The following is a 230,686-nucleotide window of genomic DNA, read 5'->3' on the forward strand; positions in this document are numbered from 1 at the left end:
TTCCTTAGCCTTCCCTAGACGCGTCCAATCCGATTCCACCTGATCTGGCGGAATAAACACCTGATGGCTGACCGTATCCGTCACATCCGCCGCACCTGATGGAACACCGCTTGTATCACTCGCAGCTAACCTACGCACGATAAATGTACGAGCTGCTATTGCCTGCGCCTTTAACGCCTCCAGTCTGAATTCCGCAGGCATCTCAGCTGCCACCACCCCGGTAACATAGTCTTCCAATGGCAGATTCATCGTTGTGCCCGTTGCAGACAGGTATACGCGCACTTTAGGTTCAGGGTACGTAACAGGAACGGCTGGCGCAGGAGCTGGGGTTCTTGTACTGCTTGAATCTGTTGGAGCAGGGATCGGCTTTGGTGATTCGCTTGTCCGCGGCCATACCAGAATTACCGGAATCAGCAGCGCCATCGCCAATAAGGCAGATACAGCGGCAGCGGGTTGCCATCGCGTCGTATTACGTCCCCATCGGGGTTTTCGTCCAAATGTCCGCATTCGGCGACGCTTCACTCGGCGGAACTGGTCCAGCTCAATAACAGGTATATGAATATGCTCGGTTGTCTTTCGGTTCAGTTCATCTGCCGACACCCGTCCTGGATTGGATAATCTTGCAGGCTGTGATGGAACAGTCCTCAGGTTCAATGGGGCAGGCTTGTCTTTTTCCACTCCAGAAACGGTATTTCCCTCCGGCTCTTGCATACCTGGACGAGGGACAAGGGGTACCTTTACCTGTACACGAGCTTCTTTCATTCGAATATAACCCTCCGTTATCTATGGCCGGTCATGTGCCGGTCGTGTTGTATCAAATCCATAGTTTAGGTTATGAGCTGGCTTGATCTGATAGAACCTGATTTGAGAGAAACGAGGCCCTTTTCGTTCTGTTCAATTTCTTATTTTCTTTTGCTATGTACATCTTAGAAACGTTGATCTGTCGCTGTATACCGGTGTTTAGCTGGATCCGACACCCATATAAAGTACGCTCTTTCATTTGGTTCAGAATCGATACAGAATACGATGTTATGCTATACAAGTTAGGACCAGCTATTAATAGAATCAGGTATCAAATATCTCGTTGTCTTCTTAAAAGTAAACACAAAAAAAGCCAAGCCAGATGGCTTAGCTTTATCATTTTTGACAATTACGTTCCATCGCATTCATAATCCACACAACCGTGTGACTTATAATAGAGGGACCATATTTTTTCTATTCAATCCAGTGTTAAGCCAAAGTTGGTTGCACCTTAAACATCGGTACTTCTTTCTCCACTTTTTCACTAGGTGCTTTGGTTGCTTCCAGCTTAGGCTCATCAACCGAGATCCGATAGATGTCAGCGCCAAGTCCGTTAAGCTTCTCAGCGAGATGTACATAGCCACGGTCGATGTGATGAACACCGCCCACTTCCGTTGTACCTTCAGCAACAAGACCTGCAATAATGAGTGCGGCACCCGCACGCAGATCGGTAGCCGTTACTTTGGCACCCTTCAGTTTGGCATTACCTGTGACGATGGACGAACGTCCTTCAACTTTGATCTCCGCATTCATCAATTGGAATTCATCCACATGCATGAATCGGTTTTCAAAAACAGTCTCTGTCACGACACTTGTTCCTTCAGATGCAAGCAAAAGTGCCATCATCTGGGATTGCATATCTGTCGGGAATCCTGGGTATGGTAATGTTTTCACATCCACAGCCTTAAGAGGGCGATCTGCGATTACACGCACGCCATTCTCATCCGGTTGGATTGTAACACCCATCTCTTCAAGCTTCGCGATAACGGAGCCTAAATGATCAGAGATTGCACCTTCAATGTACACGTCACCACCCGAAATTGCAGCAGCAGCCATATACGTACCAGCTTCTACTCGATCCGGAATAACGGTGTGTGTTACGCCTGTCAGTTTCTCCACACCTTCGATGCGGATCACTCCAGTACCAGCACCACGTACGATGGCACCCATTCCATTCAGGAAGTTGGCAAGATCCACAATCTCAGGTTCTTTTGCCGCGTTCTCCAGAACAGTTACACCTTCGGCCAATGTTGCAGCCATCATAATATTTTGAGTGGCACCTACGGAAGCCACATCCAGATAAATTTTCGCGCCACGCAACCGACCTTGGCTACGAGCTTCGATATAACCTTGGCCCAAGCTGATCTCTGCGCCCATGGCTTCAAAACCTTTCAAATGCTGATCAATAGGCCGTGTACCGATGGCACATCCACCAGGAAGTGAGATTCTTGTATGACCCATACGAGTCAACAAAGGCCCCATGACCAGGAAAGACGCCCGCATTTTACTTACCCATTCATACGGGGCTTCACAGGAAGTAAGTTTCTCCGCATTTACGGTAATCACTTCGTCCCGGTATGTAACTCCCGCTCCCAGCGATTCCAACACCTTGTTAATCGTCATCACATCGTCTAGAGGAGGCGCGTCAATAATAACGCTTTGTCCTTCTTCCCCTAAGAGAGAGGCAGCGATGATCGGAAGAACAGAATTTTTAGCGCCGCTAACTTTGACACTTCCGGTCAACCTTTTGCCACCGCGGACGATAAATTTGCTCATCATGGTTCCCTCCGCGCTTTTATTCCCTTTTCTTCATTCCGGAATACGTAAGCCCCACTATGCTAGAAAGGACTGTTGCTGTGTGTGGAATTTCGACATATTCTGGCATATTGCCACAGATGTCTGTTCAGAAAAGAATTGGTTTTTATAATCCATATCAATGATACCATGTGCCGTGCATCTTGCTATTCAGCATGTAAAATCAGTTTCTTACAAGCCAGCAGAGCATCAGAACAGACAGAGTGGGATGGTTATTAGCCGGCATGAACCGGATATCCCGTTTATAACTACAAAATAAGTGAACAATTGTGAATTCCCTAACTTCCATCATAACATTGTTGAATTGTACGATACAAGCATTTTTACATAAAACATCTCAAATTCATCCAATTTTACGTCACATTTTTTTCTTAATTTCTTTACCGACAACTCATACTCTAATTGTTAACACAATTAATCGATGTTATTCGACAATGAGCAGCTTGAAGAACCTAACAGATGATTAACCAACCATCTCAACATTAAAACAAATTACGCAACATTTGAGTCCAGGACAAGTAGTCAATGACAAAGCCAGCAACGGCATGCCCCAAAATGATGGCGAGCAACAAATGCAACAGTCTTCCCTGAGCACCTCGTGGTTGCCTGATGATTAAATCCAGTTTGAGATTTGTCAAAGCCCACCAAGACAACGCTATACATAACAGGGAGACGATGATTGAGACCAAGCCGTTGGTGCTTAACGCCTGGTTCACCTGATTCGTCAGATCAGTATCCATATATTCTTTACCTCCACATTTGTTGCAGCGATCAGCATATCATATGCCCGGCACCCATAACTTGTTAGTATACTGGAATGTCTTAAGCACAACATACTGAGCTTACTGTCAGATTTATTCCTGCCAGGCAGGAATCTCCTGATGCCCAATCACCGAGCAGCAACAATGCGGCTGTGCATGACTATGGAATCTACTACGCAGCTTCCTGCTTCTGCTGACTCTATGGAATATAGGCTCTTTCATCATACATTGTCAATTACATTGATTTCCACTTCTAAAATAGTTTAATTTTAAAATGCCGGGATTTTGTGACTAAAACGACATAAAAGAGCGCTATTTCGATATCGATTCTGTCATTTCCTCGGAAATAATTTAAATTTACTCATGAAAAAAATGGTTCTCTTAGTGGTAAATGCGCCCACTACTTTAGTCCTACATTCTATTCAAATCCTCATAATCGGTGAATATTTTGCTTAAAATACTTCTGTTCACTGAAGGAATAGGATGGATTTGTGGTCAGCCCTTTTGATATATTCGATAAAACAATTCTATCAAACAAACTCAAAAAAGCCCGGCAGACTAAGCCGCCAGGCTTCAAAGAATCGTTTATTTGCCGAACACATTAATCCGGTTAACCGCTTTTTGCAGCGCAATCTCTGCACGACGGTGATCAAAGTGGTCCTGATTGCTTTGGCTTGCAAGCCGACGTTCTGCCCGCTCTTTCGCCGCACGCGCACGATCCACATCAATGCTTTCCGGGAATTCAGCACTCTCTGCGAGTACAACAACCTTATCTTTACGAACTTCGATAAACCCGCCACCGATAGCAACTCGTTTATTTTCTTTTCCGTTATGGATATAGATTGGTGCAATCTGCAAAGGTGTAACCATAGGAATATGACCTGGCAGAATGCCCAGTTCCCCTTCAATACCACGAGCCGTAATGCTATTCACCTGTTCTGAATAGACCAAACGCTCGGGTGTTACGATTTCCAACAAAAAGGTGCTCAATTCCATCCCTCCTGAAATATCCGAAGGATAGCCCGCTTCATAAGGACAATCCTGGATTCAGACTAAACCAGTGTTTTGGCTTTCTCCACTGCCTCTTCAATTGTACCAACAAAGAGGAAAGCTGCTTCCGGAAGATCATCATACTTACCTTCGAGAATCTCTTTAAAGCTGCGCACCGTTTCTTTAACTGGAACGTATTTACCCGGAATACCGTTAAATGCTTCAGCAACGTGGAAAGGCTGGGACAAGAAACGTTGGATTTTACGAGCACGGTATACAAGCGCTCTATCTTCTTCACTCAACTCGTCCATACCCAGGATTGCAATGATATCTTGCAATTCATTGTAACGTGCCAAGATACGTTTAACGCCTTGAGCTACGCTGTAGTGTTCTTCACCTACAACTTCAGGGGACAAGATCCGGGAGCTGGAAGCCAGTGGATCTACCGCAGGGTAGATACCCATCTCGGAAATTTTACGCTCCAAGTTCGTCGTTGCATCCAAGTGGGCAAACGTCGTTGCAGGAGCCGGGTCAGTGTAGTCATCCGCAGGCACGTAGATGGCCTGGATGGATGTTACAGAACCTTTTTTCGTTGATGTGATACGTTCTTGCAGTTGACCCATTTCTGTTGCCAGCGTAGGTTGGTAACCTACCGCGGAAGGCATACGTCCAAGCAAGGCAGATACTTCTGAACCCGCTTGGGTGAAACGGAAGATATTATCGATAAAGAGCAACACGTCACGGCCTTCTTCATCACGGAAGTATTCCGCCATCGTCAGACCTGTGAGGGCTACACGAAGACGTGCGCCTGGAGGCTCGTTCATTTGTCCGAAGACCATTGCTGTTTTGTTGATAACGCCGGAATCACTCATCTCGTGATACAAGTCATTACCTTCACGTGTACGCTCACCAACACCCGCAAATACGGAGATACCGCCGTGCTCTTGTGCGATGTTGTTGATCAATTCTTGAATGGTTACCGTCTTACCTACACCGGCACCACCGAAGAGACCGATTTTACCACCTTTAGCGTAAGGAGCGAGCAAGTCGATAACTTTGATTCCTGTCTCCAGCATCTCTGCTTGGGTAGTCAGTTCATCAAATGCAGGTGCTGAACGGTGAATCGGATTCTTGTGCTCAGCAGCTACGGCACCGCCAGTATCAATTGCTTCGCCGAGTACGTTAAATACACGACCCAGTGTTGCTTCTCCGACGGGTACAGAGATTGGTGCTCCTGTATCTAAAGCTTCCATACCACGAACAAGTCCATCCGTGGAGGACATCGCAATACAACGTACTCGGTTGTCACCCAGATGTTTCGAAGCTTCGAGTGTAAGGTTTACACTAACGCCGCTCTCACTTACTGTAGTGATCGTAATGGCATTGAGGATTTCCGGCAGACCGCCGCGATCAAACTCGACGTCAACAACCGGACCCATGATGCTCACAACGCGTCCTTTGTTCATCTTAACGTTCCCCTCCTACAAGCCTGCTACTTTTGCAAAAATAATGTACCGTTCGTTTATCTTTGCTCTGCAAGCCTTCATTAATAAAAAAACGGTTAGCCTTGTGCTGCGTTGGCACCTGCCACAATTTCCGTAATCTCCTGCGTAATCGCCGCTTGACGGGCACGGTTGTATGTCAATGACAAGTCGTTAATGAGTTTGGATGCATTTTTGGTTGCATTACCCATTGCCGTCATTTTCGCGCCGAGCTCACTTGCCTTACCGTTCAGAAGTGCACCATAGATCAGCGTTTCCGCGTAACGCGGAAGCAAGACCTCAAGTACAGCTTCAGCAGACGGCTCGTATTCGTAGCTTGCCGTTGGTCCTTCCGCAGCAGTTACCTCAGGTGTTTCCATCGGAAGAAGTTTTTCTACCGTAGGAATCTGGGTCAACGCATTCACAAAGCGGTTATAACAAATGTACAATTCATCAAATTCAGCCAGTTCAAACCCATGAACAGCTTCGTGTGCGATGGATTTGATGTCTGCAAATGAAGGCGAATCCGACAGATCCGTTGTTGTGGATGCCATCGCAATTTCACGACGTCTGAAGTAATCGCGTCCTTTACGTCCAATGACGAACAATTCGTAGTCATCTTGGGAGTTGTGGCGTTCTTTGAGCGTCTGATTAACCTGACGCAAAACGTTCGCATTGTATCCACCTGCAAGACCACGGTCCGATGTAATGATCAGGTAAGCTGTCTTTTTGACCGGACGGCTCTCCAGCATCGGATGCTGTATACCTTGCGTGCTTGATGCAATACTAGCTACAACTTCTTTCAGTTTCTCCGAATAAGGACGGGCTGCTTCCGCTTTTTCCTGCGCTTTACGCAGTTTTGCAGCAGCTACCATCTCCATTGCTTTGGTGATCTGCTTGGTGCTTTGTACGCTTTTAATTTGCCGCTTAATTTCGCGCATGCCTTTTGCCATGATTTCACCACCTCAAAACTTTGACGGGGTCAAAGTTACTTCGTAAGCATCACCACTAGTTTTGACAATGTCAAAACTACATCGTAAGCATCATCTTTTTTGACAGAGTCAAAGTATTACATGCAGACATGCGGAATCGGTTAGACAACTCCGCACCTGCAATCATTTATTTAGACAGAGACAGCAAAGCTCTTTCTGAACTTCTCAATTGCACCTTTCAGTGCATTTTCGTTGTCTGCAGTCAATTCTTTAGTATCACGGATGGATGCAAGAATCTCCGGATGGCTGCTCTCCATGAACGCGAGGAACTCACGCTCGAAACGAGTAACATCACCTGTTGGAATCTCATCCAGGAATCCTTTAACCGCAGTGTACAAGCTGACAACCTGTTGTTCTACAGGCAGCGGCTGGTTAACACCTTGCTTCAGGATTTCCATCATACGCGCACCACGATTCAGGCGGGCCTGAGTCGCTTTATCCAGATCGGAACCGAACTGGGAGAACGCTTGAAGCTCACGATATTGAGCGAGGTCGAGACGCAGGGAACCTGCAACCTTTTTCATCGCTTTGATCTGAGCAGAACCACCGACACGGGATACGGAAATACCTACGTTGATCGCCGGGCGTTGTCCAGCATTGAACAAGTCAGCTTCCAGGAAGATTTGTCCGTCCGTGATGGAGATTACGTTCGTTGGGATGTAAGCAGATACGTCGGAAGCTTGTGTTTCAATAAACGGCAGTGCGGTTAAAGAACCACCACCAAGTTCATCATTCAGCTTCGCAGCACGCTCCAGCAAACGGGAATGCAGGTAGAAGACGTCACCCGGATAAGCCTCACGGCCCGGTGGACGACGAAGCAACAAGGAAAGCTCACGATATGCAGAGGCTTGTTTGGTCAAGTCATCATAGATAACCAGAACGTGCTCGCCTTTGTACATGAAGTACTCACCCATCGAACAACCGGAATACGGTGCGATGTACAAGAGTGGTGATGGATCGGAAGCTGCTGCAGTTACAACGATTGTGTACTCCATTGCGCCTTTACGACGAAGAGTTTCCACAACTTGAGCAACCGTAGACTGTTTCTGACCAATAGCCACATAGATACACTTCATGCCGCTACCTTTTTGGTTCAGGATCGCATCAATCGCGATGGATGTTTTACCTGTTTGACGGTCACCGATGATCAACTCACGTTGTCCGCGACCGATTGGAACCATTGCATCAATGGCTTTGATCCCTGTTTGCATCGGCTCATGAACCGATTTACGATCCATTACGCCTGGTGCTTTACCTTCAACCGGACGGAATTCCGTTGTAGCGATTGGCCCTTTGCCATCTACAGGAATACCGAGCGGGTTCACAACGCGTCCAATCAATGCTTCGCCTACAGGCACTTGCATGATTTGACCAGTACGTTTCACTTGGTCACCTTCACGAATATCGTAGTAAGGTCCCAGGATAACGACACCGACATTGCTTTCTTCGACGTTCATGGCGAGTCCCATAACACCGCTTGGGAATTCAACCAACTCGTTGGACATGACGTTCTCAAGTCCGTAAACACGAGCGATACCATCACCAACCTCGATTACCGTTCCGACTTCGACTACATCGATATCGGTCTTGTATTGTTCGATTTGGCTCTTAATTAATGTACTGATTTCTTCTGGTTTGATACTCAAGTGTCCTCACCCCAATCTACTGTACTCGTCTGTTAAAAGACTGCTCAAGACGTTCGAGCTTGCCAGCCAAGCTGCCGTCATAGATCGTATCGCCAATGGCGACTTTCAATCCGCCCAGCAGAGTCGGATCAACAATGTTCTCGATACGAATCTTTTTATTCACACGGCCACCGAATTCACGGGCTACCGCTTCTTTTTCTTCATCATTCAACGCATAAGTCGAGTAGACACGCGCATCAGCGATGCCCAGCGACTCACCTTGGATCTTCCGATAATCATTCAGCAAGTCTCCCAGCAATTCAACGCGTCCGCGCTCAATCAACAACAAGACTGTACGAAGGACTGAATCGGATACCTTGCCATCAAGACTTGAGTGAATTACGTTCTGCTTGGCTTCATCAGAAATGTTAGGGGATACGATAAATTTCTCGATATCTGCATCTCCGGTCAATGCACTGACTACTGCAACCAGTTCCTGTTCAACCTCAAGCACCTGCTGTTGCTGAAGAGCAACTTCGAACAATGCTTTCGCATAACGCTTGGCAACTATCGTATCGCGGCTCATTGTCGGCCTCCTACCTCATTGAGGTATTGGTTCACAAGCTCTTCTTGTGCAGGACCGTTCTCAACTTCTTTTTTGATCAACTTGGATGCAATCTGAACGGAAGCTGTACCCAGTTCGCTGCGAAGTGCTGCGACTGCTTTGTTCTTCTCGCTCTCGATTTCGCGTACTGCATCGTCTTTCAGACGATTAGCTTCAGCTTTTGCATCAGCCAAAATCGATTCAGCTTGTTTGCCACCTGTTTGTTTGGACTGTTCAATGATGTCGTAAGCATCTTGACGTGCTTGTTCAAGAGCTTGTTTTTGTTCCTCCACATAGGCAATGGCCTGTTCCCGAGTCTGTGCAGCCTCATTCATCTGCGTCATCACGAGTTCACGACGTTTTTCCATAATGGAGAACAAAGGCCCGAAGGCATAACGGCTAAGCAGCCAATATAAAATTGCAAATGCAACAATCGCAAGAAGCGTATTTTCCCATATGAAACTCAATCTGTTCACTCCTTCCTGGAGGTATCCTTGAAACGTCATCCGTTAGAACGGACATTACCTAAAAAGAAGGCGCGGATGGCTATGGCCTTCCCCGCCAAACCTTTAAAATTTGATTAAGCCATACCGTAGAACATGAACGCGAGTACCACACCGATGATCGGCAATACCTCGATCAAACCTACACCGATAAACATTGTTGTTTGAAGAGTGGATTTTGCTTCCGGTTGACGGGCAATACCTTCCACCGTTTTGCTGATTACCATACCGTTACCAATACCTGCGCCAAACGCGCCCAGTCCTGCAACAATTGCTGCTGCGATTAATGCCATTGCTCCCATTTGTATATCCTCCTTAAAATAATAAATCGTATTTTTTATTGTTCAGCCTGTTGAAGAAATCTTCGTAGGGCTTGAAACTTAATGCTCGTCATGCGTCTCGATGCTCTGTGAAATGTATACCATCATCAAGATAACAAACACAAATGCCTGGATCGCGCCGATAAAGATACTAAAGCCTTGCCACACCATAAGTAGCGGAATCGCTGCAATAGCACCAAACACTTTGAATGTGGTCAGTTTCAGGATCGTTGCGATCAGTACCTCACCTGCAAAGATATTCGCGAATAAACGCATACCGTGTGTCAACAGCTTGGATGCCGTCTCAATCAAGTTGATTGGCAAGAACAAGGCGAATGGCTTGAAGTAATGCTGGAGATACCCTTTGGTGTTACGGAACAATCCAAGTCCATGAGATACAAGGAACGCTACGAGAGCAAGTCCCATCGTTACAGACAAGTCGGCTGTTGGTGATTTCCACCAGGCCAGTTCAACGTGTGGGTGTGCTTCAGGGTCCTTGGCATGCGCTTTTTCAAACGCCTCCACCGCTGTAACAATCGGCTTACCGAATACCTGTGCCTGATTAACATCTGTTACCTCAGATACAGCCACGAGCGGAAGTCCGAGCATGTTCCCTACAAAAATGAACATAATCATGGAAAGAGCGAGAGAGATAAAATGTTTACCTTTCTTCATATCCATTGTACTGGAAATCAGATTGCGGACGAATTCTACTGCCCACTCCATAAAATTTTGCAGCTTGCCGGGATTTTCAACGGATAATCTCCGTGTTGCCAGTACAGCAAAAATAAAAACAATTGCACCTGTAACTACCAGCATCAACAGAACCGATAGATCCAGTCGAAATCCGCCAAGCATAATAATTGGAGCTTCATGCATATTTTTCTCACCCCTTTCTCGACTTGAAAGCTGCAGCCCTTAACATCATTCTGCTCTGCGGGAATAGACAATCCCTATAATCAATAAGGAATATTGTGCAATGACGAGACCGCCTGCAACCGCATATGTATTGAAGTACTGCGGAAAGCGCATCGATATGAATATACCGAGCACAGCGAATGCCGCTCTTGTCAAAAATCCCAAGTTGACACGCTTCAAGTTACCTTCTGCCGCATCATCAGACATTTTCCTTACTTTGTAGCCCAGGTAAAATGCATTGATCCAGCTAACTCCTGTACCCAGGGCCAGTCCCAAAGCAATTGTCTCCACACGTGGCATAAAGGCCGCTGCGAGAAAACAAATCATAAGAAAGTACATGACGAAAACAGTCATCGATCTGCGGTATCTGGTTAGTTCACTCATCACTTTCCCCCATGATTTTTTTCGCGATAAAGTAGATGCTTACACCGCCTGCCGCAAGAAAAAAGAGAACGCTTACGGCGATCCATATTCCGTTACCTCCGATGGTCTTGTCCAACCAGGAGCCAGCGTAATATCCGGCAACAGCGAGAATGGCAATCTCGATCCCAAAAGCTGTCACGAGTCCCATCGCTTTCCATACATTATCGTCATGGTTACGGGATGAATTTGGTTTGTTCGAATCGGCCATTTTCCACGCCACCCTTGCAATCCCAGTTAATTTTACTGAATGATGAGAGCCTTTGTCAATTGAATGATTTTAGCGTTTTAAAGGGGGAAACGACGGGAATACAGACCCTCAAAGCCCATAAACCCGCGTAAACCGTACAGTTTAACTGTATGCTTGCCCTTTATAAATCCGTCAGAAAAAATGTATTATTTTTTGAATTTTCTGTGAAATGATTCCGGACGCTCACCATTTACACCGAAATGATGCAAAATCGCATTGACAATTCTTTCCGAAGCATGTCCATCACCGTATGGATTGGCAGCCTGGCTCATGCTTGCATACAGGGTTTTGTCTGTAAGCAGAGCTTTGGTCCGTTCATACACACGTTCCTCTTCGGTACCTACCAATTCCAGCGTTCCAGCTTCAATACCTTCCGGGCGTTCTGTTGTATCGCGCAATACGAGCACAGGCACACCAAACGAAGGTGCTTCTTCCTGCAAACCGCCTGAATCGGTCAAAATCAAGTGAGTGTGCGGGTAAAAGTTATGCAAATCCACCACGTCTAGTGGATCAATTAATTGAATACGGGGATGATTCCCCAAGATCGCGTGAGCCGGCTCCTTCACAGCAGGACTTGGATGCACCGGGTACACGATGGCAATATCTTCGAATTCGTCGGCAATCCGTTTGACGGCCTGGAAAATGTTGCGGTGAGGCTCGCCTTGAGATTCACGGCGATGAGCTGTCATCAGCACAAGGCGTTTGCCTTGGGCCCAATCAAGTACCGGGTGTGTGTAGTCCTCCCGTACAGTATATTGAAACACATCTGTTACCGTGTTGCCTGTGACGTACGTACTAGACTCCGATTTATTTTCTTTGGCAAGATTGGAAGAAGACCAATCCGTAGGCGCAAAGTGTAGATCAGCCAGTACTCCCGTCAGCTGACGGTTCATCTCTTCCGGATATGGAGACAGCTTGTTCCACGTCCGCAGCCCCGCTTCCACGTGACCTACCTGAATCTGTTGCAAGAATGCTGCATAGCTCGCTACAAAGGTAGTTAATGTATCCCCGTGAACTAGTACAATATCCGGCTTAGCTTCGGCTAACACTGGCTCCAGACCGCCAAGCACACGAATTGTAATTTCATTCAATGTCTGACGGTCCTTCATCACATCCAGATCATAATCGGGATGAATGTCGAAAACTTCAAGTACCTGATCCAGCATCTGGCGATGCTGCGCAGTTACGCAAACAATAGATTCAATAGACTCAGGGTGTTTCTGCAATTCCAAAATAAGCGGAGCCATCTTGATGGCTTCCGGACGCACCCCGAAGATCGTCATGACTTTAATTTTGTTAGACATTCGAGCAAGCCTCTTTTCTACTCCGCATGCAATATGCTTATTTAGTGCCGTATAGACGGTCTCCTGCATCTCCAAGCCCTGGAACGATATAACCATGATCATCCAGACGGTCGTCCAATGCTGCTACATAGATGTCCACATCGGGATGTGCATCTTGCACAGCTTTTACGCCTTCCGGTGCCGCAACCAGGTTCATCATCTTGATTTGGGTACAGCCACGTTTTTTGAGCACGTCAATAGCTGCAATTGCCGAACCACCGGTTGCCAGCATCGGATCAATTACAATCAATTGACGCTCGGTTACGTCTGTAGGCAGTTTGGTGTAGTATTCTACCGGTTGCAGTGTTTCCGGGTCACGGAACAGACCAACATGTCCAACTTTTGCCGCTGGCAACAATTTCACAACGCCATCCAGCATTCCGAGTCCTGCGCGCAGAATCGGCACCAGTCCGAGCATACGTCCAGAGATAACTTTACCTTGTGTTGCAGCTACAGGTGTCTGTACATCAATCGTTTCCAGTTCAACATCTCTTGTAATCTCATAAGCCATCAACGTTGCTACTTCATCCACCAATTCACGAAAATCTTTCGTATTCGTACGCATGTCGCGTATAAACGTCAGTTTGTGTTGAATCAAAGGGTGATCACATATTACTAATTTTCCCATCTAATTTGTCCCTCCGGTAAGTTCTTCATGTTCAGCATTTCCAAATATACCTAGCCACCATTCATGGGCTCGATAAATCCTGTATATTATATCATCACCAACAACGAATTACACCATCAAAGGGCACCCAATCATTACAGATTACCGAATCCTATAAAAAACAGGACCGGAAAATGATCCATCCGGTCCTGTTTTGCTCCTGCTGTTATGTCATTGAGTATGTTCAAAAACGTGTAACCACTGATGATGCTCCGCAAACCGAATGACCTTCCGATCGCTGTTATCCCCAGATTTCTTTGATCCAATTATAATTGTTGAAATCTGGGGATAAAGGCGAGCGCTACGCTTCTTCAGGTTCTTTCGGTTTGCTCCGTCCGAGTGTTTACATTGAAAAACTCAAATACAAACACCATTAGCAAAGTTTTTTAGTATTTAAGATCTGTATAGAGCGGGAATTGGTCTGTCAGTGCAGTCACTTCTGCACGGGCTTCATCCAGCTTCGCTGTATCTTTTGGATTTTTCAGCGTTTTAGCAATGATCTTACCGATCGCTACCATCGCTTCTTCGTTCATGCCACGGGAAGTTGCAGCAGGTGTACCAATTCGAATACCACTCGTTACAAACGGGCTTGTAGGGTCGAATGGAATTGCATTTTTGTTCACGGTAATACCGATGGAATCAAGCACATGCTCAGCTTCCTTACCTGTGATGTTCACACTGCGTGTGTCGATCAGCATCAAGTGGTTATCTGTACCACCAGATACGATGTTCAATCCTTCAGCGATCAGTGTTTCAGCCAGAACCTGTGCGTTTTTCACGACATTCTCAGCATACGTTTTGAACGATGGTTGCAAAGCTTCACCGAATGCTACCGCTTTGGAAGCGATCACGTGCATCAGAGGTCCACCTTGGGAACCTGGGAATACGGCTTTATCAATCGCTGCTGCCCACGCTTTGCGGCACAGAATCATACCACCACGAGGTCCACGCAGCGTTTTGTGTGTAGTTGTTGTTACGAAATGCGCATGTGGAACCGGGTTTGGATGCAAACCAGCAGCAACCAGTCCTGCGATGTGAGCCATGTCCACCATGAACAAAGCGCCTACATCATTGGCGATGGAAGCCAGCTTTTCAAAATCAATGGTACGCGGATATGCACTTGCACCTGCAACGATCAGACGAGGGCGGTGTTTGAAAGCCGCTTTGCGTACTTCATCATAATCAATCAGGAATGTATCTTCCTGTACGCCGTATGCTACAAAGTTGTACAGCAGACCGGATGCGTTAACCGGGCTACCGTGTGTGAGGTGTCCACCATGGGCAAGGTTCATACCAAGTACAGTATCACCAGGTTTCAACGCTGCAAGATAAACTGCCATGTTCGCTTGTGCACCGGAGTGAGGTTGAACATTCACGTGTTCTGCTCCGAACAATTCTTTTGCACGATCACGCGCGATGTCTTCAACGATGTCCACATGCTCACAACCGCCATAGTAACGTTTACCTGGATATCCTTCAGCGTACTTGTTGGTCAGAACAGATCCCATTGCTTCGATTACTGCTTCACTTACGATGTTCTCGGATGCAATCAGTTCGATGTTGTTCTGTTGACGTTTCAGTTCAAGATTCATCGCTTCCAGTACTGCCGGGTCATTCTTGCGCAATTGTTCCATGATTAAATTCCTCCCAGGTATAAGTGAAGTTATAAAGTGAAACTAATGTTTACACGAAAACGGCGAGTGCAACACCAATCTGAAGAAACGAAGTGGTCGCCTTTATCACCGGATTTCCCCTTTTAATTAGGGAATAAAAAAATCTGGGGATAACAGCGATCGGAAGATGGTGATGCAATCAAAGTCAGGAGTGTAACCCAATTAGTCTCGCTTTATATGTTAGTCACAAAATGTCGAATCTGGTTGTTCTTCCATACGATACACCGCGCGTTCGCCGCCAATCAACTTCGGACGGGTCAACGCTGTGGTTACACGAGCATCTCCAACATAGCGAAGCGCTGTACGATAGGGTACGGCTACATGCCGGAGATGCATCCCAATCATCGTCTCCCCAATGTCCAGTCCCGCATGGGCCTGCACATGTTCAGCCAGGCATGGATCGGTCAGCGAACGATATGCTGCGGATGCCATTGAACCTCCGGCCTTGGGCACGGGTACTGCACCAACCTCGGTCAATCCAAGTCGAGTAAGCACAGAACGTTCCATTACCAGCGCACGGTTCAGATGCTCACAACATTGGAATACCGTGTCAAAACCGAACTCTTCCTGCACCTCGCGTATACCCGCAAGAAGCTGCTGCGCCACTTCAATGGCACCACTCGTACCAATCCGAGCGCCTGCGACTTCACTTGTGCTTGTACCGATCACAACGATCTGTCCAGGCCCAAGCTGTCCGGCAAGCGCCAGTTCATGCAGAATAGACGCGGTCTGTTCCTGCAATCCGGGTTGTTCCGAATCTAACTCTATAGTCATCCTATTATCGCCTCCCGATAAAATCATGCCCGCTGTCTCTTGGTTGTCCTTCGTATTCTTGCACGGCATCTCAGGTACTATTATAGCGAATAATCAGATGAAAGACGAAAAAAAGAGCAGTCTGCGGGTAACGCAGAATTGCTCTTTTGCCCAGGCGACCGGCCGTTTGTTCCGGTGCTCCATCGTGGTTATGCCCACTTCGTCGCCAGTTACACCGGATCCCTGTTTTCCCCTTCATCATAAAACAACCCGCGGCTAAAATCAACGGTTAATTTACATCACGTGTCCTATTTCTATAACCTGCCTCGCAGGATCAGAATTATCCCAGCTTATCCAAAAGCCGGTCCAATGCCGTCCGAATCTCAGCTGCAGCTATATTGTAATCATCACGACTTCCTCCAAACGGATCGGAGATGTCGAAACTTGGAATTCGTTGTCTAATCTCAATGGCTCGCTCACGCTCCGATGCCAGGATCTCTTGGCCAAGGGCACGTTTCATCTCAAGCGTTGCAAACAGGCTGTCCAACTCCTGAACATCACTTAATACCTGTTCATCATCCTCCACATATTCTTTCAATGTATAGGTTTTGTGGACTGAATCGGGAAAAACCTGCATGACATGCTGCTTATGACTCCGTGTTAATGTAAGAACCAGATCGGCCCAACCTACCAGGTTAGAGCTAAGCTGTGTGGAATGAGGTGGACCTTCAACGTTATGATCTCTCAAAACCGCTTCAGCATGTCGGGAGATCGGCATACCCGACGTTGCTGCCACACCTGCGGAGCGAACCTCTACCTGAATGCCACGCTCCGATGCCAGTTTTCTCAAAAGCCCCTCTGCCATGGGGCTGCGGCACGTATTTCCTGTACACACGAATAAAATATGTTTCATTGTGTTAGCCTCCCCATTTTACATATGATGCGAATGATATGATATTTCAAGTTTTATTCTAAAATATAAACAAAAGTCCAAACGCAAGCAAGATTGCGCCACCAATGGCTTCGCCGTAATCCCCGAGATTCTGGCTCACCCGACGGCCTAATAGCAGACCCATAACCGACATCACCCCGCCACACACACCGAAAGCAAGTACAGTTAAGATCAGATCACTGCTAAACATCCCTAAGGAAACGCCAACGGAGAATGAATCCACACTTACGCTGAGGGAGAACAAAACAACGCCGAGCAGGGAACGGTGGTCCACCAGCTTTGTATCGCCTTCACGGAATGCATTCAGAATCATATGAACACCCAGCAAAACAAGCAATCCACCTGCCGCATACGTCGTAATGTCACCGAGCAGGGAGCTGACGTATTTGCCCATATACATGCCGATGAGCGGCATGATGATATGAAATAGCGCCGTTACAATACTGATTCGCAATACATCCCGCAGCCGAATGCCCTTCATGCCAATTCCGATCCCGAGTGAGAACGCATCGAGGCCAAGCGCAATAGCCATGATCAAAATGGTTACCAACTGCCCTACATGGACAGACACATCCCACATCCCCATACCCCCAAGTCACGTAAAGGTTCTTGTACACGATATGCGGACAAGGACCTAAACATGACCGATGAAAGGCAAACGGCGACGGATCTCTGGTCAGATGCTGGCTTTATAGAATCTTGATTTTGTTTTGGAAAAAGAGTGATTACTCTCCTGACTGTATGATCAGGAGAGATTAAGAGGGTTGCTGGTTGCCAACTTGTATGAGTTGGTTCCCCGCAGCCTTGAGCAGCCGATTCATGACGGCTGCTCCCAGCCCTTCGCGTGAGCAGGCTTCAGCCACAATATATGTGGCGCCTTGCTCATCGCAGCTGCGCAACGCGGCGTATAGCCGGCGCGCTGCTTCTTCCAGCTCGCTGGCGTCTCCCAGCGAGAACACGGCATCGGCGCGGTACTGCTCCGCGTGCTCGGCGAACGCCAGCACAGCGGTGCGCTCTCCGCGCTGCGCCGCCTCTGCGAGGGCGGCGCTGATCCAGGCCGCCACCGCTGCGGGCGGCCCCTCCACCACGCACAGCGCCCCTGCGGGTGCGTAGTGCGTGTACTTCATGCCCGGCGAGCGTGGCGCCGGGCTACCCACGCCATCGGCCCCCTCCGCGAGCAACGCGGGGTCCGTGGCGACACGGGCGGCAACGGCGGACAGTTGTTCCGCCGTAATGCCGCCAGGGCGCAGGATGGTGACGGTACCGTCGTCACCGACCTGCACAACCGTGGACTCGACGCCCACCCCGGTGGGGCCGCCGTCCACAATGCCGCCGATGCGGCCATCCAGATCCTCGCGTACATGAGACGCGAGTGTCGGGCTTGGCCGCCCGGAGCGGTTGGCGCTTGGCGCAGCCACAGGGCATGCCGCCGCCGCGATCAACTGCAAGGCCACCGGATGGTCCGGCATGCGCACGGCCACCGTGTCCAGTCCGGCGGTGACACGCGGGGACACCGCCCCCGACCTAACCGGCAGCACCAGCGTCAGTGGTCCCGGCCAGAAGGCCGCCATCAGCGCTTCCGCCGTTTCATTCACTTCCGTGACCAGCGCATCCAACTGGTCACGGTGCGCGATATGCACAATCAGTGGATTGTCGGAAGGTCGGCCTTTAGCGACAAATACAGCCTCCACGGCTGCTGTGCTACGCGCATCAGCACCCAAGCCATAGACCGTCTCGGTCGGAAAGGCCACCGTCTGACCTTGACGAATGCAGGCTGCGGCAGCCTGCAAGTCGGCGAGCGCCTGTTGATCGGCGCTCCCCTTTTTCACATCCAACATTTCAATATTACCCATTCCGTGATCATTCTCAGCGCTCACCAAGACGCGTACATCCCACATCTCAGTGACCAGCTCTCCCGGAGCTTTCATATCACGTTCTTTTCTACCATCCCTCATCTCAGAGGTGTGTTGCACTGGTTCGTTTTCTCTGCTCATATATCATCATTCCTAAACTTCAAGTAGGTTAGTTCATATCCATATTCAATATAAATAATTATAACATACCTGTCCCAACTCGGATGCCCTTCATACTTCGCTCGGAATCTCACTACTAATTCATATCAAAAGGGCAGCTTCCTGAATCGAAGTCGCCCTCTACTATTTTATAAATACGTTGTTATGCGAACAATCCAGTTACCCAACTCCACAGTTTCACAGCCATATCCCACAGAAAGAATCTCGCTTCCGGTGTGTCTCCCTGCACAGATGCTTCTGCATCTCCTGGTTCAGCCGCTGCGGCTGATACCGTTGAAGGTTTCGCCAGTGCATCCCCGGTCCCTGCATCAATGAAACACAACGGCGGGAACAACACACACCACCAGTTCTGACCTTTTCCTTCGCCCAGCGTAATCCGAACCGCTTCATAATCTCCGGCAGGATACACAGTGCCACCATATAGTTTGGTCGGGAACGGAACGGAACCCAACTTCACCTGATACTCATAATTTAAACCGCGACTGGCCAACTCTTCTCCTACTCTATTCTCAATCTCGGACAAATGCTCACGAATCACCTTGCGCGCTTCATCCAGACTTTGCGGATTCTCCAGTTCGGCTACCCACTCGCCCATCTGAGCAACGACAGCATCCCGAATCTCGCGTTTCACCAATTGATCTCCCGGTGCATCCGAGTTTGCTAGAATACGCAAGCGAATCGATTGTTCCGGAATCGCTGTGGCCGCCACAGCTGCATCCGTTTTCTGACCTTCCCACATCATGATAATCATCATAAGACATACAATAATAAGTCCAATTTGCTTTACAATTCGTCTGCTCATTCCGTTCTCCCCCTCGGCTCTCTGATCACGTTGCCTGCAACTCTCTCATGTCTATCAGTATGCCCGGTAGAGACGGAAGTAAACCTAGCATTTGCAATAAATCTACTAGAAGTTGTTCAAAAAGTCCGCTTTGATTACGAAGAATGCCCAGCTGCATCATCAACGTCGAATATGAAATTCAGCCGAAATAAGCGGGTGCCTTACGGAGTATGTTTACCAAAGAACCATTTTGATTGCTCACGTAGTTTATCCTACGCTCCACTACTCCATTTCTAGCCTCATCCCATCTTCTCGGTACTGAAAACCCAACTTTTTGAACACGTACTACTAGAATGTGTGTTTAAACCCAGGCAAGTTATACGAAGACAAAATGTCAGCGTCCAAGAAGCCTTGAAGAGTGTACTGGCGACCCTAGGCGAATAACTCTCGCGAATGACCAGTCGATGCTCTAAGGAACCGAGGACGTCTTATTTGCCCTTCAGGTCTTCTTTTGAAATTGTAAGGAACATGAGGCACGTTATTTCCCAAAATCATCTAATCAACACACTACAAAAGGCTGTTTATGTTGATATAACGTGTCTCAGATTCATTAGCTTTCTCCGGACACTTCAAATCCCCGAATAAGACGTGTGTGGTTCGTTAGCTCCTAACACCACCTAACTCTTAACTCCTAACCCCTAACAGCTAGCACTTGAAGCTCCACACAATGCTCAACACTCTATTCCCAACTCTTTCAGGTGCGCCTCAGCCTACAGTTGGCTCGAAGACACCTATGCATTGCTTCTTTCATCTCTCATTCACACTTTCTCACCCATCATGTTAAAAAGGCTGATCCGCACCTGGTTACAGGGCAAATCAACCTCTTTATTCCTACGAACGATCACGTTATACGTCCCACCGCTTTACTTTTCACCTATACCGACTCAACAGTTACACAGCACTTTTCTCTTTCTTGAGCATATTCCATAAACGTTCCGACAACCGAGGTTGCTGCTCCCCCATCAGAAGTTCATCCTCTTCTTCTTGCCCGTACAACTTAATGCTCATGACTACACCGATGCAAGCCATATTAATAAGCAAAGAGGTACCGCCGTAACTGATGAACGGTAACGTAATACCTGTGAGTGGCATCAGTCCGAGGAACGCCCCCACGTTCTCAAACACCTGATACAACAACATTCCGATAATACCTACAATGATGACGGGTCCCGCGCGATCTCTACATGCCAGAGCAATCAGCACCATGCGGTGGATCAGGATAAAGTACAACAGAATCAGTACGGATGCACCAACAAAGCCAAACTCCTCTGCGATCACAACAAAAATGGAATCAGAATACGTATAGGGGACTCGTCCACTCTGAACGGATGTTCCTTGCAAATAACCTTTGCCGATGATGCCCCCTGAACCGATGGCTAAACCTGCATTTTTCGTATGCCAGGAAGCCTTTGAGGTAGCCTTTTCTGGTACAAGCCAGGGATCAATCCGCTCCGCCCAATGCTCACGTTTTATCTTTTCAAGAAAAGTGAATACTTCACCATGGTAGAAGGTATAGGCTTTGACAAAACCAAAGAACGCCACTCCCACAATCGCCAGTGCAATCAATGCGTGCTTCAGCCTCATATTTCCGATCCAGAATACCGCAGCCAAAATCACCACATACCCCAGCGCATTCCCCAAATCATTCTGAGCCATAACAAGGGCAAACGGAATAAACGCCCAACAGCCAATCGGCACAATATCTCTCCAAAATTTCAGCGTGCCTCGTTGTCTCTTCACGATCAAATGGGCGAGAAACAGAATCAGAATCATCTTGAACAGCTCTGCCGGTTGAAAAGAAAAGTTCTCGCCCAGCTTCAGCCATCCGTTGGCGTTATTGATTGAACTTCCCAGGACATTCGCCAGGATCAGTAGTATGATCCCCAAGCCATACAAATAAAACGCATATTTCACGTATAACTTGTAATTCACAAGCCCGATCACAAGCACCGCAATGAACCCGGCCACATAGAAATACATCGTTTTGACATGATGATTCGCCAGGTTGGCATCTGTCTGCGTTCCGCTATAAATCGCAAATACACTAATAATCATGAGCAACAGCATTACAAAAAGAATAACACCGTCCATCTTTTTCAACATTCTCAACATGACTCTGTCCATCCCCCTGAAATCTAGCATTCTATGATTTCCAATTGAACTCAATATTACCATTGTATATAATTGGATAATAAAATGGAAATCAGGGTCGTTTCAGGTTAAAAAACGAACTATTCAACGGCCTGATTTACGCCGTAAAAACAATAAAAACCCCAAAACATCCACCCAATGTAACTTGGGTTGGTCTGTTCCAGGGTTCTATAGTTATCTAGCTTATATAAATCTGACGTGCTATTTCACGGTTTGACTCAGAAACGTTATTGCTCCTGCTGGGATGGCTTGCGTCTTAGCAATTTCCTCACCAGATCCGTAATACTCGGTTGTTCTGCAGAGCCAAGAATATCCTCATTCTCTTCCGTGTGGACCTTAATACTCATCACAAGACCCATGCTGATCATGTTGATCATAATGGAGGTACCACCCGAACTGATAAACGGCAGCGTAATTCCTGTCAACGGCATCAAACCAATGAATGGACCAATATTAACAAAGATCTGGTAAAGCAGCATCGCTATGATCCCAACAATGAGATAAGGCCCCGCGCGATCCTTACACTCCAGTGCAATCAGCACCAGCCTGTGAATCAGGATAAAGTACAGGAGAAGCAGTACCGAGGCACCGATGAAACCAAATTCTTCCCCAATCTGCACAAAGATGGAGTCAGCATAGGCCAGCGGCACCCGATTCGACTGAATCGTTGTGCCTTCCATATAACCTTTGCCTGTAATCCCACCAGAACCAATCGCAAGCTTTGCATTATACGTCTGCCAGAGTACATCTCTTGAGGTCAGCTCTGGTACAAGCCAAGGGTCAAAACGATCCGCCCAGTGCGAACGTCCAATGTCATTCAGAAATTTAACAATCTCATCATGGTAATGAATATACGCCTGTGTACCACCGATAAAAGCAGCCACTGCGATCATAAAGCCAATGAGGGCATGCGTAAATTTAATGTTACCAATCCACAGTAGGCCCACAAGAATGACTACATAGCTTAATGCATTTCCCAAGTCATTTTGAAGCAATACGAGTAGTAACGGCGGCAGAACACAGAGCGAAATCGGAATAACGTCACGTCCAAAATAGAGCGGACGGTTCTTCTTTCGGGCCAAAAAGGCCGATAAAAACACAATCAGGCATAACTTGAACAATTCAGCAGGCTGCAAACTGACCCCGAAGATGGACAGCCAACCTTTTGCACCATAATACTCCTTACCAAAGAACATAACGAATATGAGCAGGAGCATCCCCACGCCATAGATATATAAATAATTTTTGATTATGAATTTATAGTTGATCATCGACATCCCAAAAAAGACTACGAAGCCCAAAATATAAAAGATCACTGCGCTTTTCGGGAGTCCCTCCAGCTTTGGACGACCAAACGTTGTACTGTAAATCGATAAAATACTGATACCCATCAGAATAACGAGTATAAAGACAATAGAATAGTCTATCTTTTTAAATTTGTGCAGCATGTAATTATGTTCCCCCAAGCATTCAGAAATCTTCGGTATATCTCATTGTAGAGGATTTCACGGCAAAAAGAAAACCCGCAGAACCTTACATTTTCGTCACCTGTTCCGAAGTACGAACACCCAGGACATGCCGCTCGATTCCGGCAAGGTCCGGTACAATGATAATTTCCGGCCAATGTCCCGCCGTTTCAAGCAAAGCTGCAATGTCGCGAGCCTGCCCTTGGCCCAGCTCAAAACCAATGATCTGCGGCGGCGCAGGCAACAGCGCCAACTGCTCCAGCATGATACGGTACGGTGCAAGCCCGTCCGGACCGCCGTCCAATGCCATGCGCGGCTCATGATCGCGCACCTCTTGCTGTAACCCGGCGATATCCGCCGCCGGGATGTATGGCGGGTTGGACACCAGGATGTCCACCCGTGCCCCGGCGAACGGGGCCAGCAGATCGCCTTCACGGAAGTCGATCTGTACCCCGTTCGCGGCCGCGTTCCGCGCGGCCACTTGCAGGGCAGCCTCCGAGAGATCCCCGGCGCCAACCTGCCAGCGCGGGCGCAGTGAAGCCATCGTCACCGCGATGGCGCCACTGCCCGTGCCGATATCGACGGCGAGCGGAGCGCCGTCGGGAAACACGCGGTCGGCTTCGCGCAGCACAGCCTCGACCAACAGCTCGGTCTCCGGCCGCGGAATCAGCACGGCCGGCGTGACCTCGAACGGCAGCCCATAGAATTCCTGGCTGCCGATAATGTATTGCGCCGGCTCACCCGCAGCCTTGCGCGTGACGGCGTCCTCCCAGCGGCTGCGATGCTCGCTGGGAAAAGGCTCCGGCTGCATCATGTAATACGCGGCGCCATAAACGCCGAGTACATGTTCCAACAGCAGCCGGGCATTGTTTTGCGGCTCGTACACGCCGCACTTCTCCAAAAAAGAGGAAGCCTCCACGAAGGCTTCCCGACAGCTCTGTTCCGGCGTCATGACAAACTGCGCGCGGGTCACAGATTATTCTCCTCTATCCATCAACTCGGTCTGCTGAGCAATCGTCAGTGCAGACAAGATATCTTCAATCTCCCCGTTCATGATCTGATCCAGTTTGTGCATCGTCAGGCCGATACGGTGATCCGTCACACGGCTTTGCGGGAAGTTGTACGTACGAATACGCTCACTGCGGTCGCCCGTTCCCACTTTGCTCTTCCGCTCAACAGAGATCTTTGCTTCCTCTTCCATACGTTTCATATCAAAGATACGTGTACGCAGAACTTGCAACGCTTTTTCCTTGTTGGAGTTCTGTGATTTTCCATCCTGACATGTCGCCACGATTCCCGTTGGAACGTGCGTTACCCGTACTGCGGATTTCGTCGTATTAACCGATTGTCCACCTGCACCACTGGAACAGAACGTATCAACACGGATGTCTTTGTCATGAATTTCAATATCAAAATCTTCGGCTTCAGGCATAACCGCAACCGTTGAAGTTGACGTATGAATACGTCCGCCTGACTCAGTTGTTGGAATACGCTGCACACGGTGTGCGCCGCTTTCGTATTTCATTTTGCTATAAGCGCCGCGTCCGTTGATCAGGAAAACAACCTCTTTGAACCCACCGAGATCATTTGTGTTAACGTCCATCAGCTCTACACGCCAGCCTTGTGCATCTGCATAACGTGTGTACATCCGATACAGATCTGCTGCAAACAACGCTGCCTCATCTCCACCAGCTGCTCCGCGAATCTCAACAATAACGTTTTTGTCGTCATTCGGATCTTTTGGCAACATAAGCACACGAATCAATTCGTCCAGTTCCTTCTGGCGAGTGCTCAGTTCGTCAATTTCCATTTTGACCATTTCGCGCATCTCATCATCCAGTTTCTCACCCTGCATTTCCTTCGCAGCTTCGAGATCCTGACTTACCTGTTTGTATTCATTGTACGCTTCATAAGTCGGTTGCAGATCGGATTGTTCTTTGGAGTATTCCCGCAACTTTTTGTTGTCACTTGCCACATCCGGGTCACACAAAAGCTCGCTCAACTTGTCATAACGGTCGGCTAACGCCTGTAATTTATCCAACATGTATAGTCACCTCACACATTATTTTGTCCATGCAAATATCGTTTTTAATAATTATTTCGGTTTCATTATTCATAACATCTATAATCTATATTCCACAACGCACAGGATTCTCACCGAATCCCCTGACCGCAGCATGTATTCACATTCCTGTATGATCGACGTATAACATCGCTACAACGTCATCAAATCCTTTACTTTTAAAGTGAAATCAAGAAATCGCGTACCCTGTATGAAACTCGCTTAAGCTCATCTGTTCAAGCGCGAATTTTAACGTGGTATACGACTCTTAATTATAGCATATTCTTATGGTTCTGAATAGTAACTGTTCCGCATGCGGATGAACTAATTTTCAGTTCTGCAAAATACAAAATGAAATTATTGTTCGATGTTGTTCCGAAATGTAAAATAAACAAAAGCCACGATGCGCTAACATCGTGACTTCTCTAACAAAGGCGGGTGGGCGACCACGGCGAATTTCAATCAAACGAATGAAAAACCACCGGATTGCAAGGCAACCAACCTAATCCCGGTGGTTTTTCTTGTTCCTCATCTGCAAAACTCTAAGTCAAAGACCCCACGAACTTCACGAGAAGGTCGCAGGGTCATGTTATTAAATCTACATATAAAGGTGTAACAACCTATACGTTGAAACGGAAGTGCATAACGTCGCCGTCATTTACAACGTACTCTTTACCCTCAAGACGAAGTTGTCCGCGCTCTTTGGCACCGTTCATGGAACCCGCTGCAACCAGATCGTCGTAGGAAACCACTTCTGCACGGATGAATCCACGTTCGAAGTCGGTGTGAATGACACCCGCTGCGCCAGGCGCTTTGGTACCTTTGCGGATTGTCCAAGCACGAACTTCCTGTACACCTGCTGTGAAGTATGTGTACAGACCGAGCAATTTGTAAGCCGCTTTGATCAACAAGTTCAGACCGGAATCCTCGATACCGAGTTCCTCCAGGAACATTTGTTTATCTTCGCCTTCCAGCTCAGAGATCTCTTCTTCAACCTTCGCACTGATTGGCACCACTTCTGCGTTTTCAGCAGCTGCGAATTCTCTTACTTTTTGCACGTAAGCATTGTTCGCCACGTCGCCGATTTCGTCCTCAGCTACATTGGCTGCGTACAGAACAGGCTTCAGGGTAAGCAAGTGCAGATCGCGCACGATCAGAAGCTCATCATCCGTAAGTTCCATGCTGCGTGCCGGCTTGTCATCGTACAGAACAGCCTTCACTCTCTCCAATATTTCTACTTCTTGAGAGGCAGTCTTGTTGCCGCCCTTCATGTTTTTCTTGGAGCGATCGATTTTCTTCTCAACACTCTCGATATCGGCCAGGATCAGCTCCAGATTGATTGTCTGGATGTCGCTTACCGGGTCAATTTTGCCATCGACGTGTGTAATGTTCTCATCTACAAAGCAACGTACCACGTGTACAATCGCATCTACTTCACGGATGTGGGCAAGGAACTTGTTACCCAGACCTTCGCCTTTGCTCGCACCGCGAACAAGACCAGCGATATCTACAAACTCAAACGCCGTTGGTACTGTTTTCTTAGGTACAACGAGTTCTGTCAGTTTGTCCAAACGCTCATCTGGTACTTCAACGATCCCCACGTTAGGGTCAATTGTACAGAACGGATAGTTTGCCGATTCGGCACCTGCTTGTGTAATTGCGTTAAACAACGTAGATTTTCCGACGTTCGGAAGCCCTACAATTCCTGCTTTCAAAGCCATGTATATGACAACTCCTCATTGATTACTTGTTCGGTATGGATAATCCTATACATTATATATGACAAACCTCAAGGCATCAAGGAACTTCGCCAATTCGACTAGAGTCCCATACGCTTCCCGAAATCCCCGGTTACTGCGGATAATTCGTTTTGCGCAGATCTTAAGTTTGGCCTAGATTATCCGCTATTAGGTTTACCCTTTGATTTCCTTGTACATCGTCAGGTCCGTTACCTCATATCCCATCTTGCGATACAGGCTGCTCGCCCGCACATTATGTCCAAACACATGCAAACCAATGCGATCCACGCCAAGACTCAAGGCCGTCCGTTCAAGCGCCTGCATCGTCTCTGTTCCGTATCCCTTACCACGGTGCGCTTCTTCAACCATAATATCCAGCAAAAAAGCATCTTTCCCGCGACGATTATCCGTGATATTAAACCAGATATACCCTACATTGCCGTCCACAGGATGCACCAGATTGTAAAGATACGCTCCGGGTGTGTTCAAGCCTTCTGGCAGATAACGTTCATAAGATTCCTCCGCCAGTTGCTGTGCCTCTTCCTCAGCCCAAGTGCCCGCTTCTACTTTTTCCTGTGCAAAATCCTTAATCGATCGAATGCAAAAACTCGCATAATCTTCCTGATTCATTGGAGAAAGTTTCAACTTTTTCCCCTCCTTATTTCGAGTGATCTTGATTATGTATGATCTCTTTGCAGCCCTTTTTGCACTACTAGTATCTTATTGTATCCTGTTCTTCCGCTTAGCGCATGAAGTTATTCTGACGATTTGGATTTCAATTTTCATATTTATCCTTTTAATTATAACTTTTGATCTCTTCCCATCGTTTATACCTCATGAAGGAAAGGAGTGGATCACATTGAACACACGTCGCCGATTCTCAAAAAAGAAAATTATTATCTTGTCCGCCATCGTACTCGTCATAGGCATCATCGCCTTTAAGAGCTTGCTGAATGCAGTCGATCCCTTTCGCCATTTAAGGATCACGATCCACAACCAGTCCGACTATGATCTCACCAATATTCAGGCTAGCCTAGTCCAAGGCGACAACTCATCTAACAACAACGAGAGTGGCTCCACCTACGTATTTGATAAGGATATTCCCAGCGGAACAAACGTGAAATTCGCCCCACGGCTGAAACTTTCCGGCGAGGGCGCCATCTCCTTGGCGTTTACGGACAGCCGCGGCAAAACCTATAACAAAATGGTTTGCGGTTATACGGAATACTTGTCAGGCAATTCCTACGTTACTGTAACCAATGGGAATATCACCATGAAAGATGAATGTATGTAAAAGGTAGATCAGTCAATCATCAAATAAACATGCAATCTCCCTTTAGGAAGATTGCATGTTAGGGTCCTATTTTATTTCAACATCGTTTATCACCGTTATTAGTTAGTAAAAAGAACTTTTCGGGCCTTTTACTTCTTGCTATGCAATAGGTTATAGATTATCATTGCAGCCTCCTGTCGGGTTAGCTGCTTTTTAGGCATAAACTTCCGATCGGGGTATCCTTTCATAACAGATTCTTGAGTTACAAGACTGATACTATTTCTAGCCCAATTGGAAATCATTTGGTTGTCATCGTAAAGTGTGAATGATGATAATACATAACCTTGTTTTTTCATTACGTTCTCAATCATACTTGATGCTTCTTCTCTCGTAACGTCCACATTCGGTCTAAGCGAACCATCATTGAATCCTTTAAGTATACCTTGTTGTAATGCAGGAGTTATCTCCGAATAGTACCAAGAGTTAGATTGAACATCGTTGAATTCATTAATATAAGGAACCACAGAATTATATCCAAGGGCTCGTTGTAAGAAGATTGCAAATTCGGCTCTCGTCACTTTTTGATGTCCACCAAACGAACCATCGGAATAGCCTTTGACAATTCCCTTCTGTGCCAAGTAGATAATAGCTTCCTTCGCATAACTCTTTTCTATATCTCTAAAAGTAACACTTGCAGGATTTTTCACTTCTCCATTCGAACCCACAACTTGAGTATCAATTGTAATGCTGTCGTTTTCCCCCGTAACCACACTAGGGATAGGGGTATTATTAACATTATGGTAAGGAGGAATAGGATAATTATATCCATATACCGTTGCACCACTTCCATCTGCTGGAGTTGTTACAGCAACCGTCTGTTTGCCAATGACCTCTTCTGATCCATCAGGTCTGACACGAACAGCGATGACATTATACTCATAATATTTATTTCGTTCGACGCCCACTTCACTAAACTGCAACTTACCGTTCACAGCAGTCACCATACCCTCATCACGTGTTTCTCCAGTGGCAGTATTCAAATACGTCTTACGGTAAACACCGTTTCCTAGAGGTTCGTACTTCGTTTGTGGATTACGTTCAACGTAATGAACTGCTCCTTCAATAGGTTGATATTCAAAGGCAATCGTTGCGTTTGAGGCATTCATTGGAGCCACATTCATCGGTTGGGGTATGCCCGCCGTCTGCACTTCGATTGTACTAGATTCAACCTTTCCGTATTTGTTACTCGCTACAACCCGATAGGTATATGTTCTTCCTGGTTGGAGCGTGTATGCGATCATCGTATTTGAATGACCTGACCATACTTTACTCACTTGATCCTGGTAGATCTCATACTGGGTTGCGCCCTCCACCAGATTCCATTGTAGGTCCACTCTATTATCGTACACTCGATTGACTCTGATGTTAATTTGGCCTTTCGGTGCCTCGTCCTCAGTCACTTTAGGAATTTTCACACTTTTAACTGCAGCTGAACCTTCGTTGTCTCCGTCCCTGCCAACCACTTTATAGATGTATGTGGTGTCAGGTGTTACATTTACATCCTCGTATAAAGTTGACTTGGTTACCGCCAAAGGCTGATCATTACGGGTGATCACATACTCTACTGCATGGTCTACCTTGCTCCACGTAAGTCTAACTTTGGTGGAATTCAGTGCTTCTGCTCGGAAATCTGGTGGATATGGAATATGAGGTACATTTCCGATGGTGTACTTCGTTTCCTCACTGTAAATTTCGCCTTTGCGAGCTACTAATGTATACGTAGTGACAGCATTAAAATTCACACCTTCGTCTATATATTCTACAAGCGGACCCTCATAAAGGATTATGGAACCACGCTTGAGTATATATTGTTCAGCACCTTCCACAGCGTACCACTTCAACTGAATACCATTGTTACCGCCAGGACCCGAGTAGTAATATCTAGGTTTGTCGAGTTTTGTGATCACCGGCTCCCCGTCAGCTAGGGTCGGAATAACGTAAGGATCTTCAGGAGTCCCCTGTCCTTTAAATTCCACATTATTTTTTAAGAAGGCTTTATATTTGAAGTTTTGTACCGTGCCTGCATCGACAGGGTTCATGTGGTTATTTGGAAATGTATTTGAATCGGACGCATTCTCTGTAAAAACAAATCCCTTATTCTCGGATTTCCCAAGTGCACTTTCATATGTACTGGGATTACCCAAAGCAAGGCTAGGGATCATCCGATTAGGTTCCTTTGGGCCACTCAGAACAATTCCTGTATATTTTTCCAAATCTTCCTTGGTAACTAGCCCCACAGGAGATGAATAACCATAACTATACTCACCATTATCAAATGCATTCACTGTCCACCATTTCGTATAAAAAGGGGACTGTTTATCACCATTTATTCTACTTAAACCATAGCCAACACTATCTATGAACTTAGAGTACGTATCCACTCTCCACGTTGCAGCCTCACCCTGTATATCGATATATTTTGATACTGTATCTTGGGAGATTAATGTTTGATCATCAACAAGGTACCATTTACCGAATTGCTTGAGATCAACGATTGATCCAAATTCCGCCTTCATATCTCCTAATGTATAAGCATCTGGAGCTGGAGTTGTGATAATAAACTCTAATGAACTAATCTGAGACGGATCTACAATACTCGTCCAAGCTAATCGGATTACATTTTTCTCTCCTGGTTTCAGACCACTAATATGAGCACTTGAACTCACTTGGCTTGTCAATTTTGTACTTTTAACATCATTGACGTACACTTCCGCCTGAGCAATTCCCTCTAGTTTGTAGAACAAACTGATTGTATTGGCGTTCACAAGTCCCCAGTTTACATAAGTGAAACCATCTTTTACATTATCTAATTTACCTGACCGTTTCCCCGTAAAATCGATTCTTCCGGCATCGTCATAAATTGGTGCTGGCTCCTTTAATCTAATAAAGAGTAATTCTTGTTCTCCATACTTCTCCCCGTCAAAAGCAAGAACCGTGATCCTATATGTATATTCAGGTATCGCTCTTGTTATTGTGTATGTTCTCAGTTGCCCCACACCTCTGCCATCTCGATTAACCGTGACTGCATATTCTACCGCTCCAGGGATTTCATCCCAATTTAACGTTATGGAGTCCTCCGATGTGGTTACCGTTACGTTAGGTTTCGGCAAATATGACTTAGTATTGGTATCACTTATCGTTTCAGACGATGTAGACAATATAGAAGTATTTCTCTCAGACAAGTCGACAGAGTTATCATTCGACTTGGAAGACTCCGTAGTTATTTTATCTGTACGAGGCTCGTCATTCGCATGAGCTACTTCTGTCCCTACTCCTGAAATCAGTATATTAACCAACAATAAATTAATAACTAGCATGAAAATTAATAAGTTCTTGAACTTCATGTAAGTATCACCTCTAAGGAAATTGTGTTTAATGCCTCATATCTCATATGTATGATCTTAACAAACCTGCTTTATTACTTTGGATATGTAAAACTTAAATATATACTTATAATTTCAAAATTTTAACTTCTAGTCGTGAGTCAATCCATCCTTTCCTTAATTGTAAGTGAGTCTTCGTGCCTATAAAATTATTAAAAACCATTCCTTAAGACTCATCAATCATAATGTGTAATGTATTAACAAACAATAATAAATTTTACTTTGAATTAAATCTTCATCTTGTTATACATTACAAAAAAGCATGCCGTTGATTATCGACATGCTAAAAGTAATACACCAATATTAATCAATTGACTTGTCGCAGTCCAAAGTTGAAGTGCCAAGTCCATTCAATGAACATTTCCACGTTTTCCTCACAGTCTAACGAACCCAAGAGACACTATTCAGCATTTTTCCTGCGTTTTGAAAATCTAACGAACTATAGACTCGTTATTTACTCTTTCTTTGGCGTCATCCGCTGCAAATCGCAGTTTTCTATCTCATTAGCGTGTGTGAGATTCGTTAAATTCCCAACTAACGCCTAAATGGCCATATAAGGTGTTACAGGTTCGTTAGCGGAAGTTGCTCCATCAGACCCAGCGTATACTCTCACAAGTCAAAGCTGTTCAGAAAGACGTCATCTCTCGTTTTATCTAACGCCGTTCCACCAGACGTGACGTCTGCTTCAAATCTTCAATCCGCCCAGCCCCAATGCCAAACATCACGGTACGCAACTCGAATTCGACCTGTTCCAAACGCTCATTCAGCGCATCATCGGACGCTACTGCGGATTCGAGCAGCGATCGGCCAAAACCAGCCAGGTCCGCCCCGAGCGCTAGGGCTTTGGCCGCATCCACGCCAGTGTGCAGTCCACCACTACCAATCAGAGCGCCCTCTGGGTTCAGCGCTCGTACTTCCTGAATACACTCCGCTGTGGGAATACCCCAGTCGGCAAAAGCTTCAGCAGCTGCCCGGCGTACCGGGTTATTGTTGCGGTACTTCTCCACCTGTACCCAGCTTGTACCTCCAGCGCCGGCTACATCGATAAACGCGACACCCGCTTCATATAGGCGTTGAGCCGTCACACCATCGATGCCAAAACCTACTTCTTTCACGCCAACAGGTACTTCTAGCTCGCGACACAAGTTCTCAATCCGCTGAAATAATCCACTGAAGTTGGTATTACCTTCTGGCTGAAAAACCTCCTGCAACGTGTTCAGATGAAGCACAAGCATGTCCGCACCCGCAATATCTACGGCACGCTGGAAATCAGCCGTGGTGAAGCCATAGTTCAGCTGCACCGCGCCCAGGTTGGCAATGACCGGGATGTCCGGTGCCCAGCGCCGCACATCGAAGGTACTCGCTAGTTCCGGCTGTTCCACGGCAGCACGGATTGAACCTACGCCGAGCGCCCAGCCTCTGGCGTTTGCTACTCGAGCGAGGCGCTCATTGATGGCGCCCGTTGTTTTGCTTCCACCCGTCATCGAACTGATGAGCAAGGGTGTACGTACTTTTTTACCAATAAACGAAGTCTCCAGATGCACCTCTTCAAAATCCAGTTCCGGCAGTGGATGATGGCGAAACGCATACCGCTCCATACCGCTGGTTACCCCTTCTCCTGCCACATTCTCCTCAAGACAGAGGCGCACGTGCTCTAGCTTCCGTTCTCCCGTAGCCACTTCGGGAAGCAGCCGTTCGCCGGCTCGCTCTTGTTCATTCATGATGAGACCTCCTATGTGAGAATCGTGCGGATCGACAGGATAACCTGCCTGTTCCTAGCTTTTATGTATATACGTCTTTTGCAAAAGACAAAAACATTAATCCTATAAGCATTACAGCTCAGCAGTTTAACTCTATCCAGTATAACGTTCCAAACCGGCTATTGAAAGGATGCCCCGACACCAAATGTCTCACTTAAATCCCGGAGCACCACTATCTCATACCTACTCAACAGCACGGATCATCCGTAGCAGCTTCAAAGTTAATTAGCAGAGACGATACACACGCACATGGATCAACAAAACACATTTTCACTCCATCATCTGCACAACAAACTTATCTCAAGATTTCCGATGCCAATTGCTCACCAACAAGCTGTCCGGACAATGTCACTATCGGGGTTCCGCCGCCTGGATGTGTCGTTCCGCCTACGTACCAGAGACCTTGTACATCTTTGCTTCGGTTGCCCGGTCGCATAAAGGTCTGCTTCACCGAATTGGACGAGATGCCGTAGATCGACCCTTGATGCGCCAAGGTATCCCGTTCGATATCTCGCGGTGTGTACCGGATCAGCACATCGGATTCATTCAACCCGGTAATTCCCCGCGCCGCCAATTGTTCCAGTACAAACGCTCCATAACGTTCCGTCTGCTGCTCCCAATTCCATGAATCCGACAAGTAGGGGGCATTGACCAGAATGAACAGATTACTGGCTCCCGCCGGAGCCATGCCCGCTTCCGAATAACCGGAATAACAGATGTAGATCGTGGGATCGGCGGGCATTTTACGGTCACGGAAAATATGGTCGAACTCCGGTTCATACCGTTCCGGGAAGAACACCGTATGGTGCAGCAGTGCATCATATTGTCTTCGCACACCTGCCAGCGTCACAAATCCCGAAATGGACGGCTCATACTTCTGTATGCGCGCATCGCTCATCTCTTTCCGGTGTTCCGGTGCGAGCAGCAGTCGATTTACGCTAAGCACATCTCCATTCGCAACCACTTGATCTGCTTCGCGGAAGCCTTGATCCGTATCCACGCCAGCCACTTTTCCATTCCGAACAACAATCTGCCGGACCTCTGTGCCGGTAATGATCTGTACACCTTTTTCCCGAGCCAGCCGGGTCATACCTTCGATCAGTTGATAGGTTCCACCTTTGACCCCGTAGATGCCCACTTCTGCTTCCACATGACCCATCATGGCAAAGATGGAAGGCGATTGATACGGCGATGATCCCACATAGGTCGCGTACCGTCCGAACATAGCGAGCGTATGCGGATGTTGGAAATACGAGCGTAGCAGCTTATCCAGCTTCACCGTTGGCCGCACGCGGAGCAAGCTGCGCAGCATTTGGAGATTGTATTTGTCAGAAGGAGACAGCAGCAACTTACCCAGAAAATGACGATTGGCTTCCGCATACAGTGCAGCAGACTCATCCATAAACGCATCATAACGAGCTGCATCCTCCGGACTGTACGCAGCGATCTGCTCCTTCATCCACCCGCGATTACCTGACAAATCTACCACTGTGCCATCTGCAAATATATTACGCGTGCGCGGCTCTAGCTCATATAACTGTACGTAATCTTCCATTGCTACACCCGCATGGTCGAAGACTGAACGAAAGGTCGATGGCATCGTGATTGTGCTCGGTCCCCGGTCAAAATGATACCCGTCCCGCTCAAAATGCTGTAGCTTGCCACCTACGTGTTGCTGCCGTTCCAGAATGGTCACCTGCACACCTTGTGAAGCCAGTCGTATTGCACACGACAGACCTCCAAATCCTGCACCGATTATAATGACGTTACCTCTCAACTGTACCGCCTACCTTTCCATACATACCCCTTGCCGGAGCGGCCTGCCTGCCAGGAAGCGAATCCGATGGCAATGACACAGGCCATGCTGACCGGTTGCAGAAGGGCAAGCCACCAGGGTTGTCCGCCAGCATGATCCGCTACTCTTTTCACAGCCATACCTAATAATGTTCCTAACAATCCATACAGAATGGACATCGAACTGCCCATAAGGAGTCCAAAAATCAAGCCTAGCGGGGGCACAATATACATCAGTGTATACATTAACATCGTGCCAAGCAGCAGCACGTCTTTGCGCCCCATACCTTCGTACATGTTTTTCTTATATCCGTTCCATACTTCTGCACCGTTCTGATACATGCGGGTATTCGTTACGTCATGCACGTCTGTCAGCATCACCGGATGACCTGCACGCTTAACCGCTTTGGCGAGACTCATGTCATCCACCAGATGCGCCTGAATGGCAGCATGACCACCGGAAGCCTCGTAACTGGAGCGATGAATCAGCAAAAAAGCCCCCGTAGCGGCCACAAACATCGGACTGGATGATCTGCGTATCATGAAAATGGGCAGATGACTGATGATGGTGAAGACCATCATCGGTACAACAAGCTTTTCCATCCACGTCTTTGTTACCTGATAAGGAAAACCGGTTACCAGCCCCCCGCTCTGCTCACACCCTGCCGCAAGAGTCTGCCGAATGGCACTTGGCTCCAGACGCACATCCGCATCCACGAACATATACCATTCTCCCTTGGCCTCCTGAACCAGCCTGTGACACGCATGGGATTTCCCCATCCAGCCTTCGGGAAGATCAACGCCATGCAGCAAACGCACACGCGTATCACGATCCGCAATCGCTTGTACCATGGCCGCTGTCTCATCTTCGGAGCGATCATCCAGCACCAATACTTCCATCCGGAATCCTGACGTATCGCTCGCGAGCACACTTTCCAGACATCCTTCGATATGTAGTCTTTCATTTCTGGCTGGAATCAGCACCGAGACCAGCAGGTCTGGTGGTTGTATTGAGTCTGCTCGGAATGAACGCACTTTGGGCAGACAGGAGACGTTCCATAGAGCGAACAGCAACTGTATGCCCAATATGCAGGTAAGCACAATCCAGAAGATTTCAGATGCATTCATGCTAACGGTTCACCCGCTTTCGTGCCGCATCGTATTTTTCACTTGTCGAACGTACATGACGAATCAGTGGAATCGCATCTGGCAAACTTCCCTGCCCCATCCGTATAAGCTCTGATCTATGATCGTCTAACTGCTGTTCCAGCACATGGCCGAGTCTGGCGGCAATCTCTTCACTCTTCAACGCCTTCCAGTCTTCCATCACAGCTGGGCCCGCCTGCATCGATATTTCCGGTAAATCATGCTGGACCATCCCATGACACAAGGTTACCGGTACGGCGATGGCATTCGGAGAACGACGAAGCAACAATCCGATGCCTGGACGGAACTGAATTGGTCTGGCCTCCTGATGCAGAATTTCTCCTTGGGGAAAAATCCAGACCCTTTTACCTGAATCCAATAATTCACTGGTGTACTGTAGAGAGGTCCGAATACCGGACGCACTCTCCTTATTGATCGAATACGCACCCAATTTACGAAAAAAAGCATATTGCTGAAGCTGTTGCTCCTCCATCATCACATAATGATCACCCCGCGATGTCTGCCTGGCCGCATGATAGAGCAGCAGACCATCCCACCAGGAGCTGTGATTCATGAAATAGATCACCGGACGAGTCGCTTCAATCGGGGAGTTGTCCCTGATGTCCACCTGTGGGTCCAGTGACCCTGTGAGCGTGAAGGAGCGGAAGCGCCGACGTAGCAGATAATAGTGATTGTATAAGGCAAAAATACGATTAAACGGTTTTGATTTTACGGCGCGAATCATAGAGCCAGCTCCCTTCGGCAAGAAGCACACCAGCAATGGCGATGATAAAGCTGCCCGTAATCCCTTCCTTTAGAGCAAGCAGGCCGAACAGAAGAATAAACAGCTGATACAACCATTTTGCACGGAGCAATGAGCTACGGTCATTAGGCATGGCCGGAAGGAAAAGGGACAAGAATGCACCCATGATAAACCAGCTTATGTAATTGGTCCACGGAACACCGTAGAAACCACCTGGAGCCTGCCATTCCCAGAATCCTCTCGCATGTGCAACAGGGTCGAGTACCAGATCAAGAACAATCGCCCAGAACCCGGTCTTCACTGCTCGAAGCAGTCTGCCAGTCCACGTTGAACCACCGCCACTTAACAGCGCCGAGTTACCCACCACTGCGATCCAGGCGAAACCCAGCGTAACTGGCACACTGAACAGATGAATCCCGAAGAAGTCTGAGTAAGCATACTCACCAAAGGGCCAATGCGTATGAACGCCTACCCACTCTACGCCCATACCTCCAAGCCAGATAATCACAGAGGATACCCAGAGTCCGGGTTTCAGCCAGATGACTGACTGGTCGGACAGGCCTGTCCGATTACGCCCTTGATAGATCAGATCCAGCACATACAATGCGTAGAAGATTAGAAATAAACCATTTGAAAAAGATAATACGTCAGGCACACCGATCGTTAGCATCAAGGTTGCTCCAATGACATACCACGCCCAGTAAAGCCACTGGATCATCAGGATACCGCCGTTCGGGAGGCTTGATAGGCCAGCATCGGGTAACGTTTCACAATTGCACCCAGCATCTCCAGTTTCAATTCATCGCTAACATATGCACGTTTGGTATATACGTCATAGTCGTTGCGTTCAACCGCGTGTAGAATGGTGGAGTAAAAGGCTGCTGCCAGCTCGATGGAAAACGCACTTTCTGTTGGGTACGTATCCAGACGATCCATGCCAATACGGAACCAGTTCAATGCTGCAGCTTTTAATTCATGAACAATGGCAATAAAGCGTTCGTCCACGATCCCTTCTTCGAAGTCCTGCTCGGTGTAACCATGCTTCTCCATAATCTCCAGCGGAACATACCGGCGCACTCTGGCCCGATCTTCACCAACATCCCGAATAATATTAACGATCTGCATTCCTTTACCCAAAGCAATCCCGTTCACGGCTACTTCCGCGCCGTTATCATCCCGCAATACAGGCAACAACATCTCGCCTACGGTTCCGGCCACCAGATAACAATAATGCTCCAGTTCCTGCATCGTTGTATAATGCGTGACTTTAAGATCTGTGAGCTGCCCTTCCATCTGACGGAAAAATGGCCCCTTATCCAGATGAGGGAAACTGCTGAACAACCATCTCAGTGCTGGCCAGATAAAGTGTCCTTCCGCGTCGTCCAACTGATCAAACAAATCATGGATCTCGTGAATTGTATAGGGCGAATGTTCCGGCTCGTCTACACTGTCATCAATCATGCGGCAGAAGGCATAAATGACATATACCGCTTCCCGACGTGGACTTGGCAGCCCTCTAAAGGCCTGATAAAAAGAGGAAGAACCCTTTTGCATCAACTCTTCACACCTGCTCAAAATCGCTTCATTCATGTTCCCATCTCCTTCATGAGTTGATTGACGGCCATCCGTGCACTCTGCATTACAATCGGCACTCCGCCACCTGGATGTACAGATGCTCCTGCGGCATATAATCCCTTTATATTAGGGAATGGTTTGGGTTGCGGTCGGTATACACCGGACTGGAACAATACAGGTGCTATACCAAAGCTTCCGCCCCCATAGAGCCCGTCTCGCTCTGCGTCAGCGGGTGTACGTACCTTTTTCCACTTGATCGCTGCACGAAGTCCCGGGAATCCACGTTGCTCCGCTTCTTCCAGTACCCGTTCTGCCAATGCTTCACTCTCCTGATCCCAGTCGACACCTTCGGCATCTGGTACGGGAATGAGGAAATATAATACACTCTGTCCTTGAGGTGCTGCAGTTTCATCCAATGCGACCGGATTAAATACGTAAAATGAGGACTTTGCCGGAATGCGTCGCTGATTGAACACTTCCTGCAAACTGCCTTCAAGACTCGGTGGCAGGAAGAACTGGTGCGTCGTTGCATCTTCCCAGGTTTTGTCCACGCCCACATAGAGCAATACACATCCGGAAGAGGGACGATACGGTTTTCTTTTACGTGCTACCTCTCGTGATTGTCCAAGCAAACCTGATAGATGGGGGAAATCACCATTATAGATAACTGCATCCACATTTTCTGCGCCTGCTGCCGTTTCTATACCTTCACACACACCATTTTTAATCTTGAGTCCGGTCACTTCCGAATTCAGCACGACACGTCCACCACGTGATATCAGTTCCTGTTCCAGTATGGCTGGCAATGCTGCATATCCACCTTTGACCATCCAGATGCCATATTCATGCTCTGCGTAAGGTAAAAGGGAATAGATACCTGGCGTCCCAAACGGTGATCCACCAATGTATAAACTTTGCAGTGAGTATGCATCGAGCAGTTCCTCATGCTCAAAATAATCGCCTACCGCTTTCCGGACACTTTTGTGTGCACGCAATCTGCCCATGAGGGACATGAGCGAAGGTGTGAAGAAATCCCTTTTGCGTGGAAAAGCCCTTTCCAGAAAAGCTGCCCGGCCTGCCGGAAACAACGTGTCCATATCTTTCATGAATCGTGTGAATCCCCGGCTCTCTCCCGGGAACAAACGTTCAATCTCCGCCGTCTGCTCTTCACGTGAGGTCATCTTGGTCATGACACGACCACTATGGTAATGCACTCTGTATAACGGATCACAGCGAAGTAACTCAATCTTCGAACGATCTACGCCTGCCTCCTCCATGATGCCAAGTAACATCTCCGGCAGCAGTACGATCGTTGGCCCCTGATCGATCCGATACTCGCCTTCCTGCTCATATCCAATGCGTCCGCCAACGCGGGAACCCCGTTCATACACGGTGACATCCCAGCCTTGACGGTTCAATAACAGTGCCGAAGTGAGTCCGCCAATCCCTGCGCCTACAATAGCGGCCCGCTTCATGAATGCCCTCTGGCTTCTGCCGTCTTCACATAAGAGGATGGCTTGGAACGTGTGCGTGCGTCCTCTTCCTGAATCAGTCTGACACTAATCCGTGCCGATTCGAAAATCGTGGGCAACCCGCTGCCCGGATGTGTTCCGCCGCCTACCAGCCATACACTTTTCAACTCTTCAAACTGGTTATGGGGACGCAGATACATCATCTGACCCAGGTTATGTGCCATATTAAACGTTGCTCCGCGATACACGTCCAGTTCATTCTCCCAATCAAGTGGAGTGAACAGCATACATTCTTCAATACGGCTGCGTATGTCTGCCAGCTCAGGAATGCCTTCCATGCGTTTCATCATGGCCTCCTGCACATTCTCCCGTTCTGCCTCCCAATCAATGTCTGCGGTAAGGTTAGGCGTAGGCATAAGAATATACAAAGCAGATTTCCCTTCCGGTGCCAGCGTCGAATCAAGTCTGGAAGGGTTATGAATATATAGAGATGGATCGGCTGATAACATTTTATGCTTTGTAATCTCATCAACGTTTAACCGGTAGTCCTCGGGAAAATAGATCGAGTGATGCGGCAGGTCCACATCACCATCCACGCCCAGATACAGCATTGCTGTAGAGCAGGAATACTTTTTGCGTTTCATTTTCTCCGGGGTATATTTCTTAAGCACGCCTGGTTCAAACAGATGGTTAACCGCATGTGCAAAGTCGGCGTTCACCACCACATGGTCTGCTTCGATGCGTTCACCGTTCTCAAGCAACACACCTTCTGCACGACCATTGCGAACGATGACCTGTTTCACCGGGGTGGAAGTATGTATGCGTCCTCCGTGTTCTTCCACGACATCGGCCATGGCTTGGAAGATCCGATTCACGCCGCCAATGGGGTGGAACAATCCGTAGTGATGCTCAATAAACGATAATATGGTAAAGGTACCCGGACAATCCCAGGCAGACATGCCAAGGTATTTGGATTGGAATGTAAATGCCCAGCGTAGACGCTCATCTGTAAAATAGCGGGACAAGATTCCATAGACTGTATTGTGGACATCAAGCTTAGGTAGAGCTGTTACCGCATCCTTGCGTAGATAGTCAGTCAACTTGCCAAAAGGACGACGGAGCAGAGGCATGACTTTGCCAAACTTCACTTCTTCTTCTTGCATGAACCGAAGGTAATTGTCCTCATTGCCCGGAAACAATTCCTTAATCTGTGCAGCTGTATCTTCCCGATTACGAGAAGGCGTGAACACCTTATCACCAAAGTTCAGTGCGTACAGTGGGGTTAGCTCTTTCATATGCACATAATCGGATAACTTACGCCCCACCACGTCGAACATCTCTTCAATCAGCTGAGGCATCATCAAAAATGTAGCACCGCGGTCGAATCGATATTCACCCAGTTCCAATCTGGCAGAACGCCCCCCGATGACTGGCTGTTTCTCATACACATCTACCTCGTACCCCTGACCGGACAATAACATCGCTGCTGCAAGTCCACCCGGACCTGCACCAATGACAGCTGCACGTTTGCGTTGTTGATTCGGTATCATGCCACTCACCTTTCTATGTAGGGAATTCCTATAGTTCTCTAGCCCCTAACCTATTATTAAACCGCCCAAGAACACTTTAAGCGGTAACTAGCAAAAACATTATACAAATATAATACAAATATTATACGAGCTTGTAAACCAAAAAATGACCCGTCGGTCAAAATACCTGGTAATCCATTTATAAACACAAAAAACACCCTTTGATCACTTTCGTCAAAGGATGTCCTTTATACACTAACCTATTCATATCATTTGAGATTATGTTTAATTATTGGCCTGTCCAAACCGTGCACCAGGTGACCGCTCGGAGAGATATTCACGCTCCATCCACGACTGCCAGTCCGCAGAACTCTCCGGCATAATCCATTGCGGATAACGCGCATGCTCTGCACGCTCATAGCCCTTTCCACCAAGTACAAAGCGAATATGCGGGAACTCGTTTTTAATCCGCTCGACGAGTTGATCACATTTAACAAGAAGCCCTGGACTTGTGATCGACAGGCAGACCAACTTGATCTTCTGCTCCCGGATAATCGGGAAGATACCTTCTTCTGGCGTGTTCGCACCGAGATACAGTACTTCCGCTCCATTTTTGCGCATAAAAAGAGAGAACAGCAGCAATCCGACCTGATGGTGCTCCCCTTCCGGACACAACGCCAGAACTTTGGGCAGATGCGGATAGATCGGGAACAGATGGAAAAACTGATAAAAGCGCTGTGATATCAGCTGTGTCATGAAGTGTTCCTGAGCCACCGAAGCCCTGCCTTGCTCCCATGCATCTCCAACCCGAACCAGAATGGGCACCAACACATGATAGAACATCGAGTCATACCCATACATGGTGAACCCAAAATCAATCAAACCATTGGCACGTTCACCCTGAAAGTTGTAGAGCGAGTCATAGATCTGATCTGCCATGCGTGCGTAGGCTTCTTCCATCGTAGGCACCGGAGCCATGATCGGCGTGGGCACAGCCTCGGGCGGATTTAATTTGTTTACTTTCAACATCCGTACCGCTTCCGAAATATTGGTCTGATGTAGCTCAACCTGTTCTTTCAACCAGCGCAGATCCGCAACATTCTCTTCGGTATACATTCGATAACCCGATTCCGTCCGCTCAGGGGTGACCGCACTATACCGATTCTCCCAAGCCCGGAGCGTCACCGTCGGGATACCGAGCATGGCAGCGACTTGTTTGATGGAATACACCTTATTACCCACTTTCTTTCCTAAATGTCCAGATTTCAAAGGTTATATCATTGGTTCCCCGTCCTTGTCAGGCATATGAAAACCCTAACATTCTACAAAAATAATACACTCATTATACACAACGCTCAGACACCTGTCGATTGCATAATGCCAATTTTGCCATATGCGTTTTACTGCTACATTCGTTATGCTAGCGGGTTCTCCTGCGTCAACGTTATCATCCGTGTGGTAATAGAAGTCAGCAAGTACAGAAGGGGGAGTCCACCGTTGGCCTCATTACGCCGCCATACATCAGACCGCAAGTCTTCACGCGGCAAATTTCCATACATACGAACAGGACTTGTCCTATTGGTCCTATGGCTCATCGCCGTCATGCTCTATCAGACCTACAAACCATTACCAGCGGGCATTTCCTATGAAAGTCCAGAATACCGTGTGGATCAAGTCGAGTTCCTGCACGACCTCACTTATCCTTCCTCCGACGGACAGATGGAGCACGAGCAGCAGATTTTCCAGCGCATGATGCAGATTGTGGAGGAAGCAGAGCAGTTTGTCCTGGTGGATATGTTCCTGTTCAATAATTATCAACATAAGGGACAGAACTTTCCTCCCGTGAGTACTGAATTCACCGAAGCGCTGGTCACCAAAAAAAATCAGCATCCTGATATGGACATCTGGTTCATTACAGATGAAGTAAATACCAACTATAACTCAGCACCCAATCCGTTGCTGGAACAAATGAAACAAGCAGGCATTCATGTGGTCATCACGGATGTGGACCCTTTGCGTGATTCAACTCCAGTATACTCTGCGGTCTGGCGGACCTTCTTCCAATGGTTTGGCCAATCTGGAGATGGCTGGATCAAGAACCTGATGGCCACGGATGGTCCGGATGTCACTGTGCGTTCCTATCTCAAGCTGCTCAATGTGAAGGCCAATCATCGTAAAGTTGTTGTTAGTGAGAAGACAGCGATTGTCTCTTCTGGCAATATCCATGATGCGAGTGCCTACCACTCGAATATTGCATTTGAAGTAACAGGTCCAATCATTGGCGATATTCTTCAGTCCGAGCAAGCTGTTCTCGACATCTCAGGCGGAGGCAAGGTTCCTGCCTACACAGCTCCTTCCTCCAATTCAAACACGGGAGATTTGCGAATACGCTATTTAACTGAAGGCAAAGTGAATGACGCTGTACTCCATGAGATCAATCAAGCTGGCAAAGGTGACACCTTATGGATGGGCATGTTCTATGTGGCCTCTCCGAAAGTATTGGAAGCCCTGCTGGAAGCGGCAAAACGAGGAACCGAGATCCGGCTTGTACTAGATCCAAATGAAAATGCTTTTGGTCAGGAAAAGATCGGGATTCCGAACCGTCCTGTCGCCGCTGAATTGCATGATAAATCCGACGGTAAAATACAGATCCGCTGGTATAACACCACCAAGGAGCAATACCATACCAAGATGATCTATCTTGCCAAAGCAACCGGAGATCATATTGTCCTAGGGGGTTCAACCAACTTTACACCACGAAACATGAATGACTACAATCTGGAGAATGATCTATGGGTTGCTGCACCTCCAGACAATAAGTTCACGCTTGATATCGCGAATTATTTTGAGCGTATTTGGAATAATAATGATGCCGAGTTCACGTTAGACCTGGATGAGTTCCAGGAGAAGACTACGTTTTTGAAAGGTATCCTATATAAGTTGCAACTGATTCTGGGTCTTACGACCTTTTGATCAGAAACCACATCCATACCTGTTATATCCGCCTGTACTCAACTGTGCAGGCGGATATTTTCATCTTGACAGGTGATGTAAAGTATGGAAATATAATTACCTAACGACCGTTAGGAAGGTGATTGAATGACTGCACAATCCATTCGGGATGCAGCCCTGTTCCATTTTGCGAGAGATGGCTATGAGGGAGCTTCTCTGAGAGCTATTGCTGATGAAGTCGGGATTAAAAAACCGTCCATATATGCGCATTTCAGCTGCAAGGATGACTTATTTTTACACACCCTGGACTTTGCATTTCACGAGGTAACACGGCACACACTGGAATATTTCCGCGATCATGCGAATCTGCCATTGGAGCAGAGGCTGAAAGGCTTGCTGATCTGGTTCGAACAAGAATACAATGCCCATGCTTCGGCTCGTTTGATGTTGCGTAATTGTTTTTACCCACCCCTTTCTCTGTATGGCGAAGTGATGGATCAAGTGTATCCGTTTATCGATGGTATGGAACGCGCACTGACTCGTCTGCTGCAAAGGGCAATGCGTAATGAAGATATACCGCCCCTACCCGCGGAACAAGCCGCCATTGCATTTATGACGTTTCTCGACGGTATCACCGTGGAGATTATCTATGGAAGTTCCCGTCGGTACAAGAGACGGTTGGAAGCAGCCTGGCCTGTATTTTGGCATGGCATTCATCATTTGAACGACGAGGCACACAGCGTTGTGCCGGAAGGAGATTTAACAACATGAACCGCAACTGGTTATATGTATTTATCGGTGGAATTATTGAGATTGTCTGGGTAAGTGGGCTGAAACATGCCTCTAATGGTTGGGAGTGGACTTTGACGGGGATTGCCATCGTGATCAGCTTTGGATTGATCATTGCCGCTTCCAAAAGGCTGCCTGTGGGTACGGTGTATGCCGTCTTTACGGGAATTGGTACGGCGGGTACCGTCCTTACGGAAATGGTATTGTTCGGTGAACCGTTCCGCTTGGCCAAAGTATTGCTCATCGGGCTGCTGCTCTGCGGCGTAATCGGACTGAAGCTGGTTACGGATCAGCAAGAAGCCAAAGGAGGTGCAGTATAATGGCTTGGATGGCAATTGTAGGTGCAGGGATATGTGAAATTTTCGGCGTAATCGGTATTAATGGTGCTTCCACCAAGAAAGGATGGCCATACATCGTACTTATGCTGGTGTCGTTTGTGTTCAGCTTCTCGCTCTTGTCCTACGCCATGACGTCCATTCCCATGGGCACAGCGTATGCCGTGTGGACGGGGATCGGGACGGTCGGCAGTACGTTAACAGGCATGTTCCTGTTCGGTGAACGGAAAGAAGCGAAGCGTATCCTGTTTATCGCGATGATTTTGGTGGCAGCCGTTGGTCTGAAGCTCATCACGTAACGGAACAACTGAATTACACTCTTATATCTCCGATTGCAGTCCCACTTTCCGATCGCTGTTATCCCCAGATTTCTTTGATTCCCTTTGAAGAGGGATAAATCTGGTGATAAAGGCGAACACTTCGTTTCTTCAAGTCGGTTCTGCAATCTCCGTTATCGTGTAATTCTTAGCTTCCATTATGATATCTATTAAATCTTGTAATATAAATTAGACGACTTCGATCAGGAAGTCGTCTTTTTTTGGGGAATGATATAAATAGGGAACCTCTTTATACTTTGCTACGTAAGAAAGGATGTCGTAATCATGAGAAAATTATTGGCACACATGGGCTCTTATACAGGGTATACCCTTCTGATCGGCATGGCCATCTTCTATCTCATCGCTCTAGTCGCCATTATTATACTCGCCTTGTACGCCTTCACTGGAGGAAACTAACTTATCCATTCTTGATACCTTATCCCTATCGTACATACAAGCTGTACCTTGTTACTTGCCGTGTATTCTTTCCTTTGATCAGTCTCTTTTCTCCGCTCTGATTTTCCAATTTACTCCCATTTGAATTCCTTCAACCAGATCGTTTATACTAAGTTTGACCCTAAAGTCAATTCAAGAACTCACAAGTTCCCTGATGAGGTGAAAGTATCGTTAATGAACCCTATACATGAGATGAATGAGAAGAAAAAACTCATCATTACTACAGCACTCAAGCTATTCTCGGAAAAAGGCAGTGCCGCAACCTCCATGCAGGAGATTGCAGAGATATGCGGGATGTCCAAGGGAAGCCTTTACCTTATTTTCAAATCCAAAGAGGAATTGGAAGACAGCACGATGGAGTACTGCTTATTTACGCTCATAGACGAACTATCCCAGATCGAACATGAAGCTGACCTTACTCCGAGAGAACGTTCACACAAACAGATTGAGACACTGCTGGGCCATGTGTCCGAGCTAAAGGAATTTTTACGTGTTCAGATGCAAAGCATGATGATGAATGATGAGCCACATCGCAAGGAAAAATGCAACCCGCAGCATAAAGATCTGGAGATCCTTACACTACACGGTTTCAAGGACAAACTGGAAGATATGTACGGACCGGAGATTGAACCCTATACGATAGATCTTATTTTACTCATACAGGGTCTGTTCCTCTCCTACGTTAAGATCTGGTTTACGGAAATGCCTTCCCTTACCGTCTCCAAAATGGCAACCAATATGCTGCAAATGATTGATTATGCAGCTTACGGATTGCTCGATCAGCGCCCTGCGCCTTTGATTTTGTTGGAAGACTGGCCCGCATGGAATAGTGATCCAAACACAGACTCCACTGTGATGCGTCATCCCATTCACATTATTAAGCAAATGCAGGATATCGCTGGTTCCGATTTGCCATCAGGGCAAACAAAGAATGATGTGCTTGAAACCATCGCCATTCTCAGACAGGAGATGATGGAATTTACGCCTAGGCGTGCCATCATTCTTGGCATGATGCACAATTTGGAGAGCGTATCTGCCATCAAACCTTTGCACTCTGAGCTTAAGCACAGTCTGGATGCCAAGTATAGCCGGTTTATCCAGGCTGACTCGTCACACATATAAACAGGAGAAACAGAGAGGAGAAGAAACCATCGTATGAAAGGTATTATTAATTTTTCACTGAACAACAAGTTTGCGATCTGGATTCTGACAATTATCATCTCTTTTGCAGGTCTGTACAGCGGACTGACGATGAAACAAGAGACAATCCCGAACATCAACGTACCGTTTCTGAATGTCACTGCCATTGATCCAGGGGCTGCACCGGAGGGAATTGTTGAGGATGTCACGAAGCCGCTGGAAGTAAAACTACGTAATGTAGATGGCGTGAAGACGGTGACCTCCACTTCCATGGAGAACGCAGCATCGATCACACTCGAATTTGATTATGGAACAGATCTGACCAACGCAACTGCAACCGTTCGTGAGGCACTGAATGAAGTTCAACTGCCTGACAGTGTGCAGAAGCCGACCATTTCCAAGTTCAGCATTAACTCTTTCCCGGTTGTATCTCTGAGCCTGTCCGACAAGGACGGCGGTGACCTGGAACAATTGACACGACTGGTTGAATCGGATATTCAGCCTGCACTCGAAGACATTGACGGTGTAGCTCAGGTTCAGGTGTCCGGTCAATATGTGAAAGAAGTTCAATTGAAGTTTGACCAAGCCAAAATGGCCGAGCTGGGCCTAACGGAAGATACGGTAAACGGCATCGTTCAAGGTTCATCCATTCGTGTGCCCCTTGGACTGTTTGAACTGGATAAATCCCAGAAGGCCGTTGTTGTAGATGGCAACATCATCGACATCGATGATCTGAAAAACCTTGCCATTCCAGTTGTACCCGGCGGTGCCGGTGCTTCCGTAGGCAATGGTTCAAACGCAGCCCCACAAGGCTCTGGAGCACCAACTGGTGAAGCTGGTCAAGGTACCGCTCCAGGTGCTTCACAAGGAACGGACCAAGCCGCTGGTGGTAATGCCGGTGTGGGTAGCCCTTCAGGTGCTGCCAACGCAGCTGGTATCCCTACAGTGAAATTAAGTGAAATTGCCAAGATCGAAGTCATCGGTCAAGCGGAATCCATTTCCCGGACAGACGGCAAGGAATCGATTGGTATTTCCATTGTAAAATCCAACGATGCCAACACGGTTGATGTCGTTAACGCAGTCAAAGATAAAGCTGAAGAGTTGCAATCGCAGTTCAAAAATGCTGATTTGACTGTATTGCTTGACCAAGGTAAGCCGATTCAGGACTCGGTGAACACGATGTTGGGCAAAGCCATTTTTGGCGCCTTGTTTGCCATCCTGATCATCCTGCTCTTCCTGCGTAATATTCGTTCAACCATTATCTCCATTATCTCGATCCCGCTCTCCTTGCTCATGGCATTGACTGCGCTCAATATGATGGATATCACCTTGAACATGATGACGCTGGGTGCCATGACGGTTGCCATCGGACGGGTTGTCGATGACTCCATCGTTGTTATCGAGAACATCTACCGCAGATTAACACTCAAAGGTGAGAAACTGAAAGGCCGTGAACTGGTTCGTGAAGCAACGCGCGAGATGTTCATTCCAATTCTTTCTTCCACCATTGTAACGATTGCTGTATTCCTGCCACTGGCATTGGTAAGCGGTATGGTCGGTGAGTTATTCACGCCATTTGCACTGACCATGGTATTCGCTTTGCTGGCATCCCTGATCGTTGCCATTACCATTGTGCCAATGCTTGCGCACACCCTGTTCCGCGGAGGGTTGAAGAACAAACAGAATCACGAAGAAAAACCAGGCAAGATGGCGGAAGGTTACAAACGCCTGCTGAACTGGACCCTGTCACACAAACTCATCACGGTCAGTATTGCAGTGATCCTGCTGGTCGGCAGTTTGTTCCTGTACCCGTTCATCGGTGCAAGCTTCTTGCCAGAACAACAGGATAAATACGTGACTATTACGTACAGCCCACAAACCGGAGCTTTGCGTGAAGATGTCGAAAAAGAAGCACTCGTTGCCGAGAAGTGGTTGCTGGAACAACCAGGTCTGGAGAAAATGCAATATTCCATCGGCGGAAGTAATCCACTGAGCAGCATGGGTGGCGGTGGTTCCAACTCGGCTCTATTCTATATTGAATATAACGAAGACACGAAAGACTTTACTAAAGTGAAGGAACAGCTTGTAGAAGGTCTGAAGAAAGAAGTTACCGTAGGTACCTGGAATGAGCTCGACATGTCCGGCGGTCTGGGTGGCAGTGGCTTGAGCCTGTCCATCTATGGCGATAATGTAGAGCAACTCAAACCTGTATCGGACGAAATTCTGAAACTGGTTGAAGCGGATAAGGATAATTTTGAAAAAGCAGATACAACACTTGCTGACACCTACGGGCAGTATACGCTCGTGGCAGATCAGGAGAAATTGAGTTCCCTGGGCCTGACTGCAGGCCAACTGGCGATGACGCTGAGCCCGGCACGGGAACGTCCTGTGCTTACGGAAGTCGATATCGATAACAAAACGTACAAAGTATATGTAGAGACAGACAACAAAACATTCAGCAGCATTAAAGAGATTGAGGATGAAACCGTCACTTCACCGCTTGGCATCAAGGTACCAATCAAAGATGTTGCCAAAGTGGAAGAAGGTACATCCCCGAACTCCATCATGCAAATTGATGGTAAAGTTGTTGTACAAGTCACAGCCAACATCCTGGCTTCGGATGTAACGAAAGCTTCGAGTAACCTACAGGCTGAGATCGACAAGCTGGATCTGCCTGATGGCGTTGAAGTGAAGTTCGGCGGTACAACCGAACAGATTAATGATACCTTTACTCAACTGGGTCTCGCCATGCTGGCGGCCATCGCCATTGTATACTTCGTGCTCGTTGTTACATTTGGTGGCGGATTGGCACCATTCGCAATCCTGTTCTCCCTGCCATTTACGGTCATTGGTATTATGGTAGGTCTGTTCATCGCTGGTGGTACGCTCGACGTCTCCGCCATGATGGGTGGACTGATGCTCATCGGTATCGTGGTCACCAACGCTATCGTGTTGATCGACCGTGTTATTCACAAGGAAAAAGAGGGTATGCCTACCCGTGAAGCCTTGCTGGAAGCCGGTGCAACTCGTCTGCGTCCAATCCTGATGACCGCTCTCGCAACTATCGGTGCCCTGTTGCCACTGGTTACGGGCCTCGAAGAAAGTGCGGGTATCATCTCCAAAGGACTCGGAATCACCGTAATCGGCGGTCTGATCAGCTCCACGCTGCTCACGCTGGTTATCGTACCGATTGTGTATGAGTTCCTGATGAAATTTAAAAAGAAAAGAATCGAAGATTAAGAAATAGAGAGTCGTGCTCATGTAACAATTCGAGTACATCTTAAATACAGATTATAATATTTAGCTTCTCGCCCCTTAGCCCATATTGGAATAGTTAACAATTCCGATATAAAGCTAAGGGGCTTTTTTTTTGAATGAGAGCTCTAATTTTAATAAACTATAGGAGGTCATAGTTGTATATGTTATTTAGGTCCAGAACAAGTCTTTACACCTGTTGTTTACTTGTTATCTTTCTTATTTCTATCACAGTTGTCGGTATTCCAGGCACAGCACTCGCATTACCCATTGAAAAAAAGGAACTTCCCCAGGTCTCATCCAAGGAACATTTACGGTTTCGGGCTACATTTAGTGGAGATGTACAGAATGGTCAAATGGTGGTGACAGTAAAAATGAGTACGACCAGCTTTGACACGGGTGAACGAATGAATGAGAAGTTTACATTTAATCAGCCGCCAATCAAAAATATGAAGAAGTCATCAATAGATTTGAATTGGAGGAATCGAGGGCAAGGCGAACTTACGATGACACCTGCCGGATTGAAGGCCTATGGAATTATCGATCCTGAGGATGGTGTCGGTGGAGTACTCTTTGAGTTTAATCTCAAAACTGAGACATTGAGAAAAGTTGTGGATCTACCTACTGACGCTACGGTGTTCGTATATCCTTCAGCAGGCGCATATATGCTAGAAAGTAATTCTATTCGCAATCCTGCATCCTACTTGTATCGCATTACAGATAGCAAACCCATTCCTACAGCTACACGTTATCCAGACCGATTTAGTGGTGTTGGTGAGAGGTTCATGCCCTGGTTCAAAAAATATCCAAGTTATGGAACTCACATTATTAGTAGTACTGATTCAAAGAATCCAACCATGTTTACCTTGATTGATGGTCAACTAAAGAAGCTGGCAATTCAGGCCTCTACCGAGGAGTCCAATATTGGATATACACGCAGAATCATTCCTTTTAAGAAAGAGCAATTGGAGCTATACATGCCTCATACATACACTCCTTTTTCTGAAAACACAACAACTCTCAGCTACAATAAGGGAAAAAAGAAAAAGATCCTGTTCAAAGGCAAAGGATATCTGATGACCTTTATGTCACCGAATCAAAAATACATGTTGCTCTCTCAGGAAATCGTGGAAAAGGGAAAGCTCCAGCAATTAAGAATGTATCTATATGACTTATCCGGCGATCCCAAATTGGTACGTGAAATCAAACCTCATTATGGGTTGGGAAGTCGCGACGTAGTATGGTTCTCCGATGATTTAATGATGATTAATTACAGCACTGGTATGCCAAGCACATTTCCACCTGTCTTCTATTCAGTAACAAGTGATTATGCCATACCTGCAGATGATCAGACCTTCATGTTTTATAAGTCCTATAGTCATCCAGAGAATTACTGGGACAATTTCAGCTATGAACAATTAAATTCACTTAACGATCCTGTACCTTTTATCTACAATGGCAAATATCTTGTTTTTAAAGGGCAGGGACCCTTCTCGCTAAAAGGAAAAACGTACTTTCCGATTAAAGCATTTGCCGAACAAACCGGGGTAACCCTAACAACAGATGCTACGCATGTCAATTTAACAAAAGACAATAACACTGTGACTCTATTCAAAAAGGATCTTCCAAAATCATTTGGTAATTTATATATGTCTACCGGAGATCTTCGAAAGCTCGGTTTTAAATTTACAGATGCCGGTGCACACGGATTCGAATTTAACGACTCAAGTTCTACCGTTCAAACAGAATAACTACATTCACTTGTACTTCCGGATTCGTATGAAGCATCGTCCGGAAGTGCTTTTCGTTCATGATAACGAACTCATCGTTAAATAAACGTCATATAGACTGACATAGAAATACTTCATTTTAATCAAAATCACAAAAAGTACAGATCCTTTTGTCATTTGAAACAAATGAACGTTAGATTTCAGCTCATCGGCTGTAATTGGACTTATAATATGGATTAATTATGCAAGTTGACGGATTCCAGACTCCAGATAGATCACATGTGATTGGGGAAGGAAAGGTGGTTGAGTGGGGGAGACAACGCTTCAAATTCAAGTCAGAGACATGTTAAAACGTCCCGTGTTTCGCAAGGCAGAAGTTCTAGCCAGTGAACGCGCACTGGAGCGATATGTTCGCTGGGTTCATATCATGGAGGTTCCTGAGGTAGGGGACTTGCTCAATGGAGGGGAATTGGTTCTTACGACAGGCATTGGCTGGCAGGAAGGTGAGCAGCATGGCCTGTCTTTTTTGCGTCAGTTAATTGCACGTGGGGCTGCTGGACTCTGTATGGAACTGGGGGATCACACCAAGTCGCAGCTCGGGGCGATGAAAGAAATTGCAGTCGCCGCGGATTTCCCGTTGATCTGGTTTCACGAACAAGTCCGTTATATTGATATTACGCAAGACTTGCATTTCACCCTGATTCGCAGTCATCAGCGGATGATTGCCGAACTCGACAGTCTCACCACCTCGTTTAACCAACTTCTTCTGAATGGAGACGGGGTACAACCCCTGCTTCGATTATTGTCACGAACAACCGGATGTGCCGTGGCGTTATATCCACTTGAAGGGGAAGCGAGTAGCGTTCCCTATTGCTCTCCAGAGCAGCTGGAGGCTCGTCGGCAGGATTGGTTTTTGCAGCGGGAACATTTGGCGGGGGAGGATATTCCGAATTTAATGCAGCTGTCAGATAACACATTGGATGTGATCAGCATGCCTGTTCAGGCGTTGGACTATACCTTTGCTGACCTTGTGCTGATGCATCAAAAGCTGCCGGATCACGATTCAAATATATCAATCAAACCCTCAGATGAATTCGTCATTCAGGCACTGGAACGTTGCGCGGCCGCGATTGCCCAGGACTGGATGCGAACCAAATACATGGAAGAGAAACGTCGCTACAAAGAAGATATGTGGGTCATTGACTGGCTTAACGGACATCACTCCACGAAGGAAATCCATGAATATGTATCCACCGTTAATCCCCTTCTCGCAACGAGCAAAGCCACCATAATCTTATTCGACAGCAACCCCGCGTACACAGATAGCCTCAGACTTCAGAAGTTGTTGATCCAACGCAACATCGTTGCCCGTTCCGTGTTCGCTCGGGAGAATTTCACCCTCTACAGCACCGTTCTGAACCACCAAATCATACTTATCATTCTCGACCCACTACCTGGATCTCAGCGCAAAAGCAGTCTCTGGCGCTGCATCGAACAGCTGCAGCAGCACGAGCAGGAACAGACCCACTGCCTCTTCTCAGGCCTGATCGGTATCAGTCATAACTGCACAGACCTCTCCCGTCTCAAGGATAGTCTGGAATCGGCGAAGGAGACACTGCGAATTCAGAAGGACAGCGGTGTGATGCAACAGCCCTTTTACAGCAATCTTCATTGTTACCGCATCATCGCTAGTATGAAGCAGAGTGGCAATCTGGATGATTTCATCGAAGAATATTTGGGGCCGCTCATTCGTTACGATGTGGAGAAAGGAGGTCAGCTGCTGCGGACCCTCAAGCAATATTTGGTCCTGTGCTGCTCCAAGCAAGAGACGGCCACCGCTCTATATATCGTCAGACAGACACTGTATCACCGTTTGGACAAAATCGAAGCCCTTTTGGGAGAAGACTATATCCTCCCCGAGAAAAGGGTCGCGATCGAACTTGCCATCTACGCCTATGAGTACGTACACGGCCCGATCGCATGAAGAGCTTCATTATGGTCTACGCTCCCCGTTGCTCCTGAAGCTGGCGAATCAGAATGTGACTGAACCATTTCCGTCCAGACGCCGTGCCCACGTATTGCTCTTGTTTCTCTTCGGGAAGATCCGGGTGCCCCCATATGACGTGAGCACCCTCCAGATGTTCCCGTACCGCATAGATCCGATAACCCTGTGCAACCATTCGCTCTATGGCGATCCTCTCGGCTTCAAACACATCATGATCCGACATCAGCTTCTCCCTCCATTCACTGCCGACACAGGCTGTTTCATCGGTATAGGTGCGCCTGCATCGTATTTAGCACGCTTCACATATTGGCCTGCCCCTGCTGTTCCGGCATACTGTCGATCTCGAATGACATACTCCCCGCGGCACAACACCGTCACCGGACACCCCTGTACCTGCATGCCTTCAAATGCGCTGTAATCCACGTTCATATGATGCGTATCTGCCGAGATCACTCTGTTTACAGATGGGTCAAAAATAACGATATCCGCATCTGTCCCTACAGCCAGAGTCCCTTTCTGCGGGAATAATCCAAATAACTTGCTCGCTCTTGTCGAACATAGATCGACCCACTGATTGAGCGTAATCCGCCCCTTGACTACACCTTCCGAATACAGAATGCTGAGGCGATCTTCGATGACCGGCCCTCCGTTCGGAATTTTACTAAAATCATCCTTGCCCAGGTCCTTCTGCCCTTTGAAATTAAACGAGCAATGATCAGAGCCAATCGTCTGCAACTGACCGCTTTTCAATGCATTCCACAATACGTCCTGATGAGCCGCTTCCCGCAGCGGTGGTGACCAGACATACTTTGCACCCTCAAAGTCCGGCTGATCCATAATCGACTGATCCAACGTCAAATACTGAGGACAGGTCTCCCCCCAGATTCGGTAACCCATTTCACGCATACGCGCGATCTGCTCTACAGCCTCCGCACAGGTCACATGCACCACATACAACTGTGAATCCGCAAGTGCAGCCAGACGTGCAGCCCGGCCTGTCGCTTCTCCCTCCAGCATGGATGGACGAGTCAGCGCATGATGAATCGGCTCCGTTCGTCCTTCGGCGAGCGCCTGTCGAACCAGCAGGTCAATAACATCACCGTTCTCGGCATGCACCATGACGAGTGCGCCATACTCTTTTGCCTTTTGCAACGTCTGGAAGAGAACCCCGTCATCGGCCTGAAACTGGTTTTTATATGCCATGAACACCTTGAAGGATGATACACCCTCTTCTTCAATGATCTGCGGTAACTCTTCCAGCACCTGATCATTCATCTCCCCAATCATGAGATGGAAACCGTAGTCGATGGCGGCTTTACCCTCGGCTTTGGCATGCCATTCCTGGAGAGATTCGATTAATGGACGGCCTTTTTGTGTCAGACAGAAATCAATGATCGTTGTTGTACCACCAAAGGCTGCCGCTATTGTTCCCGTTGCAAAATCATCTGCGGTTACCGTTCCACCGAATGGCATATCAAGATGCGTATGCGGGTCGATCCCGCCCGGAATGACGTAACAGCCCGCTGCATCCACAACCTCCGTTCGTTCGTCAGGCATCAGTCCGATACCAATCTGTGTGATTTTACCCTTTTCGATCAAAATATCTGCTTCAAAGGTATCTGACCCCGTGACCAACACACCATTACGAATCAATTTGCGGGTACTCATGATATCGCCTCCTTGGTTGATTGATCTCTAACCGATTGCAGCATCGCAATCGCAGACTGACGTTCATTCCAGGTTACAGGTTCCTGCTCAGACACAAGCTCAACCATCTCAATCGCCCCATCCACCGGGCAAACAATCGAACACAGATTACAGCCAACACAGTCCTCTTCGACCACTTCCAGATAGGAGCCGGACGGGTCGGTCAACATATCAATACACTGATGCGAGGTGTCCTCACAAGCAATATGGCATTTGTTGCAATTGATGCAGATATCGCGGTTGATGCGGGCGACGACTTTGTAGTTCAGATCGAGATTGCCCCAATCCGAGTAACGCGGAACCGTCTGACCTACCAGTTCTGCTACACTGCTTAGACCCTTTTCATCCAAATAATCATTCAGCCCATCAATCATGTCCTCCACAATGCGGAATCCATGATGCATCGCTGCGGTACATACCTGAACCCCTGTAGCGCCCATGAGCAGAAACTCTGCGGTATCCCGCCAATCAGATATGCCACCAATCCCTGAGATTGGAACACCTACCTCCGGATTACGCGCACACTCGGCAACCATGTTCAGTGCGATGGGCTTTACCGCTGGGCCACAGTATCCGCCGTGCGCTCCTTTGCCGCCCACATGCGGCACGGTATTCCACGAATCCAGATCCACACCTGCGAGAGAGTTAATGGTATTGATCAGAGAGATCGCATCCGCGCCGCCTCGTACAGCTGCCCGGGCTGTCGCCGTAATATCCGTGATATTCGGCGTGAGCTTCACGATCACCGGTGTGGTCGCCACTTCCTTCACCCACATCGTCTGGAGTTCTACGAGGTCAGGTTGCTGACCAGAGGCGGCTCCCATACCTCGTTCGGCCATGCCATGCGGGCAGCCAAAGTTCAGCTCCAGGCCATCGACGCCGACGGCCTCCACCTTTTTGACAATCTCATGCCACTTCTCTCGCGTAGGTTCCACCATCAGTGAAGCGACAACCGCGCGATCCGGGAATCGTTTCTTGGTCTCGGCAATCTCCCGCAGATTTACTTCCAGCGGACGGTCCGATATCAATTCAATATTGTTAAACCCCGCCACCCGCTGTCCGCCAAAATGGACCGCCGCGAAACGGGAGGATGTATTGATAATTGGCTCACCCAGTGTCTTCCACACCGCACCACCCCAGCCCGCCTCGAACGCACGCTGAACCTGATATCCCGTATTGGTCGGTGGTGCAGAAGCCAGCCAGAATGGATTGGGTGATCGAATACCTGCCAGATTAATGGATAAGTCAGCCATAATGATCCCTCCTTGGTGTTGTTTGAACATATTAGTTACACTGGACACTCCGTACCTTGTCTCCCTCGCTGCTCAAGCCGTCTCTTCGACCTGTCCAGGCAACGCCTTCATGACAGCGGCGGCGACCAGCTTACCCTGCTGTGCAGCCGAGACAACCATCGCCTCACCCTGACCCTGACCAAAAATGACATCTCCTGCCGCATAGATCTGAGGATGCGAGGTACCGTACGTATGCGGTTCGATCTCGACGACGCCCCAGTGGTGACGCAGCCCAAACGCTTCGATTAATGGTAATAAACGATGTTGCCCAATCGCCCGGATGACCGTATCACATTCAATCATGAACTCCGATCCCTCCACAGGCACGGGCAACGCACGCCCACCGCCAGGCGGAGTAATCAACTCCATTTTCACGCATTCCACAGCTTGAACCCGACCATTCTCGTCTCCAATAATACGCTGCGGCATCGTAAACCAGCGGAACTCCACACCCTCCTGCTTGGCAAACGTATATTCAAACGCATACGCCGTCATCTGGCTTTCCCCGCGCCGATATAACATCTGCACCCGCTCGGCACCAAGACGTACCGAACAGGTTGCTGCATCTATCGCCGTATTGCCCGCGCCAATAACGGCGACCTTCAGACCATTCAGCGCGGGCGGAACACCTTGCTTGGTAGACTCCACCAGTTCAATCGCATCATAGACACCTTCGAGTGTCTCCCCTTCAATGCCCAGCATAGGTACTGAACCCATGCCACAGGCCAGAATGACCGCTTCATGTTGCTCCAGCAACTGCGAAGCAGGAATATCCACACCGATGCGCACCCCATAACGGATCTGTACACCAAGTGCCTCCACCTGCTCCACTTCCCATAGCGCAACCGATTCGGGCAAACGGAAGGATACGATGCCGTACGTGTTCAGCCCCCCGCCTTTAGGTTTGGCTTCATATATCGTCACCTCATATCCTGCACGCCCCAGTTCACGTGCTGCCGACAGTCCTGCTGGCCCCGCTCCCACAACAGCAACGGTTCTCCCATTGGCAGGTGTTGCCTGGAATAACGGCTCATTCTTCGCCCGCGCCCAGTCGGTGGCGTAACGCTGCAAGTCACCAATGCGAATCGGCTTCGACGATTCGTTCAGAACACATGCACCTTCACACAATTCCTCTGTGGGACAGACACGTGCGCAGCTGGCTCCAACCGGATTTGCATCCATGATGGTGCGGGCCGATCCTTTCAGGTGCCCTGTTGATATTTTGCTAATAAAAGAAGGGATATTAATGTCGGTTGGACAGGCTTTGATACAAGGTGCATCGTAACAGTACAGACAGCGGTTCGACTCCTCCATCGCTTCCCTTCCTGTCATGGCGGGTTTCATCTCGGCAAAACGACTCTCCCACCCATAATCGGATAACGTTGTTCCTGAGCTGTTCATCAATGTCATGCACCTCCTGAAGTTTGATCCGCGCAGCTTCCAGCTACTTTTACAGACTAACCAGATGTTCGTACGTTTCCGGCCTGCGATCGCGGTAGAACTGCCACACATTACGCACCTCACGAATCATCTCCGTATCCATCTCGCCAATGACGACCTCATCCTGATCCCGGCTGCCTATCGCTACCATTCTGCCTCGCGGGTCCACCAAGTACGACTGTCCATAAAATTCACCCATATTCCACGGCGCTTCCACGCCGACCCGGTTGATGGCTGCAACGTAATAGCCGTTAGCTACCGCATGAGCGGGCTGTTCCAGTTTCCACAGATATTCCGATGTACCCGCAACCGTAGCTGAAGGATTGAAAACAATCTCTGCCCCCGCCAACCCGAGCAATCGTGCGCCTTCCGGAAAATGACGATCATAACAGATGTACACGCCGACTCTGGCGTAGGCCGTATCAAATACCGGAAACCCAAGGTTACCTGGTTTGAAATAATACTTTTCCCAGAACCCATTCGTGCCCTCACCTGCTTCCACATGCGGGATATGATGTTTGCGGTATTTGCCCAGATACGTACCATCCGCATCTATAACGGCTGCCGTATTGTAATACGAAGCAATGCCCTCCAGCTCGTACACGGGTAAAATAATCACCACCGCAAGCTCCTTTGCCAGCTCCTGAAAACGTCTGGTCGTCGGTCCTTCCGGCACCGGTTCAGCGGATGCATACCATTTGGGATTTTGCTCTGTGCAAAAGTACGGGCCATAGAATACTTCCTGCAACCCGATGATCTTGGCGCCTCTTGCAGCCGCTTCACGGACCAGCGCAATGTGTTTCTGAACCGCAGCTTCTTTGTGCACCTCAACAGGAGCCGAACCTTCAATCTCATGAGAAGCCTGGATTAATCCGATGCTGATTTTGCCCATAACGTCACAACGCCTCCTCAGGTAAAATGGTTGGTTGGTTCACTCCACTACACATCCTCCGAATGGTGCGATATAACAATTCCGTGCCAAGTCCAATATCCTCCGGGGAGGAATATTCGCTGGGATGATGACTGATGCCATCCTTGCTGCGGACAAAGATCATGCCATAATCACACACAAGCGAAAGGGCCAATGCATCATGGAACGGACCACTCATCAGCTCTGGCAAAGTAACCCCGATCTCTTCCGCGGATGAACGAATCACCGACATGATTGACTCTGCACAATACCGCGGCTCACTGTTCGTATCCTCTGTCAGCGAGTAGGTTAGACCATATCGGAAACTCACGTCATCCAAAATGTTCATCAATCGGGCTTCAAGCCGGTTCCTGCGCTCCATCTCCATGTCTCGTAAATCAACCGTGAAGCTGACTTCCTCCGGGATGATGTTACGCGAGTCTGGAAACACCCTCAGACTTCCCACCGTACCTACGGTTGGGACTTCCGGGTCTTCTCTCACCATATCGTCAAAAGCCGCAATGACTTTGGCGCTACCTACCAGAGCATCATGCCGCATTCCCATCGGAACGGAGCCGGCATGACCCGCCATGCCTTTCATCGTCACCGTAAGCCACAACGGACCCGAGATGCCCGTCACCAGACCTACTGGTGCATTCATCGCTTCCAGCACCGGCCCCTGCTCAATGTGCAACTCCAGATAACTGCCTATGGAACCTGGCGGATAGATCGCCTCTTCAAAATCCGAAGGAGAACAGCCAAAGGCTTCCAGTGCCTCCCGGCGGGTCACTCCATTTTTATCCTGCCGCTCCAGTTCGCCTTCTTCCAACTGACCCGTTATGCCACGTGAGCCGAAAAGGCCTTTGTTAAAACGGGAACCCTCTTCGTCGCAAAAGGCAATTATCTCAATTGACATTAGGGGCTGAATGCCATTTTCGATCAGGCATTGCACTGCTTCGAGCGCGCCTAGCACACCAATCGCTCCATCATATCGACCGCCATAAGGCTGAGAGTCGATGTGGGAACCAATCATGAGGAGCGGCAGCGCCTGATCCGCACCCTCCAGACGACCAATCAGATTACCGAAGGCATCAAGTCGTGTCGTCAGACCGGCATTTTCCATCCAGAGACGAACTTGTATGATGCCATCCATATCTTCCGGGGTCAGGGCAAGTCGGCAAACACCCGTCTCCGAGATTCGGCCAATCTGTGACAACTGCTCAATTCGCTCATTCAGCCGAAGCTGATTAATGAGTTTGCCTGTTGTGGTCTGCATCCTTCCTCGCCTCCTTGCGCTTATTTTCGCGTAATGATATGAAAATTTTCATTTTGCTTGCTAAACCGTAAACGCCTGTCGTACCTGTGTATGGCAACTAACCTGCGTCCAGACTACGTAGCGCAATGAGCAAACTTCCAGCGATCAGATCCAGCTCTTCCTCGGTGGTAACAAACGGCGGAGAGATCGTCAAAATGTTTGCAAACCCCGGTACGGTATCGCCGTTCTTGCCAATCAGGATGCCATCCCTTTTACAACTGGCGAGTACCTTCATTACTTTATCCGCCTCCGCAGGAGATCCGTCTGCTTCAATCAATTCAATGCCACAGGCGAATCCGAATGAACGGATATCCCCCACAATGGACAGCTCCAGTAGTGGCTCCAGCTTCTCACGAAGCAGATATCCCAGTTCTTCCGCCCGGCTGACCAGATTCTCTCGTTCCAGAATCTCCAGATTTGCCAGTGCCACCCGGCAGGACACCGGATTTCCGCCAAATGTATTCACATGGCGAAAATGGGCATCCGGTCCGGGTTCGCGGAACGTGTCATACAGATCGGCTCGCACGGCCGTTGCCGATAGCGGCGAATACGCACTGGTCATGCCTTTTGCCATCGTCACGATATCTGGCTGTACACCATAGTTCTGATGACCAAACTTCTGCCCGGAGCGACCAAAACCGCAGATTACCTCATCCACAATGAGCAGCACGCCATAGCGCTGACAGATCTCTTGCACGGTACGCATATAATCCGGCGGGGGCACAATCATGCCGCCTCCTGTAATCACTGGCTCCATAATTACTGCGGCAACCGTCTCAGGACCTTCCCAACGAATCACCTCTTCATAGATGGTTGCACATTCGAGTCCGCATCCATCCTTGTTTCGTCCAAACGGACAGCGGTAACAATACGGTGGTGGAACATGAGAGAAACCTACGCCGAGTGGCTCGTATTTGATCTTGCGGGCGGCTTGCCCGGTGGCGCCCAGCGCTCCCATGGAGTTACCGTGATAGGCACGGTGACGGGAGATGAATTTGTGCCGAGTAGGCTCACCATTCTGATGGTGGTACTGACGGGCTATTTTGAAAGCCACCTCATTCGCATCTGAACCTGAGTTGGAGAAGAATATTCGATACTCCCCCTCCAGCCATTCATTCAGCTTCTCCGCCAGCAAAATCGCCGGTTCGTGACTCTGCGTCATCGGGACATAAGCGAGTGCTTTCATCTGTTCGTAGGCACTCCTCGCAATCTCCTTACGGCCATGGCCCACATTCACACACCACAGTCCCGACATCGCATCCAAATAACGCGTACCATCCTGATCGGTGATCCAACTGCCCTCCCCGCTTACTGCAATCATCGGATGATCGTTATGAGGTGAGATGTGATGCCATACATATTTGCGATCCTTCTCCAGCCATTCTTCCTTCGTACCGCCAAGCGGCTGGGGCTGCTGATCTACAGAACTCATTCGTCATCCTCCTCCACGCGCTTATTTCACCGCTTCTTCATAGATGCTTTTCTCCAGCGCTTCATCCAGGTTGGCGGCTTTTTTGATCAAACCATAGTTCAGTGCAATATCCGCAGTTCGGGTAAACGACTCATCCACAAAGCTGCCGACTTGCTGCTCCGTAAATCCTTCCGGGCGAATCAGCTTTGCAATCTCTTCGAGCATCGTGACCTGATGTTCACGGGTGGTGCTGCCATCCGTCACATTACTCATCACGATATCCACCGTCTCATCCTGATTGTCGATGGCGTAATTCCAACCTTTCAGAATGGCACGGGTCACTTTAGCCGCAAGCTCACGGTTGTTGTCTACCCAATCCTTCTTGGCAATCAGCGTATCCTCCAGCATCCCAACACCGGCATCTTCAATATTGAATACATCCAGATCGGATTCTTTCATCCCACTTTCCAGCACCACGTGAAATTCGTTATAGATCGTTGCCGTCGCCACATCTACCTGATCGTTGAAAAACTGATCCATCGTGAACCCCTGCTTCACCAGTTCAATATCTTTCTTCGGATCGAGTCCATTCTTCTCCATAAACGCGAGCACCTGAAACTGCTGACTGCCAAACCAGGTACTGACCTTCTTACCTTTCATCTGAGCCGGATCAGTAATGCCTAGGGACTTCTTGGCAATCAAACGATAACTGCTCTTCTGCGAGATCTGGGCGAGCGAGACGAGCGGCAGGCCATTATCCCGACTGACTAACAGACTGTCTACACCCGTAATGCCCACATCGGCCGCACCATTGACCACCTGCTGCTCTATCACGATATCCGGACCACCCGGAATAATCTCGGCATCAATGCCTTCATCTGCAAAAAAACCTTTTTCCTTCGCTGTATAGATCCCGGCAAACTGCGCCTGCGGCACCCATTTCAGTTGAATTTTCACTTTGGTTAAGGGTTGATCTGCTTCGCCCGCCCCTCCTGAACTCGCAGCAACAGGCTCAGCCGCTGGCTCGGACTTCGTAGAACATGCACTCAGCATCGTAACAACCAACAGGACCAATACCAGCAAACCCGGCTTCAACATTTTGTACATGTACAGAACAACCCCCTGTTTATATACGATTTATCAAGCATCAGTCCGTGTTCAAAAAGTCTACTTTTCAGTACCGTGGACTTTTTGAACAACCTCTATCAGGTATTACGATCTATGAATCTATGGTTGGTACCCTGATGTAAGTTATGGATTTATGCGTGCGCGATTCCACGGAATGAGTCGTTTTTCTGCCAGGACAACCGCTTCATACAACACAATGCCGAGCGCGGCGGCGATAACAATGCAGGACCAGGCCAAGGGCATGTTTGCCAGTCGAATCTGATCCGAGAGCAAGTACCCCAGCCCCTGGGAGGCGATGAAAAATTCACCCACAATGGCCCCGATAATACTGGTCGACATATTGATCTTCAGACCGGCGAAGAGGGAAGGCAGCGCATGAGGCAGTCTCAGCTTCCAAAAAAACTGCATCCTGCTCGCGGCAAGGCCACTCAGCAGATCACTGTACTGCGGCTGAATGGAAGTCAGCCCTTTGAACAGGCTAACAGCCATCGCTGCCATCGTAATCACCGTGACGACTGCAATACGCGACCAGATCCCGTCTCCGAACCAATTGTTCATAATCGGGGCAAGGGCCACAATCGGAACGGCGTTCAGTGCCGACAAAACCGTAACCGCCGCCCTGCCGCTTGTTGGAAAGAACGATGCACCTGCCGCTGCCAGAGCACCCAACAATGAACCGAGCAAAAAACCTCCCAGCATTTCGGTTCCGCTATACATCGCGTATCGAAAGAGCATATTGGCATTTTCCTGAATGGATGCCGCAATCGCGGAAGGCACAGGCAGTTGGTAGCTTTCCAGCGAGAATATCCAATGAAACAACCTGAGCTGCCAGAGGGTGAGAAACAACAAACCCGCACCCCAAGGAAGCATGCTCAGTACAATTGAGCGCCTGCGAACGCTGGTACCCAATCTGGCCTTTTCGGCTTGTCCCTGTTGTCCGTGAATTTCTGATCCTGGAGCAGATGTTATCTGTGAACCCGTGAGGGGCGTAGCCGCGCCAGTTACAGCAGCAATAGCCACACCTTCATCACGCTTCCGTTGCAAAACTCTACCTTCACTCATGTGGCATCGCCTCCTTTGGCCCTGAATTCAGGCTGCCAAGGGGTTAGCCAACGTTCAGCCAGACTGATGGCCAGATATGAGATCAGGCCAATGCCAATGCTAAGCATGATGGTGGCCCAGAACATGCCAACTTGGGCATGGCCGTAGTATAACGAACTGACCATCAGGACGCCGAGCCCGTCGGGGGCGCCCATCAATTCCACAACGATGGAGGAGGTCACCGCCAGCGGAGCGGCTATTTTCATACCAGAAAATAGTCCCGGAAGTGCTGAGGGCAGCAGACATTTGATATATCGTGCAGTCAGTGAAGCTCCATAGGAACGCATAAGCTCCAGATGCTCTGGTGCTGGACTTTTCAATCCTTTCAACGTATGGATGATGATCGGGAAGAAAGTGACATACGCAGCCATAACAATCCGCGCCCACTCCGCGTTGTGGATGATCCCGTACACAATTGGTGCGAGACCAATAACCGGAACCATCTGTGAGGAGACAACATATGGAGATAACGTGCGCTCTAGCCAGACAGCCCCGCTCATGAGTAGAGCCAGACCCAGACCAAGCAACGTTCCCCCTCCAAAACCAATGGCTGCATTGCCAAACGTGACAGCCCCCTGCTCTGCGAGCGTACCCGAGTAGCGAAACAAGGCTGCAAGGACTTCGTGCAGATAAGGAAGGCGAGACGCCGCCTGCTGAGGTGACAGGAACAGTTGGAGCATCCAGGCGATTCCTTCCCATAGCACCAATATGGCCATAATCCAGATGACAACCCAGGATCGATATCCCGGTTTAAAGAACCGCAGGGACATGAGATTCATCACGCTCCTCGTAGAAGCAGTTGCGAATGGTTGCGATCATATGGTAGAAGGCTTCCGTTTCTCTCAGTTCACTATGACGTTCGGAAGGCAGATTTACGGAATGAATGGAATGTACTTGCCCCGGATGTGCCGAGAGCACGATGATCCGGTCGGACAGAAATACGGCTTCGGGGATGCTGTGTGTGACAAAGAGGAAGGTCTTGCCTGTTGAGCGCTTGATCTCAAGTAGCTCCAATTGAAGTTTTTCTTTCGTGAATTCGTCCAAGGCAGAGAAGGGTTCATCCATGAGCAGCAATGGTGGATCAAGTGCAAGCGCACGTGCAATGGATACACGTTGCTGCATTCCGCCACTGAGCTGCCATGGATAATGGTCTGCGAAGCGGGTTAACCCTACCATTTCAAGCAGTTCACTGCTAATGCGGCGGCACTCCTTACGGCGGGTACCCAGCAGTTCCAAGGGCAATTCCACATTGTGACGAACGGTGCGCCAATCGAACAAGGCGGGTGTCTGAAAGACAATGCCGAACTGCCGCTGTAGCCGAGCCCGCTCAGGCTCCTGGCCTGCAATGCGTACGGTGCCTGAGGTGGGCTGAAGTAGATCACCCACCAGCCGGAGCAAGGTCGACTTGCCACAGCCGGAAGGGCCCAGCAGAGAGACAAACTCATTAGACTGGATCTGGAATGTAACATCCGACAAGGCAGTCACTTGTTGTGTACCTGTACCAAAAACAACGGACACATGATCTACATCAATATGGCAGGCTTCGGGGACTGTGGCTGAGGATATGGAGGACATGGGCATTCTCCTTTGTGGGAAGTTGTTTTCATTGCACACCAAGGCTGAATGGGAGGTTTATATACACAAACGTAACAGGTTTTGCTTGTTAGATAATACTATATCGCTTTGGGCGGGGATTACATTATACAGTGTGTTTTGAGTATGGGCCTGTTCATGTTACACAATGTAAAATGAGACGGATTCTCATATACATACATGTGAGTTTTCTTCGTAGATAGCTAACATACATTTCACCTAACAACAAGCGCACGATCATTTGTATTTATTGATTAAATATTCGGAAAATATGACATATCCCCTCGTATTCTTGCTCGTTTTCTTGTATAAAGATTGAATAGAGAATCCAGAAATCGGGGTGGTCATGATGTTTGATTGGCTGGGATGGAGAAAAGGATTACCGCTGTGGCGATCGTATCGGTTGAATGCACATATGAAGGAAGATGTGGAACAGATTTTTGAGGGGATTGCCGAAACGAGACGGCAGCTTATGATGGACTGGGCAGATGAACAATGGAATCACCTGGATCGTTTGCTTCAACAGATACAGTCGGTCCAATTACAGGATGTATTACAAGGTTCACAGCAACGAAGCAAACTAGATGCATGGTTTCAATCCAGTTATATTCGAGCCATAGACAGTACGGAGCTATTCATGCTGAACGAACAGAATCAGGTGGTATTCTCTACATATAAGAAACATATTGGACAGATCTATGAAGATTACGAAGCTTTAATTGGACCAGGATTGAAATACTCCAGAGCAGATCGTCATGGCAAAAAATGCTTGTATGTTCCATATTCTGATCCACTGACGTTGGATATTGGTCCCCGCTCGTCCGCTTTTCACGATGATGTCACCTTGCTGTTTATCTCCCCAATCCTGCAGGAAGGTCGATATGTCGGTTCATTATGCAGCCGTGTTCCCGGGGATGTACTCGGTGACCTGATCCAACGAGAATCAGGTCATATCTATCCCGATTCCGGTGACAATTACCTCTTTATGGCTGAGTCGATATTACGGCCCCATCTGCAACCCGGCACCGCCTTGTCCCGAAGCCGCTTCGAGGATCGTACTTTTACACATGGGGAAAATCTCAAAGATGGCGTCACCACCGAATGGGGTATCGTTTCCGTTAAGGAGCATACCGAGCTGGAACTCATGTTCACTGATCCATCGACCGGAGAACTACACCCCGGAGTAGCAAACACCATTCAGAATGGTTCCAATCTGTTCGTAGCCTTTCCCGGCTACTCGGATTACCGCCATATTTCTGTGATCGGCAAAGGCATCACCTTCCAGCTGCCACACTGTCCTGATCGCTGGGGCATGATGTGTGAAGGGGATCTGGAGGAAGTGTATCGGATACGAAGCATCGGCTGGCGCCAGTTCAAGCAACACAGTCTCTTCACGCTTTTGTCAGGCGTTGCAGGAGCAGCTCTTGTCTATGCCTTCACTGGTAGTGGTTGGAGCGCGGCAGCAATGGCCGCTTTTAACGTGTTATTTGGATTCTTCACTGCACTACAGCTGCATCGTAGCCAATATCAACGAGTTCATGAAGACTTGCGTCGCATCAGCCGATTTATTCGAATTAACGCCGAAGGCAGGGGTGATCTGACCCAGCGCCTGAACACGTCTGCTTTTGCCCAAGATGAATCAGGTGAACTGGCGAAGTGGATCAACAACATGATTGATTCTCTCGAAGGCATTATGCTGAAGGTACAACTTGCCACGGTAGACGTTATGGACAACCAGTATCAGATGCGAACCTCAACAGAGACAACCCAAGGCACGACTGAACGTGTGAACCACAAGCTTGGTTCGATGATTCAGGCCATTCGCACCCAACTGGAAGATCTCGACCAGGCCAAGATCGCTGCTGATCACATGCGCATAACGCTGCAACAACTGGAGACCTCTGCTACCGAACAGATCAGCGTGGCCCAGCAGGAAGTGGAACGAATCGGCGATAAAATGACCCAAATCTCAGGAGCGGTATCCGATACTAACCGTACCATCCTGTCCTTCATGGATACCATGAAAGAGATTTACCGTGCACTGGCTGTCATTGATGAAATTTCAGCTCAGACCAACCTGCTGGCTCTGAATGCTACCATTGAAGCCGCACGCGTGGGCGAACATGGCCAAGGGTTCTCGGTCGTGGCAGGGGAAATCCGCAAGCTAGCCGAGTTATCCCGCTCTTCAACTGAAAATATTCATCAGATTCTGGACCGAATCTCAACGGCAGCAGGAGCTGCATCCCAATTAATCACAGAGGGTGATCAGGTGCTGGCTGAAGGAACAACACTGGTTCAGGCCGCTTCGCAACTTTTGCAAAATGCTACCGCTGAAGAACCTGAACGTACGCAAGTCGTGGATCAAGTGGTCATGCTGATGGAGAATATTGCTGCAATCAGCCATCAAAATCGGGCGACTTCTGCCGAGGTAGAAGCAGAAATGATGGAGCTGATCCGTGATATGTTGCAGGTTCAGCATTCTTCGCATAACGTGGAAGCCATTACGGTTTTTCTGCAACAACTCGTGGGACAATTCCATCTGAATCACCCCGCCAAAAATGCTGTCATCTGACGTCATCGTTGACGCGGATTGGAGAAATAGCTAAAATTTGATGCAACTGTTCCTTTTGAAATTGTCGTATCATTTATAATAGAAGATTTCCAATCTGAACCGATGAAAGGGTGGTCTGCATGGAACTGCTTCAGGATTCATTTGGCCGGATACATGACTACATCCGTATTTCTGTTACGGACCGCTGTAATTTACGCTGTGTGTACTGCATGCCTGCAGAGGGTATGGAGTTTGCTCCGCATGATGAGATTATGAGCTACGAAGAAATAGCACAGGTGCTGAAGGTACTTGCCCCGATGGGCATGCGCAAAGTCCGACTCACCGGGGGCGAACCGTTGGTACGCAAGGATCTGCATAAGCTCGTCAGCATGATCTCGGCAATTGACGGGATTGACGATATTGCCCTGACTACCAACGCTCTTCTGCTGGACAAACAAGCTCAGGCGTTGAAAGATGCTGGGTTGAACCGGATTAACATCAGTCTGGATTCCCTGCGCGCTGATCGCTTCTCCATGATTACCCGCGGCGGAGATGTGAACAAGGTACTGAAAGGCATTGAAGCTGCAACAGCTGCTGGCCTTGCTCCGATCAAGCTGAATGTTGTGCTGATGAAGGGTATCAACGATGATGAAATCAAAGATTTTATTGCAATGACGATTGATCAACCTCTTCATGTGCGTTTTATTGAATATATGCCGATTGGACAGGCTTCGGATTCATGGCGCAAATCTTATTTGCCGCTGGAAGCCGTGACAGATGTATGTGCTGAAGCAGGCTGGACGGTAGAGAATACAACAGGCCCTGCGGGCAATGGCCCATCACGCAATATGAAAATTGCGGGCTCCGAAGGCACATTTGGATTGATTCATCCCGTGAGCGATCACTTCTGTGACAATTGCAACCGACTTCGGTTGACCGCTGATGGACATATCAAAGCTTGCCTCTACTGGTCCGATGAGTATAATGTTCGCCGCTTCGTGGATGATCCGAATGCCATGGCGGCACTTTTCCTCAAAGCGCTGGGTACGAAACCAAAGAATCATGAGATGGCTCTGGCTTTGGAACAAAAAATGCAATCTCATACGCCGACTGTACGGCGCATGTCCCAGATTGGCGGATAACAACAGTACGCAATATAACTCAACCGCGTATTCCTGCATATGGATATATATCTTTACCGTCAGGATGACCTCTTCACACAACGGATGAGGTACCGCTGGCGCGGTGACCCCTTACGTAAATCAGCTTTCATAACGTGAAGTGGAGCGTGTCATAAGGCATAGGTGGATAGCCAAAGCAGACAAGAACATGATGTTCTTGTCTGCTTTTTCGTTATATTTTCATAAATTTCTGAAAATCATCAATTCTCCTGTTTCATTTGTTGAAAATTTAATTAATATACGTTATGCCCTTATCAGGCCTTCAAGATCAACCTCATTCTGACGATGTATACAATACATCTAGATGATACACATACATTATAGGAGCTGAACCTTATTGAACATCGTTGAAGCACTCGTTGCAGCAAGTCCATATTTTAAAATTATGCTGAAAGAACACGATATCATGATTGCGGTAACCGACACGGAGAAGTTCTGGTATTATGTTCCCAGCAACGAACTCGATCTGGGCATCAAGGCAGGAGACCCCGTTTCCCTCGATGACCCTACACTCCGCCGGGCACTTATACATGGGGAAACTTCAGCGAACCGTATTGATGCAAAATTCTATGGCACATCAATCAACTCGGCGGCCACCCCACTTCGGGATGAACAAGGAAATATCGTGGGCACACTTGCCATTGGTTTCTCTCTTCAGAACGAGGAAAAACTGGAGCACTTCACTGAATTGATCGGTGGTATCAGCGGAAAATTAACAGATATGGTGCAGACGGTAGCCGCCCAATCCGAGCAATTGACGGCATCTTCCACGCAGATTTTGGATAATACCCGCATGGCTGTGCAGAACTCAGGCGAAGTGAACAAAGTCGCCGCATTCATCCGTGAAATCTCGGAACAGACCAATCTGCTCGGCCTGAATGCAGCCATCGAAGCGGCCCGAGCAGGTGAAGCAGGCGCCGGATTCAGCGTCGTTGCATCTGAAGTGCGTAAACTTTCTACAGGTACCAAAGAAGCTACGGTGAATATCGAACGTTCCTTGAAAGATGTTCAGCATTCCATTCAGCAGATGGAGCAGGAGATCACATCCATCTCACAGTCTAGCAACCAACAGGCGGTGCTGGTAACCGAGTTCAGCGAGGTCATTGATCAGTTGAACAGTGTAAGCCGTGATCTGAAAGTGTTTATTGAATCCATGTTGCTGAAGGCGGAATAGATCCGATTACGATGACCCTAATTCAAATGACCAACCATATATAAGAGACACAACACCAAAGCGTTATCGAGCACTACAGTTCCAACTCAATAACTTGATCACCAGGCATGCTGATAATCACATTCAGCATCCACATTGAACTCTCCGTGCGATTAACGTCACGGGGAGTTTTTTTATTTTAACAAGTGGGCCCGCCACATCACGGTCCATTTATGAATAGATGAGCTTCCACAGCATCATAACTGCCAGCCCAACCATGACTACAGCGGACAACCGATTAAACACCAGACTGATGCGTCCAGTTCGATCCGTTCTGCCAATCACCCTGCCTGCGCCTGCAAGTCCCAAGAACCATATCCACGATACAGCCGCGGCTGTTAGGGCAAAATAAATGCGCTCCACCCCTTCATACTGAAGTGAACTGGTGCCAATCACGGCAACCGTATCCAGCAGAGCATGAGGATTGAGTAAAGATACCGATGCGGCGAACGCAATTTGTCGCCCCGCTGACATTACCGTCCCCGAACCTTCCACAGATTCGGACGACCTCCAGATACTCCATGCCATATATAGCAGAAACAAGCTTCCTACTGCATACAACACATTCGCTAGCAATGGCCATTGCAACAAAATGAGCGACACCCCTCCAACGGCTGCCCCGATCAACAACGTATCACTGACCCCTGCCGTTATTACAGCAGGCAGGGCATGTATATAACGCCTCTGGCTCATGCCTTGGTTAAAAATAAATACATTCTGCACACCCAGTGGCAAGATCAGGCCAAACGCCAGAACCACTGCGTGAATAACAACCTCCATCGCGCTTCCCCCTTATCTCTGTATTCCATAGTAGGGCAGATGATGGCTGACGTAACCAACCACTTGGATGGCATCAGACCCAACCAAATGATATATTGTTTGTTACAAAGAAAACCGGAGGTGATTCTGCCAGTTATGGAACGTTCTGATTCTCGGCTAAGCATGGGGTGGAAGCCGAACCCTTCTCTCGACTTGCCCTTATATCGCCAGATTGAAGCCTATATCCGGCAGAAAATCACAACGGGCGAATGGTCCGCAGGATATCGTCTCCCCTCACAGCGATTATGGGCTGAGTCCATGGGGGTAAACCGCAGTACATTGGTCACTGCCCTTGATAATCTGGCTGCCGCTGGTCTGATTGAAGGCAGACATGGCGGGGGAACTTATATTTCCGGCTCCGGTTGGCATGGTATGGCTCACGGAGCGAAGCCCAATTGGAACGAAGCCATTGAGGAGGGCTGGTATTATCCCAACCTGCCCGAGATCCAGCAGATTAATCAGGCTGAATTCCGGCCTGGCATCATACGTCTTGGTACAGGGGAGCTTGCCCCGGAGCTGATGCCTCAGGATGCTTTCAACGACATTCTGTACTCCCTGTCCCATAGTTCTCGTACACTCAACTATCTGGAACCTCAAGGAAGCTTGGAGCTTCGTGAGGCTTTATCCGTCCATTTGCAGACTACCGGCATTCAGGCCTCTCCAGATTCCATACTAATCGTATCCGGCTCTCTTCAGGCGCTACACTTGATTTCGGTCGGACTGCTCCCTCGCGGATCAGCGGTTCTGCTGGAAAAACCGTCGTATCTCTATTCGATTCACGCCTTTCAGTCGGCAGGGTTGAAAATGAGTGGCATCCCTATGGATGACGAAGGATTGCATATTGTACGTCTGGAGGATGCTGCGCAGCATGTAAAAGATCAAGACCACATCTCGCTTCTCTATACGATCCCGAGCTTCCATAATCCCACCGGCTCTGTGATGAGTGATCACCGCCGGGAAGAACTCATGACCACCGCTCGAACAATAGGCATCTCCATACTGGAGGATGCCGCCTACAGTGATCTGTGGTTGGATAAACCTCCTCCGTCATCGCTGAAGGCGCGTGACCAGGAAGGACGGGTGCTGCATATGGGCACCCTGTCAAAGGCAGTCAGTCCTGGACTGCGCCTCGGATGGCTGGTTGGGCCAGAGCCGGTCATTCGTCGTCTCGCAGATATCAAGATGCAGACCGATTATGGTACCAGTTCACTCGCCCAAGAAGCTGCTGCCCTGTGGTTCGCAGAAGGACATCACGCTGGACATATGGAACGCCTTCGTCCTGAACTTCGCAAACGCAGAGACTTCATGCTGGAGCTGCTTCAACGTCACTTCCATGGGATTGCGGAGTGGGAAATACCCGCTGGCGGGTTTTACATCTGGCTGCAATTCACTGTCTCTCCGCTCTCTATCCGCCAATTGTTCCATACCTGTCTGGATCAAAATGTACTTATCCACCCGGGTTATCTGTATGACCGGTTAGATGCGAGTCATATTCGGCTGTCTTACGCTTATGCTTCCCTCGATGAGATGGAGCGTGGACTACAATGCCTGGCAGAGGCTGTCCACAGGCTTATGGATTCTGGCTCCTGACTTCGACGAATGCTTTTTCCTGATTTCACAATCAAAAAAACAGCCTTGACCTTGAAGGACCACGTCCTTCAGATCAAGGCTATTTGCGTAAGTTTCGAAAGTTTGGCCGAATAACAGAACGGGCAAACACCAGATGCGCTGCGGGATTCCTTTGAACGTTCTATCCTTTGACCGCACCCTCTGCAATACCCTCCATGATGAACTTCTGGAAGAACGCATAGATCAGAATAACCGGAATCGCAGTCAGTACCAGGGAGGACAGAATCAACGGCCATTCCTTGTTATATTCACCAAACAGCATGTTCGTGGACAGTATCAGCGTATAACGATTCACATCGGTCAGCATGAGTAGTGGCAACAAAAAGTCATTCCAGATCCACAGGAAGTCCAGAATCGCGATGGTGACTGTGATCGGCAGCAAGAGTGGGAAGATAATCTGGAAGAATGTCTGGAACTCATTACATCCGTCCATCTGAGCTGATTCTTCCAATTCACGCGGAATGGACTTCACAAACCCGTGATAGAGGAAGATTGCCATGTTCACGCCAAGTCCGATATAGATCAGGGCCAATCCGTACGTGCTTCCTTGCACCCCCATGCCTTTGGCTACCCGTGTCAGCGGAATCATGATCGAGTGGAACGGCACCAGCATGGATGCAACAAACAGGAAGAAGATCAGGTTACTCAAACGGCCGGAGGTACGTGACAGCTTGTATCCCGCCAGTGAGGCACAGAAGACGATACCACCGATCCCCAGAAAGGATACAATTGCCGAGTTCATGGAACTGCCCAACAGATTGATTTTGTTAAACGCGTCCGAATAATTCTCCCAGTGCAACGTTGTTGGCAGCGCGAGAAAGGATTGGAACATCTCACCCTGTGTTTTGAAAGAGTTCACCACCGCCATGTAGATCGGCAGCATGGCGACGAGAGAGCCCAGAATTAGCAGCAGTCGAATCAGATAACTGTTCAGTCGTTGCATCCTCATGCCTCCACCTCTTTCTTCTTCATGACGGTGATCTGGATGAGTGTAAAGATGAGTACGATGATGAACAGCACAACCGATTTGGCACTCGCATAGCCGTATCTGAAGTTGTTGGAGAACGCTTCTTCATAGATGTTCATCGTGATCACCTGCGTGGCCCGACCCGGTCCGCCACCAGTCAGTCCATACACCACTTCAAACACTTTGAATGCTCCGTTCAGCGTCAGGAAGAAACAGATGGTCACGGCATGAGTTATCATCGGCAACACTACATTACGCAGCACCTGGAATGCGTTGGCCCCATCAATAACAGCCGCTTCCTTGAGACTTTTCGGGACACCCTGGAGAGCAGCCAGATAGATGATCATCATATACCCTACACCGTTCCAGAGCGATACGATCAAAATGGAGTAAAATGAAAACTTCGGATCACCCAACCATTGCTGGTCGAGGAACGAAAAAGCCAGTTTCTCTGCGAGCTGTGGCAGCACCTGAGAGAAGATGAAGGTCCACATGAAAGCACTGATGATTGTACTGATCATGTTAGGCATGAAGAACAGCGTCCGGAAAAGCCCTTTGCTGCGCGTTCGTGACTCAATCAACACGGCGAGCAGCAAGGCAATTCCATTTTGCAGAATCAGCATAAATATTACATATTTCATCGTGAACCACAGAGAGTTCAGAAAGTCAGGATCTTCTTTGAACAATTCCACGAAGTTGCCCAGACCGATAAAGCTGTAATCCTGATTAAGTCCGTTCCAATCCGTCAGACTATAGAACATGCCACTAAACGTGGGATACAGCAGGAAAATCGCATAGATGACAAAGGCAGGCGCAGTGAACGCGAGCAGTGACAGATACTTCTTGAACACATTCGTAGCCATTGGTTCTCCCCCTTTTCACTCGAAGCGGATGATTGTAAACGAGGGAACGAAGAACGTTCTGCCTGCCGTATCATCTGCTTGGAGACTCTGACGAAACAAAGTACCGCTCATTTGTTGACAAAACTCTCAGACCGTTGAGATTTGCCAACAAAAGCGGATACTCCTTTCCTCACAGCTCCTTACTTGTTGACTTTGTTGTAGGATTTCCACGCCTTGTCGAGCGCATCGATAACCTGCTGTTGATTTAATTGCCCAGAGTAGTAGCCTTGCAACGCTTTGCCTGACTCGTCTTTCACCGCTTGAGGGAGGGATGGGTCCTCATAGGCTTTACCTTCACTCACATATTTCTGGGCATCGTCTACCCATGGGAAGCTCTTGAAGTCATGGATCTTGGCAATCGGATTGAACTTGAGTGCTTCGAAGAATGCACTTGAATCCTTGTCATCGAGAATGTAGTTCACGAAATCGAGTGCCACTTCTTTGTTTTTGCTAGATGACGATACTGCCAATGAAGTGGAGGTGCTCAGATTGATTTTGGTATCATCCGGATTGTCATTAATCGGCATCGGTGCTACACCAAAGTTCAAGTCCGGGTTGGATTTCAGAATGGTTTCGGCAAACCATGGTCCCTGAATCCACATCGCGGCGCTTCCTGATGCGAAGGCTGCTGAACCATCATCTCCGCCCACTTCCAGCGCTTTGTCCGTTCCATTGGCATTGACGAGATCAAAGATATCAAACAATGCTTTCATATCGGAGAAGGAGCCCTGATCCTGATTCATCTTCTCCACGAAGTCTTTGTGCTCAGACTGAGTTAATGCACCCACGGTAAGTGGCAGGAATAATTGCGGAATCCAGGCTTCTTTGTAGGACAGTTCAAACGGTGTAATGTTGGCTGCTTTGAGTTTCTCCACGACCGCTTTCATTTCCGTTAACGTCGTTGGCACTTCCAGCCCTTGCTCTTTGAAAATATCTTTATTGTACAGATAGCCCCATGATACTGTTTCCGATGGAATAGCTACGATTTTACCCTCCGCATCCGTTATGGAAGGTTTAACCGAATCCAGCAGCTTATCGACAAAAGGTTGGCCCGACAGGTCTTCCAGATAACCAGCTTTGCTGAATGGTGGAATCTCATTGACTGCATGCAGGGCGAACACATCTGGTGCATCATTGGAGGCGAGTCGTGTCTTCAGAATCTGAGGGGCATTGTCCGCTGGCGGCATCTCCAGTTGCACGTTCACCTCAATGTTTTTCTCTGCTTTCTCCTTGGCTTTGAACTGTTCTATATATTTATCGTAATGTTCTTTCAGCCGAGGTTGTGCAACGAATACTTTGAGTGATACCGTGCTGCCTGATGCCGATTCCTCCTGCCCATTGTCCGTTCCTGCATTGGAACCGCAACCTGCGAGCAGAACACTGACCAGTACTGCACTTGCTACGCTTTTCCATACTTTCATCTCTTATGACCTCCCGGTGTGTAACTGGTTTGTCTTTCATAGGCTCATTATATACCAGTAAATGAAAGCGCTTCATTGGACAAAATTAGACTTGTGTATTGGATTATTTTAAACCTTAATCCTGCCGCAAATGCTCTCTCGAACGACTCATTCCGTGCTACTGCCTGAATTGCCTGACATACGAGGTTGTCCCTTGCGCATCTCCCCTGGGGAAACTCCGAAATGCTTCTTGAACACTCTATAGAAGTAGGACACATCCTCATAACCCGCCATCTCGGCAACATGCTTGAACGGAATCTGTTCATCCATCACCCATTCTTTCGCTCTCGTCATACGTAATTGGATAACATAGTCGGTTACGTTCACCTCATACTCTTTCTTGAATACCTTGCTGAGATATTCCTTGCTGACAAAAAAGATCTGGGCGAGCTGCTCCAGCGTAATCATCTCCATACAGTGTTGCTCAATGTATTGCTTCACCTCGTCCAGGTTCAGCTTGTTCTTAAATTTGCGCTGCGTAATCAGCTGCTCCAAAGCCTGATAGTACGGAGTCGAAATCCATGCGATCGTGGATTCAATGGAAGCCAGTGCAGCCGCAGGAGGTAGCGCCGTTGCTTCGGGCCGCTCGTACAAGCCATTGGAGACGCACAACTCATCCAGCAAAGCCTGTAATTCATGAGCCACCCGCCCAAGCTGCCGAGGTCTGTTAATCTCGCATCGTTCCAGCTTCTGCTGTAACTGCTGGAACCACTCCCGCAGACTCTGAACGTTCAGGTCATTAAACCGCAGGCGGGCCTGCTGTTGAAACAGGGAGAACTCACCTGCGAACGAAGATGGGTACGATTCCCATGATTCAGGCGCAGATTCCACCTTCTCCAATTCTTTTGCACATTTGGCCAACACACCATTCAGTTCATCCGGATTCACCGGTTTGAGCAGATAATCTGCAGCCCGATGGCGGATCGCATGTTTTGCATAATTGAAGTCGTCATATCCGCTCACCACGATCACCTTGATCTGTGGGTACTGTCCGCTCAGCGTCTGTAACAGTTCCACACCGTCTGTACCGGGCATTCGCATATCCGTAATGATAATGTGAGGCTGATGCTGCTTGACCAGTTGTATGGCCTGCTCACCATCCTCTGCCTCACCTGCAACGGTCATGCCGAGTTCATTCCAATCTCCCAGGTTGCGCAAAATATCCCGGTTCCACGGTTCATCATCCACCAACAGCACTCTGTACAGTTCCTTTGTCACAAGGCTTCGCCTCCTGTATTGCAGGGGATTCGTACCGTAACGCTTGTCCCCTGTCCGTATTCACTTTCCATGCTCATCCCATATTCAGGTCCAAAATGCATTATAATTCGTGAGGCCGCATTGACCAGTCCAATACTTGTACCTGAACTCCACACCCGATCTGCCTGCCGGGTAAGCCGCTCCAGTCTGGACTGCATCTCCGTTAGTTTCTCAGCATCCATACCCACGCCGTTATCACAAATTCGAATGGTTACATCTGTAGGTTCACAGACGACCTTAATACCCAGCTTCCATTCGCCCTGTTTCTTCTCCAGACCATGCAAAAATGCATTCTCCACAATGGGTTGCAAAGACAACTTGGGGATATAACACGCCCGAAGTTCTCCGGTAATCTCCAGTGTATATTCAAGCCTGCCGGCAAAACGTTGCTTCTGAATCAGCATATAATGCTCCAGCTGGTCCAGTTCAGACTGTAGGGGTACAAGTCCATCTGGCGCTCGCACAATATAACGAAACATCTCGCTCAAGGCTCGAATGACCTTGTAACTGTCTGCCGGTTTTTGCGAGTAGACCATGCCGCCAATCATCTGCAGTGTGTTTTGCAGGAAATGCGGATGGATCTGAGATTGCAGTGCTTTGAGCTCGGCCGTCTGCTTCTCCAGATTCATCAGGTAGTTGTCGCGAATATGTTCCCGAATACGATTAGCCATGCCATGCAGATTTTTCTCCAGCAGACCAATCTCATCTACCCGACCGCTTCGCACCACTTCCCTGCCCTTGATCAGTTGAATACCCTTCATGGAATTCGCCAGTCTGACAATGGGCTTTGATGTCCGCCAGGCCACCAGCGCAGCTAGTCCCACAGATATGACAGTGGCCAGGCCACCCACAACCAATCCGTATTTCATCGTTTCCAAGGCACTTTCGTTAACAACATGGGCAGGTACAATCTTGATCACACGCAGTCCTGACGGCTCAATGGAATGAAAGAATACGTACTCCTTGGCTGTACGGATAAACCCCGAACTTTCTTTTGTGCCTGCCAATTCCTCCAGTGCTTCCGCTGAAGGCTGAATATCTTGGTTTGGCTGATAGACCGGACTCCCCGTGCTGTCAGCAATATATACCGCATAGTCACCCCGGCTATCCAGCAGCTCCAGGGTCTGGTTGAACTCAGCCCACTTGACCTCCAGACTGATGGCCCCGATCTGTGCCTGATCCTCGAAGCGGTTCATGCTGCGGGTCATGTGAAACTTTTGCGGATCGTCCGGATCATTGATAATCGTAAAATCTTTATGTTGTGCAAAAAGCTCATGATATCCTTCCGGTATTTCCGATACCGCTTTGATGCGAGAATCCATCGAGTTGAAGGTGAACAAGGTGTCCAATTCCTTCAGGTACAGTTCAACGCCAAATACATAATTGCCAGCCGAATAGTATACACTGTTCAGCATATTGAACATGGCCTTCTGTTCATCGAATCGGCTGGCCGCCGGCGCTTCCTCGTTCAACGCCAGATATTGATGCAATTCGTCACTGATCTGAATCGAATAGATAATGTTGTTCATGCGCGCGAACTGTTCACCCAGATAGATGGAGGCCCAGTTCATATTGGCTCGGTTGGTCTCCATAATCTCCTCTTCCATGGAAGAGCGGGTATTCTCAGCAGCCATAGCGGTCATGGCAATGACGGGCAGAACGGCCAGCAGCGTCATGGTAAGAATCAATTTATTGCGAATGCTGCGTTTGAAAGGATCTATCAGCTTCCGATAACATTCGGTAAACACAGCGCATCCACTCCTGAGCTAAAATAGACAAACGCCCCAGCATGGAAGCTGAGGGCGCTTTGGTCTTTATATTCGTTTGGAAATGTTAAAATATCACGTTATACAATAGAATGAATGGTTACACGAGATCACTACGTGGTCAGAACAACCTTCTGATCGCTGTTATCCCCGGATTTTTTTGATTCCCTTTTCTAAGGGGAAAATCCGTTGATAAAGGCGAGGTATATGCTTCCGATGCAGCTTTCTTTCAGAAAGCTTTTAGCTCCGCTTCCTCAGGTTATTTCTGCCCTCTCCGTTAACGTGTACATGTTGAATTCAACTTATATACCTATATTTATTATTTCCTATTATTGTTCGACAATCCGTATGCCCCATGGCTCCAGTTCGATCTTCTCTCCTTCAGCAATCGGGGTTCCTGCCAGAAGTTCCGTCCCTTCCCCATAAGCATTCACGAAGGATGTTGCCTCATCTGCATAATTGAAATAATAGCGAATCGTGTTCCCTTGATCGTTCACACCTGTCTTCACAATGATAGGAAAAGCCAGCTCCTGATCATCTCCCCATACGCCCGCTTCCTTCATGACACGTTCCAACACCTTACGGATCACCGCAGAACTGGTGTAACAGCCGACATAGGTTGCTTTGCCTTTTCCATAGGCATTCTGGGTAATTGCCGCATATTCACCCCAATGTGGATGATCATACCAAGCGAGTACTTCAGCCGTTGTTGGTGTAATCAGTTCCATCCAGGTGTGGACCTGGTTCTGCTCTTCACCAACTCCAAATGGATCATCGCGCAGCGAAACATGTTTTGGCTCTACAAAAAGGTTATAGCTGATCCCGCATGCCTCACTAATTAGCCCGGGCTGGCGGGTAGAGCGTACCTTGATATGCTCATTTGCAAATCCGCTTTTGAACGAGTAGACGATATGTCCGCCATCCTGTACGAATTGATTTAATTTTTCCAGCAATGAATCCGAAGCAGCATACAGAGCAGGTACAACGAGTACGTCATACTCCGCATAACTCTCAACCGATGGGTCGATGAGGTCACAGCCAATGTTCATCTTGTACAATTCATCGTACATCCAGCGCACCACGTCATTGTAGTTCTTGTCACTGGTGAAGTTAAAACCAAACCACTTGATGGATGTCAGTGCCTCATTACTGAACAGCACGGCTACCCGATTCGTTTTCTTCAGATTCACGAGCTTTGGACTGAGACGGGCAAAATCCCTACCAATGGTCTTTGCTTCGTTGTACACCGGATTCGGTTCGAAATCATGACTGAGCAATCCTTTCCAATACGTCTCAAAGGAATTATGCAACGAATGCCAGTGCCAGTAGGCGACCATGTTCGCTCCTGATGCCAGATGACTGAATGCCTGCAAGCGTAGCTGCCCCGGATAGGGAACCCAATGCCAGAACGCCTGCGCTTCGGTCTCCAGCACCAGATAGTTCGATTGTTTGGTTGAACGCGCCACATCCCCGCCGAATGAAATTTCAATGCCCGTCAGATCATCCTGGGAAGGATGGTAGATGTCCACACTGGTGATGTCAAAAGGTTTCGATGCGGCAAAATGATCCACATCCCCTTGAATGCCGTAGGAATATCCACGCCAATCAAAGTCAAAATTCTGGGTAACAAACTGTCCTTCCTGTTTGTATTCATTCACGATTCCCACTTGCCAAGCCAAAAAGTTGGTTACCAGCTGTCGCTGGAACTTGGCAAATTCAGCGCCCAGACTACCGTTGATCGTTCCTACAACAGACGGGAAGTCTTCCCAACTATTAATCCGATTGCTCCAGTAGTCGAGGCCAAATTCCTTGTTGAGTTCATCCAGAGAACTGAACTTGTTCCGCATATATTTGACGAATTGAAGTTGGACATTATCTCCGGCCGTATTGTAATGCTTCGTCTCGTTATCTGTCTGATAACCGATTACCGCTGGATGTGTGCTTACCCGAGAGATCAGCTTGCGGATGATCCGCTCGGCATAGAATAGATAAGTTGGATGTGTAATATCCATGATCTGTCTTGCGCCGTATTTACCAGGTCCCTGCGAGGTGGTGGCCAGCACGTCCGGATGTTCCTTGACCATCCATGTAGGAACAGCATACGTTGGTGTCCCAACGATGACCTGAATCCCTGCCTCATGCATGGCATCCAGCACACGGTCTACGGAAGAGAAGTCAAATACGCCATTTTGTGGTTCATGGGTACTCCAGGTTGATTCTGCAATGCGGACCACGTTAATCCCTGCATCCTTCATCATCTGAATGTCTTTGTCCAATCTTTCGTAAGGCATATATTCATCATAGTAAGCTACGCCATATAATAATTTGTCCATGATTTAATCTCCTTTTTAGGTGGATAATATAATGATCTTGACGTGTGCAAGAGTTGACATATTCCAATCCGTAATGGTAGCGTTTACATTAATGTCGGTTGAAGAACAAGAATTGTTCAGCAACCACTTCAAACGCTGATGTGTTAAATGGATTAACCATGCTCACGTTAAACTGATTATAATGAAGTATACTACGGGTGCCGATTGTATAAGGCAAGTTGTTTTTACCCTTTTCCGAGGTGAATATGATGGATATCCGATCACAGCTCCGAGAAATGCCACACCATACGCTGGCCCACTGGCTGCCTATTATCGACTGTAACATCAAATTCTATGGTGCTCACAGCCAACAAGTACCCTATGGATGGGCGATGCCCGAGGAATCACATCCGGGCTTTGAGATTATGTTGATCATCGAAGGTACGCAGGAGAGTGTGATTCATGGTTATACCTATACCGTGGAGAAAGGTTCCATTCTTCTCATTCCTCCCGGGTTCAAACATACAAATCAATGTGTATCCACGGAAGGCATGACTTATTTTAGCGCTCACTTTAATGTGGATGATCCGGTCTTCACCCTGAAGCTGATGTCACAGCACAGCCGAATCTACGCAGCAGGTACGGCTGATAATAGGAAAATGCGCGTTGTGCTGGAGGGTTGGATGGGGATGATTAACATATCTGAGGCCTACACATCCACTGACAAAATGATCATGCAGGCACGCATGTTTGAACTGTTCGCCCTGTTGTCCCAAGCCGCTGACAATGAACCGGAGGCCACCACTTCCGTTGCTGTTTCACATGCACCAGCTCCAACAGCCATGCATTATGCGGGAGCTATAGCGGAGGCAATCAAGCAGGCATTCCATGCCCAGCTTCGAACCAAGGAAAGCAGTGTATCCACCGTCAAAGTAGAGCAGATTATATCCTCGTTTGGCATAAGCCCGGGATATGGTCTACAGGTCTTTCGCAAGGTGTACGGGCGATCGCCCAGGGCTTACCTGTCCAGCTTGAAGTTGCAGGAGGCCAAAGTGCTGATCGAACAGCCAGAGCTGTCGCTCGGGGAAATTGCGTGGAAGCTCGGTTACACCCATCTGTCCCATTTCAGCAGACAATTCAAACGTTGGACAGGCCAAAGCCCGCTTCAATATCGCAATCATCATGCAGATGCATCAGGTGATCCTGTATCCTACAGATCGGAATCGAGTCCTGAATCTTGATTACGGATACGCTCGTACTCTTCCGGCGTGTTCATATTACTCAATTGTATCGCTACTTGATGAACGCCCGTTCTCTCAAGCTCTTCCGCTTCGACATAACAGCAACCGATCTCTTCAAGCCATCGCATGACTCGAAGATGATCCTGTATCAGACGTTGCTCCAGATCAGGGAGCACTCGTATGTGGTAAGCCCCTGCAAGAGGGTGGACATGTCCACCCACGCGTGGAACGATAGCAGAATAAGAGTCATGCGACTCGGCCAGCTTTTTTATCCCATCAAAAAAGGACGTTTGCAGGAGCGGCATATCGCAGGCGCAGACTAGATTCCATTCCGTACCGGAATCCTCCAGTGCCGCGTGAAGACCGGCGAGTGGCCCCTTCCCCGGATAGTGATCCTGAACGCAGTCGTAGCCCATTGTACTGTAGGTTGTCACATTGGGTCCGGCAGCCACGATGATACGGGATACAGCGGGTCTCATGGCATTTGTGACATGTTGCAGTACAACGGAACCATTCAGTTCCAGCATGGCCTTGTTGGTCCCCATGCGACTGGATAATCCTCCTGCCAATATGATGCCTGTCCATTCACGCGTGTTCATGTTGTTATCCTCCCTCCTGGTAACGATATGTGTTTGACTGCATCAATTTCAAAACGTTCGCTATGCATTGAATCCCCTTTCAACAAATGATACATTGAACAATATGCATTTGAAAGGAATGGCTTAATTGGACAGACCTGCACCTTCAAGAGGCAATCCCTCATTGGTTTCACTGAAACTATATAACTTTTTCATATATGGAGCCATCTCGATCTTTGCCGGATTCCTGCAGCTTTACCTGCAAGAGATTGGTATGACCAAACTGGAGATTGGCAGTCTCATGGCGATTGGACCCTTTGTATCCTTGTTTGCCAACCCGTTCTGGGGTTTCTGGAGCGATAAATCTCGCAACATTCGTATCATTCTGATGATTATGATGGGAGGCACATTTGTGCTCGCCCAAGGTGTATTCTATGCGCCCACGTATACGTGGATCTATGTAGCCATGATTTTCTTTTATTTTTTTCAAAGTCCATTATTTGCTCAAACTAATAGCCTGATTCTCGGATATATCGATGGTACAAACCAAAAATTTGGATCATTCCGGCTCTGGGGTTCACTCGGTTGGGCACTGACTGCCGTCGCAGCCGGACCGCTCATTGACCGTTTTGGCATCGGCAGTGTATCCATTATATTTGCGTGCATGATTGCCACCGCCTTTGTATTATCCGTATTTCTACCCAGACAGCCGATCGCTTCGGATACACCGGTGGTTACTTTTCGGCGGTTTGGCAAAGTTATGTTCAATCCGTATTTTATGGCATTTATCGGCCTGGGTGTACTCGTATCGGTGCCTAATGCCATGAACAGTACGTTTATGTCACTATACATAGTAGAAATGGGTGGCGACAAACAGATGGTCGGCTGGGCCATCTTCACCTCATCCATTCTCGAAGTCGGCGTATTCCTTCTGCTCGACCGTTTACTCAAACGCAAAATGAGCATGCTCCTGGCATCTCTCATTCTGATCAGTGTGCTGTTTGCACTTCGCTGGCAGCTCATGGCACTGGCTAACAACCCGCTGGAGATTGTATTCATTCAGTTGATGCACTCCATTACGTTTGGTGGGTACTTCTATGTAGGTACGCAACTGACCATGCTGTTTATCCCAAGACCTTATCGTTCTTCCGGTCAAGCGGTCTACACGATGGCCTGGGGCGGTCTCTCCGGCGTCATTGCCGGTCTGTTCGGCGGCTGGTTGTTCCAGAGCTTCGGTGCAGAAATCATGTATAGCATTGGCGTATTCTTCTCGCTCATCGGCGCTGTCGGATTTAGCATCATGTGGTTATCGAATCGACGTAACGGCTATCAGCCAGTTGTATTGACGGAGATGGGCAATATGGATGAGGACAGATAATCTTTTGTTTGAAAAAGTTGAAGGATTTCCACTGGAACACTACGAGGACAGAAGAATCTTTCGATCGCTGTTATCCCCGGATTTTTTTGATTCCCTTTTCAAAGGGTAAAATCCGGGGATAAAGCGGAGCTGTAATTCGTTCTATCATAATATGAACACGATGCTATTTTCTCTATAGATTTTAACTAATCATTAAACTGAACAAACACATGCATATACTTATCTAATCCTGGAAAACCGGTTGTACCTTTGATATCCAAGAAATTCAGTTTCTCTTTCCAGTCTACTCTTTCTTGATCGGAGTCATCAGTCGAGAGTTCAAAAATATATGCTAAGACAAATGCATCCATACTCGAGACCCCGTTTTTCAATTGTACCCACTCTTGAGGGAGCACAACTTGATTGTTAACCGCTGTGATTTCTTTGCCAGAGAAATTAAGAATCAGTTCTTGTCCTTCATTTTTAATCGTGGTGATTTTTTTCTTTCCATCCCATTTAAACGTTGCTCCAGATCGTTTAAAAACATCTTTCACTGGGATATAAATGGATTTATAAGTTGTTTTTGTTGCCTTTCCATCCTTTATGACACTTAGTTCAACTTTTTTTAGTGATGAATTGTACACATTCGCCGCACGTTCCTTAAAAGGTAGATCTATTAGGGATTGGTCCAAAGCAGCAGAGGCAACAGAGCCTACACAGACAGCTAAAGTTAACATCAACAATAAAGAAACAAATCGCTTCATCTTGATTCCTCCTTGAAATTATTGTTCACATTAACTTAAACGCCGAAAGTTGGAAAAATGTTTATTTAAGTATCCCGTTGTATTAATAATTATTTTTTGTGTATCCACGCAGAACCAGGACTTGTATTAGTACAACCTTCTTTATCAATTGCAGGCGCACAAGAAAAAGGCGTCTCCATTGGCTTATTGCCCTGGAGACGCCTTTTTCGTTCATAGATTTAAGTTTACTGCTAACCTATCGTCCTACCTATGTTCACATTACGCCTTCGGCAGTTGGAATGAGCTTTTCAGGGATACGACCCGGTTAAATACCGGACGTCCTGGCTCGGAATGTTTTGGATCTACACTGAAGTAACCGTGACGGAAGAATTGGAATTTATCCTGAGCGTTTGCTTCCTTCATCTCTTGTTCCACAAACCCGTTAACAATCTCAAGGGAGTTCGGGTTCAATTGATCCAGGAACGTTTTCTCCGGTTGCTCTTCCACAACCTCAGCTTCAGCCCCAGCTACTGCCACTTCGACCTCTGCTTCCGGTGCTTCATCCAGGATCAACGGCTCGTACAGACGGAATTCAGCAGGTACCGCTTGAGTCGCTTCTACCCAGTGGATTGTTCCTTTGACTTTACGGCCAGTAAAGCCACTGCCGCTCTTTGTCTCCACATCATAGGTACAATGAATCTCAGTCACATTGCCTTCTGCATCTTTGATCACATCGTTACATTTGATGAAGTATGCATGTTTCAGACGAACTTCGTTGCCAGGGAACAAACGGAAATATTTGTTCGGCGGATTTTCCATGAAATCGTCTTGTTCAATATAAATCTCACGGGAGAACGGAATTTGGCGATTACCCATCTCCGGGTTCTCCACATTGTTCTCTGCTTCAAGCCATTCCACTTGCCCTTCAGGGTAGTTGGTAATAACCACTTTGAGCGGGTGCAGGACAGCCATCGTGCGCGGAGCTTTCAGTTTCAAGTCTTCACGTACAAAGTGCTCCAGCGTTTGCAGATCGATAACTCCATAGTTTTTGGAAATGCCTGTCTCATATACAAAATCACGAATAGCTTCCGGTGTATAACCCCGGCGGCGCAGACCCGAAATCGTTGGCATGCGCGGATCATCCCATCCATCCACATGACCTTCGTCTACGAGCAGTTTCAGCTTCCGCTTGCTTGTTACCATCTGGGACAGATTCAGCCGACCAAATTCATATTGATGCGGTTGGTTCTCCATCTCACACTCGGCAATAACCCAATCGTAGAATGGACGTTGATCCTCGAACTCCAGAGAGCAGAGGGAATGCGTTACACCTTCAATTGCATCTTCGAGCGGGTGAGCAAAGGCGTACATTGGATAGATACACCATTTGTCGCCCGTGTTATGATGGTGTGCATGTGAAATCCGGTAAATAACCGGATCGCGAAGATTGATATTCGGTGCAGACATATCGATCTTGGCACGCAGCACTTTCTCTCCGTTCTTGAATTCGCCTGCACGCATACGTGTGAACAGGTCGAGATTCTCTTCCACCGAACGATCACGGTACGGGCTGTTCTTACCCGGCTCCGTCAGCGTTCCGCGCATTTCACGGATTTCGTCGGCGCTTTGGTCGTCGATGTAGGCTTTACCTTTTTTAATCAACAAGACAGCACGGTTGTACATCTCGTCAAAATAATCCGAGGCAAAACGTTTCTCGTTCCACTCGTATCCGAGCCATTTCACGTCTTCCTGAATCGATTGAACGTACTCTACATCTTCCTTGACCGGGTTCGTGTCATCAAAGCGCAGATTCGTTTTGCCGCCAAATTCGCCGCCCAGCGTAAAGTTAATCCAGATCGCCTTGGCATGGCCGATATGCAGATAACCGTTCGGTTCCGGAGGAAAACGGGTAATAACTTCCTGGACTTTCCCAGACCGGAGATCTTCGGTAATAATATTTTTGATAAAGTTAGGTGGGGTTGTACGATTGTCCACAGGTATCAAACCTTTCATGAATGGATTGGAGCCTTAGGGAATTGCAGCAATTCCGGCTATAATTCCTTAATAACGAAGTCATTTCCTGAAAAAATCTATTTTCTTGGAAAGTTTCGTACGCGTTTCATTTAAATATACCTTTAACGGGGGAGGAGTTCAATAAAGAACGGCACCAAAGTCAGGATAAGCCGTGCATAAATAGGCCCTAAACCATTTTGACGGGTTGGCTCGAATCATGTAGCATGATAGTAAAAACAAATTAAAGGGAGGGTTTCCCATTCCATCGAACTCGCTTAAACTGACCAAAGAACAGCAGGATGAAGCCATTCGCACCATCCAGTCGTATTTCGAAGAGGAACGTGGCGAAGAACTCGGCGATCTGGCCGCTTGGGGTGTCCTCGACCTGTTCATGACACAGCTCGCTCCCTACATATATAATCAGGCACTCCGTGACGCACGCACAACGGTTAATCAACGCATGGCCTCAATGGAAGAAGACCTGTTTGCACTGGAGCAAAAGTTACCCAAGACTTCCCGTTAATCCACTACAAATACGTGTTCAAAAAATCTGGTTTTCATATTCGATGCTAATAATGCCGCTAGGCATAATTCGTAATCAAAAGTGGACTTTTTTGAATAACACTATACAAAGAAAGAAGGTTGCATTCATGTTTACCTATTCATTGGATGAATATACCGAACTCCGGCCACTAGCCATGGAACATACCAAACCGCTGTTTGAACTGACGGATCGCTCGCGGGATCAACTGAGACATTGGTTGCCGTGGGTGGATCATGTGACAGAAGTGGAACACACCTCGAACTTTATTACCAACGCGTTAAAACAAGGTGCCGAGAATGGCGGATTCACCGCGGGAGTATGGTCAAAAGGGGATCTAGCCGGCGTCATCGGATTCCACGAGATTAACTGGACCAACCGCTCGGTAAGCATCGGATACTGGCTTGGCAAAGGTTTTGAGGGTCAGGGCTTGATGACAAGCGCTTGTCGCGTTCTGGTTGATTATGCTCTGGTGACCCTGGATCTGAATCGCGTCGAGATTCGCTCGGCAACGAATAACAAACGGAGTCGCGCTATCCCTGAAAGACTCGGATTTGTTCTCGAGGGTGTCATTCGTCAGGCAGAGAAACTGCCTAAAGGTTACGTGAACCATGCGGTGTACGGCATGCTTCAGCATGAATGGGAACTCTTGCGCTAATTCGCCTACATAATAAATCGGAGTGATCTCTCCCAACATAATGGATCAACACGAATACCCTCGATCTCCACGGAATGTGGTGACAGAGGGTATTTTATTGCATCCATGACTTTTATAGGGCTCGGACCATGCCACCATCCACGATCAATGAGGTTCCGGTAATGTACGTATTGGCTCCGGATAACAGGAATACAACCGCTTTGGCAAACTCCTCTGGTTGACCATAACGGCCCAGTGGAATCTCTTTACGGAATTGGTCAGATACCTCTTCCTCACTGATTCCATTCTGCTCAGCCCGTGCTGCATCCAGCTCACGTATACGGTCTGTTGCAATACGTCCTGGCGCCACCGTGTTGATCAAAATTCCGTATGGAGCCAGCTCCTGGGATAACGTCTTCGCCAATCCAAACACGCCAGTACGGAACGTGTTGGACAGCACCAGACCCGGAATCGGCTGCTTCACCGAAGTTGAAGCGATATTGACAATGTGTCCTCCACTTTCTTTCATATAAGGAAGAGCACCGCGAATCAGCCTTACATAACTGAGTACATTTAATTCAAATGCACGTTCCCAATCTTCATCCGTCAGTGACTCAAATGAACCCGATGGCGGGCCACCCGAATTGTTCACCAGAATATCAATCTGTCCGAACATTTCTGCTGTCTTGTGAATCAGAGCCTCAATATCTTCCTTGCGTGTCACATCGGTTGCACAATATTCCACACGTCCGCCACCACCAAGCGCCAGAAGCTCCTGCTTCACTGCTGCGAGCTTTTCTTCGCTCCGGCTGGCGAGCATGACGTCAGCACCTTCTGCTGCCAATTGAGCGGCTACCGCTTTGCCCAGTCCTCGACTGGAAGCCAGCACCAGTGCTTTTTTACCCCTAAGTCCCATATCCATCGTTGTTCCTCCTCCTCAGCTATGTTTCTATTTGGTCTGGATAAAATAACCCATAAGAATATCGTCCACATATTTGCCTCCGATATAAAACTCGGAAACCAACCTGCCTTCCGTCACAAATCCACACTGTGTATAAAACGTTATGGCTCCCGGATTGCTGGAAAGTACGCGCAGCCTGAGCTTGCGAACGCCTTGTTGGGCCGCATGCTGCTTAATGGCATCCATCAAAGCTGTGGCAATGCCACAACGCCGATCATGAGGATGAACCGCAATATGAATCTCGTAGACATGACGGTTGACGGGCATACCTGTGGCTGGATTAAAGCCCACATAACCACATACCCGCTCTCCTTGCACCGCAATCAATTGACTGCCTGGCGGGCAATGCTGCAGATATTGTTGTCTGGAACGCCATTGCATCGGTGCAGGAGAGGTGTATTTGTCCCATACCAGGGCATCCAACTCCATTAGCTGGGCTGCATCTTTAATCTCGGATGGACGAATCGTGAATGTATGGCTGGTAAGCATAATGATTCAACCTTTCGTGCTATAGTCGACAACGCTGTGCGTTACAACGTCGGGAGAGTTAAGAACGTTGAGAAACTTAGGAATAGGAAGACATTGTTCGTTTACTCCACTATTTAAGTTTTTTGTTCTATATATTGTAGCATAGCCTCAGCTTTGACTAAAATTCCACTCGGTATTGAACCTTTTCGCAAAATGAAATAAACACTTAACCTTGCCGTAACGTCATAGTTTATACTGATTCGATAAGGAGGGGATGCATGATGAATATCAAAGAGGCAGCAAGCAGGCTTGGTATATCGGCGAGAGCCATTCGTTTTTATGAGGAAAAAGGATTAATTCTCCCCGCCAAACAGTCCAGTAACGGGTATCGTACATACACCGAGAATGATATCTGGCGGCTTCAGACCATTGCTGCGCTGCGTGAGATTGGCATGTCGCTACAGGATATTACACATGCGATAGGAGAGATTGATCAAGGGAATCAGCAGCGGCTGGAAGAATATCTGGAACTGCAACAGGCCGTCATGTATGCCCAGTGGATTGAGCTCAAACGTATGATGGATACAACCCAGCGCATGATTGATCTGAATCGTCAGGATGGTCCGTTGGATGTCAGCCATCTGCACGATCTCGCGGACAGTGCCCGTCGCCTGCGCGAAGCACGGCAGAACTGGCATGATCGGTGGAATTATGACACGCAGGCAGCCATCCACGATCAGCGAGTGCAGGCGGAAGGCAGAGGCAGTACTGAACACCCCAATTCAGAGGGCAGGCATCATTCGGCCTACGCCTCACCTATAAGCGATGAGAATGAAGTTTCACATCCAAACCAGGATACAGATCATTCCACGCCGAGCGATTCCAATGATACGGTACAGTCTTCCTTTTATCTGTATCACAACTATGACGAAGCGCTCGAACAGACAGCTCATTGGATCTCTCCAGCCCTTGGTTAGAAAGGACTTGATATTGGTACAGGCACAGGTAATCTGGCTGGGAAACTGCTACAGCACGGCGCAGACATGACTGCAATCGACCAATCCCGGGAGATGCTACGCAGATGTCGTACCAAATATCCTGAGATGCATGTGAAACTTGGTAATTTCCTGGCGCTGCCTTTTGCCGATCATTCCTTCGACTTTGTTGTATCCAGCTTTGCTTTCCATCATCTGAGTCCAGATCAGCAACTATTGGCATTACAGGAGATGCAGCGGGTATTAACCTCGCGCGGACGTATCGGCCTAACCGATCTGATGTTTGTTGATGCGACTCACCGTGATTCCTATATTCGGCAGGCAGAAACCACAGGACACGAGGAACAGCTGCGCGCCTTGCGCGAGCGTCACTTCCCTCTGCTGGATGAGCTATGCGGCTGGCTGGAGCAACAGGGCTACGTAACAAAACATGTGCGGCATAATGAGCTGTTGTACACGTTGCTGGCGGTCCCGCTGCGCTAGTGGATTATGAGCATATGCCAAAAAGGCCATCCCGCCTTGATTAAAGGAGGATGACCTTGGTGTACATCATGTTATGAAATTACATATAGATATCAACAACCGTACGCTCAGTTGCACTGCGTGCTTGTCTGAACTCATCCAGTGAGATGCTTACTCCGCCTTGACGGTAACGGTTCGCTGTACGCTCAGTACGAATGTCTTTGCCATTCACCGCTACACGGCTCACAGCACCTTCGTTCAAGTGATAGATAAACGTCACCGGCTCACCCGCATACTCAAATTCGAATTGCATGCCGTTCAGCTCAGCTGGCAATACCGGGTCAATGACCAGATCGCCGCCCTCTTGACGAATGCCAAGCGCATTGGAGATCAGCTGGTTCATGTAGATTCCAGGGCCACTGGAGTAGATTCTCCATCCGCCTTTCACCTGTACAGTACCTTTACGAAGCTGGTCAAAATGCTCCTGTGCCTCGTAACGCGTATTAAACTTGCCGTCCGAACTACTGAAGTATGAGTTCGCTTGGCGAATCTCCGCGTTAGGTACAACCTCGCCGATACCAACCGGGTTGATCATCGCGAGACCATTCCACACCTGATCTGTCTTCCCGAGCTTCGCCATCGCTTCCACATAACGGATATGAGCATGAACATATTGCAAACCAATCTCACGTCCGAAGTTGGACGCTTGCTCTGCACGCTTGAAGTGTGTGCTTACACCACCAGCATATTGAGCTGGACGATTCATCAGACGCACGCCATCCGGGCATAGGAACTGCTCACGGATCAAGGCATAATGTGATTCTGCTTGCTCCGCATTCAGCAATTCACCGATCATGCTGCGCGTCATTGGCAACAGACGATATTGAATGCCTGTCTCTGTGTCTGTTGGATGAAGCATCAGCTTCGCTTGGTCCGCTTCTTCCATGTATACAAAACCTGGAATCACATCTGTGCCCAGCATGTAACGGTTAAAGTCCTCACGGATGCCTTGAGCCAGCACGTCAAGCTCCTGTGCAAAATCCGCATCCTTGAATTTCAGCGCATGCGAGAGCACGTTCACGGATTGATACGTCAATGCCACCGTCCAACTGCTCACCATGTATTGCTTCAGCTGTGCATTGGCTGGTTGGAGCGTATCATCCCAGTCGCCATCTCCGTAGGAAGACAGGAACGTATCGTGCAGGAAGTGCGAACGGATATATTCGATCTCTTTTTTCGCGTGATCCAGTACCGTTGCCGTCTCTTCCGTGAACCCGAAGCTATGTTTGACGGTATAAGGTACTTTCTCATCCAGGATTGCATAGTCGCGAGTCGCTGTCAGGTAATCCGCCAGCACTTTCAACGGCCATACGATGATGTCGCCATGACTCTCTTCCTGTTGAATCGCAAAGTATTTATCAAACATGAACCATTGCGGCCAGTTGCCATCATCTTCATATTGGTGGGTATAAACCATTTTGATGATATCGCGAACTTGCTCATATTTTTGCGTTGCCATAAAGTACTCTACCGGACCTTGGCACACATCCCGTGTACCCCAAGCCGCGCCGCCATACTGCTCCAAACCGTGAGGCACGGAGTAGTGAACCAGCATATTGTGGGTGTACCACCAAGCCAGCGCATTTACTTTGAACAGATCCTCAGCACTCTGACCTTCGCCACGGGACAAACGGAACCCGTTCATCACACCTGCGAAGAACTCGCGGTATGCCTGCACTTCCTCTTCAAACGTCAGGCTTGAGCCTGCTACCACTCCGCTGTCCGCTTGGCCTTCCAATACCCCTTGTACCTTCAGCGTCCATTCAGCACTTGCTTCCAGACTAAGCGTAACCAGTGATGCGGAACCACTGCGGATACCACTTGCCAGCAACGTTTCGTCCCCTACATTCACAGCTGCGCCATCCACCGACATGCGGTATTGCAGATCCGGATATGTTCCAGCACTAATCGCTTGCGGATCAGCCTTGAAGATCAAAGTATCGCCATCCTGCGTCATATGCAGCGGATACTCGTATTCATTCACATTCATCGTAATCTGGTTTGTTACCAGGTAACGGTATGCTGTGCCACTTGTGGAGCGTACGTTCATGCTCACCTCGGTGGTGTGTGCCCCTGTATAGTTCGTTACGATGATCGTATCGGATGCCGTTTTGTAGATCCAACGTACATAGTTGAAGCCAATTTCGAACAGGGAAGGCATCGTCAGCAGACGATATTGTCCGTCCATTTCCACATAGATGCGTTGTCCCGCCGTTTTCGGCACGTTTAATGCATTGCGAGCATTACTGATCATTTTATTAAAATTGGTGTTGCCAATAACGAGTTGTGAGTTGAAAATACCGTACATATACGATGTTGTCGTAATAACCTGTGCTCCAAGTTGCACGTTGCCACCACTCATCAGAATGTGACCGTGCGGACGCTCTACAAGCAATTCTTTTGCTTTCAGAACGATATGTTCATAGCTGCCTGTGAAGAAGGATAACAGTTCCTCACCGTTGTGCTCTTCCTGATGACGATCAGGGAACAGATCATGAATCTCATCTTGTGTCAGATCGAGTGTTACCAGCGGTTCACCCAGGAAGGAGGACAGTTTCACCTGTTCCAACGTATCGCCGTTTTCCACAGTCAGAGCCTGTACTTCATTCCACGCTGCTGTAACTTCATCTCCAAATTCCAGTGTAGAGATTCCTTCGGCATGATTAGGCTTCGCCAGTCCATAGAAGACCACCTGAGCTTCTCCGTTCAGATTCACCAGTTCAGATTGCAATGCCGTATAGGCAAATTCATACTGATATGTCTCATTTGCCAGCGTTGGGCGATTCAAGCTCTCTGGTTGATTCGTTTCCTTGTACGACAGACCGAAGAATTGGAATCCATCTGTGGAGTAACCAACTGCTTTGGTCAGGGAGCCTTGTTGCATATATGGAAATGCGCCGCCCTGAGGCTGGTTTTGACGGGAACAAACGACATAACCTTTCGCTTCATCTTCAAACACCGTGTGGTCAATGTATTGTGACAGATAAGCTTCATTACTGCGTACCGCACCTGGATCAGCAAGCCCTACATCCTGTCCGTACACCACGTCTACGTTATCTTGTTGTCCTGTGAGCTTCACATCCCAGAACCATACACCTTGAGGTGTAGCCGTAAATACGACCTGATAGCCAATGCCTTTTTCGCTACCTTCCAGCTGGACTGTGCCCTCCCAGATCAACTGGTTGCTGGATTGTGCCTTGCTTGTAATCACCTTGCTGTTCGAATGTACACCGAGCAACGGGAACGAGCTGATATTCTCTCCCTCATGTACACGCAGGTACAGGTTGTTCAATGATCCATCAATCTGGTTGCTGAGCAACTGGTTCAACATCGTTGTACCGGATGTAGCCTGGTATAGGTCGCCACTGTTCAAAAAGGTAAAGGATAACTCTCCGGCAATTAACCGGATCGGTTCATTAATCATCGTTGTCATAAGGTTCACTCCTTGAATTAGTTAAAATCGAAACGTTTCGATAATTCTGAAAAAGAATAGGGGCCTCTTCAAACCAGCTTTTTACAGCCCGTCCGGACGATAACCCCATCATTAAACTTTTACTTCAGCATGCAGGCAGTTCTTTTTGTTCAGACTCAGTCTAAATCGAACGTACAGAGCTGCGCTCGATCATATTAATCGTTAACGTATATGAAGGGTCAACCGCTTCGCCATTGAGCATCTGGAATAACAGATGTCCGGCGAGCGACCCGGCTTCATGCTTCGGCTGGCGTATCGTTGTCAGCGGTGGATGCACATATTCGGACAACTGAATATCATCAAAACCGATCACGGAAATATCATTTGGCACCGATACACCACGCTCTTCCAATGCCTTCAGGCCACCAATCGCCATCTCATCGTTACCGTAAAATACCGCTGAGGGAAGATCGCCCTGCATGATCATCATTTTGGTTGCACTGTATCCGCCCTCACGCACAAAGTTACCGTTCAGACGCCATTTGGACTTTTCTTCAAGTCCCGCTTCCCGCATCGCTCGCAGATACCCTTGGTAACGGAGCGCGTTGTCATACGAGTTGGATGGGCCACTGATATATGCAATCTTCTGATGTCCTGCCTGAATCAGGTGGCGGGTAGCAAGGTAACCCCCCTGCTCTCCATCCACCAGCACGTTGACCAGATGGTCACTCGACAGCTGACGATCCATCACAATGATCGGAAAACGATGACCGGCAGATTCTACCAGAATATCATCATGAATGTTATGCGCCAGAATGATGGCTCCATCTACTCTTTTTTCACGCAAAAATCGCACTGCCGTTGAATCCCGTCCACCCATGGAGCTGCAAGCAATCAGGTCATACCCGTTCGCGAGGGCTACATCCTGTACACTACGGATCAATTCCGAGTAATATGGGCCCGACAGATCGGTCAGGATCAAAGCGATCGTGTTTGTCCGGCTCCGTTTCAGGTCCATGGCAAAGCCGTTCTTGCGGTAATTCAGTTCTCGTGCTGCCTCAAGCACTTTAGCCTTGGTCTTGGCACTAACCTTGCTATCCCCGCTCAGCGCATAGGAAGCAGTCGAGAGTGCTACACCTGCCAGCTTTGCCACATCCTTAATCGTTGCCATTCCACGTTCGCTCCTTCTAAACTATATATAAGTTCAACTAAAGAATATTTACACTTACCACTCCGATGACAGAATAACCTTCCGATCGCTGTTATCCCCAGATTTTTTTTAATTCCCTTCTTCAAAGGGAAAATCCGGGGATAAAGGCGAACGCTTCGCTTCTTCACGTTATTTCTGTCCTCTCCGTTCTCGCGTAAAAAGTTTAGTTGAACCTATAAAGAACAAATTCAAGGTTACCCACATTCTATACGATACATGGTTAGAACAACCACTAAATCCTTCATGATCGTTTATTAATCTTTTTACATATCATAGCGATGGATGTCAATCGAAACGTTTCGAGGTGTTCTCAAAAAAAACCCTCGTTTCCATCCTTATGGGACCACGCTTGAATGCATCCCGCTCCAGTCCGTACCATTAGTGATGGTCATGACACGTCTTTCAATCTGGCGCTCTATAAACAGTTCGTGCCTAATACAATGAAACTGGCAGTAAACGCCAGATTGAAACGTTTCGACATTTTCATTATAGTCGGTGTTGATAGCGATTTCAACCACTTTATCTATTTTTCAAATAAAAAGTTGATTTGTTCAATCTGTCCATCCACGTCACTCCGTTTATAGTATATACTGCATAATAGTCGAGATCCGAGAATTACGCCAGTACACCAGGGGCATGAAACGAAAAATGCCCCTGCTGACTTATGTAAGGAGACAGTTATCTAATGAATATTTCCAAGCCTATTTACCATAAAAAATCGCTGTCCCGCCCCATTTCCTTGCAGAAGATTCAGTCTGTATCTGTTGCCCTCTTCAAGCTATGCCATCTGGTGCAGCTTCACGACCGCGAGGCATTCTCCCGCATCGATGAGATGTGGAGCACTCTTCATGTGTTATACGTCATTACTGCTGGCCAGGCCAGGCTGATCAGTGCAGAGGGTAAACTGACATTAAATGCGGGCTCCGCAGTGGTTCGGCAAGCCGGAAGCCTGCTTCAGCACGAGAACAAGCGCGGCTCCCTGTCGCCAGTACAGGGCATTGCTATTGCTTTTGATTCCACTGAAAATGAACAGCTGTTCTGGCCGTTCGGGATACCAGTTCCCATTGCGAGTCGCACTCTCACCGACAGGGCAGTAGAGCTGGTTCAAGCCAGTACGGCAGGCCGTGATTCCAGCCCCTTCAGGCCACATGTGCTTTTCTATGAGTTACTGGATATTTTACGGGATCATGTGGCTCATTCTGCTCATGAAGATCACTCCTGGCTTGATGCCGTGCTTAGACATATCCATCAGATGTATACCCATCCGCTGACCCGCGAACAATTGGCACGGGATGCAAATGTAAGTCCTGAGCATTTTTCACGGGAGTTCAAGAAACATACAGGTCTTACGTTTGTTGAATATGTGACCCGTCTCAGAATCAGGATGGCTCAAGAACATCTGTTGTTCGCGAACCCTACCCTACAGGAAATTGCACAACTGACAGGCTACAGGGACACCTTTTATCTGAGCCGCAAATTCAAACAGATGGTTGGATCAGCACCAACACACTACCGAAAAATGCCCAAGAAGATTGTATCTTTGACTTACAATTATACAGCCTCACTTCTGGCACTGGGCTATACTCCCCACATGGGCGCCGTCGCCAGCTGGATGGAAGAAAAACTGGGGGAACATGATCATGATGGTCATGAACCATTTGAGCGACATTCCGAATATGAGCTGGTTAGACATACGGATCTGATTGCACACGCTCAGCCTGATGTCATTATCGGGTATGCACCGCATCCCGCTTCCGATGAACTACGTCTGATCGCACCGACCATTCTGATGCCCTTTGAGGAAATTGATTGGCAGGAGCAGCTTCTTCTTTTGGGCCGAATTACCGGGCTTGAGTCCAATGCACAGGCGTTGTTAGATCAATATCATCAACTTGAGCAAGAAGCCAATCATACGTTGGACCAACAGATGGAAGGAGGAACACGAGGGTCCGCTGTTTGCATGTTTATGATTGGAGAGGACGGCGCTTATATCTATGGTCATGGCTGGGGCAGAGCTTCTCATGTACTGTATCAATCGCTGGGCTTCACCCCACCTTCACGGATGGAGCAGGATGGGCAGTTACTCACGGGATACATTCATGTTCCGTTGTCTGAGATTCACTTGTATGCCGCAGATCACATGTTTGTCGCCTTCCCTGAGGAACCTACCGAACGAGAAATGCTGGATAACTTGCTGAATCAGGAATCTTGGGGCACCCTCTCTGCCGTTCGTGAAGGACGCGTATACGAGATTGATGCCGACATGTTCTATGGATTTGATCCCTTGTCCGTTATGGAGCAGTTGCAGCATATCATGCGTCACCTCACATCATAATTGTCCATGCAGTAGTGATCATAGTTGTCCATGTACAAATATCACATCTTCCTCTATGTTATTAATGAGAATAATAATCATTATTGATTATACACAGGGGGAACAAAAATATGTTTGCTGCAAAAAAACGCTTTTCTGGCTTGCTTCTTATGCTCGCCATCATTATGATTCTGGCTGCATGTAGTAGCGGAACAGGCTCGACTGCCACTGAACAGACATCGGCAGCGGGAACCGAAACAACAACAGCCTCTTCCGAGACGAACACAGACACGTCGTCCGGTTCAGACAATTCAAATGCTACACGGATCTACAAGTCATTAAGCGGAGATGTTGAAATTCCGGCTGAACCGAAACGAATCGTTACCGATATGTACGTAAGTGATCTGCTCGCACTGGGTGTGAAACCCGTTGGTGCTGTTCAATATTATTTGGAAAACCCGTTCTATGCAGATCAGGTAGCGGGCATAGAGAGTATTGGTGATCGGGCGGCGGTATCCATGGAGAAGGTTGTTGCCTTGAACCCGGATCTGATCATTACCTACTCTGATCAGGCCAGCGAAATTGAGAGTTATCAAAAAATCGCACCGACCGTGGTCATTCCGTATGGTACTTTCACCAATGTACATGACGAAATCCGGGGATTCGGAGAGCTGATGAACAAATCCGAAGCAGCCGAAGCTTGGCTGAAAACGTACGATGAACGGATTGAAGCCGCTCGCGCTAAGGTGAAAACAGTCATTAAACCGGAGGAAACCTTCTCCATCCTTGAAGTATCCGACAAGAGTTATTATGGATATGGAGACAATTTTGGTCGAGGAGGACAAGCGGTCTACAGTGCTTTGCAACTTGCCCCACTCGAAATCACCAAAAAAGAACTGATGGGTGATACCCAATGGAAAGAAATTTCGCGTGAAGTTGTTGGTGATTATGCAGGGGATCATATCTTCTTAACCGTTGGAGAGAACAATAAAAATTACCAAGGCGATTCCATCTGGCAATCCCTGCCGGCTGTGAAAAACAATCAGGTGTATGAGTTGCTGGAAGACCGTTACTGGTACTTCGACCCAATTGCTATTCAAGGTCAGGCTGAGGAATTCGCCAATATGATCGTAGAACGTGCCGAGCAAAACCGTAAATAACATAAGCATGAATACAGGTGTCCGGACAGGCTAATAAGCCTGCTCGGGCATTTGTGTCATATCGAGGAGGACTTACATATGCTTCGCCGTTTTATGTCTTATTATCGTCCTTACAAAAGGCTCTTTATATTGGACTTCTCCTGTGCCATCGCTGCCGCTCTGCTGGAGTTGGCCTTTCCACTCGCCGTTAACCGGGTGGTCGATCAACTGCTTCCGGCTGGCAATTGGTCCATGATCTTAGCGGCGTGTGTCGGGTTGCTCGGCATCTACCTGCTCAGTTCCTTTTTCCATTATGCAGTGACCTATTGGGGCCACAAGCTTGGCATTAACATCGAATCCGATATGCGGCGTGAACTGTTCCAGCGTGTACAGAAACAGTCCTTCCGCTTCTTCGATAACAATAAGACCGGACATCTGGTCTCCCGCATGACCAACGATCTGATGGATATTGGTGAGATCGCGCATCACGGACCCGAGGATCTATTCATTGCCCTCATGACACTCGCCGGAGCTTTCGGAATTATGCTGGGGATCAACTGGCAGTTGGCTGTAATGACGTTCATCATCGTGCCGCTGATGATCTACCTGTCACTGTATTTCAGTCGCAAAATGTCCAAGGCGTTCAAGCGCATGTTTGCGGATATCGCCGATTATAACGCACGAGTAGAGAACAATGTGAGCGGCATCCGTGTGGTACAAGCTTTTGCCAATGAAAAACATGAAGTAGGACGTTTCGTTGAAAACAACGAACGTTTCCGGCTTACAAAACTAATCACCTACCGTATTATGGCCTGGAACTCTTCACTCAGTTTTATCCTGATGAAATTTGTATCGCTGTTTGTACTGGTATGTGGAACCTGGTTTGTCATTCAAGGCAGTATGACCTACGGGGAATTCATCGCTTTTGTGATGCTCTCCAATGTATTCCTCGGACCGATCGAGAAGATTAACTCTGTCATCGAGACGTACCCCAAAGGCATCGCCGGATTCAGACGTTACCTGGAGCTGCTTGAAGCTGTACCGGATGTAGAAGATACACCACAGGCGAAGCCGATTCCGGATGTCAAAGGAGATATTGCTTTCCATAACGTTACCTTTTCTTATGGAGAACACAAACCTACGCTGTCTCAGGTCAATCTGGATATCCAGGCAGGCCAGACGGTTGCTCTGGTTGGACCTTCGGGCGGAGGTAAAACGACGTTATGCAGTCTGATCCCACGTTTCTACGATGTGGATGCAGGACATATCTCCATCGATGGCATTCCGGTGAAGGGCATGACGCTGGAATCACTGCGCTCCCATATCGGGATTGTGCAGCAGGATATTTTCCTGTTTGATGGAACGATTCGAGAAAATACTGCATACGGCAAACTGAATGCTTCCGATGAGGAAATCTGGCAAGCCATTCGCCGGGCCCAATTGGAAGAGCTGGTACAATCCCAGCCAGATGGACTGGACACCATGATCGGTGAACGTGGCGTGAAATTGTCCGGCGGACAGAAGCAACGTTTATCCATCGCAAGAATGATCCTGAAAAACCCGCCAATTCTCATTCTGGATGAAGCAACATCCGCACTCGATACCGAGACGGAAGCCGCCATTCAGCTGGCCTTATCCGAGCTGGCGCAGGGCCGTACAACATTAGTAATTGCCCATCGACTGGCGACCATCAGACACGCCGATCGCATCGTAGTCGTGGAGAATGGCAGCGTTGCTGAACAAGGAAGTCATGAAGAACTGCTCGCGCGTCAAGGCTCGTACAGCCGACTGCATCAAGCCCAATTTGGTTAAATGCAATGACAGAACAACCCTCCCTCTTGTAATAGAGGTGAAGGTTGTTTTGTTCATTTCAGGTATCCTTTGGATTTCCAAAATCGTTTTGCAAATGATTCAGCAGCGTAAGGCAGCTCCCCATTCAGTAAATCCTCATTCGCTTGAATGAGCACTTTGCGTCCATGTTCCAGCAAGTGAACGGCATGCAGTAACTGAGAGCCGCCGATGTAATGAAGTTCAAGCAACAATGGATCTTCTTCCTCGTCATCCTGAGCCGAGTATTCGATCAACACACTTTCCGAGCCGTCCGCATGTTGGTGCAGGGTATAATAGTATTTCTCCACCTGCGTCTCCCCTTGAGCATCCACATACTCTCTTCCAATACGTAGCATAGCTGGCTGGGGAACACCATCAGACATCTGACCTGCTTGTCGAAATGCATAATATAACTCTCCAATCCACAGCCCGTGCCGATCATCATCATAATAATCGTCATATGGCTCCACGACAGGCAGTGCTAATAAATCGTGGATCAGTTGGTGCGAAATTAAGGAACGGGCATACTGATAATTCGATACAGACTGCAACAAGGTGCTCCATCCTTGCTCGCTTAACTGCTGAATATCAGCAGGTGAGTTCTCCGAAAATACGTTCCATTCCGACTTCTCATTGTTTAGATAACGATATGCTCCTGAGATCATCCAGACAGGTTCACCCGGTTGTACGATATGTTTATCAGGAGAGTTGGAACCTTGATCTGATGGCTCCATCTTAAGCAACAATGCACAATTGTGGTCATCCTGAAAATACAGACTGCGGAAATATCCCTCCGTATGCTCATCTCCATAGACCGATACTCGGCAAAATTGCTCGTCCAACCAAAATTCATAGCTGTTCAGTAACTCATCCTCCTCTCTTACAGGCAACAAAGATGGATGAGTAAGACGCTCTATGTTCTCAGCGGTAATCCGATGATCTTCGAACCAATCCGGCGCATCTGGCTCTGATTCATCAGCATGAATGTACTTTCGGTTGATTACAGGTTGTCCTTGTTGCAACCTCTTTAACATTTCTTCTCGCCAAGGAAACGGCTCTGTATCTTCATCAATCACACATTCAGGAACGAATAACGCCAACATGTCAAAGCCCCGCCATGGTCCGAGATCCTCCCATTCTTCAAGCTGACGCTTCACATTACGCTGTCCTTGAACCTGAATCGTATATTGATCGGTACTTACCAGCAATCCACCTTCTACATTCCCTCTCACTGTCAATTCTCCATGGTTATAATCCCCCCAGAACATATCCTCCACATAGAGATTACCTGTAATATATATTTCCTGCCCACCCACGATCATATAGGGCGTTATGAGATTCCCAAGTACAACCAGATTTGAACTGGCCGCGTCGGAACTTGTATTTCCAATATAACGATCCACTGTCAGATTTCCTTCAACTAAGATCAAAAAGGGTCCTTCATCCAACAACAGTTCACTGATATGAAGATCACCAGAATGTAACCATACTTCCTCGGCTTCAAATTCACCGTTGTGCGCTTCATTCTGAGTGTACATCCAGCTCTCCTGAGGCAACTTCGTTTTCATATCGGCAAAAGACACCTTGTGACCTATCTGATGTATGGACATGTCCTGACACTCCTCATCCATTAATATATGGATAGAATCTATCTAATCTACAGATAGGACAACTACCCATTTTCATTATACTAGAGGAAATATACACCATTCCATAACAAAAACCCTCACCCGAGTAGAATGAAGGTTGAGCTTGTGAACGACAACAGCCCCAAGTCCATTAAATACATATATGATCTAGTCCATTCTTATAACTTCCCACCCAGAATGGCATTCGCCCGTTCACGAAATTCCACCGCCGCTTGCTCAGGCGTAATTTTGCCAAACAGCAGCAGATCATACAACTCACGTAATACCGCAGTGACCTCTGGCGCACCTACGGGATCAGGCGGGTCCATCTGAGTGCTGTTATCCGCAACCCAATCGATATAATCAAACACCTGCGCCAGCTCCGGTTCAACCACCAGCTTCATCCGCGCTTTGACACTGGATGAGACGGGCACACCCCGCTCCCCTTTGAGCAGCAGATTGGCATCCAAATCATTCACAAAAAAGCTGATGAACTTGGCAGCTTCCTCCTTATGTCTGGAATTACCCGCCATGGAGAAAAACATGCCTGGCTTCAAGAACAATCCATCCTGGCTGTTTGGCCCAGGCATTGGGGAGATGGTCAAGGGTTTGCCATAACGCTGAGCGGTACTGATAAATTGGTTGGAATACCCCCAACTAAACAAAGCCTCTCCCAGATAAAACGGGTCGTTATCAGGCTGGCCAATGTCTGATGTCCAGATATCCGGTGCAAAAATAAGTTTCTTTTCCGCGAGCTTCTGCATCCTGCCAAAGTACTCAATAAACAGCCCATCATCCTCATAACCCAACCTCTTGCCATCCTCCGCGTATAGCTTGGAACCATACTGTCTCAAGTAATACGCGAAAAACTGTTCCGGCGTAAAATAGGTTCCCAGATAGATGCCTTTCCCGAGCAATTGCTCGCCCATCCGGTCAAAATCCGCCCATGTCCACGTATCCGTTGGCAATTCAATATCATTGGCCTTTAACACTTCCGGATCATAGATGCTGAGCATGGCGTTAACCCCCAAACTGAGACCATAGGTTTTTCCATTCAGGCTACCACTCTCCAGCTGTTCCTTCTCAATATCTGTCGCGTCAATCAGTCCGCTCTGCATGTACGGCGTCATATCCTCCAACAGTTGCAGCGAGCTGTACTGGGACAGATAGGAGATGTCCATCTGGATAATGTCGGGCAACGCATTGCCTGCTGCATGTGGGGCAAGTTTTCTCCAGTATTCGTTGAAACTGCTATATTCGTATTCAATGTTCACATGTGGATTCAACTTCTCATACAGGTTGATAACGGCAATCGTTGCATTGTTGCGGAACTCTCCACCCCACCAAGCGATTCGTAGCGTTATCGGCTCTTCTTCCACAATCATGCCTGGCCTTTGATCCAACTGGTTCACGCAGCCAGGAAGAGTCAGCATAAGGCAGAGTATGCCTATCATTCGCATCCATCTTCCCATAACTTCTCCTCCTTACCTGGTGATGGGGGTGGCAGCAGCACCATTACTCTAGTTCCATGCCCCGGCTTGCTCTCCAGCAGAACATCATATTCTTCGCCAAAAGCCAGACGTACCCGCTCCCTGATATTCAGTAGACCAATACCTGTGCCTCTGGTTTTCACTTCACCGCGCAGCACCTGTTCCACATATTCGGGTTCCATGCCGGGGCCGTGATCCTCCACGATAAGAGCCAGCTTGCCACCGGATATCTCGGCATACACTCGAATCAGACATGATCCAACCTGTGGTTCCAAACCGTATTGGATTGCATTCTCCAGTAATGGCTGTAGGGTCAACTTTGGAATGGCACACCCCAGATAAGGAGCGGGCACATCCATACGGAAATCCAGCCGTTGCCGGAAACGGTAGGTCTGAATGGTGATGTAATGATTGACGATCTCCAGCTCTTCGGCAATGGTAATGATATTTTGTTTGAAGCTGATGGAGGAACGCAGCAAATACCCAAGTGACAGCACCATACTGGAGATTTGCTCCTGCCTGTTCTTTTTGGCGAGCCAATGGATCGAATCCAGCGCATTATACAGAAAGTGGGGATTGATCTGCGCCTGTAGCGCCTTGAACTCCGTTTCTTTAATGACCAACTGGCTTGCATAATTTTCTTTGATCAATGTATTAATATGTGTAATCATCAGTCGATACGTACGCTGTAGTAACCCCAGTTCATCCATGTGCTGGTGCGTTGGAATGGAGAGATTGGCGTCTATGTTCTCCAGATCCCCATACTGAACCTCCTTCATCTGACTGATGAGCTGCCTGATCGGCCTTGTCAGACTGCGTGCGAACACCATACCAAGCGCGAGAACAACCAGAATGGCGATAAGATAAACGACGATCAGTATATTTTTCAACCATATAATGCGTTCAAAAATTTCATCATAAGAGGCCATATTATAATACACCCAGTCGGTGTATGCGGATTTCTTCTGGGAAAGAAATATCTCCCTCCCATCCAGATTCTTGATCTCATATCCCCCACTGCCTGGAAGTGGATTCAGTCCGGCGGACACCGCTTCTGGAAGCTGGCGATAAGGATACACCACATCACTACCTGCTTTTAAAATAATGTCACTGTCCTGGCTATCGATGCCCGCATACTCCTCGACGAGTCGCTCGATATTAATACGCAGAAACAGTATGCCTACCGGTTCCAGGGTCATCGGTTCATAGGCTCGCACTTGACGCACCATAACCAGCATCGGGTCATCGTCATCCGGGTATAACCAGCGCACTGCACCATTGGCCTGCTCCGCAGCCGCAATCATCCGATCATATTTTTCCTGAGATACGGTTAGTGTCTCGCCATATTTATTGACTCTTCCCCTGGAATCAATCAGATGAACGGACTGCACATATCGTGCAGCCCCACTAATATGCTCCCATAGCCGATCCGTGATCTTTTTTCGTTCAATAAAGCTTGAATATGCGCTATCGTCGTCCAGCAACGACTTCAAGGCTCTTTGAATCTGCGTATCGGAGATCATGTTTAATGATAACGCTTCCAACTTCTGAAGTTCAACATCCACTGTAGACGAAGAAAGGTTCAGAAGTCGGGACGACTTATCAAACAGCTGTTTGTCATACACCGAGTACGTATAATACAAGGACCCAAACGCGAGGATGATGACAAACGCCATCATGAACATAATCATCAGAAACATTTTCATTTTGATGCTGAGTTTGCGGTAGGCTGTCATGACCAAAGCGCTCCTTTGAACCACGTGATACTACTAGGTATATCACATACAGGAAGGTTTCCCCAAAGTTTTAGCGCTCGATTTCTCACGTATTATTTGGACTGATATCGATCATACGCAGCCTGATGAACCTCAATCGCCCGGTCAATATCCATGCTCTTGATTGTTTCGGCCATCTTGTCAAATTCGGTGATCGGCTTCTGTCCGCTAATAATGGCAGTCATCGTCTCATTCAAATACGTATTCACCTGACTCATGATGGACGTACTTGTGGTCACCTCATCTGTTGACAAACGAATTGGAGGAAGCGTTAATGCTGAGCTTGCTTTCATCCATTCCGCATTTGCCGCACGCTGTCCATCGTCAAATAATAATGCATCCAGATAACGACTATCCTGATTGATTGGACCGTCCATAATGGATAAGGCATAGGAAGCCAGTGCCTGGTCATACGTTAGACCGTTCGGATTATCAATGATGGTATCTGTGAATTTGACACCTTCCCCGTCACGAACATAGCTGTCATTTTCGATACCAAAGTTGAACAGATCACTACCCTCTTCGCTATAGTTGTAGTCCATCCACTGTACAATGTATTTCAATTTGTCTTCGTCTGCGGAAGCCGTAATAGCCTCACCATAAGACAACACTTTAGCGTCCAGATTAAATGTCGCATACGAAGTTCCATCCGGAGATACAGGCCATGGTACACCCGTCACGTTAAAGTTCGGATCCGTATCTCTCATCAGATTAAAGTATTTCCCCATGCCGCTGAACACACCACCCTGATATGCGCCTGCCAGATTGCTGGTAACCTTGTAATCGAAAGCTTTACCGTCATTGGTCATGATCTCGGGATCAATCAGCCCTTCTTTGTACCACTTGGCCATGGTCTCCAAGAAATCACGGTAGCCCGGCTGAATCGGTCCAAACTCCACCTTGTCTCCATTCATCTGGAAACCACCAATGACACCAAATGCCGCGGCAAAATCATGGAGCTTGGTCAGGTTGCCCGGTCCCCAGTTTCCGGTGAATGGTAGCTCATCTGGCTTGCCGTTGCCGTTAGGGTCCTGTTCCTTAAATGCCTTAAGCACCGTATACCACTCATCAATGTTGGTAGGTACTTTGAGATTTAATTTATCAAGCCAGTCCTGGCGCATAATTAAACCTGAAGTGGCATTCAGCTTCAATGCATCCAGCTTCAGCAGCGGGAACATATAGATCGTTCCATCGTCGAGTGCAATCTGCTTTTTCACATCCGGATCGGATTCAATAATCCGCTTTAAGTTTGGTGCATAACTGTCGATCAATTCATTCAATCGGATGATCCGACCATCCTTGATCATTTTTTCCGGTCCGCCAACGGCATCTGCCCAGTTATAATAAATGACATCCGGTAGCTCTTTCGTGGAGATCAACAGATTGAATTGGTCACGCTGTTGTCCAAGCGGAGGATGTGTAAACTTCACTTTGATGCCTGTCAGCTTCTCCTTTTCCTTATAAGCCGCCATATCGCCAAAATTGTTCAAGGAAGCTGTCAGTTTGGCATCATTGGCGCGCCAGTAATCAATGGTAAATGGCTCACTTGTAATCGGTAGCGGAATCTCGGTCAACGCCTGAACCGCAGGTTCCGTTCCCTCTGCTGGCTCTGCGTTACCTGGTTCATTATCACCCGTACAGCCCGCCAGTAAAGACATGGTAAGTAGCGATGACAACAGGATGGACCCCATTCTTTTTTTCACGTAATTCGCCTCCATAGATTACATTTTTTATTGTTTCACAGCACCGATTAGAGCGCCCTGAACAAAATAACGTTGGATGAACGGATATACCAGCATAATCGGCAGCGTGGAGATAATAATAGTCGCATATTTGATGTTCTCCCCAATGGCAAAGCCGGTATCAGCGCCAGCGCCCATGGCCTCCGTACTGCTGCTGATCAGAATATCACGCATAATAATCTGTATTGGATATAACTCCTGACTGCGCAGGTAGAGCATAGGTCCGACATAATCATTCCAATGGTCAACCGCATAATACAGCATCATGACCGCCAGGATTGGCTTTGACAAAGGCAGTACAATTCGGAACAAAATCAGAAAGTCATTGGCACCATCAAGCTTCGCCGATTCGATCAGACTGATCGGGATGCCTTCAAAGTTTGTTTTCATAATGAGGAAATAGAATGTGCTGATGGCACCCGGAATAATAAGCGCAAAACGGGTATCCACCATGCTCAGATTCTGAATCAGCAGAAAAGTCGGAATCATACCCCCACCGAAGAACATCGTGAACGTAATTAATTTCATCAGCGTTTTTCTGCCCATCAGATCACCGCGTGACAGCCCATATGCAGCCAGTGAAGTCATGAGCAGATTAATAGCGGTACCCACCACAACATAGAACAAGGTGTTCATATATCCCGTATAGATGCGAGTATCCTGAAATACCGACTTGTACGCTCCCAGCTGAAAACCTTCAGGAATGAGCATCAGTGAACGGGAACGCAGCATCTGGTCCGGGTCGCTGATTGAAGAATTGAACACGTACAGCATCGGGTACAAGCATAAAACCATGATCACCAAGAGCAGCAGTGTATTAAATACATCAAAAAGTCGTTCCCCTATAGACTGTTTCATCGCTTCACCTTCCGATTACCATAGACTGGTTGAGTTAAGCTTTCTGCTGATCGCGTTTGCGATAATGAGCAGCGCGAAATTAATGACGCCGTTAAATAGTCCGATGGCGGTTGAGTACGTATAGTTCCCCTCCAAAATACCGGATCGATAAACAAAGGTGGATATGACATCCGATGTCTCATAGGTCGGTGCCGTTTGCATCAGCAATATTTTCTGAAAATCCGCGTTCATGACCGCCCCCATACGCAGAATTAACATGATCACAATCGTGGGCATAATGCCCGGCAGTGTAATATGTAACAGCTGTCTCCAGCGGCCTGCACCGTCAATTTTGGAAGCCTCATACAATTGAGGATCAATACCACTGAGCGCTGCCAAAAAGATAATCGAGGCCCAGCCTGCGCCCTGCCATATGTTGGACAGGATGTACATCGGACGGAACATATCTTTTTCCGCCAAAAACATAATCGGCTGCAGATCAAAAAAGTCACGAATGACGTTAAATAACCCACCATCCAGAGATGAGAACGTTTTCAACATTCCAACCACGACGACAACCGAAATAAAATGCGGCATATAACTGATGGTCTGTACTGCACCTCTGAACCACTTCTTCCGGACTTCATTCAGTAGCAGTGCTAGTAGAATCGGAGCCGGGAAACCAAACACAATACTGTAAAAACTTAAAATCAGTGTGTTCTTAATCAGTCGCCAGAAATAATAACTTTCAAAAAACATGGTGAAGTTGTCAAATCCGACCCATTCCCCTGCCAAGATTCCTTTGATCGGGTTGTAGGATTCCTGAAATGCCATCAGTAGCCCGTACATTGGCCCATAGCTGAAAATCAGATAGTAGGCTACCACAGGAACGAGCATCAGATAAACGTATCTGTTGCGGACAAGTTCCTTTTTCACCGAACTCCATTTGCCAGCTGGCTTCAAACGCCCAGGTTCAATCCCCCGGCTTCGATTCAGCTCCATCCACTCAACCTCCACTCTCGATGTTCATTCACTAACATGACACTTCTAATGATAGAAGCGTGCGCCTTTTCTTCCCATGCTCATTTCCGATAAATGGATGTTCAAAACCGAGTTCCGTCCGACAAAAAAAGACCCTGCTGCCGATGAATGGCGTACAGGGCCCGATCACAGATTAGATGTAGATCGGATATAAAGATTAGCTATGTAGAAGCGACAGCAACGCTGTCTTAGGGTACTTTTTTATACTCGGAAGGGGAGAAACCCGTGTATTTCTTGAACATTTTGCTGAAATACGGCCAGTTGGCACCAAACCCTGTCTGCTCGGCAAGCGAGGATACAGTGCAGTTCCCGTTCTGATCCAGAAGCTCCAAAGCTTTACGGATGCGGTAACTTAACACATAGTTCGTAAATTTCTCACCGGTTTCTTTTTTGAACATTTTGCCGATGTAGTCTGGATTCATGTATATTTCCCCAGCGATGGACTGGAGTGTTAATGTCTCGTCCTTGTAGCGTTTCTCTACCAACTGTTTCACACTGCCTACCATCTGCGATTGTCTGGAGCGATGTTGTTCATAGCGACGCAGGGTGATTTCCTTGCCAACGGCAAGCAAAAACTGTTGAAAAGAATGCAGGGTGCTGGATTCAATCATGCCTGGCAACTGGTCCATATACCTTTTCATCTCGGCAGAGCCACTGAGTCGAATCATCTCCATAAACATCTGAATAAGATAAGACTTCGTTTGGGATATATCGTATCGCAAGCTGGCAAGCAGCTGAAACATCCGGTTCAGCTCTGATCCCACTTCCTGCCAGTGTCCCGCCTTGATTGCAGTAACCATCCGCTCCGGATCGTATTCGAATTCAGGAAGAATGCGTTCTCCGGGAGAGTAAATATCCCGTTCCATAATGAGACTGCCCTCACCGAGGTAAAAGCGGTAATTGAGATAAACCAGCGTCTGCATGTACAAATGGCGTGCCTGCGAGAGGTCTCCTGGCTCGCTTAGCGCTATCGTGAGATCATCATGATAATATCGGGTAAATGTGGCGCGAATCTCATCGATATTATGGAACAACTGCGTTTCAGACAACTTGTCCTCCATGATTAGTAGCACATGCCTTCCAACCGTGGCACTTAAGATGGGATTGTGAAAAATATCTTCGGCAATGTTCTTCACCGCGAACAAGTGCAAATACTCATGATCCCCCTCAATCTCTACCAGCAGCAACCGCACACGCTGATCCTGAAACTGTACATCGAATAATTCCTCGAAATACTTCCATTCCTTGACCCCGTATGTTCTGTTCGTGACTAGCTCTTTCAGAAAATATTCCTTGGCATGCGGCAGTACACGCTCCAGATTATATTGGATCGACTGCACAAAACGCTCCTGATCGGTTAACTCTCGCTTCTCACTGACCAATTCACTGATAGCCTGTACAAGATGCTCCTCGCTGCAGGGCTTAAGCAAATAGTGCTTCACCCCATACTGCATGGCCGTTTTCGCATATTCGAACTCCGTAAAACCCGTGAGCATGATAAACGAGATATGCTGATACTTCTCTGCCACAGCTTCAACCAGCTGTAACCCATCCATTCCCGGCATGCGGATGTCCGAGATGATGATATCCGGGCGTTGCCGCTCGATTGAAGCAAGCGCTTCCAATCCATCTTGAGCAATGCCGATCAGTTCTGTTCCTAATCTGGACCAGTTCACCACACTGGAGATCCCGTCCGAGATCATAAATTCATCATCAACCAGCAAAACCTTGTACATCGTATGCATCCTCCTGCCTTTAACCAGTTCCATTCTATTATATGGGCATTATGCACAAATAGAGGGGAGGACATTGAATGACATGGAATTGCACCCTAACAAGTCTGATTGTTGAACATTTGTATCACGTGTGATGTTATTGGCTACAGAATCATGGTTTGTGCTGTTCCTTTGATCAAACCAAACAACCTTCACCCTGCCACAGGGTGAAGGTTTGCCGCTACTATGCAAATGCGGGCTATATAGGTGACTTACATGCCCGGATCGATTTATTTTTTTACTGCGTGAATGAAATGTATCGTTTCAAATGCCCTTAGATGATCAATTCGATCCTGGAAAAACTGTTCCTGAATCGCCTCGGGAGTCAGATGCTCATAAATAAGTAGCCCTGCTTCATCAAGTAAGGCCTCCATCTCCACATATGCGTAGCCGGATTGCATGGGCTCACCACCCATTGCAGCCAATTTAATCATATTTTCAACCCGATTAAACATTCCTTTTTCCTCAAAAAGGTGCTCATCTGCATAATCCAGAACTATAGAGCTTCCGGATGGCAGGTTCGCAAACACATGACGAATCACGTTAAACAGATCATTTTGGGGCAAATAATACGAAACACCCAAGAGACTAGCCAACGTCTTCCGTTTCTTCAAACCTTCAATAGTCAAGCTGTCATTCGAAAGCTCACGCGTAAAATCCATGGGTACAAAGTGAAGATTGTCCGGAATAGTCAGCTCGGCCTGATTCAGCCGCTCTTTCTTGAATTGCTGTGTAGCCGGATAATCCACTTCAATGATATCCAGCGTGTCCTCCAATTCCGGATGCCTCAAAGCAAACGTATCCATCCCGGCGCCAAGAATGACTACCTGCTTCAATCCCAACGCGACTTCATGCAAAAGTACATGCTCACAGTAAGCGGCCCTAGCCAGAGTTATTGGAGATAACTGTACCTGGGTAATCCATTTTAGAACCTTTTCCGGGTCGTCCTTGAGCTCGTGAGCCATATCCGGGTTGAAAAAATGAATGCCTCTAACCATGTTATTGCTGATATCTGAAAACTCTTGAGGAGAGATCAGCAATTTCGCCATAAAATCATCGAAAATGAGGGGTGTGTCATGTTGGCTGTGATAGGCTCGGCCAAAAGTCGAAATCAATGATGTGATACTGGATTCATTTTGCTTCATACTTATTCCTCCCGTACAAACAAAAATAAGATTCCCCTGGCCAGGAGAATCTTATTATATACGGAATATTTTTATATGTAAATTATAGCATAAATATATTTTTTGTCAACTATAATTTACGAATGAGCAGACAGATTACAGTGGATTTACCGTCCACTTCAACTCGTTCTTCCTTCCGCATCCTATCCAACCCGATGAGATCTGTTAGGCGTCCATTCCATACTCCTTCACTTCACGATTACGGTTCAACACCGCATGCAACACAAAACCAAGTACCGCAATAACTGCTGTGCCTGTTGCCAGCCACGCTACCGGAATAAGTCCCTGTTTGTCATACATGACCCCCATCGCATAGGGGCCGATAACCCGTCCAACCGCACCGATCCCACCCGATATTCCGATGTAAAAAGGCGCCGCCCTGCCCGCATGCTCCGAGATAAACGCAGGTGTTGCAGGGGAGATCAACATCTCTCCAAACGTGGCAAGTACCATTGCAAGCACCATGCCTGGATAGCTGTACATGGTAATCATGACGATATAGGCCATGCCATAGAATACCGCACTCGCGGTCATCTGGGCAGTGGAGGTACGGGCCATGGTCCGTTTCACCCAGCTGGTAAAAGGTTGGCCCACAAAGATCAGCACCCCGTTCAGGGTCCAGAGCAGACCGTACATTCTTTTTTCCATACCCTCAGAAATGATATACGGGGACACACCTGTGTTCCAGATGGAGTTGCCGAATAACAGGAAGAGCACGCCCAAGCTCATAAACAGATATAATCGGGTATTACCCAGCAATGCCCAGACGCCCGGCCCATCGGGGACGGTTTTGCGTTTGGTCAGATGTACTTCCCCCTGATCCGGTTCGACCCGCGACAGATAATACCAGAAGAAAATTGCAAACCCGGCTGAGGTCACTCCGTTCAGTACAAAGCTGAGGTGATAGGAAAAGTCAGCCAGAAAACCACTCAGCGCCGTACCAATCGCCACCCCAATATTGTTCGCCACATAGATAATATTGAATAATTCACCGCGTCGCTCCGTAAACCGGAAGCCAATAAAGGCCTGAATCGCTGGCAGCGACAATGAACTGAACAGCCCAATCCAGCCCATGGCACATATAAATACGACCCAATACGCACTAATCCACGGCAACGCAAACAAACCTAACGCATTAAGCGCCAGTGAACCAATGATCAGCTTCTTCACGCCTACTCTGTGATACAACGAACCACCAAGCAATTGTCCAAAGATGCCACCCAGTGACTGAATGAGGATCACAAAACCCGCGTTAGCCATCGTCCGTCCAAGCTCATCAAACACATACATGGTGGTCAGCGGCCACATCAGTGCACTGCCTGTTGCGTTAACCAGACTTGCTAATAAAAATATTCTCACTTCTTTTGGATAGTTATCCAGCCATCTCATCATCGTTAATTCATTCTCCTTAGTACCTCTGCACAAACAAAGAGCCATACAAAATAGACCTTTGCCCTGACGGCTAACCATAACCAGCCAGAGCGAAGGTTTTATGAAGTGTTACATCTATTGCACTTTAATCCTGCTCAAATTCTAGCCTTTGTTCATCTTACCTCAAAAAATCACGCTGCAAGCACACTCATTGACGCTTCACTTCAACAGTGGCCGAGAAAAAGGTCGCCCCGTTCCCCATGTCCGACAAGCGATTGGACGTCAGTGAATTCGCTCGCTGCTTCTTGCCGTCACCATCCCACCATAAACCTTGGCTGATGACGGTTCCCGGCAGCATGGCTTCACTCACCTTGGCGGTAAGTTCGATACGCCCACGATCATTCCATACGACTACTGCATCTCCATCCTCCACGTTTCTGCGGCTAGCGTCCTCAGGGTGCATTTGCAAAAGAGGCATCTTTTCCAAACGCTGGTGTTTGGCTGAATTGCCAAAGGTGGAGTTCAGGAAATTATGGTTCGGCGGCGATAGGAACATCAGCGGATAAGTATCGGCAGGTCCAGCCGGATTCTCCCCATCATATCCTTCAATCAGAGCGCTATAGGTAGGGAGCGGCGGAAGCCCTCGCTGTTCCATTGTCTCCGAATACAACTCGATTTTGCCTGAAGGCGTAGGCAGCTGATCCAGAAATGCAGCATGTGGTGTCATATCCAGCTTCACGAATCGGTGTTCCTTCAGTCCTTCTAACGTAACTCCATTCATGTAAGGATTGCCTGTATCCTGGAGTGCATCCTTAATCATCTGCTCCGGTGTTTCTCCGAAGATTGCAGGATCGTACCCCATAGCCTGCCCAAGCAGTGAGAACAGTTCCACATTACTCTTGCTCTCCCCAATCGGTGCAATCACCGGCTCTTGCAGATGAACGTACTGATGCCAATAAGAGGTGTACAGGTCCGTCGCTTCAAATGAAGATGTGGCTGGCAATACAATATCTGCATATTTCGCGGTATCCGTTATGAACAGATCGTGTACAACCGTGAACAGATCTTCCCGTGCAAAACCTCGCTCCACCCGCTCGGTATCCGGTGCCACAACCAGTGGATTGCTGCAGTAAACCATCATCGCTCGGATTGGCTGCTCTGCTTCCAGCAACGCTTCACCAATCCGGTTCATGTTCACCACTCGCGGCTCCGGATTCTGCCGCAGCTCCGGACGTTCGAGCGCGTCGCTATTTGTGCTCGCGTAGCTGTTAGTGCGAACGGCACCGCCGCCTTGCTTCAGCCACTGCCCTGTAATCGCAGGCAGACATGCAACGCTACGCACGTTCATCCCCCCATTATCATGGTGCTGGAGGCCATTGCCGATGTGAATATGAGCTGCTTGTGCGTTGCCGTATAGTTCGGCCAGCTCCACAATGGTTTCCTCCGGCACGCCCGTAATGCGTGCAACACGTTCAGGGGTGTAACTGCGGACATGATCACGTAGTGCCTCATGACCTATCGTATACTTTTGCATAAACGCTTCATCCGTTAGTCCCCGTTCGAATAGCACATGCATCAAACCCAGCGCCAGTGCGCTGTCCGTGCCCGGATACAGCGGAATAAACCAGTCGCCCCACTGGGCCGTGCGATTGCGATGAACGTCGATGACGACGATCTTGGCGCCTTTTTTACGGGCTTTCTCCGCCAAAACGACCTGATGCATATTTGTACTGACGATATTACCACCCCACACCAGGATGAGATCCGCATGCTCCGTATCTTCCGGCACCGTTCCCCGATTGGCACCCATCGTATATTTCCAGCCGGTATTTCCAGCGGAGTTACAGATCGTCTGCTCCAGTACACTCGCACCAAGCGCATTGAAGAAACGCCGATCCATACCGTCTACGCCGAGAATGCCCATGTTACCGTAAAAGCTGTAGGGCAGGATGCTCTCCGGGCCGTAGGTTTTGGACAATGCAGTGAATTTGGTCGTAATCTCGCGAATCGCTTCATCCCAACTAATTCGTTCGAACTTGCCTTCACCTTTGGCTCCTACACGTTTCATCGGATATTGTAGACGCTCGGGGTGATATACCCGCTCGGTCATATTTCTGACTTTATTACAAATGGCACCCTTGGTGATCGGATGATCCGGATTGCCTGCCACCTTCACAATTTTGCCGTTCTCTTTATGTAATAACAGACCACAAGTGTCCGGACAGTCGAGCGGGCACACCGCCGCAAATACACCATTCTCCTGATCGATCATCGTAAGGCTCCCCTCTTTAAAAGCTATCCCTATATCATATCTTCTTCGAGGTTATCGCGCAAAGAGAACAGTATGTTTTTGCTTCATATTCGCCGCTATGGCGGCTTTAAATTATTTTCAAAAAAATGTTTTTGAGTTTGATTCAACTTCAGAATTCAGGGGTAAATTAAAAATAAGGCATTAGGCTAGTGTTTCCCCACTTCCTCCTCATGCCATATCATGGACCACTCCCGAAATTCGCCATGAACAGGTTTCGTTCCCCCGAACCTTGTCATGGCGAATTTATTTTGCGTTAAACTCCAACAAGGACCTCATACAAAAAAAACGATCCCGCCCTGCTCCATCACAGCATATTCGCCATGAACCGAGCAAGATCAGAATCGTCTTCACTTCTAATACACGTGTATCCATACCTCGCTGTGCCCACTATGCTTGTTTGCTCAACATCACTCTAGCCTCCGTCTCCACAGCTTCGATCGACGTTGCTATCTCCGGCTTCACTTTTGGCTCAGCTTGGCGCAGGTACACCACCCAATAGGCTGCAGCTACAAACAGAGCACCACCAGTCAGATTCCCGAGCCATACCGGAATGAAATTCATCACATATTGACCCCACGAATAATGTCCTTCAAAGATTGCCGCCGGGATGAGGAACATATTGGCCACAACGTGCTGGAATCCAATCGCCACAAATGCCATCGTTGGAAACCAAATGCCCAGTACCTTGCCACTCATCGTATCCGAAGCATAAGATAACCACACGGCCAGCGCGACCAGCCAGTTACATCCGATGCCAGAGATGAAAGCTTGCAAGAAGCCGTCATGCAGCTTATGCCCAGCCATATCCACCACTTTCGCCAGATATACACCTTCTCCGGTCAGACCCAGCACATGTCCAAACGCGTACGCGACAAACAAAGCTCCAACAAAATTACCAATCGTCACTAAGGTTAGATTTTTCAACATGCTACCCACAGATAATTTTCTTGCAATCGTAGCAAGTGGAACTGCCATCATGTTACCTGTCAGCAGCTCTCCACCACCGATGAGTACCAAGATTAATCCAACCGGGAACACTGCTGCTCCAATCAGATTGACCAGACTTCCCCACTCAGCTGGCGCAGAAGCAATCACCCGAATATCCAGTAGAAACCCCAGCGCAATAAAAGCCCCTGCCAGAAAACTAAGCACCAGTACAGAAGACACCGGATATTGAGCCTTCTTCATTCCTGTTTGCGCCGTATATTGTGCAACCTCAAGAGGTGTTTTTGCTGCCATATCATTCATCCTCTCCTTCATTGTTCATCGTTTGGAAAAACGACCTGAATTTCATTGTTTATGCGTTGAATACCATATCTCAATTGTATCTTGGTACTGCGCAAAACTTTGTGCAAATTATCACAATGTTGTTTAAAAAGATACTTTCAGAGCGTCTTTGAATAGTTAAGTCAGCAAGAGTGTAGTAAGGCCTTTTGTAGCTAAAAAAATCACAAAAAAGACTGACGATATACTCGCCAGTCTTCTTTTCCTTTATAATCATCCGCCTTGTTTCGTAATCTTGGCAGTTATTGTACTCCTCTTATTTACGGACAAGCATGACTTATCTTTGTATGGCGTTTATCATGCCCTCTGTTCAACCATCTATTCTGCTTCCTTACACCATTGCTGGTGCTTTTACTTTTATTGGAGGCAGTGCTTGCAGACCAGCCGTGTTCAGGAAGTTCCATGGTTTGTTGTAATGTGGCTGGAAGAAGAAGTCGATGAAGGCCAGCTCATCTACGGTCATGTTATTTTGGATGCAGACCGAGATCGTATTAATCGATTGGGTCAGATCAACCTGAGACATCACCTGTGCTCCAACGATCCGACGAGTAGCCTGCTCATATACCACTTTAAGCAACAGTTTCTCAGCCGTTGGCATAAACTCCGGACGGTAGCTGTCTTCCAGTACGACAGATTCAACAATCAGGCCTTCGTCAGCAGCAGACATTTCCGTCATCCCTGTACCCGCGATATTTTGCTCATAAATTTTGATACCCGATGTTCCTTGTGTACCCATATACGGTGTCGTAGGACGAACCAGGTTACGGGCTACGAGTGTACCCATCCGCACGGCGTTGGTTGCCAGTGGAATGTAAGATGCTTTGCCTGTTGGGTTGTAATGAATAGCACAGCTGTCACCCGCAGCGAAGACGTCTTTTTGACTCGTTTGCATATATTTATCCACGATGATTGCGCCGTTTGGTAGCATATCCACTTGGCCTTTGAGCAGCTCTGTATTTGGACGGAAACCAATGCACAGAATAACCAGATCGGTTTCGAACTCTCCTTTGGACGTGATCACCTTAGTCACTTTGCCATTTTCACCAGTAAACTTCTGTACCGTTTGACCAAGAGCCAGTTTGATGCCGCGTCCAGTCAACGTATCTTCAATCGCATCCGTGAATTCAGGGTCCAAGTATTTGTTCAAAATACGGTCCACACTGTCGATCAGGGTAACTTCCTTGCCGTTCATCTGGAAAGCCTCAACCAGTTCTACGCCGATATATCCTGCACCTACAACGGTAACACGTTTGGCATCTTTGGCTTTTTCAATAATCGTGTTGGAATGATTGTAGTTTTTGCAAAGTAAAATGTTGTCCATCTCGATGCCTTCAAGCTTCGGAACGACAGGCCATGACCCCGTTGTCACGATTAGTTTGTCAAACGTATCTTCAAATTCTTCCCCGGTTTGCAGGTTTTTAGCCTGAAGGGTATGGCCCTTGGCATCTACTGCTGTTACTTCATGAAGCATCTTAGTCTCAACACCAAGCTCTGCCAGTTGATTAGGAGAAGAATAGAACAAGCCGTCAGGGTCTTTCACAACCCCACCTACGTAGAGTGCAATGCCACAAGATAGGAAGGAGATATTGTCATTGCGCTCATAAACGGTGATGGTAGCATCCGGGTACAATTTAGCGGTATTTACGATGGCTGCGGTTCCTGCGTGTGTACATCCGATAACTGCGATTTTCATTAAAAGTTCCTCCTCGAAATATATAAATGAGTTTGAATATAATGTTGTTATGGTTGTGAAACATTTCACTTCTTGTTCGAAACTGTGTATGTGATTTATTTCACTTTATACACTCATTATAATGTGATATTTTTCACATTGCAATAGGTTGAGCAAAAAAAGTTTGTCGAAGGAGGTCATTTCCCTGTATTTAAGCCTTTCTTCCCTTCATTGTATTGATTTCATTGTCCCCGGATTTGGGCGGGTTTATGCTATGTAATGGCTTCCGTGATCCCTGTATGAACACAGTGTGGACGTATAAAGTTAGAGTCCTCTCTTACATTCATGTTTTACTTGTACAAAAAATAAATGGCTTCAATTTTCATTACAGGGTTGATTTCATGGATCCGACTCCTACCTGTGAAGAGAATAAATCCGCGTATATAAAATAATCAAAGAAGCCCATCCTTGCTTATGCAAGGACAGGCTTCTCAACGTTCATGTATTAACCGAGCAATTTCTCGATATCTGCAATCATTGTCTCCGGAGATTCTTTCGGTTCAACACGACCTACCACTTCACCTTCACGGTTAACAAGGAACTTGGTGAAGTTCCATTGGATGTCGCTTGTTTCACCTACGCCAGGTTGTTGCTCCTTCAGGTATTGGAACAGGGGATGAGTGTCCTCACCATTCACGTCTACCTTGGCAAACACCGGGAAATTCACACCATAGTTAATCTGGCAAAATGATTCTGCTTCCTCACTTGTACCTGGCTCCTGCCCTCCAAACTGGTTACAAGGGAAACCCAGTACAACCAAGCCTTGATCGCGATAACGATCATAGAGCTTTTGCAATTCACCGTATTGCGGGGTCAGCCCACACTTGCTGGCTGTATTGGCAATGACCAATACTTTACCTTGATACAGATCCAGTGAGACTTCTTGGTTCGCGGTGGTTACCGCCTGATATGAATATACGGACATGACTGATTCCTCCCATGACATATGTTGGTTTGGGCTGTTGCGAGCATGTTGGCATAACCAATGAACTCACAGCCTGTCTTATTATTATAGACCTGATCCGATGCGATTACCAAATCCAGGGTCTACCCGTCCCCTTTGCTCCCATGCATTGCAAATCCCCCATGAATGCAAAAGAGCCGCGTGCGATAGCGCACAGCGGCTTCATTCTATAATGTAAGGACCCACATATGGCCCATTTCGTTAACTTCCTGTCGCTTGAACACGTGGTTCTGCCCGTCCTCCAGCATGAACCATCGCACTGTTCATGACCAGCTGCTCTGGCGTCTTCGATTGCTGGCGTTCGCCTGCAAGAGCGTAAGGCAAGCAGAGCGGTACACCGGAACGCGGATCAATCACGATATCTGCTTCAATGTTGAATACCTCACGAAGCACATCCGAATTCATAACTTCTACAGGTGAACCATGAGCAATGGCTTTACCTTTTTTGATACCAATCATGTGATGTGCATAGCGGGAAGCATGATTCAAGTCATGCACAACCATAACAATGGTACGGTTGGCTGTGGCATTCAGTTGCTCCAGTAATTGCAATACTTCGAGCTGGTGAGCCATATCCAGGAACGTAGTCGGCTCGTCCAGGAAAAGGATATCTGTTTCTTGGGCAAGTGCCATGGCAATCCAGGCACGTTGACGCTGTCCACCGGACAGTTGATCAATCGGACGATCATGGAATTCAGTCATGGCTGTCACTTCGATAGCCCATTCAATCATACGTTTGTCTTCCGCACGCATGGAGCCAAATCCTTTTTGATAAGGAAAGCGACCATACGATACCAATTCAGTAACGGTAAGACCTTCAGGGGCTGTTGGATTCTGTGGCAAAATCGCAAGTTGCTTGGCAACTTCACGCGTGGACTGTTTATGGATGGACTTCCCGTCGAGCAATACATTACCTGCTTTTGGAGCCATAATACGTGCCATCGTTTTCAGGATGGTTGACTTCCCTGAACCATTGGCTCCAACAAGTGCTGTAATTTTTCCTTGGGGAATCTGAATATTCAGATCCTCTACAATTAGTCTTTCCTCATAAGCGATATCCAGCTTGGTCGTCTCCAGACGAAACATGCGATCATCCCTCTCTCATTTATCCCGGTTATGTAATCCGGCTATGACAACAAAAACGAAATTGTAATTCTGTGATTTCCGACGCAAATATCTTCTACACTAAAGATACTGATAATCATTATCATTTGTCAACATAAAAAACCAAATTTTCTTCTCTTTTCGTGCTTTATTTGCTCTTTCTGTAGCAGAAATTCCTCTCTTTTCCCAAGTACACATGAGATCTTTTCTCATTCATTTCGCGCACTTTATCACTTCTGACTGTTTTTCAAACTCTTGAATCGCAAATTTTGTGTCCGAATTGTGAATGTGTGAGTTTTTTTCATGTGTTTGCTATATATTCGCCATATCAAATAAAAAAAGATGACCTTGAAATCTAAAGTTCAAGGTCATCTCACATACGCTCGTTTAATAAGGTATGAAGTCAGCATTTTTAATTATTGGATCAAAAGACACTTAATGAATCTATGCAATATGCTCATATAAAATAACTTACAGCTTCGGCTGAGGCATCAATTGAATTACAGTCATACTGCCCTGCGTACTCTTCACACTGGCAATACTCTCGGCATCCATATTCGCTGGAAGATCGATCTGCAATCCATACGGATAGAGACGATCTACCTCTCCAATAGACATCTGTGCAGGAGTGTTCGCATCCTGTTCATTGGATACAGATGTGTCAGGCGATGTGGAACCAGTAGCTTGATCGGCATCCGTACCTTGCTCCGTGTCTCCACTCCCAGCATTAGACGGTGCATTCGTCCCTGTATCCGTTGTTGTATCAGTAGCAGGATCTGAAGTGGAATCACCCGATGTTGAAGGATCGGCCTGCTGATCGCCATCCTCCGTCTGCTCTATGTTTCCCGCTGAAGAACCATCCGTGCTTCCTTCGGAAGTACTTCCTGAACCACCATCGGAAGGAACTTGGGTATCTGGCTCCTCATTCCGATTAAAACTCTCCCACTTGCCTGTAGCATCCAACTCCTGCGTGCTGCCATCTTTCATCGTCAATTGAAGTTTGCCTTGCTCAAACTCAGTGCTTCCCGTATCGTTCCTGAAACGGATCACCAGTTGAGCAGGTGATTGCGTACCCTCCTGCTCACTCGCAGGAATCATATAAGCAATCTGCTCCGCGAGCTGCACCTCGGGTTCAGCCGGTATGACAGGCTCCTGGGTAGATGGAGGGGATGCCGCTGGCGGCTCTACAGAATCTTTCATCCATGCATATGTACCGCCAGCAATACCCAGAACCAGGATCAAGAGGATTAATCCGAACAGATTTTTCCTTTTACCCGTTAGCATCCGCACCAGTGGAGAGGACAATTCCGTCTTCGCACGGTCATAGACCGGTTTCATTGTCTTGCTGGCTCTCACGTAATACGGTTTGAAAGCTGACTTCGACTTGAATGCTTCACGGTCATGGGCTTTGAAATACGCCACGATGGCATCCGCATATCCTTTATGCGCATTGGAACCCCGGACAAACATCCGATGATCTCCTGACCATTCGAAGAATGGATACAGCCCTTCAGCACGACTTGCATTGGTGCGGATGAATTCAATCAGGCCAGGATAATCCAACCGATTGCTGCCGCTTCCTCCCCTATAAAAAGCCATCGGCAAAGCTTCATATGCCGCAATCCCCGGATGAGCCTGTAGCTCTCCGGCAAGCCAGCGACGCGTCCAGCGTTGAAGTTCATTGCGTTCTGCCAGGGAAAGTGCCTCCAATGCCTCTTCTTCATTCCCCTCGCCACTAAGCCACACTCTCGCAGCCAGCATCATGTTCGTTCGAGCAGATACATCAGAACCCTGACGTGCCGCCCAATCCTGAACCTCATTGCCATGCTGCAAAATATCAATGCTTAATAGCTGTTCACGGTTAACCCGTTCCAGATCCAGATCCTGAATCATAAACAGGTTAATGACATAAGCAAGCTTGTCTGCAAGGCGGGTTAACTCCTCCTGATATGCCGGATCTTGACTGGCAGACGGAGATCCCCCTTTGCGATTAGGACGGGCTGTAGCTTCAGATTGACCAATTCGTGCCGTAATGCCTGTATCATAGGTGACATCAGCAGATACCCGATCCAGTATGTTAACACGCTGGAGGGCTTCATTCGCAGACTGTACCGGATTAGGCGCAGAACATAACCGTTCACGCAGCTCATTGGCTGTCCGCTCCTGCAAGAAGCTGTAGTGGATCGCAGATGGATGGGACGTAACCCATCTTCGGATCACTTCCACAACGTTCGCTGCCGATTCCGTGCGTTTCAGCTGATTGTCCAGATAAGGCTCGAACAACAGCTTAGTGAGCGATTCATTGGCCAGCACTTTATCAAAGAAAGCCCGATTCAGCTGCGGATCCCGATCCAGCACAGCATACAATTCCTGCACAGCACGCATACGCTTCTGGGCGCGGGCATTATTCACACCGTAGATAAAATAGTCCACAATCCGGGATTGCACCACGGGCGTGGCAACACTGAAATATTCGCCAATGCGAGTTGCGACGTCTTCTTCGGGTACGTTCTCACGCTTCACGCTGTCCAGTTCCCTGCTGAGCAAGGTCAGGAACAGCTCGTTCAGACGGGAACGTTGCTGCAATCCACCATCCGGCTTCAAATAGGTCAGCAAGCCACTCAGGACATGACTTTTGTTATCCAGATAGAGGTCTTCCATGCCTTGTTCAAGACCATAGAACACCGCAAGTTCGCCATATGCTTCAATGGAAAGTTCCCGCCCAGGTTCCATGCCGGACATCATTTCATCCGCAAACGTATAGAACGCATCCGCCGCCGCAGGTTCCTGCAATAAGGCCCAAGCGAATTCTGCATAAGGTAACTTCGCCACAGATGCATCCGCATGTGTCACTCTGCCGGATACCAGATCAAAGGTGAAATCCTTCTCCGTATTCCGGTCTTTCGGACGTAACGTCCCTCGCTCAACAAACTGGACGTGGATGCCCTTCTTGGCCTGTGGCTCCTTGGCAAACGTCATGAATCCCAGCTGCCGCCGGAATGCGTAGGGTAAAGCCGTGTACAGCAAACGTAACAATCCTTTGGCCCCTGCGGTCACTTCCTCTGCGGGAAGGTCCAGCGCAATGTATACTTTTCTACGTGTCGCTACAGACTGCATTACCGCATAGAGCAGGCGCTTGAACAGCACTTCGTTCATCTTCAAGGTGCTCAGCACTTGGGTTGGTGATCCTACGCCAGCATCGGTCGCCCCACCCTGTCCGCTCCTAGGTGATATAGGCAATTCAGCAAGTGCTGGCAGAACTGTACCTTGTTCGATGTCATAGGACGTGGCGAACACGGCATCCAGCCAGCCGCCTTGTTTCATCTGCTCTTCCGAGCGTTCGGGAGACAAGACGTAATTATGTGCAAAAAAGGCACTGCGCAGCCCGGTGAAATCCGCAGACTGGTACACATTTTGCCCAAGGATTGTCTCCCCACTCTCCAGATGAAGCAGGTGAATGGCAGCCGGAAACTTCGTCTCGTCCTTCTCGCTACGGCCTGTTAGCTCCGCTGGAGCATCATAGACACAGTAGGGGTGAAGCACTTTTTTGATAAAAGAAGGGTCCAGTCCCGGCGATGCCGCAACCGTATCAAACCCCTCTGTTGTGCGAAACACCCCGCGCCGCTCCCGGGTATACAGCTGTTGTTCAATGGGCGGGGTTACGGAAGAACGCATCATCCCACTCTCCCCTCAATGTACTTCAGCTTGTACAATAGCCATAAGAAGGGTTCATCCACGCGAATCGGACTAACCACACCCTGCAATTTCATATCCACCGGATTGCTACCCAGCGCAGAGACTGCGAAATAGGCTGTATCCTTGAAGTACACATCCATCGTGCCCTTGAATGGGCGATCCACCTTCTCGATAAAACGCCGGATCTCCCCGTCGATATTCTCGAACTCGGTTAAGTCGAACCAATCGCGGTGCACCATGTTGCGGAAGACATTACTGTTGGATTTGATATAATCCCCCTCTTCATCCTTGAGGGAATGCAGCATGTCGCTTTTCGTGAGCACAACGGCTGTTGGAATATTCGTTTTGGCTTTGTCCTGATACGCGATAAAATCTCCAAACATCGTCAGTACCACGTCACGTGGTTCATCGTATCGTGGTGTCCACTCTCCCGGCTCGTTGCCAAGGTTAATGCGGATTTTGTCCCGAATCGATCGAATTTGAAGCGGGTCCACCATGAACAGGATACCTGCCGAGTTCTTGATGTGTTGCCCGTGAAGTCCGAGATAATCCTGCTCCACCATACCTTCACCCGCAACGTCAAAGAACACCAGTGTCAGCGGCGCTTTATCTTCGTCCTTGAACACAAACTGGAAGATAAACGGCTCCTGCAACTTTTCCTTCTGTGTGGAATCCAGCAGATCGCCCCGTTCAAACAATGGTTCTTCATAATCCGCACGGAACCGGCGGCTGATCTCCGCATTCAATGGCATGCAAGCCGCGTCAAAATGATCGGCCGTATAATGCTGCAATGTATGAATTAATGAAGTCATGTAGACGGATTTACCTACCTGGGATGCACCAATGATGGATATGATATTGCTCGGTGCTTTACCTGCCGTAACAGGCAGCTCGTTATGACATTGCGGACACAACCGGCGACGTGTAACGACACCATACCGATCGTTCAGCCCCATCACGATGTTATCTGAATAAATCCGGTGTTCCTCCGGTACATCATGAGGTGCCAATACCGCCTCCATATCAAATACCGTGTCGAGTCCGAACCTTTCGCGATACCGATTCAACTTCGCATCTTCCCCGAGTGCGTAGTCCTCATCATCATCGCGGTGATGGGCGGCGCGGAACACCACCTCTTCCGGTGAAAACTTGCTGAAACAATAAGGGCATACAATATCATAAAACAGCGGACGTTCCTCCGGCTGTTGTCTCTTCAAAAACCGACTAAAAAAGCTCATAGCCACTCCCCTCCCCTGATCAGTCAGACTAAGGTGATTTACACTTGCACTACGATGACAGAGTAACCTTCCAATCGCTAGTCCAACTATCTAGTCTGATATAAGCCGATAGGCGACTCCATATTTCGGTCCGTCCGTGAAGAATAATCGCACATAATCATCCTTGGCAACTTCAACGGGCGGCATCTCATTTCTTCCGGGAGCAAAATCACTCACAAAAGGATACACCGTACCATCTTCCTTATTCAGCGGAACCCCGCCCTGTTTGCGAACATAACAGAGTGCTTCCTTTGGAACAGGTACTTCCGCTGTGACGGTGATCAATACACTTTTTCGTTTCTGAAAAAAACCGCTCTTGTAGCGAATGGAAAAGCGGATATCCGCCTTCCCTGCGCTTGCAATCACCATGTTGTCCTCGTCTCGTTGACGGATCAGTACAGGTCCCTCTTCCTCCATCTGACACACATACACGGTGTACTTGATGGCACCAAAACCTGTGATCCGATCCGTGTAACCATTGCTCGCCTTATATTCCTCTCTTGTGTACAGCTTCAGCTTGCCCTGTGCAGGCTCTTCCCCGGTACGATCATCGCTCATCATATCCAGCTCCAGCCGTTCCACATACACAGCTTCTACCCGTTCCGGCCAGAGCCAGCGAAGTGTACAACGCCCTTCGTTCACCGCAAGTGTCAGTTTTCGAATCAAGGGTGTCGAAGGGTCTGCATCCGTAAACCGCATTTCCATTGACCTCCCGACGTTAGAATCCTTTGCTGCGTGTATCTCTTGGTCTCTGACCAAACCCTTCGGCAGAAGAAGTTCCGCCACCAGCTTCACGACGACCCCTGCTCTTCCGCGGCGTGTTCTCCTTAATCGGAACAATCCAGGAGAAGAGGGTCAATACGCCAGACAAAATGAGCATCGCACCAAGACGTACGAATGTATCCCCCACGTTCGAACCGTCGAGTCCCCACTCCAGCAGAAGCCCTGCCAGTAGACCCGACACCGCACCGCCTATACCAAAGCTGAGCGCGAGATGACGGTTATCAAACACGAGTCCGAGTGACACACCCAGCGCCACGCCAATCAGTAACACTGCTGCTACACGGAAAATCGCCAGATAAACGCTGTGCTCCATCATGCCTGTACGCTCCGTTACCAGCGTCCGTTCATCAATCGTATCGTAGATCTGCTGGAATGCCAGATTCAGACCACCGGAATCCGGTACATCATAGTACATGCCACCCGTTTGCTGGGCAATATTACGTAGCAAATCCGTACCTGATGGGTCCACCAGGCTTAGTCCGACTGTATTAATAGAGATCTGTTCGTTGTTATATTGGGACAAAATATCGGTCGTGTCCGCTTCACTGAAGCCATCGGATAACAAGATGACAACGGTACCGCGTTTCGGGTCCTGTTTGCCCTGAATCTGCTCCATGCCTTCCCGCAGCACGGCATCAAAATTGGTGCCTCCCGAAGTCGTGACAATGCCATCGATTTTGCTATAAACCTCATTCTTGGCCGCTTCACTATCCAGCGCAATAAACGGCTGTAACAACTGCGGTTGGTCATCAAACGTAATGACAGCTACCTGTTTGTCACTCTCCATCTGGCTGATTAGTGTCTTGGCGGCTTCAAAACGTCCGTTATCTGGATCTGTTTCGCTCATGCTGCCCGAGTTATCGATCATCAGTACGATGTCCTTCACTTGCTTCACACCGCCCGGATTGATCTGATACAACAATTGCAGGGCGAGTCCAACAACAAATAACAGAGCCAGTGTTGCCGGAACAAGCAATTTCCACGACAGTCCCAGATACCGGAGCTTCCATGAAGCGCCATTCAGCTTGGGTGAGATCATCTCTGCGATCAAACAGAACAATCCAACGCTCAGCGCCAGTACGCCAAAGTATAATCCCATCAGCAACAGACGTGGCATCTCCCCAAGCCATTGACGCAGCATGATTTCTCCTGCCGCAAAGCCCACTGCCCCGCCAATCAGGCTGAACAGGACCAGGAGAAGATTGATTTTTCGCTGCATGTCTACATGCATCCTTTCCATACCAGCCGTAAACAGGCTGAGTTAATACAAGATTGGTGCTGGGTGTCAGGACACCGACGGCGTCTTAACGAATGGGTGACAACTTTTCCACCAGACCAGCGGGGTGAAGTTCATAGCCATTCTCCGTGTACGAGTCATAATATACCTTGCCGTTCCGATACACCATGAGATCCTCCAGATGGAAACCGCCCATCAGATTCAGCTTCTCCACGCCACTACTGCGTTCTTCGTACACCACACCCAACTTGTAGATACGTGACGTCTCTTCGGCATGTGCCGCGTAGTCCATGAAAGCACTATGATGGTCACCAAAGAAATACTTCTCTTCATATCGATGTTCCTGCGTATAATCGAATACCCGGACCCGAACAACCGCCTGATCCTCCAGCGTGTGGTACAACCTGCGGAACAGATCATCGCGGGTTAATACATCTTTATCTCCGTAGGCAATCGTGACATTCGCCCGCTGCAACAGTTCTTCTTCAAATGGCAATCGCAATGGCTCGGCCGTAAGCAGCAACGAGTGACATACCTCCATCAGCCGTTTCAGCAGACGGTCATCGCCTTCTGTGGCAAGCCGGTTCATGTCTCCCATGTAACGGTCCTCAAACCATACATCCCGTCCGCGTTTGGCTTCCAGGTCGATGATTAGCTCTTCCGTCACTTTGCCGTAGTACTCCATCACGTTCTGGCCGATGTATTCATCGGCAGCAGCGATACTTTGGGCAGCTGTCTCTCGCAGTGTGCGTTCCAGCGCTTCAAGTGCTGCTGTGACGTGACGACTAAAACGATGAAGTTCTTCCATCTCCGTATCGTAGATACGCAGCAGATGTAATTCATTTTCCAGTCGCAGTAATTCTACCTTTGGTACATACACTCGCTCCAGCATGCAGTCAATCAGATTGCGTATATTCCGTTTATCACGGAACAACGCTCGTTTGAACGACTGATCTTCCACTCGCTCTTGCTGACGTTGCTCCAGCAGAGCACGTGCCGATTCAAGCTGCATCGATTTATCCCGAATCAGTCCGAGCAGCGCTTCACGTACACTGCCAGGCTCACTGTCACTCCAGGCAGCCCACTGGAAGTAACCAACCTCTGGATGCTCCGCGCGGGATTGTTCGGCCTGACGGCGCAGAGAGCCGCCAGAGCTGCGCTCACGCACACGCTCTTCGACAAGACGGACAACGTTATCGCGGAAGTACGCTTCAGCTCCTTGTCCAAACAACGCTCTCTCCGCTTCACGAAGTGAGAGCGGCTTCAGATCAGAGAAACTGACGTTATGCGTCATGATGCCACTCATGCCACTAACCAGATCTTCATTGGGCAGCAGACCTTCGACTTTGCGTTCCACTGAGGCCGCGTCCAGTCCAAAGAAAGATAGCTTGTCCTTAATGCTCCAGTCCGGCTCCTGCCGCATGCGTGCGAGCAGATACCGATACAGGTGATATAACACCGTCAGGGCAATCGGCTTGTTTGGCCGCCTGATCTCGGCAAAACCCGCACTGGCATAACCATGCTGATCAGAGGTAGTACGAATATTGTTTTTAAAGGATGTATTGTTGTACGTGTTCGCTCCCGTGCTTGAAACGCTACCCGAGTGATCCACATCCTGCTTCCTGTTCTTCAGCAGGCAGATCCGGCAGATGATCTCGGCATTTTCGATCCAGCCACCGGGAACGCCGGTTCCACGCTCATTTTTGTCGGACAACAGATATACCAGATCAAACAACGGTGACGCGGGATGTGTAACCGGAATGGAGATCCCATCCTCCGTCACCAGCAGTTTACCGCTGAACGTGTAGTCCAGCGACTGCATATAATCCAGTTCCCGCAGAAAAGCGAGGCCTGCTGCGCTGGCATACCCGAAGGAATCCACCTGTTCCATCTCGCTGACCAATACATGCAGATCCGTCTGCACCGACTTGAAGGCTTGGGACAAAATGGTCTCCGTCAGCTTGGTTAGCTCTGGCAACAATACATTCAGCGGATCATCCGCTCTGGTTACCACCGTAACGTAAATCCGATCAAATGACGAGTATAACCGTCCATATTCGGCAATTCGGTTACTGACCCGACGAAGCGTACGATTCAGATCGTAGAGCGCCTGATCCGATTCGTGGAAACTGCGGTGTACATCCTTGCGCCGTGTTTTGGACGGTCGCTCCGTCTGCCCAGCGGACAAAGGCAAGCGATGACAAGTCACCTGACCATCATCGGACGAGCCACCATTCCTCGTTCCACCCGGATGCTCTTTCTGATCTTCTGTACCAATCTGAACGTAGACCACACCGTCTCCGTTATCCCATTTCAGCCGATTGATCTCCTGCACGGCAGACACCGCGGGTGCAACCAGATCACCCACGAAAAGGAACAAAGCCGGGTAATGGATACTGCTGCGTCCATCACCCAAGCTGCCTTGACGCTCCTGCTCTATTGCATACTGCGCTGCATACTTCTCCAGATCACGCTTCAGGGTATTGTTCGAATTGAACTCCATCCCGGCCGCCATCTTACTTCAGCCTTCTGCGAATGTCGTTCAGCTTGGACGACATCGTTCTGTAGAACTGATAGATGTCTTCTCCGTTAGCCAGTTCTACCCGCTCGTATTCGAGACGATCGCGCGATTCCATGAACAGCGCAGCCAGATCATCCAGCTTTGTCAGCAGTGGGGTGATATCCTCAGAAGCTGTAAGATCGTTATCGCGGCGGGAGGCTTTGCGCAACAATGTACTGCGATCCTTCTCCGCCAGACCGCGGAAGTTGCCAAATACTTCATACTCGGCAAAGTTACGGCTCTTCATCAAGTTTGCGAACGGCTCCCATGCGTCTTCTTCCGGGTCACGGTCATAGACGTAGAGCGCACCTTTTTTGACGATGGTATCAGTATATAACGCTTCGATGAAGCGGTCATACCACTGCTCTTCGTCCTGGTACTGGGCAAGAATACCTTCGAGTTCGGCGACTTTTGCCGAGATGGCATTCATCTTCGCCAGTTCCTCACGTACGCGCGCGATCAGCTGCGGGGAGCGTACCAGGTTTTCTTTAGCCATATCTTCATTAATACTGCCGAAAATATCCTTAACTCCCACACGTGGCAACCCTTCGGATTGCAGACGTTTTAGCTCGATCACCGCCCGCTTCACTTCGCCGAGGTTCGGCGTGGTGGACGTGAGACGCATGTCGTAGGCTCCCAGTTTGGCAGACAAGTCAAACGCTTCTGTTGTCACAATCGCATACCGATTGCTTGTATTCTCATCAATGGATTTGGCTGTCACAATGTTGTATCCAAGCGCCTGCTCGAATTCGTTACGCACACGGGCGTTATACTGCTTCACGCGGGCGTTCTCGTACACATCTCCCCATGATTTCTCTGGAATCGGAGACGGCAGATAGGTCCAGTTGTTTTTCTCCGTTTGTACTAAGTGACGACCAATGCCCTCTTTGTCCAAAATGGTACGTTCATAACTTTCCTCATATACTTTGAGCGGTGTATAGACAAAGAGTGGTACCCCGTTGCGGGTGTTCAGCCAGAATATCCGGTTACGCACTTCACTTTCCTTGACGGTAAAATGAGATTTACCTACCGCATTGTTCTGATAATTGCGAATCCCTTTCAGAATGCCCGGCGCCTGTGCCGGTACCGATACAAATCCCCATGAAGGGAAATGCAGACTGCCTGTACTGTTGCTCAGATTGAACACCGGAACAGCCTCATCATCCAACTTGCCAGCAATGAAACGTTCCACGAATTTCTCGACCGACTCATCCTGACCGTATTTGATCACCAGGAAATCTTCCATGGAACGGGTAATCAGATCACCGAATTTCTCACTCAGGAAGTCGGAGATGGAGCTGACGATATCAATCTCGTTTTCTTTCACCCACTGGCTGGAGTTTTCCAGCAATTCACGGGAGAAGTCACGGATCAGATCATCTGTATCACGCTTATCCAACAGCCCGTCCACCACACTGACGATATCCGGTACACTTACAACGTTCCAGTAATATGTTTTGTTGCCTTTGTGATCAGCTTGTTCCTCGCCGCGTGTCAGCAGATCACCGTTCTTGGCGAATATCGAGCTAAGGGCATTCAGCGTTTCGGTAAATACGTTATAAATGCGGCTGTTCTCCTGGTTCAGCAACTCATACAGATCTTCATAGAACTCGATCATCTGATCGTTGCGTTCCACGTCGGCGTGCAGCCAGTACTCATGAATTTTTGCTTCAATATAAGCATTCTTTTTCTTCTCTTTGGAGACAAAAGCACTCTTCGCATCGCCCAGCTTCTCTTCGGACTGCTCCTGAGCTGCTTCAATATCACGCGGAATGCGGAAGGCATTCTCACGCAGCGTTTCGATGTAAGACTGAATCATCTTCAGTACACAGAAACCTTTTTCCGTATAAATCAGACGGGAGACATAAAACGGACCTTGTTCGGGATGCAAAAACATACGCCGGATCTGTTCAGTGAACTGACCCGCAATCTCACCAGGCAGTTGTTTCTTCGCCTTGATATATTCTTCACGAGCACGAGCCAGGAAGTTCTGCTCCAGTTCGGTATCCATATTCACAACCTGTGATTTCACCACGTTGCCATAGGATAAACGCTCACTGTTCTGATAACCAGGTAGCGGCTCTGGCACGCGTGCTTCAAAAGACTTGACCACACTTTCGAGATCAATACCCAGCTTGCGGGCAAACTTCTCGGTATCCTCCTGGTTTGGTGCTTTGGAGAACATGGTGTTCATTTTATCGAACATGCGATACGCCAGATAAGTGGTCATCTCTTCAATCGGCAGGACAGCCGAAGATGCACCGATGATGTTGTAATCATAGTTCGCCGGGTACACCTTGTTCATCTGTGCAATGTTGGTGCGAATGTTGCTGATATAGTCATGGATTGCAAACTCCTCACCCGACTGCTTCTCCTCACTTGCCATGAAGTTGGTAATGTTCTCGGCCGTGACGTTCATGCAGTAATCATAGGCGTTCTCCAGCAGTTTGCCTTCGGTATTCGTTGCAGAGATCAGGTGACACAGGTTAAATGGTGGCAGTGGTGAGTTAACTGTTAAAATATTGCCGTACTTCTGTGTAAACCGCTCACCGCGGCTATCCACGTTCATCCAGTAATCCAGCTCTTTGAGCGCAGCATATCCGTTTTTACGAATGTATTCACGAGTGTGTTCACTCAAGCTTTTGTTGGACAGGTTCACATCTGGCGTGAACAGATATCCCAGCGTATTCACGCGGTCAATCCCGGCAGAGCCGTGATCACGTTCGATAATGCCGCGCACGATATAGGAAATATCGAGGAAACAGCCGCTGCCTGTACCGCCGGACAGACCTGTCAGCAGGAACACCATCAGTTTTTTGTTGGTGCCTACGGATAAGGTTTTGATCTTTTTGTCGATAGCCTGTACGACCTGATTAATCTTGGTGAACAGGAGCAGACGTCCAGCCTGACGCACCCCTGCGGCGCCGTTCATGCCGTCCGTAATGCTCAGTTCGGGAGACAGCCAGTCCGTAATATACGGTTCAAGCACGCTACGGTTCTGTAGAAGTCCGCCAATTTCGGCATTGGACAGCAATACGAATTCATTGATCGGATCAAGTCCGATCCCTTTATACTTTTTGGCACGATCCTGTTCGTTTGTCTCAAAAGCCAGAAACTCCACATTGTCCGGCTTGTCCATTTTTTTCTTGGATACCGGGTCCTGTGGCAGCTTGAAACGACGGTTGATTTGATATTTGAGACGCAGCAACGCATCAATTCCCGTTCCTCCCAAACCAATAATCAGAATGGGATTATCAATCGTATCAACTCTGATCTTCTCACTGACAATACCTCCGCCAAGTGATACATCCAGTTGCTGAATATGTTCTCTAACAATCGGTTTCATTCCATGTCCTCCCTTTAGTTAGACCAGTTGGGCACAAACTCATTACACTTGCCACTCCGATGACAGAGTAACCTTCCGATCGCTGTTATCCTCAGATTTTTTTGGTTCCCTTTTCTAAAGGGATAAATCTGAGGATAAAGGCGAACGCTTCGCTTCTTCAGGTTTTCTCTGTCCTCTCCGTTCTCGTGTAAACAATTATATCCAACTTAAATTTGCATTCCTTTTAAACCAAACAATCAACTTACACCAGATACTCAATTAAAATGGTCTTGTCCGCCTGTTGCAGCGGGATGCTCAGTCGGTCACCGTTCTTCAGTTCAACGCCTGAGCTTGCATCGACTGCACGACCGGATTTCTCCAACGTACCGCCTGCGGTGTTACGGATTATAATTCGATCCCCATTGCTGGGCGTAAATACGTATTTTTCGGTTTCCTTAAGCTCAGGGTCCAGTTGCAACAACTGATGCAGATGAAATCTACCGCGGAAGGATACCAGCTTTTTATATTGCGGATAAGACTTGTCTCCCGTGTTCTCATCACGAATCTCCACAACCATCTGACCTACAAATCCCCGGTTTTTGCGTTTCAGCCAGCCCATCAGGAACCAGGCACCAACACCAACCACGATCAGGGCTATAACACCCAGGATGACAGGCAACCAAGGAAACGGCTTGTCCTGTTCACCGCCTGACGTTGTTGGTTGAGATCCACTTCCGGCTGATCCACTCGCGTTGATCGTGATTGGCTCACTTTCACGGTAGAAGCTGTCTTCTTCCGCACGGATGACTAATTCATAGTTATGATTGTCCGGTACTTCAAACGTTCCGGCAAAACCAGAACCTGTGTTTTCCAGCGGTTGTTCTTCACTTTTGCCTGTATCTACATCTTTCACCACCAGCGTCGCCTTCATATCTGTATACAGATCATTATCCTGAAGTGGCTGACCGCCATTCTCCAGTTTGGCTGCAAGATCTACCTTGTCCCCTTTGGTATAGGACTTGGTCTTAATTGGGTCCACAACGAGCTGAAGATCATAGTTGAACAACAGGTTGATATCGATGCTGTCTTTCGGAGCCCCTTTTACCCGAAGTTTCCAGTCACCTTCTTGGGGTTTCAACAGCTTCACGAGTGAATAACTCTTCGACGTCGAGAGCTTGGCTGCATCCGAGTTCAGGTCCACGGCTTGTCCGGAAGGGTCCGTCAATTGCACTTCCACCGGCTTCGAAGACATGATCGAAATGTTTGCTTCCAATACACTGTCATTCGGTACATTCACGGTAACTTCCTGATAACTGCCGTTTCCCGTTACAGAGGGCAGCTTTACCACATTCAGTTTGGCATGATCCGCGAAGATCTCACTCAGAATCTGTGGCAGATCATCCGGCGTATCGGTAATGAATGATTTACCTCCAGTCTGCTGAGCCAGATCTGCAAGTGCATTCTTGTTCAGCTTGCCATCGGCGTTCAATCCAATCGTATACACCGGAATACCCTGATCCTGTGCTTCCTTCACGGCTTTTGCCAGGTCAGCATCAGATTGTGCCTGTGTACGGCCTTTGGTTTTGTTAAAGTCATTGTTGCCATCCGCCAGCAGCACGATCATTGGCGAGTGGGATGGGTCTGCACCATGATTCAGTATGTTCACGGCTTCGGCGACACCAACTGAGACATCGGTATATGGCCCCCGGCCAAGCTGATCAATAAAATCCTTCAGGCTGCTCTTGTCCGCATCGGACTGAATCTCCAGCATAGCCTTTTCCCGCTCCACCTGATCGGTATAAGCGACAATCCCTACCTTGTCCCCCTGGACTGGCAGCATATCAATAAACATTTTCATGGCTTCATTACTGATCTTATCACGGTCACTTGTATTCATTGAGTTACTTACATCGGCTACAAGTACCGCATCGATTCCGCTTGTCTGTGCCTGAGCCGCTGCAGCTTGTGGCAGCAACGCTTGAGGTAACAGTAGCGTTAGAATTGCCAGCAGAACCATCGTTCCGCTGAGCCAGCGTATTTTGCGTGTCCGCAGCATTGGGTGTACTCCTTCACGTTTGAGATTAAAATGGGAATAGTTTATTATAGGCGTCAAGCCTTAAGGAAATCTTAACAGTCTACTAACAAATTCTGAAAAGCACCCCTATCTTGAGTTACAGTTTTGTAATGACTGACAAAAATCGACGATTTCATGCCTTGAACTGGCACAAAAGTACCAACTATGGAAATATGATATAGTTATTGCCAGCAAACTGCAATATAACAGCGCTTGTTCACCAAGCCATAGAAGGGAACGGATTATGGTTACATACGGATGCCTCGCCATATTGTTTCTTTTTGTCATCATAAAGGTAATTGCACTCCAGCTTCATCGGAGGAAACCAATTTCCCGCGAAGACACGGATCGTACCCTCTACACTATTCTGAATGGTGAGCGTGATTAAGCATGAGTACTAAACTAGTTGTATCCATACGACCATTTCATCGAACGACCTATGCCTATGAAAAGTTGCAAGTCTGCTCACGTTGTGGACAGTACACCTGCCTGTGGGAAGAGGAGTGCACGGCCTGTGGCCGGGGTACCTTGAATTCCGTTCAAGCGAAAGCAACTTCCCGTGTAAAACGCCGGATTGCACGCGACTTGTTCATTACGATATTGTTCGGTGCAGCTGCTACCTATTTCGGTGAGACCATAGATCAGACCATGGCGGCAGCCAGCGTTTCACTGTTGCTTCTTGCCTTACTGATCTTCATGCAGAAACGTTCATTCGAGGTAGAGCAGCAGCGCGAGTTGAAGCGCACGTTACAACAGGATGAGGAACTCATCCGCCAGGGTATTAACCGCAATTGGGCTCTGGTCGCCGAAGCTCGAAAACAGGATGAAGCACTTGCTTATGAGATGCTCCGCGAGATCGGCTCACTCGTCTACAATGACCGGATTCGACTGCAACAGGTTGCGCTGTTACAATCCTTTGTCCTACGCAGTGATATGGATCTGCAGCTCAAGCCCTTGCTCTTACGCAGCTTCGAGCGGCTGCTGGCTGAATATATTGGTGAGATTGCTCGGCTTAAGCCGGATTTGATCCGTGAAGATGCGATTCGTTATATCGCGACCTATGAAGTGAACATTTTACAGCTTCACAATGGGATTCAGATACTTACAGCCGTAGCTGCTGCTGCCGTGCGCAAGAGCAAATATATTGAGTTATTCCCTAGTCTTATTACCCGCTACGCCCGCTTTATGCCCAAGGATCGATTCATGCGGCTCTATCACACAATTGAACGCTATCCAAGCAAGGCACGAGGGGGATTGGCAGAGTCGGTAGGTCGGGTGTATAACGAGAAATATCGGGATCAATACGCAGATGTTCAGCTGTAGGGATGATATATTGAGAAAGAAAAACGTAGTTTAGTGCAAACTCACTCCCTGTATATAGACGAATGCAATTTCATCCATCCCTGCATGCGCGTCAGCACCACAGATCAAAGGTTATGCTTCTAATGATATAAGAATTAATCCAAAAACACCCCATCCTTAGGTCTAGGATGAGGTGTTTTGAATTTTATGGCAGTCTGCCAAGTGCTATGAGCAGTACACGAAAAAAAGAAAAACTAGATGGGGAATACCTAAAAGGCATCTTCCATGGACCAAGCAGGCGCGCAAACAGGCACTCGCAGATGACAAAAAGAATAAGCGGAAATGATCATCTGTCCTGGTGAAAAAGGGCCGCGACGTGGTTCCGTCGCGACCCTTGATCTGAGGGTTCGGTACATCTGTACCCGAACCCTCTCATATGCGCCATGCCAATCCCTGTGGCATGGCATGGTGCCTACGCAATTGCGGCTACATCGCCGCTTGCGCCAAGGCTTTACCGTCCGCGACGAGAATCGCGACGGTCACCCTTCGCCGGTCCGCGTCCTGCGGATTCCGGACGGCGAGAGCCTTCGCTACTGCGCCCGGAGGTGCGCTTGTCGGCACTACGGCCAGCCCAGCCGCTGCTAGCTGCGCGGCCGCCTTGGCCCGCTGCACCGCGGCTGCTGTCGCTGCTACGCGCGGAACCACGACCTGCGCTGCGCTCGTCGCCACTGCGACCCGCACCGCGTCCACCTTGACCTGCTGCTCCGCGACTGCTGTCGCTGCTGCGGCCACCACTGCGGCCGCCTTCACTGCGTCCAGCTTCGCCGCCGCGGGAACCACGACCTCCACGTCCGCCATCTCTGCGATCGTTACGGCCTGCACCGCGACGGGCACTACCAGTTCCGGAAGAGCGTCCGCCTGAACGTTCGTCATCCCCTTGACTGTTGATGGAACGTCTAGCTGCTCCAGTTGAAGCAATTGGACCTTCGCTTGTCCACTGGATACGGGACAGCTTTTGGTCAATACCTTGTTCAATACGTGCAAGTTCCGGTCTGTCATGCTCTGTTGCAAACGTTACAGCAAGACCTGTACCGCCTGCACGGCCCGTACGACCAATCCGGTGGATATAACTTTCCGCATCATGCGGCATATCGTAGTTAAATACATGCGTAACGCCTTCAACATCAAGTCCACGTGCAGCTACATCTGTAGCAACGAGTACTTGCAGTTTGGCATCGCGGAACGCTTTCATTACGTTCTCACGCTTGGATTGGGACAGATCTCCATGAAGTTCATCACTTGCATAACCTGCTTCACGCAAATCTTGGTTTAGCTTGGATGCACGACGCTTGGTCCGGCAGAAAATAATCGCCAAATATGGGCGATACGTATCAATCATGCCGCGAAGTGCTTCTAATTTACCACGATCCGTGCATTCCAGCACTTGCTGGCGAATTTGTTTGATCGGAATAACAGATTGAGAAGATACTTTTACATCTTCCGGATCTTTCATGTAGGTCTTCGCCAGGTTGCGAATGCCCTTAGGCATCGTTGCTGAGAACAGCATTGTCTGACGTTTATGTGGCAGCTCGCTAAGAATCGTCTCCACATCGTCCAGGAAGCCCATGTGCAACATTTGGTCAGCTTCATCCAGCACCAGTTTTTTCACATTATCCAGCTTCAACGTGCCACGGCGCAGGTGATCCAGCAGACGACCCGGTGTACCAATAACGATCTGGGTACCGTTCTGCAATTTACGCAGTTGCTTGTCCACATCCTGCCCGCCGTATACGGCAAGCACGTGCAGTTTATCATCATTTGCCGTGAGCTTCTTCGCTTCTTCCGTAATTTGCAACGCAAGCTCACGCGTAGGCGCGATAATCAGCGCTTGCGGAGAACGGTCGGATACGTTAATTTTCTGAATAATCGGCAGCAAAAATGCCAGCGTTTTCCCTGTTCCTGTCTGTGCCTCAGCGATAATATCGCGTCCACCCAGCAGTACCGGAATCGAACGCTCCTGTACCGGAGTCGGCACGGCGATTCCCTGATGTTTCAGGATCTCGCACCATTCCGGGCGAATGCCCAGTTGTTCAAAGTTTGCCAATCGTTACACCTCTGTATATTCATTTAGATAAGTCCATTTCATAATGACTCAGTATCAGTATCTGCCATCAAGACTAGTTTTCCTTAGTTCAATCATGATTATGAAATGAATTTTTAAAAAGCAATCCACTCGTTGCTCTTCTTCTCCATACCCTGTAGTTTACACGTTAGTCAAGCAAAACAAAAGGGGACACAGCGTTACACCCCCAACTTGTAGCACAAAATTTCCAAGATCCGCGTGACTTGTATCGACCAAGTGAGTTTGAGGATGGTTTTGACAGAGAGTGTGAGGTTGGTTTTGAGAGTAACTATAGGAGCCCCTCTGAGAATGATGATGAGTGGAGTAAGCTAAAGCGCTAGCTCGAAGTATGACCCTGACTCTGTAGAATGGGGTTGAGGATTGAACTGCACATGGTCAGGCGGAGGTTATAGCGGGCTACAGTGTCTGATGGCACTCCTTGAGAAAGATGTATTGGATCGTTATTTCATAATCCTTGGATAGTTAGAGATATCGTTGAGATTGAGATAGCTGCTATAATTCTATAAATTGTTGTACAGGATATTCTGAAACAGATCAAAAGGAAGCTATTTCGCAAAAGTTTCAGGAATTGAAAGGTACCTTACATAACTCTGTACATTGAGATCAAGATTCAAGATTTCTCGTGGTTCAAAAATAGCTCTAACGCTGAACCTCCCACGTACCACTGATTCTAACGAATCCAGGGCACCCTATTACGCCAATTAAAGCCGTTTGGATTTTCTAACGAACTCCAGTCACTTAATTACTCGGAAATACCCGCGAAACGACATCAGTATAGGTGGAATCAGCAAAATAAGATGTCTGAGATTCGTTAGAATAACGAAAACATGAAATAACTCCATATAAGACGTGCCAGGTTCGTTAGAGTTTTCACACACTGAAGAACACAAGCTTAAGCACAATACAGGAATAACAACATTTACCAAAACCAGAACACCAACTACAAAAACTAGAACTAGGAACAACAACCAGCACTACCTATACTTCTACTAGAACTATTACTACAACTTCTACTACAACTACCACTACCACTACCACCATTAGAACTACTACTACTACTTCTTCTTCTTCTTCTTCTTCTTCGTTCTTTTTCTGTTCTCTTCTTCACTGTACACACCACACACTCTAATAAAAAAAACAACGACGCCCTCTCCCCAACTTACATTGGGAAAAAGTGCGCCGCTGATAAAAAGTATCTTTTTATGTTATCTACTACACAGGGCTGTCGCATGTCTGCTCAACACTACTTTAGGACAGTTGCCTTCATAACTTTATTACTTGTTTAGATCCTTAATTCCAGATTTACTAAACCGTTCATTTTTCGCCTTGTCCGCGTAACTATAGTCAGACATTGCACCTTTGGACAACAACCTTCGTTGCAACCAAGTTACGAACCGTGCCCACCCGCTGTGGCAAAGCCACTCCGTTCAAGAATGCGAGTGCTCTCCTCGTTTAACCCGCGCAGGTGCACGGTTTTGCCAAGCTTCGCGTATTTGAACTTTACTTTTCCAATAGCCACAACCGCGGTATTATCCCAGATATGTGAACCTCCGAAATCAATCGTGATTTCCTTCGGATCGGCCTCTGCATCGAACTCATCTACAAAGCGGGACGAAGAGCCAAAGAAGAATGGTCCGTGAACCCGATATACTTTCTGCCCTTGTTCCTGGCTCGCCTGAACGCGAATCTTGGTCTGTTTCCAGCCAAAATGCAGCACACTGAGCACAACGCCGACCATAACCCCGATCGACAGATCGTGGGTATAGACCACAATCGCCACCGTCACGATCATGACAAAGGCTTCCGCGCGCGGCACGCGAGTTATATTTTTGATAGAACTCCAGTCGAATGTCCCGATACACACCATAAACATCACACCGACGAGCGCCCCCATCGGTACCTGTTTCACCACACCGCTAAACAGCAGCAACAGGATCGCGAGAAACGCACCCGCAGTAAACGTAGACAATCTTCCACGACCGCCAGACTTCACATTAATGACCGACTGCCCAATCATCGCACAGCCGCCCATGCCGCCAAACAAACCGTTCACGAAATTCGCAATACCCTGACCACGCACTTCACGATTCTTGCTGCTCTTGGTCTCGGTCATCTCATCCACGATGGTTGCGGTCAGCAGGGATTCCAGCAAACCAACCAGTGCCATGGTGAATGAATAAGGCAGCAGAATCATCAGCGTGTCCCAAGTCCACGCAATATTTGGCAAGTGGAACATCGGCAAAGTGCTCGTTATATTTCCCATGTTTCCTACCGTTCTTACGTCCAGGTGAAACACCACGGTAATAATCGTCATTACGACGATTGCAATCAGTGGAGCTGGAATGCCTTTGAAAAACCGTGGCAAAATATAAACGATCGCCAGCGTACCCGCTACCATCGCATACATGATCCAGTTCGCTCCCGTGAAATGGGTTAACTGCGCCATAAAGATCAGGATAGCGAGTGCATTCACGAATCCGGTCAGTACCGAATGAGGCACAAACGTAATAAATCTCCCAACTTTAAATATGCCCAGTAAAAACTGGATAATGCCCGTCAAAATCGTCGCTGCAAAGAGATATTCCACGCCATAATCCTTGACGAGTCCAACCATTAGTACCGCCATGGCCCCTGTTGCCGCCGAGATCATACCTGGTCTTCCACCAGCAATCGAGATCACAATCGCAATCGTAATCGAAGCGTATAATCCGACCATCGGATCAACACCTGCAATGATGGAGAACGCAATGGCTTCCGGAATTAACGCCAACGCTACCGTAATGCCTGCCAGCACGTCTCCGCGAATGTTGCCAAACCATTGTTGTTTTAAAGTATTCATATGTTCTTGCCGTTCCTCCTACGCGTATTCCTCATAATGAACAATCTGCTGAAGAGTAACGGAAGCCGTTCACACTAACCAACTACCCAGGACAGCACAAAACAACGGATTCCTCTCCGCTTCATTCGCCTATGCTCTTGCCTGAGTTGCATCATTATTTACCATCCATATAGCCTTGACGGGTTAATATGCACTCATGTCTTTTCCGTTCCAGTGTGTACCGCTGGTGTTCCATTACTGCCTCAGTTGTCTTACTCGTGCGACATCAGGAGCTGATCCTGATGCCCATAGGTTTTCCCCTCTCAGAAAAACCGGGTCCGTTAATGTACTGACCTATTATTATAGTCACAGGACCGGATATGTACTAATACAGTTAAGGCGAAAAAACAGAACCTTTTCTTCTATTATCTTAATCTTTCTATAATTTACTCACCAATTCTCTATTCACAAAAAATAACCCGCAAAGATCCATTGAAGAAAGTCTCTTTACGGGTATTCTTGTGATGTAATGCTGTTGCTAGAACCTTCCCGATTTGAATATCGAATAGAGCAGGAAAGCCACCATCAGAATCGCCACCAGGAAACCAATCTCAATGACCGGAATATCCCACAGCATCGTGGACTGATGACTGATCGACGAACCGATAATCAGGCCCACCATAATGATACAGAAGGCAAGTAACACAATACTGAAAGACAGCCGATTACTAATCTGGTCCATTCTGCGCATGAGTGCATCCAGTTCAGGGACACTAATCTCCAGCCTCAGCTTGCCTTTGCTAATAATGGATGATAATTGCCTTAACTGCCCTGGCAGACCAATGACACTCTCGGCCATATCAGCCGCACTGCGGAACAAGCGATTCTTGATTCTTCCAGCGCTAAAACGTTCCTTGATCAGCTTCCGCCCAAAAGGCTCGGCCATATCTACAATGCTCAGGGAAGGATCGAGATGTTCAATTACACCTTCCATTGTAAGCAACGACTTACCGAGCAGCAGAATATCGGCAGGCATCACAACTCGGTGCCTCTGGGCTACGCCGAATAAATCATTCAATGCCTGACCCACACTAATCTTGGAAAAGGGAATATCGTAATATTTGCTACGCAACTTGTCCAAATCCACATGAAGACCACGCAGGTCCATGTCATCTGGCATCATGCCGAGCTTCTCAATCGCCCGGATCATACTGTCTGTATCTTTGCGCATTAATCCAATAATAAGCGAAGCGAGCTGTTGTTTCATCTCATCACTCAGACTGCCCACCATACCGAAGTCTATAAAAGCAAGACGTCCATCCTTCAATACCATTAGATTGCCCGGATGTGGGTCAGCGTGAAAGAATCCCTGAATAAAGATCTGATTCAATAATGAATCCACCAGCCGCTCGGCAATGTTATTCAGATCATGGCCACGTCTGACCAGTTCTTCACGATCATTGAGTTTGATACCTTCGATATACTCCATAGTGAGCACACGGGACGAAGTCTGATCCCAGTAGATTGTCGGGATTTTCACCTTGTTGTCATGTTGGTATTGCTGTGCAATCTTTTCCGTATTTCGGCCTTCGACCGTATAATCCAGCTCGGCCATCAACGCCTGAGCATATTCTTCGACCATTTGCGGAATCTGATATTGCTTCACCCAGTCCCAGCGCTTCTCGGCCATGGCTGTCAGTTCACGCAAGATATCCAGGTCACGCTGCACAATACGCGATATACCGGGACGCTGAATCTTGATGGCTACCGATTCACCGCTTTGAAGTTTGCCCAGATGCACCTGTCCAATGCTGGCCGCAGCTACAGGGGTATCCTCGAACCGGGAAAAGATCTCCTCCAGCGGTGTATCCAATTCCTGTTCCAAAATACCCCGTGCCGTCTCGGAAGAGAACGGTGGGACCTGATCCTGCAACTTCACCAGCTCGCGAATGACAGACTCAGGCAACAGATCTGCCCTTGTGCTTGCGAGTTGCCCCAGCTTGACGAAAGCTGGCCCCAGCTCCTGCAGCACAAGCCTGATGCGTTCACTCAGCGTTTTGGTGGTGTGTGCTTCACGCGACATCCACCGTCTGGGCAGAGCGAGCAGCTGGAACAAGCCCAGCTCCTCGACCATATAACCGAAGCCATGACGCACGAGCGCCATGGCAATTTCACGGTATCTGCCGACATGTTTGATTCGCACTGCCATCTACTCGATCTCGTTTCCTTTGAGAGGAGGAGGAACTTCAAGTGGAGCTGGGGATTCATCAGGTTGAAGCTGTGGTGAGTGGCCCAGTTCGGCAAGTTTTTTCTCCAGAACGGCAACGCGCTGTTCCAGACTGGTTACATCACTTTCGGATGCCACACCAGCTTCCTGAAGCACACGCTTGACCTGTTCTTGAATCACTCTCTTGAACTGGCCTTGCTCTTCATCGCCCCGTTCCAGCAGACGTTCAACCAAAGCTTTGGATTCACCGGGCGCAAGTTCCCCGCGCTTGACCAAATCATCCACGGTTTTCTCAATTTTTTCTTTGCTTACGACAGTAAGACCAAGCCCTAACGAGATCGCCTTTTTGAACAAATCGCTCATTTTTGTCATCCTCCTCTTCGTTGATCTCTATATTATACCCCTTATACTCTGCATGCAAAAATGTCAGTCCGATCAGACGTAACGTGCAGCCCATTTGCCTGCTTGCAACAGTAACTTCCGGTACGTTTCGTGTGCAAAAGACGGCACATGGTGACCTGGCATCAGATAAACAATACGCCCAACACCATATCGATGAGCCCAAACCGCAGGCTTTGGTCCTTCTTCGGATTGATATTCAAGCAATATTTTCGTTTCGGCAAAAGAACCAAATTCGAACTGATACGGCTCTTCTTCCATTGTGAAATTCGAAATACCCTCCGTCACGGGATGGCTTTCCGCTGTTACAGTGAATTCAAGCGGTGCATACGCCGGATGATGCAGGAACTTGGCACCGATCATCTGTTTGAGCTCATAACGATTTTGGAGCGAAATGCCGTTATGTATAATGACCAGTCCACCCCCATTACTTACATAGGACAACAAACCTGCTGTCTGCTGTGGAGAGACTTTACCCTTCCAATCGTCCATGTATGAGATACATACATCAAACCCGGTTATATTTTCTTGCAGCAGCATATTCCGATTCTCACTGCACTGCACAGTCATAGTATCATGGAAAATTCGGCTAATCTCCGCATCCACCCCCTGAAGCGGGTGCCAATCCGGATGTGTATAATCGCCAAGTAATAATGCTTTTTTACGATGATCCATTCAATTAATCTCCTTTCTTGTTCACCTCACTGTATAAAACCAACTACCAGGGGAGCTTCTCTCCCTTGTAGTCCACATATGCGGGCTGATCTCCTTTAAACTGTTCATGGCGGTCGATAAGTACTGCGATATGCTGTGCAGATTGCTCGGGCGTGAGATCCGCAGCAACATCCAATTCGCCCCTCATATAACTCTGTACCCAACCGGGATGCACAAGCATCACTTGTCCGCCTTCATCCTTCAGACCATTGTGCACAAGACGGGCCTGCATGTTCAAAGCAGCTTTGGACATACAATAGGCATACCACCCATCCCGACTGCATTGTTCTATACTTCCAGCCTCGGAAGAGATATCAACAATCAGCTTGACCTGTCCTTGAAGAAGGAGGGGTAACAGGGAATGAGTCACACGCAGTGTACCTAAGGTGTTCACATTAAATACTTCAGCCATCTCCGCCATATTCAACGGCCCGCGGATATGATCCGTAATACTTCCTAGTATAGCCGCATTATTGATCAGCATATCCAAATGATTCGTATCCAGCTTCAATGTCTCCGTGAACAGTGCTACCGACAGGTCGTCCGCGATATCCAGTTCGATGGCGCGCAGATGGTCAGGATATCCTTCTGCAAGCATACGAATTCCCTCGGAATCTTCCACGTCCAGACCGGCCGCATACACGAGATACCCTCTCTTCAGCATCTGTGCCGTCAAAGCCAATCCCAATCCACGAGCAGCTCCCGTTACACATACGGTTCTCATCATGATGTCCCTCCCTCGCATAATGATTCTGTCTTTTATTCATTCCACATATTCATCTGAAAACCTTTAATTCAGAATCGGATTGCCAACTTCACGACCAAAGACTCAGGAGGTAAAAGCGAGATTAGAGCCATTTTGCTTATTGAATTCAGCTATCTATTTGAGCTATAAATAGCTGTTATTATCTCTGCATATCTCGCTCCTGCCGATAGGCTAAACAATGTTCCACCCATCTTCGAGCAGCTGCCGGGTAAGAGCCCAGATGAACGTGCGTATACCCCGCCACGATGTTGCCTGCGGCATATCCCTCTTGCTTCAAGCCACGCATCCCCTTGGTCTCATACGCATAAGGAATCGTTTCTTCATCACGATAGGTCATTGTCGAATAATGAAATTCATGACCCCGAAGTACTTCACCCTTTTTCAGCAAAAAGGAATCCCGAATGCTACTTGCTTCGCGGTAGCCAAGCGCAGCGCGCTTCTTCTGCATCTGCACCTGTGCGGGGATAATGCCCGCCATGTCGAAAGTAACTCCCTTTCGGTCGGTCAACGTTTCTCCAAGTACCATGTAACCACCACACTCGGCAAATAAAGGCATGTTGGATTGTGCTACCAGTCGAAGTCCTTCCAAGAAATCTTGGTTACCGGCAATCTCTGCTGCAAATTCCTCTGGAAACCCGCCACCCAAATAGATGCCATCCACATCCGTTGGAATACCTTCACCAGCGAGCGGACTGAAGTAATGTAATCGGGCCCCGGCTGCTTCGAGCAATTCCAGATTATCGGGATAATAGAAATTAAATGCCGCATCACGCGCAACGGCAATGACAGGCTGTACCGCATATGATACATGTCGATTATTAACGTGGATCACTGAATTGGAAAGTGAATCGTAATTAGAGCCTGATTCATCATTAGCCGAATCAGCGTGGGCAGTAGTTGCAGAACTCACTTCTTCTGCATTCAAAGGCGGGGCGCTTGTCGCCAGTTCCAGCAGAAGATCCAGATCGGTGCCCTCCATCAACACATCGGCAGCCCGCTGAAATAAGGGTTCCAGTTCACCGCGCTCAATGGCAGGCACCAGCCCCAGATGTCTCTCGGGGATGGACATGTCTTCATCCCGCTTCAGCCAGCCAACCACCGGAATGCCGCACATCTGCTTAATGGCTTTTTGCACAATGGTATAATGACCCGCACTTCCACAACGGTTGACGATTACTCCGGCAATATTTAATTCAGGCTCCAGCTGTTGAAAACCCAAGACAATCGCGGCCGCACTGCGAGCCATGCTGCGTACGTCCACAACCAGAATCACAGGGGTCTGCGTGACCAGAGCAATCTCTGCAGTTGAGCCTGTATTGCTGAGCGGATCTTTGCCATCGTAAAGGCCCATAACGCCTTCTATAATGGAAATATCATGTCCCGCCGATGCCTTCTCGAACGTATCTCTCACGTATTCAGGCGATGTCATCCATGCATCCAGATTACGTGACGGTCTGCCCGTGACGGCGGTATGATATGTCGGATCAATAAAGTCCGGGCCACATTTGAACCCTTGTACACTCAAGCCACGCTGAGCGAGTGCTCTCATTAGCCCCAAAGTTACTGTCGTTTTCCCTGCACCACTTCCGGTCCCTGCAATGATAAGTCGAGGCCTGGCGTTACGATCTGCAATGGTCATCGTCATTTCCACCTTTTCTTCGAGATAAGAAAAGCTTCTGATCGAAGCACTATCAAGGATGTACATTCGTATTTTAGTTGTAACGTATAAATTCTATAATCTAAACAAAACCGCATCATATAGCGATGCGGTTAAGATTAATGCACACTTTTTATTCATGAAGCGACGCCAAAAGCTTTTTATCGAACTGATCTAAAAGCAGGCCACTAATCTCTAATCTTGGCCGCACGCCCTGCTGCAAAGTAACGTCCAAGCTCAACGATGAGTGCTCCCATCTTCTCTTCCTCCGGAATGACCAGTGCCTCAATGCCTTCTTCACGCATGGAGTTTGCGGTAACTTTACCTACAGACGCAGGAATTACACCTTGTCTGAAGGCTGCAAGCATCGGCTCAAGCTTGTCCTGGGAGGCCGCATATTGCGTCAGAAACCTAACCTGCGGTCCACTTGTGAACGCAACAGCATCTACTTCGTACTTTAGAATTTCATTCAATAACTGTTCCAGTTCTGCCTCTTCTGGCGGTACATGGCGGTAAGGAAGCACTTGTCTGACAATTGCACCTTGTTCTTCCAACCATGCAACGAGTTTGGGAGCTGTCTCCCCATGAAGCTGCAACATAACCTTTTTCCCTGCGAGATCATGTGGGGCGAATTCTCGAATGAGCCCGTCCGTGCTACCGTCATCATCTCGTACCAGCGGTGTTAACTTGCGCTTTTTGAGCGCATTCACCGTCTTGTATCCCCTTGCCGCAATTGAGGATTCCGATAACACATCCAACAATTGGCCTGCCACTTCCATATCCTCAGCCATTTCAAATAATGCATCCAATCCCATACCCGTAGTTAACACCGCCCAGTCTGGCGGGTCTGAGATCCAGGATACCAGCCCATCCCTGATACTCCGATCATCCAGGAATACGGTCCCCTGTGCCGGTCGCACAAGCGGGATTCCACCCATTTTTTCAACCAGTATGGACATTTCTTTTGATTTTCGTGGTCCTGTCAATGCTACACGCACACCTGCCAAATGTTGAGCCATTCATGTTCCCCCCGTTAGTTCAGCCGAATGTTCATCAGTCTGACTACAGTATACAGGGTACTTCTGTGAAGGGAAACTGTGCTTTCCCTCTTTTTACCCGTTCATCTATAAGGATTTTTGATGGAATGTATCAGGAAGGCTGGAGTTCTCCGCCATGAGAATCTTTCCGTCTTTTCTCTCCGTCCTTTTCCGAATCAGCCGATTTTTGTTCCGGCTCATGCTTCTCTTTCTTTGGCTGGTCTCCCGCTCTCTGTTGGGTAGATTCTTTTTTATCCTTTTTGCGAGGACGAAGGAAAAGAAACAGCACGATAGGGAACAGTACTTCAAAAACAATGGCAATCCATGTCCATTCCCTAGTAAAACGATTGAGCTGAATGGCATTTCGGAAGAACCAGAATGCACAGACAAATCCGACGAGGGCAATCGGGCCTGTCAATACCTTCCCCGATACGTTCGGAATCATTCGCTTCAATCCCCAGCAGACAAAGTACAGGTCAAATGCAATCTTCGTAATCATGGTAGGCAAGGTTGCCGCTGCCAGGGCAAGGTCAAACCGATCCAAGAAATCACTGATTTGCAATTGTCTTGCCAGTTCATAGGAGGGATACACCAACCTTGAAGCGATAGGAACTCCAATGGAGGTAATGGTCTCCACAAGGATTAGCATCATCAGGAGTGCAGAGAGGATAATACCTGACACAACCGATTTATATCGAAAATCACTGCCTTTGATAACAAAAGGTAATGCAATCATCTCTCCGTAAAACGAAAATATGTACCAACTCCCCTTGCCCACTCCCGTAACATCAACGTGAAAATACGGCATCAAATTATCCATATTGATCTGTTGAATGAGCATGAAAGGCACAATCACGGAGTTTAAGAGAAACAATGTCACATACAACTCCGACATACCGATTAAGGAGCCGAGCCCACCTCTAACGATAAAAACTCCCATAACGATCAGAGATAACACAATGATGGAGATGGGCGTGGTCTCTAACAAAGTTATGCTGATATAATCCCCCGTTAACCGGATATCCCTCGCAAACACAAAGAAAAAAAACAAAATGTACATCAATCCTGCGAGCCTTCCCAAAAAGGGGAATCGCCCAGCAAGGGCTTGAAATAGATCCTGATCCGGAAATCTCCGCTGGACCCGACTTAACATCCACATGGATGCAAGCATCACTAAGACTACAGGTATATACGAGAGATAAGCGTGTTGTTCCGCATAGTAGATAGCTTGCGCGTGAGGCTGAATTAACGTTCCTGAAATACTGAGCAGCAGCACGAGCAGGATCATCTGACGGTGTGTCACTCTCTGATTCATGATATACCTCCTTTCCCTCTCGCGATCTCGCAAACTTAATGCATCCTGTCCACAACCTAGGGCAGTGGCAGTAAGCGCTGGATAACGTGGCTTATCCATACCGACACAAATAAGGTTTTGCTTAGATTAGTCACATAGAACCAAATGCCTGTAGCCACTGCTATCAAACTATAGGATAGCCAGCGATTAATGGCAGCTGCCTGTTTCAAATGTCTGAAATCCATCAAAATGACCACGATTACCATGGCCAGGAAGGTAAATAAGAGTGGTTTAATCATGTACAACTTCATCCTCTCCGACGCCAATTGGTTTATTGCTCACCCCAACGTTTTCAATAAGGACATGGGGGGTAACCGTCACCTCAACTTCAGGGTATATGTCATCCCAACGATCCTTCATCGTGTCCCACTTGGCCGGCAGATGTTGATGAATGGATCGACCGATTCCAAGGATGTCCGCATGGTATTTTCCCTGAACCAACCGGACACCTTCCTCGATATCCAATTTTATTTTCTCGTGAATGGCTTCATGTAACTTCAGAATCTCATTCTCACGCCGGTCGCCATAATTGGATTCGTTATCTACGAGAACTCCCTTGGCATATAATTCAATATTCACGGTGACCTTATCAGCCTTGATACTGGGATGTAGTGAAGCGTTGTTCTCGTTCAACTTGATGAACATATTTCCATCTCCGCCAGGAGCTTTAACCATAATCTCCGGTGCATTGGCCTCGCCCATAGCAAGAATGAGCGCATCGGCTGGAGCTTTGTCAATCATGCCAACCAGCTTATCTTTCTTGAAAATGGCCAACCCATCCAGCTTTATGTTTGTTTTGGCGTCCTTCCACCCTTTTGGAACATTGCTCACTTTCGAAGCGACCGGCAGGAATGGATCGACACCTTCACTCAGAATGGCATCTATAAACGTTTTAAGTGAACGTGGATTACGCATATTGAGGAAGCACAGTTCCCGCACCATCTCGGATGGAAACTTCTCTATAGGTGCATCCGTATCCATGACCTCATATGCTGCACCTTTTGTGACCACTGGCAATGCAGAGAGTCGGTTCAGCGGATACCGTGTAAACAGATCGAGCATGGGGGCCACGCCATCCCGGGCAAGCTCCTCACCAATAAGCATCGTACGGCGATGCGCGTAATAGATTGTTCGTGAAAGTTCCTTTTGACCTTCAATAGACGTACCATGCACAGATTTGGCTGTATTGGATAACATGAACCAGGATTTATCCCCACTCGTGCCGCCTCCGCCTCCTTCACTACCGGAAGAACCGGATTGTCCTGGCAGAGCAATCTGAAGACTGGATCTGTAATTGTCCCCCTCCTTATCAACAGCAATACCAATCACAAAGGCAACATCGTTAATCTCCTTACGATCCCAGCAACCTGAAATAAAAGTGGTACATAACAACAGCGCTATCACTGCCCGGTACTTATATATGATCTGCATGGGTTCACCACCCTTCCTCAGCTTCAGGGGAACCGTTGATCTTTTCGGTCATCCGTTTCTGATCCCGATGTACCGTAGAAGGACGATTGATCATTTTCCACCATGGCACACGAATGAGAATGTCTTTGGTATCTGTTTTACTGTACGGGCTAAGACCAGAGAGATATGGGACACCGAACGAAGTCATCTGTGTCAGATGCACCGAGATCAGGACCAAGCCGATGACGATGCCGTATAGTCCAAGCATACCTGCTAGTAACATGATCGGAAATCGGAGCAGACGCACCGTAATCGCGAAGTTAAATCGCGGGATCGTGAAGGAAGCTATTCCTGTCATGGATACGATAATAACCATCGGTGCGGATACAATCCCCGCTTGAACTGCCGCCTGTCCGATCACGAGTGCACCGAGGATACTGACAGCCTGACCCACTGTCTTGGGTAACCTGACCCCCGCTTCCCGGAGAGCTTCGAACGACAGCTCCATGATGAGGGCTTCCACCAAAGCCGGAAAAGGTATAGCCTCCCGTGCACCCGCAATACTCAGAATCAGCGTAGTTGGCAGCATGTCCTGATGAAATGTTGTAATAGAGATATACAAGGCTGGCAGGAACAGAGCGATGGCTACGAATAGGAAGCGAATCCACCGCACCAGATTACTGATGAAGAATCGCTCGTAATAATCCTCGCTGGCTTGTAGCATCTGCCACATCGTGACTGGAGCAATTAGCGAGAATGGGGTTCCATCTACCATAATGGCAAAGCGTCCTTCCAACAGATTGCCTGCAACGGTATCCGGCCGCTCCGAATAGTGCATCTGAGGGAAAGGGGAATACGGATGATCTTCAATCAGTTCCTCGATATAACCCGTCTCCAGGATGCCATCAATATTAATTTTTTCCAGACGTTTCTTGACATCTTGAATCGTTTTTGGATCAGCAATACCTTCTAGATAGGTCAGCACAATATCTGTCTTGGTGTCTGTTCCAAGGGTCATACTCACCATCTTGAGCGCAGGTGTTTTCAGCTTGAACCGCAATAAGGCCGTATTCACACGGAGCGTTTCGGTAAATCCCTCCCGCGGTCCCCGAATGACGGATTCTGTCTGCGGTTCCTCCACACCACGTCTGACGCCACCTTTGACATTGAACATCCAGGCTTTGTTACTTCCATCGACCACCAGAAGGGCAGAGGATGCCAGCACCCCTTCTGTCGCAGCAGCCCAGGTATCCACTCGCTTCACCTGTGTTAGCTCAACGGTTGTATCATCCAGTGGAACATCAGGTTCATCTGTGCGCTGCTGCACCAGCCCTCGAATAATCGGTCGCAGCATGTGTTCCTGGATATCAGCCGAATTGACAATGCCTTCGATATAGACCAGAAGTCCTTTCACTTCAGGCGTAATCATGACGTTGCGAAAAACCACATCAGAACAATCGGAGAATATCTCCTTTACCGCCTTAATCTGAGTTTCATGTACTGCACTAATTGGCTGCCGAAGAAAAGGTGGGGACGGCAGTCCCAAAGGAATATGTTTTTTTTCTTCTGAAGCTCGTCCCGGTTGTCCGGACTTGTCTTTCCCAGATGTTTTGTCTGCCATATGCCGCCCCTCCGTTCTTGTTTTTATACAAGGTAGCTTGTGCCAGACAGCAGGGAATTATGTGGTCTTTTTTGCAAAATTACGATTAAATTCTCTGAGTTTTTAGACAGCAAAAAGGCCTCTGTATATAACAGAGACCTCTGAGATGTTCCAAGTTCTATAGGTACTTATAAGTTAATCCGCAAAATAATCTTCAGGCACATAACGAATCTCCGACTTCACATAGATGCTTAGCGTGTGACTCTCCCTGTCGTATACTACCCGTTCACCATCTACGTAATACCAGTGTTTCAAAAGGGGCTGATCCTTGCGTTGGACGAATCGAAATACGTTCAGTTCCTGTCTAAGCTCCATAATCTGTTCCACAATCTGCTCGTCCAGACCCGTAACGGTAAATATGAAACCTGTACCCTCCTGTTGGAACCGATAGGACAGGGAATCTGTTTTGCTATTAGCTAATCCTCGCCCGGTCACCGCATGTTTGACCATAAACCATTCCTGTTGCGCCATACGTGTATATCCTCCTTCATCTTGGAGTTCATTTCATCAGCCATCTACGGCAAATCAATAATCATATAGAACGTATCTTCGTTTCCTTGCAGTTCGATTGAATCCTGCTGTTCCACACGAGCCGTGTCGCCTTCGTTCAACAGGTACTCTGCGTCCAATCCCAGCTTGCCTTCGATGGAGAAAATGTACATTCGGCGGCCTGCATCCTGATTAAAGGTTAACGTTTCGTCTTTGGCTAATCGGCCAAGGTAGATCGTCATATCCTGATGAATGGTCGCAACTCTAGGTCCCCCTTCTGGGGATACAATCGGCACGAGTGCTCCTGCCAATGCCGCTGGGTCAAATGATGTCGTTTCATAGGAGGGCTCCAACCCTTTTGTCTGTGGCATGAACCAGAGCTGAAGCAAACGTACTTCTTCGGTATCGGATGCATTATGTTCGGTATGAATCATGCCACTGCCTGCTGACATCCGCTGGATACCGCCAAAGCCTGTAACGGCTACATTCCCAAGGTTATCTTCATGTCGCAACTTGCCGTTCAGTACGATCGATACAATCTCCATATCACTATGTGGGTGAGCTCCAAAACCGCGACCAGGCGCGATCACATCGTCGTTCGCTACCCGCATCGGTCCAAACGCCGTATTCTCCGGGTCTTGGTATTCTCCGAAAGAAAAGCTGTGACTACCACGGAGCCAGCCTCGATCGAAGCTGGAGCGGGCATCGGATGGAATGACGTTAATCATAAAATGCATCCTCCTTATTTTTTCTTAGTAGCATACTTATTCTCATTGTAACAAACCATAGGCATGTCGTCCAAACAAGGTGAAACGGCTGTCGCATCCTCAAGCGGCTCAGCGTGTTTCATTCCGAAGAAATATAGAGAAGGATGGTGAAATAACATAACTCCCTATATTTCGAAAAAAGTTCTCTACTGATCAGCCCGGTTCGCAAATCAATTCCCGAACCGGCCTGGCCAATAAAGAACCTCGTTACAGGACTCATCCTGCACTTCATTATTTTTAGCAATCGTTAGTTAAATCAAGCACTCACATTCTGGCGAGCGTTCCCCTGTCTGGAGAACAGATAATCCACGGCCAGGAGGCGGCTTCCTGTGAAGAGCAGTGTCAGGGAACCCGCAAGAAGCAGGTAATCTAACTCGGTACCACTCAGGAACGGCTCACCCACTTTGGCTGTAAACAGAACGCCAACCATCACGATGGCAAACAGGGCAGCAAACACACGTGTTCCCAGACCCAGAATCATCGCTGCACCACCTACCAACTCAATGATGGCTACAACGGATGCAAGAAATCCGGGAATACCAATGCTTTCGAAAAAACCTACCGTACCGCTGATTCCACCTTCAAATTTACTCCAGCCGTGCAATACAAAGATCAAACCGATCATAATCCTTGAGAAAAGTAATCCAATCTCTACACTTTTATTATTCATGTTCATCTTCCTTCCTCATTATATTCGACTTCACATGTAGCCCAATTAATCTATCCGATGGACCAAACAAACAAGATAGACAGCAATAGAAAAACAGTAGCCGACATCAGAACAGCATAACGTGGCAACCTCAACGTCACGTCCTGTTCCGGGTCCAGCAGACGTGAAATCCGGACATTCACCGACGTATCCGCAAATGAGGATTGAACGGTCAGTTCTTTTGCACCCCAAGGTTCAGGACAAGCACGGAGCAGCTTGAGCAAAGCACTGCCAATGCCTGCCACATTGCCTGTACGCTCAATGGCCTCATTGTCTGCCAGAATTTCTCTAACGATATTGTAATGTTTCGAAGTATGCTTCAATACGGGAATGTACGGCATCATGATTGCAAATACCGATAACAGTGTTGTCTTCAGTGGGTCACGGTGCCACAGATGATGGACTTCGTGGTACACAACTGCAGTCTCCTCTTCTGCATCCAGCATCGTCAGAAGCCCCGTGGAAAGTACGATGCAAGGTCTCCATAGACCAATTGTAAATGCAACCGGAGAATGCTTGTCCACTACAATGAATCCTGGCTGTCCGAGATGATGATACTTGGACTCCAGTTCACGAGACAATGCACGCACTTCCATGGAGCGAAGCTTACGTACGGCTGCTCTGGTTTTCATCATACGCACCATTAACAACCAACCTGTTCCCGCAAATGTCAGCAATACCAGTGCCAGCAGGAAATGTCCCACGGATAACCATCCCAGTCTACTCATCCAATGATTGCAGAGCCAGAGCAGGTTAAACGGGATATCCCAGCCAAAAATTTTGTACATCGCGTACATGAACATCTGCATGAACACGAGTAGTGGAATGCCAAACCCGACGGTAAACAAAAGTTTCGAGCGGGTCTTCCACATCTTAATCGCTATCCTTTTTCCATTGTTTGATCTTCTGTTCCAAGCGTTCAATCAGACCCGCATCTGCTTCGTCCAGCGCATCCAGCATATGATTCAATGCCAAAGCTCCGAATTCATCCACCAACTCATGTGACAGTTCCTTGGATTGGTCGTTCATAAACTCCTCCTTGCTCTGTACCGGTTGGTACAAAGATGTTCTGCCCTTTTGTGACTTTCCGAGAAGTCCCTTGTCTACGAGCCGGTTCATCACGGTCATGACTGTATTAAAATTGACGTCTTTGTCTTGTTCAAGTGCGGTCTGCACTTCACGGATGCTACTGCCAGGATGAGCCCATAAAATGTCCATAATCTTGGCTTCCAGCGGACCGAAAAATCGGTTGAGCCCACGCTCACCCACTTTGAAATTGTGTATTCTCATTTTCTGACACCCCTCACACTACCCATTGTAGTGCCATCAAATGAGAAGTCAACCTCTATGTCAGCTATTTTATGTAAATGATTTGTAAATTTGTTTTCCATTTCAGTAAAAAAGGCCAAAGACCGGGAAATTCCGCACGTTCGCGGTTTTCCCGGTCTTCAACGAATATCAGTCCGTATGATGTTGTAGAATATGATCAAAATGTGCTTTATTTTCCATCCTGTGACGGCATATGTGCAGAAATATCCACGCCGAGTCCATGAGCCAAACGTCCGCCAAGCTGCCCATCCGCCCGGAAGAAGTGGCACAGGGCACGCATTTGAATATCAACAGATACCCCCTTAAGGTCATTGATCAGATTATCAAGCAAATGCTGCTGCTCTACAGGAGTAAATGAACGGAAAAGCTCCCCTGACTGCGTATAATCATCCGTCTTCTCGATTTTCTCGCGTGTAACATGCCCTTGCAACGGAACCTGACTGTCCCGGTATGCCGGATCTTCTTGCGGGCTGTTTCCTGAACTGTTGGGTTCATAGTTCACCGGAGATGGGTCCTGATTCACATTCATGAGTCCATCACGCTGATGATTACGAACGGGTGCGTACGGGCAATTCACCGGAATTTGCAAATAGTTCGGTCCAAGCCGGTGACGCTGTGTATCTGGATAGGAGAATAGGCGTCCTTGCAGCAATTTGTCTTCGGAAGGCTCAATTCCGGGTACAAGCGCACTAGGAGAAAAGGCCGCCTGTTCCACTTCAGCAAAGAAGTTTTGCGGATTCCGATTCAGGGTCATGGTCCCTACCGTATGGAACGGCAATACATCTTCTGGCCATGTTTTGGTTGGATCGAGCGGATCAAAAGCAAAATCATCCATTTGCTCAGGCTTCAAGAGCTGTACCTGAAGCTTCCACTGCGGGTACTGCCCGTTCTTGATATGTTCATGCAGGTCCCGGGTAGCATGATTAAAGTCTTGCCCCTGTACCTCGGCAGCTTCCTGACGAGAGAAGCCTCGCACGCCTTGTGCAGACTCCCATTTGTATTTCACATAGTGGACCTGTCCCTGTGCATTAATCCATTTGAAAGCATGTACGCTGAAACCATCCATCTCCCGATAACTTGCTGGTGTGCCTAGATCAGAGAACAACCAGGTCATCATATGTGTTGATTCCGGTGAGAGGGTCATAAAGTCCCAATATCGGGCAGGTTCCTGAATATTTGTATCCGGAGCCGGCTTCAAGGAATGCACCATATCAGGGAACTTCATCGCATCACGAATGAAGAAAACGGGCAGATGATTGCCGACGAGATCATAGTTGCCTTCCCGTGTGTAGAATTTGACGGAAAATCCACGTGGATCTCGTGCAGTCTCTGGTGATCCCGTACCATGAATAACGGTTGAAAAACGAACCAGCACATCCGTCTCCGTACCTGGATCTTGTAGGAAGTCAGCTGTTGTATAAGCCTTCATACTCTGCTCCAGCGTGAATACACCATGAGCTCCGGCACCTCTCGCATGTACGACTCTTTCGGGAATACGTTCACGGTCAAAGTGGGCTATTTTCTCAATGAGATGGTAGTCTTCAAGCAGTGTCGGCCCTCTTCTGCCTGCTGTGCGGGAATTCTGGTTATCACCTACAGGTGCGCCCTGATTTGTAGTCATACGTTCTGTCATCATGTCGTCCTCCTCTAATGGGTCTCACGGCTGTTATATATCTACTATTAAAATCATATTCGGCTTCGGTTTAAATATACATTTAGACTTGATCTAACTGTTAAATTGATTCTAACATGTCCCACTCTGCTCTTGCATGAGGTTCACATGAGATTAAGATGAGGTTCTTCAACATTCATGAATGAACTATGAACATGTTTTAAGGGAATGATTCTGATCTGCCTATCTATTAGGTAGTACCCGAAAAAGCATGAAGTGAAAGATAAAATTTGGGCAAAAAAAAAGCGGACTAATCCGCCAGGCGGTAGCCCACTCCTCTTACTGTTACAATATATTGCGGCGAAGAAGCATTATCGCCCAATTTTTTGCGCAAGCTTTTGATATGAACATCGACCACATTACTTCCACCCGTAAAGTCCGTCTCCCAGATATCGCTGAGCATTTCCTCACGGGAAATGACTGCACCTTTGGCATCAATCAGCTTGAGTAACAGATCATATTCGGTCTTGGTTAGATGAATCCGGTTATTATCGCGCTGTACACTCATCCGTTCACGGTCGAGCCACAGATCTTTAAATCCGATACGGTGCCCTTCCTCAGGCAAAAAACCACGGTTGGGAAGAGCAGGGCTGTTGCCAATCATGCGCTGCACTCGGTATAGAGCTTCCTGCGGGCGTGCAGGCCACACCAGCAATTCCTCCTGAAGCATCGGTCCACTTGCGCTGCCAATCATCTTCTCACCGACCAGATACAGACAAGGGGTTGTATGCTCAGCCTCACGATTCAATCGGCTGCTAATGCCGGCAAATGCATCGATCGTTCCAGCCACAGACAGATCATAGATCAACAGATCAAAGACAAGACGCTCATGCAGATCCGGTTCCCAGCGATGGAAGACCAGTACATCAAAGCAGCTATCCGTTAAGGCCTTTACCAGTTCATGAACCTGCCCCGGCATGGGGCTGATCAGAATAACACGCCGTGTAACAGGACAATTGTCCACAAGGGGTGTTGAGTCAGACAAGGCTGGTTTAACCCTTAGGGGTAAACGGCGGCCAGGCAATTTTATTTTCACTTGATCCGTTTGTTTCTGCATTCCCCGCAGACACCTCCAAAGACCACATGAGCATGATCGATTGCATATCCGGTTTCTTCAGCTACCTGTTTCATCCATTGTGGAGGAACCTCTGTCATCACCTCGTCCACTTTGCCGCACACTTCACACATAATGTGCTGATGATCATCCATACGGGCATCGTACCGGCTTGCTGTCTCTCCGAGTTTAAGTTCCCGTATCAATTCTTTGTCCGTCAGATAACGAAGAGAATTATACACCGTACCATAGGCCAGATTATATCCTTGTTCCACGAGTCGATTCATGACATCAGCAGCTGTCGGGTGATCCTCTGAATGGCGCACCACATCATATACCGCTTGCCGTTGTATCGTCAGATTTAAAGTTCTCACAACCATTTCTCCTTTATTATTGATCCATTTTATATGAAATCAGACACTGATCTTCTACTTATGATGGTCTTCCCAAAAAGAAGGAATATATTTTGATTTAGATTAAGTATAAATCTCATTGCATATTGAAGTCAATATCACTCTAACATCCTGTATATGCAAATAAACCACCTTTACCAGCAATCCCCTCATAAATTTGGGATAATATGGTTCGCTACAGCACCACTTTTCAGATAAAATATAGGGATGTGCGTAAAAAGGGGGAATGTCGGTTGTTTAGCACTTTTTTCATTAATATCTGTGTCATGATTACGTTTATGTATGTGTCCGGGATCATCGCAAAGTTCTATAGTATCCGATTGCCTTTTCCCTCGTTACGTGTTCAGTTGATCGGCGGCTTATTATTCGGTATATATGGCACAGTACTCATGAACTATTCATTCCCTCTGAACGAAACTACGATTGTAGATCTACGGCATCTGGCCATCGTTACCGCAGCGGTATATATGGGAGGATTGGCTTCGGTCGTTACGGGACTCATGATCTCGATCATTCGTATTCTGATGTTCGGCTTATCATCCTCTGCCATAGATGCAGGTTTTGTCATGACTCTGATCGGACTGTCCGGTGTATACTTCGCCTATGCTCCCTGGTCCAGACTGACCAAAATAATTACAATGAATCTGCTTGGCATGACATTAATCTTTATCATTCTTATGTTGAACACGGACAGCATGAATTCATTAATGAAGATATATCCGTTACAAATGACCATTTCTTTTGCCGGTGGAATATTTATCTATTTCATTGCAGAATTCATTAATAAATCCAATGAAATGTTATTTCTATTGGAAAAAAGAGCTTCTACCGATCATCTTACCAACCTGAGCAATCGACGACAGTTCGAAAAATCACTTCAACTGGAACTTCAGCGTGCGCGGGATTACCAACAGAAGCTTTCCTTGCTTGCCATTGATATTGACCGATTCAAAAAGGTAAATGATACCTATGGTCATTCCGCCGGCGATGCTGTCCTGAAGCAACTTGGACAACTGCTCGTTGAACATGCACGTTCTGCTGATATCGTATCACGAAATGGTGGGGAAGAATTCGCCATTCTCTTGCTCGACTGTGGACACCGTCAGGCCGTGGCTACCGCCGAATCTATACGACAGGCTGTAGAGAAATACCATTTTGCTCTGCCTGACGGGCACACGACACGTCTAACCATCTCCATTGGTGTAGCCGTGTACCCCGATCATTGTGATGATCATGACGATGACGACTTCTTCGAACAGGCCGATCGTGCTTTATATGAAGCCAAGAATACAGGGCGTAACCGTGTGTGCGCCTTAACTTTTCGTTCCTTGCCTCTTACGCTTTAAAGTAAGATCTAACCCTTCAATAATCTAACCTTTCAACGCTCCAAAAAAGGGATGTCTCGTTCGCCTATTCAGGCGCACAGGACATCCCTTTCTTTATAGATCATTGCATATCATCTCAGCTTGTGTAATGACAGGAGATCAAGCAAGGATGCTCTCAATCTCCTCCACAATGGCAGCATCCAGCTTCACGCCAGATGCAGCCGCGTTCTCTTTTACCTGCTCGGGACGACTCGCCCCTACAAGTGCACTGGATACATTGTTTTGGCGCAGAATCCAGGCAAGGGCCAGTTGCCCAACCTTCAGATCCAGCTTATCCGCCACTTCAATCAGTTGACGAACTTTCCCGATACGATCCGCATTGATCTTTCCTTCGTCCCATCCTAGCTTGGCAGCACGGCTATTCTCTGGGATATCGGAAACGGACGTATATTTCCCGGTCAATAGACCTTGAGCAAGCGGGGAGTATACAACTTGTCCAATGCCTTTACGCTCGCCGAGCGGGATAATCTCATTTTCAATATAACGGTCAAACATGTTGTACACCGGCTGATTGACCACGATACGATCCAGGAGCAGACGGTCTGCTGTACCCAACGCAGCTTCCATCTGAGCCGCAGTCCATTGGCTGACGCCTACATATAACACTTTGCCTTGGCGTACCAGATCATCGAGCGCGCGGAGTGTTTCTTCAATTGGTGTTTCGGTATGATAACGATGGCAGTAATAGATATCCACATATTCAACGCCTAGGCGCTTCAAGCTGGCTTCACATTGCTCTTTGATATGTTTGCGAGACAACCCCTGGTCATTCGGACCATCACCCATTTTGCCAAATACTTTGGTTGCAAGTACATAAGAGTCACGGGAATATGCTTTGAGCGTCTGCCCCAGCAGTTCTTCTGCTGCACCCCGTTCGTATACATTGGCAGTATCAAAAAAGTTAATGCCTTCATCAAATGCAGTTTCAATTGATTTCACCGCATTCTCACGTTCCACATACCCTCCGTACGTCAGCCAGCTTCCCAGGCTAATCTCGCTTACTTTCAGTCCGCTTCCACCTAATCTGCGATAATCCATTGATTGCATATCCTCCTCTGTTGGTTATAAAGATGAAGTTCACTTTCTATTGTAACGTAACCAGCTCGGAATAAAAGGGCTTTGGCTCAGAAAATGGAAGATGAAAAAAAGCGCACCTATAAGGTGCGCCGAATAAAGATCTATGATCATGATCTAAGGCAAAGTAATGCTCAATGCATTCAACAGATCAGCCTGTCTGACCGGCTTGGTCAGAACAGCATCAAAGGCTTCTGCTTCATGCAATTCAATGTGCATACCATAAGGAACAAGAACAATGACGGGCAGATTCTCCAGTCGCTGTTTCAGTTCATGTACAAAATCAACCGCGCCGCCTTCCATTAATCCCATATCCACAACGGCTACATCCGGCATGAATCCTTCCTTGATCCAATCATGCGCTAATGTCACACCCGAGGTCATGTGTACATCCATCTCCCACCTACGCATCAGGGAAGAGACACCTTGCAAAATGTCAGGGTCCTTGGCAAGTAACACCTTTTTCCCTTTTAACCGCTGCTGAACACTTGCGAGCTGAGGTAACTCCCAGTATCTGCGTAACGGAAGTGAAATGTTGAATTCCGTCTCATTTTCCTTCACACTGCTCACCTGAATACGGCCATGCATGAGAATGGCAAGATTCTGGCTTACAGCTAAACCCAGATTGCTTCCAATCAGTTTTTGGATATTCAATTTTTCATCTTGGCTGTTAAAGGTTGGTGTCTTCTTGTCCGATAACATCTGACCCGTGTACTTCACCTTGAGCTGAAGTGTACCAGTCTCCTCCAATTCTTCTCCGTTCACCACTGCTGTGATCAGAACGGAACCTTCACGCGTTGAATCGAGAGCATATTGAATGACGTGTGCAAGCAACTGTCCAATCTTGACTTCATCACCAACGAACACTTGAGATACATTCAGTTCAAGATTTAATCCCAGCTCAATGTTCTTGCCCGTCGCAATCCCGGCATAGAGATACACGGTATTCTCAATGGTGCCTACCAGATCAAACGGATCATCATGTATAACCGTTTTACCTGCTTCATTAGTGTTGAAATTCATCATATTATTCAGCAAGGAAAGCAGAATATTGCCGCTTGTCTCAATCATGTTCACATATTCGGACTGCTCCTCAGGCATATCCGGTGTGCGCATCAGATCTGTCAGTCCCAAAATACCGTTCAAAGGATTGCGAATCTCGTGACTCATTAGCTTCAACATCTGTGTTTTGGTCATAGCCTCAGATTCGGCACGTTCTTTCTCTGCCTGGAGCTGTTCTTGCATTTGTTCCGAATCACTCAATTTCTGCTCCTGAACATGCAACGTGCTTTCCAGATCAACAACATAACCCAGGAATACAGCCATCGCCTTCAGTGTCTTCATATCGGTTTCGCTGATCACATAACCAGGATCATCCATCAGACAGATGGTGCCAAATGTTTCGCCCGATCTTCTCATAATAGGCACGCCCACAAAGAAGCGATTGCCAAGTCCGCTCGTAACGCCCATGGATCGTGTCATCGGATGTTCACATGTATCCGGGATCGTAAGAACGCTACCGTTGTCTCTTAATACCAGGCTGCAATATGAATCCGTAAATGGAAGTGCACTGCCTTTAACAACTAACTCTTCCGTACGATTAAAGGCCTCCAAAATGACATTGGTCACCCCGTCATTCGTGGCAACAAAGATGGTATTGACCTTCAATATACCACTTAATACGTCTACGATATGGGCCGCAGCTTCCTTTATATCTTCATAGAAGCCTCTTGTAATGCCTTCTGCCGTCCCCATGATTCACCCCTCTTATCTTAGCTGCACTTTCAAATCTGTATTTCAGAATGTTTAATCACGTACAGGGGTCATCAAAAATCCGAATAGCTGTCACAATCTATACTTATATGATTAACACCGTAGAAGTATAAGAGAATCATACTCCCTGCCTATTGCCCATTTGCGGACAAAAGCAGGTCTTAAACGGATGGTTTAACGACCGCGAATTCATTGCAACTCGCCTTTTCAGCTTGATTAAAGTCCATCTTGTCCGACTTCGGATATTATACTTGCAGAATAACTAGAAATTATACGCTTCCGCTCAGACTTTGGGAACCTTTATCCGCAGCAATTAAAGGAAAGTCCATTTTGTTCAGTAAGCTGTGTGATCATTATCACACCCAAAAAACCACATATAGTTTATAAATGGATAATACGAATCTACATATAGTATTTAACGTGAATTGAATGATAACCAAAATCATTTTAGGAGGAACCTTACATGAACATGCTTGAGTATGCCACTCCACCGGCATCCGATCTATTATCCGACCTGGGAAGACGAATTATTGGCGCAGAAGACGCCGATACGCTGAGGGAAAATGCAAATCTGAACGGGGATTCCTTCAGTGGTAAGATGAGCAGGCTCGGTTCGGAGACCGCCAAGTGGCATGCTCTGCGTCATGTGTTACCGGAAGAGCTTGCTCAAGCTGTGGAGAATGGGGATCTGTATGTACACGATCTGGATCAGTATGCACTTGGAACGACCAACTGTATCTTTATCCCGTTTGACCGTCTCCTTGCTGCGGGTTTCAATACAGGCAACGGATCGGTTCGCACACCTCAGACGATCATGTCTGCCATGGCTCTGGTTGCGATCATCTTCCAATCCCAGCAGAACAGTCAATATGGCGGTGTATCGGCCAATAAAATTGACTGGGATCTGGCTCCTTATGTACAGCGATCGTTCCGCAAACATTACCGCAAAGGGCAACGGCTCTTTGGTGAAAATATTCTGATCGAGGATGAACAGCTTCACTTGGACAGCATCGAAGCGAAGAATCAGTGCCCGCGCGCATATGCCTTCGCCTATGAAGAAACTGAATTGGAGACAGGACAAGCTGCTGAATCACTGATTCATAACCTGAATACGATGAGCAGCCGGGCAGGTGGTCAGATTCCATTTACTTCACTGAACTATGGATTATGTACTTCTGCGGAAGGACGGTTGGTATCACGCTCGTTGCTGGAAGCAACCATTCGTGGCCTGGGCAACGGGGAGACTCCCGTGTTCCCTCAACATATTTTCCAATGTAAACAGGGGATCAATCAGGCTCAAGGAGAGCCGAACTATGATCTGTTCCGGCTCGCAGTCACCTGTTCATCCCGGCGGATGTATCCTAACTTTGTCAATGTGGATGCCTCTTTCAATCTGCCTTTCTATCATCCGGAAGATCCGGATACAATCATTGCAACTATGGGATGCCGCACACGTACACTGGCTGACCGGTTTGGTCGCAATCGTCAAAGTGGTAAAGGTAATCTGTCCTTCAACACCATTAACCTCGTGAAGCTCGGCATCCGGTTTGGCATCTGCCAAGGTGCCAGAGCTGTCGCTGACCGGGCCGGATTCTATACTGCTTTGGAGTCGGTTATGCATAATGCCGCTTCCGGCCTGCTGCACCGCTACCGAATTCAGACAGCACAGCCTGCCAAGGCATCGGACTTCATGATGCGAGAGGGTGTATGGGAAGGTGGAGAACAGCTTGGCCCGAACGAGCCTGTTGCCGATCTATTAAAGCATGGAACATTATCTCTTGGTTTTATCGGTCTCGCGGAATGTATGACAGCTCTCTATGGGCGCCATCATGGGCAGGACCCTCATGTACATCGCGAAGCGCTCAACATTATTCGGACCATGAGAGAGTTCTGTGACCGGATGAGCGAGCAGCATAACTTGAATATCACACTGTTTGCCACACCTGCTGAAGGGTTGTCCGGCAAATTCACGAAGATCGACAGAGAGCGTTATGGTATTATTCCCGGAGTGAATGATCGGGAGTATTATACGAATTCATTCCATATCCCGGTCTACCACACGCTTCCAGCATATCGGAAGATTGAACTGGAGGCCCCATTCCACACTTTATGTAACGCGGGTGCGATCTCCTATGTGGAGCTTGACGGAAACGTTCGGGCCAACACCGCAGCTTTCCTGCGAATTGTACAGTATGCACTGGCGCAGGATATCGGTTATTTCTCCATTAATCATCCAATTGATCGCTGCCCTGCATGTGGTTATGAAGGCGTTATTGGGGATGTATGCCCAAACTGTGAAGCCCACGAGAACCATGTACACTTCCAGCGGTTACGCCGCGTAACTGGCTATCTGACCGGGGATTACAAAGTACGCTTCAATGCTGCGAAACAAGCTGAAGTGCGGGATCGGGTGAAGCACCGGTGAATCTATATGGTTACATCCCGGAATCGGTAAATGAAGGGACCGGCCTGCGTGCCGTGTTGTTCATCAGCGGATGTCGTCACGCCTGTCCGGGCTGCTTCAGTCCGGATTCATGGAGCTTTCGAGCGGGTGAGCCCTTTACAGAGGAGCGGCAGCAGCAGATTCTGCATGAAGTGACGACCCATCCATTGCTGGATGGCGTTACGTTGTGTGGTGGTGATCCCTTTTTCTCGGCAGCAGAATGTACGTCTTGGGTCCAGCAGTTCCGCGCTGCACGGCCTGATCTGACGGTATGGGCCTACACGGGATTCGAATATGAAGAACTGATTACCGACCCTGCAAGAGCAGAGCTTGCCCGGTTGTGTGATGTGATTATTGACGGTCGATACGTTGAAGCGGAGCGTGATGTTTCCCTTCCCTTCCGCGGCAGCCGGAATCAGCGTTTGATTGATGTCAGTGCAACACTAGCCACTCGAACCATCGTTACAATGCAGCTCAGTATGCTGTAACATTGGTTTTATTCCCCTCACCAACTAACAAGGCACGGGTCCCCAGCGGACTCGTGTCTTGTTGGCGTATAGCGGTCTTCTTTAAGAAATAGGTTTTATCCATTCTCTCTATTTTCTTCTCTATTGCATGACGATATATAATATAGGTAGTTATTAAGTTAGCATTTAAAATTTAACCGTTTACATAAGGTAACCAGGGAGGAATCATCTTTTATATGGATATTGTTCAAGCATTAATTACATGTATGCCTTTCTTTCGAGATACGATTCGTCAGGATGTAACCCTCTCCGTGATTGATCATGAGAAATTCCTATATTTCTCAGCAGGGGAATCGTTAAAACAACTGAATTATCAACCCGGCGACCCTCTATTGGATGGAAATCGAAATTTTGCTGATCTCAACGGCGGTACAGTCAAACGATTCGATCACTACCCTAAAGATTTATTCGGTGTTCCTTTTGACGTGGCTTTTATCCCCATTAAAAATGAAAAAGGTGAAGTCATCGCCCTGTTTAATCTGCTCTACAGTATGGATGACCAAGACCAGTTGCAACAGCTCATGGATGCTACCGAAAATCTGACTAACCAGTTAATTGACAGTGTACAGCATGTAGCTGCACACTCCGAGGAACTCAGTGCCACAACCGAAGAGATCCGGAACAATTCCAAACAAGCCGTACAGAAATCAGGCAATGTCACTCAGGTTGCCAGTTTCATTCGTGAAATCTCCGAACAAACCAATCTGCTCGGCTTGAATGCTGCCATTGAAGCTGCTCGTGTAGGGGAAGCTGGTGCAGGTTTTGGCGTTGTTGCCAAAGAAATTCGCAAACTGTCTGTGGATACCAAAGAAGCAACAGCCCGTATTGAAGATTCTCTTCTCTCGGTTCGGCAATCCATTCAAGGCATGGAGAATGAACTTGGTGAGATCACTGCAAGCTCCCAAGAGCAGGCTGAACTCGTAAACAATTTCATGAGTACAATTGAGCAACTGAATGAAACCAACAAACAATTGAAGCAATTTGTGCAAAAAATGATTACGTTTGACGGAAAATAAAAATACGTGCGATGGACAATACAAGCACGGTTCATATCATAGAAATTTGTATAATTCGTTTCCTACCGCTCAGGGGATTTATGCAAAATGGTCATTAAACAACAAACTAAGCCTCCGAATAAGTTCGGAGGCTTTTTCATGAGCTATTTGACTTAACGAATCTCAAAGTGACTGATGCGCACACCCGCAGACAACACAATGTATACATCCTGCGCACCTGATGCACCTGTGAGTTCCGCCTTCACGGTAGACCACTGCTGGGCTTCACCTTGTGCCAGTTCCACACGTCCTGCGAGCGTACCGTCTGGTGAACCGAGTCGAACTTCCAACACAGCGCCTGCTTTTTCCGCGGATACACGAGCTTCAATTGCTGCTGCCCCACTACCCAGATCGGCATCCTTAAAGGCAATCCATCCTTGCTCACCAACTACACGGACAGCACTTCCGCCCTCTTTGCTTTCATCCAGATCAACACCCAGGTAAGCATCATAATTCTCGGCACGAGTAGCCACACCCAGATTACGGGCAGGGATCGTCTCTCCTTCTACCGTCAGGTCTGCAACCAGCTGAACATCGGAGGATGACTTGGCAACCATAATAGAGTAAGTTCCACTTTCCACGACATACCGATCACGAGTTACATCCCAGATTGCCAGTTCCTGAACAGGCAAAGTAAAGCTGACCTTCGCTGTAGCTCCCGCTTCGATATGAAGACGACGGAATCCTTTTAACGTTTTGAGTGGACGTTTCACCCGGGATTTGCCTGCACGAACGTACAACTGTACAACCTCGTCGCTGGCAATTGAACCCGTATTGGTTACATCTACAGTTACCGTTACGTTGCCCTCTGTACCCACTTGAGCTGGGCTAAGTTCCAAATTGCTGTATTTAAACGTTGCATACGTCAGACCATGTCCAAACGGATACAATACATTGCCTTCAAAATATTGATATGTCCGACCGGATTGAATGATATCGTAATCTTTGATGTCGGTCAGTTGATCTGCCGATTGTACCCATGTCATATTCAGACGGCCTGCTGGTGCATAGTCGCCATACAAGACGTCAGCTACTGCGTTACCCAGTTCCTGTCCTGCGTGTGAAGTATACAATACCGCCGGGATGTTCTCCTGGACCCAGTTGGATGTGAACGGATAACTACCCACGATGACAACTACCGTGTTCGGGTTCGCGGCATAGACCGCCTCAACCAGACGTTGCTGGGATTCGGCGAGATCCAGACTTGGACGGTCAATCTCTTCTTTACCATTTACAAGCGGATTATTACCAACAAAGACAATCGCTGTTTCCGCAGCCTTAGCCGCTGCTACCGCTTCTTCAAGTCCGTTCACAACCACATCCTGCTTGAACGTCTCTGTGGCACCAAAGGTTTTCAGTTCTTCGGACACTACGAATGCATCGTTTCCACCATTAGGTGCAGTCACCGTTTTGCCATTCCAAGTAGTCAGACCTACACTGCCATCCTCTTGTGGCAACAGGTGGAATACTTCCTTCACGAACCAGCCGTACACTTCATCTGCGGAAGCCGTTACGGTCTCTTCATCTGTCGTCAGATATTTGCCGTTGCTTTCGGCCTGCAAGGTATAACTTCCGAAGCCCCAGTCGGAAACCATGAACGTCTCCGCTTCTCCCGAAGCAATCACAGGTGATTTTTCACCTTCTGTCAGTCCAATTTTCTTCCCATTGGCTACGGAAGTTAACGTAATACGATCATTACCATCCTTGAACGCCACTTTGTCGCTGCCTACTTTGCCACGGATCGCCTCAAGCGGGGATACGTTATACGGCATGGTGCCTGCATACCAGTCACGATATACGGTTCCGCCCAATTGACCAATCACAGCCACTTTACCAGCTTTTGTTTTGTCCAGCGGGAGCGCGCCTTTGTCGTTTTTGAGCAATACTACTTGTTCTCTAGCAGCTCTGAGCGACAGTTCTTTTGCTTTCTCCGTCATCATGGACTCTTCACCAATAGCAGCGTACGGGTTGCCCTCTTCCGGATCGAACTCGCCCAGACGGAAACGCACACGGAACGTATTAAACAACGCTTTGTCGATGTCATCCATCGTGAGTGTACTTTGTTCCAATCCTTCACGCAGTGCCTGTTTGGACAGCTCAGCATCATCGGTGATGCTATCAATTCCAGCTTTAACAGACTCTACCGTACCTGGTGTGTGGGAATCATAGTATTTATGATCATTCATGATGCCCATTACGTCACCTGCATCACTGACAATGAAACCATCCATGCCCCATTCACCTTTGACAATCTCGTTCACAAAAGGATGCAACAACGCTGGCGTACCATTAATAGAGTTGTACGCCGTCATCATGGACTGTGCGCCGCCTTCCTTAAATGGCTTCTCAAACGCCTTCAGATAATACTCACGCATGTTACGTGGATCAATGCTGGACGAACCGCTTCCACGATCAACTTCGTTATTATTCGCAAGAAAATGCTTCAAAGTAGCAACCGCTTTGTAATACTTCGGATGGTCGCCCTGAATTCCTTTCACCAATGCTGTTGTCAGCTCGGCTGTCAGTTCCGGATCTTCACCATACGCCTCTTCATTCCGTCCCCAACGCGGGTCACGTTCCATATCCACTGTAGGTGCCCACAGCGTAAGACCGTTCACTGCCGGATTTCGTTTATAAAATACACGCGCCTCGTCTCCGAGTACGGAGCCAATCTCCTTCATCAGGTCCGCATCCCATGTGCACGCAAGCCCCACCGGTTGTGGGAAAGATGTTGCTTCTCCAAGCCAGGCCAAGCCGTGGGCCGCTTCTGTGCCGTGTTTGTATGCAGGCACACCCAGGCGGTCTACTGCCGGTTGATATTGCAGCATGGATTCAATTTTTTCATCTTCCGTCAAGCGGGATACAAGGTCCTTCACCCGGGTGTCTAACTCTAGTGCTGTATCTTGAAACGGATATTTCGTTTGGTTGGTCGTCATATAGAATCTCCTTTGGTTATCGGTAGTTAATTAAATGATAGCGAATACATATCTCAAGAAAAAACGAGGGTTAATTCGTATGAAATACTTCTTCCGATGGATCAATTAATCCTTTTATAATCAACGTTTACAGGTGTATAACTTGATCTCCTTTCCAAAACCTAAAACGGTTTCGGTAATCTTATCATAAAGCATGTTTAACAAAAAAAACAGAGGTTCTGCACAGGAAATTGTGAACATCCCCTCTGCAAAATCTGAACAACACCGTTTTTTCCTGGCATAGTCTGGCAATCATGAATAAGAGTACAACGATGTGCGCTGAACAACATCCCATTCGATAGATTGAAGATAATCAAGGAGGAAAAAAAATGAGCGACAATCAGCAGCCCAAGACGGGTCTGCCCCCGGTCCCCGAATCACTGTGGCGTGCTACGCATGAATTCGATAGCTATCCGAAACTGACAGAAGATATCACCGCTGATGTAGCGATTATTGGTGCCGGTATTGCCGGGATCACTACAGCCTATCTGCTCGCGCAGACGGGTATGCGTGTAGTCGTGCTGGAGGCTGGAAAAGTATTGGATGGCACGACCGGTCATACCACGGCCAAGGTATCTGCACAGCACGGTGTCATATTTGATGAAATTATGCATCACTTCGGACAAGAACAGGCTCGGATGTACTATGAAGGCAATGCCGATGCCGCCAAGTGGATGCGCAATCTGGTGAAGGAAAAACAGATTGATTGCCAGTGGGCAGAGGAAGATGCCTACGTCTACATTCAATCAGAGGAAAACATCAAAAAACTGGAGATCGAGCTGACCGCCTATGGCAAACTCAATATCCCTGGTGAGTGGGTAGACCCACTCCCTATTCCAGTTCCCGCAAGGGCAGGCATTCGCATGCCGGGTCAGGCACGATTTGATCCGCTGGCCTACCTGCACTACTTGCTCGATTCCGCTGTGAAACAAGGTGTACAGATCTACGAGCATACGACAGTTACGGATGTAGAGGAAGATGCTTCACTACATGTCAGAACTTATGGAGATGGCCCATCCGTAACAGCGGAACATATTGTCGTGGCTTCTCATTTTCCCGTCTATGATCCCGGATTTTATTTCACACGATTACACGCCGAACGATCCTACGCTGTATTAGTCGAACCGGAGAAACCCTATGTGGGCGGCATGTACATCTCGGACGATACACCTTACCGCTCCTTGCGTACCGTCTTACATAACGGGAAGGAACACATCCTTTTTGGCGGCGAAAATCACAAAACTGGACAAGGCATCTGTACCTTTGGTCATTATGAACGCCTAGAGCAGTTCGCAGCGGAGACATTTGGCATTCGCAACATTCCTTTTCGCTGGTCAGCCCAGGATCTGATCTCCATCGACAAGGTGCCTTACATCGGACCGATTACCGGAAGACATGAACGAGTCTATGTGGCGACCGGGTTTGCCAAATGGGGAATGACAACTGGCACGATGGCAGGACACCTTCTTGCGGATCGCATCACCGGTCGTGACAACCCTCATGCTGCCATATTCGATCCGGCAAGATTCAAGGCCGATCCTGGTATGAAACACTTTATTGTGGAAAATGTGAATGTAGCCAAGGAATTAATCTCCGGTAAAGTAGGCATTGTGCACAAAAAGGTTAGCGATATTGGTGAAGACGAAGGAGCCGTCGTTCGTCATAATGGCAAACGTGCTGGCGCCTACAAGGACACCAGTGGCAAGCTGTTTCTGGTGGATACCACCTGCACCCATCTGGGTTGCGAAGTCGAATGGAACGAGGGCGAACGTTCGTGGGATTGCCCATGCCATGGTTCCCGCTTTGATTATGCAGGCCATGTCATTGAGGGCCCTGCTGTGGAAGACCTTAAAGTCCTGGATGCACAAGAATAACCGACATTTAGCGATTAACCTGTAACCAAAGAAACAAAAGTTCATCTCACAGACCGGATCGGAATCCGCCTCCAGACGGAAGTAACCGATCCGGTTTTTGCGTATGCTGAATTATAGCTAAACAGACAGCTTCAGCTAAGCATCAGTATTAAACGAACTTATTATCGATCAATCGTGATACGGAACTATTTTAAAGTCACTACCTTGCATTAAACAGTACTGGATGCTATGATGACTTCACCACTACTGAACAATATACACTAGCGATAAATGAAGCTACGAAGGAGGAACCTGTGTGAATGTGAACATCCAGTTCAAAAAAGGAGTTTTGGAGCTGTGCGTCCTGGTATTAATTAACCGCCAGGATCGGTATGGCTACGAACTGGCTCAGGCGGTCTCCAAACATATCGAAGTTGCTGAAGGTGCACTGTATCCCTTGCTTCGCCGGCTTGTGAATGACGGTTACTGCACCACCTACCTGCAAGAATCAAGCGAAGGACCGCCGCGCAAGTATTACCGACTATCCGATACAGGTCGCGACTACATGACGGCACTGACGACAGAATGGAATGAATTTGTGCGCAATGTCGCAAATCTGATTGAGGAAGGAATCCCCAATGAATAGACAACAATTTATGAAAGCCATGGAAATTCATCTACGGCCGATGGACCCATTCGAACGGGCTGAGTTGCTCGCCGACTATGATCAACATTTCGAGCTTGGACTACGAGAAGGCAGGCTGGAAGAAGAGATCGCTCGGGAACTCGGACAGCCGGAAGAAATCGCCAAGGAAGCACTCGGTGATCGTTATGACATTCATACGCCGGGTTCAGATGCGTTCTATGCACCGACGTATCGCGAGATGCGGTCACCCAGAAACAACACCAGCGCCACTCGCAAATTTTTCACAGCCATCGGCCTGTTATTCCTGAATCTGATCCTTGGCATTCCTCTTGGTCTCATGATGTGGTCGGTATGGCTTGTTATTGCCAGCCTTTCCTTGCTGGTAGTGGCTCCTGTAGCAGCAGTTGTGGACTTTGTATTCCTGGGCCAACTCGATAAACCGGAAATTTTCGTTGCGATTGGCGCTTTCGGTGTCGGCATTTTGTTTGCCATCGCATCGAAGTATGTCTTTAGAGCCTTCAAAATCGTCACTCTTCAATATATTAGATGGAATAAAAACACGATGAAAGGAGATGTTTCCGCATGAGTACCAAAAAATGGCTTGCGCTTGCCGTGATATGTATCGGAATAGGTTTGCTCGGGACATCCATCTATGGCGTTCAGTTCGGGGATGAACGGGAGCATTATTCCAAACGATGGGATTTCAAAGCAGATGAATTGCAGAACATTATCATGAATGCTAATTTCAGTGCAGATATTGAATTTGTCATAAGCCCCGATTCGAATGGTTATATCGAAGTGGATGGTAAATGGGACCCTGCCATAGTCAAAAGCTTCGAACAAGCCACCTTATCCAAAGGCACATTCCAACTGGCTCAGACAGCACGTGAACGATTGCAATTTTTCACCTTGTACTGGAATGATCAAGACTCCACAATAACCGTTGCTCTGCCTGAAGGACACCAATTAAATGAGGTTAAGCTGGACTCCTCTTCAAGTGAATGGGATCTGACAGGTCTAAATGCCAATCAGCTTGAGCTGAACAACACCTCAGGTTCCATACGTCTGGAAAACATCAAGGCGCCCAATATTGAATTGGTTCTAACTTCTGGCGACATTAACGCTTCCATGATTAATGGAGACATGACCGTGAAACAGACATCCGGAAGTTTTACGGCAGATCAGATTGCCGGTCATGTAAACAGTAAGATTAAATCAGGAGATATTGAGATTACTGAATTAAACGGCGCAGCTGATGTTCAATTCACTTCGGGTAGCATTCATATTAAACAGTCCCATTCCGCCCCGATTAATGCGTCTGGAACATCAGGAGATATTTTCATTCAAGCTGCACCTGATTTTGACGGAATCTACGACGCTAAGGCTACTTCCGGAAGTGTCGATGTACCTGAATCGCCAATGGTGAGCCGGGAAGTGATCAAGGCCCGTACTTCTTCTGGCAGCATCGAGATTACCAAATAGTGATGAAGCCAATTTCCGAACTGTGGGTAATAATAGTATAATTGAATGCTAGTCCATTTCTAAGGAGGAATTACCCACATGGAACTTAAAAATAAAACAGCGATCATCACCGGTGCCGGAAAAGGTATCGGCCGTGCGATCGCTGAAGCTCTTGCCAAAGAAGGAGTGCACCTCGGCCTTATTGCACGTACCGCTTCCGATCTTCAGGCTCTGCAACAGTCTCTGAGTCAAGAATACGGTGTGAAAGTAACCAGTGCAGTAGCAGATATCTCGGATCGCACGCAGGCCGAAGCCGCTGTAGCAGCCATCGAGATGGAACTTGGTGCGGTGGATATCCTTATCAATAATGCGGGGATCGGAAAGTTCGGAACGTTCATGGAGATGGAGCCGGAAGAGTGGGAGCGCATCCTGCATGTTAACGTTATGGGTACATATTACGTTACACGCGCTGTCCTTCCAAGCATGATCAAGGAAAGTAGCGGCAGCATTATCAATATTGCTTCCACTGCAGGTGAGCGCGGATTCGCTACAGGTTCGGCATACTGTGCGTCCAAGTTTGCATTGCTTGGCATGACCGAATCTCTGATGCAGGAAGTGCGCAAGTCCAACATTCGTGTAACGGCACTGACTCCAAGCACCGTTAATACGGAGCTTGCGACCAATGCCGGACTGAAAATTGGCGACGAAGATCGCATGATGCAAGCGGAAGATGTAGCTGAACTTGCACTCGCAACGCTCAAGCTGTCCGACCGTGTCTTCGTTAAAGCAGCAGGCATCTGGACAACCAATCCGCAATAAGCTGCTTCTGACCTTTCTAAGGAATCTCTCGCACCTTATTGTGCTCTTTTGCAGGAAATGAGAAACGTAGCAAATCTCTGCGACGTTATTTCGCCAGAAGTCTGTGGAATGTAGCCAAATTACACACACAGCAGTGAAATAAAGCGTCTGAGATTCGTTACATCAGGATATCTGCTTAAAATCATCTAATAGAGCTCACTCAGTTCGTTAGAAATATAAAAGGACGTTTCCCATTGTACATGTATGCAGGTTCGCATGTTCATGACTTGGGAGCCGTCCTTTTTGTATTTTACAAATGATCCAGACCCAATTCTTTGGACACCGCAATGAGCACCACCGCAGGTTCCTCACCGATATTGGTCACTTCATGGGGCACGATCGCATTCCAAGTAAACGAATCCCCCACTTCAAGAACTTCCACATCTTCGCATTGCTCCGCACGAATCTTGCCCTGCAACACCAGATGGCTCTCCTCCCCAGCATGTTTGCTAATCCCGGTCGAAGCACCTGGCGGTAACTCCACAATGGACATACGCATCGCACCTTTGGCTGTAAGTTGCTGCACTTTGATCTGCCCGCTTCCGGCTGTCGTCTCCTTACGCTCGTTCTTGCGTACCACGTTCATCCGTTGCTCTGGTGTCAGCAGCAAATAAGGAAGTGGCACTTCCAGATAATCCGCAATACTTTCAAGCGTAGCAATGGAAGGTGACGTTTTGTTGTTTTCCACGTTGCTGATAAAACCTTTGGACAACCCCGTTCCCTCACACATCTGCATAATCGTAATCTGTTTCTGTTTGCGGATCGTACGAATAGCCAAGCCTATATCCATATTGAGTCCCTCCCCTTCTATTAATCTGTATAAGACACCAGTCGTACGCGTCGCTTCTTCAGGTTATCTATTCAGCGCTTGCCTCAACAAATATAATTCGATTGCCAAACGGATCCGTCACAGTCATTTCCCTTGATTGCCAAGGGGTCTCCTCTATACCGGGTCTCGCATTTTTGTACTCTTTCTGACGAAGTGCACCATGGAATGCATCCAAGTTATCTGTTTCCACGCGCAAGGCAGCTCCAGGTGTACAATCTCCATGATGTTCGGATAAATGAATCACGATGGAATCGAGTGAAATCTGCATATATAAGGGCATATCTTGCTCAAATCGATGTTCCCAATCCAATTGGAAACCCAGGTATTCAAGGTAAAACTCTCTAGCTTTATTTTCATCAAATATTCTCAAAATAGGCACGATACTCTTTAACATCCTGATCACGTCCTCGGGAATAAGATATGAACCATTCGCAGCGGCATTTATTGGAGAACCATTCAAGATTTTTTATAAACAACATATATTCATCATACAAAAAAAGTATTGACCCTACAATAAAACCATGATAAATTTTGTTCATAAATAAGAATATTTATTTCATATTAGTAAAATTTATTGTCAGAACGATATATTTAACTCATTCCTCTTCAGGTGGTGTTTTTAATGAATTCTCCTTATATACATGAAGTCCGATTACCGTCTCATTACAATCCAGATCAACGTTATCATGTCATTTTCGCCTTACATGGCATGGGATCAGATGAGCAAGATATGCTTCGTTTGATGGAGCCTATGCAGTCTGATTTTATTATCGTCGCCATCCGTGGACCTATCGTTCAGGGTAGTGGTTATGCTTATTTTCAGATTAAAAGCATTGGCAACCCCATCCGTGAATTGTATGATGCCTCCGTTCAGGGACTGCAACAATTGATTGTTGATCTGTCCGCCAAATATGCTATTGATCCCACACGGCGTTATATCGCCGGATTCAGCCAGGGCGCCATTATGGCGATGACTTTATCGCTGGTGATGGGAGATGCGATTAAAGGCATTGTAGCGATGAGTGGGTATATCCCGCAATTTGTGAAAGACGAGTACAAGCTGCAACCCGATTCGGAGCTGTCTGTGTTCATCTCGCATGGAGATCAAGATCATCTATTCCCGTTACAACTGGGCGAAGATAACGCCAATTTCTTCCGTCAACACACCAATCACGTCACATATGTACCTTACAACGGTGGACACCAGGTGACCCCCGATCTATATCAAAAATTTCAACACTGGCTTCGGACGGATGCAAATCTGACTACCGAAGACCCGAAAGGACTGAATTCATAATGATGCCATCTCTTTTTATTGCTCACGGTGCCCCATCACTGGCACTAGAGGAGAATGTGTACACCGAATTTTTGCAAAAACTTGGACAGGAACTGCCGAAACCCAAAGCAATCGTGTTATTCTCTGCTCACTGGGAATCCACAACTCAGCTTGTATCCTCGGTAGCCAACTATGAGACCATTTATGATTTCGGCGGTTTCCAGCCCGAGCTGTATCAGATCAAGTACCCGGCTCAAGGACAGGCAGAAACCACCTCGAAAGTGGAGCGCCTATTCGCAGAAGCTGGGATCCCGGTACAAACGGATGATGTTCGTGGCCTGGATCACGGCGCCTGGGTCGTTCTACGCCTGCTCTACCCGGATGCGGATATTCCTGTAATTGCCTTGTCCGTGAATCGCTATCTGACAGGTGAGCAGCAATATCAGGTCGGACAAGCGCTCGCTTCCTTGCGTGAGCAAGACATTCTTGTCATTGGCAGCGGAGGAACCGTCCACAATCTACGTCGATTGAACTGGGAAAGTAACGGCGTTGACCCGTGGGCATCAGAGTTCGACAACTGGCTGCATGACAAGCTGGTGAGTTGGGATACGGAGTCTCTCTTCTCCTATGATAAACTGGCACCTTCAGCTCAAGCCGCCGTGCCTACGCCGGAGCATTTTGTACCGCTGTTACTCGCCATGGGTGCGGGAGATCAGAACAAACGTGCATCGCTCCTGTTTAAAGCCTATCAGTATGGCAATCTGAGCTTGTCCTGTTGGAAGTTTGAATAAGAGGACTATGTAAAAGATTAGTTTCATTTATAAAGTAGATAAATAATTAGCGTGGGTTACAGGGATTACCCCTGTAACCCACGCTTTATTTGTTGTTAGGAGTGACTTTCATGATGGTTGTACGTAATCGATTGGGATGGGGCTAAGTGTGCTGATATGCAACAACCGTCCTTGAATAATGAGACCATTGTAGTATGTAAGCAAGGACTTCGGTTTCTTGTGTGCTTTTCCGGATTATAACTATAATATGAGGTGAAATCAGGCACAGTTTGCTCGCATATCACTCACCATATTATCTGAATAGCTCATACGGAGGGAATTGGATGCCAGAACAGCGTATATATGAATTGATGGATGAACTGGATATGTTGCTGGAGGAGAAGGTACAAGATGAGGAAAACCGGGAGCTCTTGGAGGCTTATCGCGAGTTTGAAGGCGTGACGGATGAGCAGCTCGACGCATTCGAGCAGGAACACGATATTCGATTACCTGCTGATTTTCGTGCATTTTATAAACGTAAAAATGGGAGTGGTTATGGCTTTCACGTCTTGTATCCAAGCCTTGAGGAAGGACGGGAATCCGAACCATTTTACCTGTTATCCCTGGAAAAAATTCAAAAGGAGCAGTCCACGCTGGTGGAGAACCGCATGGATGATTATTTTACCGAAGAAGAGATCCGTGAGCTTGATCCCCGAATCAAACCCTACCTTTTTCAAAAGAAATGGATCACGTTTGGCATGCTTGGAGGTGGCTCACTGTATCTGATGTTCGACTTTGATCCGACAGAGCAAGGAACGGTTGGACAGATTATTATGTACGTGCATGACCCGGATTTTGTATATTATGTCGCTGGGACGTTTACGGAACTATTGGAACAATCCAACCGCAATTTACGTGCCTTGGAAGCCATTGAGTACTGAAATGCGCATGATGATATGACCTTTTTTGCATAATGCTGGGATATGTCAAAGCGGTTATAATAACATTTAGTGGAAATGCACATGCTGTATAGATAAGACTGCCTTTTCTACACCTAATACATTGATCTGGGAGGAACATACGAAGTGGCTGAACAACCGAAGTCTGAGAGCTTTATGTCTCTCGTCAAAAAAGGAAACACATCCTCCGCCGTAGCGATGGCAGGTAATGCCGTACTTGCTGTGTGCAAAGGGGGAGCCTTCCTATTCAGTGGCAGTGGTGCCATGTTCGCTTCGGCGATGCATTCACTCGCTGATGCCATTAACCAAGGATTTGTATTTGTCGGAAGTGTGTTGTCCGAGAAAAAACCTACACGCCGCTTCCCAACCGGATTCGGACGGGTCATTAACATTTTCTGCATGATCGCCGTGATTGTTGTTACCATTATGGCGTATGAAACGATCCATGAAGGTATCCATCTGTTGCAGCATCCTGTTGGTCATACCGGTGGTCTATGGATTAACATCGGAGTGCTCGTCTTGAACATTCTGATCGACGGGGCCATTTTGATCAAAGCCATGAGGGAAATCCTCAAAGAAGCACGCGCACCCAAAGCCGCTGGATTTGCCTTGGTCCCTGCTGCCATCAAAAACGTTGGCCGTGCTGCACCGCCAACCCGTCTCGTGTTCTACGAAGATGTTGTCGCTGTACTCGGTGCCCTGCTTGCGCTGATTTCCGTCGTGGTGATTGCCTTGACCAACTTTGCATTGCTCGATGGCATTGTGACAACGATTATTGGATGTCTGATGATCGCTGTAGCCTTCCGTGTCGGTTACGATAATATGATCGGATTGATCGGTGTTGCGGCTCCGCAGGATATTGAGGACAAAGTGTCCCAGACTATTCTCGCAGACACACACGTTGCTGACATTCAGATGATGCGTATCATTCAGGAAGGCCGTTATTATCATGTCGAAGGTCTGATTGAACTTACCAAAGGACTCAGCCTGGCTGATGCGGATGACATCAAGTTCCGTATTCAGGAGAAACTGATGACAAACCCCGACATCGCCGACGCTGCCATCTCCATTATTGAGGATGACGGTGTGAACAGCTGGGGCAAGAAACATTCGGATGTGGTGAAATAACAAGCTTCGTTTTGTATAAAAAAATGACAGAACCCACTCTTCAACAGAGTGGGTTTTTAGTATGTTCAACTACACCCTCATCTAGGGAGAGGTAGTTGCCCAAAATGCTTACCTAGACTTTGGTCTAGGTTCATTTTAACTCCAAAGGCGGAGGATATACTTTTCCAGTTCATGGTATGCTGTGAATAACGAAAGTAATTGCTCTACATACAACCGTTCGGAAAATTGATTTTGTATTGAGAAGGAGAGATATTATGGCTAAACGTACGATCCTTGCGCCTGTTCTCATTTTGCTGGGCGTGTACCTGATTCTGAACCAGGGAGGTTCACTCGGTCCGGGTACGATCTTTGCGACTTTCTGGCCCACGTTATTCGTGATTCCACTCGGACTGTTCTTCCACTGGCTCTACTTCTCCATGATTGGCAGAGGGGTTGGACTTCTGGTTCCTGGTGGGTTGCTGCTCACCGTCGGTATTGTATGCCAGATTGCCATGCTGTTTAACAACTGGGATACGATGTGGCCGGGCTTCATTCTGGCTGTAGCCGTTGGATTATTCGAATTGTATTGGTTCGGTGGTCGGAACAAATGGTTGCTGATTCCCATCAATATTCTGACGGTTATATCGCTGCTGTTCTTCGCTGTGATGTCGATTGGCTCGATGCTGAGCAGCTTGAGCTTTATTCAACCGTTTGTGGCGATTGTGCTGATTATGGGTGGGGCATGGATCATGGTGGGTCGCAAAAAGCGCATGTAACCCTTTATTCGTTCCCACTTGATCACTGCGGTGACAGAACAACTTCGGATCGCTGTTATACCCGGATTTTTTTTGAATCCCATCTAGCAATGGGAAAATCCGTTGATAAAGGCGACCGCTTCGCTTCCTTCGTTTGTTCTGTCCCCTCCGTTAACGTGTGCACGAAAAAACAACCTGAGCTTTTTGCTCTGAAGCGGGTAACAAAAAAAGGGTTGCTGCTTGTCATTCAAATGAAATGACGAGCAGCAACCCTTTTTGTCTTTTTTGCAAATCTAACGAACTGTGCACACGTTATTGGCGGTTATTTACTGTGCATTTTAAACTCCAGGAACAGGTCGTTATAATGCGAGAGCATTTTTTTACCCAGATTATCGTAGACCTCCAGCTTACCTGTCAGTGTCTCGTCTGGATAGAAACGTTCATCCTCCGAGATGTCCTCTGGCAGCAGCTTAAGCGCCTCGGCGTTTGGTGTGGAATACCCGACATACTCCGCATTGCGAGCGGCATGGTCCGGGTCCAGCATGAAGTTGATAAACTGGTGTGCCCCTTCAATATTACTCGCTGTTTTGGGAATGACCATGTTATCGAACCAGAGGTTTGATCCCTCTTCTGGCACCATGTAATCCAGCTTGTCGTTCTCATCCATAATCTCGGATGCATCCCCAGACCACACGAGTCCAACCGCTGCCTCCTCGTTCGCAAGCAGCATCTTGATCTCGTCTCCGACAATTGCTCTGACGTTTGGCGTCAGTGTAGACAGCTTCTTCAGCGCTTCTTGCAAATGGTCTTCGTTGGTATCATTCAGAGAATACCCAAGACTGTTTAATCCCATCCCAATGACTTCGCGTGCGCCATCAAGGAGCAGGATTTGGTTTTTCAGACGCGGGTCCCACAGGTCGTTCCAGCTATCAAACGTCAATCCATCCACCAGTTCGGGATTGAACACAACCCCAACTGTTCCCCAGAAATAAGGGATCGAGTACTTGTTGCCTTCGTCAAAGGACAAGTCCAAGAACCGCGGATCGATGTTGCTCAGGTTAGTCAATTTGCTGTGATCAATTGGAACGAGCAGGTCTTCCTCTTTCATTTTGCTAATCGCATATTCGGAAGGAATCGCCACATCGAACGTAGTACCGCCCTGCTCAATCTTGGTCAGCATCGCTTCATTGGAGTCAAACGTCTGATAGATGACCTTAATACCTGTCTCGTCCTCAAATTCCTTGAGCAGATCGGGGTCGATATAATCGCCCCAGTTATAGATGGTCAGTGTGTTGCCGCCAGAATACCCCTGACTCTTGTTCAGATACGAAGCCAGGATCATTAGGGCAAACGCGGCCACAAAAACAAGCGCAAATGTCCGTACCAGTTGCTTCATGGTCGCAGCCCCTTTCCTCCTGGAGGTATCCGTGTTGCACGGCGGTTAATGAAGTAATATCCAACAACTAGCAACACGGTCAGCAGGAACAATAGGGTGGACAGAGCATTGATGGACAACGAAACGCCCTGCCTTGCTCTGGAGTATATCTCTACCGAGAGTGTGGAGTATCCATTACCCGTGACGAAGAATGTTACTGCAAAATCATCGAGCGAGTACGTCAATGCCATGAAGAATCCGGCAAAAATACCCGGTTTCACGTATGGCAACACCACACGCGTCAGAATCTGCCATGAACCAGCACCCAGATCGCGTGCCGCGTCCATCAGAGTTGGACTCATCTCCTGCAGCTTCGGCAGTACCATGATCACGACAATTGGTACGCTGAATGCAATATGAGACAGCAGAACCGAAGTGAAGCCCAGTTTGATACCAATCATGGTGAACAGAATCAGGAACGATGCACCAATGATGACATCCGGACTAACGATGAGCACGTTATTGAGTGACAGTAGCGTGTTCTTGGTCCGTTTGCGACGCACATGGTAGATCGCCAGTGCTCCTGCTACACCAAGGATCGTCGAGATCGCTGATGACAGGAGCGCAATGATAAATGTATTCAGCACAATGATGAGCAGCCGAGTATCAGCGAACACCTCTTTGTACCATTCAAGCGTGAATCCTTCGAAGCTGCGCATGTGGCCGCCACTATTGAAGGAATAGAAGATCAGATACGCAATCGGTGCGTACAATATGGCGAATACAACGGCTAGATAGACGTTAGACAGCTTTCCGTTTCTTCCCATTACGCACCTCCTTCTTGCCTGATCCAGTCAGGAACATAATAATCGCCATCGCAATAATCAAAAAGACGGCAATTGTTGAACCCATCCCCCAGTCCTGGGTGACGAGAAAATGCTGTTCGATCGCTGTTCCCAGCGTAATTACACGGTTCCCCGCAATGAGGCGGGTAATCATGAACAGAGACAGCGCAGGAATAAATACAGCCTGACAGCCTGATTTCACTCCACTAATCGTCAGTGGAAAGATAACTCGGCGGAATGTCAGCCACGATGAGGCTCCCAGATCACGCGCCGCATAGATCAACGATGGATTCATCTCTTCCAGCGCATTGAAGATCGGCAGGATCATGAATGGAATGAAGATGTACACCGAGACAAAAATAAAGCTGAAATCGGTGAACAAAATCTGCTTTGTACCAATACCCACCACTTCAAGCAGGGAGTTGGTCAGACCGTACGTTCCGAACAGGCCGATGAAGGCGTACGCTTTTAGCAAAAGATTGATCCAGCTTGGCAGAATGATCAGCAGCAACCATAGCTTCTTGTGTTTCGTCCGGGTCAGCATATACGCCGTTGGATACGAGATCAGCAGTGAGAACGCCGTAATCAGAAATGCATACCAGAACGAACTGAGCGTCATCTGCAAGTACACCGGTGTGAAGAATCGGGCGTAGTTGCCAAACGTGAAGTTACCCTCCACATCGAAGAATGAATAATAGATGACCAGCAGAACCGGCGCCACAACAAACAACACCATCCATAATACATATGGAATCAGATACGCATTGCGTGTGCTGGCCTTAGTCTGCATGAGCGGCCTCTTGGTAGGCTTCGAGTCGTTTGTCGAACTCTTCTTCGGTCTCGTTAAAGCGCATGACGTGTACCGCTTCCGGGTCAAAATACAGTCCAATCCGTGCGCCGACAACGGCTTTCTTGGTTGAATGAACAAGCCACTCATTGCCCGCATCATCGTACGTGGATATCTCGTAATGCACCCCGCGGAATAACTGGGAGTCCACATTAACCTTGAGCTTGCCTTGGTCTTCGGTTGTAATCTCCAGATCCTCTGGGCGAATGACAATCTCTACCGGCTCGTCCCGCTGGAGACCCTGATCGACACACTCGTGCTGTGCGCCAGCGAATTCCACCACAAAGTCCTGCTTCATTTTGCCTGATACAATGTTCGATTCCCCGATAAAGTCTGCCACAAAGCGGTTAATTGGCTCATCATAGATATCATTCGGTGTACCGCTCTGTTGAATCACACCGCCATTCAGGACAAAGATCTCATCCGACATCGCCAAGGCCTCTTCCTGATCATGTGTAACAAAAATAAACGTAATACCCAGTCGCTGTTGCAACTCGCGCAGCTCGTACTGCATTTCGGTCCGCAGCTTCAGATCAAGTGCCGAAAGCGGCTCGTCCAGTAGCAGAATTTCAGGTTCGTTCACAATGGCGCGTGCAATCGCGACACGTTGTCGTTGTCCGCCGGACATTTCGCCAATTTCCCGGTTTTCATACCCGGATAGATTGACGAATTTGAGGGCTTCCAACACTTTTCTGCGAATTTCAGCCGTTTTCATCTTTTTGATCCGCAAACCAAAAGCCACGTTCTCAAATACATTCAAATGTGGAAATAACGCGTAATCCTGAAATACGGTATTCACCTGCCGCTGGTGGGCAGGCACTCGGTTGATGAGCGCACCGTTAAAATAAATACTGCCCTGTGTCGGCTCCGCAAAACCGGCAATCAGCCGCAATATCGTTGTTTTCCCGCAGCCCGATGGGCCAAGAAGCGTATAAAATTTACCCCGCTCAATCTCGAAGCTGACCGCCTTCAATACGGCTTCATCCTGATCGTATTGCTGAGTCACCGCTTCGAAGCGGATAATCGTTTGTTGTTCTGACATGCTTCACATCGCCCCCTTATACTTGAGGTACCTCTTAAGTCTGTACACTTTCGTTCATGCATCCTTATAGATAACCCATCTATTATATATGATTCAGGTATATCCGCAATGGTTTTGATGTAAACGCCGCGTGTCATTTCTTCTTATTTTCAAAAATCCTGCATACATTACGTGTAATGTCGATAATACGTACCCATATGGAGTAAATGAAGGATTTTTAGGATTCCATTTTATGTGTGAGAGGAGTCTTGGCTCTTGGATATTCGCCGTAACCTGCCTTTGCTGATGACCATTTGTTTCCTAAGTCAGATGGGCGGATTCATGATCCTGCCCCTATTTCCTTTGTTTATTGAGGAATTCGGCCTGTCCGGCTGGATGATGGGGGTTATTTTTGCACTTTTTTATGTGGGGAAAGTAATTGGTGGCGTTCCAGCAGCGGCAATTTATAAGAAACTCGGAGGTAAACGCACGCTCATCCTCATGCTGTTGCTGCTCGCTGTCTGTATGGGCGGCTTCGCGCTGTCTACTGCTGCGGTGTTATTCGGCCTGCTCCGACTTCTACAGGGGCTCGCTTCCACGGGCCTTACCGTGGTCGTACGTTCCATCATCGGAGATGAGGGTAATGTAGACAACCGCGGCCTGTACAATGGATATATCAGCAGTAGTGAGGGCGGCGGCATGGTGCTCGGTCCGGTCATAAGTGGCTGGCTCGCGCTGCACTGGCCATTGTCGGTGCCTTTTTTACTCGTTACCGTGTGTTGTCTGATGGCTGTGGTCGCTGCGATGGGGATGAAGACGACGGCACAAGCTAGAGCTAATCATGAGTCTGGGGATACGCTAAGTGATCCTCTGATGGAAGAGCCTTCAGCTGGCGTAAAGCAAGAACCTCTGGACAACTTAACACATTCACTTATCTCCACGGATGAAGTTGTAGAACCCAACACAAATGACTCCCACCCTCATACTACTGTATCAACTGCGCCTCCTTTATCTTCATCACCTTCTGATGCACTGCATACGCAAGCTGCGGATACCGCCCTATCCAACCAAGCTCTCAATAGGCTTACCCGGCGGCAACAGCTTGTTGGCTACGGTACGGTACATTTTCTGGAGATGAGCGCCTACGCCGTATTTCTAACCTACTTCGCACTGTATGCAGCTCACATCATGCATTGGGACCCGTTTGCAACCAGTCTCGCCTTCACTGTATCCGGGATCTCTACGCTTGCCGCTGCTCCCTTTGTTGGTTATCTCTCAGACCGGATGGGCGATCGTCTGTTGCTTTGCATGCTCGGCATGTTCCTGATTGGAATCGAAGTTGTTGTATTTCTAAGCACGTCCTCCCATCTATGGGTCTACGTTGGCATGTTGATTGGCGGGGTTGGCGGTGCATGTTACATGGATTCGTTCTTTGCTCATATTGGTGATCATGTCCCGGACGAGAATCGAAGTTCTGTCATAGGCAAAATTGTCTCTGCGGCCGAGATCGGCTCCATCGTATCTCCACTGGTTGCTGCGTTGCTTACGGAAGTTGGATCGCTTTACTCTGTGTTTATGTTCAATCTGGTGCTGATTGCTGCTGCCATTGTAGTTCAGGCCGCGATGCGCAGTCGATATCGATTGAAAGAGGGGTAGTTCTTCGTTTGATAAAAATGGATCACAAAAAATAACCCGTCTGCACAATTTAGTGTGCAAACGGGCATTTCATTGGTGCATCTCCGGCCTGCGGCTGGTGATTCTCTACCTGTGCATTCTGCTGCTCACTGCTTCGCAGTTCTGCGGCAGATGCCACGCCATCTTTCAGGGTATACGCCTGATCCTGACGGAAAAAGTTCGGCTTCACAATCTCATTACGATAAGAGCTGTGGAAAATATGCGTTGTCGCCGGAGATACCGGCGGAATCAGCCACACCCAATCTCCGGTCAGCTCACGTCCAGCCTTCTCTTCCCGCTGTTCAAACATAGCAAATTGCGCTGCTGCCGTGTGGTGATCCACAATGCTCACGCCTGCTTTTTTGAACGAATGCAGCACAGCCACATTCAGCTCAACCAACGCACGATCCTTCCACAGCGTCGTTTCACTCGACGTATTCAATCCAAACGCTTCCGCCACCGCAGGCAGCTTGTTATACCGGAACGTATCCGCCAGATTACGGGCGCCGATCTCGGTACCCATATACCAACCATTAAACGGCGCTGCCGGATAAGATATGCCACCAATCTCAAGACGCATATCGGCGATCATCGGAACGCCGTACCAACGCATACCCAGCTCAGCAATCTCCTTCTGCTCCGGGTGCTCAATTATCACTTCCACAATCTCTTCTTCAGGTACAACATACCACTCTGGAGCTTGTCCTTGTGCCTGAATAATAAGCGGTAACACATCATATGAGCTACCTGCCCCTTGCCAGCCAAGTGACATCGCCGCCTTGGTCAGTTCCACCGAAGCAGGGTCTCCAATAATGCCTTGCTCCGTCTCATATCCTGCATAACGAATGAGCTGATGATTCCAGAGGCGTACCGGAGTTCCATTCGGCCCATCGGGTGGAAGAATGGTAATCATCGGAATTACTTTGCCACCGTTGGATGCTACATGGATATGATTCAGCACAGCTTCCGCTGCCGTTCCTGCCGTATCAGCATGACGGGCGTCCACGATGCGAAGTTTATCCCAGAACAGCCGCCCGATACAGCGGTTGCTGTTCCGCCATGCCATTTTACAACCCTGCTCCAATTCCTCTGTGGTATGCACATAAGTACCAGTTACTTCGATCTCTCCCATAACGGCAACAAGCCGGGCCTCTGCGTCTTCACGCGAATGGCCCAGCTCTTCATAACATGTATATATAAACCGTTCAGCTTCTTCCTGCAATTGTTCCAGGTCTGACCGCATCGTTCATTCCACCATTCTGTACATCTTGAATGCCATCATTATACGGCAAGCGCACCGGATTTGTAAGCGAACGGACACTTTGTTCACGGACTCTACATATCGTTGTCAGGATGTAGGGTGACTTTGCTTATTTGCCCAGAAATGCGGTTAACATCCAGACCTCTTTATCCAGGGCAGCGGTGAATCCAATCAGCATATCTTCCGTTGCGTTATCTTCTGCTTCTCCTGCTTCGTGAATGCCTTGACGAATCACTTCCACCATCGTGTGCAAATCAGCAACCACCGACTCTACCATACGTTCAGCAGACAACCGGCCTTGTGCCTCTTCAATCGGAGAGAGACGCAGCTGTTCAGTCATCGTAGCCACCGGACGTCCACCAATAGCAAGCAAACGTTCTGCAACTTCGTCCATATTTGCCGTAGCCAAAATGTACAGTTCTTCGAATTTGGCATGCAGTGTGAAGAAATGTGGTCCTTGGACATACCAGTGGAAGTTATGCAGTTTCGTGTACAATACGGACCAACCTGCGATCTGACGGTTCAAAATCTCTTGAAGTGCTGTGGCATTGTTAGCAAAAGTGTTGTTTCTAGTTTGGATTGTGCTCATGGAATTTATCCCCTCTCGAATATAAAAATAGAATTTGAATTTTATAATGGATTGCTTTGATTCGCTTCTTTTAATTTAGACTTAATCTAAATCTTGTTTTAATTATAACACCGCATATACTATTTGGGAAGGCTCTGAACTACTCTTTCAAATGAAGATTTCATGAAGCACAGCTTCATAGAAACATTGGCACAGGCTAATTAAAAAAGATGATTTTAAGCAAACTCTCCCCAACCTATTGGAGTTATGATAGACTCATCTGATCGGATTATCCATAAATTAGTGAAATAGGATGATACCCATCATAAAGATAGTTACCATTATAGGAAGTTAACTTAGTCACTATTGCGGAGGTAAACATGAGGATATTTCAATTTAAACAAGAGTCAGGGAAGAAGATTATCAAATTCGATTCTAATTTCGTAATGTCACGTATAACACAGACCAACAAAGCAGCTCATATCGGATGTATGCATTTAGCTGAGGGTGGGGTCATAGGTTATCACCAAGCTGTAGTTCCTCAACTCCTTTTAATCGTAAGTGGAGAGGGTTGGGTTAGAGGGGAAGCAAATGAATACATCAAAGTTCGTTGTGGCGAAGCGGTTCTCTGGGATAAACATGAATGGCATGAAACCAAAACAGAAGCTGGACTCATGGCAATTGTAATTGAAAGCGAAGAGTTAGACACCTCATTAATGATGCCTTTATAGAAGGTATAATATAAAAAAGCAGACCTGCACCTAAGACGGTAACAAGACTGCTCCTTTAAACATAAATCTCCTTAAGCTTGAACAAACTCAAAAGTCAGAATACGACTGATCTCTTCATAGCTTGATGCTACAAAATGAGGTTGATGATCAGATTCCGGCAGCGCCTCCCGATGGTTGAACCAGATGACTGTCCAGCCTGCATCCACTGCACCTACCACATCATTACGCCACGAGTCTCCGATGTAATAGCTGGAACGGGCATCAGTCCCTGTCTGCTTACTCACATATTCAAACAACCTGCGATCCGGCTTCGCATAACCAGTCGTACCGGAGATGAAGATCAGATGCTCGTCCACGAAACTGAGCACATCCAGTGCTTCAAGCTTGCGGCGCTGATGCTCTCCTTCTCCATTGGTGATTAGACCAACGGTATGGCCTTCTGCCTGAAGCCTTCTGATCAGCTCATACGCTCCTTCAAAAGGTACAATCTCAAACTGTCTGCTCAGATACTGTGCTTGTAGTTCTTCAGCCTGTCCCGATTGTAGGGGGAGTCCGAGCTCTTCCATCGTCAACTCAAACCTCCGACGGCGCATTCGCTCTACTGCATCCGCTTCTGGTACAGCGGACAGATCTTCTTGTGCAGACAGCCAGTCACTATAATAACGAAAACGATGATAGGCCTCAGCATAAGGGAACTCATCGGGCAGGCCGAGAACGTCCTGCAACGCGCCACGAAGCGGCTGCAAGTGATCATATAACGTATCATCTAAGTCGAAAAATATGGTTTTAGCATTATTTATTTCACTCATAATGGTTGTCTATCCTCCTGCTTTTGCGTCCAAACACTCTTTTCTTACTACTATATATGTAATCCTATGCCTCGTCCAAAAGGGGTTTGTTGCGTGATCATCTCTACTCCAGAACAGTGCCCATAATAACGCTTAGACCAGAATTGATCGGACGGCTTTATATGTTAAAATAAGGATGATTAAATCTGAGGTGATGACGATGTTCAACCCAAAATTCTTCTTCTATTAGTTGTGCTCAAGGCACTGGCTACTCAAGCCAAAATCTAGCCCGGTACAACGGGGATGAAGATGTTCACACAGGAAGAGATTCAATCATGGGAAAATGAAACAGCTTTTGCACAGAGACACAACAAGAAGTTCATTGATCCAAGAAAAGAAAAGCTGAAAGATCACCGTAAAGGAATCAAGAGCACGCATTACAACAAAGAATGTAAACCCAATCGTAAACATGATTATCGTCTGTATAGAACCAAAATGAAGCGTCTCATGCACCACGAGCAATACGATCTTCTGCATAACTATAAACGAACGAGCGGTTGGCTAACTTGGTAAACTGGAGTTAGAAGAGTAGTCCTTACATAACATTACTGCGCTACATCAAAATCAGTAGCCTTTTAAGTTAAGAAGGACTTCTTTTTTCAATCAATTACATACCGTTTCATTCGTTACTGACAGTTAGAATATATCGAGGAGGCCTTTATTCATGTGGAAAGAGCATCTTCATAGCATTTCGAAGGAGTATACGTTCAGTCCCCCTGCATCTGGTGATGACATTGCAAAGGTGGAAGACTCCTTACAGGTTACGCTCCCTCGTGAATTAAAAGAAATATTGCTCGAAACCAATGGAGTCAGAGCTATTTACGATTTGGGACTTATCTGGTCAGAAGATCGAATTAAGAATGAAAACAGACATTATCGGGATGACCACTCCCAAGATTACTACATGCCCTTTGATCACCTGCTCTTCTTCGGGGAAAGTGGAATTGGGGATTTATTTGCTTTTCCTGTGACAGGGGATGGAACGTGTAGAGATGACGTGTTTGTGTGGAATCATGAAAATGACAGCCGAAAATGGGTCGCACCTTCAGTGTCCAAATATTTGGAGTGGACTTTAGAAGGCAAAATAAAAATTTAGGTTACACGGACTAACGGACCCTAATCTACGATGAATAATTAGATAATTTTGTATTTCCATTTAATGAATATTATATTAATGAACACATTACAAATGAATAAAAGGTGGAATGAACTTATGAGTATATCAGAAAAGAAATGTCATGATTGCGGAGGAACATCTTTCGTAGAAGCATCGGATTACATCAACCTTCGTCCATTGGATAAGAAAATGACTCTCGGTGTGGAAAAAATGTACACGGTTTGTCTGGATTGCGGCGAAGTTGTTTCCATTAAAGTGAAGAACCCAGAGAAGTTGCTAAAATAATAATTCCAACAAGCACAGACAAAAACACCCTAGCTCACAATTGTGAAATAGAGTGTTTTTTCACGACATATGTGTCTTCAGTCTATACAATCAACGATACAACCTTACCTGCATTCACATCAATCAGGCCATAGTCCGTAATCTTCAGCGCGGGACTTACCGCAAGGGAGTGCGTGCTAATCGACATGATCGGGTTGTAATGCACGTACCCAAGAGACAACATCGCTGCTCTCAGTTCCTTCACTTGATGGGACACTACTGCGAGTGGTTCTTCCGTCAAAATGCCACCTACGGGAAGTTCCAGATGGGACAGCACCTTACCATCTTCCACCACACAGAAACCACCTTGGCTCGAAATTACCGTGTTAGCTGCCAATATCATATCTTCACGATTACGTCCTACAACCAGCAGGTTGTGATTATCATGCGAATATGTCGTTGCAATGGCGCCGCGTTTGATGGTGTCTCCACCGATCAGACCATGTGCACGATTGCCGTTCACACCATAACGTTCAAAGGTCGCGATCTGCGCATATCCGCTTTCTTCCCAGCGTAATTCACCATCCGAGGACTGAACCGGTGCAATATGCTCTTCCACAAAGGTAGAACCATCCTTCACCATCATGACACGGCACTGGTGCTCACCTTCACCAGCGAGATCAACACCTGATCCACTGACTTTTGGGTCTGACAACTGAATTGCAAAATCTGTTACGCCCAGCTTCTCCAACTGTACACTCTTATAGAATTGAGGTGGGAACTGCCCGGTTATGCGTTCCTGCTTATACGGTTCGTAATCGTCATAAGCTTTGCGGCCGTTTTTGTACACCTGATCAATAGCGAGCTCCTCCAGGTTAGATAACAACACATAATCGGCTACTTTGCCTGGGGCAACGCTGCCACGATCGGTCATTTTCATCCGGGAAGCAGGGGTTGATGTTGCTGCATAAATCGCGTCTTCCGGACGCATCCCCATCTGAATTGCCTTGCGTACGATATGATCCAGATGACCACGCTCCACCAGTGAATCCGGCATTACATCATCTGTTACGAAGCAGAAATGCTGCGCCACATCATGTTGAATCAGGTACTCCATGACTTCCGGGGTCATTGATTTCTCTTGAATTTCAATAAACATACCTGCCGCAATCCGCGCCTGTAATCCCTCAATGCTCTGATGAGTATGATCGGAATCAATACCTGCGTAGATCAGTCGATGCAGATCAAGTCCAAGCAGTTTCGGTGTATGTCCTTCGATCACAAGATCCGGATAGTTTTTGCGAATATGCTGTAAAATCTGGTTTGTCTTACACTCCGGATCACGGATGACATCGACATAGTTCATGATCTCGCCCAGACAGATGATCTCGCCAGTGGCGAGCAGCACGTCCATATCTTCGATTTCAATCGAACCGCCTGTTGTCTCCATCGGGGTTGCCGGAACGGAACTCGGGATCGCATAGAACATGTCCACCGTAGTCTCTCGACTCACAGCCATCATCTCCTGCACACCTTCCAGTCCGAACACATTTGCCATCTCATGCGGTTCTGCGACAATGGATGTTACCCCACAGCCAATCAGACCATGGGAGAAGGTTTCCGGTGTCACCATCGTACTTTCGATATGCAGATGGATATCAATCAAGCCAGGAATCATGTATCTTCCCCGCACATCAATGACTTCGTCTGCCTGAATCATCTCAGGTCCACCGGGTCCAACATACAGGAATCTGCCGCCCAACACAGCGACGTTGTTCATTTCAAACCGTTTATAATAACTGTTATACACATGTACATTCACAATTAGTTGATCTGCACGCATGGGGCATAATCTCCTTCTTCACAAACGTTTCACCGCGATCCGGACTGGGCAATGAACCTGCACTTTAATCTAATGCAATGCACTTGATTGCATACCACTACCTCGCCCGGAATCTTCGCATGAAATGCCTTCTTTGTTGCTCTTATTTCTTAATGCTACTCCCTACATTCACGACTACTCTACCAATACAAGCTTGTCCTGTGGGAAAATCAGGCTAACACGCTGCCCGCTAAGGTATGGTGTTTCCATCTCTTGATTTGCTGTAAAGTCACCGAGTTCCGTCTCGATCACATACTGATAACTGCGTCCCAGATACGTGCTGACCTTGATAATCCCCGGCAAAGCATTCACCACATCCGCAGAAGTATCTCCACTAACGATCAGATCATCCGGGCGAATCGCACCTTTGCGTGCACCGGGACGTGCTGTTCCAGGATGCGCTGTTGCTGTAAACGTACGTCCACCTGCGGTCAGTGTAATCACTTCACCTGCATCACTGCGCTCCGCGAATTCAATGAAATTATGGAACCCGATGAATCGTGCTACAAACTCCGTTGCCGGATATTTGAAAATGGTTTCCGGGCGGTCGAGCTGCTCAACCACGCCTTTGTTCATAATCGCTACCTGATCCGAGATCGAGAAGCACTCTTCCTGGTCATGAGAGACATACAGCGTTGTGATGCCCAGCTCTTGCTGAATGCGGCGAATCTCCACCCGCATGTTGAGGCGCAGGTTGGCATCCAGGTTACTGAGCGGTTCGTCGAACAAGAGCAGGTCAGGTTCAATGACCAATGCACGAGCAATGGCTACACGCTGACGCTGTCCACCGGACAGTTCTTGTGGAAAACGTTTCTCAAATCCATTCAGGTTAACGACTTCCAGGATTCGCATCACACGGGAAGAGATATCCTTGTCTTTCACCTTGCGCATCCGCAGGCCAAAGGCCACGTTGTCATAGACAGACAGATGCGGGAATAACGCATAACTCTGAAATACAAATCCGAAGTTCCGCTTGTTCGCCGGAACCTTTGTATAATCCTTGCCGCCGAACATAAACTTGCCCTGTGATGCTTCCAGAAATCCGGCGATGAGGCGCAGCGTAGTTGTTTTGCCGCAACCGCTCGGTCCGAGCAGGGAGAGCAGTTTACCTTTTTCCAGCTCCAACTGAAAATCCTTCAGGATTGTCTGCTTATCGTATGCCACGGATACGTGGTCTAATGTCAGCAATGCCATAGCGTTCTGCGCCTCCAATTAACGTTTAGTAAAGTATGAAAATCCGCCCATGATCCGTTCGATCACGAACATTAAGAGTCCGGTCAGTACCATCAATAGCACGGAAATCGCTGCAATCGTTGGGTCAAAATAATTCTCCACATACGTCAGCATCTGGATCGGTAATGTGCTTACCCCTGGTCCGGTCATGAACACCGAGATGTCCACGTTGTTGAAGGACTCCAGGAAGGCAATCAGCACGGCAGCGATAATTCCTGAGCGGATATTAGGCAGCACGATCGTGAAGAACGTTCTTACCCGTCCCGCACCAAGACTCAGCGCAGCTTCTTCCACTGCAAAGTCAAAGCTCGACAGACTCGACGCGATAACCCGAATGATAAATGGAAGCATGATAATCGTATGACCAATCAACAATCCGAGATACATCGGCAGATGGTAGATTACGATCAGGTATTTCATCAATGTAAAACCAAGCACGATTCCCGGGATCAGTACCGGGGACAGGAACAGTGCGTTCAGCACAGACTTGCCTTTGAAATCGTAACGACTAAGTGCATACGCAGCCGGAACTCCGAGCACCAGTGCCAACAAGTTTCCCAGTAAGGAAATGATGATGGACGTCTGGAATGTGCGGAGGAAACCGCCTGTGTTGAAAATATTCTCATACCAGCGGAAGGAGAACCCTTCCGGCGGAAATTTGAGTACCGTTCCCGGTTCAAACGAAGTGACCGATATGATCAGAAGCGGGCCCAGCAGAAAGATAAAGACCAGCAGACTGAACAGGCCCAGCCCGATATGTTTCTCCCGCATATGTCTACCCCTTCGGATTTAAAGTTTTAGCCATTTTGTTCATGACACCGACCACGACAAATGTAATTACAATCATAATCGCGGCAACAACCGAGGCCAGATACCAGTCGTTGAGGGTCATGGCGTTCTGATACAGGAACGTAGCAATCACGCGTTGCTTGCCTCCAAGGAGGGCAGGTGTGGTATACGCCGTCAGGCTTCCGACAAAAACAAGCACAGCTCCGATCACAAGTCCTGGCACAGCCAGTGGGAACACAACCCGGCGGAATGCCGTAATACGCGAGGCGCCCAGACTTTGTGCTGCTTTGAGCAGGTCACCGTCAATGTTTTCCAGCACGCCCACCAGAGAGATAATCATCAGTGGCAGGAACAGATGCGTCAGACCAATCATCATCGCTGCTGGTGTATACAGAATATCCAGCGGCTTGTCCACGATACCCAGACCAACAAGGGTGTTATTGATCAACCCTTTGCGTCCAAGAATGATCATCCAGCTAAACGAGCGCACGACCGGGCTCGTCAGCAGTGGGAAGATCGCCAATGCCAACAAAATGCCTTTGCGGCGCGGCGCTTTCTGCGAAATATAATAAGCTGTCGGGAATCCGAGCACCACACAGACGATGGTGGTGACCACGCTGACTTGCAGCGTCGTAAGCAATATTTTCAAAAAGTATGGGTCTCTGAAAAAATGCATGTACCCTTCAAACGTGAAGGAGTTTTCTTGGAAAAACGTCGACCCGATCGTCAGGACAATCGGAATGATCATAAATGCCGCCAAAAACACGAATCCCGGCAGCAATAGCCAGTAGATTACTGATTTCTTCATCGCGATACTCCTGACTTGTAAATTTAATTCGAGATTGATACTTGAATACTCCGATTGTAGTACCGTCCTTCGATCCCTGTTATCCCCCGATTTATTGATTCACTTTCATAGGTAAAAATCGGGGGATAAAGGGGAACGCTTCGCTTCTCCAGATCGGTTCTGCACTCTCCGCAATCGTATAAATATCTAATTGGGGCAGAGCAACTACGCGTTTAACGCGTTGATAAACAGTTCAAGGAATGCTTCCGCATCTACGGTTTCGCAGACGAGGGTGTTAGGCTGCTCACCCAAACGGTTTTGGAAGTCACATACCATCTGGCCATCGCACAGGCGGCTGGCGGTTTCGACATCGACATAATACGATTTACGTCCTACCAGTTCCGGGGCAAGGGCTACGCCCACGGCTAGTGGATCATGTAAAGCGCAAGCGCGGACGCCGTTCATTTGTTCGTAACGGTTGATGTAAATCTCCGTGCTTTGAGCAACGTACGCGCGCAGTGCAGGATCAGTGAGGCGCTCAATTGTTGCTTCATTTAGCAGCGTTTGACGCGTTACATCCAATCCGACTTGGGTAAGCTTCTCGATGCCTGCATGCAGTACGATGCGTGCGGCCTCTGGATCAGCGTAGGTGTTGTACTCGGCGGTTGGTGTAATGTTGCCATGTCCGCGAACCACGCCACCCATGAAGATGACTTCCTTCAATAAAGAAGGCAATTCAGGACACTTCATCAGCGCGAGTGCCAGGTTCGTTAAGGGTGCGGTCATGATTAATGTCAGTTCGCCCGGATATTGCTTGGCTTGTTCCACGATAAAGTCTGGCGCAAAATCTTCCTCGGCTTTCTTAGACACGGCCGGATCAGGCAGCGCACCGCCCAATCCGTCCTGTCCATGTACCCGGTGTTCATAATGCGACTTGCGAGTGAGGGGTCCAACTGCTCCGGCAATGACCGGAATTTCAGGTGCACCCGCGAGTTCAAGAATTTTGCACGTATTCTCTGTTGCCTGCTGGAGTGATACGTTCCCACAGACTGTGGTGATGCCGAGAATGTCCAACTTCCGACTTTTGACGGCCAGCAAAATCGCCAGTGCATCGTCAATCCCCGTGTCCACGTCCAGAATGATGCGATTTTGCGCTTCACTCATCCGTTCTCAACTCCTATGCGGTGATATGGTTGCTTGCTGCAAATGATAAGTTGAACTAAAGAATATTTACACTTACCACTCCGATGACAGAATAACCTTCCGATCGCTGTTATCCCCAGATTTTTTTGAATCCCTTCTTCAAGGGGAAAATCCGGGGATAAAGGCGAACGCTTCGCTTCTTCACGTTATTTCTGCCCTCTCCGTTCTCGTGTAAAAAGTTTAGTTAAACTATATAGATCAAAGATAACTATTTAGTCGGTTACTTGTTTATTGTGCAATCTCGCGGTTCCAGCGATCTGTCCAGCCTTTAACCTGTTGATTCACGAATTCCATATCCAGCTTGTTCAGCTTCTCAACAACTTCAGCGCCGTATGTTACGCCTTCTGCTTCTTCAGCAGTCAGTTCAACCTTTGTGTTAACCGGGGAATCGACTTTGGCTTTGGCAGATTTCGCTTGTACATCCTGGCTGAGCTGCCAGTTGATGAACTCTTCAGCGAGCTCTTTGTTTTTGCTGCCCTTCACGACATTGATTGTGTTCATCACGGCATATGCACCCTCGCTAGGTGTAACAAACTTTGCATTAGGCACGGCTGCTTTCAGATCTTTGAAATACATTTCCATGATCGGTCCGCCCGCAATTTCTTCTTGGGAGAACATGTTCACGAACTCGGATGTTTGGCTGTAGAATTTCACCACATTGCCGCTCAGTTTTTTCAGTTCAGCAAATGCCGCATCTTCATTAAACGTATCGTTTCCGGCTACACGGGAAGCTGCATCCACAACCATTGGGCCTGCTGTTGCCGTAATATTCGGGATGGTCAGGTTACCTTCGAACGCCGGGTCCCACAGGTCACTCCATGAAGTCACTTCTTTGGATACGAGATCCGGGTTATAAGCGATACCGAGCTGTCCAACCGTGTAGGCCGGGCCATAATCTTCACCAAGTGGTGCTTTAGCAATATCATAAATGTCATTTACATTTGGAATTTTGGAGCGGTCGATTTTCTCAAACAAACCTTCATCGATACCTTGTTGTGCATAATAATCAGACAGGTAGATGACATCGACATTTGATGTACCTTGACGAATTTTATTCAGACGTTCAGCGTTATTGCCGACTTCGAGCACGATGTCTACATTATGTTCTTTTTCGAATGGACCAAATACTTCTTCATTAAAGAAATCTTCGGAGAAGCCCCAAGTGGAGATAACCAATTTGTTCGCTGCGGTTCCCCCACTACCTGATCCGCCTGTTGCATCATCCGTGCTGCTGCCACAACCTGCAAGTAATACCGATGTCATTGCCACTGCTGCCAAACCGCTAATCCACTTTTTCATCATGATCCTGATTCCCCCTGATATATGTGTTTTAACAACCCAACCATTAAGTTGAACTAAATTGATAACACATCTTACGTAGAAAACAGAAAGAACCTGGAGAAACGAAGTGTTCGCCTTTATCACAAGATTTCTCCCTTATTTAAAGGAAATAAAAGAAATCTGGGGATAACAGCGATCGAAGGGTCTTCCTGATTTTCGAAGAATATGATGTGTTATACAGGGTTAGTTCGACTTAAAAAACAAAAAGAAAAGCATTCTTGTATAAACAAGAACACTTTTCTTCGTAAACAAAGGAAAGCGACACCCGCTGCCGGTACATCATCGGTTTCTGCTTCAGAATCAATCCAAAGACAGACGCCATCATATGAAATTGTACGGAACCTGATCATGAATCCGGGCCATAACCTCTGTATACATCAACAAGAATTAATCCTGCCGATCCATCCTAGGCCTGTTCCAGAATTACATTCGTGATTGCCCACTGAGTGGACGCATCATAATCCCGCAATATAGCTTCAATTGGCAAACCCATGTGTTGCTCGAGCTTCTCCCGGAATTTCTTCTTATATAAGACAGACATGCGGAAGTCCACTTCCAGCTTTAAGCCGGGGGCCTCCCCTTCCAGGGCATCAGAGCGCGGTGAACGTCGGTGCTTCGCGTAGAAGGTCACAATATTCTGGTCAATGGTCACTCTCAGGAGAGTGGTGCCAAATCCGAACAGTTCCTTCGAGATTTCGTTATAATACTGGCACATCTTCTTCTTGCTATCATTGCTGTCCAGTAGTTCCATGAACTCACCCACATCTCTTACTACCGTACATTCGACGTGTTAACACGATTGATTATACATAAATCTTCTGAAATGAGCAACCCAAAAGATATACTTAACATGTAAATCACACACAGAAGCGAACGATAAGACATTTACCCCCAAAAACAATTCGTCTTAAACCACGGTGAATTTACATTAAAATGCCTGCATGTCAGTCCTATACTATTGTTACTTCTAAACTACGTTTTAATACACAGCATTCGAGTCCTCGTTTCAACTTTCTCTCTGTAGGGGTATTAATTCCTGCGAAACATAGACAAACTTCGTCATCAACCGTTAAAATGAGACACAATGTTGACATGTTTTTATTTTCTAGAAATTGGAGGCTTATACCATGAAATGTCCAGTATGTAATCATGAAAATGGAGATGCCCATTTTTGCGAGAGGTGCGGCTCTAATCTAACGCAAACCACCTCTTCGCCAACTCCTGTACCGAACCCGGAATCTGCTGCTGCTTCCGAACCCGAATATACCCGTTGGTCCAGCACCCAGGCTACATCTTCTCAGTCCGTTCCATCCAACACACCATCCGTATCTATTCACAAGGAACAGGCAAGAGAATCAACAGGCACCAATGACCATGCTTCTGCAGGAGACAATAGCTCCAATCAGTGGAATAATATCGTGCAGAATGAGAAAGTTCAGCAAGCCAAAGAAGTAAGTAAACAGTATCTATCCTATTTCCTCAGTGTATTAGCCCGTCCTTATCAGACGATGAAAACCGTTGGCGACCAGCATTCACTAAACGGATGGCTAACGATGGCGCTGATTGCAGTTCTATCTTCTACATACTTCTTAATTACCTTTAGTCGCATAGGCATGGACGGCTTGTTCTTTGGTGGATTTTTAAGGCCGCTATTGTTCACCGTCATTATCCTAATTGCCTCAATTGCACTGATGTACGCTATTCTGAAGATTGAAAAAATAACCTTCCGTCCCAAAACACTGGTTGCCCAGTTCGGTACATTGCTTGTTCCTGCTGTAGTATCCCTTGTTCTGGCGAATCTGTTTATTATTATCTCGTATTCCATCGCGATCTCCTTGCTTGCTGTCTCATATATCATTGTCTTTGTCGCTCTGAACTCGGTGCTGTTCCAATATCCACTGAATCGCACCAAAGCAGCCATCGACAGTATGTACAGTGTGCTGATCGCCAATGCGGTCGTGTTCTTTATTGTTTATCAATTGCTGGGTGAAATTATTATTGGACTGATCAGCCTGATGCTTTCACCATTTGGTCGTCTGTAAAATAGTTCAGTTGGAATTACACTTGTTACTTCGATGACAGAACAACCTTCCGATCGCTGTTATCTCATTAGATTATATTAAGACGTTCCCTGCTCACACGGGGAAGGTCTTTTCTAGTTTTATAAGGCAGCATTGCGCCGAGCATGTTTCATACACTATAATGTGTAGTGCAAGAGGTATGTTCTTATTTACGTAACAAACACGGAACCAGCAACTCCCGTTACGTAATGAGTGGATTCATCATTGCCACTAACACTACATTGTGTAGTGTATTAATCACTCATTTTACAAAGAAAGCAGAGGAACTCTCTATGGACATGACTCATATGAATCATATGCAAATGGAGCACGAGGCAGATACATCCTACCTGTGGCTCATCGTAGGTGTAATTGTATTGCTGTTCTCCATCGCCGCCTATATCTGGGCATCACGCACACAGGGCAAAATTCTGGGCCACATGAAAAAGAAAGAGCGGGCGGACATTCAGAAAAAAAGTCGGTCCCTTCGGCTGGCTGCACATGTAATGATGGCTGTGTCGATTATTACGTTTGGCCTGTTCTTCATGCAAGGAGCAGGTAAAACATATAATGTAGCCGATCTGAAGTCCAACGCGACAATCGACATAACGGACGATAAATATTACGGGGCAGACCATACGGAGGACCCCATTCAGTATGAGATGACAATTCCAACATCGGGACCGCATAATCCGCATGATATCAAGTTTGGATTTTACACCGACTTCCCAGGCTATAATTATCTGGTACACAATCTGGAGCACGGGGACATCATCATCTATTATCGTGAGAACGCAAGCGAGGATTTGAAGGAACATCTGAAATACCTAGCCAAATTCCGCGAAGCCGGAGCAGGTATTCTGGCTGTACCCAACAAGGATATTCCCGAGGGCAGTGAAGTCGTGGTGACCGCATGGACCAAAACAATGAAGCTCGACCAATTCGACGATGCCAAAGTAGGTACTTTTATCAATAAATATATTAATCAGGGACCTGAAAAGATTCCTGCCTCTGTTCGCCAGGGCGGCGGAACGATGTAATGACGTAATCACTCAGTCATGTGAAGCCCCTCTATGTAGTGACAATGAGATGTGTTCCAATGATGAGCATGGTCAATATAGGATTGAAACGAAACCAGCTCCCGGATCAAATTGACTCGGGGGCTAATTCTTTATGGACCGGATGCCGATATTTCAAGTAGAAAACTGTATATTTGATATACAATACATACGAACCAAAGAAGAACGACAAACACCAAGTAAAGGGACAAAGAGACGATTGATTCAACAGATCAAGGGGGAACACTTTTACCAATGAACAGTTTGTTTATGAGGATCTTTTTATTTTTTTCCTGTCTGATGCTAGCCGCGGGTGCGGTTCTTGGCATTACCATGTACCGTTCATCGGCCCAACTGGTCGAGCAATCCATGGGGATGCAGGCACAGGCTGTGGGTGAACGGGCAGCTGCATTAATTGACACCTCTCTGTATGCACCACTCAGTACCGGACAGGCCGAGACTGCGTATTACGGCACATTGCGTGAGCAGCTCAGTCAGCTGCGCGAGGCCAATGGACTCAAGTATCTGTACACCCTTGGTACACGCGAAGAAAATGGAACAAATACATATTTCTACGTTGTGGATGGGGCTGCTGCCGATGTGGCAGAGGATGACTTCTCCCCTTACGGTTCCGCAGAAGAGACCCATTATGAAGGAATGCTGCAAGCTTTTGAACAGAATGAGCCTATTCGGGGCGAACTCACACAGGATGAATATGGCGCTACCATTACAGCATATGTGCCGATCCATGGGGCTGACGGGAATGTACTGGGGCTAGTCGGTGCGGATCTGGATTCCACTGCGGTCTATGAACTGATGTCCCGCAACCGTATGACCATGATCTGGACAGCCTTGGCTATTGTTCTGCTGAGTGTCTTGCTGGTGTATGGATTCGCCCATTACTTGACCCGACCATTGGTGAAGTTGAAGAAGTTAATTACCCAGGTAGGAAAAGGCGATCTGACCGTCAACGTTGAACTTAGTCGCAAGGACGAGGTGGGACAGCTCGCTTCCGAGTTCAAACATCTGGTTACAGGTACCCGTGATGTCATGACGGGCATCCGTCAAAGCTCCGACTCTCTGCTACAAGCTGCAGAAGGAGTATCGAAACATTCACAGGCAACTGCCGAAGCTAGTCAGCGCATTGCCGAGCATACCAATCATACGGCCAGTGGTGCTGCCGAACAGGTGGCTCGTGCGGGCGAAGTTACGGTAGCCATGGAAGAGATCACACGTAGCATGCAGCACATTGCGAATTCTTCTTCTATGGTCGCGGATGTCTCACAGGAAACGACCAATAATGCGGTGCAAGGTCAAGCCAACATCAACACGGCGATTGACAGCATGGACAAAATTCATCAAGCAAATGTGCAGATGGTGGCCTCCACCTCTCAGCTGGAGCAGTACTCAGGTAAAATTGAGTCGGTAGCACATCTGATGAAAGGAATCGCTTCACAGACCAATCTGCTCGCACTTAATGCAAGTATTGAAGCGGCTCGTGCAGGAGAGTATGGCAGCGGGTTTGCGGTGGTTGCCTCAGAGGTTCGCAAGCTTGCGGGGGAATCAGAGCAATCGTCCCAGCATGTAACCGAACTGATCGCCGAGATGACACGCCAGACTGCCCTGTTGTCAGAACATATGTCTGCCAGCACATCAGCAGTCCAATCCGGTCTCGCTGTTGTTCAGGAGGCAGGCCGTTCATTCACATCCATTCATACCGGGATTGAGACGATGAATGAACGTCTGCACGAAGTATCCGCAGCATCTGAGCAGCTGTCTGCCAGTGCAGAAGAAGTATCCGCTTCTGTGGAGGATATGGAACATATCTCACGCGAATCCTCTTCGAGCATCCAGAAGGTATCGCACGCTACCGGAAGCCAACTGCAATCCATGGATGAGATGAGTGCATCCGCCGAATCGCTGCGGGTATTGTCCAGTGAGCTGAACGGATTGATTGGTCGATTTAAAATATAGCGGGCAGCTAGATTACTATATAAATCAGCCCAAAACAAATAGCCGCACGGCAGGGACGGGATCATGGGGTCAACCCCATTTCCGGACACTGCCTGCGGCTTTATTTTTGTTGTCCTTTAATGTTGGCAAGCCTTACAGCTGCCTGAATTAATAGCGCTGCGGAGCAGCTTTTTTACCCAAATCCGTCATGTACGTAAAGAACGCTTCCGGATCGGTATCATACACCAGTTGTACTGGACGTCCGTCTGCTTGCTCCACCGTGCGGCCTTGGCTAGGACCATCCGGGATGACAATACAGTTTACGGTTTTTTTCTTCACGATGTCCTCGCGTCCAACGGAAGCCGTTGTCAGCACATCCCACAGATAGTATGTGGAATTCGTCTCACTGTACACCAGTGGCGGACAACCTGCGTAACAGTTACCCAGGAAGTCAACGCCTTCGAAGCGACGCTCTGCTGCCCAGCGGTTACGAACGGCTGGAGTCAGAGGTACTTTGTTCGTGCTTTCCAGTGCAACCAGATCGATCTGGATACCACTCTGCCATACACGGTAAGCCGCTTCCGGGTCCCAGAATACGTTCCACTCTGCTGTGCCATCATGCTCAGGTTCTTCTACGTTACCACGCTCAAATGTACCGCCCATCCATACCAGCTTGTCGATTTTCTCTTCAATGTCTGGTGCTTCGTCCAGTGCACGCGCAAGGTCTGTCAGTGGGCCTGTGAACAGGAGCAACGTTTTGCCTTCGGTATTGCGCACTTTCTCGATCAGATGCTGGTGTGCCGGAACGGCAGAGAGTGGTGCTTCCATTTTGCCGGACTCGTTCAGTACAGGAAGTGCATCTACATAGAAGGAATGCAGTCTCCACGCCGCAGGAAATGGATTTTTCCCTCTGGAGTTGGATTTGGATACCTCTACGGAATATGTACCGAAACGATCGATAATTTTACGGCTGGCATCTGTTGCTGGCTCCAGATATCCGTCTGCCGGAATAACCGATACGCCGGTTACATGTACATTGTCCATTTGCAGAAGCATGAACAGCGATACGAGGTCATCCACGCCGCCGTCATGGTTAAAATACACATTAAGTTGGTTCGTCATGCTTGCTTTCATCCTTCCCCTGGTTGTCCCATTGATGTTGATCATCCGTCTGCTCAAGGCCGACGCTCTCTCTATTATGTCCCATAACCCTTGGCTACGTAAACCTTCCCCATGCAAAGAAAACAAGGATCACGCCTCATCCTGCGGATATTTTACAGTTCCACCATTCCATCTCAGGAGGACAACTGGTAGAGGTCATCATCGTTCGGAAAATAAAGAAATGGACAGCAGGCTTGAAGCCCCGCCGTCCATCTCACCCAATCCATGCATTACATGGACTGGTTTTGTTTCTCCTCATTCTTCTCTGCAATCGGAACATACTTGCCTGGCCAGAAGGCCCATTTACCCAGCAATGCGGTGATCGCCGGTACCATGAACGGGCGAACCAGGAAGGTATCCAGCATCACACCAACGGCTGTGATTATACCAAACTGCACCAACACCTGAATTGGCAATGTAGCAAGTACCGCAAATGTTCCTGCCAAGATCAGACCTGCAGATGTAATAACAGAGCTTGTCTCGCCAACACCTTCTCTGATCGCTTGACGAAGCGGCATCGTTTTGCGTTTCTGCCAGATGCTAGAGATCATGAAGATGTTGTAGTCTTCCCCCAGTGCCACGAGGAATACGAAGGAATACAGCGGAATCGCTCCCTGAATGGCATCTGCGCCAAGTCCGTAGTGAATGATGATCCAACCCAGACCCAGTGCAGAGAAATACGACAGAACAACAGTTGCAATCAGGTATGCTGTGGCTACGATTGAACGCAAGTACAACAGTAGTAACAATGTAATCATGCCGATGACCACCGGAATAATGATCTTGGCATCCCGTTCTCCGGTTACTTCAATGTCATACTGTTCAGCCGTCTGACCATCAATCCAGACTTGACTGTCCACATTAGCTACACCAGCATCTTGAAGCGCCTGTTCCGCAGTAGCCCGCAGATCTGGAATATGCTGCATTGCCTCCATGGAATATGGATTCAGATTAAATTCCACATCAAAGGCGGTAATGTTGGCATTCTCGGCACCCTGCTGAGCATCGCCTACTTTGCTAATGTAATCCAGCGATTCGAGACGTTGCTTCAGATCAGTTTCTTTGCCTTCGGCATCAACGATCACTTTGACTGGAGCCAGCTCACCTTGGGAGAATTGTTCACCGATGACGGTGAAACCTTCGCGGGAAGGTACATCCTCCGGGAAGGAAGACAACAGATCATACGTGAATTTAACCTGAGTAGAGAATGCCGCCAGTCCTCCCAGCAATACCAACGTAATTGCAAGAACGGTCCATGGCTTTGTTACTACAACACGGCCAATCCAGCTTTCCTTCACTTTGCGCGGGGCAGGAGCCGGTTTGCCTTTTTTCTTCGCACGCTCCACTTCCATCTCATGTGTACGTGGTACGAACGGATAGAATGAACCCCGACCGAAGATCGCCAGAAGCGCCGGAACCAGTGTCAGACTTGCAATAAACATGATAAAGATGGACAGACTGAATGGTACTGCAAAGCGATGATATGCACCGTATTCAGCCAGCAACAGTACCAGTAGTGCTGCAACGACCGTGAATCCACTCATAGCAATGGCGCCAGATGATCCGGTAATTGCCTGGAAAATGGCTTTCTTTTTGTCCGGCTCATGATAGAGAATTTGGCGGTATCTGGAGATCATGAACAGGCAGTAATCCGTTCCTGCTCCAAATAACAACACGGTCATGATCGAGATCGACTGTGCATCCACCGTAATCCAGCCCTGATCCGCCATGAATCCCAAAATCGGGCTTGTCACCATATACGCGAATCCAACGGCAATGATCGGGATAATCGCCAATACCGGCGAGCGGTAGATCAACAGCAACAGTACTAATACCAGTACAACCGTAGCGATCAGCAAGGATACATCGGCGGAGGAGAATAGCCCGCTCGCATCAATGGATATCCCTACTGGCCCTGTCACACGGGCAATCAGTGTATTGGCATCATCTATGGCTACATCAAACGGGTTTGCCCCGAAGATGTCTTGTGTTTTTTGCTCAAGTGCTTCAATAGCTTCCTTCAATTGTTCCGAATCGGCACCTTCATTGAAGAACAGTGGCATAACCAAAGTACTTCCGTCTTCCGAAAGCTGGCCTTTCAATGCCTGTGGTGGCAATTGATAGAGTGGCACAACGGACTGTTGTTGTTCTACCGGATCTTGATCCAGTCGCTCCGTTAATGCCTGAATGTTCTCAATCTGCTCATCTGTCAGACCGCCGGCTTGACGCCATACGATCAGTGCGGGTAATCCCTCACCACCAGGGAATTCCTTCTCAGCAAGTGCAGCTGCCTGAACCGATGGTTTGGATGCACTCAGATCCTGTGCGTTATTGGTTTCACGATCACCTACAGCAGGCCATACCATGCCAAGCACAACGGCGATAATGATCCATACCAACAGCGTAATCCATTTACTTCGTTTGCCGGCAACCCAGCGGCCGTAACCCGAACCTTCCTGCATTGTCTCTTCATCTCCCTATTCTGTTTCTATGAAGCCCTATTTATGTGATGGTGTAGTAATGAACCACGGGTCATAGTATAATCGAGTTAATTATATATACCGGAAGGTTAATTTTGCAATGCCTAATTTTGTGAACACGTCTAACAAGCGATTAAATACGTAAAGAGGTATGTACCTATGAGCAAAAAAACAAACATTCCCCGTTCACCGGGTAGACCCAAAACAGGTGTGGATCAAGCGTCTGTCCAAACCAACATATTGATGACAGCTTCACGTCTGTTTATGGAATACGGGTATGAACCTGTGTCTCTCCAGCAGATTGCTTCATTATGCAATGTAACCAAAGCATCGATCTATTATCATTTCACCAGCAAAGCCGATCTGTTCACCGTTGCCATTACCCGCATGATGGCGATGGGTATGCAGCAGACTTCGCTCCGTCTGGATGAACCTGGTACGTTGCAAGAACGACTGGTTAAGGTTGCCGAAGCCAAGATGCAGCACTCCCATATTGAAACGGAGACCATGATGCGAGAAGCCGAGAAACATCTGGACACGGAGCAACTCGCTCAGATTCGGGAAGCAGAGGTTCGCATATTCGTAGTACTAGCTACCCATTTTCAGAAGGAGATGGACAATGGTTATTTGCGGGTCGGGAACCCTATGCTGCTTGCCCATGCATTTACGTCACTGCTGATGCTCGCGAACCGCGAAGATGTACGCAACATGAATGGCGGTAGCATTGAGGAACTTGCGCAGGAACTGGTGGCGCTGTTTCTGGATGGAGCGGTTAAGCGGAACTGATGCTAGCTCCAGATTCTAGCCAATGCGGCAATACCCGGGTCAATGCGTTCCGGCTCTATTCCGGCAAAACCGATAATGAACTCTCTTTTGCCGTCTGCTGGTCTGCTCTCGTTCGCCCACAAATATTCCGTTGAACTGATCTGTATCCCTGCCTCTATCGCTGCGGTTACCAATTCTGTGACTGACTGTTTGGTTACCATTCGCAATACCAGATGGAATCCGGAATGTTGACCCCTTATTTCAACCCGATCTCCAAAATGCATCTGAATGGCCTGAACGATCAGGTCATGCTTTCGTTTGTAGACATTACGCATTTTACGGATATGCTTGCCCAGTTCTCCTTCACGCATGAACATCTCCAATGTTCGCTGATGGAGTCGGGAGGCTGATTGCTCGAATAGAACATTCTTATACATTTCGCGAAAATCATCCATTAATTCTCTCGGAAGCACCATGTAATGGATACAAAGAGCAGGTGCGAGCACCTGCGAGAAACCACCCATATAGATTACGCGACTTCTCTCGCGTAGCCCCTGCATTGATGGGATTGGTCTTCCATGATACCGGAACTCTCCATCGTAATCATCCTCGATAATGTATGCCTTTGTTTGTTCCGCCCATTCGAGCAACGCCAATCTGCGAGTAATCGGCATGGTCATACCTAGTGGAAATTGGTGAGAGGGTGACACACCCGCCAATTTTACCCCGGCCTGTTCCAGCTCCGTCAAGTTTATGCCATCAGGATCCAGAGAGATCGGGACAACCCGATAACCATAATTGCGGAATGTACCAGGTAACAGTCGGTATCCAGGATTCTCTACACCGATGGAATGCGTAGATTCTCCTTTGTGAAGAAGGGTCTGTGCTAATAGAGACATTAGCAGATGCTGTTCAGCACCCACAACAATCTGCTCGGGAGAACAGCTGACTCCCCTGAACTGCGCAAGATAGACAGCAATCTCACATCGTAGTCCCCATTCTCCCTGAGGGTCTCCATAGAACAACAACTCCTTCGCTTCTTCCCGCCAGATTCGATTAACATATTGGTGCCACTTGGCAATTGGAAACAGGCTGAAATCATTGCGTGACATATGAAAATCATATTGAACTGCTCGGGCAGGGCGTATTGCCTGATGGTCTGACCACGTCGTTTGGGCCACGGGAGCTTGTCCGGCTGTCTGTTTATCTGTTTGCCCAATCTGCATGGCATGATCGCTGTCCACCATGGCACGAACATGATAGCCACGACGTGGCTGACTGTATATATATCCTTCGGCGATCAATTGCTGATAGGCCCATTCCACCGGAGTAGTGCTTATTCCAAGCATCTCGGCAAGTTTTCGCACCGAAGGCAATCGGCTATGTTCAGCCCAATCCCCGTGAATGATTTCCCTTTTGATATGATCCGAGAGCTGTACATAGATTGGCGCACTATCGTTCTCGTCTAGCTTCGGTAATGTAATCATCATGATGCACCTCATCTGTCCTGCAAAATTAATTAAAACTGTATATTTGGAAGTATACAGTATTGGGATATACTCATGTCATCATCAATGTGTAACGCCAACTTTAAGAGGCAGGGCCATCTCGATCAGTCCCGCCTTGAACCTATAGGAGGAAATAACCATGTCACATTCAAAACCATCCCCACGCATCCCTCGTCTGCTGGAAACGTCGCGCATATACCTGCGCCCTTTCGAGATTACAAATGTGGATGCTTACTTCCCTGGCCTGTTTGACGCCGAGATGCGCAGGCTGACAGGAACACAGAACAGTTTCACACGCACTCAGGTTGAACGTTACGTTGAGAATGCAGCACAGGATGACACCAGACTCATGCTACTTATTGCTTTACAGGAAAATGACCAGATCATCGGAGATGTCGCCCTGATGGACATGCATGCCAAGAATCGCAGTGCACATATCCGGGTTGCCATCGATCAGGCGGAGCATCAAGGAAAAGGTTACGGTAGCGAGGCGTTGCTACTTATGCTGGACTACGGCTTCGGAATCTGTAACTTGCATCGAATTGAGCTTGAGGTGTATGCCTTCAACGAGCGAGCCATTCGCACGTATGAGAAGCTTGGATTCCAGCGCGAGGGTGTGAAGCGGGATGTCTTGTTCTACAATCATCAATACCATGATGCCATTCAGATGAGCATGCTTGAGGATGAGTTCAGGCAACGTCATATGAGAGATCACCCAGAGAGTGTTTAAGTTTTCGATCAGCTAAAATCAAACTAAAAAACCGGGGGATCTAATAACCCTCCCCGGTTAGAAACTTCAGATGACCCGTCAGCACCGAAAGCTCGGCGGGTGTCTTCATATACAATTCGCCATCCGTGTCAGCTGACATCGGCGCATCGGTCTTCACTTTTAACGTAGATGCCTTGAAGTATGAAATGCTTTCACTCTGAGGTTGCCATTCTCCCTCTGGCTTGTGCGACAGAATCTCTCGCAGCAGCGGAATGCCTGTCTCATGAATAATGAGCACGTCCAGTTCGCCATCCTGCAACGCATCCGGTGCAAAGGGCAATGCATTTGTTCCCAGAAAACGGCCATTGGCTGCATAGATCATCACCGCTTCGCCTTCCATCTCTTTCCCATCCGCCTCCAGTTGGTAACGAAACGGCTCTGTATGACTAATTGTCTGTAAAGTGCTGATAAAATAACTGAGCTTCCCCAGCGCGCCTTTCAGATTCTCGTTAATATTCTGCGATGCATCACTGATCAAGCCAATGCCAAAAAAGTTCGTGAACACCCGATCATTAGCTCGTCCAACATCAATAGATACCACCCGACCTGCCAGCATTTCTTGTGCCGCAATCTCTGCATCCGGTGAAATACCGAGCGAACGGGCAAAGTCATTACAGGTGCCTCCAGGCAATATACCAATCAACGGAGGATGTTGCAGATCGGCCAGTCCATTCACGCATTCATGCACCGTGCCATCCCCACCCAGGATAAACACCACATCGAATTGCTCCCCGCGTTCACGACACAGCCTCTCTCCTTCACCAGCTTCATCCGTACGCACAATGACGAGTTCATGGACAGCGGGAGCCAGCACACCAGCCACAAGGCCCACTGTATTCTCACGACTGGCCTTGCCCGAATGATGATGATGAATTAACAACGCTTTGTTAAACTCCATCCCTCTTCCTCCATTCCAATGCTTGTTACCCTTTACCCACAAAGGTCGAAGCCGTAAACAAGCCCTTCGCTAAGTACTCATCATGATTCCGAATAGGTTTCCTCTCAGGTATGCATCCTAATCGTCATTCATTCGTAATAGCTATATAAGTTCAACTTAAGAATATTCACACATGCCACTCCGATGCCAGAATAACCTTCCGATCGCTGTTATCCCCAGATTTTTCTGATTTACTTTTACAAAGGTGAAAATCTGGGGATAAAGGCGAACGCTTCGCTTCTTCAGGTTATTTCTGTCCTCTACGTTCTCGTGTAAATGTATAGTTAAACTTAAATAGATAACCCTTTTATCTAACTAGCCAATTCCTTGTTTAACCAGATGTATGCATGAGAAAAAGGGTTTCTCCGCACCTTAATGTCATAAGGTTGCAAATTTTGCTGGTGAGAACCCATTCAAATTGAGTCAAAACGGTTATATCTATACCATATACGAATGGAGGGATTCCCTATGATTCCGGCAACGTTGGAACAATTGGAGCAAGTTCGCAAGGAATGCCGTACCATGGTTCGCAAAAGAGCTACCGCATCTGCCGGTACAACACTCGTTCCGCTACCCGGTACAGACGTACTGGCTGATGTGGGGATGCTGATGCAGCTGTTGCCTGCCATTAACAATAAATTCGGATTATCACAAAAACAGCTGGACGGCATGGACCCCGAGACCAAATCCATGATCTATGGATTCGTGATGTCCATCGGAAGCAAAGTCATTGGTCGTATGATCACCAAGGAATTGGTTGTCCAGGTTCTGAAAAGAGTCGGCGTACGCGTAGCCACCAAATCCGTCGCCAAATTTGTCCCATTTGCAGGACAGGGATTGGCTGCCGCACTCAGCTTCACAGCCATGCGCTATGTGGGTAACAAACATGTGGATGACTGTTATGAGGTTGTCAAACGCATGATTGAGCAGCGCGAATTAATCCCGGGTGAACCCGCTCCGTCTGCGCTGGAGGAAGCTAACAGCGACGACGTGAAGGCAGAAGTAAGGTCGGTCTCTAGCAATGACACTGATGAACCTGCGAACGATTCTAAGGATCAGTAAAATGGGGGTCATGCCATGCCCAAACTGAGGCTTACAAAGTATCTCATGACTAATCTGGATGTCCCACTTGGTGAGCTTATGCCAGTCCCAATTACTATGCCAACGTTCCTTCATATCTTATAGATCCATCGTATCCAAACGGATCCAATCTGCTCCACATTAGAATCGACTCCTCTGGATACACGACAAATAGCCGGGAGCACCCCTAAGAGTGCTCCCGGCTATTCTAGTTAGTTACAGTGTAATCAGATCGCCTGCGGTTGTTGCTCCGCAAACTGACTATTGTACAGATCGGCGTAGAAGCCCTGACTTGCCATCAATTCATCATGATTACCCTGTTCAATCACGTTACCATGATCCATAACCAGGATCAGATCGGCGCCGCGAATGGTAGACAAACGGTGTGCAATGACAAAGCTTGTGCGATCCTTCATCAGATCATTCATTGCTTTCTGGATAAATACTTCGGTCCGTGTATCCACGCTACTCGTCGCTTCATCCAGAATGAGGATAGCCGGGTTCGCCAGAATCGCTCTTGCAATTGTGAGCAACTGTTTCTGCCCTTGAGAGATGTTCGACGCCTCTTCATTCAGCACCGTATCATAACCATCAGGCAGTGTACGGATAAAGTGATCCGCATGTGCCGCAACGGCTGCCTTGATTACATCGTCTTCCGTAGAACCTTCTCGACCATAGGCGATGTTGTCCCGAATCGTTCCGTTGAACAACCAGGTATCCTGAAGCACCATGCCGAACAGACTGCGCAGCTTACCACGCTCCATGTCCTTAATGTCTGCACCGTCAATCGTAATCCGACCATCCTGAATTTCGTAGAAACGCATTAACAGGTTGATCAGGGTGGTTTTACCGGCTCCCGTTGGTCCAACAATGGCTACCGTCTGTCCCGGTTTTACATCAATATTCATGTTATGAATGAGCAGTTCATTTTCTTTATATCCAAAATTAACACCTTCGAATGCAACCGCACCTTTAGGCTGCTGTAATTGCACGGGTTGTTTGGACTCCGGAACTTCTTCCTCTTCATCCAGCAACTCGAATACCCGTTCTGCCGAAGCAATCGTTGATTGAATGATATTGGAGATATTTGCAATCTGGTTAATCGGTTGTGTAAATTGACGGGAATATTGTGTGAAGGCCAGAATATCCCCAATAGAGATAGAACCACGTGTAACGAAGATCCCACCGACCACACAGATCAGTACATAACCCAAGTTACCCACAAAACTCATGAGCGGCATAATAATACCGGAGATAAACTGAGCTTTCCAGCCAGATTCATACAGTTCTTCATTGACCTTCTCAAATTGCTGTACGGATTGTTCTTCGCGTCCAAATGCTTTGACGACCTTGTGTCCCGTGTACATCTCTTCGACATGACCATTCAGTTCCCCAAGGGATTTCTGTTGACCCGCAAAGTGTTTTTGCGAACGAGATGCAACCAGCATGACAACAACTACACTGAGTGGCAACGTCAAAATCGTGATCAGCGTCATCCATGGACTAATCGTCAGCATCATGATAATTACGCCGACAATTGTGACGATAGACGTAATGAACTGTGCCAAACTTTGCTGAAGTGTATTACTGATATTGTCCACGTCATTCGTGGCACGGCTAAGTGTCTCCCCAGTTGTGCGGGAGTCAAAATATTTCAAAGGAAGACGTCCAACCTTCGCACTGATCTGCTCACGCATGTCATACACAACACGTTGGGCCACACCGGCCATCAGGTATTGCTGAACATACATAAATGCAGCACTGAACAGATAGAGTCCGCCAAGCAGGTATAATACTTTTATCAATGCAGGAAAATCAATCCCGGCTCCCTGTACACCCTGAAGGATGGCAATGGCGCCTTTACTGAGAATATCCGTTCCTTCGGCCATAACTTTTGGACTGATGATGCTGAATACGGTACTCAAAATGGCTGCAACCAGCACACCTAGCAGACGAGAACTATGGGGCTGGAGATAACGAATCAAGCGACGCAGTGTGCCTTTGAAATCTTTTGCTTTCTCAGCGGGAGGTCGCATGCCCATTCCGGGACCTGGACCCGGCCCACCATGGGGACGAGGCGACTTACGTTCTGTACGTTCACTCATGCGATCTCCTCCTCTGTCAGCTGGGAGGATACAATCTCGCGATACACTTCATTGTGCTCCAGCAGCTCTTTATGTGTTCCTGAACCGACAATTCGGCCCTCATCCATAACCAGAATGCGATCGGCATCCATTACTGTACTTACGCGTTGCGCAACAATTAGCACAGCCGCTTCTGTCGTTTCGGACTTCAGTGCAGCACGAAGTTTAGAATCCGTTTTGAAATCGAGAGCAGAGAAACTGTCATCAAAGATATAAACTTCCGGCCGGCGAACAAGTGCGCGAGCGATGGACAGACGTTGCTTTTGTCCACCAGATACGTTGTTACCACCTTGTGCGATAAGGCTGTCATATCCCTCTTTCATCTCGGTAATGAAGTTCTCCGCCTGAGCCGTACGGGCTGCATGAACAACTTCATCCATTGTGGCATCATCTTTCCCGTGACGAATATTCTCCGTAATCGTACCCGTAAAGAGGACTGCTTTTTGTGGTACAAAGCCAATTTTGGCACGCAGATCTTCCTGCCGAATTTCACGCACATCCGTACCATTTACCCGAACACTGCCTTCGGTCACATCATAAAATCGTGGAATAAGACTGAGCAATGTCGATTTCCCAGAACCCGTACCACCGATGATGGCTGTTGTCTCACCTGAGCGAGCTGTGAAGGAGATATCGGACAAAGCTGGATTCTCTGCGCCCGGATAACGGAAAGTTACATTGTCAAACTCAATCATACCCTGCATGGATTTCATACCACGAGGCTGCTCGGGATTGCTAAGATCCGGCTGCATATCAAGCACTTCGTTGATCCGTTCTGCCGATGCTGAAGCTCTTGGAATCATAACAAAGATCATCGAAACCATAATAAGTGAGAACATGATCTGCATTGCATATTGGATGAAGGCAATCAACGCACCGATGTTCATATTACCAGTGTCGATCCGCATTCCACCAAAATAAAGGATGGCAATCATCGAAAAGTTCATAACCAGCATCATCACAGGCATGATGGTCGCCATGAGCACATTAACTTTGATCGATGAATCTCTCAGTTCTGTATTTGCCCCGTTAAAGCGCACTTTCTCATGCTCCCCACGGTTAAAGGAACGAACAACCCGAATCCCTGTTAACTGCTCACGCAGCACCAGGTTGAGTCGGTCCAGCTTTTTCTGAATGGTTTTGAACAAAGGTAAACCCTTGGCACCAATCAGCGCAATGGCTCCACCCAGTACCGGAAGCACGACCAGGAAAATCGTAGACAATTTGGCGTCCTGAGATACCGCCATGAAGATACCCCCGATACACATGAGCGGAGCCATAATCATCATGCGCAGCATCATCGTAAGTACATTCTGTACCTGTGTGATGTCATTCGTCGTACGCGTAATCAGTGAAGCAGTCCCCATCTTATCGAACTCTTGGAGAGAGAAGTTCTCCACATGGCGGAATACTCTGCTACGCAGTTGTTTGGCAAATCCACCCGCTGTTCGAGATGAGAGATAACTGGCAATCACCGAACACGCTGTTCCGCCAATCGCGATGACCAACATCCATCCACCAATCTGCCAGATATACGGAATATCTCCTTTAATGATGCCGTCATTCACAATATCTGCCATTAGCGTAGGCAGGTACAATTCAGCAAGCGACTGAAACAGTACCAAAATCAGAATGAAAATAATCGGAATTTGGTATGGCTTCAGCATGCGAAACAGTTTCATCATGGCGTATCATCTCCTCTTGTCGAATCATCCTTTTGCAAGGAAGTTAATGTATCAAAAAAGGTGTATACCTTGGTCAACAACTCAGCCAGCTGAGTACTGTCTTGCTCACCCAAATGCTCAACTAACTTATTGAATATTTCCATGCGTTCTTGGTGAGCAGCCCGAATAATTTCACGACCTGCTTCAGTAATCGTGATGCGGACAGCACGGCGATCCTCCGGGTCCATCGTCCGTTTGACCAGCCCCTCATCTTCAAGGCCACGAATAACAGGTGTAATGGTCGGTGACTTCACTCGTAGCAATGCGCTGATTTCCGAGACTTTCATCCCGGGATGATTGGATTCGATCGTGTCATTGAAATCAGGCGGATTGTCCTGCCAGTTCAATTGTTCTCCCGGATGCATCCCGTGGAGTAAACAACCCAGCACCATAATTTCATTGTGATTGCGCCCATGAGGTTTATGTTGCCTCCATTTGCCTTTATTAAACTGCATAATGGAGTACAAAAGCTTCTGAGCGACCGGATCTATACCAGTCATAATGGGTCCCTCCTTCTTTCTTTATCATTCCATAGACATCCAACATCATAGGACATCTATTAAATAGTAATACAATTAAATAGATGCACAATTAATTAGGTGTACTAAGTATATTATCGCAAGAAGCCATTGTCAAACATCTAAAAATAACCAACATAAACCCATAACCAAGAGCATACACGCGCTTGATTATGGGTTTTGTCATATGGCCTCCATTGGAGCCCACTATAGTTATTATGTACCATTCCATAAATTCAACTTACAAAGAAGCTCCCATTCCTTACTCCGGTGGATGATGGCCCGGAGGTAAGGAAGGGGAGCATTTTATTACGATTGAAAAGTAGACACAAAAGAACTTTCTTATTTTATAAATTGCATGATTAGGTGCGTTTGTTACTCATCAGGACTGTGAAGCAGAGACTGTTTTAGGCACTGAGGCAAACGGGAAATACTCTTTTGCATTGTTGTAGGCTATGCCCTGTACGATCTGACCGAGCAGCTCCATATCCTGCGGTGCCTCCCCTTGTTCGGCCCATTCACCGATGAGGTTGCAGACGAGACGACGGAAATACTCATGCCGGGTGTAGGACAGGAAGCTGCGTGAATCGGTCAGCATGCCAACAAAACGGCTGAGCAGACCAACATTCGCCAGGGCTTTCATCTGAGCGAGCATGCCATCCTTCGTATCATTGAACCACCAGGCGGCACCAAGCTGGATTTTGCCCGGAATGCCCCCGCCCTGGAAGCTGCCGATGATCGCCGCGAGCACTTCATTGTCCCTTGGATTCAGAGAATACAGAATCGTTTTGGGCAGTGCTTGTTGCTGCTCCAACGCGTCGAGCAATCCAATCATCGCTGCGGAAAGCGGCGTATCATTCACGGCATCGTAACCAGTATCCGGCCCAAGTTTGGCAAACATCCGTGTGTTGTTGTTACGGGCTGCATTAATGTGGAACTGCATCACCCAGCCCCGATCTGCATACAGTTTGCCAAGGAACGTCAGCGTTACCGTCTTGTACTTGTCCTCTTCCTCACGAGTTACCTTCTGACCCGCAATTACCTTTGCAAAGATGGCAGCTGCTTCTTCGCGTGTAGCCACGCCGTAAGGAACATAATCAAGTGCATGGTCAGAGACTCTGCCGCCGACGGAATGGAAAAATTCCACACGTGACTCCAGCGCAGCAAGGAAGGATTCATAATCTGAAATGGCAGTGCCAGATGCCTGCGACAGCTTGCCCACCCATTCCACGAAGGTATCCCGGTTCAATTCCAAGCCTTTATCCGGGCGGAAAGAAGGTAATACCGCCGTATCAAAGCCTTCGATTTCCTGAATTTTCAGATGATACTCCAGAGAATCCGTTGGATCATCGGTTGTGCACACAACAGTGACATTGGATTTGGTAATCAGATCGCGTGCACCGAATCCGTCACTGTTCAGTTTGGCATTTACTTTTTCCCAGATGGCCGGTGCGCTTGTCTCATTCAATACTTCGTAGACGCCGAAATATCGCTGTAATTCCAGATGAGACCAGGCGTACAGTGGATTACCAATCATCATCGGTACCGTTTTGGCATAAGCCATGAAACGATCGTAATCGGTTACTCCCTCGCCGCCGGTCACATATTGCTCTTCAATTCCGTTTGCGCGCATGAGCCGCCACTTATAGTGATCACCGTATAACCAAGCCTCTGTAAGATTGCCAAAGGTTTTGTTCTCGTAGATCTCCTGAGGACTGAGGTGGCAATGATAATCAATAATCGGCATGTCTTTGGCATAATCCTCATATAACTTGATCGCCGTTTCATTGTGCAGCAAAAATTGTTCATCCAGAAAAGATTTCATTCGCCTCGCACGCTCCCTTTAGGTGAGTTTACGTTCATATGGGTTCACTTCCCATCTTTACGCTACACTGTTTATCATCAAAGTTCAATATAAAATGATAGCGTTATCAAAAAAGGTTGATTTAGGCATATATTCGGGAACAAGGTATACTGGATTTAACGCAAGGATGCTGATCTGAAGATCACACAAGGAGATGAAATGAATTGAAAATCACTTTTCTCGGCACTGGAGATATGTTCAGCGTGGAGCAGCACCACAATAGTATGTTGGCTGAATTCGGAGACACGCATCTGGTCATTGATTTTCCAGAATCAAATGCTAAAGCACTCAAGGAATATGGATTCGCCATGACCGATATCCACAACGTGTTCATTACTCATTTGCATGAAGATCATATTAATGGTGTACAGATGCTGGGTTATTACGCACAGATCGTAGGCGACCGCAAACCCCGTCTGTTCATCCACGAACAATTGGTAGATCCGCTCTGGAACATTCTATCCCCCGGCATGCGCTACACAACGGATGGTGAACGTACCATGAGCGATTACTACGATGTCGTTCCCCTGCCAGATGGAGGCACATTCGAACTGGGCGGCGTGACGTTTGAGACGTTTCGGACACAGCATGTTCCCGGTATGGTCAGCAATGGGCTACTCGCCAAACCTTACTTCTATTACAGTGCTGACAGTACACTCGACCAGGAACGTGTGGAGCAAGTTGCCGCTGATGTGCAGCTGATTTTCCATGAATGTCATATGCACGATCTGGTCATCAAATCCCATACTTCATTGAAGGATCTGGAGCAGTTACCCGCGGAAGTGAGACAGAAAACCGTACTGATGCATTATCATGACGAGTACGCGGATGCGGACAAACGGAAACAATTCAACCGCGAGTATGATCTGCGGATGGTTGGCACGTTGGAATCATTTGAACTGGGGTAGGTAAAACCACAAACCCGAAAAGCCTGGAGCATTTTCAATGGAACGAAGTGAGTTCAATCGAATGTGGGATACGATGAATCAGTATTTTGAAGAGTGATAACATTACAATTCAGATAGATGAACAGGCAGCGTCTACTCAGATTCCTCTGATGGAACCGGTATGCGCTGCTTTTTCCTATTTTACTATCTCCCATGACTTCTATACTCAATCGTTCTCGGAGAAGGCTTGGCATGGATGTGAAAATAATCTTCCGTTCGCTGATCATTTGGGCCATAGGAAATTTTGATATACATATCTACATAACGCCGGAGGATATTGCTGTCGATCTCCGCCTTGGGCTTCAAGACATAACTTCTGCTCAGACTCAATCCAAGCGGTTCCTTGTCCGGCCCTAAACTAATCTCGTGTGTATTACTCACATTGGAATGAAATAACTCTCCGGCATCTATTCGATTTATCATGTTGGGATCGAGGGTGAAGGATTGAATGACATTAACCATGGGCACCCGAGCCTCATTCACCAAAATCTCATAAGTAATCCGATCAACTCCGGATTCATGACTCACATCCACCGTTGCTGTCAAATTATAATCATCTGGGGAGTTCGTCTGAAAAGACTCAAGGTTCTTCGTAACCCGCTCATTCAAATCTCTTCGCTCCGAATTCAACGTATACTCATCGGTTCGCTTCGGTTCACCCGCTGGCCCCTGGTTTGGTCCCAAACTGCAAGCCCCCAGACACACGGCTATCACATAGGTACATGACTAACGGGAAGAAACGGTTCATCTCTCTTTTGGGACTCATGCCGCCCCTCCTCTTCTCCAATCTTCTGCAAAGAATATCGCTTATTACGTTCTCTCATTTTGTTTTCTAACACTCCATATTTGGATTATTGTACCATGTATTAAGATGTGGGACCGAACTGTTTCTTTCTCATTTCATGTTTTTAATTGTAGCAGTCATTCGTTTGCCTATGGCGGCGAGCCTCAACCCGCGTTAAGCTAACGAATCTGAGAGGCCTTATTAGGCTGAAATCCGAGTTACCAGTATTCTAACGAATCTCAAACGCGTTAATCTGGTGATGTTGCTCCAATTGGCGCTATTTCAATCGTTTTTGAGAGTAATAAGGTTACTGAGATTCGTTAGAATGCCAATAACGCTAATTCAGTGCAAATAAGGTGCCCTCGGTTCGTTAGGATGGAGTTTTAGTTGTACCTAGATAAATGCAAAAAAACCACCTGAACACAGGTATGCTCGCTCTCCTGTTCAGATGGTTTAACGATAACGATCTATCTATATACTGTTTTTATGCGGTCGGTGTACCTTTTCTTATCCTGCCTGGCACATGCCGTTACTCAGCGTCAGCGCAGTCCTCATTCTGTTCAGGAAGAGCCCATACCGAGACGCCTCCACCGCACACATGGAAGGTGGCCCAGCCGTCTTTCTCAATGGTAATCTGATCCTCACAGCTGTTCGTCAGATCCACCCAGACTTCACCAGCACGATGCTCTCCGATGAACATTCTCTTCTCACCGTCATCCCCGTTGGAGATGACCACTGCACAACCGGAACCTTCTATTTCCTCTACGCCACGACGTACCCAGCCAATCGTATTCGCGTGATCGAAGTAATCTTCCTGCTCTCCATACGCCTTGTTGCAACGGGCAGACAGCAGAATGTCCAAAATCTCTTTTTTGCCATCCACAGGTTCAGGTCCACCAATACCATAATAATCCCCGTAAAATACAACCGGATAACCATCGCGACGTAATAGCGTCAACGCATAAGCGCTCGGCTTAAACCAGTCTCCAATCCATGATTCCAACGCTTCATGAGGTTGGGAGTCATGGTTATCTACAAAAGTTACCGCATGGGTAGGATGGGTCTGAACCAAGGTATCATCAAAAATTTTGGAGAGATCAAAGTCTCTACCTGCAAGCGAAGCCTCATGCAACTTGTAGTGAAGAGACACGTCAAACAGGTCGATCTGATAGTCTACCGTATCGAGGAATTCACGACATGCATCCAGGTTTGAATTCCAGAACTCGCCTACGATGTAGAAATCCTGACCGCGTTTGCGGATCATCTCTGCTGCGAATTCCTTAATGAATTCATGGTTGATATGCTTAATCGCATCCAGCCGGAACCCACCACACTGGAGGGTATCGATCAGCCATTTCCCCCAATCGATCATCTCGCGCCGAACATCCGGGTGGTTATAATCTATATTGGCGAACATCAGATAGTCATAGTTGCCAAACTCATCATCGACATTCTCATTCCATTTTTTATTCTCTCCTGCGATGCGGAATACACCTGTTCGTTCTCCCTTGGCATCAAAGTCCGTGCCGTTGAAGTGTTCAGAGTTCCATTTAAAAGAGGAGTATTGATCCCCGCGACCCGGGAATGTAAATTTGGTCCAGCCCTCAATCTCAAACGGCTCAGAAATTTCCTTCGTTCGATCATTGGGATCAACCTCGATCACTTTGAACACTTCCGTCTCATCTGCTCCGGCCTTGTGATTCATAACCAGATCCACATAGACGGCGATTCCGTTTTTCTGACACTCAGCAATGGCCTCCACCAGTTCCTGCTTGGTGCCATATTTGGTCCGTACGGTACCCTTTTGATCAAATTCGCCCAGATCGTACAGATCATATACACCATAACCTGTATCTTCTGCTGACACCGCCTTGGTTACGGGTGGCACCCATACCGAGTCAATGCCTTTGGCTTTCAGTTCCGGGGCCATTTCAGCCAGTCGCTTCCAATGATCTCCGTCTGCAGCCAGGTGCCATTCAAAAAACTGCATCATGGTATGATTCCTCTTCATTATAACCGACCTCCTTGATTGCTTTCGAAGCGGACCGCGGAACGGATAGGGTAATCGCCGTTGTTCGTTCGTTGCTAACCAAGTTATAACCCTTTCACCCTACCCTTCAATCATATAAAGGAAAGAAAATCGAAAAATATATGCTATATAAGCTGAACAAAGATTATTTACACTGACACTACGATGACAGAATAACCTTCCAATCGCTGTTATCCCCAGATTTTTTGATTCCCTTTTTCGAAGGGGAAAATCCGAGAATAAAGGCGAACGCTTCGCTTTTTCAGGTTTTTTCTGTCCTCTCCGTTATCGTGTAAATGATTAGTTCAACTTATATACATGCATCATTTCATTCATAGTTCTTTCATCAAATTCGCTTGTAGTCCCGCCACTCCTCGGGCAACAGGGAACGATAAGGTTCTTGGATAAAACGATCGTCGACCAGCACCAGCACACCCCTGTCTTCCTCCGTCCGAATCAGCCGTCCACCCGCTTGCAGCACCTTGTTCATACCCGGGAAAATATAGGCGTAATTGAATCCGTTGCGTCCTGTCCGATCATAGTAATCACGTAATACGTTGTTCTCCAGACCAATCTGCGGCAACCCCGCACCTACCACAACGACGCCATTCAAGCGGTCTCCCGGCAGATCGACACCCTCCGAGAATACGCCACCCATGACGGCAAACACCAAGCGTGTTCGTTCAGGATTGGGTTGAAAACCATCCAGAAACTGCTCCCGTTCCAGTTCGTTCATGCCTTGCTTTTGTATGACCGTATCCGCTTCATTCGGAAGTTGTGCATAGGTTTCGTATATCTCGCGCATATAAGGGTAGGAAGGGAAGAAGACCATCAGATTGCTGCGCGGCCATTCACTTACCAGCTGTTGCAGCATCTCTGCAATGGGGCGCCGGGATTGCTCCCGGTCCTTATATCGCACAGATAAGGGCAGAAGCCTTACATCCAATTGTTCCCGCTGAAATGGTGATGGAATCTGCAATGTATAATCCTCTTCCTCTGCACCCAGCATATCCCGATAATAGCGAAGGGGTGACAATGTGGCCGAGAAATGAATGAGGGAGCGGAATCCTTTGGCCGTCTGACGAAGCAGTACCGAAGGATCGAGACAAAATAACTTTACTCTCACTTCACTTCGAACACACTCTGCATACGTAATAAAACGTTCATCATACAGCTTGGCAATGCGCAGGAAATTCTGTGCCGTGAAGTAGGCATCCAACAGCAGCTGATCCGTCTCGGCATTCCCCGAGCCACCTTCAACAAGGCATTGCTCCGCGACCATGACAAAAGGCTCCAGCCGTTCAATCAGTTCCTCCGGTGCTTCCTGCTGGATGATCTTTCCTTCTTCTCCACCGTTTTTCCGAAGGGTAATCAGATACTTATCAATGGCCCCGGTGTAGTCAACAATGGCTTTGGCAGCAGGCACACTGCTGTCCAGCGACTGGAACTCTCTTTTCACATCCAGAAATACTGCCTTCTCCAGCTCAGCGGAAAACATCATTCGGCCACGATCAACCAGATTATGTGCCTCGTCCACCAATAACACCGTCTTGCGTTTCTGCTCCTCCAACATTCTTTTCAGAGAGATCCTCGGATCGAAAATATAGTTATAATCGCAGATCACCGCATCGGCTGCATACGCCGCATCCAGTGAAAACTCAAACGGACACACCCGATGTTTGCGCGCATACCGCTCGATGACCGGACGTGTCATCAACGTCTCATGTTCCAGCATGTCCAGCACAGCACCGTTAATACGGTCATAATACCCTTCACACATGCCGCATTGCCCCGTATCACAAGCTTCTTCTTCCTTAAAACAAATTTTGTCCTTCGCGGTCAGACTGATCACATGCATCTTCAATCCTTCCGATTGCATCCGGGCAAAAGCTTCTTCTGCCGCCACCCGTGTCGTTGTCCTCGCGGTCAGATAGAACAATCGGCTTGCTTCGCCTTCACCAATCGCTTTGACCGTGGGAAACAGCACGGACATCGTTTTACCAATGCCTGTTGGTGCTTTGGCCATCAATCCCTGGCCTTCACGAATGGTCTTGTACACGGCTCCTGCCAGCTTCCGCTGTCCCTCCCGGTATTTGCGAAAAGGAAACGGCAGCTCTTTCACACTGATATCACGCTTTTCTTCATATGCAGCAATCATCTCTGCATATGGCGCATAACCGGCAATTACTTCTGCCGCAAACTGCTCCAGTTCCTCTCGTTCTGCCATTCGGCGGAATCGTCTTTCTTCATGAGTTACCGAATGCAGGTACGTCAGCTGCACTTGCATGCGTGGTTCATCTTGCTGAACGGCGTACATGTAGGCATACATCATGGCCTGCGCCCAATGCACGGGAAGCCCCTCACCCAGATCATCCAGATTGCCCGCAGTTGATTTGATCTCATCCACCGTCAACTGACCCTCCAACCGGATCAGGCCATCACATCGTCCCTCCACCACATAGGTCAGATCCCCATGTTGAATCTCAGCTTCGAGCACAATCTCTTTCAGATCCTCTTCGGTGTACTCCTTCTGTACCCGCTGATGAATTCGAGTTCCCTCCTGCATCGAGGCATTGGTCCGGAACCCTGGACGTATGCTGCCGCTGCGGTACACATACTCCACCAAAGGTCTAACCGATATCCGAATTGTTGTTGTCATACGATCACCCGTTCTGTTTGTAGTGATTATACTTTATCATGAAATATGCTTTTGGACACAGCATCACCTCGAAGAAGTGGAAAATATTATAAAGAGAGATTGACAATCCATCGTCGCATAAGTAAAGTTAACTTTACGTAAAGCGAACTTTACTTATGGGAGGATATACTTGCAAAATCTAATCAGAGACAAACGAATACATATGCACATCACACAGGAAGAACTGTCTCAACGGCTAAAGGTCTCCAGGCAGACCATCATATCGTTGGAATCCGGAAAGTACAAACCTTCTCTTGTGCTTGCTCACAAGCTTGCCCAATTATTTGGCTGTCAGATCGAGGAATTATTTATTTTTGAAGGAGATGAGAATATTGAGTTCTGAATTACTGAATCGGATGATCGGGATCGGTGGAATTGTAGCTGGTTTGTTATTTGCAATACTCATTATTTTTTTCACAAGGTTGATTGCAAAAAAGCAAAACGGACTGGATGAGCGGTACCTCTATTGTATCACGAGAGCAAAAGCCTTCTCCTGGAATGCGACCACTATCAGTCTTGCTCTGGCTTGGATCCTCGTAGTTATGCTAGACGGAATATCGCTTTCCTTTTTCATTATTACTGCAGTGTTTGTCATTCATTGTTTATCTTCTATTGCGGCAAACCTATACTACTCAGCTCGGAATTAGCCCACCTGTCCGATACATGTGAACCGATTGGACTCGCACAATCCCATATGCTATGTTGAGATATATAAGTTGAACTAGTTAATGTTACACTTGCCACTCCGATGACAGAACAACCTTCCGATCGCTGTTATCCCCAGATTTTTTTGATCCCCCCTTAATGGGGAAAATCCGGTGATAGCGTATGCTTCCGATGTAGCTTTCTTTCAGAAAGCTTTCAGGCGCACACTCCGCTTCTTCAGGTTATTTCTGTCCTCTGCGTTCTCGTGTAAACGTATAGTTTAACTTACATGGATTGTATTTATATAAGGAGGCCGCTTCTATGTATATCTATTTGGTTCCTTCACCGATTCCAGATGCACTTGCTGCGTACCCGCATCTGACTTTGCGAAGCGAAGAGCACGTGCGTCTGGCTATTGAATCCGCAGAACGCCTGATGAATATTGAGTCTGATGATAAAGTAGCCGCATATGAAGCTTTTGATGCCGCAGGCTCCTGGACTGGCGGTGGTTACGCTGTTCTCAACAATATCCCTGTCACAGAGGATGGTCGTAACGACTTCGAAGAACGGTTTAAGAACCGTGCCCGCAAGGTAGAAGACGAGCCTGGCTTTGTTGGTATTCGTGTGCTTCGTCCTCTGAAAGATGACACATATGTCGTACTTACACTCTGGCAGTCGGAGGAACATTTCAAAGGCTGGCAGGAATCCCAAGCTTATAGTCACGCTCACCGTAACCGCAGTACTAGCGAAGGGCTGACCGCACAGAAGCCTACCATGTTCCCCAGACCTTCTTACGTCACAACGTACACTATAGAATAACGAAATTGGGTCGCATCTGGCTTTTATCGCAGTAGCCCATGTTTTTTTCAAACCTCTTCCTGCATGGAAGAGGTTTTTTGCCGTCAATTGTAAAAGGCTCTCATTTTTGACACAGCCATGCTGAGATAGGATAATACTTGTTAAATGAAACTTCGGAAGGGAAGGCGGTACCTTGTCACGCAGTTCACTCACCCGATTTCTAAGCGGACCGTTTATATTCTTTACCATTATCATGATGATCAAAAGTTCACTGGCCTGGATTGTTATCTTTGATGACATCCCTGTCTGGAAACCACTGCTGACCGAATTGCCGCTCATCTGGATCGGCTTCTGTCTAATTGAGTGGTTTGCTGCCAATCGGCGAATGTGGATATACCTTGCCATGAATTTGCTGCTCTCAGGGATTTTCTTTGCTGCCATCATGTACTACAAATATTATGGTGTAATCGTTAACTATCACGCGCTGGCACAGGTGAATCAGGTGACCTCGGTCAAGAGCAGCATGTTTTCTTTGCTTGACCCCTATTATTTGTTTATTTTTGCAGACGTTCTGATTATCGGGGGGATACTCATTCGTCGTCGGATCAAGCTCGGGAGTACAGAACGTCCGAACCGCATTCCGCTTGAACGACGTGCCAGAAGAAGGGTTGCCTCGGTCATTCTGACCTTGTCCATGATCCTGTGCATGCTTAACATCTATCCCAATCGGGCCAGCATGAGTGAGCTTACACAAGCAGAACAGATGGGCATCCTCGGTTACGAGGCATATACCATCCTGGATCGACCTGATAAACCTGTGCCCATCGCTCACATTGATCAGACTGACATCGACCAGCTGAAACAAACGACCGAACTTCCTGCGATTGTGGAGAAGGGTGCCGCGAGCGGACGCAATGTGATTATGCTCCAGTTGGAATCGTTCCAGAACTTTCTGATTGGATTAGAGGTAGATGGACAGGAGATTACGCCTAATCTGAATCAATTGGCTAGACAGAGCCTGTATTTTCCGAACTTCTATCAGCAAGTGGGACAGGGAAATACATCAGATGCAGAATTTGTTGTGAACACGTCGTTCTACACCCCGCCGAACGGGGCAGCAACAACTGTATATGCGGATAAAGCTCTGCCGAGTCTACCCAAGTTGATGTCAGCAAACGGATATCAGACAGCTACATTCCATACAAATGATGTTCGTTTCTGGAATCGGGATCAGTTATACAAGGCGCTTGGATTCGACCAGTATTATGATATTAATTATTTCGGCACACAGGACTCTATCGCCTTTTCGGCCT

At 47.8% G+C, this 230,686-nt stretch carries 187 protein-coding genes and 1 riboswitch (2 of these 188 running past the window's edge); of the genes, 54 read left to right on the forward strand and 133 right to left on the reverse strand.

All coding sequences use genetic code 11. The annotated features are described in order from the left end of the window. The 27 genes from spoIID to MHH92_RS27630 form a co-directional block, all read right to left on the reverse strand. Positions 1-762, reverse strand: partial view of a stage II sporulation protein D gene (gene spoIID / locus MHH92_RS27500; protein ID WP_340907237.1) — the 5' portion only. 579 nt of this gene lie to the left of the window's left edge; 762 of the gene's 1,341 nt are visible here — the first part of the coding sequence; its start codon is at positions 760-762; its stop codon lies beyond the left edge, outside the window. Positions 763-1,230: 468 nt separating this feature from the next. Then, positions 1,231-2,577 (reverse strand): UDP-N-acetylglucosamine 1-carboxyvinyltransferase, encoded by a 1,347-nt coding sequence (murA, locus tag MHH92_RS27505; RefSeq protein ID WP_017691942.1) that lies wholly within the window; start codon positions 2,575-2,577, stop codon positions 1,231-1,233. Positions 2,578-3,098: 521 nt separating this feature from the next. Further along, positions 3,099-3,356, reverse strand: coding sequence for a DUF1146 family protein (locus MHH92_RS27510; RefSeq protein ID WP_017691941.1), 258 nt, complete (start codon positions 3,354-3,356; stop codon positions 3,099-3,101). Between the two features lie 606 nt (positions 3,357-3,962). Then, positions 3,963-4,367: a F0F1 ATP synthase subunit epsilon gene (locus tag MHH92_RS27515; RefSeq protein WP_036612555.1), complete on the reverse strand. Its 405-nt coding sequence runs from the start codon at positions 4,365-4,367 to the stop codon at positions 3,963-3,965. 62 nt (positions 4,368-4,429) lie between these two features. Continuing rightward, positions 4,430-5,833 carry a F0F1 ATP synthase subunit beta gene (atpD, locus tag MHH92_RS27520; RefSeq protein WP_047840699.1) on the reverse strand — a complete coding sequence of 468 codons (1,404 nt, stop codon included), beginning with the start codon at positions 5,831-5,833 and terminating at the stop codon, positions 4,430-4,432. A gap of 95 nt (positions 5,834-5,928) precedes the next feature. Then, the gene (gene atpG, locus MHH92_RS27525; RefSeq protein ID WP_036612560.1) at positions 5,929-6,801 is read right to left on the reverse strand and encodes an ATP synthase F1 subunit gamma; all 873 of its coding nucleotides are present in this window, start codon (positions 6,799-6,801) and stop codon (positions 5,929-5,931) included. Between the two features lie 170 nt (positions 6,802-6,971). Then, a complete protein-coding gene (gene atpA / locus MHH92_RS27530) occupies positions 6,972-8,486 on the reverse strand; it encodes a F0F1 ATP synthase subunit alpha (protein ID WP_047840700.1) in 1,515 nt (504 codons plus the stop codon). A gap of 16 nt (positions 8,487-8,502) precedes the next feature. After that, positions 8,503-9,051, reverse strand: a complete 549-nt coding sequence (locus MHH92_RS27535) for a F0F1 ATP synthase subunit delta (RefSeq protein WP_036612565.1) — start codon at positions 9,049-9,051, stop codon at positions 8,503-8,505. After that, on the reverse strand, positions 9,048-9,536 hold the full coding sequence (gene atpF, locus MHH92_RS27540) for a F0F1 ATP synthase subunit B (RefSeq protein ID WP_036612568.1): 489 nt from the start codon (positions 9,534-9,536) through the stop codon (positions 9,048-9,050). The genes MHH92_RS27535 and atpF overlap by 4 nt, the downstream gene beginning before the upstream one ends. A gap of 113 nt (positions 9,537-9,649) precedes the next feature. After that, positions 9,650-9,874: a F0F1 ATP synthase subunit C gene (gene atpE / locus MHH92_RS27545; RefSeq protein WP_017691934.1), complete on the reverse strand. Its 225-nt coding sequence runs from the start codon at positions 9,872-9,874 to the stop codon at positions 9,650-9,652. Positions 9,875-9,952: 78 nt separating this feature from the next. Beyond that, the gene (gene atpB / locus MHH92_RS27550) at positions 9,953-10,771 is read right to left on the reverse strand and encodes a F0F1 ATP synthase subunit A (RefSeq protein WP_017691933.1); all 819 of its coding nucleotides are present in this window, start codon (positions 10,769-10,771) and stop codon (positions 9,953-9,955) included. Positions 10,772-10,816: 45 nt separating this feature from the next. Next, positions 10,817-11,194, reverse strand: coding sequence for an ATP synthase subunit I (locus MHH92_RS27555; RefSeq protein ID WP_017691932.1), 378 nt, complete (start codon positions 11,192-11,194; stop codon positions 10,817-10,819). Beyond that, positions 11,187-11,441 (reverse strand): AtpZ/AtpI family protein, encoded by a 255-nt coding sequence (locus MHH92_RS27560; protein WP_017691931.1) that lies wholly within the window; start codon positions 11,439-11,441, stop codon positions 11,187-11,189. Before MHH92_RS27560 ends, MHH92_RS27555 begins: the two co-directional genes overlap by 8 nt. Before the next feature lie 185 nt (positions 11,442-11,626). Further along, positions 11,627-12,784 (reverse strand): non-hydrolyzing UDP-N-acetylglucosamine 2-epimerase, encoded by a 1,158-nt coding sequence (gene wecB / locus MHH92_RS27565; protein ID WP_282320072.1) that lies wholly within the window; start codon positions 12,782-12,784, stop codon positions 11,627-11,629. 37 nt (positions 12,785-12,821) lie between these two features. Further along, positions 12,822-13,451 (reverse strand): uracil phosphoribosyltransferase, encoded by a 630-nt coding sequence (gene upp, locus MHH92_RS27570; RefSeq protein ID WP_017691929.1) that lies wholly within the window; start codon positions 13,449-13,451, stop codon positions 12,822-12,824. Between the two features lie 425 nt (positions 13,452-13,876). Continuing rightward, on the reverse strand, positions 13,877-15,124 hold the full coding sequence (glyA, locus tag MHH92_RS27575) for a serine hydroxymethyltransferase (protein ID WP_164783303.1): 1,248 nt from the start codon (positions 15,122-15,124) through the stop codon (positions 13,877-13,879). 219 nt (positions 15,125-15,343) lie between these two features. After that, positions 15,344-15,937 carry a TIGR01440 family protein gene (locus tag MHH92_RS27580; RefSeq protein ID WP_076254013.1) on the reverse strand — a complete coding sequence of 198 codons (594 nt, stop codon included), beginning with the start codon at positions 15,935-15,937 and terminating at the stop codon, positions 15,344-15,346. A gap of 141 nt (positions 15,938-16,078) precedes the next feature. Further along, positions 16,079-16,160, reverse strand: a riboswitch (ZMP/ZTP riboswitch). Between the two features lie 96 nt (positions 16,161-16,256). Next, on the reverse strand, positions 16,257-16,829 hold the full coding sequence (locus tag MHH92_RS27585; protein WP_036612575.1) for a low molecular weight protein arginine phosphatase: 573 nt from the start codon (positions 16,827-16,829) through the stop codon (positions 16,257-16,259). A gap of 58 nt (positions 16,830-16,887) precedes the next feature. Then, positions 16,888-17,448, reverse strand: a complete 561-nt coding sequence (locus MHH92_RS27590) for a manganese efflux pump MntP (protein ID WP_340907242.1) — start codon at positions 17,446-17,448, stop codon at positions 16,888-16,890. A 175-nt stretch (positions 17,449-17,623) separates the two neighbouring features. Beyond that, positions 17,624-18,823: an L-threonylcarbamoyladenylate synthase gene (locus tag MHH92_RS27595; RefSeq protein WP_445744723.1), complete on the reverse strand. Its 1,200-nt coding sequence runs from the start codon at positions 18,821-18,823 to the stop codon at positions 17,624-17,626. Positions 18,824-19,043: 220 nt separating this feature from the next. Continuing rightward, positions 19,044-19,703: a stage II sporulation protein R gene (gene spoIIR, locus MHH92_RS27600; protein WP_340907243.1), complete on the reverse strand. Its 660-nt coding sequence runs from the start codon at positions 19,701-19,703 to the stop codon at positions 19,044-19,046. 930 nt (positions 19,704-20,633) lie between these two features. After that, positions 20,634-21,854 (reverse strand): FtsW/RodA/SpoVE family cell cycle protein, encoded by a 1,221-nt coding sequence (locus tag MHH92_RS27605; protein WP_036667775.1) that lies wholly within the window; start codon positions 21,852-21,854, stop codon positions 20,634-20,636. Between the two features lie 266 nt (positions 21,855-22,120). After that, positions 22,121-23,341, reverse strand: coding sequence for an FtsW/RodA/SpoVE family cell cycle protein (locus MHH92_RS27610; protein WP_076254008.1), 1,221 nt, complete (start codon positions 23,339-23,341; stop codon positions 22,121-22,123). An 85-nt stretch (positions 23,342-23,426) separates the two neighbouring features. Continuing rightward, positions 23,427-24,311: a peptide chain release factor N(5)-glutamine methyltransferase gene (prmC, locus tag MHH92_RS27615; protein WP_340907799.1), complete on the reverse strand. Its 885-nt coding sequence runs from the start codon at positions 24,309-24,311 to the stop codon at positions 23,427-23,429. A 24-nt stretch (positions 24,312-24,335) separates the two neighbouring features. Then, positions 24,336-25,403, reverse strand: coding sequence for a peptide chain release factor 1 (gene prfA / locus MHH92_RS27620; protein WP_017691918.1), 1,068 nt, complete (start codon positions 25,401-25,403; stop codon positions 24,336-24,338). 638 nt (positions 25,404-26,041) lie between these two features. Further along, a complete protein-coding gene (ychF, locus tag MHH92_RS27625) occupies positions 26,042-27,142 on the reverse strand; it encodes a redox-regulated ATPase YchF (protein WP_127549029.1) in 1,101 nt (366 codons plus the stop codon). A 192-nt stretch (positions 27,143-27,334) separates the two neighbouring features. Beyond that, positions 27,335-27,805, reverse strand: coding sequence for a GNAT family N-acetyltransferase (locus tag MHH92_RS27630; protein WP_340907246.1), 471 nt, complete (start codon positions 27,803-27,805; stop codon positions 27,335-27,337). 214 nt (positions 27,806-28,019) lie between these two features. Here MHH92_RS27630 and MHH92_RS27635 point away from each other — a divergent pair, with 214 nt between their 5' ends. Continuing rightward, a complete protein-coding gene (locus MHH92_RS27635; protein WP_340907247.1) occupies positions 28,020-28,454 on the forward strand; it encodes a hypothetical protein in 435 nt (144 codons plus the stop codon). A gap of 128 nt (positions 28,455-28,582) precedes the next feature. Here MHH92_RS27635 and MHH92_RS27640 read toward each other — a convergent pair whose 3' ends face one another. The 10 genes from MHH92_RS27640 to MHH92_RS27685 all read right to left on the reverse strand — a co-directional run bounded on the left by MHH92_RS27640 (position 28,583) and on the right by MHH92_RS27685 (position 43,145). Beyond that, positions 28,583-31,837, reverse strand: a complete 3,255-nt coding sequence (locus MHH92_RS27640) for an S-layer homology domain-containing protein (RefSeq protein ID WP_340907248.1) — start codon at positions 31,835-31,837, stop codon at positions 28,583-28,585. A gap of 692 nt (positions 31,838-32,529) precedes the next feature. Next, the gene (gene fni / locus MHH92_RS27645; RefSeq protein ID WP_340907250.1) at positions 32,530-33,597 is read right to left on the reverse strand and encodes a type 2 isopentenyl-diphosphate Delta-isomerase; all 1,068 of its coding nucleotides are present in this window, start codon (positions 33,595-33,597) and stop codon (positions 32,530-32,532) included. Positions 33,598-33,931: 334 nt separating this feature from the next. Beyond that, positions 33,932-35,413, reverse strand: a complete 1,482-nt coding sequence (locus tag MHH92_RS27650; RefSeq protein ID WP_340907251.1) for a phytoene desaturase family protein — start codon at positions 35,411-35,413, stop codon at positions 33,932-33,934. Continuing rightward, positions 35,410-36,558 (reverse strand): glycosyltransferase, encoded by a 1,149-nt coding sequence (locus tag MHH92_RS27655; protein ID WP_340907252.1) that lies wholly within the window; start codon positions 36,556-36,558, stop codon positions 35,410-35,412. The genes MHH92_RS27650 and MHH92_RS27655 overlap by 4 nt, the downstream gene beginning before the upstream one ends. Position 36,559: 1 nt before the next feature. Beyond that, complete coding sequence (locus MHH92_RS27660; RefSeq protein ID WP_036612609.1) at positions 36,560-37,321, reverse strand: lysophospholipid acyltransferase family protein; 762 nt, start codon at positions 37,319-37,321, stop codon at positions 36,560-36,562. After that, positions 37,290-38,057: a carotenoid biosynthesis protein gene (locus MHH92_RS27665; protein WP_340907253.1), complete on the reverse strand. Its 768-nt coding sequence runs from the start codon at positions 38,055-38,057 to the stop codon at positions 37,290-37,292. Before MHH92_RS27665 ends, MHH92_RS27660 begins: the two co-directional genes overlap by 32 nt. Continuing rightward, a complete protein-coding gene (locus MHH92_RS27670) occupies positions 38,057-38,929 on the reverse strand; it encodes a phytoene/squalene synthase family protein (protein ID WP_340907254.1) in 873 nt (290 codons plus the stop codon). Before MHH92_RS27670 ends, MHH92_RS27665 begins: the two co-directional genes overlap by 1 nt. Next, a complete protein-coding gene (locus MHH92_RS27675) occupies positions 38,926-40,389 on the reverse strand; it encodes a phytoene desaturase family protein (RefSeq protein ID WP_076253631.1) in 1,464 nt (487 codons plus the stop codon). The genes MHH92_RS27670 and MHH92_RS27675 overlap by 4 nt, the downstream gene beginning before the upstream one ends. Further along, positions 40,386-41,936 (reverse strand): phytoene desaturase family protein, encoded by a 1,551-nt coding sequence (locus MHH92_RS27680; RefSeq protein ID WP_076253632.1) that lies wholly within the window; start codon positions 41,934-41,936, stop codon positions 40,386-40,388. Before MHH92_RS27680 ends, MHH92_RS27675 begins: the two co-directional genes overlap by 4 nt. Positions 41,937-42,200: 264 nt before the next feature. Beyond that, positions 42,201-43,145, reverse strand: coding sequence for a MerR family transcriptional regulator (locus tag MHH92_RS27685; RefSeq protein ID WP_036612617.1), 945 nt, complete (start codon positions 43,143-43,145; stop codon positions 42,201-42,203). A 267-nt stretch (positions 43,146-43,412) separates the two neighbouring features. Between MHH92_RS27685 and MHH92_RS27690 the strand changes: the two genes are divergently transcribed. From MHH92_RS27690 to MHH92_RS27730, 9 genes are all read left to right on the forward strand, one after another. Next, the gene (locus MHH92_RS27690; RefSeq protein WP_076253633.1) at positions 43,413-44,888 is read left to right on the forward strand and encodes a phospholipase D family protein; all 1,476 of its coding nucleotides are present in this window, start codon (positions 43,413-43,415) and stop codon (positions 44,886-44,888) included. A 126-nt stretch (positions 44,889-45,014) separates the two neighbouring features. Continuing rightward, positions 45,015-45,638 carry a TetR/AcrR family transcriptional regulator gene (locus MHH92_RS27695; RefSeq protein ID WP_076253634.1) on the forward strand — a complete coding sequence of 208 codons (624 nt, stop codon included), beginning with the start codon at positions 45,015-45,017 and terminating at the stop codon, positions 45,636-45,638. Further along, positions 45,635-45,976 (forward strand): DMT family transporter, encoded by a 342-nt coding sequence (locus MHH92_RS27700; protein ID WP_076253635.1) that lies wholly within the window; start codon positions 45,635-45,637, stop codon positions 45,974-45,976. Before MHH92_RS27695 ends, MHH92_RS27700 begins: the two co-directional genes overlap by 4 nt. Further along, entirely contained in the window at positions 45,976-46,290 is a 315-nt protein-coding gene (locus MHH92_RS27705; protein WP_017691901.1) for a DMT family transporter, read from the forward strand. The genes MHH92_RS27700 and MHH92_RS27705 overlap by 1 nt, the downstream gene beginning before the upstream one ends. A 303-nt stretch (positions 46,291-46,593) precedes the next feature. Further along, positions 46,594-46,725: a hypothetical protein gene (locus tag MHH92_RS27710; protein ID WP_256720167.1), complete on the forward strand. Its 132-nt coding sequence runs from the start codon at positions 46,594-46,596 to the stop codon at positions 46,723-46,725. A gap of 213 nt (positions 46,726-46,938) precedes the next feature. Then, positions 46,939-47,886 (forward strand): TetR/AcrR family transcriptional regulator, encoded by a 948-nt coding sequence (locus MHH92_RS27715; protein WP_076253636.1) that lies wholly within the window; start codon positions 46,939-46,941, stop codon positions 47,884-47,886. A 33-nt stretch (positions 47,887-47,919) separates the two neighbouring features. Further along, positions 47,920-51,144, forward strand: coding sequence for an efflux RND transporter permease subunit (locus tag MHH92_RS27720; RefSeq protein WP_340907255.1), 3,225 nt, complete (start codon positions 47,920-47,922; stop codon positions 51,142-51,144). 173 nt (positions 51,145-51,317) lie between these two features. Continuing rightward, positions 51,318-52,910: a hypothetical protein gene (locus MHH92_RS27725; RefSeq protein WP_340907256.1), complete on the forward strand. Its 1,593-nt coding sequence runs from the start codon at positions 51,318-51,320 to the stop codon at positions 52,908-52,910. A gap of 286 nt (positions 52,911-53,196) precedes the next feature. Further along, positions 53,197-54,873 carry a PucR family transcriptional regulator gene (locus tag MHH92_RS27730; protein ID WP_340907257.1) on the forward strand — a complete coding sequence of 559 codons (1,677 nt, stop codon included), beginning with the start codon at positions 53,197-53,199 and terminating at the stop codon, positions 54,871-54,873. Between the two features lie 16 nt (positions 54,874-54,889). Here MHH92_RS27730 and MHH92_RS27735 read toward each other — a convergent pair whose 3' ends face one another. The 11 genes from MHH92_RS27735 to MHH92_RS27785 all read right to left on the reverse strand — a co-directional run bounded on the left by MHH92_RS27735 (position 54,890) and on the right by MHH92_RS27785 (position 66,773). Further along, a complete protein-coding gene (locus MHH92_RS27735; protein ID WP_062836929.1) occupies positions 54,890-55,117 on the reverse strand; it encodes a hypothetical protein in 228 nt (75 codons plus the stop codon). After that, the gene (hydA, locus tag MHH92_RS27740) at positions 55,117-56,562 is read right to left on the reverse strand and encodes a dihydropyrimidinase (protein ID WP_340907258.1); all 1,446 of its coding nucleotides are present in this window, start codon (positions 56,560-56,562) and stop codon (positions 55,117-55,119) included. Before hydA ends, MHH92_RS27735 begins: the two co-directional genes overlap by 1 nt. Next, the gene (gene preA, locus MHH92_RS27745; RefSeq protein ID WP_253503738.1) at positions 56,559-57,854 is read right to left on the reverse strand and encodes an NAD-dependent dihydropyrimidine dehydrogenase subunit PreA; all 1,296 of its coding nucleotides are present in this window, start codon (positions 57,852-57,854) and stop codon (positions 56,559-56,561) included. The genes hydA and preA overlap by 4 nt, the downstream gene beginning before the upstream one ends. A 72-nt stretch (positions 57,855-57,926) precedes the next feature. After that, positions 57,927-59,294, reverse strand: coding sequence for an NAD(P)-dependent oxidoreductase (locus MHH92_RS27750; protein ID WP_253509318.1), 1,368 nt, complete (start codon positions 59,292-59,294; stop codon positions 57,927-57,929). 49 nt (positions 59,295-59,343) lie between these two features. Then, positions 59,344-60,225 (reverse strand): nitrilase-related carbon-nitrogen hydrolase, encoded by an 882-nt coding sequence (locus MHH92_RS27755; RefSeq protein ID WP_339191020.1) that lies wholly within the window; start codon positions 60,223-60,225, stop codon positions 59,344-59,346. Positions 60,226-60,229: 4 nt separating this feature from the next. After that, the gene (locus MHH92_RS27760; protein ID WP_340907259.1) at positions 60,230-61,519 is read right to left on the reverse strand and encodes a M20 family metallo-hydrolase; all 1,290 of its coding nucleotides are present in this window, start codon (positions 61,517-61,519) and stop codon (positions 60,230-60,232) included. 97 nt (positions 61,520-61,616) lie between these two features. Next, complete coding sequence (locus MHH92_RS27765; RefSeq protein ID WP_340907260.1) at positions 61,617-62,990, reverse strand: aspartate aminotransferase family protein; 1,374 nt, start codon at positions 62,988-62,990, stop codon at positions 61,617-61,619. Between the two features lie 21 nt (positions 62,991-63,011). Beyond that, positions 63,012-64,076 (reverse strand): ABC transporter substrate-binding protein, encoded by a 1,065-nt coding sequence (locus MHH92_RS27770; protein ID WP_340907261.1) that lies wholly within the window; start codon positions 64,074-64,076, stop codon positions 63,012-63,014. 144 nt (positions 64,077-64,220) lie between these two features. After that, positions 64,221-65,159: an ABC transporter permease gene (locus MHH92_RS27775; RefSeq protein ID WP_340907262.1), complete on the reverse strand. Its 939-nt coding sequence runs from the start codon at positions 65,157-65,159 to the stop codon at positions 64,221-64,223. Further along, the gene (locus MHH92_RS27780) at positions 65,156-65,968 is read right to left on the reverse strand and encodes an ABC transporter permease (protein WP_340907263.1); all 813 of its coding nucleotides are present in this window, start codon (positions 65,966-65,968) and stop codon (positions 65,156-65,158) included. The genes MHH92_RS27775 and MHH92_RS27780 overlap by 4 nt, the downstream gene beginning before the upstream one ends. Beyond that, complete coding sequence (locus tag MHH92_RS27785) at positions 65,949-66,773, reverse strand: ABC transporter ATP-binding protein (RefSeq protein WP_340907265.1); 825 nt, start codon at positions 66,771-66,773, stop codon at positions 65,949-65,951. The genes MHH92_RS27780 and MHH92_RS27785 overlap by 20 nt, the downstream gene beginning before the upstream one ends. 364 nt (positions 66,774-67,137) lie before the next feature. Between MHH92_RS27785 and MHH92_RS27790 the strand changes: the two genes are divergently transcribed. The 3 genes from MHH92_RS27790 to MHH92_RS27800 all read left to right on the forward strand — a co-directional run bounded on the left by MHH92_RS27790 (position 67,138) and on the right by MHH92_RS27800 (position 71,697). Continuing rightward, a complete protein-coding gene (locus MHH92_RS27790; RefSeq protein WP_340907267.1) occupies positions 67,138-69,363 on the forward strand; it encodes a methyl-accepting chemotaxis protein in 2,226 nt (741 codons plus the stop codon). Positions 69,364-69,482: 119 nt separating this feature from the next. Next, positions 69,483-70,484, forward strand: a complete 1,002-nt coding sequence (gene moaA / locus MHH92_RS27795; protein ID WP_100528370.1) for a GTP 3',8-cyclase MoaA — start codon at positions 69,483-69,485, stop codon at positions 70,482-70,484. A gap of 376 nt (positions 70,485-70,860) precedes the next feature. Continuing rightward, complete coding sequence (locus MHH92_RS27800; RefSeq protein ID WP_076319250.1) at positions 70,861-71,697, forward strand: methyl-accepting chemotaxis protein; 837 nt, start codon at positions 70,861-70,863, stop codon at positions 71,695-71,697. 210 nt (positions 71,698-71,907) lie between these two features. Here MHH92_RS27800 and MHH92_RS27805 read toward each other — a convergent pair whose 3' ends face one another. Next, positions 71,908-72,516 (reverse strand): LysE/ArgO family amino acid transporter, encoded by a 609-nt coding sequence (locus MHH92_RS27805; RefSeq protein WP_340907269.1) that lies wholly within the window; start codon positions 72,514-72,516, stop codon positions 71,908-71,910. Between the two features lie 135 nt (positions 72,517-72,651). Between MHH92_RS27805 and MHH92_RS27810 the strand changes: the two genes are divergently transcribed. After that, the gene (locus tag MHH92_RS27810; protein WP_340907270.1) at positions 72,652-74,145 is read left to right on the forward strand and encodes an aminotransferase-like domain-containing protein; all 1,494 of its coding nucleotides are present in this window, start codon (positions 72,652-72,654) and stop codon (positions 74,143-74,145) included. Positions 74,146-74,305: 160 nt separating this feature from the next. Here the strand turns inward: MHH92_RS27810 and MHH92_RS27815 are convergent, their stop codons facing one another. The 6 genes from MHH92_RS27815 to MHH92_RS27840 form a co-directional block, all read right to left on the reverse strand. Continuing rightward, a complete protein-coding gene (locus MHH92_RS27815; RefSeq protein ID WP_047840740.1) occupies positions 74,306-75,133 on the reverse strand; it encodes a carbohydrate ABC transporter permease in 828 nt (275 codons plus the stop codon). Next, entirely contained in the window at positions 75,130-76,014 is an 885-nt protein-coding gene (locus MHH92_RS27820; protein WP_047840741.1) for a carbohydrate ABC transporter permease, read from the reverse strand. The genes MHH92_RS27815 and MHH92_RS27820 overlap by 4 nt, the downstream gene beginning before the upstream one ends. A 179-nt stretch (positions 76,015-76,193) precedes the next feature. Continuing rightward, the gene (locus MHH92_RS27825) at positions 76,194-77,474 is read right to left on the reverse strand and encodes an ABC transporter substrate-binding protein (RefSeq protein WP_340907272.1); all 1,281 of its coding nucleotides are present in this window, start codon (positions 77,472-77,474) and stop codon (positions 76,194-76,196) included. A 147-nt stretch (positions 77,475-77,621) separates the two neighbouring features. After that, positions 77,622-78,731 (reverse strand): response regulator, encoded by a 1,110-nt coding sequence (locus tag MHH92_RS27830; protein ID WP_340907273.1) that lies wholly within the window; start codon positions 78,729-78,731, stop codon positions 77,622-77,624. Continuing rightward, positions 78,728-80,518 (reverse strand): sensor histidine kinase, encoded by a 1,791-nt coding sequence (locus MHH92_RS27835; RefSeq protein WP_340907274.1) that lies wholly within the window; start codon positions 80,516-80,518, stop codon positions 78,728-78,730. The genes MHH92_RS27830 and MHH92_RS27835 overlap by 4 nt, the downstream gene beginning before the upstream one ends. 347 nt (positions 80,519-80,865) lie before the next feature. Further along, positions 80,866-82,869, reverse strand: coding sequence for a beta-galactosidase (locus MHH92_RS27840; protein ID WP_340907276.1), 2,004 nt, complete (start codon positions 82,867-82,869; stop codon positions 80,866-80,868). A 245-nt stretch (positions 82,870-83,114) separates the two neighbouring features. Here MHH92_RS27840 and MHH92_RS27845 point away from each other — a divergent pair, with 245 nt between their 5' ends. After that, entirely contained in the window at positions 83,115-84,089 is a 975-nt protein-coding gene (locus tag MHH92_RS27845) for an AraC family transcriptional regulator (RefSeq protein WP_340907277.1), read from the forward strand. On the opposite strand, the gene mobA is transcribed toward MHH92_RS27845, so the two are convergent. Continuing rightward, positions 84,059-84,688 (reverse strand): molybdenum cofactor guanylyltransferase, encoded by a 630-nt coding sequence (gene mobA, locus MHH92_RS27850; protein WP_340907278.1) that lies wholly within the window; start codon positions 84,686-84,688, stop codon positions 84,059-84,061. The genes MHH92_RS27845 and mobA overlap by 31 nt on opposite strands. Before the next feature lie 163 nt (positions 84,689-84,851). Here mobA and MHH92_RS27855 point away from each other — a divergent pair, with 163 nt between their 5' ends. Beyond that, positions 84,852-86,045, forward strand: a complete 1,194-nt coding sequence (locus tag MHH92_RS27855; RefSeq protein ID WP_047840746.1) for an MFS transporter — start codon at positions 84,852-84,854, stop codon at positions 86,043-86,045. Positions 86,046-86,230: 185 nt separating this feature from the next. Here the strand turns inward: MHH92_RS27855 and MHH92_RS27860 are convergent, their stop codons facing one another. Then, complete coding sequence (locus tag MHH92_RS27860) at positions 86,231-86,788, reverse strand: stalk domain-containing protein (protein WP_340907279.1); 558 nt, start codon at positions 86,786-86,788, stop codon at positions 86,231-86,233. A gap of 258 nt (positions 86,789-87,046) precedes the next feature. Next, positions 87,047-88,780, reverse strand: coding sequence for a glutamine--tRNA ligase/YqeY domain fusion protein (locus tag MHH92_RS27865; RefSeq protein WP_340907281.1), 1,734 nt, complete (start codon positions 88,778-88,780; stop codon positions 87,047-87,049). 280 nt (positions 88,781-89,060) lie between these two features. Between MHH92_RS27865 and MHH92_RS27870 the strand changes: the two genes are divergently transcribed. Beyond that, on the forward strand, positions 89,061-89,303 hold the full coding sequence (locus MHH92_RS27870) for a DUF2164 domain-containing protein (protein WP_244988428.1): 243 nt from the start codon (positions 89,061-89,063) through the stop codon (positions 89,301-89,303). A gap of 127 nt (positions 89,304-89,430) precedes the next feature. Continuing rightward, positions 89,431-89,979, forward strand: coding sequence for a GNAT family N-acetyltransferase (locus MHH92_RS27875; protein ID WP_036612698.1), 549 nt, complete (start codon positions 89,431-89,433; stop codon positions 89,977-89,979). Between the two features lie 112 nt (positions 89,980-90,091). Here the strand turns inward: MHH92_RS27875 and MHH92_RS27880 are convergent, their stop codons facing one another. Together MHH92_RS27880 and MHH92_RS27885 are read right to left on the reverse strand one after the other, a co-directional pair. Further along, positions 90,092-90,880 (reverse strand): SDR family oxidoreductase, encoded by a 789-nt coding sequence (locus MHH92_RS27880; protein WP_076209748.1) that lies wholly within the window; start codon positions 90,878-90,880, stop codon positions 90,092-90,094. A 27-nt stretch (positions 90,881-90,907) separates the two neighbouring features. Beyond that, positions 90,908-91,408, reverse strand: coding sequence for a GNAT family N-acetyltransferase (locus tag MHH92_RS27885; RefSeq protein WP_127548957.1), 501 nt, complete (start codon positions 91,406-91,408; stop codon positions 90,908-90,910). Positions 91,409-91,665: 257 nt separating this feature from the next. Between MHH92_RS27885 and MHH92_RS27890 the strand changes: the two genes are divergently transcribed. Beyond that, a complete protein-coding gene (locus tag MHH92_RS27890) occupies positions 91,666-92,364 on the forward strand; it encodes a helix-turn-helix domain-containing protein (protein WP_340907284.1) in 699 nt (232 codons plus the stop codon). Between the two features lie 12 nt (positions 92,365-92,376). Continuing rightward, complete coding sequence (locus MHH92_RS27895; RefSeq protein WP_340907800.1) at positions 92,377-92,865, forward strand: class I SAM-dependent methyltransferase; 489 nt, start codon at positions 92,377-92,379, stop codon at positions 92,863-92,865. 79 nt (positions 92,866-92,944) lie between these two features. Here the strand turns inward: MHH92_RS27895 and MHH92_RS27900 are convergent, their stop codons facing one another. Both MHH92_RS27900 and MHH92_RS27905 read right to left on the reverse strand, forming a co-directional pair. Beyond that, complete coding sequence (locus tag MHH92_RS27900; protein WP_340907285.1) at positions 92,945-96,337, reverse strand: GH36-type glycosyl hydrolase domain-containing protein; 3,393 nt, start codon at positions 96,335-96,337, stop codon at positions 92,945-92,947. Positions 96,338-96,497: 160 nt separating this feature from the next. Continuing rightward, positions 96,498-97,487: a LacI family DNA-binding transcriptional regulator gene (locus tag MHH92_RS27905; RefSeq protein ID WP_340907286.1), complete on the reverse strand. Its 990-nt coding sequence runs from the start codon at positions 97,485-97,487 to the stop codon at positions 96,498-96,500. A gap of 724 nt (positions 97,488-98,211) precedes the next feature. On the opposite strand from MHH92_RS27905, the gene MHH92_RS27910 reads away from it, so the two are divergent. From MHH92_RS27910 to MHH92_RS27920, 3 genes are all read left to right on the forward strand, one after another. Then, entirely contained in the window at positions 98,212-99,861 is a 1,650-nt protein-coding gene (locus tag MHH92_RS27910; RefSeq protein ID WP_340907287.1) for an AraC family transcriptional regulator, read from the forward strand. Positions 99,862-99,971: 110 nt separating this feature from the next. Next, a complete protein-coding gene (locus MHH92_RS27915) occupies positions 99,972-101,000 on the forward strand; it encodes an ABC transporter substrate-binding protein (protein ID WP_340907288.1) in 1,029 nt (342 codons plus the stop codon). A gap of 78 nt (positions 101,001-101,078) precedes the next feature. Beyond that, positions 101,079-102,791: an ABC transporter ATP-binding protein gene (locus MHH92_RS27920; RefSeq protein WP_340907289.1), complete on the forward strand. Its 1,713-nt coding sequence runs from the start codon at positions 101,079-101,081 to the stop codon at positions 102,789-102,791. Between the two features lie 53 nt (positions 102,792-102,844). Here the strand turns inward: MHH92_RS27920 and MHH92_RS27925 are convergent, their stop codons facing one another. The 21 genes from MHH92_RS27925 to MHH92_RS28025 all read right to left on the reverse strand — a co-directional run bounded on the left by MHH92_RS27925 (position 102,845) and on the right by MHH92_RS28025 (position 137,981). Next, entirely contained in the window at positions 102,845-104,419 is a 1,575-nt protein-coding gene (locus MHH92_RS27925; RefSeq protein WP_340907290.1) for a hypothetical protein, read from the reverse strand. A gap of 197 nt (positions 104,420-104,616) precedes the next feature. Continuing rightward, the gene (locus tag MHH92_RS27930) at positions 104,617-105,909 is read right to left on the reverse strand and encodes an ABC transporter substrate-binding protein (RefSeq protein WP_340907291.1); all 1,293 of its coding nucleotides are present in this window, start codon (positions 105,907-105,909) and stop codon (positions 104,617-104,619) included. Further along, positions 105,888-107,663, reverse strand: a complete 1,776-nt coding sequence (locus MHH92_RS27935; RefSeq protein WP_340907293.1) for a sensor histidine kinase — start codon at positions 107,661-107,663, stop codon at positions 105,888-105,890. The genes MHH92_RS27930 and MHH92_RS27935 overlap by 22 nt, the downstream gene beginning before the upstream one ends. A 92-nt stretch (positions 107,664-107,755) precedes the next feature. After that, positions 107,756-109,405 (reverse strand): ABC transporter substrate-binding protein, encoded by a 1,650-nt coding sequence (locus MHH92_RS27940; RefSeq protein ID WP_340907294.1) that lies wholly within the window; start codon positions 109,403-109,405, stop codon positions 107,756-107,758. A gap of 27 nt (positions 109,406-109,432) precedes the next feature. Beyond that, entirely contained in the window at positions 109,433-110,302 is an 870-nt protein-coding gene (locus MHH92_RS27945; RefSeq protein ID WP_340907295.1) for a carbohydrate ABC transporter permease, read from the reverse strand. Between the two features lie 15 nt (positions 110,303-110,317). Continuing rightward, positions 110,318-111,178, reverse strand: a complete 861-nt coding sequence (locus MHH92_RS27950) for an ABC transporter permease (RefSeq protein WP_235193717.1) — start codon at positions 111,176-111,178, stop codon at positions 110,318-110,320. Between the two features lie 332 nt (positions 111,179-111,510). Next, a complete protein-coding gene (locus MHH92_RS27955) occupies positions 111,511-113,058 on the reverse strand; it encodes a response regulator (RefSeq protein WP_340907296.1) in 1,548 nt (515 codons plus the stop codon). A 269-nt stretch (positions 113,059-113,327) separates the two neighbouring features. Continuing rightward, complete coding sequence (locus MHH92_RS27960; protein ID WP_340907297.1) at positions 113,328-114,242, reverse strand: class I SAM-dependent methyltransferase; 915 nt, start codon at positions 114,240-114,242, stop codon at positions 113,328-113,330. Positions 114,243-114,446: 204 nt separating this feature from the next. Continuing rightward, positions 114,447-115,670 carry an MFS transporter gene (locus tag MHH92_RS27965; protein WP_340907801.1) on the reverse strand — a complete coding sequence of 408 codons (1,224 nt, stop codon included), beginning with the start codon at positions 115,668-115,670 and terminating at the stop codon, positions 114,447-114,449. Positions 115,671-115,860: 190 nt separating this feature from the next. Then, the gene (locus tag MHH92_RS27970; RefSeq protein WP_340907298.1) at positions 115,861-117,924 is read right to left on the reverse strand and encodes a molybdopterin-containing oxidoreductase family protein; all 2,064 of its coding nucleotides are present in this window, start codon (positions 117,922-117,924) and stop codon (positions 115,861-115,863) included. Between the two features lie 426 nt (positions 117,925-118,350). Further along, entirely contained in the window at positions 118,351-119,202 is an 852-nt protein-coding gene (locus tag MHH92_RS27975) for a formate/nitrite transporter family protein (protein WP_315370521.1), read from the reverse strand. Positions 119,203-119,578: 376 nt separating this feature from the next. Beyond that, positions 119,579-120,940 carry an FAD-dependent oxidoreductase gene (locus tag MHH92_RS27980; protein ID WP_340907299.1) on the reverse strand — a complete coding sequence of 454 codons (1,362 nt, stop codon included), beginning with the start codon at positions 120,938-120,940 and terminating at the stop codon, positions 119,579-119,581. 484 nt (positions 120,941-121,424) lie between these two features. After that, complete coding sequence (locus MHH92_RS27985) at positions 121,425-121,904, reverse strand: glutathione peroxidase (RefSeq protein ID WP_047840764.1); 480 nt, start codon at positions 121,902-121,904, stop codon at positions 121,425-121,427. Positions 121,905-122,144: 240 nt separating this feature from the next. Further along, the gene (locus MHH92_RS27990; protein ID WP_036612750.1) at positions 122,145-123,029 is read right to left on the reverse strand and encodes an ABC transporter ATP-binding protein; all 885 of its coding nucleotides are present in this window, start codon (positions 123,027-123,029) and stop codon (positions 122,145-122,147) included. Positions 123,030-123,518: 489 nt separating this feature from the next. Beyond that, positions 123,519-126,725: a GAP1-N2 domain-containing protein gene (locus tag MHH92_RS27995; protein ID WP_340907300.1), complete on the reverse strand. Its 3,207-nt coding sequence runs from the start codon at positions 126,723-126,725 to the stop codon at positions 123,519-123,521. Continuing rightward, positions 126,722-127,981, reverse strand: coding sequence for a TRAFAC clade GTPase domain-containing protein (locus MHH92_RS28000; RefSeq protein WP_024632789.1), 1,260 nt, complete (start codon positions 127,979-127,981; stop codon positions 126,722-126,724). The genes MHH92_RS27995 and MHH92_RS28000 overlap by 4 nt, the downstream gene beginning before the upstream one ends. A gap of 90 nt (positions 127,982-128,071) precedes the next feature. Then, the gene (locus MHH92_RS28005) at positions 128,072-128,719 is read right to left on the reverse strand and encodes a beta-mannanase (RefSeq protein ID WP_340907301.1); all 648 of its coding nucleotides are present in this window, start codon (positions 128,717-128,719) and stop codon (positions 128,072-128,074) included. A gap of 19 nt (positions 128,720-128,738) precedes the next feature. Further along, complete coding sequence (locus tag MHH92_RS28010) at positions 128,739-130,022, reverse strand: vWA domain-containing protein (RefSeq protein ID WP_017691845.1); 1,284 nt, start codon at positions 130,020-130,022, stop codon at positions 128,739-128,741. Between the two features lie 85 nt (positions 130,023-130,107). Beyond that, the gene (locus MHH92_RS28015) at positions 130,108-132,555 is read right to left on the reverse strand and encodes a transcription initiation factor TFIID (RefSeq protein ID WP_340907303.1); all 2,448 of its coding nucleotides are present in this window, start codon (positions 132,553-132,555) and stop codon (positions 130,108-130,110) included. Position 132,556: 1 nt separating this feature from the next. Next, entirely contained in the window at positions 132,557-135,946 is a 3,390-nt protein-coding gene (locus tag MHH92_RS28020) for a tubulin-like doman-containing protein (protein ID WP_091036105.1), read from the reverse strand. A 241-nt stretch (positions 135,947-136,187) separates the two neighbouring features. Beyond that, positions 136,188-137,981, reverse strand: a complete 1,794-nt coding sequence (locus MHH92_RS28025; protein ID WP_340907304.1) for a vWA domain-containing protein — start codon at positions 137,979-137,981, stop codon at positions 136,188-136,190. A 408-nt stretch (positions 137,982-138,389) separates the two neighbouring features. Here MHH92_RS28025 and MHH92_RS28030 point away from each other — a divergent pair, with 408 nt between their 5' ends. Continuing rightward, positions 138,390-139,322, forward strand: coding sequence for a hypothetical protein (locus tag MHH92_RS28030; RefSeq protein ID WP_340907305.1), 933 nt, complete (start codon positions 138,390-138,392; stop codon positions 139,320-139,322). A 490-nt stretch (positions 139,323-139,812) separates the two neighbouring features. On the opposite strand, the gene MHH92_RS28035 is transcribed toward MHH92_RS28030, so the two are convergent. The 20 genes from MHH92_RS28035 to MHH92_RS28130 all read right to left on the reverse strand — a co-directional run bounded on the left by MHH92_RS28035 (position 139,813) and on the right by MHH92_RS28130 (position 161,880). Beyond that, entirely contained in the window at positions 139,813-141,405 is a 1,593-nt protein-coding gene (locus MHH92_RS28035; protein WP_340907306.1) for a DEAD/DEAH box helicase, read from the reverse strand. 1,426 nt (positions 141,406-142,831) lie between these two features. Beyond that, positions 142,832-144,283, reverse strand: a complete 1,452-nt coding sequence (locus tag MHH92_RS28040; protein ID WP_340907307.1) for a SulP family inorganic anion transporter — start codon at positions 144,281-144,283, stop codon at positions 142,832-142,834. A 517-nt stretch (positions 144,284-144,800) separates the two neighbouring features. Beyond that, complete coding sequence (locus MHH92_RS28045) at positions 144,801-146,471, reverse strand: ABC1 kinase family protein (protein ID WP_340907309.1); 1,671 nt, start codon at positions 146,469-146,471, stop codon at positions 144,801-144,803. Further along, positions 146,472-146,852, reverse strand: a complete 381-nt coding sequence (locus MHH92_RS28050; protein WP_036612779.1) for a phasin family protein — start codon at positions 146,850-146,852, stop codon at positions 146,472-146,474. It abuts the gene before it with no gap. 72 nt (positions 146,853-146,924) lie between these two features. After that, a complete protein-coding gene (locus MHH92_RS28055) occupies positions 146,925-147,563 on the reverse strand; it encodes a ThuA domain-containing protein (protein ID WP_036667831.1) in 639 nt (212 codons plus the stop codon). Between the two features lie 43 nt (positions 147,564-147,606). Next, on the reverse strand, positions 147,607-148,329 hold the full coding sequence (locus MHH92_RS28060) for an SDR family oxidoreductase (protein ID WP_235193706.1): 723 nt from the start codon (positions 148,327-148,329) through the stop codon (positions 147,607-147,609). 178 nt (positions 148,330-148,507) lie between these two features. Next, positions 148,508-150,007: a cobyrinate a,c-diamide synthase gene (locus MHH92_RS28065; protein ID WP_253503850.1), complete on the reverse strand. Its 1,500-nt coding sequence runs from the start codon at positions 150,005-150,007 to the stop codon at positions 148,508-148,510. Positions 150,008-150,213: 206 nt separating this feature from the next. Continuing rightward, positions 150,214-151,044, reverse strand: a complete 831-nt coding sequence (locus tag MHH92_RS28070) for a uroporphyrinogen-III synthase (protein WP_253503853.1) — start codon at positions 151,042-151,044, stop codon at positions 150,214-150,216. Positions 151,045-151,174: 130 nt separating this feature from the next. Beyond that, complete coding sequence (locus MHH92_RS28075) at positions 151,175-152,377, reverse strand: GerAB/ArcD/ProY family transporter (protein WP_253503856.1); 1,203 nt, start codon at positions 152,375-152,377, stop codon at positions 151,175-151,177. A 56-nt stretch (positions 152,378-152,433) separates the two neighbouring features. Further along, on the reverse strand, positions 152,434-152,655 hold the full coding sequence (locus tag MHH92_RS28080) for a hypothetical protein (protein ID WP_036612790.1): 222 nt from the start codon (positions 152,653-152,655) through the stop codon (positions 152,434-152,436). Beyond that, complete coding sequence (locus MHH92_RS28085; protein WP_076253682.1) at positions 152,648-153,847, reverse strand: Ger(x)C family spore germination protein; 1,200 nt, start codon at positions 153,845-153,847, stop codon at positions 152,648-152,650. Before MHH92_RS28085 ends, MHH92_RS28080 begins: the two co-directional genes overlap by 8 nt. A 4-nt stretch (positions 153,848-153,851) precedes the next feature. After that, a complete protein-coding gene (locus MHH92_RS28090; RefSeq protein WP_051447282.1) occupies positions 153,852-155,447 on the reverse strand; it encodes a spore germination protein in 1,596 nt (531 codons plus the stop codon). A 174-nt stretch (positions 155,448-155,621) separates the two neighbouring features. Next, positions 155,622-155,957, reverse strand: a complete 336-nt coding sequence (locus MHH92_RS28095; RefSeq protein WP_253503858.1) for a hypothetical protein — start codon at positions 155,955-155,957, stop codon at positions 155,622-155,624. Positions 155,958-156,001: 44 nt separating this feature from the next. After that, positions 156,002-156,703 (reverse strand): pirin family protein, encoded by a 702-nt coding sequence (locus MHH92_RS28100; protein WP_253503862.1) that lies wholly within the window; start codon positions 156,701-156,703, stop codon positions 156,002-156,004. A gap of 295 nt (positions 156,704-156,998) precedes the next feature. Further along, positions 156,999-157,412, reverse strand: coding sequence for a DoxX family protein (locus MHH92_RS28105; RefSeq protein WP_100528505.1), 414 nt, complete (start codon positions 157,410-157,412; stop codon positions 156,999-157,001). Positions 157,413-157,462: 50 nt separating this feature from the next. Continuing rightward, positions 157,463-158,323, reverse strand: coding sequence for a M56 family metallopeptidase (locus MHH92_RS28110; RefSeq protein WP_036667841.1), 861 nt, complete (start codon positions 158,321-158,323; stop codon positions 157,463-157,465). A 1-nt stretch (position 158,324) separates the two neighbouring features. Then, a complete protein-coding gene (locus MHH92_RS28115; protein ID WP_036612800.1) occupies positions 158,325-158,741 on the reverse strand; it encodes a BlaI/MecI/CopY family transcriptional regulator in 417 nt (138 codons plus the stop codon). A gap of 208 nt (positions 158,742-158,949) precedes the next feature. Beyond that, positions 158,950-160,413 (reverse strand): catalase, encoded by a 1,464-nt coding sequence (locus MHH92_RS28120; protein ID WP_340907802.1) that lies wholly within the window; start codon positions 160,411-160,413, stop codon positions 158,950-158,952. Between the two features lie 289 nt (positions 160,414-160,702). Then, a complete protein-coding gene (locus MHH92_RS28125; protein WP_036612804.1) occupies positions 160,703-161,509 on the reverse strand; it encodes a winged helix-turn-helix transcriptional regulator in 807 nt (268 codons plus the stop codon). Continuing rightward, entirely contained in the window at positions 161,485-161,880 is a 396-nt protein-coding gene (locus MHH92_RS28130; RefSeq protein WP_036612807.1) for a Fur family transcriptional regulator, read from the reverse strand. Before MHH92_RS28130 ends, MHH92_RS28125 begins: the two co-directional genes overlap by 25 nt. 272 nt (positions 161,881-162,152) lie before the next feature. On the opposite strand from MHH92_RS28130, the gene MHH92_RS28135 reads away from it, so the two are divergent. Next, positions 162,153-163,265 (forward strand): GGDEF domain-containing protein, encoded by a 1,113-nt coding sequence (locus MHH92_RS28135; RefSeq protein WP_076319286.1) that lies wholly within the window; start codon positions 162,153-162,155, stop codon positions 163,263-163,265. 138 nt (positions 163,266-163,403) lie between these two features. On the opposite strand, the gene MHH92_RS28140 is transcribed toward MHH92_RS28135, so the two are convergent. Next, complete coding sequence (locus MHH92_RS28140; protein ID WP_047840782.1) at positions 163,404-164,342, reverse strand: aldo/keto reductase family protein; 939 nt, start codon at positions 164,340-164,342, stop codon at positions 163,404-163,406. 153 nt (positions 164,343-164,495) lie between these two features. Next, positions 164,496-166,133 carry a hybrid sensor histidine kinase/response regulator gene (locus tag MHH92_RS28145; protein WP_340907322.1) on the reverse strand — a complete coding sequence of 546 codons (1,638 nt, stop codon included), beginning with the start codon at positions 166,131-166,133 and terminating at the stop codon, positions 164,496-164,498. 481 nt (positions 166,134-166,614) lie between these two features. On the opposite strand from MHH92_RS28145, the gene MHH92_RS28150 reads away from it, so the two are divergent. From MHH92_RS28150 to MHH92_RS28160, 3 genes are all read left to right on the forward strand, one after another. After that, positions 166,615-168,576: an anaerobic ribonucleoside triphosphate reductase gene (locus MHH92_RS28150; RefSeq protein WP_340907325.1), complete on the forward strand. Its 1,962-nt coding sequence runs from the start codon at positions 166,615-166,617 to the stop codon at positions 168,574-168,576. Then, positions 168,573-169,082 (forward strand): anaerobic ribonucleoside-triphosphate reductase activating protein, encoded by a 510-nt coding sequence (nrdG, locus tag MHH92_RS28155; protein ID WP_340907326.1) that lies wholly within the window; start codon positions 168,573-168,575, stop codon positions 169,080-169,082. The genes MHH92_RS28150 and nrdG overlap by 4 nt, the downstream gene beginning before the upstream one ends. 215 nt (positions 169,083-169,297) lie before the next feature. Continuing rightward, positions 169,298-170,137, forward strand: a complete 840-nt coding sequence (locus MHH92_RS28160; RefSeq protein ID WP_036612816.1) for a methyl-accepting chemotaxis protein — start codon at positions 169,298-169,300, stop codon at positions 170,135-170,137. A gap of 152 nt (positions 170,138-170,289) precedes the next feature. On the opposite strand, the gene MHH92_RS28165 is transcribed toward MHH92_RS28160, so the two are convergent. Beyond that, a complete protein-coding gene (locus MHH92_RS28165) occupies positions 170,290-173,112 on the reverse strand; it encodes a glycoside hydrolase family 3 C-terminal domain-containing protein (protein WP_340907328.1) in 2,823 nt (940 codons plus the stop codon). 368 nt (positions 173,113-173,480) lie between these two features. Between MHH92_RS28165 and MHH92_RS28170 the strand changes: the two genes are divergently transcribed. The 5 genes from MHH92_RS28170 (at position 173,481) to MHH92_RS28190 (ending at position 177,930) form a co-directional block, all read left to right on the forward strand. Continuing rightward, positions 173,481-175,025, forward strand: coding sequence for an FAD-dependent oxidoreductase (locus MHH92_RS28170; protein ID WP_340031340.1), 1,545 nt, complete (start codon positions 173,481-173,483; stop codon positions 175,023-175,025). 295 nt (positions 175,026-175,320) lie between these two features. Next, entirely contained in the window at positions 175,321-175,650 is a 330-nt protein-coding gene (locus tag MHH92_RS28175) for a PadR family transcriptional regulator (RefSeq protein WP_036667851.1), read from the forward strand. Next, the gene (locus MHH92_RS28180; RefSeq protein WP_340907330.1) at positions 175,643-176,236 is read left to right on the forward strand and encodes an HAAS signaling domain-containing protein; all 594 of its coding nucleotides are present in this window, start codon (positions 175,643-175,645) and stop codon (positions 176,234-176,236) included. The genes MHH92_RS28175 and MHH92_RS28180 overlap by 8 nt, the downstream gene beginning before the upstream one ends. Further along, the gene (locus tag MHH92_RS28185; RefSeq protein ID WP_340907331.1) at positions 176,233-177,132 is read left to right on the forward strand and encodes a DUF4097 family beta strand repeat-containing protein; all 900 of its coding nucleotides are present in this window, start codon (positions 176,233-176,235) and stop codon (positions 177,130-177,132) included. Before MHH92_RS28180 ends, MHH92_RS28185 begins: the two co-directional genes overlap by 4 nt. Before the next feature lie 78 nt (positions 177,133-177,210). Next, positions 177,211-177,930 (forward strand): 3-ketoacyl-ACP reductase, encoded by a 720-nt coding sequence (locus tag MHH92_RS28190; protein WP_017691809.1) that lies wholly within the window; start codon positions 177,211-177,213, stop codon positions 177,928-177,930. A gap of 289 nt (positions 177,931-178,219) precedes the next feature. On the opposite strand, the gene MHH92_RS28195 is transcribed toward MHH92_RS28190, so the two are convergent. Further along, positions 178,220-178,759, reverse strand: coding sequence for a helix-turn-helix domain-containing protein (locus tag MHH92_RS28195; protein ID WP_036667855.1), 540 nt, complete (start codon positions 178,757-178,759; stop codon positions 178,220-178,222). A gap of 67 nt (positions 178,760-178,826) precedes the next feature. Then, positions 178,827-179,192: a glyoxalase superfamily protein gene (locus MHH92_RS28200; protein ID WP_340907333.1), complete on the reverse strand. Its 366-nt coding sequence runs from the start codon at positions 179,190-179,192 to the stop codon at positions 178,827-178,829. Between the two features lie 228 nt (positions 179,193-179,420). Between MHH92_RS28200 and MHH92_RS28205 the strand changes: the two genes are divergently transcribed. The 5 genes from MHH92_RS28205 to MHH92_RS28225 all read left to right on the forward strand — a co-directional run bounded on the left by MHH92_RS28205 (position 179,421) and on the right by MHH92_RS28225 (position 183,686). Continuing rightward, complete coding sequence (locus MHH92_RS28205) at positions 179,421-180,095, forward strand: alpha/beta hydrolase (RefSeq protein ID WP_340907335.1); 675 nt, start codon at positions 179,421-179,423, stop codon at positions 180,093-180,095. Continuing rightward, positions 180,095-180,865 (forward strand): DODA-type extradiol aromatic ring-opening family dioxygenase, encoded by a 771-nt coding sequence (locus MHH92_RS28210; RefSeq protein ID WP_340907336.1) that lies wholly within the window; start codon positions 180,095-180,097, stop codon positions 180,863-180,865. The genes MHH92_RS28205 and MHH92_RS28210 overlap by 1 nt, the downstream gene beginning before the upstream one ends. Before the next feature lie 323 nt (positions 180,866-181,188). Then, on the forward strand, positions 181,189-181,785 hold the full coding sequence (locus MHH92_RS28215; protein ID WP_076328695.1) for an SMI1/KNR4 family protein: 597 nt from the start codon (positions 181,189-181,191) through the stop codon (positions 181,783-181,785). 144 nt (positions 181,786-181,929) lie between these two features. Next, a complete protein-coding gene (locus MHH92_RS28220) occupies positions 181,930-182,931 on the forward strand; it encodes a cation diffusion facilitator family transporter (RefSeq protein WP_340907337.1) in 1,002 nt (333 codons plus the stop codon). 254 nt (positions 182,932-183,185) lie between these two features. Next, entirely contained in the window at positions 183,186-183,686 is a 501-nt protein-coding gene (locus tag MHH92_RS28225) for a hypothetical protein (protein WP_100528299.1), read from the forward strand. A 301-nt stretch (positions 183,687-183,987) separates the two neighbouring features. On the opposite strand, the gene MHH92_RS28230 is transcribed toward MHH92_RS28225, so the two are convergent. Genes MHH92_RS28230 through MHH92_RS28245 form a run of 4 tightly spaced genes read right to left on the reverse strand, consistent with a single transcriptional unit; the run spans position 183,988 to position 187,774 of the window. Next, positions 183,988-185,061, reverse strand: coding sequence for an ABC transporter substrate-binding protein (locus MHH92_RS28230; RefSeq protein ID WP_091036006.1), 1,074 nt, complete (start codon positions 185,059-185,061; stop codon positions 183,988-183,990). Beyond that, a complete protein-coding gene (locus MHH92_RS28235; RefSeq protein WP_036612847.1) occupies positions 185,058-185,867 on the reverse strand; it encodes an ABC transporter permease in 810 nt (269 codons plus the stop codon). Before MHH92_RS28235 ends, MHH92_RS28230 begins: the two co-directional genes overlap by 4 nt. After that, the gene (locus MHH92_RS28240) at positions 185,842-186,675 is read right to left on the reverse strand and encodes an ABC transporter permease (RefSeq protein WP_340907340.1); all 834 of its coding nucleotides are present in this window, start codon (positions 186,673-186,675) and stop codon (positions 185,842-185,844) included. Before MHH92_RS28240 ends, MHH92_RS28235 begins: the two co-directional genes overlap by 26 nt. After that, the gene (locus MHH92_RS28245; protein ID WP_340907341.1) at positions 186,665-187,774 is read right to left on the reverse strand and encodes an ABC transporter ATP-binding protein; all 1,110 of its coding nucleotides are present in this window, start codon (positions 187,772-187,774) and stop codon (positions 186,665-186,667) included. Before MHH92_RS28245 ends, MHH92_RS28240 begins: the two co-directional genes overlap by 11 nt. A gap of 255 nt (positions 187,775-188,029) precedes the next feature. On the opposite strand from MHH92_RS28245, the gene MHH92_RS28250 reads away from it, so the two are divergent. Further along, positions 188,030-189,409, forward strand: a complete 1,380-nt coding sequence (locus tag MHH92_RS28250; protein WP_340907343.1) for an MFS transporter — start codon at positions 188,030-188,032, stop codon at positions 189,407-189,409. Between the two features lie 49 nt (positions 189,410-189,458). Here MHH92_RS28250 and MHH92_RS28255 read toward each other — a convergent pair whose 3' ends face one another. Together MHH92_RS28255 and MHH92_RS28260 are read right to left on the reverse strand one after the other, a co-directional pair. Continuing rightward, the gene (locus MHH92_RS28255) at positions 189,459-190,670 is read right to left on the reverse strand and encodes a nitric oxide synthase oxygenase (protein WP_340907344.1); all 1,212 of its coding nucleotides are present in this window, start codon (positions 190,668-190,670) and stop codon (positions 189,459-189,461) included. Positions 190,671-190,797: 127 nt separating this feature from the next. Beyond that, positions 190,798-191,277: a Dps family protein gene (locus tag MHH92_RS28260; RefSeq protein ID WP_340907345.1), complete on the reverse strand. Its 480-nt coding sequence runs from the start codon at positions 191,275-191,277 to the stop codon at positions 190,798-190,800. Between the two features lie 359 nt (positions 191,278-191,636). Between MHH92_RS28260 and MHH92_RS28265 the strand changes: the two genes are divergently transcribed. Next, positions 191,637-191,987 carry a cupin gene (locus MHH92_RS28265; RefSeq protein ID WP_253503903.1) on the forward strand — a complete coding sequence of 117 codons (351 nt, stop codon included), beginning with the start codon at positions 191,637-191,639 and terminating at the stop codon, positions 191,985-191,987. 71 nt (positions 191,988-192,058) lie between these two features. Here the strand turns inward: MHH92_RS28265 and MHH92_RS28270 are convergent, their stop codons facing one another. Further along, entirely contained in the window at positions 192,059-192,796 is a 738-nt protein-coding gene (locus MHH92_RS28270; RefSeq protein ID WP_253503906.1) for an HAD family hydrolase, read from the reverse strand. Between the two features lie 288 nt (positions 192,797-193,084). Between MHH92_RS28270 and MHH92_RS28275 the strand changes: the two genes are divergently transcribed. From MHH92_RS28275 to MHH92_RS28285, 3 genes are all read left to right on the forward strand, one after another. Beyond that, entirely contained in the window at positions 193,085-193,348 is a 264-nt protein-coding gene (locus MHH92_RS28275) for a hypothetical protein (RefSeq protein ID WP_253503908.1), read from the forward strand. A 151-nt stretch (positions 193,349-193,499) separates the two neighbouring features. Beyond that, positions 193,500-193,931, forward strand: coding sequence for an SMI1/KNR4 family protein (locus tag MHH92_RS28280; RefSeq protein WP_036612858.1), 432 nt, complete (start codon positions 193,500-193,502; stop codon positions 193,929-193,931). A 117-nt stretch (positions 193,932-194,048) separates the two neighbouring features. Further along, positions 194,049-194,237, forward strand: coding sequence for a hypothetical protein (locus MHH92_RS28285; RefSeq protein ID WP_036612861.1), 189 nt, complete (start codon positions 194,049-194,051; stop codon positions 194,235-194,237). An 82-nt stretch (positions 194,238-194,319) separates the two neighbouring features. Here MHH92_RS28285 and MHH92_RS28290 read toward each other — a convergent pair whose 3' ends face one another. The 7 genes from MHH92_RS28290 to MHH92_RS28320 all read right to left on the reverse strand — a co-directional run bounded on the left by MHH92_RS28290 (position 194,320) and on the right by MHH92_RS28320 (position 202,202). Beyond that, positions 194,320-196,059, reverse strand: a complete 1,740-nt coding sequence (locus MHH92_RS28290) for an adenine deaminase C-terminal domain-containing protein (protein WP_253503911.1) — start codon at positions 196,057-196,059, stop codon at positions 194,320-194,322. A 174-nt stretch (positions 196,060-196,233) separates the two neighbouring features. Continuing rightward, positions 196,234-197,292, reverse strand: a complete 1,059-nt coding sequence (locus MHH92_RS28295) for an ABC transporter ATP-binding protein (protein WP_047840797.1) — start codon at positions 197,290-197,292, stop codon at positions 196,234-196,236. Positions 197,293-197,310: 18 nt separating this feature from the next. Further along, positions 197,311-198,102 (reverse strand): ABC transporter permease, encoded by a 792-nt coding sequence (locus tag MHH92_RS28300; protein ID WP_017691790.1) that lies wholly within the window; start codon positions 198,100-198,102, stop codon positions 197,311-197,313. Positions 198,103-198,106: 4 nt separating this feature from the next. Then, the gene (locus tag MHH92_RS28305; protein ID WP_036612869.1) at positions 198,107-198,928 is read right to left on the reverse strand and encodes an ABC transporter permease; all 822 of its coding nucleotides are present in this window, start codon (positions 198,926-198,928) and stop codon (positions 198,107-198,109) included. A gap of 204 nt (positions 198,929-199,132) precedes the next feature. Continuing rightward, positions 199,133-200,071: a nucleoside hydrolase gene (locus MHH92_RS28310; protein ID WP_253503914.1), complete on the reverse strand. Its 939-nt coding sequence runs from the start codon at positions 200,069-200,071 to the stop codon at positions 199,133-199,135. Between the two features lie 267 nt (positions 200,072-200,338). Next, positions 200,339-201,409, reverse strand: coding sequence for an ABC transporter substrate-binding protein (locus MHH92_RS28315; protein WP_036613093.1), 1,071 nt, complete (start codon positions 201,407-201,409; stop codon positions 200,339-200,341). Between the two features lie 448 nt (positions 201,410-201,857). Then, complete coding sequence (locus tag MHH92_RS28320; RefSeq protein ID WP_091035982.1) at positions 201,858-202,202, reverse strand: Na-translocating system protein MpsC family protein; 345 nt, start codon at positions 202,200-202,202, stop codon at positions 201,858-201,860. 376 nt (positions 202,203-202,578) lie between these two features. Between MHH92_RS28320 and MHH92_RS28325 the strand changes: the two genes are divergently transcribed. The 3 genes from MHH92_RS28325 (at position 202,579) to MHH92_RS28335 (ending at position 206,543) form a co-directional block, all read left to right on the forward strand. Then, on the forward strand, positions 202,579-203,493 hold the full coding sequence (locus tag MHH92_RS28325; RefSeq protein ID WP_340907348.1) for a hypothetical protein: 915 nt from the start codon (positions 202,579-202,581) through the stop codon (positions 203,491-203,493). 311 nt (positions 203,494-203,804) lie between these two features. Further along, positions 203,805-204,551: a DUF3105 domain-containing protein gene (locus MHH92_RS28330; protein ID WP_340907349.1), complete on the forward strand. Its 747-nt coding sequence runs from the start codon at positions 203,805-203,807 to the stop codon at positions 204,549-204,551. Positions 204,552-204,824: 273 nt separating this feature from the next. Then, positions 204,825-206,543: a methyl-accepting chemotaxis protein gene (locus MHH92_RS28335; RefSeq protein WP_340907351.1), complete on the forward strand. Its 1,719-nt coding sequence runs from the start codon at positions 204,825-204,827 to the stop codon at positions 206,541-206,543. Between the two features lie 147 nt (positions 206,544-206,690). Here MHH92_RS28335 and MHH92_RS28340 read toward each other — a convergent pair whose 3' ends face one another. Beyond that, entirely contained in the window at positions 206,691-207,644 is a 954-nt protein-coding gene (locus tag MHH92_RS28340; RefSeq protein WP_017691781.1) for a nucleoside hydrolase, read from the reverse strand. Positions 207,645-207,913: 269 nt separating this feature from the next. After that, entirely contained in the window at positions 207,914-210,145 is a 2,232-nt protein-coding gene (locus MHH92_RS28345) for an MMPL family transporter (protein WP_340907353.1), read from the reverse strand. A 177-nt stretch (positions 210,146-210,322) separates the two neighbouring features. Between MHH92_RS28345 and MHH92_RS28350 the strand changes: the two genes are divergently transcribed. After that, positions 210,323-210,949 carry a TetR/AcrR family transcriptional regulator gene (locus MHH92_RS28350; RefSeq protein ID WP_340907354.1) on the forward strand — a complete coding sequence of 209 codons (627 nt, stop codon included), beginning with the start codon at positions 210,323-210,325 and terminating at the stop codon, positions 210,947-210,949. Positions 210,950-210,951: 2 nt separating this feature from the next. On the opposite strand, the gene pdxR is transcribed toward MHH92_RS28350, so the two are convergent. Then, complete coding sequence (gene pdxR / locus MHH92_RS28355) at positions 210,952-212,418, reverse strand: MocR-like pyridoxine biosynthesis transcription factor PdxR (RefSeq protein WP_340907356.1); 1,467 nt, start codon at positions 212,416-212,418, stop codon at positions 210,952-210,954. 157 nt (positions 212,419-212,575) lie between these two features. Here pdxR and MHH92_RS28360 point away from each other — a divergent pair, with 157 nt between their 5' ends. Next, complete coding sequence (locus tag MHH92_RS28360; protein ID WP_340907357.1) at positions 212,576-213,166, forward strand: GNAT family N-acetyltransferase; 591 nt, start codon at positions 212,576-212,578, stop codon at positions 213,164-213,166. 40 nt (positions 213,167-213,206) lie between these two features. On the opposite strand, the gene MHH92_RS28365 is transcribed toward MHH92_RS28360, so the two are convergent. Beyond that, complete coding sequence (locus MHH92_RS28365; protein ID WP_253503933.1) at positions 213,207-214,103, reverse strand: diacylglycerol/lipid kinase family protein; 897 nt, start codon at positions 214,101-214,103, stop codon at positions 213,207-213,209. Between the two features lie 507 nt (positions 214,104-214,610). On the opposite strand from MHH92_RS28365, the gene MHH92_RS28370 reads away from it, so the two are divergent. Further along, positions 214,611-215,204, forward strand: coding sequence for a hypothetical protein (locus MHH92_RS28370; RefSeq protein WP_036612896.1), 594 nt, complete (start codon positions 214,611-214,613; stop codon positions 215,202-215,204). A gap of 245 nt (positions 215,205-215,449) precedes the next feature. Here MHH92_RS28370 and MHH92_RS28375 read toward each other — a convergent pair whose 3' ends face one another. The 4 genes from MHH92_RS28375 to uxaC form a co-directional block, all read right to left on the reverse strand. Then, on the reverse strand, positions 215,450-217,327 hold the full coding sequence (locus tag MHH92_RS28375; protein ID WP_340907361.1) for an ABC transporter ATP-binding protein: 1,878 nt from the start codon (positions 217,325-217,327) through the stop codon (positions 215,450-215,452). Next, entirely contained in the window at positions 217,324-219,051 is a 1,728-nt protein-coding gene (locus MHH92_RS28380; protein ID WP_076328678.1) for an ABC transporter ATP-binding protein, read from the reverse strand. Before MHH92_RS28380 ends, MHH92_RS28375 begins: the two co-directional genes overlap by 4 nt. Further along, a complete protein-coding gene (locus MHH92_RS28385) occupies positions 219,048-219,590 on the reverse strand; it encodes a MarR family winged helix-turn-helix transcriptional regulator (RefSeq protein WP_074092645.1) in 543 nt (180 codons plus the stop codon). The genes MHH92_RS28380 and MHH92_RS28385 overlap by 4 nt, the downstream gene beginning before the upstream one ends. 400 nt (positions 219,591-219,990) lie before the next feature. Beyond that, positions 219,991-221,433: a glucuronate isomerase gene (uxaC, locus tag MHH92_RS28390; RefSeq protein ID WP_340907364.1), complete on the reverse strand. Its 1,443-nt coding sequence runs from the start codon at positions 221,431-221,433 to the stop codon at positions 219,991-219,993. 203 nt (positions 221,434-221,636) lie between these two features. Here uxaC and MHH92_RS28395 point away from each other — a divergent pair, with 203 nt between their 5' ends. Beyond that, a complete protein-coding gene (locus tag MHH92_RS28395) occupies positions 221,637-222,380 on the forward strand; it encodes an MBL fold metallo-hydrolase (RefSeq protein ID WP_340907366.1) in 744 nt (247 codons plus the stop codon). A 183-nt stretch (positions 222,381-222,563) separates the two neighbouring features. Here the strand turns inward: MHH92_RS28395 and MHH92_RS28400 are convergent, their stop codons facing one another. From MHH92_RS28400 to MHH92_RS28410, 3 genes are all read right to left on the reverse strand, one after another. After that, a complete protein-coding gene (locus MHH92_RS28400; protein ID WP_340907368.1) occupies positions 222,564-223,103 on the reverse strand; it encodes a hypothetical protein in 540 nt (179 codons plus the stop codon). A 629-nt stretch (positions 223,104-223,732) separates the two neighbouring features. After that, the gene (locus MHH92_RS28405) at positions 223,733-225,214 is read right to left on the reverse strand and encodes an alpha-amylase (RefSeq protein ID WP_340907369.1); all 1,482 of its coding nucleotides are present in this window, start codon (positions 225,212-225,214) and stop codon (positions 223,733-223,735) included. Positions 225,215-225,578: 364 nt separating this feature from the next. After that, a complete protein-coding gene (locus MHH92_RS28410; RefSeq protein ID WP_340907370.1) occupies positions 225,579-227,891 on the reverse strand; it encodes an ATP-dependent DNA helicase in 2,313 nt (770 codons plus the stop codon). 169 nt (positions 227,892-228,060) lie between these two features. On the opposite strand from MHH92_RS28410, the gene MHH92_RS28415 reads away from it, so the two are divergent. The 4 genes from MHH92_RS28415 to MHH92_RS28430 form a co-directional block, all read left to right on the forward strand. Continuing rightward, complete coding sequence (locus tag MHH92_RS28415) at positions 228,061-228,273, forward strand: helix-turn-helix transcriptional regulator (RefSeq protein WP_036612923.1); 213 nt, start codon at positions 228,061-228,063, stop codon at positions 228,271-228,273. Beyond that, complete coding sequence (locus MHH92_RS28420; RefSeq protein ID WP_051447287.1) at positions 228,263-228,577, forward strand: hypothetical protein; 315 nt, start codon at positions 228,263-228,265, stop codon at positions 228,575-228,577. Before MHH92_RS28415 ends, MHH92_RS28420 begins: the two co-directional genes overlap by 11 nt. 319 nt (positions 228,578-228,896) lie before the next feature. Beyond that, complete coding sequence (locus MHH92_RS28425) at positions 228,897-229,394, forward strand: antibiotic biosynthesis monooxygenase family protein (RefSeq protein WP_036612926.1); 498 nt, start codon at positions 228,897-228,899, stop codon at positions 229,392-229,394. 172 nt (positions 229,395-229,566) lie between these two features. Further along, on the forward strand, positions 229,567-230,686 hold the 5' portion of the coding sequence (locus MHH92_RS28430; RefSeq protein ID WP_340907376.1) for an LTA synthase family protein. 863 nt of this gene lie beyond the right edge of the window; 1,120 of the gene's 1,983 nt are visible here — the first part of the coding sequence; the start codon lies at positions 229,567-229,569; its stop codon lies off the right edge, out of view.

The sequence above is a fragment of the Paenibacillus sp. FSL M7-1414 genome, from assembly GCF_038003195.1.
In the GTDB taxonomy this organism is placed as follows: Bacteria; Bacillota; Bacilli; order Paenibacillales; family Paenibacillaceae; genus Paenibacillus; species Paenibacillus amylolyticus.

Excerpts from the sequence above, each read along its gene's own strand:
- MHH92_RS28140 (WP_047840782.1), bottom strand. The coding sequence starts at position 164,342 with ATGGATTATCGCAGATTAGGTGGAAGCGGACTGAAAGTAAGCGAGATT.
- MHH92_RS27665 (WP_340907253.1), bottom strand. The coding sequence starts at position 38,057 with ATGATCCAGTGGCTTTACTGGGCGTGGTATGTCATTGGAGCAACCTTG.
- MHH92_RS27815 (WP_047840740.1), bottom strand. The coding sequence starts at position 75,133 with ATGAGGATGCAACGACTGAACAGTTATCTGATTCGACTGCTGCTAATT.
- MHH92_RS27785 (WP_340907265.1), bottom strand. The coding sequence starts at position 66,773 with ATGTCCTCCATATCCTCAGCCACAGTCCCCGAAGCCTGCCATATTGAT.
- MHH92_RS28150 (WP_340907325.1), top strand. The coding sequence starts at position 166,615 with ATGAACATGCTTGAGTATGCCACTCCACCGGCATCCGATCTATTATCC.
- mobA (WP_340907278.1), bottom strand. The coding sequence starts at position 84,688 with ATGAACACGCGTGAATGGACAGGCATCATATTGGCAGGAGGATTATCC.
- MHH92_RS28330 (WP_340907349.1), top strand. The coding sequence starts at position 203,805 with ATGGACATGACTCATATGAATCATATGCAAATGGAGCACGAGGCAGAT.
- MHH92_RS28285 (WP_036612861.1), top strand. The coding sequence starts at position 194,049 with ATGAGTATATCAGAAAAGAAATGTCATGATTGCGGAGGAACATCTTTC.
- MHH92_RS27910 (WP_340907287.1), top strand. The coding sequence starts at position 98,212 with ATGAATATTTCCAAGCCTATTTACCATAAAAAATCGCTGTCCCGCCCC.
- MHH92_RS28015 (WP_340907303.1), bottom strand. The coding sequence starts at position 132,555 with ATGGCGGCCGGGATGGAGTTCAATTCGAACAATACCCTGAAGCGTGAT.
- MHH92_RS28010 (WP_017691845.1), bottom strand. The coding sequence starts at position 130,022 with ATGCAGCGAAAAATCAATCTTCTCCTGGTCCTGTTCAGCCTGATTGGC.
- MHH92_RS27915 (WP_340907288.1), top strand. The coding sequence starts at position 99,972 with ATGTTTGCTGCAAAAAAACGCTTTTCTGGCTTGCTTCTTATGCTCGCC.
- MHH92_RS27680 (WP_076253632.1), bottom strand. The coding sequence starts at position 41,936 with ATGATACCGAATCAACAACGCAAACGTGCAGCTGTCATTGGTGCAGGT.
- MHH92_RS27590 (WP_340907242.1), bottom strand. The coding sequence starts at position 17,448 with ATGTGGGATGTGTCTGTCCATGTAGGGCAGTTGGTAACCATTTTGATC.
- MHH92_RS28105 (WP_100528505.1), bottom strand. The coding sequence starts at position 157,412 with ATGAATAATAAAAGTGTAGAGATTGGATTACTTTTCTCAAGGATTATG.
- MHH92_RS27930 (WP_340907291.1), bottom strand. The coding sequence starts at position 105,909 with ATGGGAAGATGGATGCGAATGATAGGCATACTCTGCCTTATGCTGACT.
- MHH92_RS28065 (WP_253503850.1), bottom strand. The coding sequence starts at position 150,007 with ATGACCATTGCAGATCGTAACGCCAGGCCTCGACTTATCATTGCAGGG.
- MHH92_RS28085 (WP_076253682.1), bottom strand. The coding sequence starts at position 153,847 with ATGCAGATCATATATAAGTACCGGGCAGTGATAGCGCTGTTGTTATGT.
- MHH92_RS28260 (WP_340907345.1), bottom strand. The coding sequence starts at position 191,277 with ATGAGCACAATCCAAACTAGAAACAACACTTTTGCTAACAATGCCACA.
- MHH92_RS28380 (WP_076328678.1), bottom strand. The coding sequence starts at position 219,051 with ATGATGAAACTGTTTCGCATGCTGAAGCCATACCAAATTCCGATTATT.
- MHH92_RS28405 (WP_340907369.1), bottom strand. The coding sequence starts at position 225,214 with ATGAAGAGGAATCATACCATGATGCAGTTTTTTGAATGGCACCTGGCT.
- MHH92_RS27935 (WP_340907293.1), bottom strand. The coding sequence starts at position 107,663 with ATGACAGCCTACCGCAAACTCAGCATCAAAATGAAAATGTTTCTGATG.
- MHH92_RS27660 (WP_036612609.1), bottom strand. The coding sequence starts at position 37,321 with ATGATTCGCGCCGTAAAATCAAAACCGTTTAATCGTATTTTTGCCTTA.
- MHH92_RS28005 (WP_340907301.1), bottom strand. The coding sequence starts at position 128,719 with ATGCGGTTTACGGATGCAGACCCTTCGACACCCTTGATTCGAAAACTG.
- MHH92_RS27770 (WP_340907261.1), bottom strand. The coding sequence starts at position 64,076 with ATGTACAAAATGTTGAAGCCGGGTTTGCTGGTATTGGTCCTGTTGGTT.
- MHH92_RS28070 (WP_253503853.1), bottom strand. The coding sequence starts at position 151,044 with ATGGCTCAACATTTGGCAGGTGTGCGTGTAGCATTGACAGGACCACGA.
- MHH92_RS28060 (WP_235193706.1), bottom strand. The coding sequence starts at position 148,329 with ATGATGAGAACCGTATGTGTAACGGGAGCTGCTCGTGGATTGGGATTG.
- atpE (WP_017691934.1), bottom strand. The coding sequence starts at position 9,874 with ATGGGAGCAATGGCATTAATCGCAGCAGCAATTGTTGCAGGACTGGGC.
- MHH92_RS28315 (WP_036613093.1), bottom strand. The coding sequence starts at position 201,409 with ATGAAAAAGTGGATTAGCGGTTTGGCAGCAGTGGCAATGACATCGGTA.
- MHH92_RS27885 (WP_127548957.1), bottom strand. The coding sequence starts at position 91,408 with ATGCTTACCAGCCATACATTCACGATTCGTCCATCCGAGATTAAAGAT.
- MHH92_RS28110 (WP_036667841.1), bottom strand. The coding sequence starts at position 158,323 with ATGTGGAAGACCCGCTCGAAACTTTTGTTTACCGTCGGGTTTGGCATT.
- upp (WP_017691929.1), bottom strand. The coding sequence starts at position 13,451 with ATGGGAAAATTAGTAATATGTGATCACCCTTTGATTCAACACAAACTG.
- MHH92_RS27975 (WP_315370521.1), bottom strand. The coding sequence starts at position 119,202 with ATGGCAGCAAAAACACCTCTTGAGGTTGCACAATATACGGCGCAAACA.
- preA (WP_253503738.1), bottom strand. The coding sequence starts at position 57,854 with ATGGCTGACTTATCCATTAATCTGGCAGGTATTCGATCACCCAATCCA.
- MHH92_RS27905 (WP_340907286.1), bottom strand. The coding sequence starts at position 97,487 with ATGGCAACGATTAAGGATGTGGCAAAGCTGGCAGGTGTAGCACTCTCG.
- MHH92_RS28050 (WP_036612779.1), bottom strand. The coding sequence starts at position 146,852 with ATGAGCGATTTGTTCAAAAAGGCGATCTCGTTAGGGCTTGGTCTTACT.
- MHH92_RS27765 (WP_340907260.1), bottom strand. The coding sequence starts at position 62,990 with ATGAGTTCTGTAGATCAGCAGCCCCAGCCGCTTGGCGGTACGAAGGAA.
- MHH92_RS28370 (WP_036612896.1), top strand. The coding sequence starts at position 214,611 with ATGATTCCGGCAACGTTGGAACAATTGGAGCAAGTTCGCAAGGAATGC.
- MHH92_RS28170 (WP_340031340.1), top strand. The coding sequence starts at position 173,481 with ATGAGCGACAATCAGCAGCCCAAGACGGGTCTGCCCCCGGTCCCCGAA.
- MHH92_RS28375 (WP_340907361.1), bottom strand. The coding sequence starts at position 217,327 with ATGAGTGAACGTACAGAACGTAAGTCGCCTCGTCCCCATGGTGGGCCG.
- MHH92_RS27890 (WP_340907284.1), top strand. The coding sequence starts at position 91,666 with ATGATGAATATCAAAGAGGCAGCAAGCAGGCTTGGTATATCGGCGAGA.
- MHH92_RS27985 (WP_047840764.1), bottom strand. The coding sequence starts at position 121,904 with ATGTCCGTATATTCATATCAGGCGGTAACCACCGCGAACCAAGAAGTC.
- MHH92_RS28365 (WP_253503933.1), bottom strand. The coding sequence starts at position 214,103 with ATGGAGTTTAACAAAGCGTTGTTAATTCATCATCATCATTCGGGCAAG.
- atpD (WP_047840699.1), bottom strand. The coding sequence starts at position 5,833 with ATGAACAAAGGACGCGTTGTGAGCATCATGGGTCCGGTTGTTGACGTC.
- MHH92_RS27780 (WP_340907263.1), bottom strand. The coding sequence starts at position 65,968 with ATGTCCCTGCGGTTCTTTAAACCGGGATATCGATCCTGGGTTGTCATC.
- MHH92_RS27715 (WP_076253636.1), top strand. The coding sequence starts at position 46,939 with ATGAACCCTATACATGAGATGAATGAGAAGAAAAAACTCATCATTACT.
- MHH92_RS28360 (WP_340907357.1), top strand. The coding sequence starts at position 212,576 with ATGTCACATTCAAAACCATCCCCACGCATCCCTCGTCTGCTGGAAACG.
- MHH92_RS27980 (WP_340907299.1), bottom strand. The coding sequence starts at position 120,940 with ATGAAAATCGCAGTTATCGGATGTACACACGCAGGAACCGCAGCCATC.
- MHH92_RS27535 (WP_036612565.1), bottom strand. The coding sequence starts at position 9,051 with ATGAGCCGCGATACGATAGTTGCCAAGCGTTATGCGAAAGCATTGTTC.
- MHH92_RS28235 (WP_036612847.1), bottom strand. The coding sequence starts at position 185,867 with ATGGGAAGAAACGGAAAGCTGTCTAACGTCTATCTAGCCGTTGTATTC.
- MHH92_RS28425 (WP_036612926.1), top strand. The coding sequence starts at position 228,897 with ATGTATATCTATTTGGTTCCTTCACCGATTCCAGATGCACTTGCTGCG.
- atpG (WP_036612560.1), bottom strand. The coding sequence starts at position 6,801 with ATGGCAAAAGGCATGCGCGAAATTAAGCGGCAAATTAAAAGCGTACAA.
- MHH92_RS28210 (WP_340907336.1), top strand. The coding sequence starts at position 180,095 with ATGATGCCATCTCTTTTTATTGCTCACGGTGCCCCATCACTGGCACTA.
- moaA (WP_100528370.1), top strand. The coding sequence starts at position 69,483 with ATGGAACTGCTTCAGGATTCATTTGGCCGGATACATGACTACATCCGT.
- prfA (WP_017691918.1), bottom strand. The coding sequence starts at position 25,403 with ATGTTGGATAAATTACAGGCGTTAGCCGACCGTTATGACAAGTTGAGC.
- MHH92_RS28075 (WP_253503856.1), bottom strand. The coding sequence starts at position 152,377 with ATGAATCAGAGAGTGACACACCGTCAGATGATCCTGCTCGTGCTGCTG.
- MHH92_RS27670 (WP_340907254.1), bottom strand. The coding sequence starts at position 38,929 with ATGAATGAAGCGATTTTGAGCAGGTGTGAAGAGTTGATGCAAAAGGGT.
- MHH92_RS27920 (WP_340907289.1), top strand. The coding sequence starts at position 101,079 with ATGCTTCGCCGTTTTATGTCTTATTATCGTCCTTACAAAAGGCTCTTT.
- MHH92_RS28190 (WP_017691809.1), top strand. The coding sequence starts at position 177,211 with ATGGAACTTAAAAATAAAACAGCGATCATCACCGGTGCCGGAAAAGGT.
- MHH92_RS28295 (WP_047840797.1), bottom strand. The coding sequence starts at position 197,292 with ATGGCATTGCTGACATTAGACCACGTATCCGTGGCATACGATAAGCAG.
- MHH92_RS28030 (WP_340907305.1), top strand. The coding sequence starts at position 138,390 with ATGAGTACTAAACTAGTTGTATCCATACGACCATTTCATCGAACGACC.
- MHH92_RS28000 (WP_024632789.1), bottom strand. The coding sequence starts at position 127,981 with ATGAGCTTTTTTAGTCGGTTTTTGAAGAGACAACAGCCGGAGGAACGT.
- MHH92_RS28205 (WP_340907335.1), top strand. The coding sequence starts at position 179,421 with ATGAATTCTCCTTATATACATGAAGTCCGATTACCGTCTCATTACAAT.
- uxaC (WP_340907364.1), bottom strand. The coding sequence starts at position 221,433 with ATGAAATCTTTTCTGGATGAACAATTTTTGCTGCACAATGAAACGGCG.
- MHH92_RS28290 (WP_253503911.1), bottom strand. The coding sequence starts at position 196,059 with ATGCGTGCAGATCAACTAATTGTGAATGTACATGTGTATAACAGTTAT.
- spoIIR (WP_340907243.1), bottom strand. The coding sequence starts at position 19,703 with ATGAGCAGACGAATTGTAAAGCAAATTGGACTTATTATTGTATGTCTT.
- MHH92_RS28180 (WP_340907330.1), top strand. The coding sequence starts at position 175,643 with ATGAATAGACAACAATTTATGAAAGCCATGGAAATTCATCTACGGCCG.
- MHH92_RS28300 (WP_017691790.1), bottom strand. The coding sequence starts at position 198,102 with ATGCGGGAGAAACATATCGGGCTGGGCCTGTTCAGTCTGCTGGTCTTT.
- MHH92_RS28185 (WP_340907331.1), top strand. The coding sequence starts at position 176,233 with ATGAGTACCAAAAAATGGCTTGCGCTTGCCGTGATATGTATCGGAATA.
- MHH92_RS27700 (WP_076253635.1), top strand. The coding sequence starts at position 45,635 with ATGAACCGCAACTGGTTATATGTATTTATCGGTGGAATTATTGAGATT.
- MHH92_RS28160 (WP_036612816.1), top strand. The coding sequence starts at position 169,298 with ATGGATATTGTTCAAGCATTAATTACATGTATGCCTTTCTTTCGAGAT.
- MHH92_RS27510 (WP_017691941.1), bottom strand. The coding sequence starts at position 3,356 with ATGGATACTGATCTGACGAATCAGGTGAACCAGGCGTTAAGCACCAAC.
- MHH92_RS28165 (WP_340907328.1), bottom strand. The coding sequence starts at position 173,112 with ATGACGACCAACCAAACGAAATATCCGTTTCAAGATACAGCACTAGAG.
- MHH92_RS27840 (WP_340907276.1), bottom strand. The coding sequence starts at position 82,869 with ATGGACAAATTATTATATGGCGTAGCTTACTATGATGAATATATGCCT.
- MHH92_RS27595 (WP_445744723.1), bottom strand. The coding sequence starts at position 18,823 with ATGAGGGATGGTAGAAAAGAACGTGATATGAAAGCTCCGGGAGAGCTG.
- MHH92_RS27955 (WP_340907296.1), bottom strand. The coding sequence starts at position 113,058 with ATGTACAAGGTTTTGCTGGTTGATGATGAATTTATGATCTCGGACGGG.
- MHH92_RS28305 (WP_036612869.1), bottom strand. The coding sequence starts at position 198,928 with ATGAAGAAATCAGTAATCTACTGGCTATTGCTGCCGGGATTCGTGTTT.
- MHH92_RS27945 (WP_340907295.1), bottom strand. The coding sequence starts at position 110,302 with ATGAAACAGTCTATAGGGGAACGACTTTTTGATGTATTTAATACACTG.
- wecB (WP_282320072.1), bottom strand. The coding sequence starts at position 12,784 with ATGTCTAACAAAATTAAAGTCATGACGATCTTCGGGGTGCGTCCGGAA.
- MHH92_RS28240 (WP_340907340.1), bottom strand. The coding sequence starts at position 186,675 with ATGCAGACTAAGGCCAGCACACGCAATGCGTATCTGATTCCATATGTA.
- MHH92_RS27925 (WP_340907290.1), bottom strand. The coding sequence starts at position 104,419 with ATGTCCATACATCAGATAGGTCACAAGGTGTCTTTTGCCGATATGAAA.
- MHH92_RS28350 (WP_340907354.1), top strand. The coding sequence starts at position 210,323 with ATGAGCAAAAAAACAAACATTCCCCGTTCACCGGGTAGACCCAAAACA.
- MHH92_RS27860 (WP_340907279.1), bottom strand. The coding sequence starts at position 86,788 with ATGAAGCGATTTGTTTCTTTATTGTTGATGTTAACTTTAGCTGTCTGT.
- MHH92_RS28310 (WP_253503914.1), bottom strand. The coding sequence starts at position 200,071 with ATGAGTGAAGCGCAAAATCGCATCATTCTGGACGTGGACACGGGGATT.
- MHH92_RS27965 (WP_340907801.1), bottom strand. The coding sequence starts at position 115,670 with ATGAGATGGCTGGATAACTATCCAAAAGAAGTGAGAATATTTTTATTA.
- MHH92_RS27820 (WP_047840741.1), bottom strand. The coding sequence starts at position 76,014 with ATGGCTACGAATGTGTTCAAGAAGTATCTGTCACTGCTCGCGTTCACT.
- MHH92_RS27845 (WP_340907277.1), top strand. The coding sequence starts at position 83,115 with ATGATGGATATCCGATCACAGCTCCGAGAAATGCCACACCATACGCTG.
- MHH92_RS27640 (WP_340907248.1), bottom strand. The coding sequence starts at position 31,837 with ATGAAGTTCAAGAACTTATTAATTTTCATGCTAGTTATTAATTTATTG.
- MHH92_RS28275 (WP_253503908.1), top strand. The coding sequence starts at position 193,085 with ATGTTCACACAGGAAGAGATTCAATCATGGGAAAATGAAACAGCTTTT.
- MHH92_RS28145 (WP_340907322.1), bottom strand. The coding sequence starts at position 166,133 with ATGGGGACGGCAGAAGGCATTACAAGAGGCTTCTATGAAGATATAAAG.
- MHH92_RS28090 (WP_051447282.1), bottom strand. The coding sequence starts at position 155,447 with ATGGCAGACAAAACATCTGGGAAAGACAAGTCCGGACAACCGGGACGA.
- MHH92_RS28045 (WP_340907309.1), bottom strand. The coding sequence starts at position 146,471 with ATGGCAGTGCGAATCAAACATGTCGGCAGATACCGTGAAATTGCCATG.
- MHH92_RS28080 (WP_036612790.1), bottom strand. The coding sequence starts at position 152,655 with ATGATTAAACCACTCTTATTTACCTTCCTGGCCATGGTAATCGTGGTC.
- MHH92_RS28025 (WP_340907304.1), bottom strand. The coding sequence starts at position 137,981 with ATGCTGCGGACACGCAAAATACGCTGGCTCAGCGGAACGATGGTTCTG.
- MHH92_RS27705 (WP_017691901.1), top strand. The coding sequence starts at position 45,976 with ATGGCTTGGATGGCAATTGTAGGTGCAGGGATATGTGAAATTTTCGGC.
- MHH92_RS27760 (WP_340907259.1), bottom strand. The coding sequence starts at position 61,519 with ATGCAGACCACAACAGGCAAACTCATTAATCAGCTTCGGCTGAATGAG.
- MHH92_RS27755 (WP_339191020.1), bottom strand. The coding sequence starts at position 60,225 with ATGGGCAAAATCAGCATCGGATTAATCCAGGCTTCTCATGAGATTGAA.
- MHH92_RS28280 (WP_036612858.1), top strand. The coding sequence starts at position 193,500 with ATGTGGAAAGAGCATCTTCATAGCATTTCGAAGGAGTATACGTTCAGT.
- MHH92_RS27580 (WP_076254013.1), bottom strand. The coding sequence starts at position 15,937 with ATGACTATAGAGTTAGATTCGGAACAACCCGGATTGCAGGAACAGACC.
- MHH92_RS28340 (WP_017691781.1), bottom strand. The coding sequence starts at position 207,644 with ATGACGAACCAACTTAATGTGTATTTTAACCATGACGGCGGCGTGGAT.
- MHH92_RS27675 (WP_076253631.1), bottom strand. The coding sequence starts at position 40,389 with ATGAAGCGGGCCGCTATTGTAGGCGCAGGGATTGGCGGACTCACTTCG.
- MHH92_RS28335 (WP_340907351.1), top strand. The coding sequence starts at position 204,825 with ATGAACAGTTTGTTTATGAGGATCTTTTTATTTTTTTCCTGTCTGATG.
- MHH92_RS27750 (WP_253509318.1), bottom strand. The coding sequence starts at position 59,294 with ATGAACAGCTCAGGAACAACGTTATCCGATTATGGGTGGGAGAGTCGT.
- MHH92_RS28270 (WP_253503906.1), bottom strand. The coding sequence starts at position 192,796 with ATGAGTGAAATAAATAATGCTAAAACCATATTTTTCGACTTAGATGAT.
- MHH92_RS27875 (WP_036612698.1), top strand. The coding sequence starts at position 89,431 with ATGTTTACCTATTCATTGGATGAATATACCGAACTCCGGCCACTAGCC.
- MHH92_RS27825 (WP_340907272.1), bottom strand. The coding sequence starts at position 77,474 with ATGAAAGTATGGAAAAGCGTAGCAAGTGCAGTACTGGTCAGTGTTCTG.
- MHH92_RS27555 (WP_017691932.1), bottom strand. The coding sequence starts at position 11,194 with ATGAGTGAACTAACCAGATACCGCAGATCGATGACTGTTTTCGTCATG.
- MHH92_RS27995 (WP_340907300.1), bottom strand. The coding sequence starts at position 126,725 with ATGATGCGTTCTTCCGTAACCCCGCCCATTGAACAACAGCTGTATACC.
- pdxR (WP_340907356.1), bottom strand. The coding sequence starts at position 212,418 with ATGATGATTACATTACCGAAGCTAGACGAGAACGATAGTGCGCCAATC.
- MHH92_RS28385 (WP_074092645.1), bottom strand. The coding sequence starts at position 219,590 with ATGACTGGTATAGATCCGGTCGCTCAGAAGCTTTTGTACTCCATTATG.
- MHH92_RS28120 (WP_340907802.1), bottom strand. The coding sequence starts at position 160,413 with ATGACAGAACGTATGACTACAAATCAGGGCGCACCTGTAGGTGATAAC.
- MHH92_RS28095 (WP_253503858.1), bottom strand. The coding sequence starts at position 155,957 with ATGGCGCAACAGGAATGGTTTATGGTCAAACATGCGGTGACCGGGCGA.
- MHH92_RS28255 (WP_340907344.1), bottom strand. The coding sequence starts at position 190,670 with ATGCGGTCAGACCTGGAACAATTGCAGGAAGAAGCTGAACGGTTTATA.
- MHH92_RS28215 (WP_076328695.1), top strand. The coding sequence starts at position 181,189 with ATGCCAGAACAGCGTATATATGAATTGATGGATGAACTGGATATGTTG.
- MHH92_RS27810 (WP_340907270.1), top strand. The coding sequence starts at position 72,652 with ATGGAACGTTCTGATTCTCGGCTAAGCATGGGGTGGAAGCCGAACCCT.
- MHH92_RS28200 (WP_340907333.1), bottom strand. The coding sequence starts at position 179,192 with ATGTTAAAGAGTATCGTGCCTATTTTGAGAATATTTGATGAAAATAAA.
- MHH92_RS27775 (WP_340907262.1), bottom strand. The coding sequence starts at position 65,159 with ATGAGTGAAGGTAGAGTTTTGCAACGGAAGCGTGATGAAGGTGTGGCT.
- MHH92_RS27900 (WP_340907285.1), bottom strand. The coding sequence starts at position 96,337 with ATGACAACGATGATTAATGAACCGATCCGGTTAATTGCCGGAGAGTTA.
- MHH92_RS27960 (WP_340907297.1), bottom strand. The coding sequence starts at position 114,242 with ATGAAGCAAAATGAATCCAGTATCACATCATTGATTTCGACTTTTGGC.
- MHH92_RS28265 (WP_253503903.1), top strand. The coding sequence starts at position 191,637 with ATGAGGATATTTCAATTTAAACAAGAGTCAGGGAAGAAGATTATCAAA.
- MHH92_RS27710 (WP_256720167.1), top strand. The coding sequence starts at position 46,594 with ATGAGAAAATTATTGGCACACATGGGCTCTTATACAGGGTATACCCTT.
- MHH92_RS28040 (WP_340907307.1), bottom strand. The coding sequence starts at position 144,283 with ATGAATACTTTAAAACAACAATGGTTTGGCAACATTCGCGGAGACGTG.
- MHH92_RS28245 (WP_340907341.1), bottom strand. The coding sequence starts at position 187,774 with ATGTCAGAACAACAAACGATTATCCGCTTCGAAGCGGTGACTCAGCAA.
- MHH92_RS28410 (WP_340907370.1), bottom strand. The coding sequence starts at position 227,891 with ATGACAACAACAATTCGGATATCGGTTAGACCTTTGGTGGAGTATGTG.
- MHH92_RS27695 (WP_076253634.1), top strand. The coding sequence starts at position 45,015 with ATGACTGCACAATCCATTCGGGATGCAGCCCTGTTCCATTTTGCGAGA.
- ychF (WP_127549029.1), bottom strand. The coding sequence starts at position 27,142 with ATGGCTTTGAAAGCAGGAATTGTAGGGCTTCCGAACGTCGGAAAATCT.
- MHH92_RS27610 (WP_076254008.1), bottom strand. The coding sequence starts at position 23,341 with ATGCTGCACAAATTTAAAAAGATAGACTATTCTATTGTCTTTATACTC.
- MHH92_RS27805 (WP_340907269.1), bottom strand. The coding sequence starts at position 72,516 with ATGGAGGTTGTTATTCACGCAGTGGTTCTGGCGTTTGGCCTGATCTTG.
- MHH92_RS27880 (WP_076209748.1), bottom strand. The coding sequence starts at position 90,880 with ATGGATATGGGACTTAGGGGTAAAAAAGCACTGGTGCTGGCTTCCAGT.
- MHH92_RS27865 (WP_340907281.1), bottom strand. The coding sequence starts at position 88,780 with ATGAAAGGTTTGATACCTGTGGACAATCGTACAACCCCACCTAACTTT.
- MHH92_RS27655 (WP_340907252.1), bottom strand. The coding sequence starts at position 36,558 with ATGAATGCATCTGAAATCTTCTGGATTGTGCTTACCTGCATATTGGGC.
- MHH92_RS28100 (WP_253503862.1), bottom strand. The coding sequence starts at position 156,703 with ATGATTAACGTCATTCCATCCGATGCCCGCTCCAGCTTCGATCGAGGC.
- hydA (WP_340907258.1), bottom strand. The coding sequence starts at position 56,562 with ATGAGTACCCGCAAATTGATTCGTAATGGTGTGTTGGTCACGGGGTCA.
- MHH92_RS28230 (WP_091036006.1), bottom strand. The coding sequence starts at position 185,061 with ATGAAGCAACTGGTACGGACATTTGCGCTTGTTTTTGTGGCCGCGTTT.
- prmC (WP_340907799.1), bottom strand. The coding sequence starts at position 24,311 with ATGACGCCGGAACAGAGCTGTCGGGAAGCCTTCGTGGAGGCTTCCTCT.
- MHH92_RS27720 (WP_340907255.1), top strand. The coding sequence starts at position 47,920 with ATGAAAGGTATTATTAATTTTTCACTGAACAACAAGTTTGCGATCTGG.
- MHH92_RS27560 (WP_017691931.1), bottom strand. The coding sequence starts at position 11,441 with ATGGCCGATTCGAACAAACCAAATTCATCCCGTAACCATGACGATAAT.
- MHH92_RS28115 (WP_036612800.1), bottom strand. The coding sequence starts at position 158,741 with ATGAGAATACACAATTTCAAAGTGGGTGAGCGTGGGCTCAACCGATTT.
- fni (WP_340907250.1), bottom strand. The coding sequence starts at position 33,597 with ATGAATGAACAAGAGCGAGCCGGCGAACGGCTGCTTCCCGAAGTGGCT.
- atpB (WP_017691933.1), bottom strand. The coding sequence starts at position 10,771 with ATGCATGAAGCTCCAATTATTATGCTTGGCGGATTTCGACTGGATCTA.
- MHH92_RS28020 (WP_091036105.1), bottom strand. The coding sequence starts at position 135,946 with ATGAAACCGATTGTTAGAGAACATATTCAGCAACTGGATGTATCACTT.
- murA (WP_017691942.1), bottom strand. The coding sequence starts at position 2,577 with ATGAGCAAATTTATCGTCCGCGGTGGCAAAAGGTTGACCGGAAGTGTC.
- MHH92_RS27790 (WP_340907267.1), top strand. The coding sequence starts at position 67,138 with ATGATGTTTGATTGGCTGGGATGGAGAAAAGGATTACCGCTGTGGCGA.
- MHH92_RS27950 (WP_235193717.1), bottom strand. The coding sequence starts at position 111,178 with ATGCTCGTTCCTGTGGTAGCCTACTATCTGATTTTCAGCTATGGGCCA.
- MHH92_RS27990 (WP_036612750.1), bottom strand. The coding sequence starts at position 123,029 with ATGTTTCGTCTGGAGACGACCAAGCTGGATATCGCTTATGAGGAAAGA.
- MHH92_RS28345 (WP_340907353.1), bottom strand. The coding sequence starts at position 210,145 with ATGCAGGAAGGTTCGGGTTACGGCCGCTGGGTTGCCGGCAAACGAAGT.
- MHH92_RS27585 (WP_036612575.1), bottom strand. The coding sequence starts at position 16,829 with ATGAAACATATTTTATTCGTGTGTACAGGAAATACGTGCCGCAGCCCC.
- glyA (WP_164783303.1), bottom strand. The coding sequence starts at position 15,124 with ATGGAACAATTGCGCAAGAATGACCCGGCAGTACTGGAAGCGATGAAT.
- MHH92_RS28125 (WP_036612804.1), bottom strand. The coding sequence starts at position 161,509 with ATGCAGAAACAAACGGATCAAGTGAAAATAAAATTGCCTGGCCGCCGT.
- MHH92_RS28225 (WP_100528299.1), top strand. The coding sequence starts at position 183,186 with ATGGCTAAACGTACGATCCTTGCGCCTGTTCTCATTTTGCTGGGCGTG.
- MHH92_RS28320 (WP_091035982.1), bottom strand. The coding sequence starts at position 202,202 with ATGGAACTACTGGACAGCAATGATAGCAAGAAGAAGATGTGCCAGTAT.
- MHH92_RS27970 (WP_340907298.1), bottom strand. The coding sequence starts at position 117,924 with ATGATCGATCAGGAGAATGGTGTATTTGCGGCGGTGTGCCCGCTCGAC.
- MHH92_RS27735 (WP_062836929.1), bottom strand. The coding sequence starts at position 55,117 with ATGTCGGATCATGATGTGTTTGAAGCCGAGAGGATCGCCATAGAGCGA.
- MHH92_RS28195 (WP_036667855.1), bottom strand. The coding sequence starts at position 178,759 with ATGGATATAGGCTTGGCTATTCGTACGATCCGCAAACAGAAACAGATT.
- MHH92_RS28055 (WP_036667831.1), bottom strand. The coding sequence starts at position 147,563 with ATGGATCATCGTAAAAAAGCATTATTACTTGGCGATTATACACATCCG.
- MHH92_RS28325 (WP_340907348.1), top strand. The coding sequence starts at position 202,579 with ATGAAATGTCCAGTATGTAATCATGAAAATGGAGATGCCCATTTTTGC.
- MHH92_RS27605 (WP_036667775.1), bottom strand. The coding sequence starts at position 21,854 with ATGTTGAGAATGTTGAAAAAGATGGACGGTGTTATTCTTTTTGTAATG.